This is a genomic window from Pseudomonas sp. BNK-15, from assembly GCF_047456105.1.
Classification (GTDB): Bacteria; Pseudomonadota; Gammaproteobacteria; order Pseudomonadales; family Pseudomonadaceae; genus Aquipseudomonas; species Aquipseudomonas putida_E.
Genome location: NZ_CP179898.1, coordinates 1277550 through 1506360 on the forward strand (window position 1 = coordinate 1277550; position 228811 = coordinate 1506360).

The 228811-nt window shown below is 60.6% G+C and carries 212 protein-coding genes, 7 tRNA genes, 3 rRNA genes, 5 pseudogenes and 1 riboswitch (1 of these 228 running past the window's edge); of the genes and pseudogenes, 79 read left to right on the forward strand and 148 right to left on the reverse strand.

Going from position 1 to position 228811, the window contains the following annotated elements; translation table 11 throughout:
- Positions 1–35: 35 nt before the first annotated feature.
- Both ACMGF5_RS05755 and ACMGF5_RS05760 read left to right on the forward strand, forming a co-directional pair.
- Entirely contained in the window at positions 36–2807 is a 2772-nt protein-coding gene (locus tag ACMGF5_RS05755; RefSeq protein WP_414157642.1) for a response regulator, read from the forward strand.
- A 141-nt stretch (positions 2808–2948) separates the two neighbouring features.
- Positions 2949–3545 (forward strand): MarC family protein, encoded by a 597-nt coding sequence (locus tag ACMGF5_RS05760; protein WP_012316414.1) that lies wholly within the window; start codon positions 2949–2951, stop codon positions 3543–3545.
- 9 nt (positions 3546–3554) lie between these two features.
- On the opposite strand, the gene cobJ is transcribed toward ACMGF5_RS05760, so the two are convergent.
- The 4 genes from cobJ to cobG are packed head-to-tail and all read right to left on the reverse strand — an operon-like array spanning position 3555 to position 7930.
- Positions 3555–5246: a precorrin-3B C(17)-methyltransferase gene (gene cobJ, locus ACMGF5_RS05765; protein ID WP_414157643.1), complete on the reverse strand. Its 1692-nt coding sequence runs from the start codon at positions 5244–5246 to the stop codon at positions 3555–3557.
- 2 nt (positions 5247–5248) lie between these two features.
- Positions 5249–5983: a precorrin-2 C(20)-methyltransferase gene (locus tag ACMGF5_RS05770; protein WP_177010426.1), complete on the reverse strand. Its 735-nt coding sequence runs from the start codon at positions 5981–5983 to the stop codon at positions 5249–5251.
- On the reverse strand, positions 5980–6606 hold the full coding sequence (locus ACMGF5_RS05775; protein ID WP_039602489.1) for a precorrin-8X methylmutase: 627 nt from the start codon (positions 6604–6606) through the stop codon (positions 5980–5982). Before ACMGF5_RS05775 ends, ACMGF5_RS05770 begins: the two co-directional genes overlap by 4 nt.
- Positions 6599–7930 (reverse strand): precorrin-3B synthase, encoded by a 1332-nt coding sequence (gene cobG, locus ACMGF5_RS05780; protein ID WP_204918980.1) that lies wholly within the window; start codon positions 7928–7930, stop codon positions 6599–6601. The genes ACMGF5_RS05775 and cobG overlap by 8 nt, the downstream gene beginning before the upstream one ends.
- Positions 7931–8104: 174 nt before the next feature.
- Between cobG and cbiE the strand changes: the two genes are divergently transcribed.
- From cbiE to ACMGF5_RS05875, 19 genes are all read left to right on the forward strand, one after another.
- A complete protein-coding gene (gene cbiE, locus ACMGF5_RS05785; RefSeq protein ID WP_125924591.1) occupies positions 8105–9316 on the forward strand; it encodes a precorrin-6y C5,15-methyltransferase (decarboxylating) subunit CbiE in 1212 nt (403 codons plus the stop codon).
- Positions 9309–10403, forward strand: coding sequence for a cobalt-precorrin-5B (C(1))-methyltransferase (locus ACMGF5_RS05790; RefSeq protein WP_414156349.1), 1095 nt, complete (start codon positions 9309–9311; stop codon positions 10401–10403). The genes cbiE and ACMGF5_RS05790 overlap by 8 nt, the downstream gene beginning before the upstream one ends.
- A complete protein-coding gene (locus ACMGF5_RS05795; protein WP_046787836.1) occupies positions 10400–11119 on the forward strand; it encodes a cobalt-precorrin-6A reductase in 720 nt (239 codons plus the stop codon). The genes ACMGF5_RS05790 and ACMGF5_RS05795 overlap by 4 nt, the downstream gene beginning before the upstream one ends.
- Before the next feature lie 91 nt (positions 11120–11210).
- Positions 11211–11441, forward strand: a complete 231-nt coding sequence (vapB, locus tag ACMGF5_RS05800; protein WP_012316422.1) for a type II toxin-antitoxin system VapB family antitoxin — start codon at positions 11211–11213, stop codon at positions 11439–11441.
- Entirely contained in the window at positions 11441–11851 is a 411-nt protein-coding gene (vapC, locus tag ACMGF5_RS05805; RefSeq protein ID WP_046787835.1) for a type II toxin-antitoxin system tRNA(fMet)-specific endonuclease VapC, read from the forward strand. The genes vapB and vapC overlap by 1 nt, the downstream gene beginning before the upstream one ends.
- A gap of 134 nt (positions 11852–11985) precedes the next feature.
- On the forward strand, positions 11986–12423 hold the full coding sequence (locus tag ACMGF5_RS05810) for an NfeD family protein (RefSeq protein WP_115273790.1): 438 nt from the start codon (positions 11986–11988) through the stop codon (positions 12421–12423).
- Positions 12424–12447: 24 nt separating this feature from the next.
- A complete protein-coding gene (locus ACMGF5_RS05815; protein ID WP_012316425.1) occupies positions 12448–13302 on the forward strand; it encodes an SPFH domain-containing protein in 855 nt (284 codons plus the stop codon).
- A gap of 145 nt (positions 13303–13447) precedes the next feature.
- Complete coding sequence (locus ACMGF5_RS05820) at positions 13448–13837, forward strand: DUF2946 domain-containing protein (protein ID WP_046787833.1); 390 nt, start codon at positions 13448–13450, stop codon at positions 13835–13837.
- Between the two features lie 48 nt (positions 13838–13885).
- The gene (locus tag ACMGF5_RS05825) at positions 13886–14365 is read left to right on the forward strand and encodes a copper chaperone PCu(A)C (RefSeq protein WP_115273789.1); all 480 of its coding nucleotides are present in this window, start codon (positions 13886–13888) and stop codon (positions 14363–14365) included.
- Between the two features lie 25 nt (positions 14366–14390).
- Positions 14391–14822, forward strand: coding sequence for a DUF2946 domain-containing protein (locus ACMGF5_RS05830; protein ID WP_046787831.1), 432 nt, complete (start codon positions 14391–14393; stop codon positions 14820–14822).
- 65 nt (positions 14823–14887) lie between these two features.
- Entirely contained in the window at positions 14888–16954 is a 2067-nt protein-coding gene (locus tag ACMGF5_RS05835; protein ID WP_115273788.1) for a TonB-dependent copper receptor, read from the forward strand.
- Positions 16955–17013: 59 nt separating this feature from the next.
- Positions 17014–18378, forward strand: a complete 1365-nt coding sequence (locus ACMGF5_RS05840; RefSeq protein WP_196914289.1) for a PepSY-associated TM helix domain-containing protein — start codon at positions 17014–17016, stop codon at positions 18376–18378.
- 202 nt (positions 18379–18580) lie between these two features.
- Complete coding sequence (gene cycA, locus ACMGF5_RS05845; protein WP_414157644.1) at positions 18581–19987, forward strand: D-serine/D-alanine/glycine transporter; 1407 nt, start codon at positions 18581–18583, stop codon at positions 19985–19987.
- 186 nt (positions 19988–20173) lie between these two features.
- On the forward strand, positions 20174–21439 hold the full coding sequence (gene urtA, locus ACMGF5_RS05850; RefSeq protein ID WP_012316432.1) for an urea ABC transporter substrate-binding protein: 1266 nt from the start codon (positions 20174–20176) through the stop codon (positions 21437–21439).
- A gap of 95 nt (positions 21440–21534) precedes the next feature.
- Positions 21535–23055, forward strand: coding sequence for an urea ABC transporter permease subunit UrtB (gene urtB, locus ACMGF5_RS05855; RefSeq protein ID WP_404602291.1), 1521 nt, complete (start codon positions 21535–21537; stop codon positions 23053–23055).
- A complete protein-coding gene (gene urtC, locus ACMGF5_RS05860) occupies positions 23055–24134 on the forward strand; it encodes an urea ABC transporter permease subunit UrtC (protein ID WP_115273785.1) in 1080 nt (359 codons plus the stop codon). Before urtB ends, urtC begins: the two co-directional genes overlap by 1 nt.
- Positions 24131–24988, forward strand: a complete 858-nt coding sequence (gene urtD / locus ACMGF5_RS05865; protein WP_069974045.1) for an urea ABC transporter ATP-binding protein UrtD — start codon at positions 24131–24133, stop codon at positions 24986–24988. The genes urtC and urtD overlap by 4 nt, the downstream gene beginning before the upstream one ends.
- Before the next feature lie 102 nt (positions 24989–25090).
- Positions 25091–25789 (forward strand): urea ABC transporter ATP-binding subunit UrtE, encoded by a 699-nt coding sequence (urtE, locus tag ACMGF5_RS05870; protein WP_012316436.1) that lies wholly within the window; start codon positions 25091–25093, stop codon positions 25787–25789.
- A gap of 31 nt (positions 25790–25820) precedes the next feature.
- A complete protein-coding gene (locus tag ACMGF5_RS05875; protein ID WP_046787826.1) occupies positions 25821–26336 on the forward strand; it encodes a GNAT family N-acetyltransferase in 516 nt (171 codons plus the stop codon).
- A 64-nt stretch (positions 26337–26400) separates the two neighbouring features.
- Here the strand turns inward: ACMGF5_RS05875 and ACMGF5_RS05880 are convergent, their stop codons facing one another.
- Positions 26401–26706: a chaperone modulator CbpM gene (locus ACMGF5_RS05880; RefSeq protein ID WP_012316438.1), complete on the reverse strand. Its 306-nt coding sequence runs from the start codon at positions 26704–26706 to the stop codon at positions 26401–26403.
- Between the two features lie 2 nt (positions 26707–26708).
- Positions 26709–27662: a curved DNA-binding protein gene (cbpA, locus tag ACMGF5_RS05885; RefSeq protein WP_046787825.1), complete on the reverse strand. Its 954-nt coding sequence runs from the start codon at positions 27660–27662 to the stop codon at positions 26709–26711.
- 164 nt (positions 27663–27826) lie between these two features.
- Between cbpA and ACMGF5_RS05890 the strand changes: the two genes are divergently transcribed.
- On the forward strand, positions 27827–29092 hold the full coding sequence (locus ACMGF5_RS05890) for an Hsp70 family protein (RefSeq protein ID WP_039602723.1): 1266 nt from the start codon (positions 27827–27829) through the stop codon (positions 29090–29092).
- Positions 29093–29176: 84 nt separating this feature from the next.
- Here ACMGF5_RS05890 and ACMGF5_RS05895 read toward each other — a convergent pair whose 3' ends face one another.
- From ACMGF5_RS05895 to ACMGF5_RS05905, 3 genes are all read right to left on the reverse strand, one after another.
- The gene (locus ACMGF5_RS05895; RefSeq protein WP_046787823.1) at positions 29177–30184 is read right to left on the reverse strand and encodes an AI-2E family transporter; all 1008 of its coding nucleotides are present in this window, start codon (positions 30182–30184) and stop codon (positions 29177–29179) included.
- Positions 30185–30255: 71 nt separating this feature from the next.
- Positions 30256–30540 carry a PsiF family protein gene (locus tag ACMGF5_RS05900; protein WP_012316442.1) on the reverse strand — a complete coding sequence of 95 codons (285 nt, stop codon included), beginning with the start codon at positions 30538–30540 and terminating at the stop codon, positions 30256–30258.
- 64 nt (positions 30541–30604) lie between these two features.
- Entirely contained in the window at positions 30605–31393 is a 789-nt protein-coding gene (locus ACMGF5_RS05905) for an AraC family transcriptional regulator (RefSeq protein ID WP_119687835.1), read from the reverse strand.
- A gap of 143 nt (positions 31394–31536) precedes the next feature.
- Here ACMGF5_RS05905 and ACMGF5_RS05910 point away from each other — a divergent pair, with 143 nt between their 5' ends.
- Positions 31537–32430, forward strand: a complete 894-nt coding sequence (locus ACMGF5_RS05910) for a DMT family transporter (protein WP_414157645.1) — start codon at positions 31537–31539, stop codon at positions 32428–32430.
- Here ACMGF5_RS05910 and ACMGF5_RS05915 read toward each other — a convergent pair.
- Positions 32411–33301, reverse strand: coding sequence for an esterase/lipase family protein (locus tag ACMGF5_RS05915; RefSeq protein ID WP_251962418.1), 891 nt, complete (start codon positions 33299–33301; stop codon positions 32411–32413). The genes ACMGF5_RS05910 and ACMGF5_RS05915 overlap by 20 nt on opposite strands.
- A 126-nt stretch (positions 33302–33427) precedes the next feature.
- Between ACMGF5_RS05915 and osmE the strand changes: the two genes are divergently transcribed.
- Complete coding sequence (gene osmE / locus ACMGF5_RS05920) at positions 33428–33769, forward strand: osmotically-inducible lipoprotein OsmE (protein WP_414157646.1); 342 nt, start codon at positions 33428–33430, stop codon at positions 33767–33769.
- Positions 33770–33817: 48 nt separating this feature from the next.
- Positions 33818–34348 carry a ferritin-like domain-containing protein gene (locus tag ACMGF5_RS05925; RefSeq protein WP_012316447.1) on the forward strand — a complete coding sequence of 177 codons (531 nt, stop codon included), beginning with the start codon at positions 33818–33820 and terminating at the stop codon, positions 34346–34348.
- A 32-nt stretch (positions 34349–34380) separates the two neighbouring features.
- Here the strand turns inward: ACMGF5_RS05925 and ACMGF5_RS05930 are convergent, their stop codons facing one another.
- Positions 34381–36447 carry an AsmA family protein gene (locus ACMGF5_RS05930; RefSeq protein WP_414157647.1) on the reverse strand — a complete coding sequence of 689 codons (2067 nt, stop codon included), beginning with the start codon at positions 36445–36447 and terminating at the stop codon, positions 34381–34383.
- A gap of 295 nt (positions 36448–36742) precedes the next feature.
- Between ACMGF5_RS05930 and ACMGF5_RS05935 the strand changes: the two genes are divergently transcribed.
- From ACMGF5_RS05935 to ACMGF5_RS05950, 4 genes are all read left to right on the forward strand, one after another.
- Positions 36743–37150, forward strand: a complete 408-nt coding sequence (locus ACMGF5_RS05935; protein ID WP_414157648.1) for a phage infection protein — start codon at positions 36743–36745, stop codon at positions 37148–37150.
- Positions 37151–37325: 175 nt separating this feature from the next.
- Positions 37326–39023, forward strand: coding sequence for a hypothetical protein (locus ACMGF5_RS05940; RefSeq protein ID WP_237860358.1), 1698 nt, complete (start codon positions 37326–37328; stop codon positions 39021–39023).
- A gap of 67 nt (positions 39024–39090) precedes the next feature.
- Positions 39091–39723 carry a TetR family transcriptional regulator gene (locus tag ACMGF5_RS05945; protein WP_115273777.1) on the forward strand — a complete coding sequence of 211 codons (633 nt, stop codon included), beginning with the start codon at positions 39091–39093 and terminating at the stop codon, positions 39721–39723.
- 49 nt (positions 39724–39772) lie between these two features.
- The gene (locus ACMGF5_RS05950; RefSeq protein ID WP_204919000.1) at positions 39773–40870 is read left to right on the forward strand and encodes an AGE family epimerase/isomerase; all 1098 of its coding nucleotides are present in this window, start codon (positions 39773–39775) and stop codon (positions 40868–40870) included.
- A gap of 101 nt (positions 40871–40971) precedes the next feature.
- Here the strand turns inward: ACMGF5_RS05950 and ACMGF5_RS05955 are convergent, their stop codons facing one another.
- The 6 genes from ACMGF5_RS05955 to ACMGF5_RS05980 all read right to left on the reverse strand — a co-directional run bounded on the left by ACMGF5_RS05955 (position 40972) and on the right by ACMGF5_RS05980 (position 47440).
- Positions 40972–41739 (reverse strand): SDR family oxidoreductase, encoded by a 768-nt coding sequence (locus ACMGF5_RS05955; protein WP_346640875.1) that lies wholly within the window; start codon positions 41737–41739, stop codon positions 40972–40974.
- A gap of 606 nt (positions 41740–42345) precedes the next feature.
- Complete coding sequence (locus tag ACMGF5_RS05960; RefSeq protein ID WP_012316454.1) at positions 42346–43062, reverse strand: ABC transporter ATP-binding protein; 717 nt, start codon at positions 43060–43062, stop codon at positions 42346–42348.
- The gene (locus ACMGF5_RS05965; protein WP_012316455.1) at positions 43059–43934 is read right to left on the reverse strand and encodes an ATP-binding cassette domain-containing protein; all 876 of its coding nucleotides are present in this window, start codon (positions 43932–43934) and stop codon (positions 43059–43061) included. Before ACMGF5_RS05965 ends, ACMGF5_RS05960 begins: the two co-directional genes overlap by 4 nt.
- Complete coding sequence (gene livM / locus ACMGF5_RS05970; RefSeq protein WP_046787813.1) at positions 43931–45232, reverse strand: high-affinity branched-chain amino acid ABC transporter permease LivM; 1302 nt, start codon at positions 45230–45232, stop codon at positions 43931–43933. The genes ACMGF5_RS05965 and livM overlap by 4 nt, the downstream gene beginning before the upstream one ends.
- Positions 45233–45234: 2 nt before the next feature.
- Positions 45235–46149, reverse strand: coding sequence for an ABC transporter permease subunit (locus ACMGF5_RS05975; RefSeq protein ID WP_012316457.1), 915 nt, complete (start codon positions 46147–46149; stop codon positions 45235–45237).
- Positions 46150–46303: 154 nt separating this feature from the next.
- Positions 46304–47440, reverse strand: a complete 1137-nt coding sequence (locus tag ACMGF5_RS05980) for a branched-chain amino acid ABC transporter substrate-binding protein (RefSeq protein ID WP_115273774.1) — start codon at positions 47438–47440, stop codon at positions 46304–46306.
- A 468-nt stretch (positions 47441–47908) separates the two neighbouring features.
- Here ACMGF5_RS05980 and pncB point away from each other — a divergent pair, with 468 nt between their 5' ends.
- Both pncB and nadE read left to right on the forward strand, forming a co-directional pair.
- Positions 47909–49114: a nicotinate phosphoribosyltransferase gene (pncB, locus tag ACMGF5_RS05985; protein ID WP_414157649.1), complete on the forward strand. Its 1206-nt coding sequence runs from the start codon at positions 47909–47911 to the stop codon at positions 49112–49114.
- A gap of 3 nt (positions 49115–49117) precedes the next feature.
- A complete protein-coding gene (gene nadE, locus ACMGF5_RS05990) occupies positions 49118–49945 on the forward strand; it encodes an ammonia-dependent NAD(+) synthetase (RefSeq protein WP_115273772.1) in 828 nt (275 codons plus the stop codon).
- Between the two features lie 115 nt (positions 49946–50060).
- Here the strand turns inward: nadE and azu are convergent, their stop codons facing one another.
- Together azu and ACMGF5_RS06000 are read right to left on the reverse strand one after the other, a co-directional pair.
- Positions 50061–50510 carry an azurin gene (gene azu / locus ACMGF5_RS05995; protein ID WP_042111778.1) on the reverse strand — a complete coding sequence of 150 codons (450 nt, stop codon included), beginning with the start codon at positions 50508–50510 and terminating at the stop codon, positions 50061–50063.
- Between the two features lie 544 nt (positions 50511–51054).
- A complete protein-coding gene (locus tag ACMGF5_RS06000; protein WP_042111780.1) occupies positions 51055–53358 on the reverse strand; it encodes a YgiQ family radical SAM protein in 2304 nt (767 codons plus the stop codon).
- Positions 53359–54423: 1065 nt separating this feature from the next.
- Here ACMGF5_RS06000 and ACMGF5_RS06005 point away from each other — a divergent pair.
- A complete protein-coding gene (locus ACMGF5_RS06005; protein WP_414157847.1) occupies positions 54424–55068 on the forward strand; it encodes a YcaO-like family protein in 645 nt (214 codons plus the stop codon).
- A gap of 1 nt (position 55069) precedes the next feature.
- Positions 55070–56737, forward strand: coding sequence for an ATP-binding cassette domain-containing protein (locus tag ACMGF5_RS06010; protein ID WP_414157650.1), 1668 nt, complete (start codon positions 55070–55072; stop codon positions 56735–56737).
- A 115-nt stretch (positions 56738–56852) separates the two neighbouring features.
- Here ACMGF5_RS06010 and dnaB read toward each other — a convergent pair whose 3' ends face one another.
- From dnaB to rnr, 7 genes are all read right to left on the reverse strand, one after another.
- Positions 56853–58250, reverse strand: a complete 1398-nt coding sequence (gene dnaB, locus ACMGF5_RS06015) for a replicative DNA helicase (protein ID WP_046787808.1) — start codon at positions 58248–58250, stop codon at positions 56853–56855.
- A gap of 113 nt (positions 58251–58363) precedes the next feature.
- Entirely contained in the window at positions 58364–58810 is a 447-nt protein-coding gene (gene rplI / locus ACMGF5_RS06020) for a 50S ribosomal protein L9 (protein ID WP_012316464.1), read from the reverse strand.
- Positions 58811–58830: 20 nt separating this feature from the next.
- A complete protein-coding gene (locus tag ACMGF5_RS06025) occupies positions 58831–59694 on the reverse strand; it encodes a hypothetical protein (protein WP_046787807.1) in 864 nt (287 codons plus the stop codon).
- 33 nt (positions 59695–59727) lie between these two features.
- Positions 59728–59958, reverse strand: coding sequence for a 30S ribosomal protein S18 (gene rpsR / locus ACMGF5_RS06030; protein WP_003249563.1), 231 nt, complete (start codon positions 59956–59958; stop codon positions 59728–59730).
- Between the two features lie 28 nt (positions 59959–59986).
- Positions 59987–60412 carry a 30S ribosomal protein S6 gene (gene rpsF, locus ACMGF5_RS06035; RefSeq protein WP_003249557.1) on the reverse strand — a complete coding sequence of 142 codons (426 nt, stop codon included), beginning with the start codon at positions 60410–60412 and terminating at the stop codon, positions 59987–59989.
- A 308-nt stretch (positions 60413–60720) separates the two neighbouring features.
- The gene (gene rlmB, locus ACMGF5_RS06040; protein WP_012316466.1) at positions 60721–61467 is read right to left on the reverse strand and encodes a 23S rRNA (guanosine(2251)-2'-O)-methyltransferase RlmB; all 747 of its coding nucleotides are present in this window, start codon (positions 61465–61467) and stop codon (positions 60721–60723) included.
- A complete protein-coding gene (rnr, locus tag ACMGF5_RS06045) occupies positions 61464–64043 on the reverse strand; it encodes a ribonuclease R (RefSeq protein WP_414157651.1) in 2580 nt (859 codons plus the stop codon). Before rnr ends, rlmB begins: the two co-directional genes overlap by 4 nt.
- Before the next feature lie 271 nt (positions 64044–64314).
- Between rnr and ACMGF5_RS06050 the strand changes: the two genes are divergently transcribed.
- The 4 genes from ACMGF5_RS06050 (at position 64315) to ACMGF5_RS06065 (ending at position 67338) form a co-directional block, all read left to right on the forward strand.
- Positions 64315–64401: transfer RNA gene (locus ACMGF5_RS06050), tRNA-Leu, on the forward strand.
- An 87-nt stretch (positions 64402–64488) separates the two neighbouring features.
- Positions 64489–64575 (forward strand) — tRNA-Leu (locus ACMGF5_RS06055).
- A gap of 184 nt (positions 64576–64759) precedes the next feature.
- Positions 64760–65773: an extracellular solute-binding protein gene (locus tag ACMGF5_RS06060; RefSeq protein WP_012316468.1), complete on the forward strand. Its 1014-nt coding sequence runs from the start codon at positions 64760–64762 to the stop codon at positions 65771–65773.
- A complete protein-coding gene (locus ACMGF5_RS06065) occupies positions 65773–67338 on the forward strand; it encodes an ABC transporter permease (protein WP_115273766.1) in 1566 nt (521 codons plus the stop codon). Before ACMGF5_RS06060 ends, ACMGF5_RS06065 begins: the two co-directional genes overlap by 1 nt.
- Before the next feature lie 105 nt (positions 67339–67443).
- Here ACMGF5_RS06065 and ACMGF5_RS06070 read toward each other — a convergent pair whose 3' ends face one another.
- From ACMGF5_RS06070 to ACMGF5_RS06145, 16 genes and pseudogenes are all read right to left on the reverse strand, one after another.
- Entirely contained in the window at positions 67444–68100 is a 657-nt protein-coding gene (locus ACMGF5_RS06070; RefSeq protein WP_281870265.1) for a Bax inhibitor-1 family protein, read from the reverse strand.
- 491 nt (positions 68101–68591) lie between these two features.
- Positions 68592–69569, reverse strand: coding sequence for a hypothetical protein (locus ACMGF5_RS06075; protein WP_414157652.1), 978 nt, complete (start codon positions 69567–69569; stop codon positions 68592–68594).
- Positions 69570–69578: 9 nt separating this feature from the next.
- Positions 69579–70070 carry an Hcp family type VI secretion system effector gene (locus ACMGF5_RS06080; protein ID WP_414157653.1) on the reverse strand — a complete coding sequence of 164 codons (492 nt, stop codon included), beginning with the start codon at positions 70068–70070 and terminating at the stop codon, positions 69579–69581.
- Positions 70071–70444: 374 nt separating this feature from the next.
- Entirely contained in the window at positions 70445–71329 is an 885-nt protein-coding gene (locus ACMGF5_RS06085; protein WP_371926677.1) for a methyl-accepting chemotaxis protein, read from the reverse strand.
- 21 nt (positions 71330–71350) lie between these two features.
- Positions 71351–72043: pseudogene (locus ACMGF5_RS06090) on the reverse strand (methyl-accepting chemotaxis protein); the annotation flags it as partial.
- Between the two features lie 525 nt (positions 72044–72568).
- Positions 72569–73861, reverse strand: a complete 1293-nt coding sequence (locus ACMGF5_RS06095) for an adenylosuccinate synthase (RefSeq protein WP_012316474.1) — start codon at positions 73859–73861, stop codon at positions 72569–72571.
- A gap of 56 nt (positions 73862–73917) precedes the next feature.
- Positions 73918–75105, reverse strand: coding sequence for an ATP phosphoribosyltransferase regulatory subunit (locus ACMGF5_RS06100; RefSeq protein WP_012316475.1), 1188 nt, complete (start codon positions 75103–75105; stop codon positions 73918–73920).
- 290 nt (positions 75106–75395) lie between these two features.
- Positions 75396–76265 (reverse strand): protease modulator HflC, encoded by an 870-nt coding sequence (gene hflC / locus ACMGF5_RS06105; protein ID WP_046788095.1) that lies wholly within the window; start codon positions 76263–76265, stop codon positions 75396–75398.
- On the reverse strand, positions 76265–77446 hold the full coding sequence (gene hflK / locus ACMGF5_RS06110; RefSeq protein WP_046788096.1) for an FtsH protease activity modulator HflK: 1182 nt from the start codon (positions 77444–77446) through the stop codon (positions 76265–76267). The genes hflC and hflK overlap by 1 nt, the downstream gene beginning before the upstream one ends.
- A gap of 96 nt (positions 77447–77542) precedes the next feature.
- Positions 77543–78844 (reverse strand): ribosome rescue GTPase HflX, encoded by a 1302-nt coding sequence (hflX, locus tag ACMGF5_RS06115; RefSeq protein WP_012316478.1) that lies wholly within the window; start codon positions 78842–78844, stop codon positions 77543–77545.
- Positions 78845–78856: 12 nt separating this feature from the next.
- Positions 78857–79117, reverse strand: a complete 261-nt coding sequence (hfq, locus tag ACMGF5_RS06120; RefSeq protein WP_003258160.1) for an RNA chaperone Hfq — start codon at positions 79115–79117, stop codon at positions 78857–78859.
- A 94-nt stretch (positions 79118–79211) separates the two neighbouring features.
- On the reverse strand, positions 79212–80183 hold the full coding sequence (gene miaA / locus ACMGF5_RS06125) for a tRNA (adenosine(37)-N6)-dimethylallyltransferase MiaA (protein WP_115273763.1): 972 nt from the start codon (positions 80181–80183) through the stop codon (positions 79212–79214).
- Position 80184: 1 nt separating this feature from the next.
- Positions 80185–82086, reverse strand: a complete 1902-nt coding sequence (gene mutL, locus ACMGF5_RS06130) for a DNA mismatch repair endonuclease MutL (RefSeq protein ID WP_414157654.1) — start codon at positions 82084–82086, stop codon at positions 80185–80187.
- The gene (locus ACMGF5_RS06135; protein WP_046788099.1) at positions 82083–83516 is read right to left on the reverse strand and encodes an N-acetylmuramoyl-L-alanine amidase; all 1434 of its coding nucleotides are present in this window, start codon (positions 83514–83516) and stop codon (positions 82083–82085) included. Before ACMGF5_RS06135 ends, mutL begins: the two co-directional genes overlap by 4 nt.
- An 11-nt stretch (positions 83517–83527) precedes the next feature.
- Positions 83528–83992: a tRNA (adenosine(37)-N6)-threonylcarbamoyltransferase complex ATPase subunit type 1 TsaE gene (tsaE, locus tag ACMGF5_RS06140; RefSeq protein WP_371316839.1), complete on the reverse strand. Its 465-nt coding sequence runs from the start codon at positions 83990–83992 to the stop codon at positions 83528–83530.
- A complete protein-coding gene (locus ACMGF5_RS06145; protein ID WP_046788101.1) occupies positions 83989–84849 on the reverse strand; it encodes an NAD(P)H-hydrate dehydratase in 861 nt (286 codons plus the stop codon). Before ACMGF5_RS06145 ends, tsaE begins: the two co-directional genes overlap by 4 nt.
- Before the next feature lie 65 nt (positions 84850–84914).
- On the opposite strand from ACMGF5_RS06145, the gene queG reads away from it, so the two are divergent.
- Positions 84915–85979, forward strand: coding sequence for a tRNA epoxyqueuosine(34) reductase QueG (gene queG / locus ACMGF5_RS06150; RefSeq protein WP_115273761.1), 1065 nt, complete (start codon positions 84915–84917; stop codon positions 85977–85979).
- Positions 85980–86007: 28 nt separating this feature from the next.
- Here queG and ACMGF5_RS06155 read toward each other — a convergent pair whose 3' ends face one another.
- Both ACMGF5_RS06155 and orn read right to left on the reverse strand, forming a co-directional pair.
- The gene (locus ACMGF5_RS06155) at positions 86008–86619 is read right to left on the reverse strand and encodes a trimeric intracellular cation channel family protein (RefSeq protein ID WP_003249516.1); all 612 of its coding nucleotides are present in this window, start codon (positions 86617–86619) and stop codon (positions 86008–86010) included.
- Between the two features lie 93 nt (positions 86620–86712).
- Complete coding sequence (orn, locus tag ACMGF5_RS06160) at positions 86713–87255, reverse strand: oligoribonuclease (protein WP_046788103.1); 543 nt, start codon at positions 87253–87255, stop codon at positions 86713–86715.
- Between the two features lie 160 nt (positions 87256–87415).
- Here orn and rsgA point away from each other — a divergent pair, with 160 nt between their 5' ends.
- Positions 87416–88447 (forward strand): small ribosomal subunit biogenesis GTPase RsgA, encoded by a 1032-nt coding sequence (gene rsgA, locus ACMGF5_RS06165; protein ID WP_046788104.1) that lies wholly within the window; start codon positions 87416–87418, stop codon positions 88445–88447.
- A gap of 114 nt (positions 88448–88561) precedes the next feature.
- Positions 88562–89041: a molecular chaperone Tir gene (locus ACMGF5_RS06170; RefSeq protein WP_125924565.1), complete on the forward strand. Its 480-nt coding sequence runs from the start codon at positions 88562–88564 to the stop codon at positions 89039–89041.
- Positions 89042–89070: 29 nt separating this feature from the next.
- On the opposite strand, the gene motB is transcribed toward ACMGF5_RS06170, so the two are convergent.
- Entirely contained in the window at positions 89071–90090 is a 1020-nt protein-coding gene (motB, locus tag ACMGF5_RS06175; RefSeq protein WP_115273759.1) for a flagellar motor protein MotB, read from the reverse strand.
- A 3-nt stretch (positions 90091–90093) separates the two neighbouring features.
- Positions 90094–90945, reverse strand: a complete 852-nt coding sequence (gene motA, locus ACMGF5_RS06180) for a flagellar motor stator protein MotA (RefSeq protein WP_046788106.1) — start codon at positions 90943–90945, stop codon at positions 90094–90096.
- Between the two features lie 130 nt (positions 90946–91075).
- Between motA and ACMGF5_RS06185 the strand changes: the two genes are divergently transcribed.
- The 3 genes and pseudogenes from ACMGF5_RS06185 (at position 91076) to asd (ending at position 94337) form a co-directional block, all read left to right on the forward strand.
- On the forward strand, positions 91076–92611 hold the full coding sequence (locus ACMGF5_RS06185) for an HDOD domain-containing protein (RefSeq protein WP_323613990.1): 1536 nt from the start codon (positions 91076–91078) through the stop codon (positions 92609–92611).
- A gap of 44 nt (positions 92612–92655) precedes the next feature.
- A pseudogene (locus ACMGF5_RS06190) lies at positions 92656–93464 on the forward strand (rhodanese-like domain-containing protein).
- Between the two features lie 9 nt (positions 93465–93473).
- Positions 93474–94337 (forward strand): archaetidylserine decarboxylase, encoded by an 864-nt coding sequence (asd, locus tag ACMGF5_RS06195; RefSeq protein WP_046788109.1) that lies wholly within the window; start codon positions 93474–93476, stop codon positions 94335–94337.
- A gap of 70 nt (positions 94338–94407) precedes the next feature.
- Here the strand turns inward: asd and serB are convergent, their stop codons facing one another.
- Entirely contained in the window at positions 94408–95622 is a 1215-nt protein-coding gene (gene serB / locus ACMGF5_RS06200; RefSeq protein WP_046788110.1) for a phosphoserine phosphatase SerB, read from the reverse strand.
- A 134-nt stretch (positions 95623–95756) separates the two neighbouring features.
- Here serB and ACMGF5_RS06205 point away from each other — a divergent pair, with 134 nt between their 5' ends.
- Positions 95757–97223 (forward strand): AhpA/YtjB family protein, encoded by a 1467-nt coding sequence (locus tag ACMGF5_RS06205; protein WP_115273757.1) that lies wholly within the window; start codon positions 95757–95759, stop codon positions 97221–97223.
- Between the two features lie 73 nt (positions 97224–97296).
- Here the strand turns inward: ACMGF5_RS06205 and ACMGF5_RS06210 are convergent, their stop codons facing one another.
- The 9 genes from ACMGF5_RS06210 to ACMGF5_RS06250 form a co-directional block, all read right to left on the reverse strand.
- Positions 97297–98007, reverse strand: a complete 711-nt coding sequence (locus ACMGF5_RS06210) for a membrane integrity-associated transporter subunit PqiC (protein ID WP_046788112.1) — start codon at positions 98005–98007, stop codon at positions 97297–97299.
- A gap of 175 nt (positions 98008–98182) precedes the next feature.
- Positions 98183–100441, reverse strand: a complete 2259-nt coding sequence (gene parC / locus ACMGF5_RS06215) for a DNA topoisomerase IV subunit A (RefSeq protein WP_046788113.1) — start codon at positions 100439–100441, stop codon at positions 98183–98185.
- 10 nt (positions 100442–100451) lie between these two features.
- Entirely contained in the window at positions 100452–100970 is a 519-nt protein-coding gene (locus tag ACMGF5_RS06220; RefSeq protein WP_115273756.1) for a TIGR02281 family clan AA aspartic protease, read from the reverse strand.
- Positions 100967–101953: an esterase-like activity of phytase family protein gene (locus ACMGF5_RS06225; RefSeq protein WP_115273755.1), complete on the reverse strand. Its 987-nt coding sequence runs from the start codon at positions 101951–101953 to the stop codon at positions 100967–100969. Before ACMGF5_RS06225 ends, ACMGF5_RS06220 begins: the two co-directional genes overlap by 4 nt.
- Positions 101950–103854, reverse strand: a complete 1905-nt coding sequence (gene parE / locus ACMGF5_RS06230) for a DNA topoisomerase IV subunit B (RefSeq protein WP_012316499.1) — start codon at positions 103852–103854, stop codon at positions 101950–101952. The genes ACMGF5_RS06225 and parE overlap by 4 nt, the downstream gene beginning before the upstream one ends.
- A 35-nt stretch (positions 103855–103889) precedes the next feature.
- On the reverse strand, positions 103890–104498 hold the full coding sequence (locus tag ACMGF5_RS06235; protein WP_115273754.1) for a YqiA/YcfP family alpha/beta fold hydrolase: 609 nt from the start codon (positions 104496–104498) through the stop codon (positions 103890–103892).
- A 133-nt stretch (positions 104499–104631) separates the two neighbouring features.
- Entirely contained in the window at positions 104632–105435 is an 804-nt protein-coding gene (gene cpdA / locus ACMGF5_RS06240) for a 3',5'-cyclic-AMP phosphodiesterase (protein WP_115273753.1), read from the reverse strand.
- 84 nt (positions 105436–105519) lie between these two features.
- Complete coding sequence (locus tag ACMGF5_RS06245) at positions 105520–105972, reverse strand: DUF1249 domain-containing protein (RefSeq protein ID WP_042111790.1); 453 nt, start codon at positions 105970–105972, stop codon at positions 105520–105522.
- Positions 105963–106580: an NUDIX domain-containing protein gene (locus tag ACMGF5_RS06250; RefSeq protein WP_012316503.1), complete on the reverse strand. Its 618-nt coding sequence runs from the start codon at positions 106578–106580 to the stop codon at positions 105963–105965. The genes ACMGF5_RS06245 and ACMGF5_RS06250 overlap by 10 nt, the downstream gene beginning before the upstream one ends.
- Positions 106581–106765: 185 nt before the next feature.
- Between ACMGF5_RS06250 and ACMGF5_RS06255 the strand changes: the two genes are divergently transcribed.
- Positions 106766–107512 (forward strand): RsiV family protein, encoded by a 747-nt coding sequence (locus ACMGF5_RS06255; RefSeq protein WP_115273752.1) that lies wholly within the window; start codon positions 106766–106768, stop codon positions 107510–107512.
- On the opposite strand, the gene cytX is transcribed toward ACMGF5_RS06255, so the two are convergent.
- Both cytX and thiC read right to left on the reverse strand, forming a co-directional pair.
- Positions 107481–108764 carry a putative hydroxymethylpyrimidine transporter CytX gene (cytX, locus tag ACMGF5_RS06260; protein WP_046788120.1) on the reverse strand — a complete coding sequence of 428 codons (1284 nt, stop codon included), beginning with the start codon at positions 108762–108764 and terminating at the stop codon, positions 107481–107483. The genes ACMGF5_RS06255 and cytX overlap by 32 nt on opposite strands.
- A gap of 93 nt (positions 108765–108857) precedes the next feature.
- On the reverse strand, positions 108858–110744 hold the full coding sequence (gene thiC / locus ACMGF5_RS06265) for a phosphomethylpyrimidine synthase ThiC (protein ID WP_046788121.1): 1887 nt from the start codon (positions 110742–110744) through the stop codon (positions 108858–108860).
- A gap of 156 nt (positions 110745–110900) precedes the next feature.
- Positions 110901–111007: riboswitch (TPP riboswitch) on the reverse strand.
- Positions 111008–111168: 161 nt separating this feature from the next.
- Between thiC and ACMGF5_RS06270 the strand changes: the two genes are divergently transcribed.
- On the forward strand, positions 111169–112602 hold the full coding sequence (locus tag ACMGF5_RS06270) for a TolC family outer membrane protein (RefSeq protein WP_115273751.1): 1434 nt from the start codon (positions 111169–111171) through the stop codon (positions 112600–112602).
- Positions 112603–112803: 201 nt separating this feature from the next.
- Here ACMGF5_RS06270 and ACMGF5_RS06275 read toward each other — a convergent pair whose 3' ends face one another.
- The 9 genes from ACMGF5_RS06275 to ACMGF5_RS06315 form a co-directional block, all read right to left on the reverse strand.
- Positions 112804–112980 (reverse strand): rubredoxin, encoded by a 177-nt coding sequence (locus ACMGF5_RS06275; RefSeq protein ID WP_046788123.1) that lies wholly within the window; start codon positions 112978–112980, stop codon positions 112804–112806.
- 37 nt (positions 112981–113017) lie between these two features.
- Positions 113018–113953 (reverse strand): LysR family transcriptional regulator, encoded by a 936-nt coding sequence (locus ACMGF5_RS06280; RefSeq protein WP_125924559.1) that lies wholly within the window; start codon positions 113951–113953, stop codon positions 113018–113020.
- A gap of 104 nt (positions 113954–114057) precedes the next feature.
- Positions 114058–114927 (reverse strand): DMT family transporter, encoded by an 870-nt coding sequence (locus ACMGF5_RS06285; protein ID WP_046788125.1) that lies wholly within the window; start codon positions 114925–114927, stop codon positions 114058–114060.
- An 87-nt stretch (positions 114928–115014) separates the two neighbouring features.
- Positions 115015–116241 carry a cation:proton antiporter gene (locus tag ACMGF5_RS06290; protein ID WP_414157655.1) on the reverse strand — a complete coding sequence of 409 codons (1227 nt, stop codon included), beginning with the start codon at positions 116239–116241 and terminating at the stop codon, positions 115015–115017.
- 39 nt (positions 116242–116280) lie between these two features.
- Entirely contained in the window at positions 116281–117513 is a 1233-nt protein-coding gene (locus ACMGF5_RS06295) for an ATP-grasp domain-containing protein (protein WP_237860341.1), read from the reverse strand.
- Positions 117510–118385, reverse strand: coding sequence for an iron-containing redox enzyme family protein (locus ACMGF5_RS06300; protein ID WP_080952214.1), 876 nt, complete (start codon positions 118383–118385; stop codon positions 117510–117512). The genes ACMGF5_RS06295 and ACMGF5_RS06300 overlap by 4 nt, the downstream gene beginning before the upstream one ends.
- Before the next feature lie 9 nt (positions 118386–118394).
- Positions 118395–118841: a DUF3291 domain-containing protein gene (locus tag ACMGF5_RS06305; protein ID WP_046788128.1), complete on the reverse strand. Its 447-nt coding sequence runs from the start codon at positions 118839–118841 to the stop codon at positions 118395–118397.
- Positions 118838–119296: a VOC family protein gene (locus tag ACMGF5_RS06310; RefSeq protein WP_046788129.1), complete on the reverse strand. Its 459-nt coding sequence runs from the start codon at positions 119294–119296 to the stop codon at positions 118838–118840. Before ACMGF5_RS06310 ends, ACMGF5_RS06305 begins: the two co-directional genes overlap by 4 nt.
- A 17-nt stretch (positions 119297–119313) precedes the next feature.
- Positions 119314–120063: a hypothetical protein gene (locus ACMGF5_RS06315; RefSeq protein ID WP_046788130.1), complete on the reverse strand. Its 750-nt coding sequence runs from the start codon at positions 120061–120063 to the stop codon at positions 119314–119316.
- 903 nt (positions 120064–120966) lie between these two features.
- Here ACMGF5_RS06315 and ACMGF5_RS06320 point away from each other — a divergent pair.
- Positions 120967–121140 carry a heme-binding protein gene (locus ACMGF5_RS06320; protein ID WP_237860337.1) on the forward strand — a complete coding sequence of 58 codons (174 nt, stop codon included), beginning with the start codon at positions 120967–120969 and terminating at the stop codon, positions 121138–121140.
- Positions 121141–121233: 93 nt separating this feature from the next.
- Here the strand turns inward: ACMGF5_RS06320 and ACMGF5_RS06325 are convergent, their stop codons facing one another.
- Both ACMGF5_RS06325 and ACMGF5_RS06330 read right to left on the reverse strand, forming a co-directional pair.
- Entirely contained in the window at positions 121234–121785 is a 552-nt protein-coding gene (locus ACMGF5_RS06325) for a single-stranded DNA-binding protein (RefSeq protein WP_012316509.1), read from the reverse strand.
- Positions 121786–121794: 9 nt separating this feature from the next.
- Positions 121795–123189, reverse strand: a complete 1395-nt coding sequence (locus tag ACMGF5_RS06330) for an MFS transporter (RefSeq protein ID WP_046788131.1) — start codon at positions 123187–123189, stop codon at positions 121795–121797.
- Positions 123190–123318: 129 nt separating this feature from the next.
- Here ACMGF5_RS06330 and uvrA point away from each other — a divergent pair, with 129 nt between their 5' ends.
- Positions 123319–126153, forward strand: coding sequence for an excinuclease ABC subunit UvrA (gene uvrA, locus ACMGF5_RS06335; protein ID WP_177433171.1), 2835 nt, complete (start codon positions 123319–123321; stop codon positions 126151–126153).
- Between the two features lie 70 nt (positions 126154–126223).
- Here the strand turns inward: uvrA and bfr are convergent, their stop codons facing one another.
- The 55 genes from bfr to tyrS form a co-directional block, all read right to left on the reverse strand.
- On the reverse strand, positions 126224–126688 hold the full coding sequence (bfr, locus tag ACMGF5_RS06340) for a bacterioferritin (RefSeq protein ID WP_012316512.1): 465 nt from the start codon (positions 126686–126688) through the stop codon (positions 126224–126226).
- 164 nt (positions 126689–126852) lie between these two features.
- Positions 126853–128292, reverse strand: a complete 1440-nt coding sequence (locus tag ACMGF5_RS06345; protein WP_414157656.1) for a catalase — start codon at positions 128290–128292, stop codon at positions 126853–126855.
- Between the two features lie 172 nt (positions 128293–128464).
- Complete coding sequence (rplQ, locus tag ACMGF5_RS06350) at positions 128465–128851, reverse strand: 50S ribosomal protein L17 (RefSeq protein WP_003255451.1); 387 nt, start codon at positions 128849–128851, stop codon at positions 128465–128467.
- Positions 128852–128893: 42 nt separating this feature from the next.
- Complete coding sequence (locus tag ACMGF5_RS06355) at positions 128894–129895, reverse strand: DNA-directed RNA polymerase subunit alpha (protein ID WP_003255452.1); 1002 nt, start codon at positions 129893–129895, stop codon at positions 128894–128896.
- 22 nt (positions 129896–129917) lie between these two features.
- Positions 129918–130538, reverse strand: coding sequence for a 30S ribosomal protein S4 (gene rpsD, locus ACMGF5_RS06360; protein WP_012316514.1), 621 nt, complete (start codon positions 130536–130538; stop codon positions 129918–129920).
- A 15-nt stretch (positions 130539–130553) separates the two neighbouring features.
- On the reverse strand, positions 130554–130943 hold the full coding sequence (gene rpsK, locus ACMGF5_RS06365) for a 30S ribosomal protein S11 (protein WP_003255454.1): 390 nt from the start codon (positions 130941–130943) through the stop codon (positions 130554–130556).
- 18 nt (positions 130944–130961) lie between these two features.
- Positions 130962–131318, reverse strand: coding sequence for a 30S ribosomal protein S13 (gene rpsM, locus ACMGF5_RS06370; protein WP_012316515.1), 357 nt, complete (start codon positions 131316–131318; stop codon positions 130962–130964).
- 131 nt (positions 131319–131449) lie between these two features.
- On the reverse strand, positions 131450–131566 hold the full coding sequence (gene rpmJ / locus ACMGF5_RS06375; protein WP_046788135.1) for a 50S ribosomal protein L36: 117 nt from the start codon (positions 131564–131566) through the stop codon (positions 131450–131452).
- Positions 131567–131594: 28 nt separating this feature from the next.
- Positions 131595–132926 (reverse strand): preprotein translocase subunit SecY, encoded by a 1332-nt coding sequence (gene secY, locus ACMGF5_RS06380; RefSeq protein WP_003255459.1) that lies wholly within the window; start codon positions 132924–132926, stop codon positions 131595–131597.
- Positions 132927–133361, reverse strand: coding sequence for a 50S ribosomal protein L15 (gene rplO, locus ACMGF5_RS06385; RefSeq protein ID WP_003255461.1), 435 nt, complete (start codon positions 133359–133361; stop codon positions 132927–132929).
- A gap of 3 nt (positions 133362–133364) precedes the next feature.
- Positions 133365–133541, reverse strand: a complete 177-nt coding sequence (gene rpmD / locus ACMGF5_RS06390) for a 50S ribosomal protein L30 (RefSeq protein ID WP_008089798.1) — start codon at positions 133539–133541, stop codon at positions 133365–133367.
- 2 nt (positions 133542–133543) lie between these two features.
- Positions 133544–134044, reverse strand: coding sequence for a 30S ribosomal protein S5 (gene rpsE, locus ACMGF5_RS06395; RefSeq protein WP_003255465.1), 501 nt, complete (start codon positions 134042–134044; stop codon positions 133544–133546).
- 3 nt (positions 134045–134047) lie between these two features.
- On the reverse strand, positions 134048–134398 hold the full coding sequence (gene rplR, locus ACMGF5_RS06400) for a 50S ribosomal protein L18 (protein ID WP_008089801.1): 351 nt from the start codon (positions 134396–134398) through the stop codon (positions 134048–134050).
- Positions 134399–134408: 10 nt separating this feature from the next.
- On the reverse strand, positions 134409–134942 hold the full coding sequence (gene rplF / locus ACMGF5_RS06405) for a 50S ribosomal protein L6 (protein WP_009681972.1): 534 nt from the start codon (positions 134940–134942) through the stop codon (positions 134409–134411).
- 12 nt (positions 134943–134954) lie between these two features.
- Positions 134955–135347: a 30S ribosomal protein S8 gene (gene rpsH / locus ACMGF5_RS06410; protein WP_008089805.1), complete on the reverse strand. Its 393-nt coding sequence runs from the start codon at positions 135345–135347 to the stop codon at positions 134955–134957.
- A gap of 208 nt (positions 135348–135555) precedes the next feature.
- Positions 135556–135861 (reverse strand): 30S ribosomal protein S14, encoded by a 306-nt coding sequence (gene rpsN, locus ACMGF5_RS06415; protein WP_012316516.1) that lies wholly within the window; start codon positions 135859–135861, stop codon positions 135556–135558.
- Between the two features lie 13 nt (positions 135862–135874).
- The gene (gene rplE, locus ACMGF5_RS06420; RefSeq protein WP_012316517.1) at positions 135875–136414 is read right to left on the reverse strand and encodes a 50S ribosomal protein L5; all 540 of its coding nucleotides are present in this window, start codon (positions 136412–136414) and stop codon (positions 135875–135877) included.
- A 20-nt stretch (positions 136415–136434) separates the two neighbouring features.
- Positions 136435–136749: a 50S ribosomal protein L24 gene (gene rplX, locus ACMGF5_RS06425; RefSeq protein WP_003255476.1), complete on the reverse strand. Its 315-nt coding sequence runs from the start codon at positions 136747–136749 to the stop codon at positions 136435–136437.
- 11 nt (positions 136750–136760) lie between these two features.
- Positions 136761–137129 carry a 50S ribosomal protein L14 gene (rplN, locus tag ACMGF5_RS06430; protein ID WP_008089810.1) on the reverse strand — a complete coding sequence of 123 codons (369 nt, stop codon included), beginning with the start codon at positions 137127–137129 and terminating at the stop codon, positions 136761–136763.
- Positions 137130–137152: 23 nt separating this feature from the next.
- Positions 137153–137419 (reverse strand): 30S ribosomal protein S17, encoded by a 267-nt coding sequence (gene rpsQ / locus ACMGF5_RS06435; RefSeq protein ID WP_008089812.1) that lies wholly within the window; start codon positions 137417–137419, stop codon positions 137153–137155.
- A gap of 2 nt (positions 137420–137421) precedes the next feature.
- Positions 137422–137613: a 50S ribosomal protein L29 gene (rpmC, locus tag ACMGF5_RS06440; RefSeq protein WP_002555481.1), complete on the reverse strand. Its 192-nt coding sequence runs from the start codon at positions 137611–137613 to the stop codon at positions 137422–137424.
- On the reverse strand, positions 137613–138026 hold the full coding sequence (gene rplP / locus ACMGF5_RS06445; RefSeq protein ID WP_003255479.1) for a 50S ribosomal protein L16: 414 nt from the start codon (positions 138024–138026) through the stop codon (positions 137613–137615). The genes rpmC and rplP overlap by 1 nt, the downstream gene beginning before the upstream one ends.
- A 12-nt stretch (positions 138027–138038) precedes the next feature.
- On the reverse strand, positions 138039–138725 hold the full coding sequence (rpsC, locus tag ACMGF5_RS06450) for a 30S ribosomal protein S3 (protein ID WP_003255481.1): 687 nt from the start codon (positions 138723–138725) through the stop codon (positions 138039–138041).
- Between the two features lie 13 nt (positions 138726–138738).
- A complete protein-coding gene (rplV, locus tag ACMGF5_RS06455) occupies positions 138739–139071 on the reverse strand; it encodes a 50S ribosomal protein L22 (RefSeq protein WP_003103908.1) in 333 nt (110 codons plus the stop codon).
- An 11-nt stretch (positions 139072–139082) separates the two neighbouring features.
- Complete coding sequence (gene rpsS, locus ACMGF5_RS06460) at positions 139083–139358, reverse strand: 30S ribosomal protein S19 (RefSeq protein WP_003255482.1); 276 nt, start codon at positions 139356–139358, stop codon at positions 139083–139085.
- 16 nt (positions 139359–139374) lie between these two features.
- Positions 139375–140199, reverse strand: a complete 825-nt coding sequence (gene rplB / locus ACMGF5_RS06465; protein ID WP_012316518.1) for a 50S ribosomal protein L2 — start codon at positions 140197–140199, stop codon at positions 139375–139377.
- Between the two features lie 14 nt (positions 140200–140213).
- Positions 140214–140513 (reverse strand): 50S ribosomal protein L23, encoded by a 300-nt coding sequence (rplW, locus tag ACMGF5_RS06470; RefSeq protein ID WP_003255484.1) that lies wholly within the window; start codon positions 140511–140513, stop codon positions 140214–140216.
- Positions 140510–141112 carry a 50S ribosomal protein L4 gene (gene rplD / locus ACMGF5_RS06475; RefSeq protein ID WP_003255485.1) on the reverse strand — a complete coding sequence of 201 codons (603 nt, stop codon included), beginning with the start codon at positions 141110–141112 and terminating at the stop codon, positions 140510–140512. Before rplD ends, rplW begins: the two co-directional genes overlap by 4 nt.
- Positions 141113–141124: 12 nt before the next feature.
- On the reverse strand, positions 141125–141760 hold the full coding sequence (gene rplC / locus ACMGF5_RS06480) for a 50S ribosomal protein L3 (RefSeq protein ID WP_012316519.1): 636 nt from the start codon (positions 141758–141760) through the stop codon (positions 141125–141127).
- 80 nt (positions 141761–141840) lie between these two features.
- Complete coding sequence (rpsJ, locus tag ACMGF5_RS06485; RefSeq protein WP_003186070.1) at positions 141841–142152, reverse strand: 30S ribosomal protein S10; 312 nt, start codon at positions 142150–142152, stop codon at positions 141841–141843.
- Positions 142153–142294: 142 nt separating this feature from the next.
- A complete protein-coding gene (gene tuf, locus ACMGF5_RS06490; protein WP_003255489.1) occupies positions 142295–143488 on the reverse strand; it encodes an elongation factor Tu in 1194 nt (397 codons plus the stop codon).
- 27 nt (positions 143489–143515) lie between these two features.
- Positions 143516–145660 (reverse strand): elongation factor G, encoded by a 2145-nt coding sequence (gene fusA / locus ACMGF5_RS06495; RefSeq protein WP_046788136.1) that lies wholly within the window; start codon positions 145658–145660, stop codon positions 143516–143518.
- Between the two features lie 30 nt (positions 145661–145690).
- Entirely contained in the window at positions 145691–146161 is a 471-nt protein-coding gene (gene rpsG / locus ACMGF5_RS06500) for a 30S ribosomal protein S7 (RefSeq protein WP_003246741.1), read from the reverse strand.
- A gap of 106 nt (positions 146162–146267) precedes the next feature.
- Complete coding sequence (gene rpsL / locus ACMGF5_RS06505; protein WP_003255492.1) at positions 146268–146639, reverse strand: 30S ribosomal protein S12; 372 nt, start codon at positions 146637–146639, stop codon at positions 146268–146270.
- Positions 146640–146850: 211 nt separating this feature from the next.
- Positions 146851–151050 (reverse strand): DNA-directed RNA polymerase subunit beta', encoded by a 4200-nt coding sequence (rpoC, locus tag ACMGF5_RS06510; protein WP_039601744.1) that lies wholly within the window; start codon positions 151048–151050, stop codon positions 146851–146853.
- Between the two features lie 64 nt (positions 151051–151114).
- Complete coding sequence (rpoB, locus tag ACMGF5_RS06515) at positions 151115–155188, reverse strand: DNA-directed RNA polymerase subunit beta (protein ID WP_012316522.1); 4074 nt, start codon at positions 155186–155188, stop codon at positions 151115–151117.
- Positions 155188–155358, reverse strand: coding sequence for a hypothetical protein (locus ACMGF5_RS06520; protein ID WP_155294789.1), 171 nt, complete (start codon positions 155356–155358; stop codon positions 155188–155190). The genes rpoB and ACMGF5_RS06520 overlap by 1 nt, the downstream gene beginning before the upstream one ends.
- 49 nt (positions 155359–155407) lie before the next feature.
- The gene (rplL, locus tag ACMGF5_RS06525; protein ID WP_003255496.1) at positions 155408–155773 is read right to left on the reverse strand and encodes a 50S ribosomal protein L7/L12; all 366 of its coding nucleotides are present in this window, start codon (positions 155771–155773) and stop codon (positions 155408–155410) included.
- A 78-nt stretch (positions 155774–155851) separates the two neighbouring features.
- Positions 155852–156352 (reverse strand): 50S ribosomal protein L10, encoded by a 501-nt coding sequence (rplJ, locus tag ACMGF5_RS06530; RefSeq protein ID WP_012316523.1) that lies wholly within the window; start codon positions 156350–156352, stop codon positions 155852–155854.
- 196 nt (positions 156353–156548) lie between these two features.
- Positions 156549–157244, reverse strand: coding sequence for a 50S ribosomal protein L1 (gene rplA / locus ACMGF5_RS06535; protein WP_008089131.1), 696 nt, complete (start codon positions 157242–157244; stop codon positions 156549–156551).
- On the reverse strand, positions 157244–157675 hold the full coding sequence (gene rplK, locus ACMGF5_RS06540; RefSeq protein WP_003255500.1) for a 50S ribosomal protein L11: 432 nt from the start codon (positions 157673–157675) through the stop codon (positions 157244–157246). Before rplK ends, rplA begins: the two co-directional genes overlap by 1 nt.
- Before the next feature lie 119 nt (positions 157676–157794).
- Positions 157795–158328 (reverse strand): transcription termination/antitermination protein NusG, encoded by a 534-nt coding sequence (gene nusG, locus ACMGF5_RS06545; RefSeq protein ID WP_012316525.1) that lies wholly within the window; start codon positions 158326–158328, stop codon positions 157795–157797.
- 9 nt (positions 158329–158337) lie between these two features.
- Positions 158338–158706, reverse strand: a complete 369-nt coding sequence (gene secE / locus ACMGF5_RS06550) for a preprotein translocase subunit SecE (RefSeq protein ID WP_008089117.1) — start codon at positions 158704–158706, stop codon at positions 158338–158340.
- 44 nt (positions 158707–158750) lie between these two features.
- Positions 158751–158826: transfer RNA gene (locus ACMGF5_RS06555), tRNA-Trp, on the reverse strand.
- 54 nt (positions 158827–158880) lie between these two features.
- The gene (gene tuf / locus ACMGF5_RS06560; RefSeq protein ID WP_003255489.1) at positions 158881–160074 is read right to left on the reverse strand and encodes an elongation factor Tu; all 1194 of its coding nucleotides are present in this window, start codon (positions 160072–160074) and stop codon (positions 158881–158883) included.
- Between the two features lie 78 nt (positions 160075–160152).
- Positions 160153–160228: transfer RNA gene (locus tag ACMGF5_RS06565), tRNA-Thr, on the reverse strand.
- A gap of 29 nt (positions 160229–160257) precedes the next feature.
- Positions 160258–160331 (reverse strand) — tRNA-Gly (locus ACMGF5_RS06570).
- Between the two features lie 24 nt (positions 160332–160355).
- A tRNA-Tyr gene (locus tag ACMGF5_RS06575) sits at positions 160356–160439 on the reverse strand.
- Positions 160440–160591: 152 nt separating this feature from the next.
- Positions 160592–161017 (reverse strand): hypothetical protein, encoded by a 426-nt coding sequence (locus ACMGF5_RS06580; protein ID WP_046788138.1) that lies wholly within the window; start codon positions 161015–161017, stop codon positions 160592–160594.
- Between the two features lie 7 nt (positions 161018–161024).
- The gene (locus ACMGF5_RS06585) at positions 161025–161774 is read right to left on the reverse strand and encodes a pantothenate kinase (RefSeq protein WP_125924555.1); all 750 of its coding nucleotides are present in this window, start codon (positions 161772–161774) and stop codon (positions 161025–161027) included.
- The gene (birA, locus tag ACMGF5_RS06590) at positions 161764–162723 is read right to left on the reverse strand and encodes a bifunctional biotin--[acetyl-CoA-carboxylase] ligase/biotin operon repressor BirA (RefSeq protein ID WP_115273746.1); all 960 of its coding nucleotides are present in this window, start codon (positions 162721–162723) and stop codon (positions 161764–161766) included. Before birA ends, ACMGF5_RS06585 begins: the two co-directional genes overlap by 11 nt.
- Before the next feature lie 154 nt (positions 162724–162877).
- A 5S ribosomal RNA gene (rrf, locus tag ACMGF5_RS06595) occupies positions 162878–162993 on the reverse strand.
- A 131-nt stretch (positions 162994–163124) separates the two neighbouring features.
- Positions 163125–166016 (reverse strand): 23S ribosomal RNA (locus ACMGF5_RS06600).
- A gap of 318 nt (positions 166017–166334) precedes the next feature.
- Positions 166335–167871, reverse strand: a 16S ribosomal RNA gene (locus ACMGF5_RS06605).
- The 16S, 23S and 5S rRNA genes sit together here, the layout of an rRNA operon.
- Positions 167872–168443: 572 nt before the next feature.
- Positions 168444–169643, reverse strand: coding sequence for a tyrosine--tRNA ligase (gene tyrS / locus ACMGF5_RS06610; protein ID WP_414157657.1), 1200 nt, complete (start codon positions 169641–169643; stop codon positions 168444–168446).
- Between the two features lie 217 nt (positions 169644–169860).
- Here tyrS and ACMGF5_RS06615 point away from each other — a divergent pair, with 217 nt between their 5' ends.
- Positions 169861–171279, forward strand: a complete 1419-nt coding sequence (locus tag ACMGF5_RS06615) for a peptidoglycan DD-metalloendopeptidase family protein (protein WP_414157658.1) — start codon at positions 169861–169863, stop codon at positions 171277–171279.
- A 3-nt stretch (positions 171280–171282) separates the two neighbouring features.
- Positions 171283–172374: an anhydro-N-acetylmuramic acid kinase gene (locus ACMGF5_RS06620; protein ID WP_115273016.1), complete on the forward strand. Its 1092-nt coding sequence runs from the start codon at positions 171283–171285 to the stop codon at positions 172372–172374.
- A gap of 59 nt (positions 172375–172433) precedes the next feature.
- On the opposite strand, the gene erpA is transcribed toward ACMGF5_RS06620, so the two are convergent.
- Both erpA and argC read right to left on the reverse strand, forming a co-directional pair.
- A complete protein-coding gene (erpA, locus tag ACMGF5_RS06625; protein WP_046787605.1) occupies positions 172434–172784 on the reverse strand; it encodes an iron-sulfur cluster insertion protein ErpA in 351 nt (116 codons plus the stop codon).
- Positions 172785–172951: 167 nt separating this feature from the next.
- The gene (gene argC, locus ACMGF5_RS06630; RefSeq protein WP_046787595.1) at positions 172952–173986 is read right to left on the reverse strand and encodes an N-acetyl-gamma-glutamyl-phosphate reductase; all 1035 of its coding nucleotides are present in this window, start codon (positions 173984–173986) and stop codon (positions 172952–172954) included.
- Between the two features lie 142 nt (positions 173987–174128).
- Between argC and hemJ the strand changes: the two genes are divergently transcribed.
- The 6 genes from hemJ (at position 174129) to ACMGF5_RS06660 (ending at position 178560) form a co-directional block, all read left to right on the forward strand.
- Complete coding sequence (hemJ, locus tag ACMGF5_RS06635; protein ID WP_046787594.1) at positions 174129–174554, forward strand: protoporphyrinogen oxidase HemJ; 426 nt, start codon at positions 174129–174131, stop codon at positions 174552–174554.
- 30 nt (positions 174555–174584) lie between these two features.
- A complete protein-coding gene (locus tag ACMGF5_RS06640) occupies positions 174585–175541 on the forward strand; it encodes an NAD(P)H-dependent flavin oxidoreductase (protein ID WP_414157659.1) in 957 nt (318 codons plus the stop codon).
- 67 nt (positions 175542–175608) lie between these two features.
- The gene (locus tag ACMGF5_RS06645; RefSeq protein ID WP_115273018.1) at positions 175609–176391 is read left to right on the forward strand and encodes an SDR family NAD(P)-dependent oxidoreductase; all 783 of its coding nucleotides are present in this window, start codon (positions 175609–175611) and stop codon (positions 176389–176391) included.
- Positions 176392–176456: 65 nt separating this feature from the next.
- Positions 176457–176795, forward strand: coding sequence for a histidine triad nucleotide-binding protein (locus ACMGF5_RS06650; protein WP_115273019.1), 339 nt, complete (start codon positions 176457–176459; stop codon positions 176793–176795).
- 66 nt (positions 176796–176861) lie between these two features.
- The gene (coq7, locus tag ACMGF5_RS06655; RefSeq protein ID WP_414157660.1) at positions 176862–177509 is read left to right on the forward strand and encodes a 2-polyprenyl-3-methyl-6-methoxy-1,4-benzoquinone monooxygenase; all 648 of its coding nucleotides are present in this window, start codon (positions 176862–176864) and stop codon (positions 177507–177509) included.
- Positions 177510–177519: 10 nt separating this feature from the next.
- Positions 177520–178560, forward strand: coding sequence for a DUF2157 domain-containing protein (locus tag ACMGF5_RS06660; protein WP_115273020.1), 1041 nt, complete (start codon positions 177520–177522; stop codon positions 178558–178560).
- Positions 178561–178671: 111 nt separating this feature from the next.
- On the opposite strand, the gene ACMGF5_RS06665 is transcribed toward ACMGF5_RS06660, so the two are convergent.
- Positions 178672–179094, reverse strand: a complete 423-nt coding sequence (locus tag ACMGF5_RS06665; protein ID WP_004376171.1) for an OsmC family protein — start codon at positions 179092–179094, stop codon at positions 178672–178674.
- A gap of 191 nt (positions 179095–179285) precedes the next feature.
- Between ACMGF5_RS06665 and crp the strand changes: the two genes are divergently transcribed.
- A complete protein-coding gene (gene crp, locus ACMGF5_RS06670; RefSeq protein WP_046787604.1) occupies positions 179286–179930 on the forward strand; it encodes a cAMP-activated global transcriptional regulator CRP in 645 nt (214 codons plus the stop codon).
- Here the strand turns inward: crp and ACMGF5_RS06675 are convergent.
- From ACMGF5_RS06675 to ACMGF5_RS06690, 4 genes are read right to left on the reverse strand one after another with little or no spacing between them, the layout of a single operon-like run.
- Positions 179927–180631, reverse strand: coding sequence for a biotin/lipoate A/B protein ligase family protein (locus ACMGF5_RS06675; RefSeq protein WP_046787589.1), 705 nt, complete (start codon positions 180629–180631; stop codon positions 179927–179929). The two genes, crp and ACMGF5_RS06675, sit on opposite strands and share 4 nt — an antisense overlap.
- Before the next feature lie 45 nt (positions 180632–180676).
- On the reverse strand, positions 180677–181510 hold the full coding sequence (gene trpC, locus ACMGF5_RS06680) for an indole-3-glycerol phosphate synthase TrpC (protein ID WP_115273022.1): 834 nt from the start codon (positions 181508–181510) through the stop codon (positions 180677–180679).
- On the reverse strand, positions 181507–182556 hold the full coding sequence (gene trpD / locus ACMGF5_RS06685) for an anthranilate phosphoribosyltransferase (protein ID WP_115273023.1): 1050 nt from the start codon (positions 182554–182556) through the stop codon (positions 181507–181509). Before trpD ends, trpC begins: the two co-directional genes overlap by 4 nt.
- Positions 182557–182565: 9 nt before the next feature.
- Complete coding sequence (locus tag ACMGF5_RS06690) at positions 182566–183159, reverse strand: aminodeoxychorismate/anthranilate synthase component II (RefSeq protein WP_046787586.1); 594 nt, start codon at positions 183157–183159, stop codon at positions 182566–182568.
- Between the two features lie 373 nt (positions 183160–183532).
- Between ACMGF5_RS06690 and estP the strand changes: the two genes are divergently transcribed.
- Positions 183533–185422: an esterase EstP gene (gene estP / locus ACMGF5_RS06695; protein ID WP_414157661.1), complete on the forward strand. Its 1890-nt coding sequence runs from the start codon at positions 183533–183535 to the stop codon at positions 185420–185422.
- 36 nt (positions 185423–185458) lie between these two features.
- Here estP and trpE read toward each other — a convergent pair whose 3' ends face one another.
- From trpE to ACMGF5_RS06740, 9 genes are all read right to left on the reverse strand, one after another.
- Positions 185459–186940 (reverse strand): anthranilate synthase component I, encoded by a 1482-nt coding sequence (gene trpE / locus ACMGF5_RS06700; RefSeq protein ID WP_046787584.1) that lies wholly within the window; start codon positions 186938–186940, stop codon positions 185459–185461.
- A gap of 67 nt (positions 186941–187007) precedes the next feature.
- On the reverse strand, positions 187008–187826 hold the full coding sequence (locus tag ACMGF5_RS06705; protein WP_251962687.1) for a phosphoglycolate phosphatase: 819 nt from the start codon (positions 187824–187826) through the stop codon (positions 187008–187010).
- Complete coding sequence (rpe, locus tag ACMGF5_RS06710) at positions 187823–188497, reverse strand: ribulose-phosphate 3-epimerase (RefSeq protein WP_012316548.1); 675 nt, start codon at positions 188495–188497, stop codon at positions 187823–187825. Before rpe ends, ACMGF5_RS06705 begins: the two co-directional genes overlap by 4 nt.
- A gap of 145 nt (positions 188498–188642) precedes the next feature.
- The gene (locus tag ACMGF5_RS06715; RefSeq protein ID WP_012316549.1) at positions 188643–189470 is read right to left on the reverse strand and encodes an ABC transporter permease; all 828 of its coding nucleotides are present in this window, start codon (positions 189468–189470) and stop codon (positions 188643–188645) included.
- An 11-nt stretch (positions 189471–189481) separates the two neighbouring features.
- A complete protein-coding gene (locus ACMGF5_RS06720) occupies positions 189482–190729 on the reverse strand; it encodes an ABC transporter permease (protein ID WP_046787582.1) in 1248 nt (415 codons plus the stop codon).
- A 67-nt stretch (positions 190730–190796) separates the two neighbouring features.
- Positions 190797–191831: an ABC transporter substrate-binding protein gene (locus ACMGF5_RS06725; RefSeq protein WP_115273027.1), complete on the reverse strand. Its 1035-nt coding sequence runs from the start codon at positions 191829–191831 to the stop codon at positions 190797–190799.
- Positions 191832–191871: 40 nt separating this feature from the next.
- Positions 191872–192996 (reverse strand): ABC transporter ATP-binding protein, encoded by a 1125-nt coding sequence (locus ACMGF5_RS06730; RefSeq protein ID WP_039601666.1) that lies wholly within the window; start codon positions 192994–192996, stop codon positions 191872–191874.
- Between the two features lie 211 nt (positions 192997–193207).
- Positions 193208–193840: a response regulator transcription factor gene (locus tag ACMGF5_RS06735; RefSeq protein WP_174142587.1), complete on the reverse strand. Its 633-nt coding sequence runs from the start codon at positions 193838–193840 to the stop codon at positions 193208–193210.
- A 7-nt stretch (positions 193841–193847) separates the two neighbouring features.
- Positions 193848–196235, reverse strand: a complete 2388-nt coding sequence (locus tag ACMGF5_RS06740; protein WP_115273028.1) for a PAS domain S-box protein — start codon at positions 196233–196235, stop codon at positions 193848–193850.
- A gap of 95 nt (positions 196236–196330) precedes the next feature.
- Between ACMGF5_RS06740 and ACMGF5_RS06745 the strand changes: the two genes are divergently transcribed.
- Positions 196331–197326: an alpha/beta hydrolase family protein gene (locus tag ACMGF5_RS06745; protein ID WP_115273029.1), complete on the forward strand. Its 996-nt coding sequence runs from the start codon at positions 196331–196333 to the stop codon at positions 197324–197326.
- Positions 197327–197404: 78 nt separating this feature from the next.
- Here ACMGF5_RS06745 and ACMGF5_RS06750 read toward each other — a convergent pair whose 3' ends face one another.
- From ACMGF5_RS06750 to ACMGF5_RS06760, 3 genes are read right to left on the reverse strand one after another with little or no spacing between them, the layout of a single operon-like run.
- Entirely contained in the window at positions 197405–198169 is a 765-nt protein-coding gene (locus ACMGF5_RS06750) for a TerB family tellurite resistance protein (protein ID WP_414157662.1), read from the reverse strand.
- Position 198170: 1 nt separating this feature from the next.
- Complete coding sequence (gene murU, locus ACMGF5_RS06755) at positions 198171–198842, reverse strand: N-acetylmuramate alpha-1-phosphate uridylyltransferase MurU (RefSeq protein WP_115273030.1); 672 nt, start codon at positions 198840–198842, stop codon at positions 198171–198173.
- On the reverse strand, positions 198839–199858 hold the full coding sequence (locus ACMGF5_RS06760; RefSeq protein ID WP_115273031.1) for an aminoglycoside phosphotransferase family protein: 1020 nt from the start codon (positions 199856–199858) through the stop codon (positions 198839–198841). The genes murU and ACMGF5_RS06760 overlap by 4 nt, the downstream gene beginning before the upstream one ends.
- 130 nt (positions 199859–199988) lie before the next feature.
- Here ACMGF5_RS06760 and ACMGF5_RS06765 point away from each other — a divergent pair, with 130 nt between their 5' ends.
- The 11 genes from ACMGF5_RS06765 (at position 199989) to ACMGF5_RS06815 (ending at position 214021) form a co-directional block, all read left to right on the forward strand.
- Positions 199989–202799: an LPS-assembly protein LptD gene (locus tag ACMGF5_RS06765; RefSeq protein ID WP_414157663.1), complete on the forward strand. Its 2811-nt coding sequence runs from the start codon at positions 199989–199991 to the stop codon at positions 202797–202799.
- Complete coding sequence (surA, locus tag ACMGF5_RS06770) at positions 202780–204099, forward strand: peptidylprolyl isomerase SurA (RefSeq protein WP_046787602.1); 1320 nt, start codon at positions 202780–202782, stop codon at positions 204097–204099. The genes ACMGF5_RS06765 and surA overlap by 20 nt, the downstream gene beginning before the upstream one ends.
- Positions 204096–205085 (forward strand): 4-hydroxythreonine-4-phosphate dehydrogenase PdxA, encoded by a 990-nt coding sequence (gene pdxA / locus ACMGF5_RS06775; RefSeq protein WP_115273033.1) that lies wholly within the window; start codon positions 204096–204098, stop codon positions 205083–205085. The genes surA and pdxA overlap by 4 nt, the downstream gene beginning before the upstream one ends.
- On the forward strand, positions 205082–205882 hold the full coding sequence (gene rsmA / locus ACMGF5_RS06780) for a 16S rRNA (adenine(1518)-N(6)/adenine(1519)-N(6))-dimethyltransferase RsmA (protein WP_046787573.1): 801 nt from the start codon (positions 205082–205084) through the stop codon (positions 205880–205882). The genes pdxA and rsmA overlap by 4 nt, the downstream gene beginning before the upstream one ends.
- A 159-nt stretch (positions 205883–206041) precedes the next feature.
- On the forward strand, positions 206042–206422 hold the full coding sequence (gene apaG / locus ACMGF5_RS06785; protein ID WP_012316563.1) for a Co2+/Mg2+ efflux protein ApaG: 381 nt from the start codon (positions 206042–206044) through the stop codon (positions 206420–206422).
- Entirely contained in the window at positions 206422–207288 is an 867-nt protein-coding gene (locus ACMGF5_RS06790) for a symmetrical bis(5'-nucleosyl)-tetraphosphatase (protein WP_115273034.1), read from the forward strand. The genes apaG and ACMGF5_RS06790 overlap by 1 nt, the downstream gene beginning before the upstream one ends.
- Before the next feature lie 15 nt (positions 207289–207303).
- The gene (gene glpE, locus ACMGF5_RS06795; protein ID WP_046787571.1) at positions 207304–207633 is read left to right on the forward strand and encodes a thiosulfate sulfurtransferase GlpE; all 330 of its coding nucleotides are present in this window, start codon (positions 207304–207306) and stop codon (positions 207631–207633) included.
- Between the two features lie 281 nt (positions 207634–207914).
- Positions 207915–209837 carry a PrkA family serine protein kinase gene (locus tag ACMGF5_RS06800; protein WP_012316566.1) on the forward strand — a complete coding sequence of 641 codons (1923 nt, stop codon included), beginning with the start codon at positions 207915–207917 and terminating at the stop codon, positions 209835–209837.
- 176 nt (positions 209838–210013) lie between these two features.
- The gene (locus ACMGF5_RS06805; protein WP_012316567.1) at positions 210014–211285 is read left to right on the forward strand and encodes a YeaH/YhbH family protein; all 1272 of its coding nucleotides are present in this window, start codon (positions 210014–210016) and stop codon (positions 211283–211285) included.
- A complete protein-coding gene (locus ACMGF5_RS06810; protein WP_414157664.1) occupies positions 211282–212850 on the forward strand; it encodes a SpoVR family protein in 1569 nt (522 codons plus the stop codon). The genes ACMGF5_RS06805 and ACMGF5_RS06810 overlap by 4 nt, the downstream gene beginning before the upstream one ends.
- 58 nt (positions 212851–212908) lie before the next feature.
- Positions 212909–214021, forward strand: a complete 1113-nt coding sequence (locus ACMGF5_RS06815; protein WP_115273035.1) for a multifunctional CCA addition/repair protein — start codon at positions 212909–212911, stop codon at positions 214019–214021.
- A 56-nt stretch (positions 214022–214077) separates the two neighbouring features.
- Here the strand turns inward: ACMGF5_RS06815 and folK are convergent, their stop codons facing one another.
- On the reverse strand, positions 214078–214587 hold the full coding sequence (gene folK / locus ACMGF5_RS06820; protein ID WP_039602169.1) for a 2-amino-4-hydroxy-6-hydroxymethyldihydropteridine diphosphokinase: 510 nt from the start codon (positions 214585–214587) through the stop codon (positions 214078–214080).
- Complete coding sequence (folB, locus tag ACMGF5_RS06825; protein WP_009682799.1) at positions 214578–214934, reverse strand: dihydroneopterin aldolase; 357 nt, start codon at positions 214932–214934, stop codon at positions 214578–214580. Before folB ends, folK begins: the two co-directional genes overlap by 10 nt.
- Before the next feature lie 74 nt (positions 214935–215008).
- On the opposite strand from folB, the gene plsY reads away from it, so the two are divergent.
- A complete protein-coding gene (gene plsY / locus ACMGF5_RS06830) occupies positions 215009–215578 on the forward strand; it encodes a glycerol-3-phosphate 1-O-acyltransferase PlsY (protein WP_012316571.1) in 570 nt (189 codons plus the stop codon).
- A gap of 16 nt (positions 215579–215594) precedes the next feature.
- Here plsY and tsaD read toward each other — a convergent pair whose 3' ends face one another.
- Entirely contained in the window at positions 215595–216620 is a 1026-nt protein-coding gene (tsaD, locus tag ACMGF5_RS06835; RefSeq protein WP_012316572.1) for a tRNA (adenosine(37)-N6)-threonylcarbamoyltransferase complex transferase subunit TsaD, read from the reverse strand.
- A gap of 204 nt (positions 216621–216824) precedes the next feature.
- Here tsaD and rpsU point away from each other — a divergent pair, with 204 nt between their 5' ends.
- From rpsU to ACMGF5_RS06875, 8 genes and pseudogenes are all read left to right on the forward strand, one after another.
- Positions 216825–217040 carry a 30S ribosomal protein S21 gene (gene rpsU, locus ACMGF5_RS06840; protein WP_003255575.1) on the forward strand — a complete coding sequence of 72 codons (216 nt, stop codon included), beginning with the start codon at positions 216825–216827 and terminating at the stop codon, positions 217038–217040.
- A 299-nt stretch (positions 217041–217339) separates the two neighbouring features.
- Complete coding sequence (gene dnaG, locus ACMGF5_RS06845) at positions 217340–219322, forward strand: DNA primase (RefSeq protein WP_281868866.1); 1983 nt, start codon at positions 217340–217342, stop codon at positions 219320–219322.
- A gap of 67 nt (positions 219323–219389) precedes the next feature.
- A complete protein-coding gene (gene rpoD, locus ACMGF5_RS06850) occupies positions 219390–221240 on the forward strand; it encodes an RNA polymerase sigma factor RpoD (protein WP_039603264.1) in 1851 nt (616 codons plus the stop codon).
- Positions 221241–221361: 121 nt separating this feature from the next.
- Positions 221362–225105 carry an EAL domain-containing protein gene (locus tag ACMGF5_RS06855; RefSeq protein WP_046787565.1) on the forward strand — a complete coding sequence of 1248 codons (3744 nt, stop codon included), beginning with the start codon at positions 221362–221364 and terminating at the stop codon, positions 225103–225105.
- A gap of 16 nt (positions 225106–225121) precedes the next feature.
- Positions 225122–225198: transfer RNA gene (locus ACMGF5_RS06860), tRNA-Ile, on the forward strand.
- Between the two features lie 286 nt (positions 225199–225484).
- Positions 225485–225745 (forward strand): helix-turn-helix transcriptional regulator, encoded by a 261-nt coding sequence (locus ACMGF5_RS06865; protein ID WP_414157665.1) that lies wholly within the window; start codon positions 225485–225487, stop codon positions 225743–225745.
- A 2-nt stretch (positions 225746–225747) separates the two neighbouring features.
- Positions 225748–227082, forward strand: coding sequence for a type II toxin-antitoxin system HipA family toxin (locus ACMGF5_RS06870; protein WP_414157666.1), 1335 nt, complete (start codon positions 225748–225750; stop codon positions 227080–227082).
- 221 nt (positions 227083–227303) lie between these two features.
- Positions 227304–227554: pseudogene (locus ACMGF5_RS06875) on the forward strand (nuclease-related domain-containing protein); the annotation flags it as partial.
- A 94-nt stretch (positions 227555–227648) separates the two neighbouring features.
- On the opposite strand, the pseudogene istB reads toward ACMGF5_RS06875, so the two are convergent.
- Positions 227649–228388, reverse strand: a pseudogene (gene istB / locus ACMGF5_RS06880) (IS21-like element helper ATPase IstB).
- A 19-nt stretch (positions 228389–228407) separates the two neighbouring features.
- Positions 228408–228811, reverse strand: a pseudogene (gene istA, locus ACMGF5_RS06885) (IS21 family transposase); it runs 1112 nt beyond the window's last position.

Sequence of the window (228811 nt, forward strand, 5' to 3'; positions counted from 1 at the left end):
ACTACACGGCACATCAGCTAGGAAGGGATCTCGTAGTGCGTCGGCTTCGGATTGCCACAGCTCTGATCGTCAGCTTGCTGACCCTGCTCTGCCTGCTCCCGGCTTCGGCTGACCAAGGCGGAGGCTGGTCCGTTTTGCTCGACGAACAAGCCAACCTGCAATTGAGCGACGTCCGCTCGGATCGCTATCGCAACCAGTTCAGCCCTACTACGCTGAGCGACCTCGATGCCGCACCGGCGCAACAGGCCCTGTGGCTGCACTATCGCCTCGAACCGGGTGACCAGGAGCAACTGCTGCGGGTCTTTGCCCCGGACCTTTCACGCCTGGACCTCTACGCCCTCGACGGCGACAGGCTATTACGCCAGCTGCACCACGGGCGCCAGGCCGGCAACGCCAGCCCGACCCTGCGCGGCAGCGATCACGTTTTGCCCTTGCCAAACAGCCCGAAAGCGGTGGACATCTACCTGCGCCTGGTTTCCGAGCATCAACTGCGCCCGGCCATCAGCCTGGAGCCTGCGGCAGTCGCCGCTTCAAACCATGGTCAGCCGTTGCTGTTCGGCATGCTCTTCGGCGGCCTGGTCATGCTCATCCTGCACAACCTGATCCGCTTTCTGTACACCCGCTCCAGCACCACCCTGATCCTTGCGCTGTACCACGGGCTGATGCTGCTCAGCGGCCTGATCCTGCTCAACCTCAGCGGCCCCTGGTGGCACCTGTGGCACAGTGCGCAAACCCCGGCCGCCTATCTGACCCTGGTGCTGGCGGGCCTCGCGGGGCTCTATTTCACCCAGCACTTCTTCTCGCGCTGCAGTTCCCCGCAGCTAAATCGCTTGTTGCAAGGCGAAATGCTGGTGGCCGGAGTCAGCGGCCTGATCCTGCTGTTCGTGGATACCCTTCCGCTCAACCTGATGACCTACGCCCTGCTGGCCCTGGGCAGTGTGAGCATGCTGCTGGTCAGCAGCTACCACTGGTACAAAGGTTATGCGCCGGCACGCCTGTTCAGCCTGGCCATGGTGGTGTTCAACCTGGGCGGGCTGGTGCTGCTGCCGGCCCTGCTTGGCCTGACCCGCACCTCGACGCCCTGGCTGCTGTGCATTCTGCTCGGGTTGACGGTGGCCAGCGGCCTGCTGCTCAACCTGGCGGTCAGCGAGCGCCTGCGGCGGATGAGCGAAGAGCGCTTCAGCGCCAGCCGCGCACTGGCGGCCAGCGATGCCGAAATCAATGCCAAGGCCGAGTTCCTGGCCAAGATCAGCCATGAAATCCGCACGCCCATGAACGGCGTGCTGGGCATGACCGAACTGCTGCTGGGCACGCCACTGTCGGTCAAACAACGTGACTACGTGCAGACCATCCACAGCGCCGGCAACGAACTGCTCACACTGATCAACGAAATTCTCGACATTTCCAAACTCGAGTCGCGACAGATCGAACTGGACGATGTGCAGTTCGACCTCAATGCCCTGATCGAAGACTGCCTGAACATCTTCCGCGCCAAGGCCGAACAACAGAACATCGAGCTGATCAGCTTCACCCAGCCGCAGGTACCACGGGTCATCAGCGGTGACCCGACGCGCCTGCGCCAGGCCCTCTCCAGCCTGCTGGAAAACGCCCTGAAAAATACCGACCAGGGCGAAATCCTCCTGGTCGTTGCACTGGACCAGCGCGGCGAGGTGCCGCGCCTGCGTATCGCCGTGCAGGACAGCGGCGAGCCACTGCCTGCGGCCGAACGTGAAGCCCTGCTGCAGGCAGAGCTGCACAGCCATCACTTCCTTTCCAGCAACAAGCTTGGCGGCCACCTTGGGCTGATCATCGCCAAGCAGTTGATCGGCCTGATGCAAGGCGAGTTCGGCATCAAGAGCAGCACCAGCATGGGCAACACCCTGTGGCTGACCCTGCCGCTCGACCCCTCTCGCCTGGAGCAACCCTTGGCCGACCTCGACAGCCCATTGCGCGACGCCCGGGTGCTGGTGGTGGACGACAACGACACCTGCCGCAAGGTGCTGGTGCAGCAGTGCAGCGCCTGGGGCATGAACGTGAGTGCCGTACCCTCGGGCAAGGAGGCCTTGGCCCTGCTACGGACCAAGGCGCACCTGCGTGACTATTTCGACGCGGTCTTGCTCGACCAGAACATGCCGGGCATGACCGGCATGCAGCTGGCGGCCAAGATCAAGGAAGACCCAAGCCTGAACCACGACATCCTCGTGGTGATGCTCACCGGTATCAGCAATGCACCGAGCAAAGTCATTGCCCGTAATGCCGGGGTCAAGCGCATCCTGGCCAAACCGGTGGCCGGCTACACCCTCAAGACCACTCTGGCCGAGGAGTTGGCCCAGCGCGGCCGCGAACAGACCGTGCCGACGCCCTTGCCAGGCACACCGCCCACCCACGAGCTGCCGGGCGACTTCCGCGTGCTGGTCGCCGAGGACAACAGCATCTCGACCAAGGTGATCCGCGGCATGCTGGGCAAACTCAACCTCGAACCGGACACCGCCAGCAATGGTGAGGAAGCCCTGCAAGCCATGAAGGCCCAGCGTTATGACCTGGTGCTGATGGATTGTGAAATGCCGGTACTGGACGGTTTCTCTGCCACTCAGCAACTGCGCGCCTGGGAAGTCGCCAACCAGCGCCCGCGCACCCCGGTGGTGGCACTGACCGCGCACATCCTGGCCGAACACAAAGAGCGCGCACGGCTGGCCGGCATGGACGGGCACATGGCCAAGCCGGTGGAGCTGTCGCAATTGCGCGAGTTGATCCAGTATTGGGCGAACCAGCGGGAAGCCAAGACCGATCCTCTGCATACTTCGTAACCGATAAAGCGCTGTAGGAGCGGCCTTGTGTCGCGAAAGGGGTGCGCAGCAGCCCCAATTCCGTGTGGTGCTGCTGAAATTCTGGGGCTGCTGCGCACCCCTTTCGCGACACAAGGCCGCTCCTACAAAGGACTCACCCTCATGCTTCATGAGTTGTTCAGTGTCTACCTGAAGATGCTGGTGCTCTACAGCCCGTTCTTCGTGCTGTCGTGCTTCATCAGCCTGACCCGTGGCCACTCCAGCAAGGAGCGCAAACAGCTGGCCTGGAAGGTTGCCTTCGCCGCCTTGGTCGCCAGCGTGTTGCTGTACCTGTTCGGGCGGGCGATCTTCGGCATCTTCGGCATCACGGCCGATGCCTTCCGCATCGGCGCCGGCAGCGTGCTGTTCATCTCTGCCTTGGGCATGGCCCAGGGCAAACCGGCCGTGCAGGCCGACAACGTGCAGCAAGACGTGACCATCGTACCGCTGACGATCCCGCTCACCGTAGGCCCGGGCACCATCGGCGCCCTGCTGGTGATGGGCGTCAGCCAGCCGCACTGGGACGACAAGTTGCTGGCCATCGTCAGTATCGCGCTGGCCAGCTTCACCGTGGGCCTGGTGCTGTATCTGTCGCACGGGATCGAGCGCATTCTCGGCGATCAAGGCCTGCAGATCGTCAGCCGCCTGATGGGGCTGTTCGTCTGCGCCTTGGCGGCGCAGATCATCTTCACCGGCATCAGGGGCTACCTGGTCGGCTAGCCCTGCCACTCAGGGCGCAACAGGGTACCAGCGCGGGGTATAGACCCACTGCCCACCGTCGGCACGGGCAAAGGTACAGGTCGTGGAAGAACCGACCAGGACCATGGTGCGCATGTCGACCATCTCTGGCGTCAGCTCGGCGAGGGTGACCACCCTCAGCGTCTGCCCCGGCCTGCCGATGTCACGCCCCAGCACCACGGGTGTATTGCCATCCCGGTGCTGGCGCACGATTTCCAGCGCGCGCCCAAGCTGCCAAGGGCGCGAACGCGAGATCGGGTTGTAGAAGGCCAGCACCAGGTCGGCCTGGGCCGCCAGGGCCAGCCGATGCTCGATGGTCGACCATGGTTTGAGGTTGTCCGATAGCGACATCACGCAGAAGTCATGCCCCAGCGGCGCGCCCGCTTGAGCGGCAGTGGCCAGCGAGGCCGAAACCCCCGGCAGGATTTCCAGATCGACACGATGCCAAGCGGGGTCAGTGGACCCGTGCAGCGCTTCCAGCACGGCTGCAGCCATGGCGAATACCCCCGGGTCACCCGAAGAAACCACCACCACCGAGCGCCCTTGTGCGGCGAGCTCGAAAGCATGACGCGCGCGCTGCATTTCTTCACGATTGTCGGTGCAATGCTGCACCTGGTCGTCGCGGAACGGCCCGGCCATGCGTACGTAGGTTTCGTAACCGAGAATATCCTCGGCGCGTGCCAGCTCGGCTTTGACCGCCGGCACCATCAGCTCGGCGGCGCCAGGGCCAAGGCCGATGACGGCCAGGCGACCACGCCTGCGGCCCAGTTGATTGACCTTGACAGGCGCCGATGCCAGCGCAATGACCAGGCCCCCTTGTTCGATCAGGCGCGCATCCGGCAGTGCTTCGGCGGCCATGCTGACAAGAGTGCTTTCTTTGGCAGCAAAACGCAGTGCGACACCCAGCACCTTGGCCGCTGCCTGCAAGGACGGTTCGGCCATGGCCTGTTCGGCAACCAGCAGGCACGCCAGTGACTGCTCGGCGATGCCCGCCTCACGCAGGGCATCGCTGACGCGTTCAACCAGATCAGGACCGCCCGCATCCACCGCAACCACCACCGAACGGGGGTGGATCAGCAACTCGTCACGGCTGGCCGGGCGCGCAGTGCATCCCACACGAATGGTGCGCTGGGCGGCTTCACTGGCCGGCAATTGGGCCTGAGCCAGCCAAGGCGCATCGCCATCGATACGTACGGCCTGCCCCGCCAGCAGATCGGAAACGAAACGCTTGCCCTGTTCGATATCCGCCAGGGCGTAGCCCTCGGGTGGGTTCAACAGGCAGGTGCCGAAACGCAACTCGCCACTGGTGGTGATCGCCGCCGCCACGCCCAGCGCCTCACCGATCTCGCGGGCCATGACATTGACGCCGCTCAGCCCGCCAAGCAGCGGCACTACCGCACTGCCGTCCTCGGCCACCGCCAGCACCGGCGGCTCCGCACCTTTCTCGCTGAGCAGGCTGGCCAGGCTACGGATGACGATACCCGCCGCACACAGGGCTATGATCGGCGTGTCTTGTAGATACAGGGCGCGCAGCGTGTCGCCAAATGCTTCGTAGTACTGGTCGGCCATCTCGACCCGGCCGCTCAGGCCATGGATCGTCGCCTGTGGATAATGCTGCTGAATGCGCCGCGCGGTGGCCACGCTGCCAGCGCCGAGCACGATGATTGCCGGTGCCTTGTGCATGCTCATCCCTGCCATTTTTCACCCGGCACGATGATCAGCGAGAAGTACGGTGATGACTGTGGGTCCACCTGGTCCAGCGCGACGATTTTCTGATTTGCCATGGTCGCCCGCTCGACGTACAGCGCTCGCCCGTCCAGGCCCAGTTCGCCCAGCACCTGGCGCACCTTGGGGAAGTTGCGGCCCAGCTTCATGATCACTGCCGCATCGGCATCGGCCAGGCGCCGCTTGAGTTCTTCGGCCGGCAGCACGCCCGACAGCACCGACAGGCTCTGGTTGCGGTAAACCAGGGGTGCTCCCAGTACCGACGCGCCTCCCAGCATCGAGCAGACACCAGGGATCACTTGCGCGTCATAGCGCTGCGCCAGACGGTCATGCAGGTACATGTAGGAGCCGTAAAAGAACGGGTCGCCCTCGCAGATCACCGCGACATCGCGGCCGGCATCGAGGTGCTCGGCCACCTGCACGCTGGCCTCGTCATAAAAATCGCTGATGACCTGCTCGTACGACAACGGTGCCGGCAACGCCTCGGTGGTCACCGGATAGACCAGCGGCAGCAGCGTTTGCGCTGGCTGCAGGTGCGCCTCGATGATGCCGAAGGCATTGCCACGCTTACCCTTGGCCACGAAGTAGGCGACCACTGGGGCCTCGCGCAGCAAGCGCAGGGCCTTGAGGGTGATCAGCTCAGGGTCGCCAGGGCCTACACCCAGGCCCAGCAGACGTCCACGCGGCGCCATCATTCCACCTCCGTGGCGAGGGCATTGACCGCGGCAGCAGCCATCGCGCTACCGCCCAGGCGGCCCTGCATGATCACGAACGGGACGCCCCGGCTGTCGGCGGCGAGCATGGCCTTGGACTCCGCCGCACCGACGAAGCCAACCGGGAAACCGAGGATCAGCGCAGGCTTTGGTGCACCTGCATCGATCATTTCCAGCAAGTAGAACAGTGCGGTCGGCGCGTTGCCGATCACCACCACGCTGCCCTCCAGGTAAGGCCGCCACAGCTCCAGAGCCACCGCCGAGCGGGTATTGCCGGCATCTTTGGCCAGGGCCGGGACACTCGGGTCGCGCAGGGTGCAGATCACCTTGTTGTCGGCGGGCAGGCGTGCACGGGTGATGCCTTCGGCGACCATGTGCGCATCGCAGAGGATCGGCGCGCCGTTGGCCAGGGCCTGGCGCCCGGCGCGGCCGGCACCTTCGGAGAACTGCAGGCCGTCGATGGCCTCGACCATGCCACAGGCATGGATCACACGTACGGCGAGTTTCTCGAGGTCTGCGGGGATCCGCTCGAGCCGGGCCTCCTCACGGATGATCCGGAAGGAATTGCGATAGATCTCCTGACCATCGCGGATGTAATCAATCATCAAGGTGCTCCGTCGGCAGGTCGAGCATGGCGCCTGCTTCGTTCAAGGTGAGGTTGGCGGCGCGCAGGGCACCGAAGCCCGGCAGGCGCGCGTCACGCAAATAGAGGTCATAGCGGCCCGGCGAGCGGGCCAGCAGTGTGGCCGGGGCGACATGGGCCACGGCGCAGGATCGGGGGCAACCAGACAGGTGCACACTGGCAGGGGCGCCAGCGGGCAACAGGGCCGCCAGGGCCAGGGCATCGGCCTTGGTTTCGCCGTGCGCCTTGGCGCAGCCGCTGGCGCCGGTGCAGGCAACCAGGCGGGCCAAGGGTTCATGGCTGTGGCAGAGCAGGCCCAGGGCCGACAACTCACGTTGCGCCGGGGCGATGCTCGCGCCAGCTACAGAGGTCAGCATCAGGCTCTGCCAGGGGCTCAGGCGCAGGCTGCCATCACCGTGTTCACGCGCGATTCGCGCCGCACCGCGCAGCATGTCGGCGCTGAGCCTGCCAAGCGGCGGGGCAACGCCCAGGGCCATGCCCTGCAGCTGCTCAACGGCACCCAGCCATGGGCTGTTGCCCGCTTTGCGGCGCCAATCGAGCACGGCATCATCCCGGCGGATCGCCAGCCCTAGCCCCTCGATGAATCGCTCCACTGAGCAGTTTTCAAGCAACTGGCGCATGCGCGCCTGGTCCGGGCTGGCCAGGTCGAGGAAGCGCTCAAGCACTGCGCGCACCAGCGCCAGCCCCTGTTCCACCGGCACCGCACCCAGCACCTGGCCGTCAGCCGGGCAACCGGCCAGGCCGAACGCCAGCCAGGTGCGTTGCTCGAGTCGCACGGCTGACAGCCATAGATCGTGCGGGTGCTCGAGCATCGCCAGGCCTTCGCCGCCGTCCAGTTGCACCGCGAACTTGGCCGATAACTGGTGAAAGCGCGGTGTGCCTTGCAGCATGTCGAGGATGTGTTCGGCCAGGGGACGAACATCCAGCACCATCAAGGGGTCATGCCCGGCCAAGGGGCTGAGCATCAGGTTGCGCACATCGTCACTGGCAGCATTGCGTGGGCCCAGGCCTGCTGCCAGCAGGCTTTCGATCAGGCCGGCGTGATCGTCGCCAATGCCACGGACCTGCAGGTTGCCGCGGTTGGTCGCCTCGATCACGCCACCGGCGAAACGCTCGGCAGCCGCTGCCACGGCATCGGCCTGATCGGCCAGCAGCAGCCCACCGGGCAGTTTGATCCGGCAGATCCCGCCATCAAGGGCACTGACGATGCGCCACAACCCCGGGCAAGCCGAGGGACGGGGCGATACGGGTGGGGTATGGGCCTGCTTCAAAGGGACGTCCGGCAATCGCTGAAAATGCGCTTGAGTGTAGAAGGCGCGGTATTATGCCTGCTTTGTCCGGCGGCATGAAAAGCCGGTGGTCGAGCATCGCTGGCGATTGAACAGAAATTCATCACCGCGTCGCCCCCTTTGCCGGCTTAGGGGGGCGATGCGCCCCCAAAAATGGCGGATCAGAAACACATGACACCCTGGCTGACAGTAGTAGGCATCGGCGAAGACGGCTTCAGCGGCCTGGGCAAGCAGGCCCGACGCGCCCTGCTCGGCGCTTCGCGGATCATCGGCAGCCCACGTCAGCTGGCCCTGCTGCCGCGCTGCGTAAGCGCCGCCCGCGAACATTGGCCGAGCCCGTTCTCGCTCGCCCCGGTACTGGCTCGGCGCGGTGAGCAGGTGTGCGTGCTGGCAAGCGGTGACCCGATGTTCTACGGCGTCGGTGCCAGCCTGGCGCGGCAGGTGCCGGCCCAAGAGCTGCAGGTACTGTCGATGCCCTCCTCTTGCGCCCTGGCCGCTGCCCGCCTTGGCTGGCCGCTGCAGGATGTGCAGGTGGTATCTCTGGTCGCGCGCCCCCTGGCCTCTCTCAACGCCCACCTTTACAGCGGCATGCGCCTGCTGGTGCTGAGCAACGACGGGGATAGCCCGGCAGCCATCGCCGCCCTGCTGCGCGAGCGCGGTTTCGGGCCAAGCCGCCTGCAGGTGTTCGAGCACCTCGGCGGCCCTGCCGAACGCCACTTGGCGGGCATCGCCGATGACTGGGCCCAACCCCAGGTCGCCGCGCTGAACCTGGTTGCCATCGAGTGCCAGGCTGCTGCCGACGCTCCGCGGCTGTCACGCGCAGCCGGCCTGCCGGACGATGCTTTCCGTCATGACGGCCAGCTGACCAAACGTGACGTACGAGCCATCACCCTGGCCCGCCTGGCCCCACAACCAGGCGAGTTGCTGTGGGACGTGGGCGCAGGCTGTGGCTCGATCGGCATCGAGTGGATGCGCGCCCACCCCGCCTGCCGAACACTGGCAATCGAAGCTGACGAGGGCCGTCAGGGCTTCATCGAGTACAACCGTGATGCCCTCGGCGTTCCCGGCCTGCAACTGGTGCGCGGCACGGCACCGCAGGCCTTGGCCGGGCTGGAGCGCCCCGATGCGATCTTCATCGGCGGCGGCGTCACCCGTGAAGGCGTGCTGCCGTTGTGCTGGGAGCGGCTGCGCCCCGGGGGGCGCCTGGTGGCCAATGCCGTGACACTGCAAAGCGAACTGGCACTGGCGCACTTTCGCCAACAGCATGGCGGTGAACTGACGCGCATCCATGTCGCCCAGGCCCAGCCATTGGGCGCCTTCGACACGTGGCGCCAGGCATTGCCGATCACTTTGCTCGACGTGGTGAAGCCCCACGATGCGTGAAGAAACCCGCGAACAACCTGCGCCACTGCGCAGCGGCCTGACCACTGGCAGCTGCGCCACTGCCACCAGCCTGGCGGCAGCGCGCCTGCTGCTCACCGGTGTGTGCGCTGACGCCGTGAGCATCACCCTGCCCAAGGGCAAGGTGGTGCAGATGCGCCTGGAGTTCTGCCGCCGCGAGGGCGCGCGCGCCGAAGCCGGCACACTCAAGGATGCCGGCGACGACCCCGATGTCACCCATGGCGCGTTGCTCTACAGCCAGGTGCGCCTGCAGGAAGAACCGGGCATACGCTTTGTCGCAGGCGTAGGTGTCGGTACCGTCACCCGCCCCGGGCTGGTGCTCGCCGTGGGCGAGCCGGCGATCAACCCGGTACCGCGGCGCATGATCAGTGAGCACCTGCAGCAACTGGCCGACGACTGCGCCTACCGCGGCGGCTTCGAAGTCACGGTCAACGTACAGGGCGGCGAGCAGTTGGCGCTCAAGACCATGAACCCGCGCCTGGGCATCCTTGGCGGGCTGTCGATTCTCGGTACCAGCGGCATCGTGCGGCCCTTCTCCTGCGCAGCCTACATCGCCTCCATCCACCAGGGCATCGATGTGGCCCACACCAATGGCTATACCCATATCGCCGCCTGCACCGGCAATGCCAGCGAAGACACCATGCGCCGCGTGTACGGCCTGCCGGAAATTGCCCTGATCGAGATGGGCGACTTTGTCGGCGCGGTGCTCAAGCACCTGCGCAAGGTGCCGGTGCCACGCCTGTCACTGTGCGGTGGCTTTGGCAAGATCAGCAAGCTGGCCGCCGGGCACATGGACCTGCACAGCCGCCACTCGAGCATCGACCTGCCGCAACTGGCCGGGTGGGCCGCGGACATCGGCGCCGATGCCGACCTGCAGGCAGCGATCATGGCCGCCAACACCAGCCAGCAAGCCCTGGCCCTGGCACACGCCGCCGGCATCGCCTTGGGCGACGCGGTCTGCGCCCACGCCCTGGCGTTCGCCCGCAGCGTGGTGCCCGCACAGGTGCAGGTGGAAGTGTTCGCCATCGACCGCCAGGGCGGCATCGTCGGCATGGCAGGTGTGCAATGAACCGGCGCATCCTGCTGCTGGGCGGTGTCACCGAGGCACTGGCCATCGCCCGTCAGCTTGGCCCGGAGCATGTCTACAGCCTGGCTGGCATCGGCCGGGTGCCGCAGGGCCTGGCCTGCCAGGTGCGGGTCGGCGGCTATGGCGGGGCCGAAGGCCTGGCCGCCTACCTGCGCGAGGCGGGTATCACCCTGCTGATAGACGCCACCCACCCCTATGCCGCGCAGATCAGCCACAATGCCGCCGCCGCCGCACGGGCCGTGGGCATCCCCTGCTGGGCCTTGCGGCGCCCGGCATGGCAGGCCCAGCCCGGTGACGACTGGCGCGAAGTGGAGGATTGGGCGGGGCTGATCCATGCACTCAAGCCGTTCCGTCGGCCTTTGTTCACCTTGGGGCGCGAGCCGCTGCAGCATCTGGACGAGATTCCGCCAGAGCAGTTCTGGACCCTCAGGGCGTTGCAGGCCTGCCCTGGTAATGATCGCTGCGAAGTGATCGGTGCGCGGGGGCCGTTTCACCTTGACGATGAGCGGGTGCTGTTCGCACGGCGCGATATCGATGTGCTGGTCAGCAAGAACAGCGGCAGCGTGGCGACCGAGCCCAAGCTTGAGGTGGCGCGGGAGCTGGGGGTTCCAGTACTCATTCTGAAGCGCCCCACACTTCCACAGGTCGATGCTGAGTTCACCCGGTACTGCCTGTTGCTCAGCGCCCTGCATCTATGACGGGCAGCCTTTGGCAACGTATATCCCATTGACATATACCTTGCGGAATTTAAACTTCAGTCACAGTTTGCCGCTTCCAGGGAGGCCCATCATGGAGCAAGGTGCTGTCTTCAAAAGCAATCGTAGCCAGGCCATCCGCTTGCCGAAATCTGTCGCATTTCCCGAAGAGGTGACCCGCGTGGATATTGTTGCAGTGGGTCGAACACGCATCATCACCCCCGCTGGTGAATCATGGGATAGCTGGTTTGACGGCGAAGATGCGAGCCCGGACTTCATGGCCAGCCGCGACCAACCTGCCGACCAGGAACGTGAAGGGTTTTAATGCTCAAGTACATGCTCGATACGAATATCTGCATCTTCACGATCAAGAACAAACCCCAGGTAGTTCGTGAAGCGTTCAACCGCCACCATGGTCAGCTGGCAATCAGCACCGTCACACTGATGGAGCTGGTTTACGGTGCAGAGAAATCGGCCGCTCCTGCACGAAATCTCTCGATTGTGGAGGGTTTCGTAGCGCGTCTTGAAGTACTCGACTATGACAGCCATGCAGCAGAACACAGCGGGCAGCTTCGCTCAGAACTGGCGAAGGCCGGTACGCCCATCGGCCCTTTCGATCAGTTGATTGCCGGGCATGCCCGCGCGCGGGGGCTTACCTTGGTAACCAACAACCTGCGAGAGTTCATGCGCGTTCCGGGGTTGCGGGTTGAGGATTGGCTGGCCACGCCAGGGTAAAAGACGTAGCCCTTTCCATATTCCGACAGTGGCTATCGACCATCGCTGCGCTGTGACCAGATACATTCATATGGCCGCTGGCCTGTCGTCAGTCTTAAACTCAACCCCCCTCCCCTCCGGAAAGCGTCAACCATATGGAAATGCAATGGTGGATCTGGCTGGTCTTCGGCATCGCGCTGATCCTGCTCGAACTGGTCCTGCCCACGTTCTTCATCATCTGGTTCGGCATCGGTGCCGTGCTGGTGTCGCTCATCTCGCTCGCCGCCCCCAGCCTGCAACTGGACATGCAGGTACTGTCGTGGGTGCTGTTCTCGTCGGTCACCACGGCACTCTGGTTCAAGCTGTTCCGGCGCAAGCAGCCGGATGTGCGCTGGACCGCCGACAGCGTGATCGGCGAAGTCGGGCTGCTGATCAGCAGCGTTTCGCAATTCCAGAAAGGCCGTGTGCGGTTCCAGAAACCGATCCTGGGCAATGAGGAATGGATCTGCGTCGCTGACAGCGACATCCCGTCAGGCGAGCGTGTACGTCTCGTCGCCATCGAAGGCAATACTGCCCGGGTCATCCGGGCCTGACCGCATTAAAAGGAAGTTCGCATCATGACCAGCCTTATCGTCGTCGGCACCCTCGCCGTTTTCGTTCTGATCACTGTTTTCAAGGGTGTACGCATCGTACCCCAGGGGGAGGAGTGGATCGTCGAGCGCCTGGGCCGCTACCACAGCACACTCAAGCCCGGCCTGAACATCGTCATCCCGTACATGGACGTGGTCGCCTATCGCCTGCCGACCAAGGACATCATCCTCGATGTGCAGGAGCAGGAAATCATCACTCGCGACAATGCGGTGATCGTCGCCAATGCACTGTGTTTCGCCAAAGTGGTCGACCCGCAGAAGGCCTCCTATGGCGTGCAGAATTTCTCGTTTGCCGTCACCAGCCTGACCATGACATCGCTGCGCGCCATCGTCGGTGCCATGGACCTGGACGAAGCGCTGTCCAGCCGCGAGCAGATCAAGGCACGCCTGCGAGAGGCGATGTCCGAACAGACCGAAGACTGGGGCGTGACCGTGCGCTCGGTAGAAATCCAGGACATCAAGCCATCGGAAAACATGCAGCTGGCCATGGAACGTCAGGCGGCGGCCGAACGTGAACGTAAAGCCGACGTGACCCGTGCCGAAGGTGCCAAGCAGGCCGCCATTCTCGAGGCCGAAGCCCGCCTGCAGTCGGCCAAGCTCGATGCCGAGGCGCAAATCAACCTTGCCGAGGCTTCGGCAAAGGCGATTTCGCTGGTCAAGGACGCGGTGGGAAACGAGACGGTGCCAGCCATGTACCTGCTGGGTGAGCGCTATGTCGGCGCCATGGAGAACCTGGCCAGCAGCAACAATGCCAAGGTGGTGGTGCTGCCGGCTGATTTGCAAGAGACCGTGCGTGGCTTGATGGGCCGTAACAAGGCTTGATGCTGCTGTAGCTTCATGGCCGGCTTGCCGGCCATGGGCTGCACAGCAGCCCCATCGACCCGCCTGCGTCACTTCACCGCACCCCATCATTTTTACCTATACTGCGCCGTACAATACCCGCCACGATTCCTGACCGGATCTCTCCATGCCCCCACGTCGGCACATCGCCTGGATAGCCTGCCTCGCAGTGCTGTTCAACCTGCTGGCCATGCCGCTGTCCTCTGCCGCGCCCAAGGGCCCGGCCGAGCAGCTGCTGTGGGGGGCTTTCTGTTCCAGCATGGCAGGCAAGGCCAAGGTCGACGTCCAGGCACTGGCCAAGATCGACCTCGGCACGCAAAACGACGAGCATTCCAACATGCAGCACTGCTGGTGCTGTTCGGGAGCCTCGCCGCTGCTGGCCCTGCCAGGTTATCCGCCACAACTGCACAACCCGCCCACGTTGCTGGCCGCGCATGTTCCACCGCCAGCCGATTACCAAATGACGCCGCGCCAACTCTGGCCCGCGCTCAACCCCCGCGCCTCTCCCCTGGTCTGAGTTCATCACGCTGTCTGCCTGAACCTGAACAGAACGGAGACTTACACCATGCTCAAGCAAGCTCTCGTAGTGGCCGCACTGCTGCTGCCCAGCGCCTTCGCCAACGCCCATGAATACACCGTAGGCGACCTGCATATCGCCCACCCCTGGTCGCTGCAACTGCCGCCGAACGCGCCCAATGTGGCCGCCTATTTCATCGTGCACAACAACGGCAAGGTCGATGACCGCCTGCTCAGCGTGGACAGCCCCATCACTGCTGACGCACAACTGCACGAACACGTGATGAGTGCCAACGGCGCCATGAAGATGCAGCAGGTGCCCAATGTAGTAGTGCCCGCCGGCAAGGACGTGGTCTTCGCCCCCAGCGCCTATCATGTGATGCTGATGCAGCCCAAGGACCGTAGCCTGCTCAGCGACGGCAAGCGCTTCCCGCTGACCCTGCATTTTGAGAAGGCAGGCGACATCACGGTCGACGTGGCTGTGCAGAGGCAGGCCCCGGCGGACCAGCCGCACGAACACGCACACTGACATTCGCTGACTGGCGCTCGCCTTCATGAGCCTGCCATGCAACAGACGCAGCCGTACCACCCGCCCTGAACGCAGGCGCGTCGGTGGCGGCTGGCTGAGCCTGTTCGCCATGTGGATGATCTTTATCGGCCCGCTGATTTCCCAGTCGATGCCGATGGATCATCACGCGGGCATGAGCATGCCGATGGGCATGGCTCTGTCCTCGGAACACGGGCACGCCAGCGACTCGCATCACGGCCACGGCGACGATGGCCAACTGCATGTGATGTGGGAAAAATGCGGCTACTGCAGCCTGCTGTTCAACTGCCCTGCATTACCGCAGACCTTCAGCCCACTCGTTGCCGGGCACGCCCTGCCCGTCACCCTCATCCCTGCGGCAACCCTTCAGGGCCATGCCCGACAGGCCATATTCCCCGGTGCGCGCAGCCGCGCGCCACCGCCTTCGATCAGCGTCTGAATCCCTGCTGCCGCACGGAGCCTGAAGGCTCCGTGCCCACCCATGACTGATCGACTGGAATCACTATGTCCGGCTGCACCCCTGTATTCGCCCCCTCTCTGCGAGGGACATTCGCCGTGTTGTGCGGGTCGCTGCTCGCACCCATGGCCCTGGCCGCCGAACCTGGTCATGAAACGCACGAGCAAGCGCCGCCCGAGCTGAGCCCGACGGTGATCACCGCCATCGCACCCAGCTCGCCCCTGACGGTCGTCACCAACCCCAAAGACCCGCGCCAGCCCGTGCCGGCCAGCGATGGTGCCGATTACCTCAAGACCATCCCTGGCTTTTCAGCCATCCGCGCCGGTGGCACCAACGGTGACCCGGTGCTGCGCGGCATGTTCGGTTCGCGCCTGAACATCCTCACCAACGGTGGTGTGATGCTCGGTGCCTGCCCCAACCGCATGGACGCACCGACCTCTTACATCGCGCCGGAAACCTATGACCGCCTCACCGTTATCAAAGGCCCGCAAAGCGTGATCTGGGGCCCCGGCGGCTCGGCCGGGACCATCCTTTTCGAACGTGAACCGGAAAAATTCGGCACCCTCGGCAGCCGGATCAACGCCAGCCTGCTGGCCGGCTCCAACGGCCGCTTCGACCAGGTGCTCGACGCCGCCGCAGGCAATAGCCAGGCTTATGCGCGCTTCGTCGGCAACCAGTCGCGCTCGGACGACTACCACGACGGCAACGGCGACACCGTGCCTTCGCGCTGGGACAAATGGAACGGCGATGTGACCCTGGGCTGGACGCCCGACCAGGACACCTTGCTCGAACTCACCGCCGGTAAGGGTGACGGCGAGGCCCGCTATGCCGGCCGTGGCATGGACGGCTCGCAGTTCAAGCGCGAAAGCCTAGGCCTGCGCTTTGAAAAGTCCAACCTGGGCGAGGTGCTCGACAAGGTCGAGGCACAGGTCTATTACAACTACGCCGACCACGTGATGGACAACTACAGCCTGCGCACCCCATCGGGCAGCGGCATGATGGGCATGCCCATGGTCAGCAATGTCGACCGCCGCACAATGGGCGCACGCATCAAGGCCACCTGGCGCTGGGCCGACGTGCAACTGATCAGTGGCATCGACGCACAGACCAACGAACATCGCCAGCGTGGCGGCATGGGCGTTGATGCGCACAAGGGCCAGCCCTGGACCAAGGATGCCGACTTCCATAACTATGGGGCCTTTGGTGAACTGACCTGGTACGCCACAGGGGTTGACCGGCTGATCACCGGCGCCCGTCTCGATCGCGCCTCCGCCCGCGACTTCCGGGCTGGCAGCGCTACCGAAGGTGATACCCGCGCCGATACCCTACCCAGCGGTTTCGTACGTTATGAGCACGACCTCGCGGCGGTGCCGGCCACCACTTACATCGGCCTTGGCCATGCCCAGCGTTTCCCCGACTATTGGGAGCTGTTCTCGCCCAAGCTGGCGCCCTCTGGCGCCGCCAACGCCTTCGACGGCATCAAGCCAGAAAAGACCACCCAGCTCGACTTCGGCATCCAGTACCGCGACGAGCGCCTTGAAGCCTGGGCTTCGGGTTATGTCGGGCAGATCCGCGACTACATCCTGTTCGACTACCGTACCGGCATGATGGGCATGAGCACCTCCCAGGCGCAGAACATCGACGCCCGCATCATGGGTGGCGAACTGGGCGCCGCCTACAAGCTGACGGAAACCTGGAAGGCCGATGCGACCCTGGCCTACGCCTGGGGCAAGAACAGCAGTGACGGCAAGGCACTGCCGCAGATGCCACCACTGGAAAGCCGCATGGGCCTGACCTACAGCCGCGACACCTGGAGCGCCGGGGCCTTGTGGCGGCTGGTGGCTGCACAGAACCGCATCGCCGAAAACCAGGGCAATGTGGTCGGCAAGGACTACGAAAAAAGCGCCGGGTTCGGCGTGTTCTCGCTCAATGGCGCCTACAAGGTGAACAACAACCTCAAGCTCAGCGCAGGCGTCGACAACCTGTTCGACAAGGCTTACGCCGAGCACCTGAACCTGGCCGGGAACGCCGGGTTCGGCTACCCGGCTTCCGATCCACAGCCGGTCAACGAGCCGGGCAGGACGTTCTGGACCAAGGTCGATTTCAGCTTCTGACAACAACAACGGGCGCAGCCGCTGGTTGCGCCCCTCAGCTGGTCAAACAGGAGGTTCCCATGAGCGGAACACGCGTTTCATTCTACAACCTGGCCTGGCGCTGGCATTTCTATGCGGGGCTGTTCGTCGCTCCGTTCATGATCCTGCTGGCGATTACCGGGATCATCTACCTGTTCAAACCGCAGCTGGACCCACTGCTGTACCGTGACCTGATGGTGGTCGAGGCCAGCCATCACCGCCAGGGCGCCGACGTGATGCTGGCCGAAGTGCGCCAGGCCTACCCCAAAGGCCATGTGGGCCAATATCTGCCACCCATCAATGCCGAGCGCAGCGCGCAGTTCGTGGTGCATGACGGTGGGCGCGAACTGAATGTGTTCGTCAACCCGTATAGCGGCAAGATCCTGGGCGAACAGGATGCCAAGCAGAACCTGCAGGCGGTCGCCCGCGCCCTGCATGGCGAGCTGATGGTCGGCACGCTCGGTGACCGCCTGGTGGAACTGGCAGCCGGCTGGGGCATCGTGCTGGTGGTGTCCGGCCTGTACCTGTGGTGGCCGCGCGGGCGCAGCGGCAGTGGCGTGCTGTGGCCACGGCTGTCGGCGCGTGGCCGGCTGCTCTGGCGCGACCTGCACGCGGTCAGCGGTTTCTGGGGCTCGGCCCTGCTGCTGCTGATGTTGCTCAGCGGCATGACCTGGACCGGCTTGTGGGGCAAGCAGTACGCCGACCTGTGGAACCGCTTCCCGGCGGCCATGTGGAATGACGTGCCCAAGTCCGATCAACAGGCCGGTGAACTAAATAGCGCCCACCGCCAGACGGTGCCCTGGGCTATGGAAAACACGCCGATGCCTCAGTCCGGTGCGCATGCCGAACATGCCGGGCACCACATGATGTCGAACAGGCCAGCGGCACCTCAGGTGAGCCTGCAGCAGGTACAGGACCTCGCCACCGCGCGCGAGGTGGAACCCGGCTACAGCATCACCGTGCCGACCACTGCCGATGGCGTATTCACCATCGCCGTGTTCGCCGACGACCCGCGCAACGATGCCACCCTGCATGTCGATCAGTACACCGGCAAGGTGCTGGCCGACGTGCGCTGGCAGGACTACAGCCCGGTGGCCAGGGCGACCGAGCTGGGCGTCATGCTGCACGAGGGCAAGATGTTCGGCGTGCTGAACCAGATCATCATTCTGCTGGTGTGCCTGATGATTTTGCTGGGCTCGGTGAGTGGGCTGATGATGTGGTGGAAACGCCGGCCGGCCGGAGGCCTGGGGGTGCCGGCGCTGCGCCATGACCTGCCGCGCTGGAAGGCGGCTGTCGGGGTGATGCTGGTACTTGGGGTGATGTTCCCGCTGGTGGGGGTGTCGATGGTCGTGATGTGGGTGGTGGACAGCCTGGTGGTAAGGCGCAGGGTGCTGGCCAGCACTTGAGGCCATTGGGGCTGCTGCGCAGCCCTTTCGCGACACAAGGCCGCTCCTACAGACGACCGCGTTGGCCTTGTGTCGCGAAAGGGCCGCACAGCGGCCATCTGCTACTGAAAAGTCGAGTCGATCTGTCGCGCCCCGATTTGGGACGCGCGTGTTAGCCTACGCGGCTTTCACAAAAAGACTGACCCTCAATGGAATGCAGCCAATGACCCGGACCTCTTCCCCTCCTGCTCAAGCGCAGCACCTGCAGCGTAACCTGACCAACCGCCACATCCAGCTGATCGCCATCGGTGGCGCCATCGGCACCGGCCTGTTCATGGGCTCGGGCAAGACCATCAGCCTGGCGGGGCCGTCGATCATCTTCGTCTACATGATCATCGGCTTCATGCTGTTCTTCGTCATGCGCGCCATGGGCGAACTACTGCTGTCGAACCTCAACTACAAGTCGTTCATCGATTTCTCGGCCGACCTGCTCGGCCCCTGGGCCGGCTACTTCACCGGCTGGACCTACTGGTTCTGCTGGGTGGTCACCGGCATTGCCGACGTGGTTGCCATTGCCGCCTACACGCAGTTCTGGTTCCCGGACCTGCCACGGTGGATACCCGCCCTGACCTGCGTTGCAGTACTGCTGTCGCTTAACCTGGTTACCGTGAAGATGTTCGGCGAGATGGAGTTCTGGTTCGCCCTGATCAAGATCGTCGCCATCCTCGGCCTGGTCGCCACCGGCCTGTACATGGTCATCACCGGTTTCGAGTCGCCGAGCGGGCGCACCGCGCAGCTGGCCAACCTGTGGAACGACGGCGGCATGTTCCCCAACGGCCTGATGGGCTTTTTCGCCGGCTTCCAGATTGCCGTGTTCGCCTTCGTCGGCATCGAGCTGGTCGGCACCACCGCCGCCGAAGCCAAGAACCCTGAACGCACCCTGCCAAGGGCGATCAACTCGATCCCGATCCGTATCATCGTGTTCTACGTGCTGGCACTGATCGCGATCATGGCTGTGACCCCATGGCGCGATGTGGTGCCGGGCAAGAGCCCGTTCGTCGAGCTGTTCGTGCTGGCCGGCCTGCCAGCGGCGGCGAGCATCATCAACTTCGTGGTGCTGACCTCGGCGGCCTCGTCGGCCAACAGCGGCGTGTTTTCCACCAGCCGCATGCTCTTCGGCCTGGCCCAGGAAGGCGACGCACCGCGCGCATTCGAAAAACTGTCGAGCCGCGCCGTACCGGCCAACGGCCTGTACTTCTCGTGCACCTGCCTGCTGCTTGGCGCGGTGCTGATCTACATGGTGCCGAACGTGATCGAAGCATTCACCCTGGTCACCACGGTTTCGGCAGTGCTGTTCATGTTTGTCTGGACGCTGATCCTGCTGTCGTACCTGAAGTACCGCAAAACCCGTGCGGCGCTGCACCAGGCGTCGACCTACAAAATGCCGGGCGGGCGCTTCATGTGCTACGTGTGCCTGGCGTTCTTTGCCTTTATCCTGGTGCTGCTGAGCCTGGAAGCGGACACCCGCTCTGCGCTGATCGTCACGCCGATCTGGTTCGTGTTGCTGGCCGTCACCTACCAGGGTGTGCGTAGCAAGCGCCATCCGCGGACAGCTGTACGCAACAGCTGATGCACTCCGGGGCTGCCTTGCAGCCCCAATCCTGTGCACACAAACATCTCAAGCACCAACCTGGACCTTGCAAACGCCCCAACACCTCGCACAGCCCTTCTATTACGCACCTTTTGCCGTTCGGCACACCCCTTGCAACAGCCCCCTCCGCTTGGCCAACACAAAAAAACTCAGCGGAGAGAGCACATGAAGCGTCGCAGTCTGATCAAGGCCTTTACCCTCAGCGCATCGATTGCGGCGATGGGCCTTAGCTGGAGCATCCAGGCCGCCGAGACCATCAAGGTCGGCATCCTGCATTCGCTGTCCGGGACCATGGCGATTTCCGAAACATCGCTCAAGGACATGGCGCTGATGACCATCGACGAGATCAACGCCAAGGGCGGGGTCAACGGCAAGATGCTCGAACCGGTGGTGGTCGACCCTGCATCCAACTGGCCACTGTTCGCCGAAAAGAGCCGCCAGTTGCTGACCCAGGACAAGGTCGCGGTGGTGTTCGGCTGCTGGACCTCGGTGTCACGCAAGTCGGTGCTGCCCGTGTTCGAAGAGCTCAACGGCTTGCTGTTCTACCCGGTGCAGTACGAAGGTGAAGAGATGTCGCCGAACGTCTTCTACACCGGCGCCGCGCCCAACCAGCAAGCGATCCCGGCCGTGGAATACCTGATGAGCGAAGACGGCGGCAGCGCCAAGCGTTTCTTCCTGCTCGGCACCGACTACGTCTACCCGCGCACCACCAACAAGATCCTGCGCGCCTTCCTGCACAGCAAAGGCGTGGCCGACAAGGATATCGAAGAGGTCTACACGCCGTTCGGCCACGCCGATTACCAGACCATTGTCGCCAACATCAAGAAGTTCTCGGCAGGCGGCAAAACCGCCGTTATCTCCACCGTCAACGGCGACTCCAACGTACCGTTCTACAAGGAACTGGCCAACCAGGGCCTGAAAGCCACCGACGTACCGGTGGTGGCGTTCTCGGTGGGTGAAGAGGAACTGCGCGGCATCGACACCAAGCCACTGGTAGGCCACCTCGCCGCCTGGAACTACTTCGAATCGGTGGATAACCCGGTCAACCAGAAGTTCGTCGCCGACTGGAAAGCCTACGCCAAAGCCAAGAACCTGCCGGGTGCCGACAAGGCCGTGACCAACGACCCGATGGAAGCCACTTACGTGGGCATCCACATGTGGGCGCAAGCGGCGGAAAAAGCCAAGTCCACCGATGTCGACAAGGTACGCGAAGCCCTGGGTGGGCAAACCTTCAAGGCACCGTCCGGCTTCACCCTGACCATGGACAAGACCAACCACCACCTGCACAAGCCGGTGATGATCGGCGAAATCCAGGATGACGGGCAGTTCAGCGTGGTCTGGGAAACCGAACAGCCGCTGCGCGCGCAGCCGTGGAGCCCGTTCATTCCGGGCAACGACAAGCGCCCTGACTATGCAGTGAAAGGCAACTGAGTGCACTGGGGCTGCGCTGCAGCCCCTTCGTTGGCAAGCCAGCTTCCACAGGGCCCTGAGAACAGCACCACCCTGTGGGAGCCGGCTTGCCGGCGATGAATCCACCGCCGATTTCCAGGATTGCCCGCATGCTCAGACTCCTCCTCACCCTGCTGCTCCTGCTGCCCCTGGCAACCCAGGCCAGCGAGGGCGAATTCTTCCTCACCGCCAAGCCCGCCGAGCAGGCTCGCCTGCTCGAAGGCTGGGCGGCGCAACCCGAAGCCGCGCGCCTGCCGCTGCTGGAAAACCTGCGCCAGGGCCGCATCGCAGCCGATGACACCCGCAAGGTGCGCCTTAACAACCGCCTGCGCGGCCTGATCGATAACGCCCTGGCCAGCCACCAGTTGCTCAGCGACAACAGCGACACTCGCCTGGCCGCCGCCCAGCAACTGCAAAAAAGTGCACAACCGGCGCAAATGGCATTCCTCGACCGGCGCTTTGCCAGCGAACCCGACACTACCGTGCACGCAGCGCTTGGCCTGGCACTGGCCAACCTGCAACTGGGCGCCAGCGAGCCAGCCGTGCGCCTGGCGGCGGTACGCCTGCTCGGTGAAACCGGCGACCCGCTGGCCCGCACCCGCCTGGAGGCCTTGCTGCAACCCGATGTGGAAACCGACGCAGGCGTGCGCACTGCCGCTGAAACAAGCCTGGCGCAGGTCAAACGCAAGCTGCTGTTCGGTGAGCTGCTCGGCCAGGCTTTCAGCGGCCTGTCGCTGGGTTCGATCCTGCTGCTGGCGGCCCTTGGCCTGGCGATCACCTTCGGGCTGCTGGGCGTGATCAACATGGCCCACGGTGAGATGCTCATGCTCGGTGCTTACAGCACCTACATGGTCCAGGTGCTGCTGCAGCGCTACGCGCCAGGCGCAATCGAGTTCTACCCGCTGATTGCCCTGCCAGTGGCCTTCGCCGTAAGCGCCGGGGTGGGCATGGCCCTGGAGCGCACGGTGATCCGCCACCTCTACGGCCGCCCGCTGGAAACCCTGCTGGCGACCTGGGGCATCAGCCTGATGCTGATCCAGGCCATCCGCCTGCTGTTCGGCGCGCAGAACGTCGAGGTCAGCAACCCGGCCTGGCTGTCTGGTGGCATCCAGCTGTTGCCTAACCTGGTGCTGCCCTACAACCGCCTGGTGATCATTGCCTTCGCCCTGGCGGTGGTACTGCTGACCTGGCTGCTGCTCAACCGCACGCGGCTGGGCCTGAACGTACGTGCGGTCACCCAGAATCGCAACATGGCTGCCTGCTGTGGTGTGTCCACCGGGCGGGTGGACATGCTCGCCTTCGGCCTGGGCTCGGGCATCGCCGGGCTTGGTGGTGTAGCGCTGAGCCAGGTCGGCAACGTCGGCCCGGACCTTGGCCAGAGCTACATCATCGACTCGTTCCTGGTAGTGGTGCTCGGCGGTGTCGGGCAACTGGCCGGTAGCCTCTGGGCCGCCTTCGGCCTAGGGATAGCCAACAAGCTGCTGGAGCCGCAAATCGGCGCGGTGCTTGGCAAGATCCTCATCCTTGCGTTGATCATTCTGTTCATCCAGAAGCGCCCGCAAGGCCTGTTCGCCCTCAAGGGACGGGTAATCGACTGATGAACCAGCCACTGCTTGTCACCGCTTCGCAAAAAGCCGGGCCGCGCCTGTCGCTGGCCATCGGTACTGTCGTCGTCCTGCTGTTGCTGGCCATGGCGCTGCTGTCGTTGCTGCCGCCCGACCATGCCTTGCAGGTCTCGGCCTACACACTCACCCTGGTCGGCAAGATCCTCTGCTACGCCATCGTCGCCCTTGCCCTGGACCTGGTCTGGGGCTACGCAGGGCTGCTGTCGCTCGGCCACGGGCTGTTCTTCGCCCTCGGTGGCTACGCCATGGGCATGTACCTGATGCGCCAGGCCGCCGGTGACGGCCTGCCGGGGTTCATGACATTCCTGTCGTGGAGCGAACTGCCGTGGTACTGGGCCGGTACCCAGCACTTTGCCTGGGCGCTGTGCCTGGTGGTGCTGGCACCGGGCCTGCTGGCACTGGTGTTTGGCTTCTTCGCCTTCCGCTCGCGGATCAAGGGCGTGTATTTCTCGATCATGACCCAGGCCCTGACCTTCGCCGGCATGCTGCTGTTCTTCCGCAACGAGACAGGGTTTGGCGGCAACAACGGTTTCACCAGTTTCCGCACGATTCTGGGCTTCGACATTGCCTCCCAAGGCACCCGCGCCGTGCTGTTCCTGCTGACCGTAGGTTTGCTGCTGGCAAGCCTGTACCTGTGCTGGCGCCTGACCCAGAGCAAGTTCGGCCGCCTGCTCACCGCCGTACGCGATGCAGAAAACCGCATGATGTTCTGTGGCTATGACCCACGGGGCTTCAAGCTGCTGGTGTGGGTACTGAGCGCCGTGCTGTGCGGCCTGGCGGGTGCGCTGTATGTGCCACAGGTGGGCATCATCAACCCCAGCGAGATGTCGCCGACCAACTCCATCGAGGCTGCTGTCTGGGTAGCCTTGGGCGGGCGCGGCACACTGATCGGCCCGCTGCTGGGCGCGGGCCTGGTCAACGGCATGAAAAGCTGGTTCACCGTGGCCTTCCCCGAGTTCTGGCTGTTCTTCCTCGGCGCATTGTTCATCCTCGTCACCCTGTACCTGCCCAAGGGCGTGGTCGGCCTGCTGAAGAAAAGGAGCCAGCCATGAAAGGCGTGCCCCCAGTGCATCCGGAATTCATGCTCGAACCGGTATTCGACAACCTTGGCAGCGGCCGTGACGCCATCGGCCTGGGCAGCCGCCGTGAAGCGGGGCTGGATACCCGTCACGGCACGGTGCTGAGCCTGGAAGGCATCAGCGTCAGCTTCGATGGTTTCAAGGCACTCAATGCCCTGAACCTGTACATCGGTGTGGGGGAGTTGCGCTGCATCATCGGCCCCAACGGTGCCGGCAAGACCACCATGATGGACGTGATTACCGGCAAGACGCGCCCCGACACCGGCAGTGCCTTCTTCGGCGATACCCTGGACCTGACCCGCATGAGCGAATACCAGATCGCCCAGGCCGGCATTGGCCGCAAGTTCCAGAAGCCCACGGTGTTCGAAGCACTGACCGTGTTCGAGAACCTTGAGCTGGCACTGAAAACCGATAAGTCAGTCTGGGCCTGCCTGACGGCACGCTTGAGCGGTGAGCAACAGCAACGCATCGAAGAAGTGCTGACCACCTTGCGCCTGCTACCCCTGGCCCAGCGCCAGGCAGGCCTGCTGTCACATGGGCAGAAACAGTTCCTCGAGATCGGCATGTTGCTGGTACAGGAGCCGCAACTGCTACTGCTCGACGAGCCGGTGGCCGGCATGACCGATGCCGAGACCGAGTTCACCGCTGAGCTGTTCAAAGGCCTGGCCGGCAAGCATTCGCTGATGGTGGTGGAGCACGACATGGGGTTTGTCGGCAGCATTGCCGACCATGTGACCGTGCTGCACCAGGGCAGCGTACTGGCAGAGGGGTCGCTGGAGCAGGTGCAAGCGGATGAGCGGGTGGTCGAGGTTTATCTAGGGCGCTGACGCGCCTCAAGTGGCATGCCTCAAGCCGCAAGCAGTAGCCGTGCGCTCCCTCTTGCCGCTTGAAGCTTGAAGCTTGTAGCTGACAAGAACGAGGAATTGAAAGTGCTTGAAGTCAGTGAATTGCACCAGTACTACGGCGGTAGCCACATCCTGCGCGGCCTGTCCTTCGAAGCCAAGGTCGGTGAAGTCACCTGCCTGCTCGGGCGCAACGGCGTGGGCAAGACCACCCTGCTGCGCTGCCTGATGGGCCTGGTGCCGCCACGCGAAGGCCGCGTCGAATGGGAAGGCCAGCCGATCACCACGCTCAAGCCACAGCAACGGGTACACGCAGGCATCGCCTATGTGCCCCAGGGGCGTGAGATATTCGCGCGGCTCAGCGTCGAGGAAAACCTGCTGATGGGCCTGTCGCGCTTCCCGGCGCGCGAGGCCCGTGAGGTGCCTGCGTTCATCTACGAACTGTTCCCGGTGCTGGAACAGATGAAGCAACGCCGCGGCGGTGACCTGTCCGGCGGCCAGCAGCAACAGCTGGCCATCGGCCGCGCCCTGGCCAGCCGGCCACGCCTGCTGATTCTCGACGAACCCACTGAAGGCATTCAGCCATCGGTCATCAAGGAGATCGGTGCGGTCATCCGCCGCCTGGCAGAGCGTGGCGACATGGCCATCCTGCTGGTGGAGCAGTTCTATGACTTTGCCGAGGAGCTGGCCGACCAGTATCTGGTCATGGCCCGTGGCGAAATCATCCAGCGCGGGCGCGGTGAAAACATGCAGGCCGAAGGTGTGCGTGGGCTGGTAACCATTTAATCTGCAGCCCTAGACCTTGTGAGACGCAGCAATGAGCCACGAAATTCGCGATGCCCTGCCCGCCGACGTGCCGGGCATCCTCGACATTTATAACGACGCGGTGCGCAACACCACGGCGATCTGGAACGATACGCCGGTGGACCTGGGGAACCGAGAGGCCTGGTTCGAGGCCCGGGCACAGCAGGGCTATCCGATTCTGGTGGCAGTGGATCACAGCGGTGTGCTGGGCTATGCGTCTTTTGGCGATTGGCGGCCGTTCGAGGGTTTTCGCAATACCGTGGAGCATTCGGTGTATATCCGTGGCGATCAGCGCGGCAAGGGCCTGGGGCCGCAATTGATGGCAGCACTGATCGCGCGCGCGCGGGGGTGTGGCAAGCATGTGATGGTCGCGGCCATCGAGAGTGGCAATGCCGCGTCGGTACGCCTGCATGAGCGTCTGGGCTTCGTGGTGACCGGGCAGATGCCCCAGGTGGGGGTGAAGTTCGGGCGCTGGCAGGATTTGACTTTCATGCAGCTGGTGCTCGACCCGGGGGCAGAGCCAGCCTGAGTTTTTTGCTGATTGCAGTGGCCCCATCGCCAGCAAGCCGGCGCTGGGGCCACTGCAGTCGACATCACATCTGGGTAAACCTGCCCAGCCGCTGTTTCAGCATGCTGTTCTCACTGCGCAACTGCTGCACTTCCTGCAACAGCTCCAGCGCCAGCGCCACCCCTTCCCACTCCAGTTCCAGCTCCTGGTGCAGCTTTGCCGCACGCCTGGCCAGCAGCGGCGCCTGATCATCGAACAACCATTCCTCCGGCGTTCGCCCCGAAGGTTCAACGATGCCGTGCTCGACGATCTCGACCACGTAGTCGGCCGTGATATCGGCCTCCTGGCAAAGCGTGCGCATGTCCAGTTGAACGATCAGGGTGCTGCTCATGATCACTTACTCCATTGTGTCCTCGGATTGAACGCCGCCTTCTCGGAAAGCTGGGTCCACAATTGGCGGGTAGAGGCGTCGGATGCCGGCGGCATGACTACCTTGAGCTGGGCGTAGAGGTTGCCGCGCTCACCCTGCTTGTTCGCCAGGCCTTTGCCAGGCACACGCAGGCGCTGGCCGCTCTGGCTGTCGGGGCGGATGGTCAGGTTGATCTTGCCGTCCAGGGTCGGCACCGCCACCTTGGTGCCCAATGCGGCCTCCCACGGTGCCAGTGGCACAGTGATGATCAGGTCCTGGCCCTCGACATCGAACAGCGGGTGCGGTGCCATGCGGATGGTCAGGAACAGGTCGCCGTTGGCACCACCAGCGCTGCCCGGTGCACCTTGGCCCTTGAGGCGGATGCGCTCACCGTCGCTCACGCCGGCCGGGATCTTCACATTCAGGGTCTTGGTGGTGAACCCGGTACGCTGGCCGGCGGCGTTGGTCTGCGGCACCTGGAAGCTGATCTGCTTGGACTCCTTGCTCAGGGTTTCCTCAAGGAAGATCGCCAATTCCAGTTCCACATCCTGCCCTCGCCTGCCGGCACTGCGTTGTTGCCGAGCGCCGCCAAAGGGGTTGGGGCCCCGTGCGCCGAAGATCGAGCTGAAGAAGTCGGAGAAATCACCACCCTCGAAACCACCGCCCGCACCGCCACGGTTCTCCCAGCCCGGTGGGGCCTGGAATGGCCGACCATGCTGGCCGCCGTACTTGCGGATCTCGTCGAACTCGGCGCGTTTCTGGGCGTCGCCAAGTACCTCGTAGGCCTCATTGGCCTCCTTGAATTTCTCCTCGGCGTCGCGCTCCTTGCTGACGTCAGGGTGATACTTGCGCGCCAGCTTGCGGTACGCGGCCTTGATCGCCTTCTCGTCCGCCGTGGGCTCTACGCCGAGTATCTTGTAGTAGTCTTTGAAGTCCATCTATGGATCACCAATGTGAATTTTCGTGTTGCATCTGAAGATAAGGGTCAAGCATAGCCTTTCAAGGTGCGCTTGGCTTTGCTTCAAGGCAGACGACCGGTCTTGATTCTCTGGCCAAGTGGCATAAACTGCGCGGCCGTTTTGCCTCCGGAAGCCCTTTTCCCATGTCTGACGTATCCCCGGCCCGTGCCCTTGGCATCGACTTCGGCACCTCCAACTCCACGGTCGGCTGGCACCGCCCCGGGGTCGAGTCGCTGATAGCCCTGGAAGACGGCAAGATCACCCTGCCCTCGGTGGTTTTCTTCAATATCGAAGAGCGCCGCCCTGTGTATGGCCGGCTGGCACTGCACGAGTACCTGGAAGGCTACGAAGGCCGCCTGATGCGCTCGCTCAAGAGCCTGCTGGGCTCCAAGCTGATCAAGCACGACACCAGCGTGCTGGGCAGCGCCTTGCCATTCAAGGACCTGCTGGGCATGTTCATCGGCGAACTGAAAAAGCGTGCCGAAACCGCCGCCGACCGCAGCTTCGATCAGGTGGTACTGGGCCGCCCGGTGTTTTTCGTCGACGAAGACCCGGCTGCCGACCAGGAGGCTGAGGACACCCTGGCCGACGTGGCCCGCAAGATCGGCTTCAAGGACGTGTCGTTCCAGTACGAACCGATTGCCGCCGCGTTCGACTACGAGTCAGGTATCAGCCGTGAAGAGCTGGTACTGATCGTGGATATCGGCGGGGGTACCTCGGACTTTACCCTGATACGCCTGTCACCCGAGCGTCACCAGGTCGCCGAGCGCCAGAGCGACATCCTCGCCACTGGCGGCGTGCACATCGGCGGTACCGACTTCGACAAGCAGTTGAGCCTGCAGGGCGTGATGCCGCTGTTCGGTTACGGCAGCCGGATGAAGAGCGGGGCGCTGATGCCTACCAGCTACCACCTCAACCTGGCCACCTGGCACACCATCAACGCCCTGTACTCGCAGAAGTCGCAACTGGCGTTGGGCAGCATGCGCTATGACATCGAGGACACCCTTGGCATTGACCGTCTGTTCAAGCTGATCGAGCAGCGGGCCGGACACTGGCTGGCGATGGAAGTCGAGGCCAGCAAGATTGAGCTGACCGACCACGAAAGCCGCCGTATCGACCTCGGCCGCGTCGAGCGCGAATTAGGCGTGGACCTGACCCGCACAGTGTTCGAAGGTGCGATCGAAGGGCTGCTGGAGCGAGTGCGTGGCAGCGTCACCGAACTGCTGGCCAAGGCCGGTGTAAGCGAAGGTCAGGTGGACACGGTGTTCTTCACCGGTGGTTCCAGCGGCATTCCGGCGCTGCGCAACAGTGTGGCGGCAATGCTGCCGAATGCGCGGCATGTGGAGGGCAATATCTTCGGCAGCATCGGCAGCGGGCTGGCAATCGAGGCGCGCAAGCGTTACGGGTGAGCTGCGAGCTACAAGCTGCGAGCTACAAGCCGATTGGCGATGGAAGGCCCACCGCGTTCGGCTTTATCTTGCAGCTTGCAGCTCTCAAACCAGCTCAGCCCGCTTCAGCTCGCTCTTCATGTACGCATAGTACACCGGCCCCGCTACCACTCCCGGCAACCCGAACGCCGCCTCGAACACCAGCATCGCCAGCAAAAGCTCCCAGGCCTTGGCACTGATCTGCCCCCCCACGATCCGCGCGTTGAGGAAGTACTCGACCTTGTGGATAACGATCAGATACCCCAGCGCGGCCGCAGCCACCCAGATCGACAGCGACATGCCAACAATCGTGATCAGCGTGTTGGACATCAGGTTGCCGATCACCGGCAACAGCCCGAGCAGGAAGGTCAGCACGATCAGCGTCTTGGTCAGCGGCAGGTGCACACCGAACAGTGGCAGCACCACGGCAAGGAAAATACCGGTGAACACGGTGTTGAGCAGCGAGATCTTGATCTGCGCGAAGACGATGTTGCGAAACGCCTGCACCAGCAGGCTCAGGCGCTCGAACAAGGCGGCTGCCAGCGGTTTGCGCCGGGAAATGTCGGGGATGCGCTGCAGGGCGATGATGGCGCCGAGAATCATGCCGATCAGCAGCGTCACGAACATGTGCGCCATGCCCTTGCCTACCAGTTGCAGGTCGCTGAGGTGGCTCTTGACCCAGTCCCCGATGGCCACCTTGAACTCTGCGGCACTGGCCGGCAGGTAGGCCTCGATGAACGGCGGCAACTGGCCACGGGCACGCTCGAACAGGGCCATGAACTTGTCCAGCGAGGCGCCGGGGTTCTCTGCCTCGTGCAGCAAGAAGCTGAACGCGCCGGCGATCAGCAAGGTCAGAGTACTGACCACCAGGGTACCCAGCAGCGCCACCGCCAGCCAACGTGCGCGTTGCCCGGCAATGATCGGCTGCAGGCGTGGCGTGAGCATGTTGACCAGCTCGAACACCAGCAGCCCGGCCAGCAGGCTGGGTAACAATTTCAGGGGGAGCGCCAGCAGCAGGCCGGCAAATACGATGATCCAGCTGGCCAGGGTGACCTGGCGGGGGGTGAAAGTCATACAGCCTCAACGGCAGACAACGGAAAAGAACCGCAGTCTGCCAGCCTTCGTCCTACAGGCATAGGCGCAGGTCATTTCTTCTTCAGGCAGTCACTCATGTAGGCCTTGCGCTCGTCGCCCTTGAGGGCCTGGGCGCTGGCGTCAGCGTTGCAGATCTTCATCTTTTCCTGCTGGGTGGGCGGTACGCTTTTCTTCAGGCAGTTGCTCATGAAGGCTTTGCGCTCATCGCCCTTGAGCGCCTTGGCAGAAGCGTCGGCATTGCAAGAGGTCATCTTTTCCTGTTGAGCGGTGGCAGCGAATCCCTGCGCACTGAACATAACAGCCAACGCCAGCAATGGCATGTGCAGCATCTTCATGGAGTGGTCTCCTTGTCTCCCGCGCCCGATGCACGGTGTCGCAGGTGAGTGTAGACAACACATTTTACACACCCGTCCGCGCTTGCCGCCGGTACTGCTCCGGCGTGCAATGGGCCTGACGCTGGAACATGGCGATGAATGCCGAGGCGCTGCTGTAGCCCAGGTCGAAGGCGATGGCCTGTATCGGCAAGCCGGCCTCCAGCGCTTCGATAGCCCGCAAAAACCTCAGGCGCAGGCGCCACTCACCAAAGCTAATGCCCAGTTCGCGCAGAAATTGCCGCGCCAGGGTGCGCTCGCTGACATGCACCTGCGCCGCCCAGTCCGCCAGCGGGCGGTTGTCACCAGGTTCGGCGCCGAGGGCATCGAGCACCTGGCGCAGGCCCTCGCTCTGAGCAAAGGGCAGGTAGCAGGTCTGGGTGGGTGCCAGCAGCAACTGATCGAGCAGCACCTGCACCAGACGCTGGTCGCGTTCGTCCTTGGCCACCTTGACGTCCCGGCGGGCGAAGTCGCCGAGGATGGCCTTGAGGATATCGCTGATCACCAGGCTGCACGGCTGCTGCGGTAGGCCGGCGCACAGGCTGCGGTCGAGATAGACCGAGCGGTAAACGATGGCCTGAGGGTTGTAGCAACCATGTTCGGTATCCGGCGGCACCCAGACCGCGTAATGCGGGGGTGACAGAAAACGCTGGCCATTGACATCCAGGTGCATGACGCCATGGGCGGTGTAGTTGAGCTGGCCCCAGGTGTGGCGATGGGGCGGGCTGTGAGTGTCGGCGCCAAATTCGTCGTGGCGCAGGTAGACGGGCGCGGGAAGCTGGTCGAACTGGGGGATATCGAGGTATTTGCGGCGCATGCTGTCTGCTTCAAGGGGCAGGTTGTCTGGATAGGAGTATAGGCTTGCTGACAGACAAACGATAATACGGGGCCATCATACAACCTCTGTGAAAGCGGGCACGCTCCCACGGAGGCTTATGAGCATCCAAGAGCCTTTGCGTCATGAATTATCTGTACCCCCTCACCGCCATCCTCATTTGGGCCGGCAACACTGTAGTCACCAAGCTGTCCGCAGGTGCCATTCACCCTGCCGAGATCGGCTTCTACCGCTGGCTGCTCGCAGGGCTGCTGTTCACCCCGTTCCTGCTGCCGGCCGTGTGGCGCAACCGCCCGGCCATCCGTCCGCACCTGCCCAGAATCTTCGTCCTTGGCGTGCTCGGGATGGCCCTGTACCAAAGCCTCGCCTACTTCGCGGCCAGCATCACCAGCGCTACTAACATGGGCATCATTCTCTCGCTGATGCCCTTGATGTCGCTGGCCCTGTCCATCGCATGGCTCGGCCAGCGGCTGAGCTACGGTGCCCTGACGGGCGCGGCGGTGTCCTTCATCGGTGTGCTGGAAGTCGTCTCCGCCGGCCATCCCGGTATCCTGCTGGAGCAAGGCCTGAACCGCGGTGACCTGCTGATGCTGGTGGCCACCCTGGCCTACGCGCTGTACAGCTTCCTGCTGAAGAAATGGCAGCTGCGCCTGCCGCCCTTGCAGCTGCTGTACCTGCAGGTGCTGGTGGCAATCATTGTCTTGCTGCCACTGTTCCTGCTTTCGGACAAGACCGGCCTGAACGTGCATAACGTGGGCCTGGTGCTGTACGCCTGTGTGCTGGCCTCGATGGTCGCGCCGCTGGTGTGGATGCAGGCCGTGCACCGCCTGGGGCCAAGCCGCACCACGCTGTTCTTCAACCTGCTGCCGCTGGTGACCGCGCTGATCGCAGCCGCAGTGCTCGACGAGCAACTGGCCAGCTACCACCTGATCGGCGGCTTGCTGACCCTGGCCGGGGTGGTCCTCGCCGAACGCTGGACCACCCCCGTGCGCCGCAGCGCTACAGCCCCGCAGCCTTGAGGCGGGCGGCGTGCTCGGTGAACAGCCGCACCGGCTCGGCGCCCTTGCCCACGGCGCCGAGCGACTGGTTGACGATGTCCAGGTGATCGAGCGGGTAGTCATCACCGATCACCTGCCCCAAGTGTGAACTGAAGCGCCCGACCATACCGTCACACTGGCCCTTTTCCTTGACGAAACTGCGGGCGAACAGGCGGCAGAAGCGGTTGCTGCCGTCAAAGCGGTTACGCCCCTGGTCGGTGATACCCGGCTGCAAGGTGCCTGACCACGAATAGTAACGCACGCCGTTGACCTCTCCCGCGCCCTCACCGCCCCAGGTGTCGGGCAGGCCCTGTGGATAAGCCTGGTTGAACAGCGCTACGCCGGCGCTGGTCAGCGATTGGTGCGAGGCATGCACGTCGATAGGCAATGAGTCGCGGCGCCAGCCGGTTTCCAACCACCCCAGCAGCACCGCCAGGCCATGCAAAACAGCCCTGAGGATGCGCCCTTGGGGTGAATCGCCCGGCGCTGTGCGAGCCAAGTGGTCGGCCAGTTCCGAGCCGTGGTTAGGCCCGGCCACCGAAGTCACTGATGCCACCCGGTCAGGCCGCTTGGCTGCGGCATAACGCGCGCTCAGGGCGCCTTGGCTATGGCCGATCAGGTTGACCTTGTCAGCGCCGGTACGCTGGCAGATGTCTTCGATGATTGCCAGCAACTGCTCACCGCGCACTTCGCTGGAGTGCAAGGGCGATACCTGCACGGGGAACACCTGCGCCCCGCCCTTGCGCAAGGCCGGCACGATGCCGAACCAATAGGGATAGAGCAATGCCCTGACAAAGCCGAGCATGCCCGGTACCAGCACCAACGGGTAGCGCGTAGCCAATTCCTGCTGCATGGGCCCAGCCCCTTTTGCGTGGACGTTCGACCAACACTACAGCGGCATGAAATACCATCGCAATCGAACTCCTGACGCGCCGCGCGGTTCCAAACCAGAACAGACCCTTGAGCAAGGAGCGGGACCATGTACAAACAGACCCTGGCAATCCTTCTGGCAAGCGCGATCCTGGCCGCCTGTGGCAGCCGCCCGGAAAACCCGGTGGACTACGTCACCTACCGCGACGAGCCGCTGGTCAAGCAAGTCGAAAACGGCATGACCATGCAGAAAGTCATCGCCATCGGCGGCAGCCCATCGAATGCGACCGACCTGCCGCACGGAGGCACTTGCAACGACTACATCCTCAACCGCGATGGCCATCAGCAGCCTTACTACGTGCGCTTCGATGCCACCGGCCATGTCGATGCCAAGGGCTTCAAGACGTGCAAACAACGAGAAGAGGACAGCGAAGCCGTACACGGCGCGTGAGCCTGCGCAACACCTTGACCACCCGTCCTGATTTGTCTGGAGATAACCATGAGCAACGTTGAACTGACCGATGTGCAAACCCTGCGCAAGCGTGCCCGTGAGCACGTCGAGCAAGGTGCGGTGACCGAGGGTTACCACGCCGACCGCCAGGAAATCCTGCGCCTGCTCAATGAGTCGCTGGCCACCGAGCTTGTCTGCGTACTGCGCTACAAGCGTCATTACTTCATGGCCAGCGGGATCAAGGCGAGCGTGGCTGCCGAGGAGTTTCTCGAGCATGCTAACCAGGAAGCCGAACACGCCGACAAGCTTGCCGAGCGCATCGTGCAACTGGGTGGCGAGCCGGACTTCAACCCGGACAACCTGACCAAGAATTCCCATGCCCAGTACGTAGCAGGCAACTCGTTGAAGGAGATGGTGCTGGAGGACTTGGTGGCCGAACGCATCGCGATCGACAGCTACCGCGAGATCATTCAGTACATTGGTGACAAGGATCCGACTACGCGTCGCATCTTCGAGGACATCCTGGCTCAGGAAGAAGAACACGCAGACGACATGTCCGATCTGCTGCAAGGCTTGTAATCGCCAGGGGCCGCTTTGCGGCCCCGGTTCACTTAACCCTTGCCTTTCACCTCAGCCGGCGCCTTGCCGGCTTTCATCTGCTGCAACAACGGGGTGCACTGGTTGGGCTCATCGCCACTGCTCGGCGCCACCAGCGCCAGCAGCCCCGCCGCAGGCCCTGCAACTACCCCCAGTGCCACCATGCCCACGCCGCGCAATGCCAGCGGCACCGCCTGCACGCCCGCACCGGGCTTGGCGAACGGCCCGCGGACATACAGCGGCGAACGCAGCGAGAACAGCCGCAAGCCTTTCGATTCAGGAGTGATCTCAAGGTCCAGCTGCTCGCTGGCGAAGTTGGCCGTGCCGTTGACGTAGATGATCGCGTTCTCGGTATCGAATATGAACAGGCGCGTGCTCGCCAGCCCGTCCTTGATACCAACATCAGCTGCTGCGCAGTTGATCTGCACATCCTCATCGCCAAACAGCTTGCCGATCACGTAGTTGCCCACGTTCAACCCGGCAATCTCCATCAGGCTGCGACTGATCGCACCATCGTTGATCAGCATGCGCAGGTCACCATTGGCCGTGCCCAGCAGGGCTGCCACCGAGTTGCCGCGGCCGCTGATATCGGCATCGCCGTTGAGCTCACCGAAGCTGGTCTGCATCGGCGCAAAGGTGGGGAACAGCTGCTTGAGCTTGAAGCCACGCGCGGTCAGCCGGGCACGCCCCTGCAACGGTACGCTGCGGCCATCCAGGCGAATCCTGGAGGCCAGGTTGCCACCGGCCACCCCAAAGCGCAGCGGTTCCAGGCGCAGCAGGCCGTCATCGAGAATTACATGGGCAGAGAGGTCTTTGAACGGCAATTGCTCACTGTGGACGATTCGTTTGCCGGCAAACTCGACGTCGGCGTCCATGGTGCGCCAGCGATCAGTGCGGAACTCCTCCACCGGCAGCACCTTGCCGGCAGGCTGCTTGCTGGCGCCCCCGCGGGCTTTCTGCTCGGCGTTGGAGTCGGCACCGATCAGCGGTGCCAAGTCTTTGAACAACAACTGGTTGGAGACCAGCTTGCCAGATAGCTTAGGCCGCGGCTGGCTGGCGACGAACGCCAGGTCGCCGTGGATGTCACTATTGCCGATCTTGCCGTTGAATCCTTCGTAGTTGAACGTCGCACCTTCGGCCGCCTGCAGGTTGGCCTTCAGGTGACCATCGGTTTCGTAGGCTGGTGTGTCTGGCAGGGTCACCCCCGTCAGCGGATAAAGGTTACCCAAACTGGCGCCTGACAAGCGCAGGCGAAGATCCAGCGCCCCCAGGTTGCGTGGGTCGGTCAGGGTGCCTGCAAGCACTACGTGGGTATCGGCAACGCGCACGTCGGCCTGCAACGGAAATGGCTGGCTGGCGTCCTGCAGCGCCAGCAGGCCACCAATCTTGCCAGTACCGGAGACTGGCTGCCCCTTGTAACGGCCCTGGGCCTTGAGCCCGAAGGCATAGTCCTGAGCGCCGCCGGCCTTGTCGGCACTTGCCTTACCCACGATCTCGCTGAACGGTATGGGTTTGCCCAGCGGATCTATCTGTACCTTCATGCTGGTTTTCAGGGTCTGGTCGTCGAAGCTGACATTACCTTGGTCAAAACCGATGGCACCGATATCCAGCTGCCACTTGGAGGGCTGCGCATTCTCATCCTTGGGGCCGAAGTCGAAGGTCCAGTTGGCGCGGCCATCGGCCAGGCGAGTAAGGCTGGCGGTGGGTTTGACCAGGTCGATGCGCGGGATGACGATCTGCTGGAATACCAGCGGCAGCGGCGCCAGTCGAAATTCCACACGCTCCAGGCCGACCATCTTCGGCTCCTTCAGCCACTCGGGATTGCCTAGGGCCAGGTCCTCGGCAATGAAGTGCGGCCACGGTACCCAGGCGCGCCACCCGCCTTCTTCCGGCTCAGTGCGCCAGTGCACCGCCAGGTTACCGTTGATCGCGAACGGCCGGTGCAACGCTTCGGAGACTTTCTCGTTAAGCAATGGCTTGACCCGGTTCCAGTCGAAGGTGGCGATCACAACCACCAGTATCGCCAGCAAGGTCAGCAGGCTGGTAAGGGTCCAGACGAGGATTCTGGCGGGACGCGTCATTGCGTTATTCTCCTGACGGCTTGGGGCAAAACGGGCGCAACGATCGCACTCAATATCTCCGACTGATGAAAGCCCCCAGGGTTTTATCCATGAAGCCCATGACGGTGAAGTTTTCTTGCCTACCTGCTCAGCTTTTTATCACATGATGCCTTGAAACACCTGCGTTAGAGCATTGACACCGCGCTATCAATACCATCGATTGTTACCATTACCCGTATGAACTTCTCTCTGGCGTTGCCGAGCGTAGCATTGGCTTCGTACCCACTTTCCAGCCCCCGAGAGGAGCACCGAAATCATGAAACGCCAATTGCTGACCCTGACGCTGTCCATCCTTGCTGCCAACGCCTTCGCCGTTCCAGCTGCCGATCAGCACCTGACCGCCGAATCGCGCTCCAGCGCTGTTGAAATGGCCCAAACGCTGAAAACCGTTGCCGAAGGTGGTGCCGAGCGTCTGATCGAACGCAGTGGCCGTGTTGCCGAAGGCGGTTCGGATCGCCTGATCGAGCGCACTGGCCGTGTTGCCGAGGGTGGTTCGGATCGTCTGATCGAGCGCACCGGCCGTGTTGCCGAGGGTGGTTCGGATCGTCTGATCGAGCGCACCGGCCGCGTTGCCGAGGGTGGTTCGGATCGCCTGATCGAGCGCACCGGCCGCGTTGCCGAAGGCGGTTCGGATCGCCTGATCGAAATCAGCCGTGTGAGCTGATCTCCATGGCCGAAAACAACAACCTGCATCAAAGTGCCTACCCACCTCCCAGCCCGGTCAATTGACCGGGCTTTGTTTTCAGGTAACACCGCCCCGCGCAACTGGTAATTCTGCTAGTTCCACATCGCCCATCGCCATTGCTAGGTTACTGAAGGTATGGCTACGGAGCGTTCAAATGAGAAACCCGGCAACCGATCTGATAGCACTCAGGCCTGACTGGCTGGACGAAAGACTGCTGGCGCTCATTGCCCGGCCGATCGAGAACAGCGAAGAGGCCAAACGAACCTTCATTGAACTGTTGGCGCAGCCAAGCCTGCAGGGCGATGCATTGCTTGCCGATCTGCCTAAGTTGCTTCGGTTTCATACAACCTGTGCCATGCATGACGGTGCTCTGGCATCGATGATCTCGATTCACTACAACTTGTGCATGGGCTCGATCAAATCGATGGGCAATGACAGTGACTATGTGCGCAGCCTGTACAAACAGTTGAACGAAGGCACGGCAATCGGTGTATACCTCGCCACGGAACTGGGGTATGGCAGCAATCTTTTCTCACTGGAAACAGAAGCACGCTATTGCCCCGAGCGACAGATATTCGTGCTTGATTCGCCCAGCCGCCAATCCTACAAGTTCATGCCAAACAGCACGCATAGCCCCTTGCCCAAGATTGCAGTGGTGATGGCGCGCCTGATGGTCAATGACAAGTTCATCGGTATCTTGCCGTTTCTTGTGCCACTGCATGCGGGCGACACGGCCTTCCCCGGTGTTCGTATTACTGCACTGGGCCACAAACCAGGGATGCACCTGGACAATGCCATGACCTCGTTCGAAAACGTTGAACTCCCTTACGAGGCGCTCTTGCAGCGAGGCACCATCGAACTGGACCGCGATGGGCAACTGCGCACGCTGGCCACTACACGCAGCCAACGCTTCATGCGCTCCATCGAACGTGTCCAGTCCGGCAAGCTGTGCATGGCCAGTTGCGCCCTGGCGGTGGCGATGGCCGGCTTGCATATCAATTACACCTACGCACAGAAACGCCAGACCTTCAGCCCGGCCGGTCCGGTCAACTTGCTTGCCCATCCCACATATCGCCACCCACTGGCCATTGATGTCGTGACCAACCTAGTTCATGCCGCGTGGCTTGAACAGATCGTCGCCGGGCACGGCAAGGATGCGCTCAAGCCTTTAGCGCCTGACGTACTCAACGAAGTGGCAATTCTCAAGGCAGTTTCAACCTGGGCCAGCCAGGACATTCTGGTGCGCTGCCGTGAACGTTGTGGCGCACAAGGCATGTTCGCGGCGAACAAGATCATCGGTTACCTGTTGAACAATAACGGCGCGATCACTGCCGAAGGCGAAAACCTGGTGATCATGCTCAAGGCCGCTGCCTACTTCATGAAACACGCGGCCCCAGCCAGCGCGCACGCAGTGAAGGGCAAAAAGCGCCAGCGTCTGCTCGAACACCTCGACACCTGTATCGACCTCATCCGCTCAGGCATTGCCGACAAGCGTGACCGGTTCTTGCAAAGCGAGGACATGCTGCTGCTGGCCAAGCTGCTGGGGGTACGCATGGCCAGTGTGCGCTACCTGGCCCATATCGATGAAAGCCCACTGGATGGCGTTATCCTCGATGTGTTTCTGCTCAGCCAGTTAGAGCAACACGCTGTGGCGCTGGTACGGACCCAGGCAGCATCCTCCAGGCAGATCAGGAGCTGGGCAAACCGCAAACAGGCACTGCTGGTACAGCATGCACCCTTGATTCTGGAGCGGTTGAAACGCATGGACATGAGAATGTTGGAGGTGCCGATCAGCAGCGACAGCTACATCGAGCATTACGCGTCCCGCCACCACGACGGGCAGGCAGCGTGAAACCTTTTTTTGACTTTTGTCCATGAGCCAATAAAGTGCAGGTTTCCTTCGCGATCAATGGCCTGACATGCTGCCGCGCGCCGAACAGAAGCTACAGACTCGCCAGGCCCTGCTCGACGCGGCCTGCCAGCTCATGGAAAGTGGCCGTGGTTTCGGCAGCATCAGCCTGCGCGAAGTGGCCAAGGCCGCCGGCATCGTGCCCACCGGGTTCTATCGGCACTTCACCGACATGGACGCCCTGGGCCTGGCCCTGGTGGCCGAGGTCGATGACACCTTCCGCCAGACCATCCGCCTGGTGCGGCAGAACGAGTTCGAACTCGGCGGTATCACCGACGCCTCGGTACGCATCTTCCTCGACGTGGTAGCCGCCCACCGGGCCCAGTTCCTGTTCCTGGCCCGCGAGCAGTACGGCGGCTCGCAGGCAGTGCGCCATGCCATCGGCCGCTTGCGCCAAGGTATCAGCAACGACCTGGCCACCGACCTTGCGCGAATGAAACGCTGGCAGCACCTGAACGGAGCAGCGCTGGCGGTGATTGCCGACCTGGTGGTGAAGACCGTGTTCGCCACCCTGCCGGAACTGATCGACAACCCTGAACAAGGTTATCCACAGGCGCTGAGTGCACGGGACAAGATCACCCAGCAGTTGCGCTTCATCTTCGTCGGTGCGCGGCATTGGCAGGGTTTGGGTAATCCGGGCTGAAGCGCACTTCTGCTACCATGGCGCACTGCCGATTGTGACGAGCGCATTCATGTCCGACCCCCGCCCCACTCCAGCCGAACTGGCCCGCTTCAACCAGCACTTCGCCGAACGCATCGTGCCAGTGTGGCTGGGCTCCGGCTGGAATCCCGAAATGGCCCTGCCCTACGAGGCCCTGGATGCTACGCACCGCCCGCTGCCAGTGCAGCGCTACCGGGCGATGGCCTGCGCGCGTCAGTTGTACCTGTTCAGCAGCCGTATCGAGCAACCGGGAGCGGCAGAGCGGGCCGCAGCCCTGTTTCGCTCGCTGCAGCGGCATTTCCACGACGCCGAACATGGTGGCTGGTTCTACAGCATCGATGCCCAAGGCAAGCCGCTGGACCGGCGCAAAGACCTCTACACCCACGCATTCATCGTGTTTGCCTGCGCTCATTACTGGGGAAAAGTCCGCGAAAGCCTGGTGGAATCGGCGCTCAATGCTGCCCTCGAGATCGTCAGCGAGCAGTTTGCCCGCGATGACGGCCTTTACGAAGCGAGCCTCGGTGAAGACTGGTCCGACCTCGGCAGCGGCCCGCTGCAAAACCCACAGATGCACCTGGCCGAAGCCTTCCTGCAGGTTCTCGCCGTGCGTGCAGATCAAGGTGTGCAACAGGCACTGCTGCAACTGTGCCAAGCCCTGCAGACGCACTTCATCGAACCGCAACATGGCCTGATGCTGGAAAAACCCCGCGGTGCTGTGGATAACTGGTTCGAGCCGGGGCACCAGTTCGAGTGGTTCTACCTGCTGCATACCTCGGCACTGCTGCGCGGTACGCCGCTGCATGCGTCCATCGACCGCGCATTCGCTTACGCCGAGCAGTGCGGAGTGAAGGATGCTGCCGTGCTGGCGATGCTGGCTGTGGATGGCCAGGTGATCGATGCGACCCAGCGGATCTGGGCACAGGCTGAGTATCTGCGGGCGCTTGCACTGCGGCCAGGGAGTGGAGTGAAGCTGGCTGAGCAGTTGCAGGCAATGCACCAGCGCTTCCTGCACGATGGAGGCTGGTATGAGTGCCGCGATGGTGAAGGTGCGGTCAGCAGGCATGACATGCCTTCGACTACGCCCTATCACCTGGCGACTTGCCTGGAAGGCTTGCAGCGCCTGAACTGACGCAATTGCCGGCAAGCTGGTTTTTCCACAGGGCAAGCGGGGCCGCAACACCTGTGGCAGCCGGCCTGCCGGCGATTGGGCAGCGAAGCAACCCTACTGCATCAGCCCTTCACCGAACGATCAATCGATAACCCAGCCCAGTCCTGGCTCACTGGCATAAGCTCCAGGCTGTTGATGTTGATGTGGGCCGGCTGGTTGAGGATCCAGAAGATGGTCTCGGCGATATCCTGCGGCTGAATAGGCTCGGCACCGGCGTAGGTGGCATCATACTTGGCCTGGTCCCCACCGAACCGCACCAGCGAAAACTCACTTTCACACAGCCCTGGCTCAAGGTTGCTGACACGCACACCCGTGCCACGCAGGTCACAACGCAAGCTGAGCGAGAACTGGCCGACGAATGCCTTGGTACCGCCATAAACGTTGCTGCCAGGGTACGGATAGTTGCCCGCCACCGACCCCACGTTGAGGATCGACGCCCCCCGGCCGTGGGCGATCAGGCGTGGCAGCAGCAAGCGGGTGGTGTACATCAAGCCCTTGATGTTGGTATCGACCATGGTTTCCCAGTCGTCCAGGCTGCAGTTCTGCGCCGCATCGACGCCCAGCGCAAGGCCTGCGTTATTGACCAGCCCGCGTAGCTTGTCAAAGCCCGCTGGCAGGTTGGCTATAGCGTGTTCCATGGCCTTGCGGTCACGTACATCGAGCACCAGGCCGTGCACTTCGGTCTTGGCCGACAGTTCGGCGCACAGGGCATCCAGGCGATCCTTGCGCCGGCCGGTGAGGATCAGCTTCCAGCCGGCGTCGGCGAAGCGGCGAGCCGTGGCCTCGCCAAAACCGGAAGTCGCGCCAGTGATGAATACGGTGGACGTCATGCTCTGTTCCTCGCTGTGGATTATTTTCGGCAAGCTTTGCAGCATGCCCGCGACGGGCGTAGTCAGCAAGCCATCGAGGCACTTGGTCATTTTTTGTACATTACCCGCAAAGCCGCATGGCAGAGGGTCCAGCGCGAGCTATGCGCATGTTATCCACAAGGCTTTCCCCACGGATTGGGGGCAACTTCGCCATCAGGCGGAACCCTTTCAGCCACCTACGGTCAGGATCACGCGTTGCGGTAATGGCGCACCCTTTCAAACATGCCGCTTACAGCAGTCTGTCCAAGGGTTTCGCACAGAGTTATCCACAGGCTGGTAGCCTATCGTTAGCGCTCTAAGGCGTCTGCGAAAACCCGCGCTGAATGACTCATAACAGCAACTGATCAAAATATGAACAGAACCTTGCAGGCCTTGATCTCATTGGGTTGCAGCTAGATGCCACCATGTTTTCCACAGGCGGCTCCACATTATCCGTGGACAACAATGAGCCTGTGGAAACAATGGCTTGCGTAGGGGTTGTGGCAAAGCTCAAGAAAGATATGCGACAAGTTGTCCACATTCGCCAGGTGATGCCGATCGGGGCCGCACAGCAGCCCCGGATTCAGCTTAGTGCCCGCCAAGATAGGCGCTGCGAACCTCTTCGTTGACCAACAACTCCTGCCCGGTGCCGGTCATGCGAATCTCGCCGTTCACCATGACATAAGCCCGGTCGGACAACTTCAAGGCATGGTTGGCGTTTTGCTCCACCAGAAAGATGGTCATCCCGGTCTTGGCCAGTTCGCGCAGGGTCGAAAAGATCTGCTTGACCACGATCGGCGCCAGCCCCAGCGACGGCTCGTCGAGCAGCAGCAACTTGGGCCGACTCATCAGCGCACGGGCAATGGCCAGCATCTGCTGCTCACCACCGGACATGGTCATCGCACGCTGGTTGCGCCGCTCCTTCAACCGAGGGAACAGCTCGAACATGCGTTGCATGTCCTCACTGGCATATTTGTCACCGATAGGGATGGTACCCATCATCAGGTTTTCCTCGACGCTCATGTCGGGGAACACCCGGCGCCCTTCCGGCGACTGGGCGATGCCATTGGATGCGATGTAGTGCGACGACTTGCGGGTAATGTCGGTGCCACGGTAGACAATCTGCCCCGAGGCTGCGCGCGGCTGGCCGAAGATGGACATCAGCAGGGTCGACTTGCCGGCACCGTTGGCGCCGATCAGGCTCACGGTCTCACCTTCATCGATGTGCATCGAGACCTTTTTCAACGCCTGAATCGGCCCGTAGAACACGTCCAGGTCCTTCAGTTCCAGAATGGGTGCACTCATACCAGCTCCTCTTCGTCGGCACCCAGGTAGGCGGCGATCACCGTCGGGTTGTGGCGGATATCCTGCGGCGCGCCTTCGGCGATCACGTTGCCGTGGTCGAGCACGACGATATGGTCGGAAATGCTCATGACCATGCCCATGTCGTGTTCGATCAGCACCACGGTGATGTCGTGCTCGTCACGCAGCACGCGGATCATACGGCTAAGTGCTTCGGTCTCCTGCGGGTTGAGGCCGGCCGCCGGTTCGTCCAGGCAGATGATCTTCGGCCGCGTGCACATGGCCCGGGCGATTTCCAGGCGGCGTTGCTGGCCATACGACAGCTCCCCGGCCAGGCGGTTGGCACAGTCGACCAGATCGACTACCTCCAGCCAGTAGAATGCGTGGTCCAGGGCATCACTCTCGGCCTTGCGGTAGGCCTTGGTGTTGAGCACGCCGGCCAGCAGGTTGCGGTTGACCCACATGTGCTGGGCGACCAGCAGGTTTTCCACCACCGACATTTCCTTGAACAGGCGAATGTTCTGGAAGGTGCGCGCCAGCCCCGCGCGGTTGACCAGGTGGGTGCCACCGAACATCTTGTAGTACAGGCGCGAACCAAAACGTGCCGGCGAAACGAAGTCCGCCGCCTGGAAGCGCTCACCAAGCAACTGGATGACGTTGGTATGGCTGCCGCGCACGTTCAGCTCGATGCGCCCGCCGCTGGCCTTGTAAAAACCGGTCAGGCAGTTGAACACCGTGGTCTTGCCGGCGCCGTTGGGGCCGATCAGGGCGAAGATCTGGTTACGCTTGACCTTGAGGCTGACGTCGCTGAGCGCCTTGATGCCACCGAACTGCATCATCAGGTTGTCGACCGAGAGAATGATTTCGTCGCTCATGGCGCCACTCCTTTACGCGGGACCACACCGGCGCGGCTGATGCGGATCAGCCCACGCGGTCGCCAGATCATCATCAGCACCATCAGCACACCGAACAGCAGCACCCGGTATTCGGAGAAGCTGCGCAGCAGCTCCGGCGCTACGGTCAGTACGAACGCAGCGATCACCACGCCCACGGTCGAACCCATGCCGCCCAGTACGACAATGGCCAGAATCAGCGCCGACTCGAAGAAGGTGAACGAGGACGGGTTGACGAAGCCTTGGTAGGTGGCGAAGAACACCCCGGCGAGGCCCGCAGTGGAGGCCCCCAGGGTGAAGGCCGAAAGCTTGACCAGCACATGGTTCAGGCCCATCGAGCGGCAGGCGATTTCGTCCTCACGCAGCGCTTCCCAAGCGCGGCCAACCGGCATGCGGGTCAGCCGATGCTTGATGTACAGCACCGCCAGCACGACCAGGAACAGCACGGCATAGATGAACACGAACTTCAGATTGGCGTTGTAATCGAAGCCGAAGTACTCGTGGATCGGCACCCCGCCATCCTTGGCTCGACGGCCGAACTCCAGGCCAAAGAAGGTCGGCGCCGGGGCCGGCATGCCGTTCGGGCCACCGGTGAACGACAGCCAGTTGTTCAGCACCAGGCGGATGATCTCGCCAAAGCCCAGGGTCACGATCGCCAGGTAGTCACCGTGCATGCGCAACACCGGGAAGCCCAGTATGCACCCCGCCAGAGCCGCGGCGATGGCCGCCAGTGGCAGCACACTCCAGAACCCCAGCCCCAGGTACTGATAGCCCAGCGCCAAGCCATAGGCGCCAATGGCATAGAACGCCACGTAGCCCAGGTCGAGCAGGCCCGCCAGGCCCACCACGATGTTCAGGCCAAGGCCCAGCAGCACGTAGATCAGGCCGAGGATGACCACGGTCAGCAGGTACTTGTTGGCGAAGATGGGGAAGACGATGGCGATCACGATCAGCGCCGGAATGATGTAACGCAGACGCGACTTGTAGTTCGGTGCATTGACGTGCACCCCCGAGCCGCCGCTGTCGAAGCCTTGCAACATGCGTTTGCCTGCGGCGGTCTGCAGGTACAGGCTGAGCAGGAAGCGCCCGGCCATCACGCCACCGACCAGCCAGGCCACGCGGCGGGGTTCGGCATTGAAGCTATAGCCGTCGAGCACCACGCCGACGACCGGACCAAAGACAATGAGCGCGAGCAGGCCGGCGACGATGGTCTCGAGCAAGCTGCGTTTGAGATCGAAACCTTGGGTTTCGGAAACGGAGGCAGTTTTGGCAGTGGACATGTTCACACCTTAGCCACGAGCGGGCGACCCAACAGGCCTTGTGGGCGGAAGATAAGGATCAGCACCAGCAGCGAGAAGCTGAACACGTCCTTGTAGTCGGAGTTGATCAGGCCAGAGAACAACGACTCGGAAATACCCAGGATAATCCCGCCCAACATGGCGCCGGGCAGCGAGCCGATGCCGCCGAGCACCGCAGCGGTGAATGCCTTGATGCCGATGATGAAGCCGGCGTAGAAGTCGAAGGTGCCGTAGTTCATGGTGATCAGCACACCGGCAAGCGCAGCCATCACCGCGCCGATGACGAACACGTAGGAGATCACCCGGTCGGTGTTGATGCCAAGGATCGAGGCCATCTTGCGGTCTTGCTGGGTAGCGCGGCACATACGGCCGAGCTTGGTGTACTTGATCACATAGGTGAGCAGCCCCATGCCGACGAATGCGGCAATCAGGATGAAGATCTTGGTGTAGGTCAGTTGCACGAAGCCAGTGCCCACTTCGACGCGCCAGGCGCCTTCGAGCAGGGTCGGCACGCCTTGCTGGCGGGCGCCCTGGCTGATCTGCGCATAGTTTTGCAGGATCAGCGAGATGCCGATGGCACTGATCAGCGGTGCCAGGCGGGTGGAGTTGCGCAGGGGTTTGTAGGCGATGCGTTCAATGGTGAAGCCATACACACCCGTGACGACGATGGTGAACAACAAGGTGCCCAACATCAGCAGGGGGAACGACTCGATGCCGAAATAAGCCAGCAATGCCAGGCTGATTGCCGCGAGGTACGCGGAAATCATATACACCTCGCCGTGCGCGAAGTTGATCATGCCGATGATGCCATAGACCATTGTGTAGCCGATGGCGATCAGGCCATAGACCGACCCGAGGGTCAGGCCGTTGACCAGTTGCTGCAGGAAAATACCATCCATAACGCAATCTCACCTGAGCGAGACTGCACAAGCGCCGAGCACGCCAGGCCACGGATAAAGCGGCCCTCGCAGCGCAGAACCGTGCAGATCTCCGAATAAAGACAGGTACCGCAGGGGCATCGGCCCGGGCGCAGGCCCGGGCTGGCTGCCGTTGTTATTTTTGTTTTTCCAGCTGGTGGTACTTGCCGTCCTTGTCCCACTGATAGACCACGTAGTCAGAGACAGTCAGGTCGCCTTTGCTGTCCCACTTCTTCTCGCCCATGACGGTCTGCACCGAGTTGGCCTTGAGCCACTTGGCAGCGTCTTCGCCCTTGTTCGACTTGGCGCCGTTGAAGGCAGCGGCCAGGGCTTGCAGCGAAGCGTAGGCGTAGAGGGTGTAGCCTTCAGGCTCGGTGCCGGCTTTGCGGAATTCTTCCACCACCGCCTTGCTGTCTGGCAGCATGCGCGGGTCGGCGCCGAAGGTCATGTACACGCCGTCCACGTACTGGGCGCCGCCCGCAGTTGCGACCAGTTCGTCGGTGACGATACCGTCATCGGACATGAACTTGACGTCCTTCAGGCCTTGCTCGCGCAGCTGACGCACCAGCGGACCGGCTTCGGGGTGAAGGCCGCCAAAGTAGACCACGTCGGCACCGGTGGAACGGATCTTGGTCACCACGGCGCTGAAGTCTTTCTCGCCACGGGTCAGGCCTTCATACAGCACCGGCTTGACGCCACGCTTCTCCAGCTGCGCCTTGGTTGCATCGGCCAGGCCCTGGCCGTAGGTGTCCTTGTCGTGCAGCACCGCCACCTTCTTGCCCTTGAGCACATCGACGATGTAGTCACCGGCAACGATGCCCTGCTGGTCGTCACGGCCGCACATGCGGAACATGGCGCTCAGCCCGCGCTCGGTGACTTGTGGGTTGGTGGAGCCAGGGGTGATGGCGATCACGCCTGCTTCGTCATACACCTCGGAAGCTGGAATGGTGTTGGAGGAGCAGAAGTGGCCTACCACACCGATTACCTTGTCCTGATCGACCAGACGGTTGGCAACCGATACAGCCTGTTTCGGCTCACAGGCGTCATCGCCTTTGACCAGGATGATTTTTTCGCCGTTGACGCCACCGGCAGCGTTGATCTTGTCAGCTGCCGCCTGGGCACCTTTCATGTATTGCTCGCCAAACGCTGCGTTAGCCCCGGTCATCGGGCCCGCGACACCGATCTTGACGTCGGCCTGAACATACGAAGAAACACCCAGTGCCGTAGCCACGGCCAGTGCCAGGAAACCTTTCTTGTAAAACGTCTGCGACATGAGGTGGTGCTCCTAGAGTTTTTTTTGGTTGGCACTACAACTTCTCAGCCCTGTGCTCAGAGCAAGGGCCGTGCCATCGGTTTTGTCTTCCGGGAAATCACACTGTTGGGGCCGCGTCTAGGCGACCGACGGCCTTTTCTTTACTGAGTGTGCAACCGTCTGCCACGCGACAAGCGCCACCATGCGCGCAAACAAGGAGCAACCACCGAGTGCCATCATTGCAACCCTGACAAGTGTTTACGTGCAACCACCCTGTAACAGCAGACGTCACCGAAGTGCACACCACTGGTGCGCAACTGCTACAGGCGGCACCGTTTCAAGGCTAGCTGGTGCACGGAAAAACACCTGATTTGTCTGTTTCGGCGTCTTAACACACGCACCCGCTCCCGCCGGTAACGCGTTGCCGGCAAGTTCGGCGCGTTTCCTGTGGCACAATGACCGCCATTCGCCGCTTTGGAGCCCACCCTGATGAGCGAGAGCGCATTCGCTGAGCGCATCGTGCACAACCTGCTCGACACCGACTTCTACAAGCTCACCATGATGCAGGGCGTGCTGCACAACTACCCGGATGCCGACGTGGAGTGGGAATTCCGCTGCCGCAATGGCGAAGACTTGCGCCCCTATCTGGGCGAGATCCGCAACCAGCTCGAACGGCTGAGCGAACTTACCCTCGATGATGGCCAGCTGGCCTTCCTCGAACGCATCAGCTTCCTCAAGCCCGACTTCCTGCGCTTTCTGCGCCTGTTCCGTTTCAACCTGCGCTATGTGCAGGTTGGTATCGAGGGCGACCAGCTGTACCTGCGGCTCAAAGGGCCCTGGCTGCATGTGATCCTCTTCGAAGTCCCGCTGCTGGCCATCATCAGCGAAGTGCGCAACCGCCACCTGCACCCGCGCATGCGCCTGGCCGAGGCCCGTGACCAGCTCTACCGCAAGTTCGACTGGCTACAGGCGCATGCCAGCGCCGACGAACTGGCCGAGCTGCAAGTGGCCGACTTCGGCACCCGCCGGCGTTTTTCCAGCCGCGTGCAGGAGGAGGTGGTGCGGGTACTGCGCAATGACTTCCCGGCCCGCTTCGTCGGTACCAGCAACGTCGATTTGGCATGGAAACTGGATATCAAGCCGCTGGGCACCATGGCCCACGAATGGATCATGGCCCACCAGCAGCTCGGCCCGCGGCTGATCGACAGCCAGATCGCCGCCCTGGACTGCTGGGTCCGGGAGTACCGCGGCCTGCTCGGCATCGCCCTGACCGACTGCATCACCATGGATGCCTTCCTCAGCGATTTCGACCTGTACTTCGCCAAGCTGTTCGACGGCCTGCGCCACGACTCGGGTGAGCCGGTGGCCTGGGCGGAAAAGGCCATCGCCCATTACCAGAGGTTGGGGATCGACCCGATGACCAAGACCCTGGTGTTCTCCGACGGCCTCAACCTGACCCGCGCGCTGCAGATCTTCCGTGCCCTGCGCGGGCGCATCAACGTCAGTTTCGGCATCGGCACCAACCTGACCTGCGACATCCCCGGCGTGGCGCCGATGAATATCGTGCTTAAAATGACCGACTGCAACGGCTCGCCGGTGGCGAAGATCTCTGACGAGGCCGCCAAGACCCAGTGCCGCGACGAGAATTTCGTCGCCTACATGCGTCACGTGTTCAAAATCCCCAGCAAGGAGTAACCCATGCAAGCCGTTCAGCAAGAGATTGCCCAGGCGCTCAACGTGCAGCCGCCGTTCGCAGACGCCGCTGCGCTCGAGGCCGAAGTCGCCCGGCGCGTGGCGTTCATCAAGGATTGCCTGGCCAACGCCCGCCTCAAGACCCTGGTACTGGGCATCAGCGGGGGCGTCGATTCGCTGACTGCCGCCCTGCTCGCCCAACGCGCCATCAACGAGTTGCGCGCCGAAACCAGCGACCCGGCCTACCGCTTCATTGCCGTGCGCCTGCCGTACCAGGTACAGCATGACGAGCACGACGCCCAGGCGTGCCTGGAAGTGATCAACGCCGATGAAGTGCACACCGTTGATATTGCACCTGCCGTGCGTGCGCTGGCCGCAGAGGTGCAAGCATTGAAAGACGGCTCGCCGTCACTGGTGGACTTCGTCGTGGGCAACGTCAAGGCGCGTACACGCATGGTCGCGCAGTACACCATCGCTGGCGCCCGCGCTGGCCTGGTGATCGGCACCGACCACGCCGCCGAGGCGGTGATGGGCTTCTTTACCAAGTTTGGTGACGGTGCCTGCGACCTGGCCCCGCTGAGCGGCCTGGTAAAGAACCAGGTGCGGGCCATTGCGCGCAGCTTTGGGGCGCCGGAGTCGCTGGTGGAGAAGGTGCCTACTGCGGATTTGGAAGACCTGGAACCAGGCAAGCCTGACGAGGCCTCGCATGGCGTGACCTACCAACAGATCGATGCCTTCCTGCATGGGCTGCCGGTTGAGCAGGAAGCGTTCGACATCATCGTCGCCACCTACCGCAAGACCCAACACAAGCGCGAACTGCCGTTCGCACCGTGAGACCTCTGGGGCCGCTTTGCGGCCCTTTCGCGACACAAGGCCGCTCCTACAGGACTGTAGGCGCGGCCTTGTGTCGCGAAGGAGGGCAAAGCCCTCCCCTGCTTTCAAGCTGTCATTACTTGACTACAACCTTGCCCTTCATCATCGAGATGTGGCCGGGGAAGGTGCAGAAGAAGCTGTAATCGCCACCCGCTTCCAGCTTGGAAGTGTCGAACTTCACTTCGGTTTCTTTCTCAGGTGCACCGATCATCGCGGTGTGGGCGATGATGTTGGCGTTGTCTTCCTTCAGATAGCCTTTGTCGATGCCTTGGCTCATGCCTTCAGTGGCAATGGCCTGCATGTCGGCAGTCTTGCTGATCACCAGATTGTGGCCCATCACGTTTTTCGGCAGGTTGCCGGAATGGGTCAGCTTCACGGTGAACTCTTTGCAGCTCTTGTCGACGGTGAATTCCTTGGTGGTGTAGGACATCTGGTCAGTCGAGTCGACAGTTACCGAGCACTCGGCGGCGAAGACGGAGGCGCTGGCGAGGGTCAGCAGGGATACCGCTACAGCTTTCGCAAACATCATGAATCTCCTTGGCAGGGTTTTATCAATTGCGAGACTGCCTGAAACCGTTCAGCCCCTTGCTGACATGCATCAAAGGGTGTCAAGTGGCCAGCCAGTTGAATTGTTCAATGGATTGTATACAACCAATCTAAGGGCACATCATGCCCTTTTAATGGACGATGGGACAACCTCTCATTCAGGAGCAACTGCAATGGCCCTCTCAAGTTTCATGAACAGCCTGCTCGCCGCCTACGCCCACGGGGCCAGCGGTGCGATCTGTGAATTCTCCCGCCCGGAGTGACAACTGCCTTCGAACATTAAGGCCAGGCTTGTTTGATGCGGATGGACTCAACGAGAAGTCGCGTGGTTTTCTCGGCCTTGGCGGCGAAGTGGGTCGACAAGAAGCCTGATTGACCCAGAGGCTTTTGGGACCGCTTTGCGGTCCTTTCGCGACACAAGGCCGCTCCAACATCGACCGCGCTGCCAAATGAATTGTGCTTGCGCGGACATTGCAGGAGCGGCCTTGTGTCGCGATGGGCTGCAAAGCAGCCCCAAGAATCAATCAGCGCGGAATGACAGGCTGGCGTGGCTTCTTGTTGCCTTTGCCACCACCTTTTGCCGCTTCCTTGCGCTCCTTGGCCGCCTGCTGATTGCGGGCGAACGCTTCAGCCTTGGCCTTCTCACGCTTGTCCCACGGCTTGCTGCCGTCACTGCCACGCGGCGGCAAACCGGTGTGCTGAGTGAGGATCTTCTGATCCTTGCCCACCTTGTGGCTGCCGGCCGGTGTCGAGTTCTTGCGCCGTGCACTCTGGTAGGTGTCGGTCTGCGGCTGGTGCAGCGGGATCAGCTGATGCTTGCCCGGGCCAATGAGGTCGGCACGGCCCATACGCTCCAGTGCCTCACGCAGCATCGGCCAGCCCTTCGGGTCGTGATAGCGCAGGAACGCCTTGTGCAAGCGGCGCTGCTCGTCGCTCTTGACGATCTCCACGCCTTCACTCTTGTAAGTGACCTTGCGCAGCGGGTTCTTGCCCGAGTGGTACATGGCCGTGGCCGAGGCCATGGGCGACGGGTAGAACGCCTGCACCTGGTCGGCGCGGAAGCCGTTGCCCTTGAGCCACAGGGCGAGGTTCATCATGTCTTCGTCGGTGGTGCCTGGGTGCGCAGCGATGAAGTACGGGATCAGGTACTGCTCTTTGCCCGCCTCTTTCGAGTACTTCTCGAACATGCGCTTGAAGCGGTCGTAGGAGCCGATGCCCGGCTTCATCATCTTGTCCAGCGGGCCACGCTCGGTGTGCTCCGGGGCAATCTTCAGGTAACCGCCCACGTGGTGGGTGACCAGCTCCTTGACGTACTCCGGCGATTCCACTGCCAGGTCATAGCGCAGGCCCGACGCAATCAGGATCTTCTTCACACCCGGCAGGGCGCGCGCCTTGCGATACAGCTCGATCAGCGAGCTGTGGTCGGTGTTGAGGTTTTCGCAGATGCCCGGGAACACGCACGACGGCTTGCGGCAGTGCTTCTCGATCTCCGGGCTCTTGCAGGCGATGCGGTACATGTTGGCCGTCGGCCCGCCAAGGTCGGAGACCACGCCGGTGAAGCCAGGCACCTTGTCACGCATTTCCTCGATTTCGTGCAGGATCGACTCATGGGAGCGGTTCTGGATGATCCGGCCTTCGTGCTCGGTGATCGAGCAGAAGGTACAGCCGCCGAAGCAGCCACGCATGATGTTCACCGAGAAGCGGATCATCTCGTAGGCCGGGATGCGCTCTTTGCCGTAGGCCGGGTGTGGAATACGGGCATAGGGCATGCCGAACACGTAGTCCATTTCCTCGGTGGTCATTGGAATGGGTGGCGGGTTGAACCACACATCCACTTCGCCGTGCTTCTGCACCAGCGCACGAGCGTTGCCAGGGTTGGTCTCCAGGTGCAACACACGGTTGGCGTGGGCGTAGAGCACCGGGTCGTTACGCACCTTCTCGAACGATGGCAGGCGGATCACCGACTTGTCGCGGGTCATGCGCGGGCTGTCGAGGATCTGCACGACCTTGGCTTCGTTGGGGTCTTCCTGGTCGCCCTTGGCCTGCTCGATGGCGCAGGCCTGGGTGTCCTGGGTATTGACGTACGGGTTGATGATCTTGTCGACGCGGCCAGGGCGGTCGATGCGGGTCGAGTCGATCTCGTACCAGCCCTCGGGCGTGTCACGACGCACGAATGCGGTACCGCGCACATCGGTGATGCTTTCGATGCTCTGGCCACTGGACAGGCGCTGAGCGACCTCGACGATCGCCCGCTCGGCATTGCCGTACAGCAGGATGTCGGCGCTGGCGTCGATCAGGATCGAATGGCGAACCTTGTCCTGCCAGTAGTCATAGTGGGCGATGCGGCGCAGCGATGCCTCGATGCCACCGAGCACGATCGGCACGTGCTTGTAGGCTTCCTTGCAGCGCTGGCTGTACACCAGGCTGGCGCGGTCAGGGCGCTTGCCGGCCATGCCGCCCGGGGTGTAGGCATCGTCAGAGCGGATTTTCTTGTCTGCGGTGTAGCGGTTGATCATCGAATCCATGTTGCCCGCCGCGACGCCGAAGAACAGGTTCGGCTCACCAAGCTTCATGAAGTCGTCTTTGGACTGCCAGTTCGGCTGGGCAATGATGCCCACGCGAAAGCCCTGGGCTTCCAGCAGGCGGCCGATGATGGCCATGCCGAATGACGGATGATCGACGTAGGCATCACCGGTCACGATGATGATGTCGCAGGAATCCCAGCCGAGCAGATCCATCTCCTCCCTGCTCATCGGCAGGAAAGGTGCTGGCCCGAAGCATTCGGCCCAGTACTTGGGATAGTCGTAGAGTGGTTTGGCTGCTTGCATGTCAGTGACCGGTTCTGTTGTGCAGGGAAATCGCGGGCGCGGAATATAGCACAAAATTTGACCAAATCCGACTGCCTTCGTGGGGATTGGCGAGTGGGGCGACGGTTGGGGCGGGAAGCGCCACGTGGCTGGCTTGGGTTTGTGTTGGGTCGCCAGTATTTGCCAAAAAAGGTTTTTACAGAATATTTAGCCCCTCCAACCCTCAGCAAACGCTAACTTGTTAATTGTTAGAACGTTTTCTTTGCCTCTTAAAAAATTGTAGGAATCGAACTTCAAACACCGGGAAGAAATCCTACGATAACTTTCCGCCACGAATCCCGACCAGTTCTTGAACCCGCAAAAAAACAAGTGATACAACACTCATGCGGGGAAAGCGCACTTAAAGCAACTCTGAAGGCGTACTAACCATGGGACGTCGTCGCTCTGAAATCAACACGCTGCAGATCCCTCGCGTGATGAACTCCACATTCATCGAATCCGAGATTGACTTCCTCAACCTCCTGTAAGCGATAAGCCAGAAGGGGCTACCCCTTCTGGCACTACCAAGGAGTCATAGATGATTACCGAGCGCGAGCTGAACATAGACGAAGCCTACGATCGCCTGACCAGACTGCATCAGCACTTGGGACTTAATTCAAGAACAACATTAGCAAGAACCAACAAACTGGTCGCCACCTGCCACTTGTACGACAGCGCCTACAAAGAGGTCTCTTGCGGAGCAGGAAAGGGCGAGTACTGCGAACTTGGAGCGCTTACCGAAAGTCTGGAGCATTACTTCGTCGACGATATAACTTCTACCATCATCGACAGCGACCAAATATTGAAGTCGATAGAACCATTTGACGACTGGTTGCTCAACTCACTACCGCCTGGTTGCCAGGTACCTTATCTCAGACTTCAAGGCCTGGACAGCTACGACGAAATAAAGATACCTGCAATAATAATAGCACCCTCAACCAGAAACATTGATGACATAGAAAAACGGCAGCGGGCTTTCTTTCCAAATATGCCACCAACTCTGGCACAGCTCTTGGTTGCACAGAGAACGAGGCTCTGCTACACGCCATTAATGAAGCGATCGAACGCCACGCCCTCTCGGTTTACTACCTGTCACTCTGCGGGCTGGCCTCACCGCCAGAACTCTACCGCCCCTCTACTTCATTCTTGGAAGAGACCTTCGCTCATGATGCCGAGCTTCTTCGTCACGCAAAGAAGCTGGAAATATTCTTGACCCACGATTTCTATGAGGTGCCATTTTGCATCGCTGTTTCTCCCGATAAAACAGAAGGTTCACTCAGTAGCGTAGGCTCCGGCAGTTCACTCGACCCATACACTGCAATGTATCGTGCCGTAACCGAGCACCTTCAGTGCAAACAACTTTATGGCCCAAGAGAAAAACAAGAAGACCTTTCTGCTGAAAAAATGCTTGCCCACTCAGCCCGGCTGGCTTCACTTATAAATCCCTGCCCCACGTACGCCGTGCCCACGTTTCACCCACCGCACACCGAGCTCAGCGTGCGCGGGCAAATCAAGCGCATACACATCAATCTGAAAAAACAAAATAAGGCCGTATTTTATCGCACACTTTATGAACACCCGAATCTCGCCACGGTTCTGCAGGTTTTCATACCCGGACTGGAGCGATTCCACCTGATCAGATCAGGTATTCCAGTCGCGCCGCAGAGCGCATTCAAAGGCATTAGGGAATGACATGCATATCTATCGAGGAATCATCGCCGCCTTGAGCGCGACATTGGTCCTGAAAGTCGCGACCGTCGTACCCGCCCTGATATTGGCCGACATCATTGACAACATATCCAGCTCAGCCGCGCCTACCCAGCTTCTACTCGGAGCCTACATATGCCTTATCGCATTACAAGCCTCAATGACCCCTTTGCAAGCCTGGTGTCTTGCACGGCTCTGCCAGGATCGCGTGAAACAGCTCTCCATCCGCTGGTGCCGAGCGTTGTTGGACAAACGCTTCGAGGCCTATGGACAACTCCATGGCGGAACACTGGTAAAGGTGCTGGATAGGGGAATTACGGCACAGGAGCGCTGGCTAGGCTTTCTGATTGGTTCAGCTTGGCCGGTACTAGCTGAAGCTACAGTGCTGATTACGCTCTTCGCATATCTGGGGGCTACCTCGGTATTGATCGGTCTCATCCCCTTGAGTCTGGCGTATCTATGGGCAAATGATCGACTGGTGCGCTGGCGCCGACCACATATAGAGGCAGTGAACTCGCGAGAGGATGAACTGGCGGAACAATGGGTGGATACCTTCGCGAGCGCGGCGACGGTCAAACTGGAAAAGGCGGAGCATGCGGCGATGCTCCCGGTCAACCATACACTCTCGGCCTATGCCGACTCAGCGGTGAGGGTAGCCCACAGCGGGGGCTGGGTTCAGGGCTTGCGCACTTTGTTCATTGGCCTGGGCAGTGGCGGTCTGCTCATGTGGGGCATCCAGGATCAGGCTCTGACAACACCGCAATTGAGCTTGGGCGAACTCGTTGCTCTTTTCACCTTGGTGAGTGGATTGCTGGCAGGGGTTGCGCAACTGGCTGAGGCCTGGCGACTACTAGACCAGTTCAGGCTCGACAAACAAAAACTTGAACACTGGCTCCGACTCCCGCCGTTCGGTCCGACATGCTCTGCTGAGTCGAAATCACATGACAATAACGCAGGGCTGCGCATCGCCCCGTGCCTGCTAAGCGCTCGGAACAGTGTGCAACTGCAAATCGAAGAACCATTGGTGCTGCACAAAGGAGAACGGGTCGCGCTGATAGGGTCCAGCGGGTGTGGCAAATCGACGCTTCTGCATGCGCTGGCTGGAACGGTATTCCAGTTGCGCGAGCATGTTCAATTGTACGGCAGGTGCCTGGCTGAGCTCGATGCTTGCGCGCAGTTCAGTCGCTTAAGACTCTGCCCTCAGGATGCGCACTTTCTACCCGGCCCACTGCCCCGTGCAGTACTGTTCGGGCATGATCATGATCGCGCTCAAATCGAACGATGGCTTGAGCGGCTGGGCTTGGATAAAGACTGGTACGAACTTGACCTGGATGCACGCGCAGAATCCATTTCGGGCGGCGAAGCACGAAGGCTGACGCTGCTACGCGTTCTCAATCAGCCAGGCGAATTCAATTTCTTTGACGAACCCACAGCTGGGCTCGATGCCGGATCGGCCGAGCGTTCCTGGGATCTGTTGTTCGAAGCGTTCCAAGGGAGAGGGCTGATTTGCGTGACGCATGATCAAAGCGCGCTGTCACGATTTGACCGAGTGATCACACTGAACGAGGGGCGGATAGTTAGCCAGGTGCAAGCGAAAATTGCTCAGAACCCTGAGCTAGCCGGCGCGTCGCACACCTTGCGGGACCGGCTTTAGCCCCGAACAACGGCGCAGCCGGTGCGACCCGCCGCACTGAATTCTTCACGGCTGAAGTCGCTTCGAACGGGCCTTGCAAACTCAGTGAGTTATGCGCAACTGCATGAAAGCAGATTTATTCGTCGTCGTCGAAGTTGTACATGCCCGGTGCGAGGTTCTCGAAGCGGGTGTACTTACCGATGAACGCCAGGCGGACGAAGCCGATGGGGCCGTTACGCTGCTTGCCGATGATGATTTCGGCAACGCCTTTGTGCTCGGTCTCCGGGTGGTAAACCTCATCCCGGTACACGAACATGATCACGTCGGCGTCCTGCTCGATTGCACCCGATTCACGCAAGTCGGAGTTCACCGGGCGTTTGTTCGGGCGCTGTTCCAGGGAGCGGTTGAGCTGCGAAAGGGCGATGACCGGGCAGTTGAATTCCTTGGCCAGGGCCTTTAGCGAGCGGGAAATCTCGGAAATTTCGTTGGTCCGGTTGTCACCGGCCGAGCCCGGGATCTGCATCAGCTGCAGGTAGTCGACCATGATCATGGCGATCTCGCCGTGCTCACGCGCCAGGCGGCGGGTACGCGCCCGCATCTCCGAGGGGCTGATGCCGGCGGTATCGTCGATGAACAGCTTGCGGTCGTTGAGTAAGTTGACCGCCGACGTCAGGCGCGGCCAGTCGTCATCGTCCAACTGACCGGAACGCACCTTGGTCTGGTCGATGCGGCCAAGGGACGAGAGCATACGCATGATCAGCGATTCACCTGGCATCTCGAGGGAGAACACCAACACCGCCTTGTCGGTACGCAACACGGCATTTTCCACAAGGTTCATGGCGAAGGTGGTCTTACCCATCGACGGACGGCCGGCCACGATGACCAGGTCGGCAGCCTGCAGGCCGCTGGTTTTCGCGTCCAGGTCGGTGAAGCCGGTGGAAACACCGGTGATGTCGCTGTCGGAGTTGAACAGCGTGTCGATCCGGTCGATAGCCAGGGTCAACAGTTCGTTGACGCCCACCGGGCCGCCGGTCTTGGGCCGTGCCTCGGCGATCTGGAAGATCTGCCGTTCGGCATCATCGAGGATTTCGGCGGCATTGCGCCCTTGCGGGTTGAAGGCGTTGTCGGCGATGTCGGTACTGATGCTGATCAGCTGGCGCAACGTTGCCCGCTCGCGAATGATCGCGGCGTAGGCCTTGATGTTGGCAACCGACGGGGTGTTCTTGGCAAGCTCTGCCAGGTACGCCAACCCGCCAACCTGGGTCGACAAGCCTTCCTTGTCCAGTTGCTCGTGCAGGGTGACGACGTCGAACGGCTGGTTGGCGTCGGCCAGCTTGTGCACGGCACGGAAGATCAGGCGGTGGTCATGCCGATAGAAATCGCCATCCGAAACCTGATCCAGCACCCGCTCCCAGGCGTTGTTGTCCAGCATCAGGCCACCGAGCACGGCCTGTTCGGCCTCGATGGAATGCGGCGGCACCTTGAGGGCAGCGGTTTGCAGGTCTAGCTGTTCGGGATTGGTGATCTCGTTCATGGCCACGAAAGAATTCTGGAGGATGAAAAAGACAAAGGGCACGGCCTGTTCAGAGACAGGACGTGCCCGATGTTAACCGGGCAGCCCGCGAGGAGCTACCCAGTCAGCGCAGCTTAGGCAGCTACGACGACCACACGTACGGTGGCTTCAACGTCGCTGTGCAGGTGCACGGCTACGTCGTATTCGCCAACCTGACGGATGGTGCCGTTCGGCAGACGAACTTCAGCCTTGGCCACTTCAACGCCGGAGGCGGTCAGGGCGTCAGCGATGTCGTGGGTGCCGATCGAACCGAACAGCTTGCCTTCGTCGCCAGCGGTGGCAGTGATGGTCACTTCCAGCTCGGCCAGTTGGGCAGCGCGGCTTTCAGCCGACGATTTACGGTCAGCAGCTGCTTTTTCCAGCTCGGCGCGACGCTCTTCGAACGCAGCCAGGTTGGCGGCGTTGGCAACGGTGGCCTTGCCGAATGGCAGCAGGAAGTTACGGCCGTAACCAGCCTTAACCTTAACTTTGTCGCCCAGGTTGCCCAGGTTAGCGACTTTTTCCAGCAGGATCAGTTCCATTTGGTAAAACCTCTTAACTTTTAACCTTCACCGTTCGCGGAGTCATTCCCCTCAGGGGACTTGCGACCGCGAAAATCAATCAGGCTGTCGACAATGGCCAGAACCACGAGCAACGGATAAATCAGCTGCAGTATCAGCGGCAGTGTCACGTACATGCCGACCAGCCAGAAACCGGCCAGCCGACCCTGTGCCACCAGCCCATGCATCAAGGCGATGCCGGCCAGGACGAGCACCAGGCTGGACGCGGAAGCCAGGACGATGAACTGCGGGCCGATGAACGGACCCAACACCATCGCGGCAACCAGAGCCAGCATGACTGCCCGCGGCAACTTCAGGGCGCGAAACTCGCGACCGAAGCCTCCAGGGTTGTACAACGCTGCTTGCCAATAACGCGCCAGCATCAAAGCCAGCACGCTGAACAACTGCAGCATCACCGCTGTGGAAGCGACCAGCACAGGGCCGATCAGCTCACCGGGAATGACTGGCTTGCCTTCGATTTGCGGCAACGCTTCGGAAAGCGCCTTGGCCAACACTTCGAAGGTTTCGCGCAGTACCGCGTCCAGGATGAGGCTGTAGACCAACCCCAACACAACACTGGACAACAACACCCGGCTCCAGGAATGCCCGGCACGCAACAAGGCGGCCAGCCCCAGTGTTCCCAACAGCACCAGCAAGGTGCTTGGATCACCGAAGGCCCAAATGGCCACCGCCGGCAAAAGGCCGAAAGCGATGACCGTTGAAGCGTCCTTGAACCCGCGCCGCAGCAGCACAAGGCTCCCGGCAGCGGCACTCAACCAGAACAGCAGCGGTAATACCGCACTCACGACCACCACCAAGGTGGCCTGCACACGACCGCGCATGATGAAATCAGCCAACGCTCGCATGCTTATCCCTTACTACTTATCGACGACCCGGTCTCAGCGGCCGTGGCTGTCGGTGTAGGGCAGCAGGGCCAGGAAGCGGGCGCGCTTGATAGCGGTAGCCAGCTGACGCTGATAACGAGCTTTGGTACCGGTGATACGGCTTGGAACGATTTTGCCGGTTTCGGATACGTAAGCTTTCAGGGTGTTGAGATCTTTGAAGTCGATCTCTTTCACGTCTTCAGCAGTGAAGCGGCAGAATTTACGACGACGGAAGAAACGTGCCATGTAATAGGCTCCTCAAAAGGTCCGTGGATTACTCGTCAGCGTTATCGCTGGAGTCGCTGTCATTGCTGTCGTCGCCTTCGGCGGAGTCAGCATGCTCAGGACGCTCACGACGCTCACGGCGCTCGCTGCGGTTCTCTTCGGCCTTCAGCATCTCGGACTGACCGGTTACGGCTTCGTCGCGACGGATGACGAGGTTACGGATCACGGCATCGTTGTAGCGGAAGTTGTCTTCCAGCTCGGCCAGGGCCTTGCCGGTGCACTCAACGTTCAGCATCACGTAGTGAGCCTTGTGAACATTGTTGATTGCGTAGGCCAGTTGACGACGGCCCCAGTCTTCCAGGCGGTGGATCTTGCCACCATCTTCTTCGATCAGCTTGGTGTAACGCTCAACCATGCCGCCGACTTGCTCGCTCTGGTCCGGGTGAACCAGGAAGATGATTTCGTAATGACGCATGAATGCTCCTTACGGGTTAGTAGTCTGCCAGCGTATCTGGTCAGACAAGGAGTGAATGACACTGTATGTCTTGCCATGGAGGGGAGGCACATGTGCGCCTGCCAGCTCGGCAAGGGGCGCAATTGTAGAGAAGGCGGTGCACACAAGCAAGGTGATTGGCGATTATTTGAACAGCCGGAAACACTTTACCTTGGGCGAGCCCTACCGCCAGCTCGCCGGCTTGCAGCAAAGCACCACAGCCATTGAACCTGGCGTGGTGCTTTTGGGAGCCGGCTTACCGGCGATAGGGCCGCTACAGTGTCGACAAATCAGCGCTTGGCCTGGCGCTGGCGCACTGCCTCGAACAGGCAGACGCCCGTAGCCACTGAAACGTTCAGACTGCTGACGCTGCCCGACATTGGCAACTTGACCAGGAAATCGCAGTGTTCACGGGTCAGCCGGCGCATGCCCTTGCCTTCCGCGCCCATGATCATCACCAATGGGCCGGTAAGGTCCTGCTGATAGATCTCCTGCTCGGCCTCACCGGCTGTACCCACCACCCACAGGCCACGCTGCTGAAGCTTCTCCAGGGTACGCGCCAGGTTGGTCACCGCCACCAGCGGAATCACTTCCGCTGCGCCGCAGGCCACCTTGCGCACCACCGGTGTCAGCGTCGCCGATTTATCCTTGGGCACCACCACTGCCGTAGCCCCGGCAGCATCGGCGGTGCGCAGGCAGGCGCCGAGGTTGTGCGGGTCGGTGACGCCGTCCAGCACCAGGATCAGCGGTGGCGTTTCGGTGCGCTCGAGCAACTCCTCGAGCATCAATTCGCCCCACACCTGGCTTGGGCTGACCTCGGCAACAACGCCCTGGTGCACGCCCTCGACCCAGGCATCGAGCTCACGGCGCTCGGCCTGGCCAACCTGCACACGGTTTTCTGCGGCCAGCGCCAGCAACGCCTGGATGCGTGGCTCGCTGCGCCCTTCCGACAGCCAGATCTGCTTGACCCGCTTCGGATGGTGCTGCAGCAGCGCCTGCACGGCATGCACACCGTAGATTTTTTCCAGCTGACTCATGACTTGTTCTTGCTCTTGCGTGGCGCGCCGGATTTCGGCGGGCCTTTACGGTGCTTGGTGGGCTTGCCGGAGGGCTTGCCGCCTTTGTCCGACTTGCTGCCGGCGTTGCCGCCAGTGCGCGCGTCGGTCATCAGCGCCTTCTTCATTTCGCGACTTTTGCGCACTTCAGCATTACGCTGCACGGCATCTTTCGGGAAGTAAGCCTCGGCGGTCTCGCTCTTGCGGCTGCGCGGTTTCGGTGTGGCCTTGGCCTCCACCACTGGCTGCTGCTCGGGCTTTTCTGCAGCCGGTGCGGCGCCACGGCCCTTGCGCCCTATCGGCGCAGCGAGCTGCTGATCGGACACTTCGAAGTCGATCTTGCGCTCGTCTAGGTCAACGCGCATGACCTTGACCTCGATGGTGTCGCCCAGACGGAAGCTACGCCCGGTGCGCTCACCCGACAAGCGGTGATGCACGGGGTCGAAGTGGTAGTAGTCACCCGGCAGCGCACTGACGTGCACCAGGCCTTCGACGTAGATATCGGTAAGCTCGACAAACAGCCCAAAACCGGTGACCGCAGTGATCACACCCGGGAAGGTCTCGCCCACACGGTCCTTCATGAACTCGCACTTGAGCCAGTTGACCACGTCACGGGTGGCTTCGTCGGCGCGGCGCTCGGTCATGGAGCACTGCTCGCCGAGCTGGTCGAGGGTGTTCACGTCGTACGGATAGATACGCGCTTTGGGAATGCTCATGGCGCCGGCACGCTTGACGTGCGGAGTATCGACCTTGGAACGGATGATGCTGCGGATGGCGCGGTGCACCAGCAGGTCCGGGTAACGACGGATCGGCGAGGTAAAGTGCGTGTACGCCTCGTAGTTCAAACCGAAGTGGCCGTTGTTGTCGGTGCTGTATACCGCCTGGCTCAGCGAACGCAGCATCACCGTCTGGATCAGGTGGAAGTCCGGGCGCCCGGCAATGCTTGCAAGCAGTGCCTGGTAGTCCTTGGGCGAAGGGTCCTTGCCTTTGTGCAAGCTAAGGCCCAGCTCGCCGAGGAAGGCACGCAGCTTTTCAAGGCGCTCCGGTGGCGGGCCATCGTGCACGCGGTACAGCGCCGGCACGCCATGCTTGTTGAGGAACTCGGCCGTGGCGACGTTGGCCGCCAGCATGCATTCCTCGATCAGCTTGTGGGCATCGTTGCGCACGGTCGGGCGGATTTCCGCGATCTTGCGCTCTTCACCGAAGATGATGCGGGTTTCCTGGGTTTCGAAGTCGATGGCGCCGCGGGCGTGACGGGCATCGAGCAGCACCTTGTACAGGTTGTACAGGTTCTTCAGGTCCGGCAGGACCTCCTGGTACTCCTCGCGCAGCGCCTTGCCCTCGCGGGTACGGGCATGCTCGAGCATGCTGCTGACCTTGTTGTAGGTCAGGCGGGCATGAGAATGGATCACACCTTCGTAGAACTGGTAGTCGACCATCTGGCCGGCCTTGTTCATGGTCATTTCGCAGACCATGGCCAGGCGATCGACGTGCGGGTTCAGCGAGCACAGGCCGTTGGACAGCTCCTCGGGGAGCATCGGGACAACACGCTCGGGGAAGTACACCGAGTTGCCACGCTGCTGCGCCTCGACATCCAGGGCTGAGCCCAGACGCACGTAGCTGGACACGTCAGCGATGGCCACATAGAGGCGCCAGCCACCAGAGAACAGCCGCAGCTTGCCAAGCGGCTCACAATAAACAGCGTCGTCGAAGTCGCGGGCATCTTCGCCGTCGATGGTGACGAAGGGCAAGTGGCGCAGGTCGATACGCTTTTCCTTGTCCTTCTCTTCGACATCGGAGCGGAACTTGCGCGCTTCCTTGATCACGTCCTGGGGCCAGACGTGCGGGATGTCATAGCTGCGCAGGGCAACATCGATTTCCATGCCCGGCGCCATGTAGTTGCCGATCACTTCGACCACATCGCCTTGTGGCTGGAACCGCGGGGTTGGCCAGTGGGTGATCTTGATCTCGACGAACTGGCCGATCTTGGCGCCACCGTTACGACCCGCGGTCACCAGCACTTCCTGCTGGATCTTCGGGTTGTCCGGCGTCACGTAACCGATGCCGCCTTCTTCGAAGTAGCGGCCGACCACACTTTCGTGGCCGCGGGAAATGACTTCTACCAGCACACCTTCACGGCGGCCACGGCGGTCGAGCCCCGAGACACGCGCCAAGGCACGGTCGCCATCGAATACCAGGCGCATTTGCGACGGGCTGAGGAACAGGTCGTCGCTGCCATCGTCAGGGATAAGGAAGCCGAAACCGTCGCGGTGGCCGGAGATACGGCCGCAGATCAGGTCCAGTTTGTCTACCGGGGCATAGGTGCCGCGCCGGGTATAGATAAGCTGGCCGTCACGCTCCATGGCGCGCAGACGACGGCGCAAAGCTTCGATCTGGTCTTCTTCGTAAAGACCGAACTCGGCCGCCAGCTCCTCGCGCGCGGCCGGTTCGCCACGGTCGGCAAGGCGCTGCAGGATCAGCTCACGGCTGGGGATAGGGTTGTCGTATTTTTCCGCTTCGCGAGCGGCCTCGGGATCGAGGGATTGCCAATCGGCCATCAGAAGGGGTTCACCTTGGGGTATATAGATATGAATTCTGGCATAGGCCTATTGAAACCGGAAATGTCGGGCTTGGACAGCCCCAGCAGCATGTCCGCAGTGCGGCAATAGGCGTGTGGAATCAACAAGTTGAATTTTTTGAAATTTTTTTTGATCAAGGGCTTTACAGCCCCTGGGAGCGTCCGTATAGTGCGCACCACAACGACGGACAACCCCGAAGTTGTAGTAGAGATGAACGGCGCTGTAAAGCATCTTTTTATCTCGAATGTGTGCCCAGGTGGCGGAATTGGTAGACGCGCTGGTTTCAGGTATCAGTGACCGCAAGGTCGTGGAAGTTCGAGTCTTCTCCTGGGCACCAAGTATTTCAAGTAACAGATGACCAAGGATCTGTTACTACTGTGTGAAAGCGAACGATAGTCGCCTTCATCAGACGATGTAAAGCTTTGCCCAGGTGGCGGAATTGGTAGACGCGCTGGTTTCAGGTATCAGTGACTTAACGGTCGTGGAAGTTCGAGTCTTCTCCTGGGCACCATTCAAAAAACCCACTAGCTTGCTAGTGGGTTTTTTCTTGCCTGCGATTTTTGTGTCACCCTCCCCTGCATGGCCAGCCATCCGACGATGGGCTAACCATGAATTTCTCGTCACACGGCCACTTGAGAAACGATTTCGTTTACCATTGTTTCCAAATATGTAGCCGTAAGCGAGGAAGTACCCGCATGACGATCCGTCCGCAACCGCTGATGCGCACCCTGGCCGCCGCTGTCCTTAGCCTGGTGATGGGCGCTCCGGCCGCCATGGCAGACGACCCGGTCACTCTGACCATGTACAACGGTCAACACAAGGAAATCGGCGAAGCCATCGCCAAGGCCTACGAGGCCAAGACCGGCATCCATATCAATATCCGCAAAGGCAGCAGCAATCAGCTGGCCAGCCAGATCATCGAGGAAGGCGACCGCTCGCCGGCCGACATCATCTACACCGAAGAATCGCCACCACTGAACAACCTGGGCGAACTGGGCTTGCTGGCGAAGATCGATGACGCCACGCTGAACATGCTGCCCAAGGAATACGTTGCCGCCAACGGCTCCTGGATGGGCGTGACCGCCCGCACCCGCGTGGTGGTGTTCAACCCGAAGAAGATCGACGAGAAAGACTTGCCGCAATCGGTAATGGATTTCGCCAACCCCGAGTGGGACGGCAAGGTCGGTTTCGTACCGACCAGCGGTGCATTCCAGGAACAGGCCGTGGCCATCCTCAAGATGCACGGGCGTGACGCTGCCGAAGAGTGGCTGACCGGCCTGAAAGCCTTCGGCAAGACCTACACCAACAACATGGTCGCACTCAAGGCCGTGGAAAAAGGCGAAGTCGCCGCCGTGCTGGTGAACAACTACTACTGGTACGCCCTGGAGCGCGAGCGCGGCAAGCTCGATTCGAAGCTGTATTACCTGGCCGACGGCGATGCCGGTGGCCTGGTGACCATCTCCGGCGCCGCAGCGGTCAAGGCCAGCAAGCACCCGAAAGAAGCGCAGGCCCTGCTCAACTGGATGGCCAGCGAAGAAGGTCAGCGTGTGATCACCCAGACCACCGCTGAATACCCGCTGCACAAAGGCATGGTCTCCGACCGTGGCCTGAAGCCGTTCGAAGACCTGCGCCCGCCGAAAATCTCGCCGGCCGACCTGGGCAATGCCGAGGAAGCGCTGGAGCTTGAACGCGAGGTCGGCCTGCTCTGATGACCGCCGCCCTGTCCGAGCCGGTGCCGGTACGCTTCGTACCGCGCCGCAAGCGCCCCTCCATCTGGGTGGTGCTGCCTGTACTGTTTCTGGTGGCGATGAGCTTGCTGCCATTGCTGTACGTCGCGATGAAAGCCTGGGAAGCCGGCTGGCGAGAAGCCTTGCACCTGCTCTGGCGCCCGTTCGTCTGGGGCCTGATGCGCAACACCCTGATGCTGATGGTCGGGGTGACGCTGGCGTGCATGGTGGTTGGCCTGGCGCTGGCGTGGCTGCTCGAACGCAGCAACCTGCCGGGCCGTCGGCTGTGGGGCGTAGTGCTATGCCTGCCATTCGCCGTACCTTCGTTCGTCAGCAGCTTTACCTGGGTGTCGCTGAGCTCGGACTTCGAGGGACTGGGCGGAGCTATCCTGGTCATGGCCCTGTCCAAGTACCCGCTGATATTCCTGCCGGTGGCCGCCACCCTGCGCAACCTCGACACTTCGCTTGAGGAGTCGGCGCGTACGCTGGGCTGCAGCCGCTGGGGCGTTTTCACCAAGGTCACCCTGCCGCTGCTGTGGCCGTCGATGCTCGGCGGCGCATTGCTGATCGCCCTGCACATGCTGGTAGAGTTCGGCGCGTTGTCGATCCTGGGCCTGCAGACCTTCACCACGGCGATCTACCAACAGTTCGAGCTGGAGTTCAGCAACGCCAACGCCGCCATGCTCTCGGCGGTACTGCTGGCACTGTGCCTGGTGATGCTCTGGCTGGAACTGAAGGTGCGCGGCAAGGCCCGCCACGTACGCATCGGCCAGGGCGTGGCACGCCGCGCGCAGCCGGTACGCCTGGGTAGCTGGGCGCCGCTGGCGCAACTGTTCTGCCTGGGCCTGGCGATACTGGGCAGCGGTATTCCACTGGCCATGCTCGGTTACTGGCTGAGCGTGGGGTCTTCGGCGGCGTTCCCGGTGGCGGAGATTTCTAAGGCGCTGCTGACCTCCCTGTCGGTGTCACTGGGCGGCGCCGGCTTCTGCGTGCTGCTGGCGTTGCCGGTAAGCTTCCTGGTGGTGCGCTACAAAGGCCGCCTGGCGATCTGGGCCGAGCGTCTGCCGTACCTGCTGCATGCCCTGCCCGGCCTGGTGATCGCCCTGACGCTGGTAGTGTTTTCCCTGCACTACGTGCCGGCGCTGTACCAGACCACTGCATTGCTGCTGCTGGCCTATGCGCTGTTGTTCTTGCCTTTGGCGCAGGCCCCTGTGCGCACCGCGTTGAACAAGGCATCGCCAACCCTGGAAGAAGCGGCCCGCACCCTGGGTGCCAGCAGTTTCGCGGCGTTCTGCCGGGTGACCTTGCCGATCATCTTCCCGGCATTGGCGGCCGCCTTCGCACTGGTGTTCCTCGATGCCATGAAGGAGCTGACTGCCACCCTGCTGCTCAGCCCGACGGGCATGACCACCTTGGCCACCGAGGTCTGGGCGCATACCGCCAACGTCGAGTTCGCAGCGGCGGCGCCTTATGCGGCGTTGTTGATTGTGGTTTCGGGGTTGCCGGTGTATCTGCTGACTACGCGGATGTATTTGAACAAGGCGTGAGAACCTGTCCAGGCTGCCGAACAGCCTGGACCGTCACTAGGCGCTGTACACACAAAAAGGCTATCACCAATATCAGGGGCAAACGCTTGCCGCGGCCTGCACAAGTCACTTCCTGGACATGATCCGCAAGACCCGCAGAAACAGATTGATAATGTCTAGATAAAGCGAGGCGGCGCTGTCGATTGCATTATCCACGGTACGCTCGATTTGGTTCGCACGCCCCCAATCCACCCCAATATAACCACAGAAGATAGCTGCAACGATCCAATCCATTGCCGCCAGGTGGGTGCCGAACAACAGGGCTTGCCCCAACTCGACGACAATAGTAATTACCAAGGCAATGAACAGTGACGCTTCGATACGCTTGAAGAAGCCGGGAAACACCGTACCCAGCAGCATCATGCCCACGGTCAGCAAAGCGGTCGTTTGCGCTGCCTGCACGATGTTTTCATGCGAATAGTCCGGGAGGACGACGACAAGCAGCAAGCTGATCGGAAGCACGATCAGGTTATATCCAAGAAAGCTGTACAGCGGTTTTTCAGATTTGAAGATGATGGCGACACCCGTCATCGCCGTGATCATGTAACCCACCAAAAACAGCATCATGGGTATGGCCCGAACGATCTCAGCTGGCACCGTGGCCACCAGATACCAGTTGACGGCAAAGCCCCACAGCAGTACTGCGCCGAGGATGAGATTGTAGGTGTTGGCAGAAATCTGATGATTGGTTCCGACTCGGTTGAAAGTTTCGTTTTCCAGCATGCTCGCTGTGCTCCTGGATACTGCCTCTATAAATTTCAATCAGAATGACGTAGTTTGAACGCCCCATGACCACCGAGCTGCTAATTGCAGACACCCGCGACACGCACCATCCCGCCAACATTCGCCGCCATCTAATTAATACTCACTCATACAGACAAAAATTAAAAATGAGATGATCATAAGATTCCACAGCACAACCAATAGACACCGCATCGCCACCGGAAAACTATCTACCTCTCTTGAATCAACCAGCCCTCTATACACGAATATCTTTGGCATAGTCAGCAATATTGAGACCGTACAAATCCGCATGACACGCCCAATCAAGCCCGCCCGCGAATATAGGTTTTTATTCCCCATCACAAAACTAGAGCTGGAAAGCATGGATTCTATGAGCTCTAGATGACGATACGACAAATACACCAACACCAAGAGCGATAGGACCGCCAAAACAAAACACCCCAACACAACCAGATCCACTACACTAATTGTCATGGGTTTAGACTACGATAAAGTACGTCACCAAAATATTCTCCGCCTTGTCCACCTTTCTCCCCACCAATCTTGCCACCTACAGTCCCGCCCAATACAGCACACGCTAATGCACCACTGCCTCCAGTAGGAATACCCAACACCGCCGCGCACACCGCTGTAGCGATAGCACCTCCAACCGCTCCCCCAACGGTGCTGCCGCCAACGCTACCTATCAAAGCGCCCCCTTCGACATACCTGGCTCGCGTGCACTCATCTTCTCGCCCAAAGGTGCATGCTTTATGGATACTCAACCCTGTTGCAGCCACATCGAGTCCGATGCCGATATAAGTGCCCTTCTTTATGAGATTTGCAGCCTTAGAAACTCCAGCGAGCTTTTCCGCATACCCAACAATTTCACCGGAGTGCAGATAACTCTTCGTGGAAATCCCTAGCGTTCTTTTAGTTGTACCTTTTTTACGCAAGCCCGAGCCGTACGCCGCCAGCCTATCCAGTTGCTCTTCCAACCTGATGAACAAACCCATCCGCTTGGCATAAAATTCATCACGTGCTTTGATTGTGCCACTCCCCAAGTAATCACGATGAAGCTGCTCGATCTGCCCGAGCGTTCCCTTGATTGCGTCAAGGTGCCTGCTCCAACCATCACTTACTGCTCCTGCCCCCATCGACGCATGGGCTAGAAAACTTTGCAACATCTCGTAGTTATCCAACAAAAAGTCATCGACCCCAGCACCATTGACCTCGAGTTGATGATGGATCCCTTCTGCCTGCGACATTAAAAATGCTTCATGACTTGTACAGGAGGGCGTGCTTGGATCGCCTACAATAATCAGTTCTCCACCCACCACCACACTATCGACGATATGTGCATTCAACACATCAAATTTGGCCCGCTGATTGGCCGACATCGGCGTATCGGCCTTCAGCGACTCATATGACTGCGCATTTGAATTGATGAAGCTGCGTGCCTCGGACATGGTCGCACCTCACGCATACTTTTTGTTGTTGATACGGTCCCATCCACCCGTCACGTTTCCACCGGCACTGCCGTCGAGGCGCTTCTGCCGCGTGTAGGTGGTTTTGATCCGCCCGTAGTTGAGCTGTACGACCTCCATCGGCACACCGGAACTGGCGCTCTGGGCGTAGTCAGCGATGATCACTTCTTCGAGCACGACTTCGTAGTACTTGAGCTTGTCGGTACCGGCGCGACACACCACCAGCTTCACTTCCTTCAGGTGCTGGCCCGCACAACTGGCTTCAAGAAGCTTGCAGCTGGCACTGTCCAGAGGTATTTGGTGAAGGTGAAATTGGTGAGGGGTGGTGCGCCCTGAAGATGCGCCACCCGCAGAACTTGCGGTGGCAGACGTGCTTTGGCTGGCACCGAATTTGTAGCCGACGATTTCGATCCAGTTGGCGTATTGCTGGTCCAGCGCTTCGCCAGTGATTTCCGCGATGTGGATATAGGCGTCGAAAGCCATGTGTACCTCTCCCTGGTAACGATTGGTCTGAAAACGACGGTGCTCGGACAGCGTCGATCTGACGTTGTTCCTCAAGAGGCGAAGCAGGGCATGCCGCCAGGCTTGAGGCCCAGTTGACACTAGCCGTACCTAACTGCAGACGCAATAGAACGCAGACGTTGGAGGTCAAATTAGGAAATAGCCTACAAATTTGACGATAAAGGCGCTTGATCGGGCTGAACGATGTTCAGTGGTTGATGAGAGGAACGTATCAGGGGGCGCAGGTGCTCGCCTCGACATCTCCAGCGTTTATGAAACCTAGCGCCGCGCGGGCGGCGCTCGGTCCCAAAGGCGCACAAAAAAACCAAAGGCGAACAACCCGAGCCCACCTCGACTCAAGCCCTGAACTGCCCCAGGCTCGCCCGCAGCTGCGCCGCCAAGTCATCCAGCACCTTGCTGCTTGCTGTGGTCTGCATCACCACTTCTGCCGAACGCTCTGCCTGGGCATGAATATTCTCAACCCGTCCACGCACCGCCTGGGCGCCATGTGCCTGCTGTTCTGCCGCCCGAGTCGCCAGGCCGATCGCCGCATGCACCTGCTCCACCGCCGCCTGCACCGACTGCTGCCGGCGCTCGTTATCGCGCAGCACTCGCAGGCCTTCGCTGGCCTTCAAGCCGGCCTGGCCGATGGTTGTCACGGCCTCCTTGGCGCCCTTCTGCAGCGCCGCGATATGCGCCTGGATGTCGCCGGTAGAGCTTTGCGTCTTGCTCGCCAATGCCCTCACCTCATCGGCCACCACGGCAAACCCGCGCCCGGTCTCACCGGCTCTTGCGGCTTCAATGGCTGCGTTGAGCGCCAGCAGGTTGGTCTGCTCGGCGATACCGTGGATCACGGTCAGCACCACTTCGATCTGCTCGCTCTGCTTGGCCAGCCGTTCGATCACCTGCGAGCCGGTTTCGACCTGGCCAGCCAGGTTCTCGATCATGCCGGCCAGTTGCGTCGAAGCACGGCTGTTCTCATCGGTCGCCTGGCGGATGTCGACCACCTGCTGCAGCGCCGCCTGCATGGCCTGGCTTTCCGCCTGAGCCTCATCAGCCATGCTCGACAGGTCGCGCAGGCTGGCGGCCACTTCGTCGCGTTGCAGCGCTGCGGCAGCATCGGCGCCTGCATTGCGCTGCGTCATGCTGCCGATCTCGATACCAGTACGCTGTGCCACTTCGCCCGCCTCGCGGACAATCGGCTGCAACTTGTCGACGAAGCGATTGACCGCCGAGGCCATGTCGCCAATCTCATCGCGACTGTCGAGGTTGACGCGCTTGGTCAGGTCACCTTCGCCGGCAGCCAAATCGTTGAGCGCGATAATCAGCAGGCGCAGCTTGCTGAGCACGCGACGACCCAGCACCAGGGCCACTACCAGCAGCACGCCAACCCCCACCACCACAAGGCCCAGGCCTATGCGCCAACGCAGCTCTGCCGCAGCGTCGCGCACGGTTTGTGCGGTATTGGCCTGCATCGCCGTAGCACTGCCCTGTGCGGTTTCCAGGCGCTCGCGCAAGGCCTTGCCGCTGTCGGCTGCGGCTGCACCGAGGCTGTCGCCCACCAATTGTTCACCGCTGGTGATCAAGGCAGCGAAGCGCTGGTCCAAGGCTTTGAGTTCCTGATCGACACCGGCAGTGGATACCCCCATCAGCACCTTGCCGATTTCCGCGCCGTTGGGGCTGATCGAGGCCTCGACGAAATACACCGAAGGGTCGCGGCGAGCGGCATCCAGTACCTTGTCCAATGCCCGTTCACCCTGGCCCTTTTCCATCAAGGCCTGGTTGATCGGGTTCTGCCGGTTCAGGTAGCGGGTCAAGTGCTGACCCTGGGCGTCGTCATAGATCACGAACAGTACGTTGGGGTTGCGCTGGGCCCGACGTGCGAAATCGGACAGCACTGGCACGTCGTTGTCCCAGATAGCCCGCGGGGCGACCGATGCCAGCAGTTGGGCCATGTCGTTGGCCGAGTCCTTGAGGTTCTTTTCCAGCGTGGTGCGCAGTTGCTGCTGCTCGCTTTGCAGCCGCTCGGACAGCCCGGCGCTTAGGCGCTGTCGTGTACTGCTGGAGAGGCTGTCCAGACCGGCGCGTACGTCCTGCCCAGCTTGTTCAAGGTCGCTGGCGAGCTTACGGCTATCGCTGCCCAGGCGCTCGCCCAGGTCGGCCTCAAGGGCGGTGACAGTGCTTCGGGTCAGCGCAACGGCAACCACTACCTGCACCAAAAGAGCGATACCAAGGGCAACAAACACAGGCCGCAAGAGGCGGCTTCGTAACAGTGAGAGGATGGCAGACACGGTGAAACCCTCGTGCTTTCTGGCGCCACTATTTTGATGGCATCTACAGAAACTTCTTACAGCAAGGGTTGTGCCGGACACAGCAGGGATAAACGCCAAGGTTAAGCAGTGCCATTGTCAGCATCGAGCAGATGCAAAAACGCCGCGCTCCCTTTCAAGAGCGCGGCGTCAGATCAGCCAGGTGGCAGATCAGGCGAACGGATGACGCAGCACGATGGTCTCGTTGCGGTCCGGGCCGGTGGAGATGATATCGATCGGCGCGCCGGTCAGCTCCTCGATGCGCTTGATGTAAGCGCGGGCAGCCGCTGGCAGCTCTTCCAGGGTCTTGGCGCCCAGGGTCGACTCGCTCCAGCCTGGCATCTCTTCATACACCGGCTCCAGGCCGATGTAGCTGTCAGCGTCGGACGGTGCGTCGATGACCGCGCCGTTCTCGTTCTTGTAGCCGACACAGATGTTGATGGTTTCCAGGCCGTCCAGTACGTCCAGCTTGGTCAGGCAGATGCCCGAGATGCTGTTGACGTCGATGGCGCGACGCAGAATGACGGCATCGAACCAGCCGCAACGACGGGCACGGCCGGTGGTCGAACCGAACTCGTGGCCACGCTTGGCCAGGGTGGCGCCCGTCTCGTCGAACAGTTCGGTCGGGAACGGACCGGAACCGACGCGAGTGGTGTAGGCCTTGGTGATGCCGAGGATGTAGTCCAGGTACATCGGGCCAACGCCAGAACCAGTGGAGATACCGCCAGCAGTGGTGTTGGAGCTGGTGACGTACGGGTAGGTACCGTGGTCGATGTCCAGCAGCGAGCCCTGGGCACCTTCGAACATGATGTCCTTGCCAGCGCGACGCAGGTTGTGCAGTTCGGCGGTGACATCGAGCATCATCGGCTTGAGCTGCTCGGCGTAAGCCATGCACTCGTCCAGGGTCTGCTGGAAGTCGATGGCCGGCTCTTTGTAGTAGTTCACCAGCTGGAAGTTGTGATAATCCAGCAGCTCCCCCAGCTTGGCGGCGAAACGCTCACGGTGGAACAGGTCGCCAACGCGCAGGCCGCGACGGGCAACCTTGTCTTCGTAGGCTGGGCCGATACCACGGCCGGTGGTGCCGATCTTGGCTTCGCCACGGGCTTTCTCGCGGGCCTGGTCCAGGGCCACGTGGTACGACAGGATCAGCGGAGCAGCCGGGCTGATGCGCAGGCGCTCGCGCACTGGTACGCCCTTCTCTTCCAGCTTGGTGATTTCACGCATCAGGGCATCGGGCGCAACGACCACGCCGTTGCCGATCAGGCACTGCACGCCTTCGCGCAGGATGCCGGACGGGATCAGGTGCAAAACGGTTTTTTCACCGTTGATCACCAGCGTGTGGCCCGCGTTGTGGCCACCCTGGTAGCGCACTACGGCGGCAGCATGTTCGGTCAGCAGATCGACGATCTTGCCTTTGCCCTCATCACCCCACTGGGTGCCCAGGACGACGACATTCTTACCCATTACATTGGTCCTCATTCACGCAAACTTGGTTGCCGGCCTACTGCCGACGCAGAAACTCAATGGGTCAGCGGCAGAACCTGCCAGCGCCCGTCTTGCTGAATCAATTGCCGATCACAATCCGCCTCGAGAGCAGCACTCAACGGCTGGCCAGGCAGAGCCTGGACCACACGCTGGCCCTCGTTGCGCAACTGGCAGACCTGCTGCCAGAGGGCCGCGTCACCGCTGTCGGGCATCCAGATGCCGCCAGCTGGCAATACGACCTCCGCTCGCCCCAGTGTGACCAGGGTCTTCAAATCCGTGGAGAAACCGGTGGCCGGGCGTGCCCGACCGAAATCTGCGCCGATGTCGTCGTAGCGCCCGCCCTGGGCGATCGATTGACCTTCGCCAGGCACGAACACGGCGAACACCACACCGGTGTGGTAGTTGTAGCCACGCAACTCGCCAAGGTCGAAGTACAGCGGCAGCTCCGGGTAGCGCGACGCCAGGCGATCAGCGATCGCCAACAGGTCGTCAAGCGCCGCCAGCACGCTGGCCGGGGCACGACCCAAGCGCACACGGGCTTCGGCCAGCACTTCGCGGCCACCGCACAGCTCGACCAGAGCGCGCAGCATGTTGCCCAGGTCCTTCGGCAAGTCGGCAGTCAGTGCCTGCACTTCATCGACCGACTTGCGCTGCAGGGCATCGAACAGCTGCTGTTCGACTGCGCCGGACAAGCCGGCGGCACGCGCCAGGCCACGGTAGATACCGACATGACCGAGGTCCATGTGCACATCCGCGACGTCGGTCAGCTGCAGCGTGGCGAGCATCAGGCTGATGACTTCGACGTCACTGGTAGGGCTGGCGTCGCCGTACAGCTCGGCACCGAGCTGGATCGGACTGCGCGAGGTGGACAGCGCACGCGGCTGGGCGTGCAGCACACTGCCGGCATAGCACAGACGGCTCGGGCCTTCGCGGCGCAAGGTGTGGGCGTCGATGCGCGCCACCTGCGGGGTAAAGTCGGCACGGAAGCCCATCAGGCGACCGGACTGCGGGTCCACCACCTTGAAGGTGCGCTGATCCAGGTCCTGGCCGGCGCCGGTAAGCAGCGACTCCAGGTACTCGATATGCGGGGTGACGACCAGTTCGTAGCCCCAACTCTGGAACAGGTCCAACACCTGACGACGCGCGATCTCGATACGCGCAGCCTCAGGTGGCAGTACTTCCTCGATGCCATCTGGCAGTAGCCAGCGGTCTACCGTTGCCATTACGCCATTTCCCCTCTGGTCCGGGCGGCTTGCCTGCAGGCGAGCCGTCAGTGAAGCAGGCATTGGCGCACAGCAGCAGGCAGCACTGATCCCAGCGCCGCCACCGTACCCAATACCCTCGAATTGCCTTGCGAACTGACCAAACCGTCAACTGGCGCTTTGCCAATCAACCTTGCAGACGCAAAAAAGCCGGGAAATTTCCCGGCTGCCTCATCATACACCCCTTTTTAATCAGGATGCACCCCGCCTGGTGTTTTAGCTGCCAGGCGGGGCATTTCCCGATCAGAGCATCAGGGCCTGCTCTTGTCCAGGAAGCGGAAGAACTCGTTCTTCGGATCCAGGACCAGGACATCGCTCTTGCTGGAGAAGCTCTCGCGGTATGCCTGAAGGCTACGGTAGAACGCATAGAACTCAGCGTCCTGGGTGTAAGCCTTGGCATAGATGGCGGCCGACTGGGCATCACCATCACCGCGGGTTTCTTCCGCTTCACGATAGGCTTCGGCCAGCAGTACGCGGCGCTGACGGTCGGCATCCGCACGGATACCCTCTGCCAGCTCGTTACCCTTGGCACGATGCTCGCGGGCTTCGCGCTCACGCTCGGTGCTCATACGGTCGAACACACTGCGGTTGACTTCCTTCGGCAGGTCGATGGCCTTGACGCGCACATCCACCACCTCGATACCCAGCTCCTTACTGGCCATGCGATTCAGTGATGCCGTGATGTCAGCCATCAGCGCGTCACGTTCACCGGAAACCACTTCGTGCAGGGTACGCTTACCGAACTGGTCACGCAGGCCGCTTTCCAGGCGACGAGACAGACGTTCATCGGCGATCTGCTTGAGGCCGGAAGTCGCGGTATAGAAACGCTCGGCATCCTGAACGCGCCACTTGGCGTAGGCGTCGACCATCACCGCTTTTTTCTCCAGGGTCAGGAACCGCTGGGTCGGGGCGTCGAGGGTCATCAGGCGGGCGTCGAACCTGCGCACCTGGTTCACATAAGGAATCTTCACATGCAGGCCAGGCTGGACATCCGCCTGGACCACACGGCCGAATTGCAGCAGTACCGCACGTTCGGTCTGGGCCACGATGTAGAAGCTGTTCCAGGCCACGACGGCCAGCACCACAGCTGCGATCAGGGCGATCAGCGATTTATTGCTCATCAGCGGCTCTCCCTAGTGCGCATCTGCTGCTGTTGCTGTTGCAGGTCCTGCGCCGCACGTGCGGCAGCATCATTGGCCGACGGCGACACACTGGCAGCCGGCGCGGACGTGTTGCGGCCGCCTTCGACCATCTTGTCCAGCGGCAGGTAGAGCAGGTTGTTCTGCCCGTCCTTGGTTGCCACCATGACCTTGCTGGTATTGCTGTAAACCTTTTGCATGGTCTCCAGATACAGACGCTGACGGGTCACGTCCGGTGCCTTACGGTACTCGGCGAGCAGCTTGGTGAAGCGGTCCGCCTCACCCTTGGCGCGGGCGATGACTTCGTCGCGGTAACCGTTGGCGTCCTCGATGATGCGCTGGGCCTGACCACGGGCTTCCGGCACCACGCCATTGGCGTAGGATTCGGCCTGGTTACGGGCACGCTGCTCGTCTTCGCGGGCACGGATCACGTCGTCGAAGGCTTCCTGCACTTCACGCGGGGCTGCCGCGCTCTGTACGTTGACCTGGGTGACCGTGATACCGGTACGGTAGTTGTCGAGGAAGCGCTGCAGGCGTTCGCGGATATCCACGGCCATCTGCTCACGACCCTCGGTCAACACCTGGTCCATCGAGGTGGAACCCACCACGTGGCGCAGGGCGCTTTCGGTGGCATGCTGCAGGCTGACCTCGGGCTGGTCGACGTTGAGCACGAAGTCCTGCAGGTTGGTGATCTTGTACTGGACGGTCAGTGGCACCTCGACGATGTTCTCGTCTTCGGTGAGCATCTGGCCCTGCTTGGTATAGGCACGCTCACGCGTGACGTTTTCCATGTACTTGCGATCGATCGGCGGGAAGTAGATGTTCAGGCCGGGACCGACCGTTTCATAGTACTTGCCGAAGCGCAGCACAACGGCCTGCTCCTGCTCGTCGACCACGTACACGGCGCTGTACAGCCAGATGGCAGCCAGTACCGCCAGGCCGATGCCCAGCAGGCCGTAGCCACCGCCCTTGCCGACATTGCGGTCACCGCCGCCACGTTTCTTGCCGCTGCCGAACATGCCGTTAAGGCTGTCCTGCAGTTTGCGGAAGGCCTCGTCCAGATCCGGCGGGCCTTTTTTATCGCCACCACCGCCACCACCACCGCGGCGGCCGCCCCAGGGATCCTGATTGTTCGAGTTGCCACCCGGCTCGTTCCAAGCCATAGCGCTCTCCATCTGATAAAGCAAAGACGCGCCCACGGCGCGCCGTCCAATGCTACAGAATGCCTGCCACTGCTGCCCGACGACCTCGGCGGGCATTTATTGCAAAGTGTGTTGCTCGACAAACACTTGCGGCTCCATGCCTTCGCGGCTGACCAGGCGATTCAACTCGACCCTGGGCAATCGCACACTCAGCAGGCTGCGCCCTTCTTCGTCATGCTCTTCACTCTGCACCGCACCCAAGTCAAAGAATTGCGCGCGCAAGCGGGCAAAACGCTGCTCCAGGCACAGGGTACCGACAAAAAGATCATCCCCCAGCAACTCGGCAATGGCCTGACCAACCAGCTCCAGGCCACGGCCATCTCGAGCCGATACCCAGACCCGCTCCGGCTTGCCATCGGCATTGCGCTGGATCTGCGGCTCGACATCTTCAAGCAGGTCGAGTTTGTTATAGACCTCGAGGATCGGCAAGCCTTCGGCACCGATCTCGCCCAATACTGCCAGCACCTGCTCGATCTGCTCCATGCGCTCAGGCTCATGGGCGTCGATCACATGCAGCAGCAGGTCGGAGTTGCTCGACTCTTCGAGCGTAGCCCGAAATGCCTCGACCAGCTTGTGCGGAAGGTGGCGAATGAAGCCCACGGTGTCAGCCAGCACGATAGGCCCAAGGTCGTCGAGCTGGAGCCGGCGCAGGGTCGGGTCGAGGGTGGCGAACAATTGGTCGGCGGCGTACACGTCGGATTCAGTCAGCGCGTTGAACAACGTGGACTTGCCAGCGTTGGTGTAACCCACCAGCGATACCGACGGGATATCCGCGCGGCGACGACCCCGGCGAGCCTGCTCACGCTGGCTGCGAACCTTTTCCAGGCGCGACTTGATCTGCCGCAGGCGCACCCGCAACAGGCGCCGGTCGGTTTCCAGCTGGGTTTCACCCGGGCCGCGCATACCGATACCACCCTTCTGACGCTCGAGGTGGGTCCAGCCGCGCACCAGCCGCGTGCTCATGTGCTCGAGCTGGGCCAGTTCGACCTGCAGCTTGCCTTCATGGGTACGCGCCCGTTGGGCGAAGATGTCGAGAATCAGCCCGGTACGATCAAGCACGCGACACTCGAAGACTCGTTCGAGGTTGCGCTCCTGACTGGGCGTGAGGGTGTGATTGAAAATCACCAGGTCAACCTGTTCGGCTTTGACCAGGTCGCGCAATTCCTCGACCTTGCCGCTGCCAATCAGGTATTTGGCGGTAGGCTGATGCCTTGCCACTGTGACCAGCGAGACGATGTCGGCTCCGGCCGACAATGCCAGTTCCTGAAACTCCTGCGGGTCTTCGCGCGCCTCAGGGTTCTGACCTTCCAAGTGAACGAGCAGCGCCCGCTCACCACCACCGTGGCGCTCAAAGAACAATGCAGGCTCCTATCAGGCGTTGCCTGGTTCGCTGTCGCCGTGTTCGGAATCGGACGGGCTTGGCAGGCGAACCGGACGGGCTGGAACCACGGTCGAAATCGCGTGCTTGTAGACCATCTGGCTGACGGTGTTCTTCAGCAGCACCACGAACTGGTCGAACGATTCGATCGAGCCCTGCAGCTTGATCCCGTTGACCAGATAGATCGAAACCGGGACCTTTTCTTTTCTCAAGGTGTTCAAGTAAGGGTCTTGTAGCGAATGCCCTTTTGACATATGCCGCACTCCTGTAAGGATAAATAGTAGAAAATCAAAAAAATCGATAAGTTAGGCCGCCCCTTCGGAAGAATAGACGGCAATCAGCAGGGACTCAGCTCAATATGGAGATGGCCCCAAGGTATTTCAAGGTGCGGGACAGATTGTCGCAGGCCAGGCTGTCGAGCCAGTGCACGTCGGACCAACCGCGCAACCAGGTGAACTGACGCTTGGCCAGCTGGCGAGTAGCAATGATACCGCGTTCGCGCATCTCATTCTCAGTCAGCTTGCCGTCGAGGTAGTCCCAGACCTGCCGATATCCCACTGCCCGTATAGACGGCAGCCCGGCGTGCAAGTCACTTCTGGCTCGCAGCGATCGGACCTCGTCGACGAAGCCCTGTTCCAGCATCTGCGAAAATCGTAACGCAATTCGCTGATGCAGAATGTGACGATCTGTAGGAGCAATCGCCAAACTCGCGACAGTATAGGGCAAATGCCCGCCAGCGCCTGCGTCTGCGCCGCTACTTTCCGCGAATTGACGCTGGCGATGGGCTGTCATGCTCTCGCCACTCACATGATAGACCTCCAACGCACGGATCAGGCGCTGCGGGTCGTTGGGGTGGATGCGTGCGGCCGACTCCGGGTCCACTTCGGCGAGCTGGCGGTGCAACTCGGCCAAACCCAGCGCCTGCGCCCGGGCCTCGAGCTCGGCACGCACCGCAGCGTCGGCCGGCGGCATGTCCGCCAGGCCATCGATCAATGCCTTGTAGTAGAGCATGGTGCCACCGACCAGCAGCGGGACTTTGCCGCGCGCGGTGATTTCGGCCATGGCCTGAAGGGCATCGGTGCGAAACTGCGCAGCCGAGTAGCTCTCGGCAGGGTCGCGAATATCGATAAGACGATGTGGATGGGCAGCCAATACCTCCTTGGAGGGCTTGGCGCTGCCGATGTCCATGCCGCGGTAGACGAGGGCCGAGTCGACGCTGATCAGCTCGCAGGGCAGGACCTTGGTCAGCTCGATGGCAAGGTCGGTCTTGCCGGCCGCCGTCGGGCCCATGAGGAATATTGCTGGGGGCTTGCCGCTCATGTCATCGACCGCGCAGGAAAAGTTTGTCCAGGTCGTCCAGGCCCATCTGGGTCCAGGTCGGTCGGCCATGGTTGCACTGGCCGCTACGCTCGGTGTTTTCCATGTCGCGCAACAGGGCGTTCATTTCAGGAATCGCCAGGCGCCGGTTGGCACGTACGGCGCCGTGACAGGCCATGGTACCGAGCAGTTCGTTGAGGTGCGCCTGAATGCGATCGCTGGTGCCGTACTCCATAAGGTCGGCAAGCACGTCCTGGACCAGGCGGTTGGCCTCGGCCTGCTTGAGCAGGGCAGGAATCTGGCGGATCGCCAGCGTCTCGGGGCCCAGGCGCTGCAACTCAAAGCCCAGGCGCTGGAAACACTGGGCATGCTCCTCGGCGCAATCGGCCTCGCGCTGGCTCAGCGCCAGTGACTCGGGCACCAGCAGCGGCTGGCCACTCAGGCCCTCGCTGGCCATCGCCACCTTGAGCCGTTCATACATGATCCGCTCGTGGGCTGCATGCATGTCGACCAGCACCAGGCCGGCAGCATTCTCGGCGAGAATGTAGATGCCTTTGAGCTGGGCCAGAGCGTACCCCAAGGGCGGGATGTCGCCCTGGCTCTGCGGCAATGTCGCAGGCCCGGCAGCGTCATCGTTCAGCGGCTTGTAGAACTCGCGGTAGACCGCCTGGGCCTCGGCAGCGGGCAACGGCTGTGATGGCCGGGGGGTGTACTGGTACTGGTAACCTGCGCCACTGCCGCCGTTGGAAATCGAATGCTGGGCCACCTGGGGCTGTTCGAGCACCGGCGAGGCCAGGCGCATCTCGCCTTGCGGGCCGAATTCGCCCGCCTGTTGCCCCGTCGGGCGGACGACCTCGGCAGCGGCGGCAGGCGCCGACGCCAGATGGTCTTCCGGGCGCACGTCGGCCAAGGCACGGTGCAGCGTGCCGTAGAGAAAATCGTGAACCGAACGCCCCTCACGGAAACGCACTTCGTGCTTGGTCGGGTGCACGTTGACGTCGACGCCGTTGGGCTCAAGCTCAAGGAACAGCACGAACGTGGGGTGACGGCCATTGAACAGCACATCACGGTAAGCCTGGCGCACCGCATGGGCTACCAGCTTGTCGCGCACCGCACGGCCGTTGACGAAGAAGTACTGAAGGTCTGCCTGGCTGCGCGAGAAAGTCGGCAGGCCAACCCAGCCCCACAGGCGCAGGCCGTTACGCTCGACATCGATCGGCAGCGCCTGCTCCATGAAGCCCCCGCCACAAATGGCGCCGACCCGCCGCGCACGGGCCGCTTCATCATGCGCCTCGTGCAGGCTGAGGATGCTCTTGCCGTTGTGCCGCAGGTGGAAGGCCACATCGAAGCGGGCCAGGGCCAGGCGCCGGATGACTTCCTGCAGGTGATCGAATTCGGTCTTTTCGGCCTTGAGAAACTTGCGACGGGCCGGGGTATTGAAGAACAGGTCACGCACTTCCACCGAGGTGCCGACAGGGTGTGCGGCAGGCTGCACACGCGGAGTCATGTCGCGACCTTCGGTCTCGACCTGCCAGGCTTCGCTTGCACTGGCGGTGCGCGACGTCAGGGTCAGGCGCGCCACCGAGCTGATGGAGGCCAGGGCCTCGCCACGAAAGCCCAGGCTCAGCACACCTTCGAGGTCTTCCAGCTCACGGATCTTGCTGGTGGCGTGCCGGGCCAGAGCCAATGGCAGGTCGTCAGCGGAAATACCGCTGCCGTCGTCACGTACCCGCAACAACTTGACGCCGCCCTGCTCCACTTCGACATCGATGCGTCGGGCACCGGAGTCCAGACTGTTCTCCAGCAACTCCTTGGCCACCGAAGCCGGGCGTTCGACCACCTCACCGGCGGCAATCTGGTTGGCCAGCCGCGGGCTGAGCAGCTGGATGCGCGACCCCCCACTCATTGCTGCGAGGCCAGGGTCGTCGAGGGAATATTGAGGTGCTGACCGACCTTCAGCTCATCGCTCTTGAGGCTGTTGGTGTTGCGCAGGCTAGCCACGCTGACCTGGTAGCGCACGGCAAGCATCGCCAGGGTCTCGCCCGGACGTACCGTGTGCTCACGTGGCCCCTGCGCGATCTTGCCGCTGTCGCGCATCCAGGCGATGTAGGTACCAGGCGGCGGGTTCTGCTGGAAGTACTGGCGCACACCGGTATGGATCGAGCGGGCCAGTGCCTGCTGATGGCTGCGCGTGGCCAGCTTGGCGGCTTCGTTGTTGTTGGAGATGAACCCGGTTTCGACCAGGATCGACGGAATGTCCGGCGACTTCAGCACCATGAAACCTGCTTGCTCGACACGCTGCTTGTGCAGCGAGGTGATGCGCCCCATGTTGCCCAGCACTTTTTGCCCGACGTTGAGGCTGGAACTGAGCGTCGCGGTCATCGACAGGTCGAGCAGCACGCCTGCAAGCATGCGGTCTTTGTCGTCGAGGCTGACGTTACCAGCGCCACCGATCAGGTCGGAGCGGTTTTCCGCATCGGCGAGCCAGCGGGCGGTCTCGGACGTGGCGCCACGGTCCGACAGGGCGAACACCGAGGCGCCAAAAGCGGCCCGCGACGGTGCAGCGTCGGCGTGGATCGAGATGAACAGGTCGGCGCCTTTCTTGCGGGCGATCTCGGTACGTTTGCGCAGCGGAATGAAGTAGTCACCAGTGCGGGTCAGTTCGGCACGGTAGCCCTTCTCGGTATTGATCTGGCGCTGCAGTTCCTTGGCGATCTGCAGCACGATGTCTTTCTCATGCTGGCCACGCGATCCCGAAGCACCCGGGTCCTCACCGCCATGACCGGCGTCGATGGCGACCACGATGTCGCGCTTGCCGCTGGGCACAGGCGGCAGCTTGATCGCCGGCTGGGCCGGGCTTACCGGCACCGCCGGCGTGGTCGCCGGGGTTCGCACAGGCGTTGGCGGTGCAGCAGGCGCCGTGGCGGCGATGGCATCGGCTTCCTGGTCATAGAGGTCGACCACCAGGCGGTTGCCGTATTGAGCATTGGGCGCCAGGGTGAAACTCTTGGGCGTGACCGACTTTTTCAGGTCGACCACCACCCGCAGGTCAGTCGCCGTACGCTGGGCCGAGCGCACGTTGCTGATGGGTGTATTCGAGGTGGACACGTTCAGTGGCGCGGCCAGGGTCGCCCCGTTGATATCGATTACCAGGCGATCCGGTGCGCTGAGGGTGAAGACGCTATGCTGCACGGGGCCAGACAGGTCGAAGACCAGCCGCGTGTTGTCCGGCGCGCGCCACAGACGCATGCTCTTGACTTGAGTGACGGCCAGAGCGTCAACAGTCACCGCTGTCAGCAGCAGACCAACGACAGCGACCAGTGCGCGTATGCGCATACCTACCCCACTTACTGTTTATAGTGTTTGGCCAGCGCAATGCACCAGGCCTCGCCGCGAGCCCCCTGCGGCGCAAGGATCAGCGAGCGTCCGCCCGCTTGGGGGCTTATGGTAATGGTCAGGTCAGGCTTTGGCAAAACGCCCGCACCCTTTTCTGGCCACTCGAACAGACACAGCGGATCTCCCTCGAAATAGTCGCGAATGCCCATGAACTCCAGCTCCTCCGGATCGACCAGGCGATACAGGTCGAAATGGTAGGCGCGCACCTCACCGATCTCGTAGGGTTCAACCACGGTGAAGGTCGGGCTTTTCACTGCACCAGTATGGCCCAAGCCGCGAATAAGGCCACGGGACAGCGTAGTCTTGCCCGCGCCCAGGTCGCCCTCGAGAAAGATGATGCCGCGACCGCCGGTCACCTCGGCCAGTGATGCACCGAATTTGACCGTAGCCTCTTCATCGGCCAGAAACAGGGTTATGCCAGACACGCAGAATGCTCCTCCAACAACTCACGAATGACCGGCGCCAGATCACTGGCCGCCAGGCCTCTACCTTTCACACCCAACCGCTCGCCGGCACACGCGTGCAACCACACTCCAAGACTCGCGGCCTGCCAGGCGTCCAGCCCTTGAGCCAATAACGCCGCCAGTACACCGGTGAGCACGTCACCCAAGCCTGCCCCTGCCATTGCCGGATGCCCGCGCTGGCACAGCGCCAACTGCCCCGACGGGTCCGCCACCAACGTACCGGCGCCCTTGAGCACGCAGACACTGGCATAGCGGCGCGCCAGCTTGCGAGCAGCGCCCGGCCGGTCGGCCTGTACCGCCTCGGTGGAAATGCCCAGCAGCCGCGCGGCCTCCCCCGGGTGCGGAGTGAGGATACTGCCACTGGGTAATGCCAGGGGCGTGCGCGCCAGCAGGTTGAGTGCATCGGCATCCCACACTTGCGGCCGCTCGGCATTGGCAACAGCCGACAGCAGGCTGCGCCCCCAGGCGGCCTGGCCCAGGCCCGGGCCGACCACCAGCACCGAAGCGCGCTCCAATACCCCCATCAGCTGGTTGGCCGAATCGACCCCCAGGCACATGGTTTCGGGCAAGCGGGCAAGGCTTGCGGCCACGTGATCGGGGCGAGTCGCCACGCTGACCAGCCCGGCGCCGCAGCGTAGCGCGGCTTCGGCGCTCAGCAGCACTGCGCCACCGGTACCGAGGTCGCCACCCACCACCAGCACGTGGCCGAAGTCACCTTTATGGGCGTGCGGATGCCTGGCGGGCAGGCGCGTGACGGTCACGCTGCTTAGCAGGAGCGGGGCATGGCTTGGGTGTTTGGTCTGCGGCATGGGGTCAAAGGCTCCAATGTCTGGCAGAATTATACGCACCTGAGCCCGTATTGCCTTGCCCATCCATGTCCGCTTGCACACTTGACCTCGCCGCCCTGGCCCAATCGATCAAAAATTGGGGCCGAGAACTCGGTTTTGCCCACGTCGGCATCGCCGGTGTGGACCTTGGCGAGCACGAACAGCACCTGCAGCGCTGGCTCGACGCCGGCTACCAGGGCGAAATGGAATACCTGGCCGCCCACGATGGCAAACGCGCCCACCCCGACCAGTTGATCCCTGGCACCGTGAGGGTGGTTTCGCTGCGTATGGACTACTTGCCCGGCGATACACAGATGGCTCAACGCCTGGCCCAGGCGGAAAAAGCCTACGTATCGCGCTATGCCCTTGGCCGCGATTACCACAAGCTGGTGCGCAAACGCGTGCAGCACCTGGCCGATCGCATCCAGGAAGACATCGGTCCGTTCGGTTACCGGGCGTTCGTCGACAGTGCCCCGGTGCTGGAAAAGGCCATTGCCGAACAGGCGGGGCTAGGCTGGATCGGCAAGAACACGCTGCTGCTCAATCGCAAGGCCGGCAGCTATTTCTTCCTGGCCGAACTGTTCGTCGACCTGCCACTGCCGGTAGACGAGGCGCATGCCAGCGAGCATTGCGGACGCTGCCAGGCGTGCCTGGACATCTGCCCGACCAAGGCCTTTGTCGGGCCCTATGTGCTGGATGCCAGGCGCTGCATTTCTTACCTGACCATCGAGTTGAAGGGCGCCATCCCCGTGGAATTGCGCTCGATGATGGGCAATCGGGTGTTCGGTTGCGATGACTGCCAGATCGTCTGCCCGTGGAATCGTTTTGCACGTCCAACCCAGGAAAACGACTTCAAGCCCAGGCATGGCCTGGAGAATGCCGAGCTGGCCGAGATGTTCCTGTGGGATGAAAAGACTTTTCTACGCAAGACCGAGGGCGGGCCTTTGCGGCGCGCCGGGTATGAGCGCTGGCTACGCAACCTGGCGGTGGGCCTGGGCAATGCGCCGTCGACGATTCCGGTGCTGGAAGCCTTGAAGGCGCGCCGGGAAGACCCGTCGGAGCTGGTGCGTGAGCATGTGGAGTGGGCGCTGGCGCGGCATGGCATTACATAGCCGGGGCCGCCAAGCAGCCCCTGAGGTTTCACTGCTGGTCGTTGTAGTGAAACTTCGGCATTTCCCAATGGAAGCGGATCGCCAATAGCCGAACCAGGAACCCACCAAACAAGGTCAGCAGCATGGCCTGCTCTGCCGGCACCTTGAAATACACACAGCCCAGGTAAAACCACGCCGCGGCAAAAGACACGCTGGCATACAGTTCACGCCGGAACACCAGTGGGATGTCGTTACAGAAAATATCCCGAAGGATCCCACCGAACACCCCTGTAATGACCCCGCTGATCGACGCCACCAGCATGCCCTGCCCCATCTCCAGCGCAGTCATGCAGCCAATCAGGGTAAAGGCCACCAGCCCCAAGGCATCCAGCACCAGGAACAGTGACCGCAGGCGGCGCATCATCGGTGCGATGAAAATCGTCAGCAGCGCGGCAAAGCTGGTCAGCACCAGGTATTCCGGATGCTTCACCCAAGTCAGTGGGTAGTGCCCGAGCAGCACATCACGCACCGAGCCACCACCCAGGGCAGTCACACAGGCGATCAGTACCACGCCAAACCAGTCCATGCCACGCCGCCCGGCAGACAGGGCGCCGGTCATGGCTTCGGCGGTGATGGCAATAAGGTAGAGCATCAACAACATGGCGCGGGTCCGTGCGGGAAAGGCGCGCAGTCTAACCAGTTGCCCAAGGCACCAAAAGAGGGCGCGCGCACATTCTATGCGCCCTTTTTCGACTCACACCTTGATGAAGTGCGTGCGGTAGTGGCGCAGTTCGGCAATCGACTCGCGGATATCGTCCAGCGCCAGGTGGGTGCTGCCCTTCTTGAAGCTGTCCCGCACGTCCGGTGCCCAGCGCGCAGCCAGCTCCTTCACGGTGGAGACATCGAGGTTGCGGTAGTGGAAGTAGTTTTCCAGGCTGCGCATATGGCGATAGAGAAAGCGGCGATCCTGGCAGATGCTGTTGCCACAGATCGGCGACTTGCCTTTGGGAACCCATTGTTCCAGGAAGGCGATGGTCTGCGCTTCGGCCTCGGCCATGCCGACCTTGCTTTCGCGTACACGCTGGGTCAGCCCCGAGCCGCCATGGGTGCGGGTATTCCACTCGTCCATGCGCGCCAGCACTTCGTCACTGTGGTGGATGGCGATCACCGGCCCTTCGGCCAGCGTGTTCAGCTCGCTGTCGGTGACGATGGTGGCCATCTCGATGATGACGTCGTTGTCCGGATCCAGGCCGGTCATTTCCAGATCGATCCAGATCAGGTTCTGTGGGTTCTGCATGAAGGGCTCCTCGTATAGGCCGTCATATTAGCCTAGCGGCATAGCCCCGCGCATTCCCGGCGCAAAGGTAAACAGAATGGTCCGCCGCCCGTCGTGCTAAACTGCCTGCCGTTTTCAATGCCCCACCACGGCTCTCTCACGCAACTCGCACGGAACACTAATGGCCAAACGCCAGCTCAATCGCCGCCAAAACTGGCGTATCGAAAAGATCCAGAACGAACGCGCCGCTCGCGCTGCCAAACGCGAGCAGCATGCGCTGCAGGAGCTTGAAGGGGGCGACCTGGGGCCGGAGCAACTGGGCCTGGTGATCGCTCACTTTGGCGTGCAGGTCGAGGTGGAGGCCAAGGACGGCGAGTCTGCAGGCCAGGTATTCCGCTGCCACCTGCGCGCAAACCTGCCGGCGCTGGTCACCGGTGACCGCGTGGTCTGGCGTGCCGGCAACCAGGGCATTGGCGTAATCGTCGCGCAGATGCCGCGCAGCACCGAGCTGTGCCGGCCGAACAACCACGGTCAGCTCAAGCCGGTTGCCGCCAACGTCGACCTCATCGTGATCGTCTTCGCGCCAGCGCCCGAACCGCACCCGAACCTGATCGACCGTTACCTGGTCGCTGCCGAGCACGCGGGTATCCGCCCACTGCTGCTGCTGAACAAAGCCGACCTGATCAACGACGAGAACGGCCCGGCCCTGCATGCCTTGCTCGAGGTGTACCGCGACCTCGGCTACCCGCTGCTGGAGGTTTCCGCCCACCATGGCGACGGCATGCAGCGCCTGCAGCAAATGCTGGACGGCCATATCAGCGTGTTCGTCGGCCAGTCGGGTGTGGGCAAGTCTTCTCTGGTCAACAGCCTGCTGCCTGCTGCCGACACCCGGGTCGGTGACCTGTCCGAATGGTCGGGCCAAGGCACCCACACCACCACCACCGCGCGCCTTTACCACTTCCCCAATGGCGGCGACCTGATCGACTCGCCAGGCATCCGGGAGTTCGGCCTTGGCCATGTCAGCCGCGACGATGTGGAAGATGGCTTCATCGAGTTCCGCGACCTGTTCGGCACCTGCCGCTTTCGCGACTGCAAGCATGATCGCGAGCCAGGCTGCGCGCTGCTCACGGCACTGGAAGACGGCCGTATCAAGCAGCAGCGCATGAACAGCTACCGCTCGATCATTGCCAGCCTGCCGGAAGACAGCTACTGATTCGTAGGAAATATTACCGGGGCGCGTAGGGCTATTCCGGTTTTGCCGTCATCTATTGCCCCGCCTGCAGCTTTCCCTGATGGTCATGACTTCCTATCAGGGAGGGCAACCGCGATGCCGGTTTTAATCACTTACCGCCACGAAGAGCGGCTTGACGCCTTTATCCTCAATGAACGCTTGCTGCTCGAAAGCATTCCCGCGCAGCTGGTCCTGTTCGACTGCCAAGGGCAGACCCGCGAAGATCTGTATGGCAGCTTCTGTCGATACATGAGCGATGCAACCCACTGGATTGGGCTTTTGTCCGAATGGGCCGCCGCAGACTGGTGGACACCCTGGCTGCTGGGGGCTGCAGTCATGAGCAGCCGGCGTGTCAGCTTTTATCAAAGAAACGGCGGCGCTCTGCCTGAGTGCTTTGGCAAATGGCCGGTAATGCGCGAGCGCAGGCACATCGACCTGTTTGTGCGGGCCTATCACGATGAGTGCACGTTCACCCGCGCCATGACGTTGCCGCCGGGGCGCGGAAGCTGCGCCGACAGGGACAATGCTGACTTCTTTCATGCGGATCTGAAGGCCAAGATCCGGCGGGGGTTTTGATGAATCGGGGCCGCTGGGCGGCCCCTGCGTCACTGGTCGTTGGGCTCGTCCATCCTCAAGGTGCCTTCCTCGAAGATGTTCAGCTTCTGGCGCAGTTCACGCGGCTGCATCGGTGCATCCTGCGCAGCAGGTGCCGCCGAAGCATCAGGCGCAGCGCCGGCAGGCGGCGCTGGCTGGCTTGGCTGTGCAGGCGACGTACCCTGCTCACCCTCAATGTTGCGCTGGGCCTTCTTGGTCAGGACGATGATGTCGATACGGCGGTTTACCGGGTTGAACGGGTCTTTGCGGTCGAACAGCGAAGACGACGCATAACCCACCACCCGCGCGACCTGGTCATCCGGATAGCCACCGGCAACCAGCGCACGCCGTGCAGCATTGGCGCGATTGGCCGACAGCTCCCAGTTGCCGAACTCGCCGCTGTCCGAATAAGGCTTGGCATCGGTGTGACCACTGACGCTGATCTTGTTCGGCACCGCCTTGATGGTGTCGGCCATGGCCAGCAGAATGTCCTCGAAATACGGCTGCAGGCGGGCGCTGCCGATGTCGAACATCGGCCGGTTCTCGGCATCCATGATCTGGATGCGCAGGCCGTCCTGAGTGATCTCGAAGAGAATCTGGTCCTTGAACTTCTGCAGCTGGGGGTTTTCCTCGACCTTGTTCTGCAGCTCCTGCAACAGCAGTTCGAGGCGTTCTCGCTCAACCTGTTCAGCCAAGGTCTCGACCTGGTCCTTGTCCAGCTGAATGCTGGTATCGGGCGTAGGCTCGGACTTCTCCTCCGGGTTGATGGTCTTTTCCGGCGCCAGCTGGGGCGAGCCGCCAAGGTCGATCACGTAGGGCGTACCGCTTTCGGAGAAACCGATCGGGTCCTTGAAGTAGCCGGCAATGGCGATCTTCTGCTCGGGCGTTGCGGTGGACAGCAGCCACAGCACCAGAAAGAACGCCATCATCGCCGTGGCGAAGTCAGCGAAAGCGATCTTCCAGGCGCCGCCATGGTGGCCACCACCGTAGCGCTTGACGCGCTTGATGATTATCGGCTGATTGTTTTCCATGGCTCAGCGACCGCGAACTGCTTGTTCCAGCTCGACAAAGCTCGGGCGATGCTTCGGATACAGCACCTTGCGCCCGAATTCAACGGCCAGCGAAGGTGGCATGCCAGAGGCCGAAGCGACCAGCGAAGCCTTGATCGACTCATAGAGGTTGAGCTCTTCCTTGGCATCGTGCTCCAGGCACTTGGCCAGCGGGCCGAAGAAACCATAGGCTGCAAGGATACCGAAGAAGGTACCGACCAGCGCGGCGCCGACGTGCAGGCCGATGGAGGCCTGGTCGCCTTCGCCCAGAGACGCCATGGTCACCACGATACCCAGTACTGCCGCGACGATACCGAAACCGGGCATGCCGTCGGCAATGCCGTTGACCGCATGCGACGGGTGCTCGAGCTCTTCCTTCATGCTCAACAGTTCCATGTCGAACAAGCCTTCGAGCTCGTGGGGGGCCATGTTGCCGGTGGACATGATGCGCAGGTAGTCGCAGATGAAGGCAGTCATGCGCTCATCACCCAGCACCGCTGGGTATTTGGCAAAGATCGGGCTGGCCGCGGCGTCCTCGATATCGCCCTCGATCGCCATCATGCCTTCGCGACGGCTCTTGTTGAGGATTTCGTAAACCAGGCCCAGCACTTCCAGGTAGAAAGTATGGGTGAAGCGCGTGCCGAACATCTTCAGCGACTTCTTGATTACATGCATGGTCATGTAACCGGGGTTGGCCTGCATGAAGGCGCCAAAGGCTGCACCGCCGATGATCAGCACTTCGAACGGCTGGATCAGTGCCGCGATCTTGCCGTGGGAGAGCACATATCCGCCGAGCACGCTCGCGAATACGACGATGATGCCGATAATTTTAGCCATAGGTTCAAAGCACTTGCTGTCGTGGTCAGGATGAGGGACGGGAGCTTTAAAACTCTTCTTCTACTTATCGGCAGAACTGCGCCAGACTATAGCCACTCAAAGCGAAAAGCCAGTTCGGACTGATGTCAAAATGCCAATGGAATCCAAGGTGCCCACTCAGAATCCGCGTACGCTAGAGGCCTGGGTAAAGCTGCTCGACGGTATTCGTGTTCCGGTACCGAAGCAGAGTTACGACCGGGTCATGGGCGCTATCAACGATAGCCGCCGTTCGCTTCGCGATATCGCCGAACTGATGCAGGACAGCCCGGCCCTGGTGCTGTCGGTGATGCGCGAGGCCAATCATCCCGCCAACGCCAGCCAGGCAGAACCCGCCGAAAGCCTGGAAATCGCCCTTAACAGGCTGGGCCTGGCGCGCAGCAGGGAATTGCTTACCCGCCTGCCAGCGCTGCCGGACGACGACATACCGCCGGTACTGCGGCAGTTCCTGCTGATCAGCCAGCATGCTTCGCAGCAAGCCAGCGGCCTGTTCGCCAGCCGCCTGGCGCGGCTGTGGCAGGAAATTCACTGGGGTAGCCTGCTGTTCCTCTCGCCCCTATGGCCGATGGCCCTGGCCTACCCCAAGCTGCTCGATGCCTGGGAACTGCGGGTTATCCACAAGGGCGAAGAGGCGCAAGAGGTCGAGCTCGAGCTGTTTGGCGTGCGCATCCTGGCACTGTGCCAAGCCATGGCTGAACACTGGCGCCTGTCGCAATGGGTAACCCAGGGTTACCGCATGCTGCTCGAAGAGCGTGAGCAGCTGGGGCAGATACTGAGCATCGCCCGCGACGAAGACCTGCTCAGCCAACAGCACCGCCTGGACGAGGCGCCGGCACTGAGCCGCTGGTTCAACCAGCCGGCCAATACCGTGCTGCTGGCCAACAACTTGGCCCTGGCGGCACAGGTAGGCTGGGACAACCCGCACCTGCTGCGCTGGCAATTGCTCACCGCGCTGTACCTGCAGACCACACTGGAGGACGTGCAACAGCAAGTTCACCAACAGGCCGCCGCCAGTGCCCGCCGGCACGCCAGGCATGCCTTGTTCCACCCTGCCGAGGCCTTGATCTGGCCCTGGGAACAGCGTCGCCCGCATCCGGACATGCTGACGCCACCACCGCCTTCCAGCGAGGCGCTCGGCCATTGGCGCAAGCTGTGCCAGGAGCTGCTGGCACAGCCCAGCCCGTTCACCAATACCGTGCATCTGGCCACCCAGGCCCGCGAAGCACTGTTGGCCTGCGGCATGCAGCGCATCATGCTGCTGACCCTGGACAAGGCCAGTGATTACCTGCGCGTGCAGCAAACTGCCGGCTTGCCCAAGGAGGCTGCAGCCATCGCCTTGCCTGTCACGCAGAGCAAGCTTTTGCAGAAACTGGTCGGGCAGGCCGCACAGCTGCGCCTGTCACCAGACAACCATGCCCAGTTCGCGGCCCTGCTGCCGGCCCCATTGCGTGCGTTCTTCCGTAGCGAACACCTGTTGCTGCGCTCGCTGGCAGTCAACAACCAGGTACTGATGCTGGCGGTGGCCGACCAAGGCGGCAAACCGCTGGCCGATGTCAGTGTCCAGGCGTTCGGCAAAACCGCGCAATGTATCGAGCGCGCCCTTGCGGTGTTTGCCAACCGCAATGCCTGACCCTTGCGCTACAATCGCCCCTCTTTCCACACTGGAGACCGTGGATGACTGATTTTGCCGGACTACCGCTGGTGATCGAGCCCGCGGATCTGCTTGCGCGCCTGGCTTCCCCCAGCTGATCCTGGTCGACCTGAGCAGCGCCAACCGCTATGTCAGCGGTCATATCCCGGGCGCCCGCTTCGTCGAAGGCAAACGCACCCAGCTGGGCATGCCGCCCGCGCCGGGGCTTTTGCCGGCCATTGGCGACCTGGAAAAACTGTTCAGCGAACTCGGCCACCGGGATGATGCGGTCTACGTGGTGTACGACGATGAGGGCGGCGGCTGGGCCGGGCGCTTCATCTGGCTGCTCGACGTCATCGGCCACAAGGCCTGCCATTACCTCAATGGCGGCATCCAGGCCTGGCCGGCGGACAAGCTCTCGACGGAGGCACCCGCGCCCGCCACCGCACCGGTACGCCTGCAATTGCACAGCGAACCGACTGCCACTCGCGAATACCTGCAAAGCCGCCTGGGCGCCGATGACCTGGTGATCTGGGATGCCCGCGCCCCGCAAGAATTCTCTGGTGAAAAGGTCCTGGCAGCCAGGGGTGGCCATATACCCGGCGCGGTCAACTTTGAATGGACGGCCGGCATGGACCTCAACGACCATCTGCGCATCCGCAAGGACATCGCCGAAGTCCTCCAGCAACTGGGCATCACCCCCGACAAGGAGGTGATCACCCATTGCCAGTCCCACCGCCGCTCCGGTTTTACCTACCTGGTGGCCAAAGCCCTCGGCTATCCACGCGTCAAGGCCTATGCCGGCTCGTGGAGCGAATGGGGCAACCACCCGGACACGCCTGTAGAAGTTTAAGGAACCTGCATGAAATCCCGTCTGTTCATCATCAGCCAGTACCTGCTGCCGCACCATCTTCTGTCGCGGCTTGCCGGCTGCGTCGCCGAGTGCCGCTCACGCTGGTTCAAGAATGCCTTCACCGCCTGGTTCGCCAAGCGCTACCAGGTGAACATGAACGAGGCACTGGTCGAAGACCTCACCGCCTACGAGCACTTCAATGCCTTCTTCACCCGCGCCCTCAAGCCGGGTGCACGCCCGCTGGATGAAACCCCGGGGGCAATCCTGTGCCCGGCCGATGGCGCTGTGAGCCAGCTGGGCCCGATCGAGCACGGTCGCATCTTCCAGGCCAAGGGCCACAGCTTCAGCGCTCTGGAGCTGCTCGGCGGCGACCCGGCGCTGGCCGCCCCGTTCATGGGTGGTGAATTCGCTACCATCTACCTGTCACCGAAGGACTACCACCGCGTGCACATGCCGCTGGCCGGTACCCTGCGCGAAATGGTCTATGTGCCGGGTCGCCTGTTCTCGGTTAACCAGACCACCGCAGAAAACGTCCCCGAGCTGTTTGCCCGCAACGAGCGTGTGGTGTGCCTATTCGACACCGAGCGCGGGCCGATGGCCGTCGTGCTGGTGGGGGCGATGATCGTTGCCTCGATCGAGACCGTGTGGGCCGGCCTGGTCACTCCGCCCAAGCGCGAACTTAAAACCTTCCGCTATGACGAAGGCAGCCGTGCGCCGATCCATCTGGAGAAGGGTGCGGAACTGGGCCGCTTCAAGCTGGGTTCCACGGCTATCGTGCTGTTTGGGCCGGAGCAGGTGAAGTGGGCTGAAACCCTGGGTGCCGGTTCGGCAACGCGCATGGGTGAGCTGTTGGCGGTTCCCGCGCAGGCTTGATTCTGGCAAAAAATGAAAAGGCCCTGCATGACTTCAGTCATGCAGGGCCTTTTTGTCTGCGAGGCTTGTGTCAACCCCGCGCGTCGCGGTCGCGCAGCCCCAGCAGATACAGCACGCCGTCCAGCCCCAGAGTCGAGATGGCCTGCTTGGCCGATTGACGCACCAGTGGCTTGGCGCGGAAGGCGACGCCCAGGCCGGCCAGCGACAGCATCGGCAGGTCGTTGGCACCGTCACCTACAGCAATGGTCTGCTCCAGTTGCAGGCCCTCTTCGCTCGCCAAATGCTGCAGCAGTTCTGCCTTGCGCTGGGCATCGACGATGGGCTCAACGGCCACGCCGGTCACCTTGCCATCGACCACTTCCAGCTCGTTGGCGAACACATAATCGATGCCCAAGCGTGCCTGCACCTGCTTGGCAAAGTAGGTGAAGCCACCCGAAAGGATTGCAGTCTTGTAGCCCATGCGCTTGAGCTCGGCGAACAGGTTCTCGGCACCTTCGGTGAGGCGCAGCGAAGCACCGATCTGGTCCAGCACACCAACATCCAGGCCTTTGAGCAGCGCCATGCGCTCCTTGAAGCTGGCGCGAAAGTCCAGTTCGCCGCGCATTGCACGTTCGGTGATCGCCGCCACCTGCTCGCCGACACCTGCAGCCTTGGCCAGTTCGTCGATGACTTCGGCCTCGATCAGGGTCGAATCCATGTCAAACACGGCCAGGCGGCGGTTGCGACGGAACAGGTCGTCCTTCTGGAAGGCGATGTCGATGTTCAGCGCTTCGGACAATGCAAAGAAGTCGGCGCGCAGCGCCTGGGCATCGCTTGGCTCACCGCGGACGGAAATTTCCAGGGCAGCCTTGCCTTTCTCGCGCTGCGCGCCCAGCGCAACACGTGCAGACAGGCGCTCGATCCGCTCGATGGTCAGGCCATATTGGCTGATGACCGCGCTGACACTCTGCAGTTGCTCCGGGGTGATCTTGCGGCTGAGGACGGTAGCGATATAGCGAGCCTCGCCCTGACCATCGGCCCAGTGCTGGTAATCGGACTCGGAAATCGGCGTGTAGCGGGCCTGCAGATTCAGCTCATGGGCCTTGGACTGCACGCTTTGCAACAGGCTGGTGGCCACTTCGTTGTCCGGTATATCGACCAGAATGCCGAACGACAGGGTGCCGTGCATGACAGCCAGGCCGATGTCGAGAATGTTCACACCGCCCTGGAGCAGGACGCCGGTGATGGCGGCAGTGAGACCCGGACGGTCCTCACCGGTGATGTTGATCAGAACGATTTCGCGCACAACCTGGCTCCGACTTCGATGAAAAATGCGCATTCTACCGATTTTCCGTGACCATCGGGCGCCAACGATACTTTGCCGACAAAACTCGGGTCGCTATACTGCGCGCACTTTCATGCCATTAAGAGCCGCGCTCTGTGAACCGGCCCACGCCCGTCAAACCAGACAACTTCTTCCTCATGATCTTCCGTGCCCTGCGCCAACGTCGCGTTCCCCTGGCACTGCGCATCGCCAGCACCAACATTTTCTTGGTGGCGCTGGCGCTGGTGATCTATGCCTGCGTGATGGGTCTGCAGTTCAAGCAGGCCATGCACGAGCAGGCTGACGCCCTTGGCCAGAGCCTGACCACCCAGACAGCCACATCGGCGACCGAGCTGCTGGTGTCCAACGACATCCTCAGCCTCAACGTGCTGTTGGGCAACCTGGTGAAGAACCCGCTGGTGGCCCATGCGGCTATATATAGCGTGGATAGCCGCATCCTGGCCGAGGCCGGGCAGCGCCCACGCAACAGCCTGCTGGGTGAGGCCGAAGGCCTGTACCAGACCAAGATCACCTTCCAGGACGTGACCGCCGGGCAACTGCGCATCAGCCTGGACATGAGCCAGTTCCAGCAGCCGATGCTGATCAGCCTGCAGAGCATGGGCATCCTGGCCGCGATCCTGCTGGCCCTGGCGCTGAGCCTGAGCCTGCGCCAAGGCCGCCACATCACCCTGCCGCTGCTGCAACTGCGCGTATGGTTGCGCGACCCGCACCCCTACACCCCGGCAATCGATCGTCAGGATGAGATCGGCGATATTGCCCGCCAGTTGCATGCCCGCCTGGCCCCGCCGCCACCTCCGGAACCTGAGCCGGAGGAGTACGAAGACGAAGACGACTTCGACGACCTGCACGATACCCCTGCGCCGGTCAAAGCCGCGCCACGGGCCAAGGTTGCCGCCCAGGTAGACGACGAAGACGACGATGAAGCCTTTGCCGGCCTGCTGGACCACGAAGAAAGCGCGCCGAAGGCCGCCGTAGTCGACTCCGACGAGCCGCAGAGCACTGCGGTGCTGGCCGTTCAGCTAGGCTCGCAGGAGCAACTGCGCCGGCTGCCACGCACCCGCCTGACCGAGCTGCTGGAACGCTACCGCGACTGCCTGGAGCAGGCCGCGTCGCTGTACGATGGCGAGACCCACACGCTCAACGACGGCAGCACTCTGGTGCTGTTCCACAGCCGCGACTGCGGCGAGGATTACCTGACCAACGCAATCTGCTGCGGCGAGCTGCTGCGCGCCCTCGGCCACGCCCTGCAGATCGAGGTAGCCGACAGCGGCATCACCTTGCAACTGCAACTGGGCCTGGCCTTGGGCGATGACCTGCATGGGCTGGAACAGGTAGACCTGCTGATGACCGAAAAAGCCCAGGACGCCCTGGCTCTTTCCCAGCACAGCCGCAACCTACTGCTGGTGGAGCGGCAGATCAGTGATGACTCGCTGATTCGCCAGCGTGCGCGGATTCGGCCGATTGCCAGCCCTGAAGGCGCCTGCTGTGTCGAGCGCTTGATGGAGCCTTACCCCTCGATGCTGGAGCGACAGTTGGCGCGGATGCACGAGCGCAGGGTCTGATATCGAGCCCCCTGCTCTGACACCCACAAAAAAGCCCGCACATGTGCGGGCTTTTCTGTATCTGGGGCAAACATCAGAACCGATAAACTTCCATATCGGTCCGGATAGGGGAAGCCATGGGGATCTTCGACTTCTCCGGTGTTTTCTTGACCTGAACCGGTGCTGCAGGTTTTTTGCGCGACTCTTCGGCAATCGCTGGCTGGTTGGCCAAGGGTTTGACTGCAGCGCTCAACTGCTCTGCCAGCTTCTGCAACAACTGCCCCTGAGCCTGCACCTGCGACGACTCGCTGCCTTCGTGCGGCTGCTCGAGGTGAACGATACGGTTGTCGCGCACATTGCCGCGACGGTCCAGCAAACGCCATTGCGCGTCGAGGATGGCCGGCTGGTTCTTGCCCGAGTCCAGACGGGTGATCGACAGCAATACCTGTACGTCAGGCGAGAAGCCACTGCTGGCCGGCGCCAGAACGACCCGTTGGCTGTCCAGGCGCCAGGCCAGCTGACGCACCAACAGTTGATCGATGTCTGCCGACAGGCTACCGGCCCAACGACCGTCCGTCGCCGAACTCAGGCTGCCATCAGCCTGGCGCTGCAAAAAGGTTTCACGCTGCAGGTAATCGGCAACCGATACCGGGCCGAGCACCACGGCCATGCCCGCACTCTGCGAGGGCTGGCCAGGATCACCGCTGTCGAGCTGATACAGGGCAACCGGCTGATGCATGCTGCATCCGCTCAGCCCCAGCAGGCCCGTCATCAATAGCGCAAATGGAAGGCGCAGAAATTTCATTCATCCCATCCAGGCGGTCGCCACCAGGCTAACCGCATTGATACTGATATAGATTCAATCGGGCACACGGCCACGCCGGCACCACAAGGGCACTATCATCCGCGAAATGTCGGTCCGACTCCAGCATTTCTGCCTGGAACGGCGCTGAAATTGCCGCCCCAGACATTTCTACCGGTTACGCCGGAACTTCCACCTGCAAACCGTCAACGCGCTGGAACCCGCGCGGCAGCTTGCTACCCCGCCGTCCACGCTCGCCCTTGTAATGCTCAAGGTCGTCCGGCTTCAAAGACAGGGTACGCTTGCCAGCTTGCAATACAAGGGTCGCGCCCTCGGGGATCACCGCCAGATCTGTAACATATTCTTCACGGCTGGCGACCCGATCACCGGGCACACCGATGATCTTGTTGCCCTTGCCTTTGCCCAGTTGTGGCAGGTCAGCGACCTTGAACACCAGCAAGCGGCCTTCGGTGGTCACTGCCGCCAGCCAGTCCTGCTCACGGTTGGCCACCGGGCGGGGGCCGATGACCTTGGCACCGTTAGGCAGGCTGAGCAGCCCCTTGCCGGCCTTGTTCTTGGCCTGCAGGTCCTCACCTTTGACCACAAAGCCGTAACCGGCATCCGATGCCACCACGTACAGCGCATCATCGTCCGGCAACAGCACGCACTCGAAGGTAGCCCCCGGCGGCGGCGTCAGGCGACCGGTCAGCGGCTCGCCCTGGCCACGCGCCGATGGCAAGGTATGCGCCGCCACAGAGTAGCTGCGCCCGGTGGAATCGATGAGCACGGCAAACTGGTTGGAACGCCCCGCCGCTGCAGCCTTGAAGCCATCCCCGGCCTTGTACGACAGGCCGGTTGCATCGATATCGTGGCCTTTGGCGCAACGCACCCAGCCTTTTTCCGACAGCACGACCGTGACTGGCTCCGTCGGCATCAGCTCGTTTTCCGACAGCGCCTTGGCTTCGGCGCGCGCGACGATCGGCGACCGGCGGTCGTCGCCGTAAGTTTCCGCATCCTTGATCAGTTCGCTGCGCACCAGCTTGCGTAGCTTGGCATCGCTGCCGAGCAGGGCCAGCAGCTTGGCCTGTTCCTTGAGCAGTTCGTCCTGCTCACCGCGGATTTTCATCTCCTCCAGACGGGCCAGCTGGCGCAGGCGCGTCTCGAGGATGTAGTCGGCCTGGATTTCGGTGAGGTCGAAACGAGCGATCAATGCCTGCTTGGGATGCTCCTCGGTACGGATGATGTGGATGACTTCATCGAGGTTGAGGAATGCAGTGAGCAAGCCTTCCAACAGGTGCAGGCGCCTCTCGACCTTCTCCAGGCGATGCTGCAGGCGGCGACGAACGGTACCGATACGGTACTGCAGCCACTCCAGGAGCAAGGCACGCAGGTTCTTGAGCTGCGGCCGGCCATCCAGGCCGATGATGTTGACGTTGACCCGATAGCTGCTTTCCAGCTCGGTAGTGGCGAACAGGTGCTGCATCAGTTCATCGGCATCCACCCGATTGGAGCGTGGGATGATCACGATACGGCAGGGGTTTTCATGGTCCGACTCGTCACGCAGGTCAGCGACCATCGGCAGCTTCTTCGCCTGCATCTGCGCGGCGATCTGCTCCAGCACCTTGGCCCCGGAGACCTGGTGCGGCAACGCAGTGACGACAATGTCGCCGTCCTCGACCCGGTATACGGCGCGCATACGGATCGAACCGCGGCCGCTTTCGTAGATCTTGAGGATCTCGGCACGCGGCGTGATGATTTCGGCTTCGGTCGGGTAGTCCGGCCCCTGGATGTGTTCACACAGTTGCTCAAGGGTGGCCTTGGGCTCGTCGAGCAGGCGCACACAGGCACTGGCCACTTCGCGCAGGTTATGTGGCGGCACGTCGGTGGCCATGCCGACGGCAATACCGGTGGTGCCGTTTAGCAGGATGTTCGGCAGCCGTGCCGGCAATACTGCAGGCTCCTGCAGGGTACCGTCGAAGTTGGGCACCCAGTCCACGGTACCCTGGCCCAGCTCACCGAGCAGCACCTCGGAGTAGCGCGACAGGCGCGCTTCGGTGTAACGCATCGCCGCGAACGACTTCGGATCGTCCGGCGCACCCCAGTTACCCTGGCCATCGACCAGCGTGTAGCGGTAGCTGAACGGCTGCGCCATCAGCACCATGGCTTCGTAGCAGGCCGAATCGCCGTGGGGGTGGAATTTACCGAGCACGTCGCCGACGGTACGCGCCGACTTCTTGTGCTTGGCATCGGCATCGAGCCCCAACTCGCTCATGGCATAGACGATGCGTCGTTGCACAGGCTTGAGGCCGTCGCCGATGTGCGGCAAGGCCCGATCCATGATCACGTACATGGAATAGTTGAGGTAGGCCTGTTCGGTGAAGTCAGCCAGCGAACGGCGTTCGACGCCGTCGAGGCTGAGTTCCAGTGAGTCGCTCATGCGGGCCTCGTCATTTCAGGTTCTGGCGCAGCAGCATGGTGCCGCCGCGCTGGGTAAATTCAAGTTGTTTCAGAGCGCTCATGCCGAGCAGCACCGTCTGCCCATCCAACCCCGGCACCACCAGGGCGCGCACGCCCTGCAGGCGGATATCCCCCAGTTGCAGGCTGTCCAGACGCGTGCGGTACCCTTCGGTGCGACCGTTAGCGGTGCTGAGGATGACCGGGCTGCCACGTTGCAGGCTCAGGCCACGGGCCAGCGCCTCGGGGATCGCCACGTCGGTGGCCCCGGTATCGAGCATGAAATGCACAGCCTTGCCGTTGATCGCGCCATCTGCCACGAAATGGCCCTGGCCATTGCCCAGCAGGCGCACTTCGATGAAGCCTTCGCCGTGCTCGGACTGCACCTGGGTATTGGGGTTGCGCTCGCGCGCCTCCCATTCACCGAAAAAGCGCGTAGCCAGGAACATCGCCGCCGCCCAGGCGACGATCATCAGTACCCTGCCCGCACGCTTGCCCGGTGGCTGGCTCATGGTGTGGTGCTCCAACCGCCCTGCGGCGCGGCGAAGCGCCAGACGACCGGCCGGCTTTCACCATCGGCGCGGTCAGCGTTGTTGTTGTCAAGACCGATCCATGCGCCCTTGGTATCGATGACCAGCGCTTCGGCCAGGCCGAACGGCTGATCATAGCGTCGCTCGGGTACCAGAGCATCGGCTGCGAACGACCAGCAGCGCTCGACCTCACCGCTGTCGGCATGGCGTCGGCACACACGGTATGCATTACGTTCGAGGGTGAACAGCTTGCCCTCGAACCAGGCCAGGTCGGCGAAATCACGCGAAAGCGCACGGGCATTGGGCATTTGAGGCGGTTGCATCTCGACCCCGGCTTCACTGAGCAGTACGCAAGTGCGTCCGCACGTCCATACCGACTGCTGGCGCTCTATCTTTACCAAGCCGCGGCGCTCACGCTCGGCCGCAAGCCACAGGCGGTCACCGGCAGGGTTGATCGCCAGGCCTTCGAACAGGGCATTGAAGTTCAGCAGCATGCCAGTGGCCCTGGCCTGGCGCATCATCGCCGGGTCAACCCTGAGCCAGGCAGGCGCGCCTACGACCGGCAGTTGCAACACGGCCACATGCGCTTCGCTGACCAGGTAGATATTACCGGCCTGATCGCAAGTGATACCTTCGTAATCAAACTGGCCACCACGAATGTACGACACCGCCCAGTTGCGCGACTTCAGCCCCCAGGGCAACCCGCTCTCCGGTACCGGGGGCGGGGAAAAAGTCAAAGGCTGGGCGCGCCACACCTCATTGTGCTGGTCGAAGCGGTAGATACGGTCATCATCACGGTCTGAAACACCCCACAGCGCACCCCGGCAAAAAGCCAGCCCGGACAGATTGCCGCCGCGCATGCCGTCAATCGGATGCTCGGATGCCAGCTTCAGCTCCGGCCAGTCGGCTGCCAGGCTCGGCAGAGTAACCAGCGTCAATAAAACCGCGACAAACAGACGAATCAAACCAGAACCTCGGCCAGATTGCCTTTGGTCTCCAGCCAGTTCTTGCGATCGCCCGCGCGTTTCTTGGCCAGCAGCATATCCATGATTTCGGTAGTACCCTGCAGGTCATCCAGTGTCAGCTGGACCAGGCGCCGGGTGTTCGGGTCCATGGTGGTTTCGCGCAATTGCGGCGGGTTCATCTCGCCCAGCCCCTTGAAGCGGGTGACCTGTGGCTTGCCACGCTTTTTCTCGGCCACCAGGCGGTCGAGAATGCCGTCGCGTTCAGCCTCGTCGAGGGCGTAGTAGATTTCCTTGCCAAGGTCGATACGGTACAGCGGCGGCATGGCGACATAGACGTGGCCTGCTTCGACCAACGGACGGAAGTGCTGGACGAACAGCGCACACAGCAGGGTCGCGATGTGCAGGCCGTCGGAGTCGGCGTCGGCGAGGATGCAGATCTTGCCGTAGCGCAGTTGCGACAGGTCGGCAGCGCCCGGGTCGACACCGATGGCCACGGCGATGTTGTGCACTTCCTGGCTGGCTAGTACCTCGCCACCGTCCACTTCCCAGGTATTGAGGATTTTGCCGCGCAGCGGCAGGATCGCCTGGAATTCCTTGTCACGTGCCTGCTTGGCAGAGCCACCGGCCGAATCACCCTCGACCAGGAACAGCTCGGCCCGCATTGGGTCCTGGCCTGCGCAGTCGGCCAGCTTGCCCGGCAGCGCAGGGCCCTGAGTGACGCGCTTGCGCTCGACTTTCTTGCTGGCCTTGAGGCGGCGGCCGGCGTTGCTGATGGCCAGTTCCGCCAGTTGCATGCCTAGCTCGGGGTGTGCATTGAGCCACAGGCTGAAGGCATCCTTGACCACGCCCGAAACGAATGCCGCAGCCTCGCGGGACGACAGGCGCTCTTTGGTCTGCCCAGAGAACTGTGGCTCCTGCATTTTCATCGAGAGCACGAAAGTGATGCGTTCCCAGACGTCTTCGGGCGCCAGCTTGACCCCACGCGGCAGCAGGTTGCGGAACTCGCAGAACTCGCGCATGGCATCGAGCAGCCCCTGACGCAGGCCATTGACGTGGGTACCGCCCTGGGCGGTGGGGATCAGGTTGACGTAGCTTTCCTGAACACTGTCACCACCTTCTGGCAGCCACAGCAAGGCCCAGTCCACGGCTTCCTTGTTACCGGCCAGGCTGCCGCAGAAGGGCTCGTCCGGCAGGCGCTGGAACTCGCTGACCGAGTCGACCAGGTAGGAACGCAGGCCATCCTCGTAGTGCCATTCGACCTTCTCGCCGCTGGCCTTGTCCTCGAAGCTGACCAACAGGCCCGGGCACAATACGGCCTTGGCCTTGAGCACGTGCTTGAGGCGGCTGATGGAAAACTTGGGTGAATCGAAATACTTCGGGTCGGGGCTGAAGTACACACTGGTACCGGTGTTGCGCTTGCCGACCGTACCGACCACTTCCAGCTCGCTGGCCTTGAAGCCATCGGCGAAGGTCATCTGGTATTCATTGCCGTCCCGCTTGACGCGCACGCGCACCTGGGTCGACAGGGCGTTGACCACCGAGATGCCGACGCCGTGCAGGCCCCCGGAGAACTGGTAGTTCTTGTTGGAGAACTTGCCGCCGGCGTGCAGCTTGGTGAGGATCAGCTCGACCCCCGATACACCCTCTTCCGGATGGATATCCACCGGCATGCCGCGGCCATCGTCGCTGACCTCCAGCGAGTGGTCGGCATGCAGGATGACCTGCACCGAACGGGCGTGGCCAGCCAGGGCTTCGTCGACACTGTTGTCGATGACTTCCTGGGCCAGGTGGTTCGGCCGGCTGGTATCGGTGTACATGCCCGGCCGTTTACGGACCGGGTCAAGGCCCGAGAGGACTTCGATGGCGTCTGCGTTATAGGCGCTAGCGCTGGGATTGGCCATGGGTTCTCGTCGTCAGTCTGGTGAATGCGAAAAAATCAAAATACAGAAAAATCGAGCGCCGCATACTGCCCCCGGGCAACTCCGGCGAAGGCAAGCAGGGCTGGTATCTGTTCGGCAAAACCCTGGTAGCCATGGTCGCCACCGGCCTGGATACGCAACGCGCACGCCCGGTAATAACGCTCGGCGTGTCGATAGTCCAGGGTTTCATCGGCGGTCTGCAACCACACTTGATAGCGCCTGGCGTCCGCTGGGGCCGGCACTTCCAGTTCAGCGAGGGCCTGGACATGATCGTGGGTCAGTTCCCAGGTTTCGCCGCTGTAGTGGTTGCGCTGGGTGCCCAGGTAGCCGTCGAACAGTTTGTGCGGGGTGACCGCCGGGTTGATCAGCAGGGCGTTGAGGCCATGGCGCTCGGCCAGATGGGTGGCATAGTAGCCGCCGAGCGAACTGCCGACCAGCAGGGGCGCCCCCAGTTCGGCGATGGCGGCTTCGAGCTGTGCAATGGCCTGGCGCGGGTGATGGTGCAAGGCGGGTACGCGCAACTGGCCTGACAGGCCTAGCTGCTGCATCACAGCCTGGAGCTGACGCGCCTTGGTGGAGAGCGGTGAGCTGTTCAAGCCATGGATATAGAGGATGGAACCCGACATGCTGCCCCCGGAATCTTTGGCTTCGCGCCCGATGGTGGAGGCGCAGGGATGCGCAGTGTAGCGTGTTCGCCGTGTTTTGGCGCTGCGGCGGGTTTTTCGCAACAATTTTTGGGCTGCACGGCGGCCCCTGGTTTCAATAGCCCGGGCTATCAAAATCGAGCTTCACCTCAAAGTCCGTGGCCCGCTGCACCCCGGTCTCCAGCCGCCCGTCGGCATGCAGGCGCAACCACCGGTAACCCGGCTGCTCCTCGCTCACCTTGAAGTCTTCGCTACAAGCGGCGAACTGTATGCAGGTCGATGGCGTGGCCAGCAGGCGCAAACCGCCACGCAGCTCATCCCACTCCTGATGAATATGCCCCCAAAGCAGCGCCTTCACCTGTGGATAACCCTCAAGCCGGCGCAACAATTCGTCAGCATTGCGCAAACCGATCGGTGCTATCCAGGCGCAGCCGATATCCACAGGTTGATGGTGACAGCAGACCAGGCAATGGCGCCCCCCTGCCGACACCAGCGCATCATCGAGCAGCGACAGCTGTGCCGGCTCAAGCAGCCCATGGGTCGCACCTTGCACCGCCGAATTGAGCATGATGATACGCCAGGCGCCGATATCGGTTACCGCCTGCACCAGCTCCGGCGCCACCTCGGCCATGACCCTGGCTTCATCATGATTACCCGGCAACCAGCGCGCCGGTACGGCGAAGTCACCCGTCAGATCACGGAACGCCTGATACGAGGCAGCACTGCCATCCTGCGAAAGATCACCGGTGCACAGCAGCAAATCGATACACGGCTGTTCGCGGCGCACCTGGGCGATCACATGGCGCAGGCTGTCGCGCGTGCGCAGCCCCAGCAGCGTGCCCGCAGGGTCGGCGAACAGGTGAGCGTCAGTCAATTGCACCACGCATACGGGTGCCTGAGAGGGGTCTGGGTGCGGCACCGGCCGTCTCCTCGGGGAATTCAGCACGAATTATGGCGGGGGATTGGTTGCGAGCAAATAGTCGAAACCGACCGGCATCACATTTCAGCGCACACTTGCCAGCTCGTGACCACAGGCCAGGCAGTGGCTCAGCCATTCCCCGAGAAACAGATTGAGCTGGGCCTTTTCATCCGGCTGGTGCATGGACTGGTTGGGATACGGGTAGATGCTGCGCAGGCGCCGGGTATGCTCGGCGCTGACCACTTCGGCCATGCGCGCATCGTGGTACACCTGCACCTCCAGGTGGGGCACCGGCAGCCAAGGCAGGCTGTGCTCCTGGCGCACCCGCAGGGTGGTGGTGTAGGGGCAGGCCAGCACCACATCGAGCACCAGCACGCCGAGCATCTGGTCGCCCTGGGTCATGCCGATGCGGCGCGAACTCTGGGTGGTACGCATGTCGGGAAGCAGGCGCATGAGCCGGGCGTAGTTGGCTTCACAGGCTGCCTGCAGCCCGGCCAGATCGACCCGATAACGCTCACGCAGCAGGTTCACTTCCACATACCTCGTACTTCATCTCTGTTGAGCGCCAGCCATTGCAGGCCAATGATCGTCGCCGCATTGCAGATGCGCCCGTCGCGCACGGCCTGCAAGGCATCTTCGAACGACCAGACCCGCACGCGGATATCTTCGCCCTCTTCTTCCAGGCCATGCAGCCCCCCGGCGCCTTCGCTGCTGCAGCGGCCAAGGAACAGGTGCACGTATTCATCACTGCCGCCGGGCGATGGGAAATAACGGGTCATCGGCCACAGGGCGCTGAAGGTCAGACCGGCTTCTTCTTCGGCTTCACGATGAGCGACCTCTTCAGGCTGTTCGTCCTTGTCGATCAGGCCGGCGACCATCTCGATCAGCCAGGGATTGTCGACTTTATCCAGCGCGCCGACGCGAAACTGCTCGATCAACACCACTTCATCGCGCAGTGGATCGTAAGGCAGCACGCAAACGGCATCATGGCGCACGAACAGTTCGCGGCTGATCTCGCGGCCCATGCCCCCGGCAAACAGCTCATGGCGCAGGCGAAGCTTGTCGAGCTTGTAGAAGCCCTGGAAGCAATTGGCCCGTTCGATGATGTCGAAGCCCTTGGGCACTGAATTCAACGCGTCTGACATGGAAATCCTCATTACCTCAAATACTGCTTCGCGCCATCCTACTCTGCACGCCTGCCTGTTTCACCCCTTTCCGGTAACCGTTCGCGCAGTCGGGACAGCGGCTCTTCTCTCTGTTAGCTTAGTGGCGAACTGAAGGCCGCGCAGGCGGTCAAAGGCCGACTTTTCCCTGTATTGCAAGGATCATCATGACACTTGTCAAACTGACTGCCGTGGCTGTGCTGGCCTTGGCCCTCGGTGCCTGCCAGAGCCTGTTCGCGCCGAATTACCGTGCCCCACTGGAGGTAAAGCGCGACGCCTGGGAGCACGTAAAGCCAGGTTGCAGCGAGAGTGACTGCCCACTGGTGAACATTGACACCATTCACTTCCCGGACCTGCCCAAGCTCGACGGCATCGTCGAAAAACGCCTGCTGCAACTGACCGAAGACAACCAGCATGGCACCGCACCAAGCACTTTGCAGGCGTATGAGCAGCAATACCTGGCCACCGCCGACAAACGCAACAGCAGCTACCTGCAAGCCAAGGTACGTGAACAGCATGACGGGCTGGTGATCATCGAGCTGTCCAGCTACCTCGACAGCGGCGGCGCCCATGGCATGCCAGGCCGGGGCTTCATCAACTATTCGCGCAAGCTGGACAAGGTGCTGACCCTGCAAGACATGCTGGTGCCGGGCCAGGAAGATACCTTCTGGAAAACGGTAGAAGAATCGCACCGCGCCTGGTTGATCAGCGTGGGCATGGACAAGGATGCCGAGTTCGTCAAAACCTGGCCATTCAAGAAGTCGCCGCACATCGCCCTGACGTACGGCGCAGTGGTGGTCAAATATGAGGTCTATACCATCGCGCCCTACTCCATGGGCCACGTGGAGTTGAAAATCCCCTACCCACGCCTGAACGGCGTGCTCAAGCCCGAACTGTTCCCCGGCCGCGGCTGAGACTCAGTAGCGCATGCAGCCCACCCGCCAGCAACAATGCCGGCAGGGTAGCGCCGAACTCTGGCGCTTGCGCAGCGATGCTGTGATAGGCCACCACACCCACCGCCCAGGCCAGCAGCGCCTGCCAGTGCAAACCATCAATTTGTGCTGGAAGGCGGCGGCGGCGGATCACGAAGTGGTCCGTCAGCACCACACCGAACAGCGGCGCGAACACCGAGCCGATCAGCAGCAGGAAGTTTTCGTACTGGGCAAGCGGCGCCAGCAGGGCAATCAGGGTGCATAGCACACCGATGCCCAACGCCAGGTACTCGACCTTCAGGCGTACCAGCAGACTGGTCGATACCGCAGCCGAGTGGATATCGGCAAAGGCCTTCTCCGACTCGTCCAGCAAAATCAGCAGCAACGGAATACCCAGCCCGGCACCGGCCAGGGCCAGCAGCAGCGCATTGGCCTCACCGCTCGGCGCAAAGGCCAGGGTGTAGGCCACGCCAAGGCTCATCAACCAGGTATTGCCAATGAAGTAACCGAGCACGGTCCCGCCGAACACTCGCTTGGCGCTGCGGGCAAAACGTGAGTAGTCGGCGATCAATGGCAACCAGGACAGCGGCATGGCGATGACGATGTCGAAGCCCACAGCCAGCGACATCGACCCATCTGCGCTGCGCCGCCACAGCTCGCCCAGGTCAGCCTTGGCGAACAGGTTCCAGGTCAGCCACAGGCAAGCGCCCAACAACAGCCAGATCCCCCATTTGCGCAGCACCTTGCGCACGAATGCCAGCGGCCCGCTGACCGCGAGCAGCGTAGCCAGGCCACCGAAGCAGAGGGTCCAGAACATCGGGCTGTTCCATAGACTGCCTTCACCGAAGGTGCGCGCGCCGAGCAGGCTGGCGGCGTCACGCATGACAATGATCTCGAACGCGCCCCAACCGACCAGTTGCAGCAGGTTGAGCAGCGCTGGCAGGCGCACGCCTTGGCTGCCCAGGCTCAGGCGCAGGGTGGCCATGGCGCAAAGGCCCGTATCGCTGCCAATCACGCCTGCCGCCCCAAGCAGCAGCACGCCCACGCCGGTGCCCAGGGCGATGGCCAGCACCGCGCCGGCCAGGCCCAGGCCTGGAGCGAGCATCGCGCCGACCTGCAGGACCATCAGGCCGATACCGAGGGAAAACCAGAGCGAGAACAGGTCGCGACCACCGAACGGGCGTTGGCTGGTGGGGACAGGGTGGTCGGGGGAAAAATGGCTGGGAGTTGTCATTGTTGTTACTCGACAAAAGAAAACAAATCGACACGGTCGTTGCAGGAGCGGCGCACCGGCAAGGCCGCTCCTGCAACAGATCAGCGCTGCGGCTTACACCTTGTGGTACAGCTGGCTGCCTTCCTGGCGGAACCGTTCGGCCTGCTCGCGCATCCCCTCCTCAACCGATACATCCACCGCATCGATGCGCAGGTTGGCGGCGTATTCCCGTACTTCCTGGGTGATTTTCATCGAGCAGAACTTCGGCCCGCACATCGAGCAGAAGTGCGCGACCTTAGCCGATTCCTTCGGCAGGGTTTCATCGTGGAAGGCACGTGCGGTGTCAGGGTCCAGGCCCAGGTTGAACTGGTCCTCCCAGCGGAACTCGAAACGCGCCTTGGACAGGGCATTGTCACGGATCTGCGCGCCCGGGTGGCCCTTGGCAAGGTCGGCTGCATGCGCGGCGATCTTGTAAGTGATGATGCCGGTCTTGACGTCATCCTTGTTCGGCAGGCCCAGGTGCTCCTTGGGGGTGACGTAGCACAGCATGGCGCAGCCGAACCAGCCGATCATGGCCGCACCGATGCCCGAGGTGATGTGGTCGTAACCAGGCGCAATGTCGGTGGTCAAAGGGCCGAGGGTGTAGAACGGCGCTTCGTCGCAGCACTCCAGCTGCTTGTCCATATTCTCTTTGATGAGCTGCATCGGCACATGGCCAGGGCCTTCGATCATGCACTGCACGTCGTGCTTCCAGGCGATCTTGGTCAGCTCGCCAAGGGTTTCCAGCTCACCGAATTGCGCAGCGTCGTTGGCATCGGCAATCGAGCCTGGGCGTAGCCCGTCACCGAGCGAGAAGCTCACGTCGTAAGCCTTCATGATTTCGCAGATCTCATCGAAATGCGTGTACAGGAAATTCTCCTGGTGATGCGCCAGGCACCACTTGGCCATGATCGACCCCCCGCGGCTGACGATACCGGTGACCCGCTTGGCGGTCAGTGGCACGTAGCGCAGCAGCACGCCAGCATGGATGGTGAAGTAGTCCACGCCCTGCTCGGCCTGCTCGATCAGCGTGTCACGGAACAGCTCCCAGGTCAGGTCCTCGGCAACCCCGCCGACCTTCTCCAGGGCCTGGTAGATCGGTACGGTACCGATGGGTACCGGCGAGTTGCGGATGATCCACTCGCGGGTTTCATGGATGTGCTTGCCGGTCGAAAGGTCCATGACCGTGTCCGAGCCCCAGCGAATACCCCAGGTCAGCTTGGCCACTTCCTCCTCGATCGAGGAACCCAGGGCGCTGTTGCCGATGTTGCCGTTGATCTTCACCAGGAAGTTGCGGCCGATGATCATCGGCTCCAGTTCCGTGTGGTTGATGTTGGCCGGGATGATCGCGCGGCCGCGGGCGATTTCCTCGCGCACGAATTCGGCGGTGATCTCTTTGGGGATGTTGGCGCCGAAGCTGTGGCCGGCGTGCTGCTGCTTGAGCAAGCCAGCAGCGCGGGCCTCCTGCAGCTTCATGTTCTCGCGGATGGCGACGTATTCCATCTCGGCGGTGATGATGCCCTGGCGGGCGTAGTGCATCTGCGAGACGTTGGCGCCAGCCTTGGCGCGGCGCGGGTTGCGCACATGGTTGAAGCGCAGCTTGGCCAGTTCGGCGTCGTTCAGCCGCTGCTGGCCGAAGTTCGAGCTCAGCCCACCCAGGCGCTCGGTATCGCCACGGGCGTCGATCCAGGCCGAACGCACATCGGCCAGGCCTTTGCGCACATCGATGATGACGTCGGGATCGGTGTAGGGGCCGGAAGTGTCATAGACCATCACCGGCGCGTTGGCTTCGCCGCCAAAGTCGGTGGGGGTGTCGTGCAAGCTGATTTCGCGCATCGGCACGCGGATGTCCGGGCGCGAGCCCTCGACATAGACCTTGCGCGAACGCGGGAAGGGTTGCACGGACTGCTGATCGACTTGCGCCGACTCGCTGAGGTTGATCGTTTTTTCTTGTTTGCTCATCACAGGCTCCAGACAGCTTCCTAGCGGTGGAATGTCGGGGAGAACCTGAAAGACGCGGACGCACCCCTTGGCGGGCATGCAGTGCCGGATACATGGAGTGCCTTGAGCTGCTTGCAGCTGCGACATTCCCGGACCTGGCACAAGAGGCTCCCCGGGAAGGCGAGCAATCTTGTTCCCTACGCAGGCGCTAACCTGATCAGGTTCAACGGGATCCGCACCTATGCGATCTCAGCCTTTGCTTCAAGGCACCCCGACAAGAACGTGCGCAGTCTAGACTGGAGTGGCCGGCAAAGCCAAGCGTGTAAAACGGGGGGATGATGAAAGGCACAGCCAACGATTGTTGCCAGTTGCGCATGGCACTACACTGCCCCAACGCTCGATACTCAACAGTTCAGTAATTAAATTTCGTACAAGGATTGCCTCTATGCTGCGCAAACTTTCACTGGCGATTGCCGTGTCTTGTGCGTCCAACGGAGTGGCCTGGGCAGCGGATGTGCCCATGACGGTCAAGACTGACCTGGTCAGCGTCTACCAGGAAGCGGTCGACAACAACGCCGATCTTGCCGCCGCCCGCGCCGATTATGGCGCGCGCCGCGAAGTGGTGCCCCAGGCCCGCGCCGGCCTGCTGCCCAACCTGTCGGCAGGTGCCGAAATGATGAACACCCGCACCAAGCTCGACGAACCCTCGATCACCTCCAACCGCAGCGGCAACGCCTGGAGTGCAACCCTGGCGCAACCTGTCTTCCGTGCCGACCGCTGGTTCCAGTTGCAGGCCGCCGAAGCTGTCAATGAGCAGGCAGCGCTGGAGTTGTCTGCCACCGAACAGAATCTGATCCTGCAGACCGCGCAAAGCTACTTTGCCGTGCTGCGAGCCCAGGACAACCTTGCAGCCACCAAGGCCGAAGAATCGGCTTTCAAGCGCCAGCTCGACCAGTCCAACGAACGTTTCGATGTCGGCCTGTCCGACAAGACCGACGTGCTGCAGTCCCAGGCCAGCTATGACACCGCCCGGGCCAACCGGATCATCGCCGAACGCCAGGTGCAGGATGCCTTCGAGGCATTGGTGACCCTCACCAACCGCGAATACACGTCGATCCAGGGCGTTGTCCACACCTTGCCCATACAGGTGCCCACGCCCAACGATGCCAAGGCCTGGGTCGAGACTGCCGGGCGGCAGAACCTCAACCTGCTGGCAACCAACTACGCAGTCGATGCCGCCGAAGAAACCCTGCGCCAGCGCAAGGCCGGCCACGCCCCGACCCTGGATGCGGTAGCCAAGTACCAGAAAGGCGACAACGACAGCCTGGGCTTCACCAACCCTTCGCAACTGGGCGTGCGCTATAGCGGTGACGTGGAGCAGACCAGCATCGGCCTGCAACTGAACATTCCGATCTACAGCGGCGGCCTGACCAGCTCGCAGGTACGCGAGGCATACCAGCGCCTGAGCCAGAGCGAGCAACAACGCGAGAGCCTGCGCCGCCAGGTGGTGGAGAACACACGCAACCTGCACCGTGCCGTGAATACCGATGTGGAACAGGTGCAAGCGCGCAAGCAGTCGATCATTTCCAACCAGAGCGCGCTGGAAGCCACCGAGATCGGTTACCAGGTCGGTACCCGCAACATCGTCGACGTGCTCGATGCCCAGCGCCAGCTGTACACCTCGGTTCGCGACTACAACAACAGCCGGTACGACTACATTCTCGACAACCTGAGCCTGAAGCAGGCGGCCGGCACCTTGAGCCCACAGGACCTGGTGGACCTCAAGCGGTACCTGAAGGCGGACTACAACCCGGACAAGGACTTCCTGCCACCGGACCTGGCGGCGGCAGCGGCGAAGAACTTCGAACGCAGGCCTTGAGGTAGGCGCTGGTTTCTTCGCGGGTAAACCTGCACCCACAGGGCTTGCGCCAGTGTGGTGGACGCACGGAACATGACCGACGCCTCTTGGTAGTCACGGTGGCGGATTTTTGCTGGCCGCCAGTAGGCAAGACTAGTCAAAAATCGGGAAGGTGCGATGACATGGGTCAGGGAATCGGCAGCGAGTGTCACTGCCCAGCGCTCAACGCTCCTGGGGGACGAAAGCCTCCTTGCCCAGGCCGCAGTCGGGACAGCACCATTGCTGCGGAACATCTTCGAATGCCGTACCCGGTTCGATACCATTTTCCGGATCACCCCGTGCCGGGTCGTAGGAATACCAGCAGGTTTCACAATAGTACTCGGCAACCCGTGCCTTCATCGCTATCTCCTTGTCGACTGCGTCAGTGATCCTGCTCTCAGGCTCGCCCTGTCCTGCGTAATGCGCAGACCAGGTAATCGACCATCACCTTGACCTTCTGTGACACATGTCGCCCAGGTTGATGGAGGATCCACGCCATTCCCTGCAAAGCCCCCACGTACTTCCACTCGGGCAGCACTTCCACCAAGTCGTTGACGGCAATCGCTTGGCCAGCCAGCCTGGCAGGAAGACAGGAAATACCCAGCCCCGAGAGGGTTGCGTTCAATACAGCTTCCGCACTGTCTGAAACGTAGCGACCTGAAAAACTGACGTCACAAGCACCTTGCGCCGATAAAAATTCCCAGGTCTGGCTTTCGCTGAAGTCGGAAAAAGGTATGCAACTGTGCTCCGCCAACTCGGAAGGGTGTACCGGTCGACCATATTTTTCTATGTAGCTGCCTGCAGCACAGACTACAAAGTCGACAGGGAATAACTTGCGCGCGACCAACCCTAACGGCGGGGTATCGGTAATTCTGATACCGATGTCTATGCTTTCAGCGATGAAGTCCAAAGCTCCCTCATTCGAAATGAGCTGCACATTCACACCCGGGTAACGCTCGAGAAATTCGGGAATAAGTTGATGACATGTTCCATACAAGGACCGTGGGACCGCGATGCGAATAAGTCCTTGCGGACTCTCAAGAAATCGCTCCTTGAGCCTAAATATATTCGCCGAAGACTCAAGCAGCTCTTTGCAATGTGAATAGACCTGAGCCCCCTCGGCATTGACTTTCAGCTGCCGAGTGCTGCGTTCGAGCAATCGAATCGATAATGCATTCTCAAGCTTCGATACTTGCTTGCTGACTGCGGATGCAGTCAGTCCTAGCCGGGCCGACGCATCCACAAAGCTTCCCGCCTCAACAACAACAGCAAATGCCGCCATGCAAGGCAACATATCTACATGACTTTTTGGAAGATAGCCTCGATAGTCCATTATTATGACCACTCATATCTTTAGGCCAGCAACTAAAACATACGCCCTTGGCAAAGGGCCCCAAAAGAAATCACCGCAAAAAATTGCATCGCTGCGAAAAAGCTTCATCCGTAAAGATGCAGAAGCACAGCCCCTAACAACACCAGACTGACCCCACCAACCTGAGTGACCGACAGCCGCTCGCGATAAAAGAAGTACCCTAGGATCGCAGCAATGCCGCCCGACAGGGTACTGATGACGGTGACGACGGAAACCGAGCCATTGAGTGCGCCCCAAGAAAACGCGGAGAACCCGCCCAGGTTCAAAAGACTGGCGCCGCACAGTGAACCGAAGGTCTTCAAGCTGATCGTCGCGTGGTCCCGCAGCAACTTGAATCCCTCAGGGATTAGAAACATGACCCCCACTGCATAGCCCAGCGCCAACATGTTAACCGGCCCCAGCTGCGGCAAGGCGTACTTGCCCTGAATCCAGAAGCTGATGCCGTAAAGCATGGCCGCCAGCAAGGCAAACCCTACAGATATCGTGCTGGTGATCCTGCGCTCGAAATCACCGTCATGATGACTTCGGCTGGCCAGTAAAACCCCGAAGAAGCAAACGAGAATACCGCTCACCTGCCACCCTGACAGGGCGTCCCCCCCCAGCCACGCCAACAGGGTGGTAAAAACGCCATACGAGGTGACTAGGGGCGCCACAACTGCAGTTTTGCCAGCAGCAAATGCCTTCGACAGCGCCAATGCCCCCACAACGGTACATAAAGATGCTACTACCCCAACACCTAGCGCGCGCCAAGGCGCAGACATGAACTTTTCCAACTGACTGGCTGAAAAGACAATAATAATTGCCATTAGAACAAAGCCCAGCAACTGCCCGAAAAACACCGCTCGTTTAACCCCAACTGCTCGTGCGTTCACGCCGACCAAAAAGTCCGTCGCTCCCCAGAACGCCGCCGCCAGCAACCCCATGAATACGTCCAAGGCAATGTTCCTTATTATAAATGATCCCTGATCGCTCCAGACAGTAGTCGGGTTTATGACAAAAATCAAACCCCGCGGGACGGGGCCTTATAAACCCGGCATACTCTTTCGCGAGCGCGAAGCCAGCAACGAAATTAGCGGATTAGTCAATGCAGTTGAAACAATAGCCAGTACCAAAAGAACACTATAGGAACTTTCCGACAACACTCCTACCTCGAGTCCTACGCCAAGCACAACCAAATCCACAAGACCTTTCGTATTCATCAGTACGCCGACTTCAATGGAAACAATTGGTCTCAACCCCGATGCCCTAGCACCTATATATGAGCCCAGCACTTTGCCGATAGTCCCACCCAGCAGGAACAACAGCAGCCACAACCAAAGACTAGGCTCCCCGAAAGCGGCCAGCGAAACCTGAATACCTGAGCAGGCAAAGAAAATCGGGGTAAGAAAAAGATGACCGAACCTGCCGATCCAGCGTCGCCATGCCTGCTCCATCGAGAACAGGTCGTGAAACACGTAGGCCGCCATGACCGCGCCGATGGCCTGGTGGAAACCGAGCATCGCGGTAACCTGCGCTGATCCCAGGCAATAGACCAAGGCAACTGCGACACGGGAACGCTCACTTAATGCAGTGTGAGCGATGCGGTTTTTCAGCCATGGGCGGACCACTACGAACATCAGACCGGCATAAGCCAAAAGACCGCATACCTTGAGTAAGCTCTCGGACACGCCGCCCGCCCCACCTAAGTGCAATGCCAACACCATCGCCAGTGCAAACCAGGCGAACACATCGGTATACACCGCCGCCGAGAGCGACAATCGACCGGCTTGCCCATCAATGCCTCCATGCTCCTGGATTATCCTCACCAACACCGGCAGCGCTGTCACCGACAGTGCGACCCCACAGAAGATCACGTAGGACCAATAGGGCGGCGTCGGCGCAATAGACGGTTTCGACCAGGCGCCGATGACACAGCCGATGAAGAACGACAGCACGATTCCGAGACTCGCGATCAAGGCCGGGGCACGTTGCCCTCCCCGCCACTCTCCGACACCTGCGGCATGCCAGGGAACTTCGACCATCAGCATGATCAGCCCCAGTTCGCCGAGCGCTCGGACAATCTCTATCGATTCAGGTGTCAGCACCTTTGCCGACACTTGCGGAAACCAAGCCCCTAACAAAGTGGGACCCAGCAGTATACCGGCAACGATTTCCCCGATTACCCGGTTCTGGCCAAGCATCGTAGCCACACGCCCGCAGACTGCACAGGCGAGCAAGATCAAACACACCAGCACTAACCAGTTCGACATGGATTTGCCCTCACCCAACACCTGCCGTTGATCCTCTAGCTAGGCAAACGCCAGCTTCAGACGCTCATGAACGGTATCCGAATGCCTGCGCAGTACTTCAGGATCCTTATGGATGAGGTAGACAAAACCCCAAGCCGACAGAAAGTCTCGTGTCGCCTTGATGGCCTCGCCTTTCTCCACAAAAAAGCCAAGCTCATGAAACGAATCGAGCTCTTCGATCAGCGTGATACCTTCAATTCCCGTCACAGTGCCGCTCTGTTCAGAAATCAGGCAACAGATACAGAAATGCTTGTCGTAGTGCGGGACTGCCAAGGTGAGCGGCGCATGACCCAAATAGATATCTATGTTGAGGTCGTAGCAGTTAAGCCCGGTGCACAACTCGATCAATGAAGGCACATTTGCACCGGGCAGGCGGCCGTTCTGTTCGATGATGAAGTGTCCCGCCGAGTTGATCTTGAACTCAATATCGTTGATGCCAATGTTGGCCTCGATGGCCGAGTTGACTTCGGATATGTAGGCAAATGCCTGGCGCGCCTGATCGCTTAAGGGCGAAATGGATCGAATGTTGCGATAGACACTGGGGTGGTCGCCGACGCGGATCTTTTCGTATTCGGCGAAGCAGAGAATCTGTCGCCCCGACACCCCCAGATTTGCAGTAACAATAAAGTATTCAGGGCCTTCGACATACGCCTCCACCAAAGCATGCTTTTCCTCCTGCGCTCCAGGCTCGAAATTGCTTTCGATGGCCCCCAGAGCCTTGTACATATCACCTCTGGACTGGCAGACCTTAACATTCCTCGCACCTGTGCCCTCGGTCGGCTTAACCACCACGGGGAAAGCAATACCCGGATCATGGCCCTCGGCCAGGTCATTCCTGGAAAGCCTGAACGCAGGCATGACCGGGACGCCCTCGTGTTGCAGACGACGCTTCATTTCAAGCTTGTTGATCCGCGCAGCACAGGTTGGGATCGGGTTGCCCGCCAAGCCCAAGTGAGCCGCCAACCCGTCGCTTATTCGCAATGCAGAATCGGAACCGGGGATGACCGCATGCACCTCTCTTCCGGCCATGCTGATCTTCGCCTGTTCCAGGTTCTCGACATGCACCACCTCGTCGAATTCGTCGACTCCATGCAGCTTCTGCAAACGCCCGGGAAATTGCTTGCGGGTCACTAGGGCCAACGCGTGATAACCCTTACGGCGAATATCATGTCCATAGCGCCGGGCCGAACTGATCGGGTCGATGACGACCACCGTCTGTCGATGAGTTATCATCCCAGGCTCCGCATGGTCTTATACATGTAGTGGTAGTAACGCAGCGCGACGTTGTAGCGGATCATCACGCCCAGAGAGAGTTCGCGCACTACATCCTCACCACCCGCCGCGTAATGCTGCAGCACTGTTTCGTACCAGGCGGCGCTGTGCCGGGTGTCGATGCTGATATGGGCCTTGTGATAGGCGATCACGTCTTTTGGCAAGCCCAAGCGCTCCATGGCCGCCGTGGTGGCACCAAAGCGTACCGGCGCCGATCCCTCCACCAACCCCATCGCACCGATAAGGCGCATGTTGAACTCGCGGCGTACGGCCCACATCAGCAGGATGTTGCCATTCATCAGGCACTCAAGGGGGGGCACCTGCACGCTGACACCCGCCTTTTCCAACAGATCACGCATGTAGCTGGAAGAGGTGCGGAACATCGTGGTGTGCACGGCGGCGAAGTCTCCATTGCCCATTTCATCCCAATAGTTCTCGCCGGCGACCATCTTGCACCGAATCGGCATACCCAACTGAGCCACTGCCATCAGGTCATCGAAAGAACCATCAACCATTTCCTCCATGCAGATGTAGTAAGCGACCTGTTCAGAACTGGCCTGGTGGCGCATGAAGTCCACGAAGAAGCGAATATCTTCATTGATCCTCTTCTCGTACATGACGTACCACGAGAGAAATGCATCCTGTGTAGTGGGCAGGTCACGCAGATCAACTAGGCCCTCCTCGACCGCGGTCCATTCATCCTCCATCTGCTCCACAATGTTGCGGGCCAATCTGACCGATTGCCGTGCAGCCACAAGTTGTGCCGGATCTCCGAGAAAACAGCGATAATAGTCGGCAAGTTGCTGTTGTGTATTCCGAGCTAATTCTTTCATCTCCACTCCTCAGTACAGAACGGTCGGTACTTCGCTGCAGCGCAGGTCAAAAGCGTCATGAGATGGCCCAACCTCGTGCAATCGCGTGAGTCGGGTATGGGCCTCGCGTAAGGTGGGGATATGACTTTCCTCGACCCACCACAACACTACCCGGGGGCGTAAGATGGGCTCGAACCACTCCCTTCCACGCCGCATGAATGACTTGTGCGAGGTGTTATAGAGAAAGTCCTTGAGTGATTCGACGTCCCTCCACAGCGAGAGCGTGTAGAGATAACCCTCGCCCCATAACTGATCCAGCAGCGGCTGATCCTCTTCGGTCTCACGCCAGATGAACCCCGGATGTTGCTCAGCTAGAGCGTTCACATAGCTGGTCGAGGCATAGAACTCTTCCATTCTGGTGTCTCCCTTGGGAAACTTGGGTTTCACCAGATCGAAATGTGCAAGTACACGCTTCATGGTGCCTCCCAGGCCTGGAGTTCGATAATGTTTCGATCGGGATCACGGACGTATATGAAGGTGCAAATACCTACCCCCTCGACAGGCTGCCTCGCCAACTTCCCTAGCAGCCATCCACCTGAGCTGATCACTTTTGCACATACAGCTTCCACGTCGGAAACTTCAAATGCGATGTGGCTAAAGCCGCGCGAATTGGCAAACTTTTCCGGTTCATCATGAAAATGACAATACTGAAATACTTCTAGCGTCGGCCCGCCCTCCCCGTTACCGGGCAACCGAAGATGTATGCCTTCGATCTCCGGTTTTATCAACCCGGTACCATCTGCCACCGATTGCCCTGAAAGCCGACGCACAGGGCCGACCGGAACACAGCCAAATACATCAACATAGAACTTGGCTATCTTTTTCCAGTCAGTGGCGATCAGGTTAGCGTGTGAGTATTTGACCTTGGTCATGCGCTAATCCTCAAACTTCAATCCCGGAAGACGAAGGTTTCGTGCTCGACTTCCCGATCCTTGTCCCTCGCCCTTTCCCACGTGGTGTTGAGAATGATGCGGGTGACATCTTGTGTCAGTGGTTTAACCCGATGCAGCGTGGTGTCTGCCTTGAGCAGATAGACATCACCTGTGACGTGGAAGTAGGAGTCGATCTTGTTTTCCACCAATAAGTTTTCTACTCGGGGGTTCTGCTTATCCCAATACGTATGCGGTACGCACTCCAACAAACCTCCTGCCTCGAGTGCCGGTGCCTCGACGATCCAAATGATCGTGTAGGGGTAGTCGCCCCAATGCCAACCATGGGTATCACCTGACTTATGCTGACTGTTAATGATGAAGTTATCCCACTTCCAAGGGGTTGGGATAACCTCCTCCTTAACTATGTGACTGATCAAACTACTCAGGTAGCGAGACCTATAAGCATGCGGAATATACCGCCCATGGGCTTCGATGCTTTCCTGAGGAACGTTACTCAAATAGCGCGGCGTGTTGCCCGTCGATTCAATCAAAAAATCCCGGCGCTTTGAAAAATTTGCCAAGAGGTACTTCACATCGACAGAAATTTGATCGCGTACTTCAGGATGGATCAGGTTATTAATCTTCAAGTATCCATCCCTGGCAAACCGATGCTGTTCCCAGAAAAAGTCTCGCCCTTCGAAAGGATCGGACCTCAGTATATCTGTGACTTGCTCCAGATTTTGTTTAACAGCAGCACGCTCTGACATATGAACACTCCGTATTTGTTAAGGGGTCACGTGTTTAATGGCACGTTCAAATCCTACCCCCTCAACCTGCACGGATATACCCCACACGCAGACTTGCACTCCTTCCTCAAACCATGTAATGCCCTATTGAAAGTATCGCGCCTTCTTTGATTCGGCACATCGGACTCTTAAATGTCCCTTATACTCACCCGGGCTCTTCGACTCAGAAACGCCGGATCGAGTATGAGGCGGTTTGCCCGCGACGCGCGGGCGGGTCGATATCATGGGCGCTGAATTTTTGCGCCAAACACATCGGGCCCCACCACATTTCCTGCCATGCACCCAGAAGCAATACATCCATTTGCCGTAAGACATTTCTGAACCTTAAACCAAATGCTTCAGAATCAGCATGCTTGGGAATTGCCCTACTCGCGCTGCTGAAGTATCGCTGCTGTCTGGGAAATGCCTCAGGGATAACGTTTTAGGGTCGTTTAGACAACCGGCCGTGAGAACCCGACTGATACAATGCATCGCAGTTATGGCGGCCGTGCGCAGGCAGGCTTGTCCTGGCGAGGTTTGCATTTGTTCCTCGGTTTCTCACCCCTTGCACGGCTGCCAACCATAATCCGTAAGAAAGATTTAGGTGGCAGTTTCCTTAAGCCGAACAAAGTTCACATGCCATGAAAAGATTGCCCCCCCCGCAAACCTGCCATCACACCATTATTCACCGTCCAATCCGATATGTATCCACCCAACGTCCTGCCCCACGTCAGCGAACTGCTAAGCGACGTCATCGAAACCATTGAGAACGCTGCCGAGCTCGGGCGGGCGAACCCGGCCTGAACATGCTGAGCAATAGCATCCATGCTAGCGAGATCGCCCTTTCACTAGTGGAGCACGTTCTTGATCGGCTCTGCGGCCACCATGTCGAGGACTGATGGCAAGCGAAGCGCTGCGCTGCCAGCAAAGCCATACGCGTCACTGCCAGGTTTCACGCTGCTGGGTGGCGGTCTGCCGATCCTGGACGCGAACGGCGAACACATCGGCGGTATCGGTATCAGCGACGCAACGCCTGAGCTGGACGCGCAATTTGCCTAAGCAGCGCTGGACAGCGGGGTATGAACTCACATATGAAAAAACCCAGGGCAAATGCCCTGGGTTTCGGTGTAGCGCGACGCCTGACCGTTTTTATCAGAACGGAATATCGTCATCAAAGCTGTCAAAGTCAGCAGCCGGCTGTGGCGCGGGCTGTTGCGGCGCTGGGCGCTGCTGGGCCTGTTGCGGGCGCGGGGCCTGCTGACGCGGTGGGGCCTGGTTGTACTGTTGCTGCTGGCCACCCTGGTTGTAGTTGTTACCACCACCCTGGTTGTACTGGTCGCCGCCACCTTGCTGGTTCTGCGGACGGCCACCGAGCAGCTGCATGGTGCCCTGCATGTCGACGATGATTTCGGTGGTGTAACGCTTGATGCCGTCTTTTTCCCACTCGCGGGTCTGCAGCTTGCCTTCGATGTACACCTGCGAACCCTTGCGCAGGTATTCGCCAGCGATTTCAGCAACCTTGCCGAACATCGACACACGGTGCCACTCGGTACGCTCGACCTTTTGGCCCGACTGCTTGTCGGTCCACTGCTCGCTGGTAGCCAGGCTCAGGTTGGTCACGGCGTTACCGTTGGGCAGGTAGCGGACTTCGGGATCCTGGCCACAGGTGCCGACCAGAATGACTTTGTTAACCCCACGGGCCATAACGTTCTCCTAGGCTTCGCACGCCGATGAGGCTGGGTTCACCAGACGCTCGAGGGTCGCACGGTCCAAAATTTTCGTATCCAGTTTGATATAGATGGCAGCTTCTTCTGCCACCACAACGGCGTCGGTCACACCCGGCACGGCCATCAGGCGCTCGGTCAGGCCGGCTTCCCGGACTGCCTCAGGCGTCAGTGGCATGCGCAGGCTGGTCACATAAGGCGGCTCGTTCATGCGCAACGCGACCACCAGCCATACGGCACACAGCACCGCGCAACCGAGGAACACCGTGTTCAGCCCACCGTGCTGGAACAGCCAGCCACCAAGGATTCCACCCAGCGCTGCGCCAAGGAACTGGCTGGTGGAATACACCCCCATCGCCGTCCCCTTGCCGCCAGCAGGCGACACCTTGCTAACCAGCGACGGCAGCGATGCCTCCAGCAGGTTGAATGCAGTAAAGAATACCACGGTGCCAATCACCAGTCCGCGCAAGTTGTCAGCCCACTGCCAGAAGAACACCTCCACCAGCAGCAACACACTGACCGCTCCGGCCAATACGCGTTTCATCTTGCGCTTTTTTTCGCCGTAGATGATGAACGGGACCATTGCAAAAAATGAGATGAACAGCGCGGTCAGGTATACCCACCAATGCTCTTCCTTGGGCAAGCCGCCGCGCTCGACGAAGGCCAGAGGCAGCGCGACGAAGCTCGCCATGAGGATCGCGTGGAGGATGAAGATACCGGTGTCCAGGCGCAGAAGGTCCGGATGGCGCAGGGTTGGGCCGAGTGCCTGGCGCGCCACACCCGACTCGCGGTGCTGCAAAGTGCTGTGGGTGTTGGGCACGACAAAAGCGATCAGCAAAATGCCGACCAGGGCAAGTCCTGCCGTGGCGAGGAACAATCCTGACAGGCCGAAGGCGCTGGTGAGAAGCGGGCCGACGACCATCGCCACGGCGAACGACAGGCCGATGCTCATGCCGATCATGGCCATGGCCTTGGTACGGTGCTGCTCGCGGGTCAGGTCGGACAGCAGCGCCATGACTGCCGCAGAAATTGCCCCGGCGCCTTGCAGAATGCGCCCGGCAATCACGCCCCAGATGGAGTCGGCTTGAGCCGCCAGCACACTGCCCAGGGCGAAGATCACCAGGCCCAGATAGATCACCGGACGTCGCCCGATGCGGTCGGAAATCATCCCGAACGGGATCTGAAAAAACGCCTGGGTCAGGCCATAGGCACCGATGGCCAGGCCGATCAGCGCGGGCGTGGCGCCGGCCATGTCCATGCCGTAAGTGGCCAGCACCGGCAGGACCATGAACATGCCCAGCATACGAAAGGCAAAGACCAGGGCCAGGCCGCCAGCGGCGCGCGTTTCGCTGCCACTCATGCGCTCGTTGTGGGTGTCGTGCATGGATTAACCTCGTGTGAACCGGCGGCGATTCTATCAGTCCGACAGCTTGACGGCATCTACGCGACGCTTTGCCGCGTACTGGCAGCGCGCCGTATACTTCCTTGTTTATGCCCGCCAAGCGAGGCCGCAGTGGACAAGATCCTGATTCGTGGGGCACGTACCCACAACCTGAAGAACATCGACCTGACCCTGCCGCGGGACAAGCTGATCGTGATCACCGGCTTGTCCGGGTCGGGGAAGTCTTCCCTGGCATTCGATACCTTGTACGCCGAGGGTCAGCGCCGCTATGTGGAATCGCTGTCGGCCTACGCCCGGCAATTCCTGTCGATGATGGAAAAGCCTGACGTCGACACCATCGAAGGCCTGTCGCCCGCCATCTCCATCGAGCAGAAGTCGACTTCGCACAACCCGCGTTCGACGGTAGGTACCATCACCGAAATCTACGACTACCTACGCCTGCTTTATGCTCGCGTGGGTACGCCGCGCTGCCCGGACCACGACATTCCGCTGGAGGCGCAGACCATCAGCCAGATGGTCGACCTGGTGCTGGAGCGCCCGGAAGGCAGCAAGCTGATGCTGCTGGCACCGGTGATCCGCGAGCGCAAGGGTGAGCACCTGGCCGTGTTCGACGAATTGCGTGCCCAGGGCTTCGTTCGGGCACGCGTCAACGGCAAGCTCTACGAACTCGACGAACTGCCCAAGCTGGACAAGCAGAAGAAGCACAGCATCGATGTGGTAGTGGACCGCTTCAAGGTCCGCGCCGACCTGCAACAACGCCTTGCCGAGTCATTCGAGACCGCTCTCAAGCTGGCCGACGGCATCGCCCTGGTTGCACCGATGGACGATGAGGAAGGCGAAGAGACGATCTTCTCCGCCCGCTTCGCCTGCCCGGTCTGCGGCCATGCGATCAGCGAGCTGGAGCCCAAGCTGTTCTCCTTCAACAACCCGGCCGGCGCCTGCCCGACCTGCGACGGCCTGGGGGTGAAGCAATTTTTCGATATCAAGCGTCTGGTCAACAGCGAGCTGACATTGGCCGAGGGTGCTATCCGCGGCTGGGATCGGCGCAACGTCTATTACTTCCAGATGCTTGGCTCGCTGGCAGCGCATTACGGCTTCAGCCTGGAGGAGCCGTTCGGCGAGCTGTCGGCCGAACACCAGAAAGTGATCCTGCAAGGCAGCGGCAAGCAGAGCGTCGACTTCAAGTACCTGAACGACCGTGGCGATATCGTCAAGCGTTCGCACCCGTTCGAAGGGATCGTGCCCAACCTGGAGCGGCGTTACCGCGAGACCGAGTCGGCCACGGTGCGCGAGGAGCTGGCCAAGTTCCTCGGCACCCAGCCCTGCCCCGACTGCCGCGGCACCCGCCTGCGCCGGGAAGCCCGTCATGTCTGGGTAGGCGAAAAAACCCTGCCGGCGGTGACCAACCTGCCTATCGGTGAAGCCAGCAGCTACTTCGGCGAGCTGACCTTGACCGGGCGTCGCGGTGAAATCGCTGCAAAGATCCTCAAGGAAATCTGCGAACGCCTACAGTTTCTGGTCAACGTCGGCCTGGACTACCTCACCCTGGATCGCAGTGCCGACACCCTGTCCGGCGGCGAAGCGCAGCGGATCCGCCTTGCCAGCCAGATTGGTGCAGGGCTGGTCGGAGTGATGTATATCCTTGATGAGCCGTCCATCGGTCTTCATCAACGCGACAACGACCGCCTGCTCGCCACCCTGAACCACCTGCGCGATCTGGGTAATACCGTGATCGTGGTCGAGCACGACGAAGACGCCATTCGCCTGGCTGACTACGTGGTGGACATCGGCCCGGGTGCCGGCGTACACGGTGGCCAGATCGTTGCCGAGGGCACGCCTCAGGAAGTCATGGCACATCCCGACTCGCTGACCGGGAAGTACCTGTCTGGGCGCAAGAAAATCGCTGTACCGGCCAAACGCACCCCCCGCGACAAAAAGCTGTCCCTCAAGCTCAAGGGTGCGCGTGGCAACAACCTGCAGAACGTTGATCTGGAAATCCCGATCGGTCTGCTGACCTGCGTGACTGGCGTATCCGGCTCGGGCAAGTCGACGTTGATCAACAACACGCTGTATCCGCTGGCCGCTACAGCCCTCAATGGTGCGAGCAGCCTGGAAGCCGCCCCGCACAGCAACATGGATGGCCTGCAGCACCTGGACAAGGTTGTCGATATCGACCAGAGCCCGATCGGCCGCACACCGCGTTCGAACCCGGCGACCTATACCGGCATCTTTACCCCGATTCGCGAGCTGTTTTCCGGCGTGCCGGAATCGCGCTCGCGCGGCTACGGCCCAGGGCGTTTCTCGTTCAACGTCAAGGGCGGGCGTTGCGAGGCGTGCCAAGGCGATGGGCTGATCAAGGTGGAGATGCACTTCCTGCCAGATATCTACGTGCCGTGCGACGTGTGCAAGAGCAAGCGCTACAACCGCGAAACCCTGGAGATCAAATACAAGGGCAAGAACATCCACGAGGTGCTGGAAATGACCATCGAGGATGCTCGCGAATTCTTCGATGCGGTGCCGGCCCTGGCGCGCAAGCTGCAAACCCTGATGGATGTGGGGCTGTCTTACATCAAACTGGGGCAGTCGGCGACCACGCTGTCGGGCGGTGAAGCGCAAAGGGTCAAGCTCTCACGCGAACTGTCCAAGCGCGATACTGGCAAGACGTTGTACATCCTTGACGAGCCGACCACCGGCCTGCACTTCGCCGATATCCAGCAGTTGCTGGATGTGTTGCATCGCCTGCGCGACCACGGCAACACCGTGGTGGTTATCGAACATAACCTCGATGTGATCAAGACCGCGGACTGGTTGGTTGACCTGGGCCCGGAGGGTGGTTCAAAGGGTGGGCAAATTATTGCCAGCGGTACACCGGAAGAGCTGGCAAAGATGAAGCAGTCGTACACAGGGCACTATCTCAAACCGCTTCTGGAGCGTGACCGGGCCTGATCTGCCTGTGCATGAAAAAGCCCCTGGTTACCGATGGTGCCAGGGGCTCTTTTTTTAGTCTGTGGATAACTTACATCTGCGACTGCAGGTAGTTTTCCAGGCCGATGGCCTTGATCAGGCCCTGCTGCTTCTCAAGCCAGTAGGTGTGATCTTCTTCGGTATCGGCCAGCTGGGCACGCAGGATATCGCGACTGATGTAGTCCTTGTGCAGCTCGCACAGCTCGATGCCCTTGCACAGGGCGGCACGAACCTTGTACTCAAGCTTGAGGTCCGCTTCGATCATTTCGGGCACGGTACTGCCCACTTCCAGGTCATCCGCGCGCATATCGGGGGTGCCTTCGAGCATGAGGATACGCCGCATCAGCGCATCGGCGTGCTGGGTTTCCTCTTCCATCTCATGGTTGATGCGTTCGTAGAGCTTGGACAGGCCCCAGTCTTCGTACATGCGCGAGTGAATGAAGTACTGATCGCGTGCGGCCAGTTCGCCCTTCAGCAACGTGACGAGATAATTGATTACGTCCGGGTGACCTTGCATCGCCCTGATTCTCCGTGTGGATACGTCTAATGAAACATAGTTTGAACCAGGAATTGCTTGCGGTCACTGAAAACTGCGCAATCAGGGGCAAAAAATCGGGTAAACAGTAGTGATATTCATTGAAAAACCGCCCAAATGAGGGCGGTTCTTCTTATCACTTCGAGTTAGGCGAGATTCACGCCCAATGCCTTGGCGATGCCTTCACCGTAGGCCGGATCAGCCCTGAAGAAGTACTGCAACTGACGCTGGATGACCTCTTCACTGACGCCTGCCATGGTTCCAGCGATATTGCTGATCAGCAGTGCCTTTTGCTCATCGCTCATCAAGCGGAACAGTGCACCGGCGTGGCTGTAATAGTCGTTGTCTTCACGGTGATCGTAGCGATCAGCTGCTCCATTGAGGGCCAATGCAGGTTCGCCATGGTCAGGCGACTGCTTAGGCGCGTCGCGATAGCTGTTGGGCTCGTAATTGGGCGCACCGCCATAACTACCAAAAGCCATCGAACCATCACGCTGGTAGCTATTGACCGGGCAGCGTGGCGCGTTGACGGGCAACTGCTGGTGGTTGGTGCCCACGCGGTAGCGATGCGCATCGGCATAGGCGAACACGCGGCCCTGCAGCATGCGATCTGGCGAAAGCCCCACGCCCGGCACCATGTTGCTCGGGCCAAACGCTGCCTGCTCGACTTCGGCGAAATAGTTGAGCGGGTTGCGGTTAAGTTCCAGCACACCTACCTCGATCAACGGATAGTCCTTCTGCGACCAGGTCTTGGTCACATCGAACGGATTTTCATCGCGACTGGCCGCCTCCTCTTCAGTCATGACCTGAATGCACACGGTCCAACGCGGGTAGTCTGCGCGTTCGATGGCCTCGAACAGGTCGCGCTGGGCGTAGTCAGGGTCTGTACCGGCCAGGCGCGCAGCATCGGCGGGCGTAAGGTTCTTGATGCCTTGTTGGGTCTTGAAGTGCCATTTGACCCAGGTACGCTCGCCAGCAGCGCTGATCAGGCTATAGGTGTGGCTGCCGAAGCCGTGCATGTGGCGGTAGCCGTCCGGGATGCCACGATCAGAGAACAGGATGGTGACCTGGTGCAACGCCTCCGGCGAATGCGACCAGAAGTCCCACATCATCTGGGCGTTCTTCAGGTTGGTTTGCGGGTGGCGCTTCTGGGTGTGAATAAAGTCCGGGAATTTTAGCGGGTCACGAATGAAGAAAACCGGGGTGTTGTTACCCACGATGTCCCAGTTGCCTTCCTCGGTGTAAAACTTTACTGCAAAGCCACGAGGATCACGCTCGGTATCTGCCGAACCGCGCTCGCCACCGACGGTAGAAAAACGCAGGAAGGTTTCAGTCTGCTTACCAATCGTGTCGAACAGCTTGGCCTTGGTGAATCGAGTGATGTCCTGGGTGACTGTAAAAGTGCCATAGGCTCCGGAGCCCTTGGCGTGTACACGCCGTTCAGGGATGTTCTCTCGGTTGAAGTGAGCGAGTTTCTCGATCAGGTGGAAATCGTCGAGCAGCAGCGGGCCGCGCGGGCCAGCAGAGCGGGAATTCTGGTTGTCAGCTACGGGGGCACCGCTGGCGGTGGTGAGAATCTTGCTCATGGGCTCTCCATATCGGTCTTGGACTGCCGGCGAATCGGCTTGGATAGGAGTATCGACGAGCGGTTGTTTCAAAACAAATTCATTACATGTCTTGTATCAATAGAAATAAACAATACCTGCAGAAACAAAAAACCGGGCACTAGGCCCGGTTTTTTGTAGCAGACAGAACGTCTTACTCGGCAGCTTCTACAGCACCACCGACTGGACGATCAACCAGCTCGACGTACGCCATAGGCGCGTTGTCGCCAGCGCGGAAACCGCACTTCAGGATGCGCAGGTAGCCGCCCTGACGGGTGGCGTAACGCTTGCCCAGATCGTTGAACAGTTTGCCAACAGCCGACTTCGAACGGGTACGGTCGAAGGCCAGACGGCGGTTAGCAACGCTGTCTTCCTTGGCCAGGGTGATCAGCGGCTCGGCAACGCGGCGCAGTTCCTTGGCTTTCGGCAGGGTGGTTTTGATCAGCTCGTGCTCGATCAGCGACACAGCCATGTTCTGGAACATAGCTTTGCGGTGAGAGCTGGTACGGCTCAGGTGACGTCCACTTTTACGATGACGCATGATTCATTCCTTACCAAACACTACGTTCGGTGATTACGACGATCAGGCGGTCGCCTTGTCGTCTTTCTTAAGACTTGCAGGCGGCCAGTTGTCGAGGCGCATGCCGAGAGACAGACCACGAGAGGCCAGCACGTCCTTGATTTCAGTCAGGGACTTCTTGCCCAGGTTAGGAGTCTTCAACAACTCTACTTCGGTACGCTGAATCAGGTCGCCGATGTAGTAGATGTTCTCCGCCTTGAGGCAGTTGGCCGAACGTACAGTCAGTTCCAGGTCGTCAACCGGACGCAGCAGGATCGGATCGATCTCGTCTTCCTGCTCGACTACGACAGGCTCGCTGTCACCTTTGAGGTCGACGAACGCGGCCAACTGCTGTTGCAGGATGGTCGCAGCGCGGCGGATAGCCTCTTCAGGATCCAGGGTGCCGTTGGTTTCCAGATCAATGACCAGCTTGTCCAGGTTGGTACGCTGTTCAACACGGGCGTTCTCGACCACATAGGCGATACGACGCACCGGGCTGAACGAAGCGTCCAGCTGCAGACGGCCAATGCTACGGCTTTCGTCTTCGTCGGTTTGACGGGAGTCAGCCGGCTCGTAACCGCGACCACGAGCTACAGTGAGCTTCATGTTCAGGGCGCCGTTGGACGCCAGGTTCGCGATTACGTGATCGGGGTTGACGATCTCGACATCGTGATCCAGCTGAATATCGGCAGCGGTAACCACCCCCGAACCCTTTTTCGACAAGGTCAGCGTAACTTCGTCACGACCGTGCAGTTTGATAGCCAGGCCTTTAAGGTTCAACAGGATTTCAATTACGTCTTCCTGTACACCTTCGATCGCGGAGTACTCATGGAGTACGCCATCGATCTCGGCCTCGACTACTGCACAGCCAGGCATGGAGGACAACAGGATGCGGCGCAGCGCGTTGCCCAGGGTATGGCCGAAGCCACGCTCGAGAGGCTCGAGCGTGATCTTGGCGCGGGTCGGACTGACTACCTGCACATCAATATGGCGGGGAGTCAGGAACTCATTTACCGAAATCTGCATGGATGCACCTATTTTCTAGCCCTTACTTGGAGTAGAGCTCGACAATCAGGTTTTCGTTGATGTCGGCAGACAGGTCGCCGCGAGCAGGAACGTTCTTGAAAACGCCCGACTTCTTAGCGGAATCTACGTCTACCCACTCAACGCGGCCACGCTGGGCGCACAGTTCAAGGGCTTGAACAATGCGCAGCTGGTTCGACGACTTCTCGCGAACCGCGACCACGTCACCCGGACGAACTTGGTAGGATGGAATGTTTACAGTCTTACCGTTGACGCTGATCGCTTTGTGCGAAACCAGCTGACGGGACTCGGAACGAGTCGAGCCGAAGCCCATACGGTAGACGACGTTATCCAGACGGCACTCGAGCAGTTGCAGCAGGTTCTCACCGGTTGCGCCTTTTTTCGAGGCAGCAGCCTGGTAGTAACCGCGGAACTGACGCTCCAGAACACCGTAGATACGACGGACTTTTTGTTTCTCGCGCAGCTGGGTACCGTAGTCGGACTGACGGCCACGGCGCTGGCCGTGGATACCTGGGGCTGCTTCGATGTTGCACTTCGATTCCAGAGCGCGAACGCCGCTCTTCAGGAACAGGTCGGTGCCTTCACGACGAGACAGTTTGCATTTTGGACCAATGTAACGTGCCATTCTTCTGTCTCCTGATTACACGCGGCGCTTCTTCGGCGGACGGCACCCGTTGTGCGGGATTGGCGTCACGTCGGTGATGCTGGCGATCTTGTAGCCGCAGCTGTTCAATGCACGAACGGCGGACTCACGACCTGGACCTGGACCCTTGACGTTTACGTCGAGGTTCTTAAGACCGTATTCCAGCGCAGCTTGACCAGCACGCTCAGCAGCGATCTGAGCTGCGAACGGGGTGGATTTGCGCGAACCACGGAAACCCGAACCACCGGAGGTCGCCCAGGACAAAGCATTGCCCTGACGGTCGGTGATGGTCACGATGGTGTTGTTGAAAGACGCATGGATGTGGGCGATGCCATCAACCACTGTCTTTTTGACTTTCTTACGAGGACGAGCAGCAGGTTTTGCCATGTCTATATTCCTGGGCGATTACTTGCGGATCGGCTTACGCGGGCCCTTACGGGTGCGTGCGTTGGTCTTGGTGCGCTGACCGCGAACCGGCAGACCTTTACGATGACGCAGGCCGCGGTAGCAACCCAGGTCCATCAAGCGCTTGATCTTCATGTTGACGTCACGACGCAGGTCACCTTCGGTGGTGAACTTCGCAACTTCGCCACGCAGGGTTTCGATTTGCTCGTCGCTCAGATCCTTGATCTTAGCGGCTGGATTTACACCAGCATCTGCACAGATCTTCTGTGCAGTTGTGCGACCGACACCATAGATGTAGGTCAGCGAGATAACAGTATGCTTGTTATCTGGAATGTTGACGCCTGCAATACGGGCCATTCAGTGGGACTCCAATTGACAGCTACCTACGCCCCGGAAGCCAAGAAATAGGGCGCGAGATAATATCGCTGTAGAAACGAATAATCAACCCAGCAGCACACTAGCTGCTGGGTTTGAAACGCAGATCACACTCAGCCTTGGCGCTGTTTGTGACGCGGTTCCGAGCTGCAGATCACTCGTACGACGCCTTCGCGACGGATGATCTTGCAGTTGCGGCACAGCTTTTTCACCGATGCACGAACTTTCATTACCGACTCCTCGAACCTTAGGGGCGTATCAGCGCAGCAAACCGCTGCCACCGTAGCCTTTCAGGTTGGCTTTCTTCATCAGGGATTCGTACTGGTGCGAAACGAGGTGCGATTGTACTTGGGACATGAAGTCCATCACAACCACTACCACAATCAGCAACGAGGTCCCGCCAAGGTAGAACGGCACATTTGCTGCCACCACCAGGAACTGGGGCAGAAGGCAGACGGCCATCATGTAAAGAGCACCGAACATGGTCAAACGAGTCAGAACGCCATCAATGTAGCGCGCCGACTGCTCACCAGGACGGATACCCGGAATAAAGGCACCGGACTTCTTCAGGTTTTCCGCTACGTCTTTCGGGTTGAACATCAACGCTGTGTAGAAGAAGCAGAAGAAAATGATCCCTGCACTAAACAGCAGAATGTTCAACGGCTGACCAGGAGCGATCGACTGCGAGATGTCCTGCAGCCAGCCCATACCTTCGGACTGACCGAACCAGGCACCCAGCGAAGCCGGGAACAGCAGAATGCTGCTCGCGAAAATGGCCGGGATAACCCCCGCCATGTTCACTTTAAGCGGCAAGTGGCTGGTCTGCGCTGCAAAGACCTTGCGGCCCTGCTGACGCTTGGCGTAGTGAACGGCGATACGACGCTGACCACGCTCAATGAACACCACGAAACCGATAATCGCTACTGCCAGCAAACCGATAGCGACCAGGGCGAAAATGTTGATATCGCCTGTGCGCGCAGACTCGAAAGACTGCCCGATTGCTCTCGGAAGACCGGCAACGATACCTGCGAAGATCAACATCGAGATACCGTTGCCCACACCGCGCTCGGTGATCTGCTCACCCAGCCACATCATGAACATCGCGCCTGCCACAAACGTGGAAACCGCGACGACATGGAAGCCAAGGCCCGCAGAAAACGCCACGCCCTGGTTGGCCAAGCCAATGGACATGCCAATGGCTTGAACCAGCGCCAGAATAACGGTGCCGTAGCGGGTGTACTGGCTGATCTTGCGACGGCCAGCTTCACCTTCCTTCTTCAACTGCTCCAGTTGCGGGCTGACCGCGGTCATCAGCTGCATGATGATCGATGCCGAGATGTACGGCATGATCCCCAATGCAAAGATGCTCATGCGCTCAAGCGCGCCACCGGAAAACATGTTGAACAAGCTAAGAATGGTCCCCTCATTCTGCCGAAACAGATCCGCCAGACGGTCCGGATTGATGCCTGGAACCGGGATATGCGCACCTATCCGATAGACGATGATCGCCATGAACAGAAAGCGCAGACGAGCCCAGAGTTCCGACATCCCGCCCTTACCGAGCGAAGAGAGAGCACCTTGCTTAGCCATTTATTCCTCGAATTTGCCGCCAGCTGCTTCGATAGCCGCACGCGCACCCTTGGTGGCTGCGATACCCTTGATGGTGACTGCGCGAGTAACTTCGCCAGACAGCATGATTTTCACACGCTGAATGTGCTGGTTGATCACGTTGGCATCCTTCAGGGATTGCACGGAGATCACGTCGCCTTCCACTTTGGCCAGCTCGGACAGACGCACTTCTGCGCGGTCCATGGCCTTCAGGGAAACGAAGCCGAACTTCGGCAGGCGACGGTGCAGCGGCTGTTGACCGCCTTCGAAGCCCGGAGCGATCGAACCACCCGAACGGGAGGTCTGACCTTTGTGGCCACGGCCGCCGGTCTTGCCCAGACCGCTACCGATACCACGACCCGGACGATGCTTTTCGCGACGGGAACCCGGCGCTGGACTCAGATCATTGAGTTTCATCGATTAACCCTCGACGCGCAGCATGTAGTAAGCCTTGTTGATCATCCCGCGGTTCTCGGGAGTATCCTGGACTTCTACAGTGTGACCGATGCGACGCAGACCCAGACCTTTAACGCACAGTTTGTGGTTAGGGATACGGCCCGAGACGCTCTTGATCAGCGTTACTTTTACGGTTGCCATGATCAGAAGATCTCCTCAACGCTCTTGCCGCGCTTGGCAGCAATGGACTCAGGAGATTGCATGGCTTTCAGACCCTTGAAGGTGGCGTAAACCACGTTCACTGGGTTGGTCGAACCGTAGCACTTGGCCAGGACGTTCTGAACACCAGCAACTTCCAGGACAGCACGCATGGCGCCGCCGGCGATGATACCGGTACCTTCCGAAGCAGGCTGCATGTAAACCTTCGAGGCGCCGTGGGCCGCCTTGGTGGCGTACTGCAGGGTGGTGCCCTTCAGGTCAACCTGGATCATGTTGCGACGAGCAGCTTCCATGGCTTTCTGAATCGCGGCAGGTACTTCGCGCGATTTGCCACGGCCGAAGCCGACGCGACCTTTACCATCACCAACCACGGTCAGCGCGGTGAAGGTGAAGATACGGCCGCCTTTAACGGTTTTAGCTACGCGGTTAACTTGAACCAGCTTCTCGATGTAGCCTTCGTCGCGCTTTTGATCGTTATTTGCCATAACTTAGAACTCCAGCCCGCCTTCACGAGCAGCATCAGCCAGCGCTTTGACGCGGCCATGGTACTTGAAGCCGGAACGGTCAAAGGCAACTTGAGATACACCGGCGGCTTTCGCACGCTCAGCTACCAGCTTGCCAACCTTAGTGGCCGCGTCGATGTTGCCAGTGGCGCCATCACGCAGGTCTTTGTCCAAGGTCGAGGCGCTTGCCAAAACCTTGCTGCCGTCGGCCGAAATGACCTGGGCGTAGATGTGCTGCGAGGAGCGGAACACGCACAGGCGCACGACTTCGAGTTCGTGCATCTTGAGACGTGCTTTGCGAGCGCGACGCAGTCGAGTAACTTTTTTGTCGGTCATTTGCTAGGCCCTACTTCTTCTTGGCTTCTTTACGACGGACTACTTCGTCCGCGTAACGCACACCCTTGCCTTTGTAAGGCTCTGGCGGACGGAAGTCGCGGATTTCAGCGGCCACCTGACCTACCAGCTGCTTGTCGATACCCTTGATCAGGATGTCGGTTTGGCTGGGAGTTTCAGCAGTGATACCGGCTGGCAGTTCGTAGTCCACTGGATGCGAGAAGCCCAGAGCCAGGTTCAGGACGGTGCCTTTAGCCTGTGCCTTGTAACCAACACCGACCAGCTGGAGCTTGCGCTCAAAGCCTTGGCTTACGCCCTGGACCATGTTGTTGACCAGAGCACGGGTAGTACCGGCCATGGCGCGAGCTTGCTGATCACCGTTGCGAGCGACGAAACGCAGTTCGCCGGACTCTTCGGTAACTTCAACAGACGAGTGAACGTTCAGTTCGAGAGTGCCTTTGGCACCCTTCACCGAAAGCTGCTGACCGGCGAATTTGACTTCGACACCAGCTGGCAGCTTAACGGGGTTCTTAGCGACGCGAGACATGCCTATCTCCCCTTAGAACACTGTGCACAGAACTTCGCCGCCGACACCGGCAGCGCGCGCAGCGCGGTCAGTCATCACACCTTTGTTGGTGGAGACGATAGACACGCCCAGGCCGCCACGAACTTTCGGCAGGTCTGTGACGGACTTGTACTGGCGCAGGCCAGGACGGCTGGAACGCTTCAGTTCCTCGATGACCGGACGGCCTTCGAAGTACTTGAGTTCGATCGACAGGGACGGCTTGGCCTCACCAGTAACCTGGTAGCCAGCGATGTAACCTTCGTCTTTCAGAACTTTGGCAACCGCGACCTTCAGAGTGGAGGAAGGCATGCTTACGACGGACTTTTCAGCCATCTGGGCATTACGGATGCGAGTTAGCATGTCCGCTAACGGGTCCTGCATACTCATGGGCTAGATGCTCCTGATACAAGAATTATTAGCCTTGCGGCTATCACAACCACCCAAGCAGGCAGGGTAAAAACCCGGGCTCAGGTGAGCCGGTCATTCTAGACACAAGACAGAAACGAAACAAGCCCCATGAAGGGGCTTGTTTGTTGGCGAGAACACCGGCGGTCGGAAGATTACCCCCCTTCCGCCAGGGTCACACCTGCAGCGATTACCAGGAGGCCTTGACCAGACCTGGTACGTCACCGCGCATTGCGGCTTGACGCAGCATGTTACGGCCCAGGCCGAACTTACGGTATACACCGTGAGGACGACCGGTCAGGCGGCAACGGTTGCGCAGACGCGCAGCGCTGGCATCACGTGGCTGCTTCTGCAGAGCGACAACGGCAGCGAAACGCTCTTCAGGAGAGGCGTTCAGGTTGACGATGGTCGCTTTCAGCTCAGCACGCTTTTTGGCGAACTTGGCTACCGTGAGCTGACGCTTCAGCTCGCGGTTTTTCATGCTCTTCTTGGCCATTTTCCTACTCCAATCAGTTGCGGAACGGGAATTTGAATGCACGCAGCAGAGCGCGGCCTTCGTCATCCGAACGAGCAGTGGTGGTCAGGGTGATGTCCAAACCGCGCAGAGCATCGATCTTGTCGTAATCGATTTCCGGGAAGATGATCTGCTCTTTCACGCCCATGCTGTAGTTGCCACGGCCATCGAAGGACTTGGCATTCAGGCCGCGGAAGTCGCGGACCCGAGGCAGGGAGATCGCCAGCAGGCGGTCCAGGAATTCGTACATCTTTTCGCGACGCAGGGTCACCTTGACACCGATCGGCCATCCTTCACGGACTTTGAAGCCCGCGATGGATTTACGAGCGAAAGTCACAACCGGCTTTTGACCGGTGATCTTTTCCAGGTCGGCAACAGCGTGCTCGATGACTTTCTTGTCGCCGATCGCTTCGCCCAGGCCCATGTTCAGGGTGATCTTGGTAACGCGCGGAACTTCCATCACGTTCGACAGCTTAAGTTCTTCCTTAAGCTTAGGAGCGATTTCGTTCCGGTAAATCTCTTTCAGTCGTGCCATGGTCTTCTACCTAGCAGTGTTCAAGCATCAACCGCTTTTTGGGTCGACTTGAAGACACGAATTTTCTTACCGTCTTCTACTTTGAAACCAACGCGGTCAGCCTTGTTGGTTTCGCCATTGAAGATGGCAACGTTGGAAGCGTGCAGAGGCGCTTCTTTTTCGACGATACCGCCCTGAACGCCCGCCATCGGGTTAGGCTTGGTATGACGCTTGACCAGGTTCACACCACCGATGACCAGACGGTCGTCAGCGAGAACCTTCAGCACCTTACCGCGCTTACCTTTGTCTTTGCCGGCGATCACGATGATCTCGTCGTCACGACGAATCTTTTGCATGTCGGATCTCCTTACAGCACTTCAGGGGCGAGCGAGACGATCTTCATGAACTTCTCAGTACGAAGTTCACGGGTCACTGGCCCGAAGATGCGAGTGCCGATCGGCTCTTGCTTGGTGTTCAGCAGAACAGCAGCGTTGCCGTCGAAACGAATGATGGAACCGTCAGCGCGACGTACACCGTGACGGGTACGGACGACAACAGCGGTCATCACCTGGCCTTTTTTGACCTTACCGCGCGGAATTGCTTCCTTGACGGTTACTTTGATGATGTCACCGATGCCGGCGTAACGGCGGTGCGAACCGCCGAGCACCTTGATGCACATGACGCGACGAGCGCCGCTGTTATCGGCCACATCGAGCATGGATTGAGTCTGAATCATAAAATTTCTCCGACCCCTAGCCCTTAGACTTCAACAGCGCGTTCGAGGACTTCAACCAGTGCCCAGGACTTGGTCTTGGCCAGCGGACGGGTTTCACGGATGGAAACCTTGTCGCCGATTTTGCACTGGTTGGATTCGTCGTGCGCGTGCAGCTTAGTCGAACGCTTAACGTATTTACCGTAGATCGGGTGCTTGACGCGACGCTCGATCAGAACGGTGATGGTCTTGTCCATTTTGTCGCTGACGACACGGCCAGTCAGCGTACGGACGGTTTTTTCAGCTTCAGCCATGATCACTTACCTGCCTGCTGGTTAAGCACAGTTTTCACGCGAGCGATGTCACGCTTAACTTGCGAGAGCAGGTGCGACTGCCCCAACTGGCCAGTTGCCTTCTGCATACGCAGATTGAACTGGTCGCGCAGCAAGCCGAGCAGTTGCTCATTCAGTTGCTGTGCAGATTTTTCACGAAGTTCATTCGCTTTCATCACATCACCGTCCGCTTAACAAAGGAGGTGGCGAGAGGCAGCTTTGCAGCAGCCAGGGCGAAAGCTTCGCGCGCCAGCTCTTCAGAAACACCCTCGATCTCGTACAGGACTTTGCCTGGCTGGATCTGGGCAACCCAGTATTCCACGGAACCCTTACCTTTACCCATACGAACCTCGAGAGGCTTCTTGGAGATCGGCTTGTCCGGGAAGACACGGATCCAGATCTTGCCGCCACGCTTAACGTGACGGGTCAGAGCACGACGTGCCGACTCGATCTGGCGGGCGGTGAGGCGACCGCGAGCAACAGCTTTCAGGGCGAATTCGCCGAAGCTGACTTTGCTACCGCGCAGTGCCAGACCACGGTTGTGGCCGGTCATCTGCTTGCGGAATTTTGTACGCTTTGGTTGCAACATTTGGCGTACCCCTTACTTAGCAGCTTTTTTACGAGGCGCTGGTGCTTGTGGTTTCAGTTCTTCTTGGCGACCACCAATAACTTCGCCTTTGAAGATCCAAACCTTCACACCGATCACACCGTAAGTGGTGTGAGCTTCGTAGGTGTTGTAGTCGATATCGGCACGCAGGGTGTGCAGAGGCACACGACCTTCGCGATACCACTCGGTACGAGCAATCTCAGCACCGCCGAGACGACCGCTCACCTGGATCTTGATGCCCTTGGCACCAATACGCATGGCGTTCTGTACGGCGCGCTTCATGGCGCGACGGAACATTACGCGGCGTTCCAGCTGCTGAGCTACGCTCTGCGCAACCAGCATAGCGTCGAGTTCCGGCTTGCGGATCTCTTCGATGTTGATGTGCACAGGCACACCCATCTGCTTGGTCAGGTCCTGACGCAGCTTCTCGACATCCTCACCTTTCTTACCGATAACGATACCGGGACGAGCGGTGTGGATGGTGATGCGTGCAGTTTGAGCCGGACGATGAATATCGATACGGCTTACGGACGCGCTTTTTAGTTTGTCTTGGAGGTACTCACGCGTTTTCAGATCCTTCAAGAGGTAATCTGCGTAAGTAGCACCGTCTGCGTACCAGACGGAGGTGTGCTCCTTGACGATTCCCAGGCGAATGCCAGTGGGATGTACTTTCTGACCCATCTGATCGACTCCGTTACTTGTCCGCAACCTTGACAGTGATATGGCAAGACCGCTTGACGATGCGATCAGCACGGCCTTTGGCACGTGGCATGATGCGCTTCAGCGAACGCCCTTCGTTGACGAAGACGGTGGAGACCTTCAGGTCATCAACGTCTGCGCCTTCGTTGTGTTCGGCGTTGGCAACGGCCGACTCGAGGACTTTCTTCATGATTTCAGCGGCTTTTTTGCTGCTGAAGGCCAACAGGTTGAGCGCTTCGCCCACCTTCTTCCCGCGGATCTGGTCGGCGACCAAGCGGGCTTTCTGGGCGGAGATGCGAGCGCCCGACAACTTAGCGGCTACTTCCATTTCCTTACCCCTTAACGCTTGGCTTTCTTGTCAGCCACGTGCCCGCGATAGGTGCGGGTACCGGCGAACTCGCCCAGTTTGTGGCCGACCATGTCTTCGTTCACGAGAACTGGAACATGCTGGCGACCGTTGTGAACCGCGATGGTCAGACCGACCATTTGTGGCAGGATCATCGAACGACGCGACCAGGTTTTAACTGGCTTGCGATCATTCTTCTCCACCGCCACTTCGACCTTCTTCAGCAGGTGAAGATCGATAAAAGGACCTTTTTTCAGAGAACGTGGCACTGTCGTATCCCTCTAGTTACTTGCGACGACGGACGATCATGTTGTCGGTACGCTTATTACCACGGGTTTTAGCACCCTTGGTTGGGAAGCCCCATGGCGATACCGGATGACGACCACCGGAGGTACGACCTTCACCACCACCATGTGGGTGGTCAACCGGGTTCATGGCAACACCACGAACGGTTGGGCGAACGCCGCGCCAGCGTTTGGCACCAGCTTTACCCAGCGAGCGCAGGCTGTGCTCGGAGTTCGAGACTTCGCCCAGGGTCGCACGGCACTCAGCCAGTACTTTACGCATCTCACCGGAACGCAGACGCAGAGTCACGTAGACGCCTTCACGAGCGATCAGCTGAGCCGAAGCACCAGCGGAACGAGCGATCTGAGCACCTTTACCCGGCTTCAGTTCGATGCCGTGAATGGTGCTACCTACTGGGATGTTGCGCAGCTGCAGGGAGTTACCGGCCTTGATTGGGGCCAGAGCACCTGCGATCAGCTGGTCGCCAGCACTTACGCCTTTAGGGGCGATGATGTAGCGACGCTCACCGTCTGCGTAGCACAGCAGGGCGATGTGAGCAGTACGGTTTGGATCGTATTCGATACGCTCGACAGTGGCTGGGATGCCATCTTTGTCGTTGCGACGGAAGTCGACCAGACGATAATGCTGCTTATGACCACCACCAACGTGACGAGTGGTGATGCGGCCATTGTTGTTACGACCACCAGACTTCGATTTCTTCTCGAGCAGCGGTGCGTGAGGAGCGCCTTTATGCAGCTCCTGGTTGACCACCTTGACCACGAAACGGCGGCCAGGGGAAGTCGGTTTGCATTTAACGATTGCCATGATGCACCCCTTCCTTACTCAGCACTGCTGCTGAAATCGAGATCTTGGCCTGGCTGAAGGGAGACGATCGCCTTCTTCCAGTCATTACGCTTGCCCAGACCACGTGCGGTACGCTTGGTTTTACCCAGAACGTTAACAGTCGACACGTTTTCAACTTTTACGTTGAACAGGCCTTCGACAGCTTTCTTGATTTCCAGCTTGGTTGCGTCAGTAGCAACCTTGAATACGAACTGGCCTTTTTTCTCAGCCAGAACGGTAGCCTTCTCGGAAACGTGCGGGCCAAGGAGGACTTTGAATACGCGTTCCTGGTTCATCCCAGCAGCTCCTCGAATTTCTTCACGGCCGAGACAGTGATCAACACTTTCTCGTATGCGATCAGACTGACCGGGTCGGAACCTTGAACGTCACGTACATCGACGTGCGGCAGGTTACGAGCAGCCAGGTACAGGTTCTGATCAACAGCGTCCGAAACGATCAGAACGTCGCTCAGACCCATGCCGTTCAGCTTGTTCAGCAGATCTTTGGTTTTCGGTGCTTCAACAGCGAAGTCCTGAACCACGACCAGACGGTCGCTACGCACCAGCTCAGCGAGGATGGAGCGCAGAGCTGCGCGGTACATCTTCTTGTTGAGCTTCTGCGAGTGATCCTGAGGACGAGCTGCGAAGGTTACACCACCGCCACGCCAGATCGGACCACGAGTGGTACCAGCACGAGCACGGCCAGTACCCTTCTGACGCCATGGGCGCTTACCGCCACCAGCCACGTCGGAACGGGTCTTTTGCTGCTTGGTGCCCTGACGGCCGCCGGCCATGTAGGCCACGACTGCTTGGTGTACCAGCGTCTCGTTGAATTCGCCACCGAAAGTCAGTTCGGAAACTTCGATCGCCTGAGCGTCATTTACATTAAGTTGCATGTCAGTTTCCCCTTAACCGCGAGCCTTGACAGCCGGACGTACAACCACGTCGCCGCCAGTAGCGCCAGGAACGGCACCCTTGACCAGCAGCAGGTTGCGCTCAGCGTCTACGCGAACTACTTCCAGGGACTGAACAGTCACGCGCTCGGCGCCCATGTGACCGGACATTTTCTTGCCCTTGAACACACGACCAGGAGTCTGGCACTGGCCGATGGAGCCTGGGACACGGTGCGACACGGAGTTACCGTGGGTGTTGTCCTGGCCACGGAAGTTCCAGCGCTTGATGGTACCGGCAAAGCCTTTACCTTTGGACTGACCAGTAACGTCTACCAGCTGGCCTGCAGTGAAGAGTTCAGCTTTGATCGAGTCGCCAGCCTGGAACTCGCCTTCTTCAAGGCGGAACTCCCAGACACCGCGACCAGCGGCAACGTTGGCCTTGGCGAAGTGACCTGCCTGAGCGGCAGTCACACGCGAAGCACGACGCTCGCCGACAGTGACTTGCACTGCACGGTAGCCATCGGTTTCTTCAGTTTTGAACTGGGTGACGCGATTCGGCTCGATCTCAATGACCGTGACCGGAATGGAGACACCTTCTTCGGTGAAAATGCGGGTCATACCGCACTTGCGACCGACTACACCAATAGTCATGTTGTAAACCTCATGAGTGTACGGGGCTTTCACCCGCTATGGCCGCCCATTTCAGAGCGTTACACGACAAGACCGAAGTCTTAGCCGAGGCTGATCTGCACTTCCACACCTGCCGCCAGATCAAGCTTCATCAGCGCGTCAACGGTTTTATCCGTCGGCTGGACGATGTCCAGAACACGCTTATGAGTGCGGATCTCGTACTGGTCACGCGCGTCTTTGTTGACGTGCGGGGAGACCAGAACGGTGAAACGCTCTTTGCGGGTAGGCAGTGGAATTGGACCACGCACTTGTGCACCAGTACGTTTCGCGGTTTCCACGATTTCCTGGGTGGATTGGTCGATCAGGCGATGGTCGAAAGCCTTCAACCTGATTCGGATTTGCTGATTTTGCATTGGATTTCAGACTCCAGGCTGTTCCCAACGGACGCACTACGCCCGCTAAAAGGAGGCGTGATTCTATAGACGCCCCTATTTAGTGTCAACCCAATAAAAAAAACCCCCGCTGAGCGGGGGCTTTTTTCAATCGGTCGAGTGATTACTCGATGATTTTGGCTACGACGCCGGCGCCGACGGTACGACCGCCTTCACGGATAGCGAAGCGCAGACCGTCTTCCATTGCGATGGTCTTGATCAGGGTAACAGTCATCTGAATGTTGTCACCTGGCATTACCATTTCAACGCCTTCCGGCAGTTCGCAGTTACCGGTCACGTCAGTGGTACGGAAGTAGAACTGAGGACGGTAGCCTTTGAAGAACGGAGTGTGACGGCCGCCTTCTTCCTTCGACAGAACGTAGACTTCTGCGGTGAACTTGGTGTGCGGCTTGACCGAACCTGGCTTGACCAGAACCTGGCCACGCTCAACGTCATCACGCTTGGTACCACGCAGCAGAACGCCGCAGTTCTCGCCAGCACGACCTTCGTCCAGCAGCTTGCGGAACATCTCAACACCGGTGCAGGTGGTGGTGGTGGTGTCACGCAGACCAACGATTTCCAGCGGATCCTGAACGCGGACGATACCACGCTCGATACGACCGGTAACAACGGTACCACGACCCGAGATCGAGAATACGTCTTCGATCGGCATCAGGAACGGCTGGTCGATGGCACGAACTGGCTCAGGAATGTAGCTGTCCAGAGTTTCTACCAGCTTCTTGACAGCGGTAGTGCCCATTTCGTTGTCGTCTTTGCCTTCCAGGGCCATACGAGCAGAACCGATGATGATCGGAGTGTCGTCGCCTGGGAAGTCGTAGGTGGACAGCAGGTCGCGAACTTCCATCTCGACCAGTTCCAGCAGCTCGGCGTCGTCTACCAGGTCAGCCTTGTTCAGGAAGACCACGATGTACGGAACGCCAACCTGACGGGACAGCAGGATGTGCTCACGGGTTTGTGGCATCGGACCATCGGCGGCCGAGCAAACCAGGATCGCGCCGTCCATCTGGGCAGCACCGGTGATCATGTTCTTCACGTAGTCAGCGTGACCTGGGCAGTCAACGTGAGCGTAGTGACGAATGGTCGAGTTGTACTCAACGTGAGCGGTGTTGATGGTGATACCGCGCGCTTTTTCTTCCGGAGCCGAGTCGATCTTGTCGAACTCAACGATTGCCGAACCGAAAACTTCGGAGCAAACGCGAGTCAGAGCTGCGGTCAGAGTGGTCTTACCGTGGTCAACGTGGCCGATGGTGCCAACGTTAACGTGCGGAAGGGAACGATCAAATTTTTCTTTAGCCACGACAGTGAACCTCTTGCCTAAAGGGGATTAGCCTTGTTTTTTAACGAGTGCTTCGACGATGTTCGACGGAGCTTCGGCGTATTTGGAGAATTCCATGGAGTAGCTTGCGCGACCCTGAGACATGGAACGAACGTCGGTCGCATAACCGAACATTTCTCCGAGCGGTACTTCAGCACGGACGACGCGGCCGGAGACCGACTCATCCATACCCTGGACCAGACCACGACGACGGTTCAGGTCACCCATCACGTCACCCAGGTAGTCTTCCGGGGTTACAACTTCGACCTTCATGATCGGCTCGAGGACCACGCCACCGCCCTTCTGGGCCAGCTGCTTGGTTGCCATCGAAGCAGCGATCTTGAACGCCATTTCGTTGGAGTCGACGTCGTGGTACGAACCGTCGAATACCGTGGCCTTCAGGCCGATCAGAGGATAACCGGCAACGACGCCGTTTTTCATCTGCTCTTCGATACCCTTCTGGATCGGGGCGATGAATTCCTTAGGAATCACACCACCAACGACTTCGTTGGAGAACACCAGACCTTCGGTGATGTTGCCTTTCTCGTCCTGATCTGGCTCCGAGAAACGGATCCAGCAGTGACCGAACTGACCACGACCACCCGACTGACGAACGAACTTGCCTTCGATCTCAACGCCGGACTTGGTGATCTTCTCGCGGTACGAAACCTGCGGCTTACCGATGTTGGCTTCGACGTTGAACTCGCGCTTCATGCGGTCAACGAGGATGTCCAGGTGCAGCTCACCCATGCCCGAGATGATGGTCTGGCCAGTCTCTTCGTCGGTCTTGACGCGGAACGACGGGTCTTCCTGGGCCAGCTTGCCCAGAGCAATACCCATCTTCTCCTGGTCAGCCTTGGTTTTCGGCTCGACGGAGAGCGAAATGACCGGCTCAGGGAAGTCCATACGCTCAAGAATGATTGGCTTGTCGGCGTTGCACAGGGTTTCGCCCGTGGTCACGTCCTTCATGCCGATCAGTGCCGCGATGTCGCCAGCGCGCACTTCCTTGATCTCTTCACGCTGGTTGGCGTGCATCTGCACCATACGACCAACGCGCTCTTTCTTGCCCTTGACCGAGTTGATGACCGAGTCACCGGAGCTCAGAACGCCGGAGTAGACGCGAACGAAGGTCAGAGTACCAACGAACGGGTCGGTCGCGATCTTGAACGCCAGAGCAGAGAACGGCTCGTTGTCGTCGGCGTGACGCTCGTCTTTACGAACAGCCGGATCGTCTTTGTCCAGGTCCTTGTCGTCCGGGTTGATACCCTGGATTGCAGGGATCTCGGTCGGAGCAGGCAGGTAGTCGATGACGGCGTCGAGAACCAGGGGAACGCCCTTGTTCTTGAACGACGAACCGCAGACAGCCGGTACGATTTCGCTGGCCAGGGTGCGCGCGCGCAGACCGGCTTTGATCTCTTCGACGGTCAGCTCTTCGCCTTCCAGGTACTTGTTCATCAGCTCTTCGCTGGACTCGGCAGCAGCTTCAACCATGTTGGAGCGCCACTCTTGAGCCAGCTCCAGCATATCGGCAGGAATTTCTTCCTCGCGATAAGTGGTGCCTTTGTCGTCGTCGTTCCAGTAGATAGCCTTCATCTTGATCAGGTCGACCTGACCCTGGAAGTTATCTTCCGAACCGATGGCCAGCTGAACAGGAACCGGGGTGTGACCCAGACGGTTCTTGATCTGACCTACGACGCGCAGGAAGTTTGCACCGGCACGGTCCATCTTGTTCACGTAAACAACACGTGGAACGCCGTACTTGTTGGCCTGACGCCATACGGTTTCGGACTGAGGCTCAACGCCGGAGGTACCGCAGAACACAACGACCGCGCCGTCGAGTACACGCAGCGAACGCTCTACTTCAATGGTGAAGTCAACGTGGCCAGGGGTATCGATGACGTTTACACGGTAGTTGTCGTACTGACCAACGGAACCCTTCCAGAAGGTGGTAACGGCAGCGGAGGTAATGGTGATACCGCGCTCCTGCTCCTGCACCATCCAGTCGGTGGTCGCGGCGCCGTCGTGCACCTCGCCCATCTTGTGGCTCAGACCTGTGTAGAACAGGATCCGCTCGGTAGTGGTAGTCTTGCCCGCGTCAACGTGAGCACAGATACCGATGTTACGGTAGCGGTTAATTGCTGTAGTACGAGCCATAAAGCCCTCGCAAAAATGTTGATGCTTGAATTAGAAGCGGTAGTGCGAGAACGCTTTGTTGGCTTCAGCCATACGGTGCACGTCTTCACGCTTCTTGACTGCAGCACCCTTGCCTTCGGCAGCATCCAGCAGCTCGCCAGCCAGGCGCAGAGCCATCGACTTCTCGCCGCGCTTGCGGGCGTAGTCTACGAGCCAGCGCATTGCCAGAGCGTTACGACGGGATGGACGAACTTCAACCGGAACCTGGTAAGTGGCACCGCCGACACGACGGGACTTTACTTCGACCAGCGGAGCGATGGCGTCGAGAGCTTTCTCGAAGATTTCCAGGGGGTCGCTGTTCTTGCGTGCTTTGACGGTATCCAGGGCACCGTAAACGATGCGCTCGGCTACGGCCTTCTTGCCGCTTTCCATCACGTGGTTCATGAACTTGGCGAGGATCTGGGATCCGTACTTCGGATCGTCAAGGATCTCACGTTTTGCTGCTACACGACGTCTTGGCATGATAAGCCCTCAAACGGTCTTCAGGTTAGCCCGGGACGTGGGTCTTCGACCCCTGCCCGACCTTACTCTTATCGACTCAAAAAAATGGATGTCTGCAAACGGCCGATTACTTCGGACGCTTGGTACCGTACTTCGAACGACCCTGGTTACGGCCTTTGACGCCCGAAGTATCCAGAGAGCCGCGAACGGTGTGGTAACGAACACCTGGCAAGTCTTTTACACGGCCGCCACGGATCAGGACGACGCTGTGCTCTTGCAGGTTGTGGCCTTCACCGCCGATGTACGAGGAAACCTCGAAACCGTTGGTCAGACGCACACGGCATACTTTACGCAGTGCCGAGTTAGGTTTTTTCGGCGTGGTGGTGTACACGCGGGTGCACACGCCACGACGTTGCGGGCAGTTCTGCAGCGCAGGAACGTCGGACTTTTCGACCGAACGCTTACGCGGCTGACGTACCAGCTGGTTGATAGTTGCCATCTACTAGCTCCACTGATTGTCTTGCGACTCTATTGTCTTGCAAGAAAGCCAAAAATTGGCGAGACGGAGCCTCACCAAATTTAAGGGTACAAAAGTCTAAAGAGGATCTTGCACCCAGTCAAGACAAGGCCCCGGCCCTCCCCGCCCGATCATCGGCAACATTTCATGTCTCCGATGACCGTTCGGGGCTTGCCGGGGCCCTGCCCTGTACTTAGTTACCGCTGGAATTCAGCGCTTCGGTCAGTGCGGCTTCCACCTCACTGGCACTTACGCGCAGCGGTTTGTCGGCTTCACGGCGACGCTTACGCTCGCTGTGGTAGGCCAGACCGGTACCGGCCGGGATCAGACGACCCACGACCACGTTCTCTTTCAGGCCGCGCAGGTAATCGCGCTTGCCGGTTACGGCCGCTTCGGTCAGCACGCGGGTGGTTTCCTGGAAGGAAGCCGCGGAGATGAACGACTCGGTCGAAAGCGACGCCTTGGTGATACCCAGCAACACACGGGTGAACTTCGAGACGAACTTGTCATCGGCGGCGAGACGCTCGTTCTCGACCAGCACCTGAGTCAGTTCCATCTGGTCGCCCTTGATGAAGCTGGAATCGCCCGACTCGGAGATCTCGACCTTACGCAGCATCTGACGCAGGATGGTCTCGATGTGCTTGTCGTTGATCTTAACGCCTTGCAGACGGTAAACGTCCTGGATCTCGTTGACGATGTATTTCGCCAGCGCGCTCACACCCAGCAGACGCAGGATGTCGTGCGGATCGCTCGGGCCGTCGGAGATAACTTCACCGCGGTTTACCTGTTCGCCTTCGAAGACGTTCAGGTGACGCCACTTCGGAATCAGCTCTTCGTACGGATCGCTACCGTCGGTCGGGGTAATGACCAGGCGACGCTTGCCTTTGGTCTCCTTGCCGAATGCGATGGTGCCGCTGACCTCAGCCAGAATCGAGGCTTCTTTCGGACGACGCGCTTCGAACAGGTCGGCAACACGCGGCAGACCACCGGTGATGTCACGGGTCTTCGACGTTTCTTGCGGGATACGCGCAATAACGTCACCAACGCCGATCTGCGCACCGTCAGCAACACCAACCAAGGCGTTCGCTGGCAGGAAGTACTGTGCAGGTACGTCGGTACCTGGCAGGTACAGATCCTTGCCATTGGCGTCGACCATCTTGATTGCCGGACGGATTTCCTTGCCTGCGGCAGGGCGATCCTTGACGTCCAGCACTTCAATGTTGGTCAGGCCGGTCAGCTCGTCGGTCTGGCGCTTGATGGTGATGTTTTCTTCCATGCCCACGAAGGTCACGGTACCTTTCAGCTCGGTAACGATCGGGTGGGTGTGCGGATCCCACTTGGCGACGATGGCGCCAGCTTCGACCTTGTCACCTTCCTTGACCGAAATCACCGCACCGTAAGGCAGCTTGTAACGCTCGCGCTCACGGCCGAATTCATCGGCAATGGCCAGCTCACCGGAACGCGATACGGCAACCAGGTTGCCATCGGCACGCTCGACCTGCTTCAGGTTGTGCAGACGCACCATACCGCCGTTCTTCACCTGGACGCTGTCGGCAGCCGAAGTCCGGCTTGCAGCACCACCGATGTGGAACGTACGCATGGTCAGCTGGGTACCAGGCTCACCGATCGACTGGGCAGCGATAACGCCGACAGCTTCACCGATGTTCACCTGATGACCGCGGGCCAGGTCACGACCGTAGCACTTGGCACAGATACCGTAGCGGGTTTCGCAGTTGATCGGCGAACGTACGACAACTTCGTCGATGCTGTTCAGCTCGATGAACTCGACCCACTGCTCGTCGACCAGGGTACCGGCAGGAACGATGACGTCCTCGGTGCCTGGCTTGAACACGTCACGGGCGATGACACGGCCCAGTACACGCTCACCCAACGGCTCCACGACGTCACCGCCTTCGATGTGCGGAGTCATCAGCAGGCCGTGGTCGGTACCGCAATCGATCTCGGTTACAACCAGGTCTTGCGCAACGTCCACCAGACGACGGGTCAGGTAACCGGAGTTCGCAGTCTTCAATGCGGTATCCGCCAGACCTTTACGAGCACCGTGAGTCGAGATGAAGTACTGGAGTACGCTCAGACCTTCACGGAAGTTCGCAGTGATCGGCGTCTCGATGATCGAGCCGTCCGGCTTGGCCATCAGGCCACGCATACCGGCCAGCTGACGGATCTGTGCTGCGGAACCCCGCGCACCGGAGTCAGCCATCATGTACATCGAGTTGAAGGACTCTTGCTCGACTTCTTTGCCCTCGCGGTCAATGACCTTCTCTTTCGAGAGGTTGGCCATCATCGCCTTGGACACTTCGTCGTTCGCCTTGGACCACAAGTCGATGACCTTGTTGTACTTCTCGCCCTGGGTTACCAGGCCGGAGGCGTACTGGCTCTCGATTTCCTTCACTTCATCAGTGGCGCTGCCAATGATGCGTGCTTTTTCATCAGGGATGACGAAGTCATTCACACCGATGGAAACGCCGGAAATGGTCGAGTAGGCGAAACCGGTGTACATCAACTGGTCGGCGAAGATAACGGTCTCTTTCAGACCAACCACGCGGTAGCACTGGTTGATCAGCTTGGAGATCGCCTTTTTCTTCATCGGCTGGTTGACCACATCGTACGGCAGGCCTGCCGGTACAACCTGGAACAGCAGTGCACGGCCGACAGTGGTGTCGACGATGCGGGTGTTCTTGGTGATGCTGCCATCACGGTCTTTCACGGTCTCGTTGATACGGACCTTGATTTTCGCGTGCAGAGCGGCTTCGCCGGCGCGGAATACGCGGTCGACTTCCTGCAGGTCGGCGAACACGCGACCTTCGCCCTTGGCATTGATGGCTTCACGGGTCATGTAGTACAGACCCAGTACAACGTCCTGCGACGGAACGATGATTGGCTCACCGTTGGCTGGCGACAGAATGTTGTTGGTCGACATCATCAGCGCGCGCGCTTCAAGCTGTGCTTCCAGGGTCAGAGGCACGTGAACGGCCATCTGGTCACCGTCGAAGTCGGCGTTGTACGCAGCACAGACCAGCGGGTGCAGCTGAATGGCCTTGCCTTCGATGAGCACAGGCTCGAACGCCTGGATACCCAGACGGTGAAGGGTCGGTGCACGGTTAAGCAGTACGGGGTGTTCGCGAATCACTTCAGCGAGAACGTCCCATACCTCTGGCAGCTCGCGCTCGACCATCTTCTTGGCAGCCTTGATGGTGGTCGCCAGACCACGCATTTCCAGCTTGCCGAAAATGAACGGCTTGAACAGCTCGAGGGCCATCTTCTTCGGCAGACCGCACTGATGCAGACGCAGGGTCGGGCCTACGGTAATTACCGAACGGCCGGAGTAGTCCACACGCTTGCCGAGCAAGTTCTGACGGAAACGACCTTGCTTACCTTTGATCATGTCGGCCAGGGACTTCAGCGGACGCTTGTTCGAGCCAGTGATGGCGCGACCGCGACGGCCGTTGTCCAGCAGGGCGTCTACCGCCTCCTGCAGCATGCGCTTTTCGTTGCGCACGATGATGTCCGGCGCCGACAGATCGAGCAGGCGCTTCAGACGGTTGTTACGGTTGATCACCCGACGATACAGGTCGTTCAGGTCGGAGGTCGCGAAGCGGCCGCCATCCAGCGGAACCAGCGGACGCAGGTCCGGCGGCAGTACTGGCAGAACGGTCAGGACCATCCACTCAGGCAGGTTGCCCGAGCCCTGGAAAGCTTCCATCAGCTTCAGGCGCTTGGACAGCTTCTTGATCTTGGTTTCCGAGTTGGTCTGCGGAATCTCTTCGCGCAGGCGACCAATCTCGTGCTCCAGGTCGATAGCGTGCAGCAGCTCGCGGACAGCCTCGGCACCCATGCGGGCGTCGAAATCGTCACCGAACTCTTCCAGCGCTTCGAAGTACTGCTCGTCGTTCAGCAGCTGACCCTTCTCGAGGGTAGTCATGCCTGGGTCGATGACGACGTAGCTCTCGAAATAGAGAACGCGCTCGATGTCACGCAGGGTCATGTCCATCAGCAGGCCGATACGGGACGGCAGCGACTTCAGGAACCAGATATGGGCAACCGGCGAGGCCAGCTCGATGTGCGCCATGCGCTCACGACGAACCTTGGCCAAGGCAACTTCAACGCCGCACTTCTCGCAGATCACACCGCGGTGCTTGAGGCGCTTGTACTTGCCGCACAGGCACTCGTAGTCCTTGACCGGGCCAAAGATCTTGGCGCAGAAAAGGCCGTCACGCTCAGGTTTGAACGTACGGTAGTTGATGGTTTCCGGCTTCTTAACTTCACCGAACGACCACGAACGGATCATTTCAGGCGACGCCAGACCGATGCGGATGGCGTCGAACTCTTCGACTTGACCCTGGTTTTTCAGCAAATTCAGTAGGTCTTTCAAGGCCTTTCCTCCTGGCGGAGCAGGAAGCGGGCTGTACCAGCCCCACTCCCCTTCGCGTCACGTGTTATTCGGTTTCCAGATCGATATCGATACCGAGCGAACGGATCTCTTTGATCAACACGTTGAAGGACTCGGGCATGCCCGGCTCCATACGGTGATCGCCATCCACGATGTTCTTGTACATCTTGGTACGGCCGTTCACGTCGTCCGACTTCACTGTGAGCATTTCTTGCAGGGTGTATGCCGCGCCGTATGCTTCCAGCGCCCACACTTCCATCTCCCCGAAACGCTGACCACCGAACTGCGCCTTACCACCCAGCGGCTGCTGGGTAACCAGGCTGTAGGAACCAGTGGAACGCGCGTGCATCTTGTCGTCCACCAAGTGGTTCAGCTTGAGCATGTACATGTAACCAACGGTCACAGGACGCTCGAACTTGTTGCCGGTGCGACCGTCGAACAGCACCATCTGGCCGCTCTCTGGCAGGTCAGCCAGCTTCAGCATGGCCTTGATCTCGCGCTCCTTGGCACCGTCGAAGACCGGAGTAGCCATAGGCACGCCTTTCTTCAGGTTGTGCGCCAGGGCGAGGATCTCTTCGTCGGTGAACTCTTCCAGGTTCTCCTGACGACCACCGATCTCGTTGTAGATCTCGGTGAGGAAGCCACGCAGCTCAGCGGCTTTGCGCTGTTCTTCGATCATGCGGTCGATCTTCTCGCCCAGACCTTTGGCCGCGAGGCCCAAGTGGGTTTCAAGGATCTGACCGACGTTCATACGCGAAGGTACGCCCAGAGGGTTCAGTACGACGTCGACCGGAGTACCGTTGGCATCGTGCGGCATGTCTTCTACCGGCATGATGACCGAGACCACACCTTTGTTACCGTGACGACCGGCCATCTTGTCACCCGGCTGGATGCGACGGCGGATGGCCAGGTAAACCTTGACGATCTTCAGTACGCCCGGTGCCAGGTCATCGCCCTGCTGCAGCTTGCGCTTCTTGTCTTCGAACTTGTCGTCCAGCAGGCGACGGCGATCGACGATGTACTGCTGAGCCTTTTCCAGCTGCTCGTTCAGTGCATCTTCAGCCATGCGCAGCTTGAACCATTGGCCGTGCTCCAGACCGTCCAGAACTTCGTCAGTGATCACGGTGCCTTTCTTCAGGCCCGCACCACCGTCGACCACCTGGCCGTTCAGGGCAGAACGCAGACGCTCGAAGGTTGCACCTTCGACGATACGGAACTCTTCGTTGAGGTCCTTGCGAATCTCGTCCAGCTGCATCTTCTCGATGGCCAGTGCGCGGCTGTCGCGCTCTACGCCATCACGAGTGAAGACTTGTACGTCGATGACGGTACCCTTGGTGCCAGTCGGCACGCGCAGGGAGGTGTCCTTAACGTCGCTGGCCTTCTCACCGAAGATCGCGCGCAGCAGTTTTTCTTCCGGAGTCAGCTGGGTTTCGCCTTTTGGCGTGACCTTGCCGACCAGGATGTCGCCAGCGCCGACTTCAGCACCTACGTAGACGATACCGGCTTCGTCCAGCTTGTTCAGCGCAGCTTCACCCACGTTCGGGATGTCCGCAGTGATTTCCTCTGGGCCAAGCTTGGTGTCACGCGCCACACAGGTGAGTTCCTGAATGTGGATTGTGGTGAAGCGGTCTTCCTGAACCACACGCTCGGACAGGCAGATGGAGTCTTCGAAGTTGAAGCCGTTCCACGCCATGAACGCGATGCGCATGTTCTGACCCAGCGCCAGTTCACCCATGTCGGTGGACGGGCCGTCGGCCATGATGTCGCCGCGCGCAACCTTGTCACCTTTGCTAACCAGCGGACGCTGGTTGATGCAGGTGTTCTGGTTGGAGCGGGTGTACTTGGTCAGGTTGTAGATATCTACACCTGCTTCACCGGTCTCGACTTCGTCGTCAGCTACGCGAACGACGATACGGCTGGCGTCGACGGAGTCGATCACACCACCGCGACGAGCAACCACGCAGACACCGGAGTCACGGGCAACGTTGCGCTCCATGCCGGTACCGACCAGCGGCTTGTCAGCACGCAGGGTTGGTACAGCCTGACGCTGCATGTTCGAACCCATGAGGGCACGGTTGGCGTCGTCGTGCTCGAGGAACGGAATCAGCGAGGCAGCAACGGAAACAACCTGCTTCGGCGATACGTCCATCAGGGTGACGTCTTCCGGCGCCTTGACGGTGAATTCGTTCAGGTGACGAACGGCCACCAGTTCGTCGATCAGTTGCTTCTTGTCGTTCATCGCGGCCGAAGCCTGGGCGATGACGTGATCAGCTTCTTCGATCGCCGACAGGAACACGATGTCATCGCTGACCACGCCTTCCTTCACCACGCGGTACGGGCTTTCCAGGAAGCCGTACTGGTTGGTGCGGGCATAGGCCGCCAGAGAGTTGATCAGACCGATGTTCGGACCTTCAGGGGTCTCGATCGGGCACACGCGGCCGTAGTGGGTCGGGTGTACGTCACGGACTTCGAAGCCAGCGCGCTCACGGGTCAGACCGCCCGGGCCGAGTGCGGAAACACGGCGCTTGTGGGTGATCTCGGAGAGCGGGTTGTTCTGGTCCATGAACTGCGAAAGCTGGCTGGAACCGAAGAACTCTTTCACCGCCGCCGCAACCGGCTTGGCGTTGATCAGGTCCTGCGGCATCAGGCCTTCGCTTTCAGCCATCGACAGGCGTTCCTTGACCGCGCGCTCGACGCGCACCAGGCCAACACGGAACTGGTTCTCGGCCATCTCGCCGACGCAACGTACGCGACGGTTACCGAGGTGGTCGATGTCGTCGACAATGCCTTTACCGTTACGGATATCGACCAGGGTCTTGAGAACCTCGACGATGTCTTCCTTGCTCAGCACGCCCGAACCTTCGATCTCGGTACGACCGATACGACGGTTGAACTTCATGCGGCCTACGGCCGACAGGTCGTAACGCTCAGCGCTGAAGAACAGGTTGTTGAACAGGGTCTCGGCAGCATCCTTGGTTGGCGGCTCGCCTGGGCGCATCATGCGATAGATCTCGACCAGCGCTTCCAGTTGGTTGCTGGTGGTGTCGATCTTCAGGGTGTCCGAGATGAACGGACCGCAGTCGATGTCGTTGGTGTACAGCGTCTCGATGCGAACGACCTGAGCCTTGGCGATCTTGATCAGCAGCTCGGTGGTCAGCTCGGTGTTGCACTCGGCGATGATCTCGCCGGTGGCCGGATGCACAATGGCCTTGGCGGTGGTGCGGCCCAGGACGTATTCCATCGGAACGTCCAGCTGGTTCACACCGGCCTTCTCGAGCTGGTTGACGTGGCGCGCGGTAATACGGCGGCCCTGCTCAACGATGACCTTGCCGGTTTCGTCATGGATGTCCATGACCGCAACTTCACCACGCAGACGCTGAGGCACCAGTTCCAGGCTGAGTTTCTCGCCGGAAATATGGAACACGTTGGTGGTGTAGAAGGTGTTCAGAACCTCTTCGGTGCTGTAACCCAAGGCGCGCAGCAGTACCGAGGCCGGCAGTTTGCGACGACGGTCGATACGGACGAACACGCAGTCTTTCGGGTCGAACTCGAAGTCCAACCAGGAGCCGCGGTACGGAATGATGCGAGCGGAGTACAGCAGCTTGCCGGAGCTGTGCGTCTTGCCACGGTCGTGGTCGAAGAACACACCAGGCGAACGGTGCAGCTGGGAAACGATCACACGCTCGGTACCGTTGATAACGAAGGTACCGTTCTCAGTCATCAGGGGGATTTCACCCATGTAGACTTCTTGCTCTTTGATGTCCTTGATCGCTTTGTTCGACGATTCCTTGTCGAAGATGATCAGGCGCACCTTGACCCGCAGCGGGACCGCGAAGGTCACGCCACGCAGGACACATTCCTTCACATCGAAGGCGGGTTCGCCCAGGCGATAGCCTACGTACTCCAGGGCAGCATTGCCGGAGTAGCTGATGATCGGAAATACCGATTTGAAGGCCGCGTGCAGGCCGACGTCGCGGAACTGATCCTTGGATGCTCCCGCTTGCAGGAATTCGCGATACGAATCCAGCTGGATGGCCAGGAGGTAAGGCACATCCATGACGTCCGGCAACTTGCTAAAGTCCTTGCGGATACGTTTTTTCTCAGTGTATGAGTAAGCCATCAGCGTTCCCCAGCTTGGTCACCTGCTTGTTTGGCTTCTCCCGGCGGGAGCAGCCAGAAAATCGTGCAAACCCCTTGGTTTGCGCCACCCACATGGGTGTCTTGCAGCTTGTTATCGGGGCCGACCTGATCGGCCACCAATAACGGAAAAAGGCCGGTGGCATAAGCCACCAGCCATCAGCCTTTGCTCAACGCTCCGGCTGGAGTCGCAAAGTCGAGATTACTTCAGCTCGACTTTAGCGCCTGCTTCTTCCAGCTTCTTCTTAGCGTCTTCAGCGGCTTCTTTCGAAACGCCTTCAGCTACGACCTGAGGAGCGCCATCGACTTTCTCTTTGGCTTCTTTCAGGCCCAGACCGGTCAGCTCGCGAACGGCTTTGATCACGTTCACTTTCTTGTCGCCGGCTTCAACCAGAACAACGTTGAACTCGGTCTGCTCTTCAACAACGGCAGCAGCAGCAGCTGGGCCAGCAGCGGCAACAGCAGCGGTAACGCCGAAGGTTTCTTCCATAGCTTTGATCAGCTCAACAACTTCCAGAACGGTTTTCTGGCCGATTGCTTCGATGATTTGCTCGTTAGTCAGGGACATGACTTAAATCCTGTATTGGGGTGACAGCCTACGCAGCCATCAAATTAAACATATGATTTTGAAAGAGGTTACGCGGCCTTAGGCAGCAGCAGCTTCTTTCTGGTCGCGAACGGCCGCCAGAGTACGAGCCAGCTTGCTGGTAGCGCCTTGAATAACGCTCATCAGACGTGCGATAGCTTCGTCACGGGTCGGCAAGGTAGCCAGTACATCGATCTGGTTGGCGGCAATGAAATTGCCGTCAAACGCAGCTGCCTTGATCTCGAACTTGTCCTGACCCTTGGCGAACTCTTTGAACAGACGAGCAGCAGCGCCCGGGTGTTCGTTGGAGAAAGCAATCAGGGTCGGGCCTTTGAACGCGTCGTTGAGGATCGAATACTCGGTGCCTTCAACTGCGCGCTTGAGCAGGGTGTTACGTACGACACGTACGTATACGCCAGCTTCGCGGGCCTCTTTACGGAGTCCGGTCATTGCGCTTACAGTCACACCACGGGCATCGGCCACGACAGCGGACAGAGCGACTTTGGCAGCCTCGTTGACTTCAGCGACGATGGCTTTCTTGTCTTCGAGTTTAATTGCCACGGGTTTACTCCTGGTTTTTACCGTTTCATCTGGCCGAAGCCGGATGTCGTTTTGGTGTCTGATTCGGTAACGAATCGGGAGCACCATCTGCGTAGGCTTGAGGTTTAAGGCTTGCGCCGCCTACGGTCTTGGATAGCCCCCGCCAGGCAGGGACCCCAATTTTGCTGATGGCGCGACGGATCGCGCCATCATTGCCTTACGCGTTCAGCGAGCTCTGATCGATGACCAGACCTGGGCCCATAGTGGTGCTCAGGGTAACGCGCTTGACGTAGATACCTTTCGAAGAAGCCGGCTTGATACGCTTCAAATCAGCGATCAGGGCCTCAACGTTTTCCTTCAGCTTGCCAGCTTCGAAGCCGACCTTGCCAACGGAGGTGTGGATGATACCGTTTTTGTCGGTGCGATAGCGAACCTGACCGGCCTTGGCGTTTTTCACAGCCGTGGCAACATCAGGAGTCACAGTACCGACTTTCGGGTTAGGCATCAGGCCGCGAGGACCCAGAACCTGACCCAGCTGACCCACAACGCGCATGGCATCTGGCGATGCGATGACTACGTCATAGTTCAGGTCGCCGCCTTTCATTTCGGCAGCCAGATCGTCCATACCTACACGGTCAGCGCCGGCAGCCAGAGCGGCCTCAGCAGCTGGACCCTGGGTGAAGACAGCAACGCGTACGGTCTTGCCAGTGCCGTGTGGCAGCACAGTAGCGCTACGTACGACCTGGTCGGATTTACGCGGGTCAACACCGAGGTTGACAGCAACGTCGAAAGATTCGCTGAACTTCACGGTGGACAGTTCAGCCAGCAGCGCAGCTGCGTCTTCGAAGTTGTAAACTTTGCCAGCTTCGATTTTCGAAGCAATAGCCTTTTGGCGCTTGGTCAGCTTAGCCATTACACACCCTCCACGTTCAGGCCCATGCTGCGGGCAGAGCCAGCGATGGTGCGTACAGCAGCGTCCAGGTCAGCAGCGGTCAGATCAGCCTGTTTAGCTTTGGCGATATCTTCCAGCTGAGCACGGGTCACGGTACCGACTTTGACGGTGTTCGGGCGAGCCGAACCACTGGTCAGGCCAGCAGCTTTCTTCAGCAGAACCGAGGCAGGGGTGCTCTTGGTTTCGAAAGTGAAGCTACGGTCACTGTAAACAGTGATGATCACAGGAGTCGGCAGGCCGGCTTCTTGACCCTGAGTACGGGCGTTGAAGGCCTTGCAGAATTCCATGATGTTCACACCGTGTTGACCCAGTGCTGGACCAACGGGTGGGCTTGGGTTGGCCTGGCCGGCCTTAACTTGCAGCTTGATGTAAGCCTGAATCTTCTTAGCCATGAGCTACTCCAATATCGGGTACGAACGCCAGATGGCTCCCCGGATGACTTGCGTTTTATCCCAGTGACGACAAAACCCCGCAGCACACAGGGCTGCGGGGTATGGGATGCTTCGTCCGCCTAGACCTTTTCGACCTGGCTGAACTCGAGCTCTACCGGAGTAGAGCGACCGAAAATGAGCACCGCCACCTGGAGGCGACTCTTTTCGTAGTTAACCTCTTCGACGTTACCATTGAAGTCAGCGAACGGACCGTCAATGACTCGAACCACTTCACCGGGCTCGAACAACGTCTTCGGCTTCGGCTTGTCACTACCATCGGCAACGCGACGCAGGATAGCCTCAGCTTCTTTATCAGTGATCGGTGCAGGCTTATCTGCAGTGCCACCAATAAAGCCCATCACACGAGGGGTGTCCTTGACCAAGTGCCAAGTCCCTTCGTTCATCTCCATCTGGACCAGAACATAGCCAGGGAAGAATTTACGCTCACTTTTGCGCTTCTGGCCGTTGCGCATTTCGACGACTTCTTCGGTCGGGACCAGGATCTCGCCGAAACCGTCTTCCATGCCTGCCAGCTTGACGCGCTCTATCAGGGAGCGCATAACATGCTTCTCGTAACCCGAGTAAGCATGCACAACATACCAACGCTTAGCCACGGGACACCTTTAGCCAACGATCAGGGAGACCGCCCAGCCGAGCAGGGAATCAAGACCCCACAGCAGCAGTGCCATAACCAGCACGACAGCCACGACAATCAGCGTGGTCTGGGTGGTTTCCTGGCGGGTCGGCCACACGACTTTACGGATCTCAGTACGAGCTTCCTTCGCAAGCGCAAAGAACGACTTACCCTTCGCAGTCTGCAGAGCTACAAAGCCTGCAACAGCAGCCAGGGCGAGAAGCGCAAGAACGCGGTACAGGATTGGGGAGGCGGAGTAATACTGATTACCCACTACACCAACAACCACCAAAGCCACTACAGCCAGCCACTTGAACAGATCAAAACGCGATTCTTGGGCTTCAGTTTTGGGAGTCATCGGGGAGGATCCTGTAAGAAGAAAGCCAATCACACTGAGGTGAATGGCAGGTCAGGAGGGAATCGAACCCCCAACCTACGGTTTTGGAGACCGTCGCTCTGCCAATTGAGCTACTGACCTGTAACGCTGTATCAGGCCGGCCATTATACCGGCCTGATCAAGTAAATCAACTACTTATTCGATAATTTTTGCTACGACGCCGGCGCCGACGGTACGACCGCCTTCACGGATAGCGAAGCGCAGACCGTCTTCCATTGCGATGGTCTTGATCAGGGTAACAGTCATCTGAATGTTGTCACCTGGCATTACCATTTCAACGCCTTCCGGCAGTTCGCAGTTACCGGTCACGTCAGTGGTACGGAAGTAGAACTGAGGACGGTAGCCTTTGAAGAACGGAGTGTGACGGCCGCCTTCTTCCTTCGACAGAACGTAGACTTCTGCGGTGAACTTGGTGTGCGGTTTGACCGAACCCGGCTTGACCAGAACCTGGCCACGCTCAACGTCATCACGCTTGGTACCACGCAGCAGAACGCCACAGTTCTCGCCAGCACGACCTTCGTCCAGCAGCTTGCGGAACATCTCAACACCGGTGCAGGTGGTGGTGGTGGTGTCACGCAGACCAACGATTTCCAGCGGATCCTGAACGCGGACGATACCACGCTCGATACGACCGGTAACAACGGTACCACGACCCGAGATCGAGAATACGTCTTCGATCGGCATCAGGAACGGCTGGTCGATGGCACGAACTGGCTCAGGAATGTAGCTGTCCAGAGTTTCTACCAGCTTCTTGACAGCGGTAGTGCCCATTTCGTTGTCGTCTTTGCCTTCCAGGGCCATACGAGCAGAACCGATGATGATCGGAGTGTCGTCGCCTGGGAAGTCGTAGGTGGACAGCAGGTCGCGAACTTCCATCTCGACCAGTTCCAGCAGCTCGGCGTCGTCTACCAGGTCAGCCTTGTTCAGGAAGACCACGATGTACGGAACGCCAACCTGACGGGACAGCAGGATGTGCTCACGGGTTTGTGGCATCGGACCATCGGCGGCCGAGCAAACCAGGATCGCGCCGTCCATCTGGGCAGCACCGGTGATCATGTTCTTCACGTAGTCAGCGTGACCTGGGCAGTCAACGTGAGCGTAGTGACGAATGGTCGAGTTGTACTCAACGTGAGCGGTGTTGATGGTGATACCGCGCGCTTTTTCTTCCGGAGCCGAGTCGATCTTGTCGAACTCAACGATTGCCGAACCGAAAACTTCGGAGCAAACGCGAGTCAGAGCTGCGGTCAGAGTGGTCTTACCGTGGTCAACGTGGCCGATAGTGCCGACGTTAACGTGGGGAAGGGAACGATCAAACTTTTCCTTAGCCATCGATACAATCCTCCGCAGAAGAAATAGTCTTACGCTGATAAAACAAAGGCAGATATTTTCATATCTGCCTTGTTTATATGGAGCTCTTGAGCGGACTTGAACCGCTGACCTCACCCTTACCAAGGGTGTGCTCTACCAACTGAGCTACAAGAGCGAAACACATTGTGCAAAATCCGGCAAACTTGGAGCGGGTAGCGGGAATCGAACCCGCATCATCAGCTTGGAAGGCTGAGGTTCTACCACTAAACTATACCCGCGGAGCTTGCGGCTCTCGCTAAAACTGGTGGAGGGAGAAGGATTCGAACCTTCGAAGCTCTCGCAACGGATTTACAGTCCGTCCCCTTTGACCGCTCGGGAATCCCTCCAGATGTGGCCGGCATTCTATTTGTCTGCCGCCCTAGTGTCAAGCTTATTTTCAAATTTTTTCAATCAAATCTGAAGCTTAGCAACTTTGACACTGCCTCCAGCTCTACCACCTCAGTGGTGTTCCCTGTGAAGCGGGCGCCATTCTATCAAGCTATTCGCCAGTTGCAATACCCTGGCAGAAAATAATTTTATGTTTTAAGTCTTTGAAATCGTTGGAAAGAGTGGCGAGGACCGTTTGATCCAGCAAACGCTCGCTTTCCGGGGAAATCTTGAGCCAGAGGCCATCAGCGCCGGGCAGCTGCCCAGATACCGGCAATGCACTGATATCCAAGCTCAACAAGCGCTGGCGCAGGGCATCGATTTGATCTCGCCCCGCCAGGCCGCCCACCACCAGACATTCGTCGCGGCGACGGGGCGGCGTGGCCACACCCGTTTCACGCAAGAGACGAATCTCCTGCTGATTGCCTTTGTACAACGAGAGCGGGGCGACATCCTTAGCTTTTAGCGGGGCTTCCTGTTGGTGCCAGACGTAATAGAAGACGTTGAGCACCAGCAATAGCAGAAACAACCAACGCATAAACACCTCAGCTCAAAGGGCAGGCCATTGCCAAGCCAACGAATACCAAGTCGGGAACCACGCGCGCCTGCGGTGCTGCTTCACGCACCAATGGTGCATCGCCCCCAGTGAGGAATACAGTAAAGTCCTCCCCCCACAGCGAGCGTGCTTGCTCCAGCTGCGTACGAGCAAAGCCCTGCAGCATCAACACGCAGCCACGCTCGACCGCCTCGACGGTCGAGCGCCCAGGAGCGAGGCTGGTCAAGGCACGCTCCGCAGATGCGTCGTCGTAGCGGATGCGTCGAGTGTGCGTGCGCAACTGGCTGCGCATCAGTGGCATACCTGGGCAGATGTACCCCCCAAGATGCTCGCCATCAGCGCCAATGAAGTCGGCCTTGGCAGCTGTACCCAGGTCGATCACCAAGCACGCACCCTTGGCCAAGTGGAAAGCGCCCAACGCCGCGAGCCAGCGATCCATGCCCAGGCGCTGGAAATCTTCATATCCATTGCGCACCCCGGCCATCTCACGAGCCGGTTCCGCGACACGCGGCAACACAGAAAACGCCTGAGCGATCAGCGTACAGAGCGCTGCCGTTTCTTCCTCGCTGCGCACACTGACGATACGACAACCCGACAAACGCAGCGAAGCCAAAGTACCGACCTCGGCCACAAGCGCCTGATCCGAATCCACAATGCCGCCACCCACGATAGTAGCGTCGACAGCATGAATGACTCGCCATTTGATGAAGCTGTTACCGCAATCGAGCTCAAGAATCATCACGCAACCTCAAACTGAGCTCACCACCACTGAAGCTCTTCTCCACGCCATCGATCTCCAGGCGCAAGCCACCCTGCCCATCCACTCCAAGCACTACTCCATCGATCTGGGTACTGCCGGCAACAAGCGATACGTTACGCCCCTGCCATAGATGGGCTTGCTCCCATTCCTCCTGAAAAGCGGCAAAACCATAACGTCGGTGACGCGCCAGCTCGTGCTGCAGTTGCTGGCTGAGCATTGCCACCAGGCGATTACGATCGATGGGAGAGCCAACCTCACGCCGTATGGATGTCCACTGCTGATCGACCTGGACGTTTACCTGCATGTTCACATTGACGCCAATGCCAAGAACAACGTGACAGACGTCCGCCGGATCACCGACCAACTCAAGCAGGATGCCGGCGATTTTCTGCCCACGCACAAGAACATCATTAGGCCACTTGAGCCCAACTTCCTTAACACCGAAGCCTTCCAAGGTGCGCATTACCGCCAAGCCGACCACCAGACTCAGCCCTTCGAGCTGTCGCATGCCGCCTTCGACACGTAACACCAGGCTATAGTAAAGGTTTTCCGCGAAAGGACTTACCCACTGACGACCGCGACGGCCACGCCCAGCGCTCTGTCGCTCGGCAAGCACCAGAAAGGGAGCTGCCAGCCCCTCCCCCACGAGCCGCAACCCTTCAGCGTTAGTCGAGCCGATGGTTTCGTGGATGAACATTGGCCATTGCTCACCACCAGCAAATTCGGCAATTGCCTTTGCTTCGAGCAAGGCCAAGGGCGCCGCTAGCTGATAGCCACGCCCACGAACCTTGTGAATGGTGAGATTCAGCTCACTCTCCAGATGCTGCAGCTGCTTCCAAACGGCGCTGCGGCTCACCCCGAGGGCTGCCCCCAAGGCTTCTCCGGAATGGAACCGGCCATCCTTGAGGAGATTCAACAACTTCAGCATGCCAGTCTCGACTTGGAATAAGGCTGGCATGATAGCTATGGGTAGTGGGCTTGCATAGGAAAAGGGCCGCCCGAAACGAGCCAAATCCCGTGTATAAAGCCAGAAAAGACAAAACCCCTACCTGCTTGCGCAGATAGGGGTTTTGCGAAATGAATCTTGACGATGACCTACTCTCACATGGGGAAACCCCACACTACCATCGGCGATGCATCGTTTCACTACTGAGTTCGGGATGGGATCAGGTGGTTCCAATGCTCTATGGTCGTCAAGAAATTCTGTAGCCAGAATGTCCAGATGGACAGCCCAGCAAATTCGGATATGCGATATTTGTGATGTTACGAACTTTCGGTTCTTTCGTCTTCACCACCACAATCTGCAGAAGCAAATTGCTTGGGTGTTATATGGTCAAGCCTCACGGGCAATTAGTATTGGTTAGCTCAACGCCTCACAGCGCTTACACACCCAACCTATCAACGTCGTAGTCTTCGACGGCCCTTTAGGGGATTCAAGATCCCAGTGAGATCTCATCTTGAGGCAAGTTTCCCGCTTAGATGCTTTCAGCGGTTATCTCTTCCGAACATAGCTACCCGGCAATGCCACTGGCGTGACAACCGGAACACCAGAGGTTCGTCCACTCCGGTCCTCTCGTACTAGGAGCAGCCCCTCTCAAATCTCAAACGTCCACGGCAGATAGGGACCGAACTGTCTCACGACGTTCTAAACCCAGCTCGCGTACCACTTTAAATGGCGAACAGCCATACCCTTGGGACCGGCTTCAGCCCCAGGATGTGATGAGCCGACATCGAGGTGCCAAACACCGCCGTCGATATGAACTCTTGGGCGGTATCAGCCTGTTATCCCCGGAGTACCTTTTATCCGTTGAGCGATGGCCCTTCCATACAGAACCACCGGATCACTAAGACCTACTTTCGTACCTGCTCGACGTGTTTGTCTCGCAGTCAAGCGCGCTTTTGCCTTTATACTCTACGACCGATTTCCGACCGGTCTGAGCGCACCTTCGTACTCCTCCGTTACTCTTTGGGAGGAGACCGCCCCAGTCAAACTACCCACCATACACTGTCCTCGATCCGGATAACGGACCTGAGTTAGAACCTCAAAGTTGCCAGGGTGGTATTTCAAGGATGGCTCCATGAGAACTGGCGTCCCCACTTCAAAGCCTCCCACCTATCCTACACAAGCAAATTCAAAGTCCAGTGCAAAGCTATAGTAAAGGTTCACGGGGTCTTTCCGTCTAGCCGCGGATACACTGCATCTTCACAGCGATTTCAATTTCACTGAGTCTCGGGTGGAGACAGCGCCGCCATCGTTACGCCATTCGTGCAGGTCGGAACTTACCCGACAAGGAATTTCGCTACCTTAGGACCGTTATAGTTACGGCCGCCGTTTACCGGGGCTTCGATCAAGAGCTTCGCTTGCGCTAACCCCATCAATTAACCTTCCGGCACCGGGCAGGCGTCACACCCTATACGTCCACTTTCGTGTTTGCAGAGTGCTGTGTTTTTAATAAACAGTCGCAGCGGCCTGGTATCTTCGACCGGCATGAGCTTACGGAGCAAGTCCTTCACCCTCACCGGCGCACCTTCTCCCGAAGTTACGGTGCCATTTTGCCTAGTTCCTTCACCCGAGTTCTCTCAAGCGCCTTGGTATTCTCTACCTAACCACCTGTGTCGGTTTGGGGTACGGTTCCCAGTTATCTGAAGCTTAGGAGCTTTTCTTGGAAGCATGGCATCAACCACTTCGTCGCCTAAAGGCAACTCGTCATCAGCTCTCGGCTTTGAGATCCCGGATTTGCCTAAGATCTCAGCCTACCACCTTAAACTTGGACAACCAACGCCAAGCTGGCCTAGCCTTCTCCGTCCCTCCATCGCAATAACTGGAAGTACAGGAATATTAACCTGTTTTCCATCGACTACGCTTTTCAGCCTCGCCTTAGGGACCGACTAACCCTGCGTCGATTAACGTTGCGCAGGAAACCTTGGTCTTTCGGCGTGCGAGTTTTTCACTCGCATTGTCGTTACTCATGTCAGCATTCGCACTTCTGATACCTCCAGCAAGCTTCTCAACTCACCTTCACAGGCTTACAGAACGCTCCTCTACCGCATCACCAAAGGTGATACCCGTAGCTTCGGTGCATGGTTTGAGCCCCGTTACATCTTCCGCGCAGGCCGACTCGACTAGTGAGCTATTACGCTTTCTTTAAAGGGTGGCTGCTTCTAAGCCAACCTCCTAGCTGTCTAAGCCTTCCCACATCGTTTCCCACTTAACCATGACTTTGGGACCTTAGCTGACGGTCTGGGTTGTTTCCCTTTTCACGACGGACGTTAGCACCCGCCGTGTGTCTCCCATGCTCGGCACTTGTAGGTATTCGGAGTTTGCATCGGTTTGGTAAGTCGGGATGACCCCCTAGCCGAAACAGTGCTCTACCCCCTACAGTGATACATGAGGCGCTACCTAAATAGCTTTCGAGGAGAACCAGCTATCTCCGAGCTTGATTAGCCTTTCACTCCGATCCACAGGTCATCCGCTAACTTTTCAACGGTAGTCGGTTCGGTCCTCCAGTCAGTGTTACCTAACCTTCAACCTGCCCATGGATAGATCGCCCGGTTTCGGGTCTATACCCAGCGACTAAACGCCCTATTAAGACTCGCTTTCGCTACGCCTCCCCTATTCGGTTAAGCTCGCCACTGAATATAAGTCGCTGACCCATTATACAAAAGGTACGCAGTCACCTAACAAAGTAGGCTCCCACTGCTTGTACGCATACGGTTTCAGGTTCTATTTCACTCCCCTCTCCGGGGTTCTTTTCGCCTTTCCCTCACGGTACTGGTTCACTATCGGTCAGTCAGTAGTATTTAGCCTTGGAGGATGGTCCCCCCATGTTCAGACAAAGTTTCTCGTGCTCCGTCCTACTCGATTTCATTGATAAGAGATTTTCGTGTACGGGGCTATCACCCACTATGGCCGCACTTTCCAGAGCGTTCCACTAATCTCAAACCAACTTAAGGGCTGGTCCCCGTTCGCTCGCCACTACTAAGGGAATCTCGGTTGATTTCTTTTCCTCAGGGTACTTAGATGTTTCAGTTCCCCTGGTTCGCCTCTTGCACCTATGTATTCAGTACAAGATACTCAGCTTATGCTGAGTGGGTTCCCCCATTCAGAGATCTCTGGATCACAGTCTGTTTGCCGACTCCCCAAAGCTTATCGCAGGCTACCACGTCTTTCATCGCCTCTGACTGCCAAGGCATCCACCGTATGCGCTTCTTCACTTGACCATATAACCCCAAGCAATCTGGTTATACTGTGAAGACGACATTCGCCGAAAATTCGCATGTTGCTCTTTCGAGCAGAACTCACAAATTTTACCTTAGCCTGATCCACCAGCAGTGAAACTGGTGTTCAGTCTATTTCTATCACATATCCGAATTTTTAAAGAACGATCTGACAAAAGTCAGAAATCAACATTCAAGCCGAATGTTCATTTCTGAGTTCTGATCAGGAACAGCGCTAGACCCATATTTAGGTCCTGATCGCCTTCGACAATGAATCAAGCAATTCGTGTGGGAGCTCATCAGCAGGCTGATGTCGTCGATTAAGGAGGTGATCCAGCCGCAGGTTCCCCTACGGCTACCTTGTTACGACTTCACCCCAGTCATGAATCACACCGTGGTAACCGTCCTCCCGAAGGTTAGACTAGCTACTTCTGGTGCAACCCACTCCCATGGTGTGACGGGCGGTGTGTACAAGGCCCGGGAACGTATTCACCGCGACATTCTGATTCGCGATTACTAGCGATTCCGACTTCACGCAGTCGAGTTGCAGACTGCGATCCGGACTACGATCGGTTTTGTGAGATTAGCTCCACCTCGCGGCTTGGCAACCCTCTGTACCGACCATTGTAGCACGTGTGTAGCCCAGGCCGTAAGGGCCATGATGACTTGACGTCATCCCCACCTTCCTCCGGTTTGTCACCGGCAGTCTCCTTAGAGTGCCCACCATAACGTGCTGGTAACTAAGGACAAGGGTTGCGCTCGTTACGGGACTTAACCCAACATCTCACGACACGAGCTGACGACAGCCATGCAGCACCTGTGTCAGAGTTCCCGAAGGCACCAATCCATCTCTGGAAAGTTCTCTGCATGTCAAGGCCTGGTAAGGTTCTTCGCGTTGCTTCGAATTAAACCACATGCTCCACCGCTTGTGCGGGCCCCCGTCAATTCATTTGAGTTTTAACCTTGCGGCCGTACTCCCCAGGCGGTCAACTTAATGCGTTAGCTGCGCCACTAAAATCTCAAGGATTCCAACGGCTAGTTGACATCGTTTACGGCGTGGACTACCAGGGTATCTAATCCTGTTTGCTCCCCACGCTTTCGCACCTCAGTGTCAGTATCAGTCCAGGTGGTCGCCTTCGCCACTGGTGTTCCTTCCTATATCTACGCATTTCACCGCTACACAGGAAATTCCACCACCCTCTACCGTACTCTAGCTTGCCAGTTTTGGATGCAGTTCCCAGGTTGAGCCCGGGGCTTTCACATCCAACTTAACAAACCACCTACGCGCGCTTTACGCCCAGTAATTCCGATTAACGCTTGCACCCTCTGTATTACCGCGGCTGCTGGCACAGAGTTAGCCGGTGCTTATTCTGTCGGTAACGTCAAAACACTAACGTATTAGGTTAATGCCCTTCCTCCCAACTTAAAGTGCTTTACAATCCGAAGACCTTCTTCACACACGCGGCATGGCTGGATCAGGCTTTCGCCCATTGTCCAATATTCCCCACTGCTGCCTCCCGTAGGAGTCTGGACCGTGTCTCAGTTCCAGTGTGACTGATCATCCTCTCAGACCAGTTACGGATCGTCGCCTTGGTGAGCCATTACCCCACCAACTAGCTAATCCGACCTAGGCTCATCTGATAGCGCAAGGCCCGAAGGTCCCCTGCTTTCTCCCGTAGGACGTATGCGGTATTAGCGTTCCTTTCGAAACGTTGTCCCCCACTACCAGGCAGATTCCTAGGCATTACTCACCCGTCCGCCGCTGAATCAAGGAGCAAGCTCCCATCATCCGCTCGACTTGCATGTGTTAGGCCTGCCGCCAGCGTTCAATCTGAGCCATGATCAAACTCTTCAGTTCAATACTGCTTGGGTTTTTAAGAAACCCTAAACTTGGCTCAGCAATCTCAAATGACTATGTGATTTCTCGCATGGTCACTTGTGATGCTGATAATCTTTCTGACTATCAGTCCGTACTCACAAGCACCCACACGAATTGCTTGATTCGATTTGTTAAAGAGCGTTTGGTTAAGAGCTTTTCGTCTCAACCGAGGCGCGCATTCTACGCTTTCCTCAGAGCCTGTCAAGCGTTTATTTTGAAGTTTTTTGCGAGAAACTCGTTCAACTTCAAACACTTGGCTCGCTGCGATCTCTCGTAGCGGGAGGCGAATCATACAGCGTTTAGAAGCGCTGTCAACCACCATTTCACCGCTATCGATCAGACGACCGAAGCACCACCAGCACTACCTGGATTAAGCAACTCTTTGAATTTCAAGGAGTTTCTCGTTCCGACTACGCTGGAAGTGGGGCGCATTATAAGGGGATTCGAACGCCCGTCAAGGCTTAATTTCAATAAACCTTGATATCGCCTAAAACAAAGCGGGGAGGCCTGTAGGCCTCCCCGCTTCTATATATAGCTACGCCACCAGACGCTCACTCCGCCTTGAGCGTAACCCGGGCAAACGCCTTCTTGCCCGCCTGACACACATGAGTGGCGCCAATCGCAAACATGAAGTCACGCTCGACCACCGCCCCATCAACCTTGACCGCACCACCATTGAGCAGATCGCGCGCCATCGCCGAGTTCTTCACCAGGCCAGCACGGTTCAGCACAGCAGCGATCGGCAAGTCTTCAGCCGCGGCCACTTCAATCTCGGGCAGATCTTCCGGCAACTCTCCCTCTTTCATGCGATTACCCGCCGCACGGTGGGCGTTGGCAGCCGCCTCTTCACCATGGAAACGCGCAACGAGCTCTTCCGCCAGCTTGATCTTGATGTCGCGCGGGTTCGCACCATTGGCGACATCAGCACGGTACTGCTCGATCTCCTCCATGGAGCGGAAGCTCAGCAATTCGAAGTAACGCCACATCAGCGTGTCCGGGATCGACACCAGCTTGCTGTACATCACCCCAGGCGCTTCCTGGATACCTACATAGTTGCCCAGCGACTTGGACATTTTCTTAACGCCGTCCAGCCCTTCGAGCAGCGGCATGGTCACGATGCTCTGCGCTTCCTGGCCGTAGGCGCGCTGCAGCTCGCGCCCCATCAGCAAGTTGAACTTCTGGTCGGTACCACCCAGCTCCACATCAGCCTTGAGGGCTACCGAGTCGTACCCCTGCACCAGCGGGTAAAGGAACTCATGGATGGCGATCGGCTGATTGGTGGTATAGCGCTTGTCGAAGTCGTCGCGCTCAAGCATGCGCGCCACCGTGTACTGCGACGCCAGGCGAATGAAGTCCGCCGGTGTCAGCTTGTCCATCCAGGTGGAGTTGAACGCGACCTCGGTCTTGGCCGGGTCGAGAATCTTGAACACCTGCTGCTTGTAGGTCTCGGCATTATCCAGCACCTGCTCACGGGTCAACGGCGGGCGCGTCGCGCTTTTGCCACTCGGATCACCGATCATTCCAGTGAAGTCGCCGATCAGGAAGACGACCTGATGACCCAGCTCCTGGAACTGGCGCAGCTTGTTGATCAGCACGGTGTGCCCCAAGTGCAGGTCGGGCGCAGTCGGATCGAAACCTGCTTTGATACGCAGAGGCTGGCCGCGCTTGAGCTTCTCGACCAGTTCCGACTCGACCAACACTTCTTCCGCACCGCGCTTGATAAGCGCCAGCTGCTCTTCAACCGACTTCATAGACAGACCCGCAAGGCTCAGATTCAAGGGGAGCCAACCATACAAGATCGGCCATCAAATACAAGTTTCGCAACGGGATGTGACCTGACCGCAGCCTCGCGGCGTCTACGCGCCCTTGCGTGAAATTGGATTTGGTTATATTTTATACAGTTATTTCATCTTCATCATGTCATTCATCTTTTCCATATTCACTTTTCTTCAAAAAGCCACCTTACCTATGACCGACGAAACGCCTAAAGCGCCACCGCTTTATCCGAAAAGCCATCTGCTGGCCGCCAGCGGCATCGCCGCCCTGCTCAGCCTGGCTCTGCTGGTATTTCCGTCCAGCGAAGTCGAAGCCAAGAAGACCACCCTCAGCCTCGAGCTGGAAAGCCCGGCAGAACAACTGAAGGGCGAGCCCGGTGCCGCGCCACTGGTGCAGAGCGAAGCAGATCAAGGCTCACCGTTCGCACAAATCGAAGGTGCCGACTCCAAAACCGAGCAAGCTACTCAAGAACTCCCAGCCCTAGAGCAGACACAAGAGGCCAAGGAGCCTGGGCATCGCGAAGTCACCGTGGCGCGTGGCGATACACTGTCCACCCTGTTCGAAAAAGTCGGCCTGCCAGCCAATGCGGTGCACGACCTGCTGGCCAGCAATAAGCAGGCCAAGCAGTTCAGCCAGCTCAAGCATGGCCAGGTGCTGCAATTCGAACTCGACAAGGACGGCCAACTGGCCAGCCTGCAAAGCAAGGTCAGTACCCTCGAGACCATCCGCCTGACAAAGACCGCCAAGGGCTACAGCTTCGACCGCGAAATCAGCAAGCCGTTGGTACGTACTGCCTACGCCCACGGCGTGATCAAAAGTTCGTTGTCGGCCTCGGCCCAGCGTGCCGGCCTGTCGCACAGCCTGACCATGGACATGGCCAAAGTACTGGGCTACGACATCGATTTCGCTCAGGACATCCGCCAGGGTGACGAATTCGACGTCGTCTACGAGCAGAAAGTCATGGATGGCAAGGTGATCGGTACAGGCAACATCCTGTCCGCCCGCTTCACCAACCGCGGCAAGACCTACACTGCGGTGCGCTACACCAACAAGCAGGGCAACACCAGCTACTACACAGCCGACGGCAACAGCCTGCGCAAGGCGTTCATCCGTACCCCCGTGGACTTTGCCCGTATCAGCTCGCGGTTTTCCGCTGGCCGCAAGCACCCGATTCTGAACAAGATCCGCGCACACAAGGGCGTCGACTATGCCGCGCCACGCGGCACACCAATCAAGGCAGCCGGTGACGGTCGCATCGAGCTGGCCGGCCGTCGCGGTGGGTACGGCAACACAGTGATCATCGCCCACGGCAACCGGTACAAAACTCTCTACGGGCACATGCAGGGCTTTGCCAAAGGCATCAAGACCGGCAGCAGTGTGAAGCAGGGGCAGATCATCGGTTATATCGGTACCACCGGCCTGTCTACAGGGCCGCACCTGCACTATGAGTTCCAGGTCAATGGCGTCCACGTCGACCCGCTGAGCCAGAAGGTACCGATGTCCGATCCGATCGCCAAGGCCGAACGTCAGCGGTTCTTGCAGCAGAGCAAGCCACTGATCGCGCGCATGGATCAGGAAAAGGCCACCATGCTCGCAGCGAACAAGCGCTGAGCTATGGCGCTCTACCTGGGAGTAATGTCTGGCACCAGCCTCGACGGCCTGGACATTGCACTGATCGAGCAAGGCGAGCAGCTGAAGCTGCTCGCCACCCACTACCTGCCAATGCCCGCCGACCTGCGTCAGCAACTGCTAGCCCTGTGCGCCAGCGGCCCTGACGAAATCGCACGTGCAGCGTTGGCGGAAAACCGCTGGGCCAGCCTGGCCGCGGAAGGTATACAGCAGCTACTGAAAACACAGGGGCTGCAGCCTGACGCCATCCGCGCCATCGGCAGCCATGGCCAGACCATCCGCCACGAGCCTGCCCGTGGCTTTACCGTGCAGATCGGCAACCCGGCATTACTCGCCGAGCTGACCGGGATCACAGTGGTAGCCGACTTCCGCCGGCGCGATGTGGCTGCTGGCGGCCAAGGCGCTCCGTTGGTGCCCGCGTTTCATGAAACCCTGTTCGGCCGTCTTGGCCAGCGGCTGGCAGTGCTCAACGTAGGCGGTTTCAGCAACCTCAGCCTGATCGAGCACGACAAGCCGGTCCACGGTTTCGACTGCGGCCCCGGCAATGTATTGCTGGATGCCTGGGTCGAGCGTAAACGCGGCCAGGCTTATGACGCAGACGGCGCCTGGGCAGCTACTGGAGTGGTCCAGACCGATTTGCTGGACGCGTTGCTGAGCGACCCTTTCTTCGCCGGCAGCGGCCCTAAGAGTACTGGCCGCGAAGTGTTCAACCTGCCTTGGCTGGATGGCCATCTCGCTCGCATGCCGCATTATCGTGACGAAGATGTTCAGGCCACGCTGCTTGAGCTGACGGCGCGCAGCATCATCGAGTCCTTGCGCGATGCACAGCAAGGCACAGAAGCGCTGCTTGTATGTGGCGGCGGTGCACGTAACGGTGCATTGATGGCTCGCCTTGACGCGCTGCTACCCGATGCCCGGGTCACCAGCACCCAGGCATATGGCGTAGACCCCGACTGGGTCGAGGGCATGGCATTTGCCTGGCTGGCCCACTGCTGCCTGGAAGGCATCGCCGCCAACCGCCCCAGCGTGACGGCAGCCAAGGGGCTGCGGGTTCTCGGCGCGATCTACCCGGCCTGACCTTGCGATCGCAACGAAAACGCCGCGCAAATGCGCGGCGTTTTTTGTACCACCGGGCTTCAGATCGAGAAGGAAGAGCCGCAGCCACAAGTGGTAGCGGCATTCGGGTTCTTGATCACGAAGCGCGAGCCCTCAAGGCCTTCCTGGTAATCCACCTCCGCGCCCGCCAGATACTGGAAGCTCATAGGATCTACCACCAGAGATACACCTTCGCGCTCGACGATGGTGTCATCTTCGGCCACATCTTCATCGAAGGTGAAGCCGTACTGGAAACCCGAGCAGCCGCCACCGGTCACGAAAACCCTCAGCTTCAGGCGATCATTGCCTTCCTCGCAAACCAGGGTCTTCACCTTTTGCGCGGCGCCGTGAGTAAATTCCAAAGCCGTGGGGGTGAAGGTTTCGACGCTCATGTTGATTCTCCCGGCGCAGTAGCCGCCATAAAACTCGATGACGCGCATTATCCGCTTCTCCGAGAAAATCGGTCAACAATACGTAAGCAGCAAGTGACAAGCTCCAAGCTGAACGCAATACGCTCACTTGCAGCTTAGAGCTTGCCGCTTGCCGCTTGTGGCTGCTGTCAGGGCAGCAGGCCCGCATGGGACAGGCCCATGCGCTCGTCCAGGCCGAACAGGATGTTCAGGTTCTGCACCGCCTGGCCTGACGCGCCCTTGACCAGGTTATCGATGACCGACAGCACTACCACCAGGTCACCACCTTGCGGGCGATGAACGGCGATACGGCAGACGTTGGCACCGCGCACGCTACGGGTTTCCGGGTGGCTGCCCGCTGGCATCACGTCGACGAACGGCTCGTCTGCGTAGCGCTTCTCGAACAGTGCCTGCAAGTCGACCGACTTATCGGCCACTGTCGCGTACAGGGTCGAGTGAATGCCGCGGATCATCGGGGTCAGATGCGGCACGAAGGTCAGGCCGATGTCCGTGCCTGCAGCCAGGCGTAGGCCTTGGCTGATTTCCGGCAAGTGACGGTGGCCCTTGACCGCGTAGGCCTTCATGCTCTCGCCAGCTTCGCAGAACAGCGAACCCACGGCGGCGCCACGACCGGCGCCGCTGACACCCGACTTGCAGTCGGCGATCAGGCGCAACGGGTCGGCCAGGCCAGCTTCAAGCAGCGGCAGGAAGCCCAACTGGGTAGCGGTCGGGTAGCAGCCCGGCACAGCGATCAGGCGCGCCTGGCGAATTTTCTCACGGTTGACTTCAGGCAGGCCGTAGACCGCATCCTTGAGCAACTCCGGCGCGCCGTGCGGCTGCCCGTACCATTTTGCCCACTCGGCAGCGTCCTGCAGGCGGAAGTCGGCGGACAGGTCAATGACCTTGGTCCCGGCAGCCAGCAACTCACCGGCCAAAGCGTGGGCGACACCGTGCGGGGTGGCGAAGAAGACCACGTCGCAGGCTGACAGAGCCTTGCTGTCCGGCACGCTGAAAGCCAGGCCGTCATAGTGGCCGCGCAGGTTCGGATACATGTCGGCGACCGCTACGCCCGCCTCGGAGCGCGAAGTGATGACCGCCACCTCGGCCTGTGGATGCTGTGCCAGCAGACGCAACAGTTCGACGCCGGTGTAACCCGTGCCGCCGACGATACCGACCTTGATCATAACGCTTGCCCCTTATCAACGAGCCGTCTGGAAAGCGCACGATGATAGGGGCGCAAGGCGCCTGTAACAACTCTTCGGGTGACCCTTCGGGCGCTTGGCCTCTACTATCTGACGACCGTGAATACCTGAAGGAACTCTCTCCATGCTTTACCTATGGATAAAAGCGCTGCACATCGTCAGCGTCGTCTGCTGGTTCGCCGGTCTGTTCTACCTGCCCCGGCTGTTCGTCTACCACGCCCAAAGCCAGGACAGCATCAGCCAGGACCGCTTCGTGACCATGGAGCGCAAGCTGTACCGCGGCATCATGAACCCGGCGATGATTGCCACCTACGTGTTCGGCGCCTGGATGCTCTATCTCACGCCAGGCTGGCTGAGCCAGGGCTGGCTGCACGCCAAGCTGACACTGGTGCTCCTGCTCACCGGCTACCATCACATGTGCGGCGCCCAGCGCAAACGCTTTGCCACCGGTGCCAACACCCGCAGCCACGTTTACTACCGCTGGTTCAACGAGGTACCCGTGCTGTTCCTGCTGGCCATCGTGATTCTTGTGGTGGTCAAACCGTTCTGACGACAATCGCACTGTACAGGAGCCCCGCCCATGTCATTGCCTGCTTCGCTCGAACAACGCCTGCGCTTGCCCGTGGTGGCGGCGCCGATGTTCCTGATCTCCAACCCCCAGCTGGTCCTGGCCTGCTGCGGCAACGGCGTGGTCGGCAGTTTCCCCGCCCTGAACCAGCGCGACAGTGCCGGTTTCAAGGGCTGGCTCGAGGAGATCGAAGCGGGCCTTGGGCAGCTGCAGGCGCCAGCCCCTTATGCGGTCAATCTGATCGTCCACCCATCCAACCCGCGCCTGCAGGCTGACCTTGCCCTGTGTGTCGAGCATCAGGTGCCTATAGTCATCACCAGTCTTGGCGCGGTGAAGGAAGTCGTCGATGCCGTACACGGCTATGGCGGCCTGGTGTTCCATGATGTGACCACCCGGCGTCACGCTGAGAAAGCTGCACAGGCCGGCGTCGATGGCCTGATCGCGGTGGCGGCAGGTGCAGGCGGGCATGCTGGCACCTGGAGCCCGTTCGCCCTTGCGGCCGAAATCCGCCAGTTTTTCGACAAGACCCTGCTATTGGCCGGCTGCATCAACCACGGCCATGAAATACTCGCCGCCCAGTTGCTTGGCGCGGACCTGGCCTACATGGGGACTCGCTTCATTGCCACCCAGGAGAGCCATGCCCAAGAGGCGTATAAACAGATGCTGCTCGGCGCCCATGCAGCGGACATCGTCCATACCTCAGCGGTTTCCGGCATACCGGCAAGCTTTTTGCGCCAGAGCCTTGAACAGGCTGGGTTTGACATGGCCGCACTGAAGGCCGGCCAGGAACAGGGCAAACTCAAGCCAATCGATGATGAAGCCAAGGCCTGGAAGACAGTATGGTCTGTCGGGCAAGGCGTCGGAGATATCCATGACCTGCCCGGCGCCGCAGCACTGATCGAGCGCCTGCACGGCGAATACAGAGCAGCCCTGGAGCGCAGCCAGGCGTTACGCGCCAAGGCCTTGTAGCAAAAGGCAACACCTGGCCTGGCCACGCTGTACACTAGGCGCCCTCTTTAGCCCTCAGGAGCCTTGCATGACCCGTTACGCCATGATCACTGGTGCTTCCAGCGGCCTGGGCTTGGCCCTGGCGGAAGCTCTGGCGCGGCGCGGGCGCAATCTGATCCTGGTGGCACGCCACCGTGAAACCCTTGAGCCGGTAGCCATCGAGCTGACCCAGCGCTTCGGCGTCGAAGTACTGCTACGCGCCTGCGACCTCAGCCAACCGCTGCGCCTGTCCGGTTTCGTACTCGAGCTGGAAGAGGGCGAGCGGCGCATCGACCTGTTGGTCAACTGCGCCGGCCAACGTACCTATGGCCCGTTTCTCGCCCACGAGTGGGCAGACGAGCAAGACCTGCTGGAGGTGAACATTCTCGCCATGAGCCGCCTGTGCCATGCCATCGGCAACCTCATGGCAGTACAGGGTGGTGGGCAGATCCTCAATGTCGCCGGCCTGGCCGCCGTAGCGCCAGGCCCCTGGATGGCCACCTATGCCGCCAGCAAGGCCTATGTGCTGCATTTCACCGAAGCCCTGCGCGAAGAGCTCAAGCCCACGGGCATCAAGGTTTCGGTCCTTTGCCCCGGCCCGGTGCGCTCTTCGCGCCGGCGTATTCCCAGGCTCGAGGGCAGCAGCCGCTGCCTCAGCCCCGAAGAGGTGGCGCTGTACACCGTGCGCGCATTGGCGAAAAACCGGGCGCTGATCATTCCGGTTCGCCGCAACCGCTGGCTGGCATTCGCCCCGCGCCTGTTGCCCCGCTGGTTGGCGCGCAAGCTTGCAGGCTTCATCCACCGCCGTTACTGCCCGGTCGGAATGGAATAGCCCACTGGGCGAGCGGCGCCTGGCTAAGTACACTCGGCCAGGACACTCACCTTGGAGCAAGTGCTGTGGACGATTTATTCATCAAGATCATCAACCGGGAAATCCCGGCGAAGATCATCTACGAGGACGACCAGGTTCTGGCCTTCCACGACATCGCGCCCCAGGCGCCGGTGCACTTTCTGGTCATCCCGAAAAAACACATCCGTACGCTCAATGACCTGACCGAAGAGGACAAGGGCCTGGCCGGCCACATCCTGTTCACCGCCCAGCGCCTGGCCAAGGAGCTTGGCTGCGACGATGGCTTCCGCGTGGTCATGAACTGCAACGAGCAAGGCGGCCAGACCGTCTACCACATCCACATGCACGTGCTCGGCCAGCGCCAGATGCACTGGCCACCGGGCTGACCCAAGGCAAGCCCACCCCGGGCGATTGAGGTAAACTGTCGGGCATCACTTCAGCGGAGGTGCCCGATGGCTACCGAACGTCACTATTCGCCGCTCGACCGCTTGTTGCTGCAGGCCGATACCGCCATGCGCACCTTGCTGCCCTTCAGCGGCCAACCCTCCCGGCCGTCTCCGGCCATTGTCCAGCCCGACGTCGAGCTCGACGAAAGCCAGACCCGCCACATCGCCGGGCTCATGCGCATCAACCATACCGGCGAGGTCTGCGCCCAGGCGCTGTACCAAGGCCAGGCCCTGACCGCCAAGCTGCCCCAGGTGCGCAAGGCAATGGAGCATGCGGCCGAGGAAGAAATCGACCACCTGGCCTGGTGCGAACAGCGCATCCGTCAATTGGGCAGCCACCCCAGCGTGCTCAATCCGCTGTTCTACGGCATGTCGTTCGGCATCGGCGCGCTCGCCGGCATGGTCAGCGACAAGGTCAGCCTGGGCTTCGTCGCTGCCACCGAGCATCAGGTGTGCAAACACCTGGACGAACACCTGGAGCAGATCCCCCATGAGGACGAAAAGTCCCGTGCCATTCTCGAGCAGATGCGCGCCGACGAAGAGCAACACGCCGATTCGGCCCTTGAAGCAGGTGGCTATCGCTTCCCCGCGCCCGTACGTTTCGGTATGAGCATGCTGGCCAAGGTCATGACCAAAAGCACTTACCGCATCTAAGGGCACGCCAATGACGGACCGTATCGACGCCAAGGACCTGGCGCGCGCCGTACAAGCAGGAGTTCTCCAGCCGGGCCAGGACAAGGCCCTGCTGGACTTTCTGCGCCAGCAGCCAGCAGCTCGTGGCAGTTTCCAGCTGGCACACGTCGCCTTCTATTTCGGCGCCCTACTGATCATGGGGGCGATGGGCTGGCTGCTGACCGAAGCCTGGATGCGAATCGGTGATTGGGCGCTGCTGGCCATCGCCGTTCTTTACATCGGTCTTCTCACCCTGTTCGCCCTCAACCTGCAAAAACGCCAGCAACCCATCGCAGCTGGCGTCTTGGCGGCGGTCGCGGTAAGCATCGTGCCCCTGGCTGTCTTTGCCATCGAACGCCTGGCCGGGTGGTGGCCACTGGACGATCGGCAAACGGACTATCACCAGTACTACACCTATGTGCAGGGCGGATGGCTGATGATGGAGGCGGCCACGGTGGTCGCCGGTTTGTTGATGCTGCGCCTGATCCCCTACCCGTTTATCGTGATGCCGATTGCCGTGGCCTTATGGTTCATGTCGATGGACCTTAGCGAGTGGGTGTTCGGCTCGCCGTTCAGCTGGGAACAGCGGCGCACGGTTTCGCTGTGGTTCGGGCTCGGGCTGCTCATGGTGTTTCTGGTGGTCGACGGGCGCACGCATGAGGATTACGCCCACTGGGGTTACCTGGCAGGGCTGGCAGCGTTCTGGGGTGGGCTGACGATGATCGAAAGCGACAGCGAGCTGGGTAAGGCGCTGTACTGTCTGATCAACCTGGGTCTGATGGCAATGGCGGTGCTGCTGCGCCGGCCGGTGTTCATGGTGTTCGGGGCGCTGGGGGTGGCGGCTTATCTTGGCTACCTGTCTTACGAGGTATTTGCCGAGTCGCTGCTGTTCCCGGTGGTGCTGACCTTGATCGGGTTGGGGGTGATCGGGCTGGGGCTGGGTTATCAAAAGCGCCGGGAGCACCTCAGCCAGTCATTGAGGCGTTGCGTACCTCGTTGGCTGGTAGTGGCTCTCCCAGCCTTGCGCAACTGAAGAGCGCCGGGGCCGCCTTGCGGCCCTTTCGCGACGCAAGGCCGCGCCCACAGACCGCGAACCTTCGAGCGGCCTTGTGTCGCGAAAGGGCTGCGCAGCAGCCCACAAGTCTCAACCCAGCTCAACGATCTCGTAGCCGTGGGTGATTTCCACGCCCGCGCGCTCCAGCATGATCGACGCCGAGCAATATTTTTCCGCCGACAGCTCCACCGCGCGCTTGACCTGAGCCTCTTTCAGCCCGCGCCCTTTGACCACGAAGTTCATATGAATCTTGGTAAACACCTTCGGGTCTTCGCTGGCGCGCTCGGCCTCCAGGAAGGCTTCGCAGCTTTCCACCGCTTGGCGCGATTTCTTCAGGATACTCACTACGTCGAAGCTGCTGCAGCCACCCAGGCCGAGCAGGAGCATTTCCATCGGGCGCACGCCCAGATTGCGGCCCCCAGCCTCGGGTGGGCCGTCCATCACCACGACGTGCCCGCTCCCCGATTCGCCAAGGAACATCGCTTCACCGGCCCATTGGATGCGTGCCTTCATCTGTCCGTACTCCTGAATCTCGCAAAAGGGTGTCAGCTTAAGCCTTGTGTGGCTGTCGGAAAAGCTCCACACGTTTGGCATTTGTGCCGAAACATCCTGCAGTGTCTGATAAGCTGGCGCCAATTGACTGACGCGTCGCGTTAGCCGACTCCCCACCAGAGCCTATGGGTCGTATCGAACAGGATTTCGTGATGGTTGCCTCAGCCCTACCCGCCAAGATCAAGAACATCGACAAGCTGCTGATGCACTGCCAGCGCCGCCGCTACACCGCCAAGAGCAACATCATCTGCGCGGGTGACCGGGCCGAAACGCTGTCGTTCATCATCAAGGGTTCAGTCACCATCCTCATTGAGGATGACGAAGGCCACGAGATGATCATCGCCTACCTCAACAGTGGCGATTTCTTCGGCGAACTGGGTTTGTTCGAACCCGCCGGCAGCGATCAGCAGCGCAGCGCCTGGGTGCGCGCCAAGACCGAGTGCGAGGTGGCGGAGATCAGCTATGACAAGTTTCGCGACCTGGCCCGCCAGGACCCGGAGATTCTCTACGCCCTCGGCAGCCAGATGGCCCAGCGCCTGCGCAACACCACGCGCAAGGTGGGCGACCTGGCCTTCTTCGACGTTACCGGCCGGGTCGCCCGTTGCCTGCTGGACCTGTGCAAGCAGCCAGACGCCATGACCCACCCGGACGGCATGCAAATCAAGATCACCCGCCAGGAAATTGGCCGTATCGTCGGGTGCTCGCGAGAAATGGTCGGCCGCGTGCTCAAGGACCTCGAGGAACGCAGCCTGGTCCAGGTCAAGGGCAAGACCATGGTGGTTTACGGTACCCGTTAGTCCTTGGGCAGCGCTGCAAGCACTTCGCTGTAAGCCTTCGACAGGCGCTCGAACCATGGTACAGCGGGCGCCACTTCGTGCAGGGCAATATGACTATCGGCCCGGCAGCGCTGCTCGAGCCCGCAACATTCATTGAAATGATTGACCGCCGCGACCATCGACTCGCGCTCGTTATCCAGCAACAACGCACCATGCACCAGCACCACCGGCCGTTTTCCACCCAGCCCCTGGCGCCAGCGCTGGGCAGTCCCCACCAGCTTGCGGCCATTGAGGTTGACGTTATAGCGGCCGTCGCAGAAGGCCCCGTCGATCTCGCCCACCGAAGCCACACCGCCCCATTCGCGCAGCACATCGCACAACGGCAGGCAGAGGCGTTCATACGCGTTCTCGATACGGCCATGGTCGCCTTCGCTGCGTGGAGCGACATACACCAGCGCCACATTCACTGTCGAATGCGACTGAGGTACCGGCTCACCACCGGTTTCACGCAACAGCACTGGCCAGCCAGCGATCGCCAACTCCGAGCAGGCTGCCTCGAAGTTGTCCAGGCGGCTCATGCGCCGTGGCATGACCAGCGCATGATCCGTCGGGCGCCAGAACAGCACACCACTTTCGGTTTCGCCACGGCAGACCGCAGCCAAAAGATCTTGCTCGGCGTGCAGGCCCTGCTCGACGGTGAGGGCCAGGGGTTGATCGGTCATTGATCCACCTTCGATAAAGCCGGCGATCGCCGGCTTCAACGTTGCTTAGTCCAGTTGCTGCACAGTCTTCTTCACCTGTTCAGGGAAGAACAACCGCTGCAGTTCCAACCCCGGCTGCTCGGCCCGCATGAACGCCTCACCCACCAGGAACGAGTAAACGTCATTGATTTCCATCAACTCGACATCGGCACGGTTGAGAATGCCACTCTCGGTGATGGCCAGGCGATCCCGGGGGATGCGTGGCAGCAGGTCAAGAGTGGTCTCCAGGCTGACTTCGAAAGTATGCAGGTTACGGTTGTTGACCCCCACCAGCGGGGTATCAAGCGTTTTCAACGCACGCTCCAGCTCGTCACCGTCATGTACTTCGACCAGCACGTCGAGACCGACGTCCTTGGCGGTAGCGGCCAACTCGGCCATCTTGACGTCATCGAGCGCCGACACGATCAGCAGCACGCAGTCTGCGCCCAAGGCGCGTGCTTCGATGATCTGATAAGGGTCGACCATGAAATCTTTGCGGATCACCGGCAGCGAAACAGCGGCGCGCGCCTGCTGCAGGTACTCATCGGCACCCTGGAAGTAGTCCACATCGGTCAACACCGACAGGCAAGTCGCCCCGCCCTTTTCGTAACTGACGGCAATTTCCGACGGCACGAAGTTTTCGCGGATCACGCCCTTGCTCGGCGAGGCCTTCTTGATTTCGGCAATCACCGCTGGCTGCTTGCGCTTGGCTTGCTCGATCAGGGCATTGGCAAACCCGCGCGGGCCATCCGCCGCCTTGGCCAGGCGCTCCATTTCGGCGAGGCTGACGCGCGCGCTGCGCTCTGCCACTTCCTGGAACTTGCGGGCAATGATCCTTTCCAGCACCGTCGGGACACTCATGCTTCGTTCTCCACCTTGAATACCGCTGTAAAGGCACCCAGCTCCTGCAGCTTTTCCCAGGCCAGCCCGGTGTGCAGCACATCGTGGGCCAGATCCACACCAGCCTTCAGGCTCATGGCGTGGTCAGCGGCGTACAACGCAGCGCCCGCATTGAGCACTATCATCTCGGCAGCCTTCTGGCCATTCTCGGTCTTGCGCCGGCCCAGTGCATCACGGATCAACTCCAACGACGCCTGTGGGTTCTCGACTGCCAGGCCATGCAGGCTCTGGCTCTTGATGCCAAGGTCTTCAGGCTCGACCCAGTATTCGCTGATCTGGTCGTTCTTCAGTTCGGCGACAAAGGTAGGCGCGGCCAGGCTGAACTCATCCAGGCCATCCTTGGAATGCACGACCAGCACATGCTTGCTACCCAGGCGTTGCAGCACTTGCGCCAGCGGGCGGCACAAGGCCTGGCTAAATACACCGACCACCTGGTGTTTCACCCCAGCCGGATTCGTAAGCGGGCCGAGCATGTTGAACAGGGTACGCAGGCCCAGGTCGCGGCGCGGGCCTGCGGCATGTTTCATGGCCGAGTGATGGCTCTGGGCGAACATGAAGCCGATACCGAGGCTGTCAATGCAGCGCCCCACTTGGGTAGGTGTCAGGTTCAGGTAGATGCCGGCAGCTTCCAGCAAGTCAGCGCTGCCGCTCTTACCGGAAACTGCGCGATTGCCATGTTTGGCCACGGTGCAGCCTGCCGCCGCCAGGACGAACGAGGAGGCGGTGGAAACGTTGAAGATGTTGGCGCCATCACCGCCCGTACCGACGATGTCGACTACGCCATCAAGGCTTTTCAGCTCGACCTTGTCAGCCAGCTCACGCATGACCGAAACCGCGCCAACGATCTCGTCGATGCTCTCGCTCTTCATGCGCATGCCCATCAGGAAGGCGCCGATCTGCGCCTCACTGCATTGGCCGGTCATGATCTGGCGCATCACATCGCGCATTTCTTCGGTGGAAAGGTCCAGGTGGCCGACAATACGGCTCAACGCGCTTTTGATATCCATGCTCGGTCCTTAGCGGCGGCCGCCGGTCTGCTTGAGGAAGTTGGCGAACAGCTCGTGGCCCTGCTCGGTCAGGATGGACTCGGGGTGGAACTGCACCCCTTCAATGTTCAGTGTCTTGTGGCGCAAGCCCATGATCTCGTCGACCGAACCATCGTCATGTGCAGTCCAGGCAGTCACTTCCAGGCACTCTGGCAGGGTCTGGCGCTTGACCACCAGGGAATGGTAGCGGGTTACGGTGAGCGGGTTGTTGAGCCCGGCGAACACGCCCAGGTCGCGGTGATATACCGGGCTGGTCTTGCCGTGCATGACCTGGCGGGCACGCACTACATCGCCGCCAAACGCCTGGCCGATTGATTGGTGGCCCAGGCAGACCCCAAGGATCGGCAGCTTGCCGGCGAAATGCATAATGGCCTCGATGGACACACCGGCTTCGCTCGGCGTGCAAGGGCCAGGGGAGACGACGATGCGCTCAGGGTTGAGGGCTTCTATCTCGGCAACGGTGATTTCGTCGTTGCGAATGACTTTGACCTCGGCACCCAACTCGCCAAGGTATTGAACGACGTTGTAAGTGAATGAGTCGTAATTGTCGATCATCAGTAACATCGGGCTAAACCTCTAGAATCTACTGACTTTAAAAGTCGAACCTTCCTACACCAAAAACAGACACGGCGTTGCCACTAGGGGCGCTCGGAAACGGACAGGAAGGCAAACGGGGGCGGGCCGGACAGGCCGGCAAGAGATAAAGTCAGGCGCGCCAACGCCAACGGGCGTGGGCCTTGATAACGCGCATCAAGAGTTTGCTGACGATCAACACGGGATAGGTCTCGCTCATACTTGCAGGCACAGTAGCCTACCGGCGCGGCGGGCGCAATATGCCCGTAAATACGGGAAACGAATGGACTTGGAAGGCATGCCCCGCGATTTGCTAAGGTCGATCGGGTTGTCCTCATAAAAACAATGAAAAGGATGTTCCCAGATGCGAAAAGCACCTTTGCTACGTTTCACCTTGGCTACGTTGGCGCTCGCCTGCAGCCAGGCTTTCGCAGCCCCCTCGCCTTACTCGACAATGATCGTCTTCGGCGACAGCCTCAGCGATGCCGGGCAATTTCCTGACCTGACCGGCGGTACTGCCGGTATGCGTTTTACCAACCGTGATGAGAATGGCAACTTTGCACCTGTCTCGCCGATGATCCTCGGCGCACGCCTGGGTGTGAGCGCGGAAGATCTCAATCCGTCCACGTCCCTCGGCATACGCCCCGACGGCAACAACTGGGCCGTTGGCGGCTACACCACGCAGCAGATCCTGGATTCGATCACCACCACTTCCGAGACAGTCATTCCGCCAGGCCAACCTTTTGCCGGCCTGGTACTACGCGACAAGCCCGGGTATCTGGCCAATGGCTTGCGCGCAGACCCCAATGCCCTCTACTACCTGACCGGTGGCGGCAACGACTTTCTGCAAGGCCTGGTGAGCAGCCCTGCCGATGCCGCCGTCGCAGGATCGCGCCTGGCCGCCAGCGCCCAGGCCCTGCAACAAGGCGGTGCCCGCTACATCATGGTCTGGCTGCTACCCGACCTCGGCCAGACGCCGAATTTCAGCGGCACGCCGCAGCAAAACGCCCTGTCGCAACTGTCCAGCGTGTTCAACCAGTCACTGGTCAGCCAACTGGGCCAGATCGATGCCGAAATCATTCCACTGAACATTCCCGTACTGCTGAACGAAGCACTGGCCAGCCCGACGCAATTCGGCCTGGCAAGCGGGCAGAATCTGGTCGGCACCTGCTACAGCGGCAACAGTTGCCTGGAAAACCCGCTGTACGGCATCAATGGCACCACGCCCGACCCCACCAAGCTGCTGTTCAACGACTCGGTACACCCAACCATCGCCGGCCAGCAACTGATTGCCGACTACGGCTATTCGATCCTTTCCGCACCCTGGGAGCTGACGCTGCTGCCGGAAATGGCCCACGCCAGCCTGCGCGCGCATCAGGACGAACTACGTAATCAATGGCAGGCGCCCTGGCAGGCGGCTGGCCAATGGCAGGCCTTTGTTGCCACTGGCGCGCAAGATCTGGACTTCGACGGCGAGCGCAGTTCTGCCAACGCTGACGGGCGCGGCTACAACCTCACCCTGGGTGGCAGCTACCGGCTGAACGACGCTTGGCGCTTAGGGCTTGCCGGCGGGGTCTATCGCCAGAAACTGGAGGCAGGCGAACAAGACTCGGACTACAAGCTCGACAGCTACCTGGCCAGTGCCTTCGCCCAGTTTCGTGAGGACCGCTGGTGGGCCGACGCAGTGCTGAGCGCAGGGCACCTGGACTATCACGACCTCAAACGCACCTTCGCCCTAGGCGTGAATGACCGAAGCGAGAAAGGTGATACCGACGGCGAAGCCTGGGCTGTGACCGGTCGACTGGGATACAACCTGGCAGCCGATAGCAGTGACTGGCAGCTGGCGCCGTTCATCAGCGCCGACTACGCGCGAGTGAAGGTGGATGGTTATGACGAGAAGAGCGGACGTTCGACGGCCCTGGGCTTCGATGACCAGGAACGCACTTCGCGTCGCCTGGGCGTAGGGTTGCTGGGCAGCGTGCAGGTACTGGCCAGCACCAGGCTGTTTGCCGAGGTGGCGCAAGAGCATGAGTTCGAGGATGACCAGCAGGATGTGACGATGCACCTGACGACACTGCCAGCCAATGACTTCACGCTGACCGGGTACACACCGCAGAGCGACCTGACTCGCGCCAGCCTTGGGGTCAGCCATGAGCTGGTGGCAGGGGTGCACCTGCGCGGGAACTACAACTGGCGCAAGAGCGACGAGTTGACCCAGCAAGGAATAAGCCTGGGCGTCAGCGTCGACTTTTAACCGGATGGGGCCGCCATGCGGCCCCACGCCTGTGAATTACTCGGCAGGACGTTGCTCAGCCAACGCCACCGCACGGAACATCGCCCGGCGCTTGTTGATGGTTTCTTCCCACTCCAGCGCCGGCACCGAGTCGGCGACAATGCCGCCACCTGCCTGCACATGCAGCTCGCCGTCCTTGATCACGGCCGTGCGAATGGCAATCGCGGTATCCATGTTGCCATTCCAGGCAAAGTAGCCCACCGCACCGCCGTAGACGCCACGCTTGACCGGCTCCAGTTCGTCGATGATCTCCATCGCGCGGATCTTCGGTGCACCCGACAAGGTACCTGCCGGCAGAATCGCCCGCAGTGCATCCATCGCGGTCAAGCCTTCGGCCAGTTGCCCGGTCACGTTGGAAACGATGTGCATGACATTGGAGTAGCGCTCGATCACCATCTTTTCGGTCAAGCGCACGCTACCGGTGGAGGACACACGGCCCACATCGTTGCGGCCCAGGTCGATGAGCATCAGGTGCTCGGCGATCTCCTTGTCGTCCGAAAGCAGGTCATCTTCCAGCGCTCGGTCGGCCTCCTCGTTGGCCCCCCTTGGACGGGTACCGGCAATCGGGCGTACGGTGACCAGATTGTCTTCCACCCGCACCAGCACTTCCGGCGAACTGCCAACAACGTGGAAGTCCCCGAAGTTGAAGAAGTACATGTATGGCGTCGGGTTGAAGCAGCGCAGCGCACGGTACAAGTCTATGGGCGCTGCCTTGAAGTCGATCGACATGCGCTGGGACGGCACCACTTGCATGCAGTCACCGGCCAGGATGTACTCCTTCACGGTGTCCACAGCGCGCTCGTAATCCTCTTGGGTGAAGGAGGAGCGGAACGCCGGCTCTGCCGCCATGGGGCCGCTCAGGTCCAGGCCGCGTCGCGGCGTGATAGGTTCGCGCAGCTTGGCCAGCAGCCCTTGCAGGCGCGCCTGGCCTTGCTCGAAAGCCTGCTCTTCGGACGGATCGACCAGTACGATCGCATGCATCTTGCCGGCCAGGTTGTCGAACACCACCACGGCATCCGAAACCATCAGCAGGATATCCGGCACGCCCAGAGGGTCAGGGTTGGGGCAAGCGCCCAGGCGCTTTTCCACGTAGCGAACGCAGTCATAGCCAAAGTAGCCGACCAGGCCACCGTTGAAACGCGGCAGGCCGGCAATGTCAGCGACCTTGTAGCGGTCCTTGAAGGTTTCGACGAATGCCAGCGGGTCTTCGACATCATGGCTTTCGACCTGCACGCCATCGTGCAGAATGCTCACGTGATAGCCATGCACACGCATCACCGTGCGCGACGGCAGGCCGATCATCGAATAACGGCCCCACTTCTCACCGCCCTGCACCGACTCGAGCAGGTACGAGTTGGCCTGGTCTGCCAGCTTCAGGTAGATAGAAAGCGGGGTATCGAAGTCGGCCAGGGTTTCACAGGCCAAGGGGATGCGGTTGTAGCCGGCAGCGGCCAGGCGCAGGAATTCTTCGCGGGTCATGAGTAGCCTCGGAGCAACAATGAGAGTCGGGCAAACGGACGGGCCGGCAAAGGCCGGCGGGCAGAAGTCAGGCGCGCCAACGCCAACGGGCCAGGGCCTTGATGACTTTCATCCACAATTTGCCGGTAACCACCACGGTGGGCTCTCTGTCTTGTGAGGCTTGAAGGTCCGCCAACGTTATCCCAGTGTCGGTGACTACGCAACCAGGCAGCAGCAGGCGCAGGTCGCCTATGACCAGGCTGGGCGCTTCCTCATCGATCGGCCGGCCGTGGTTATAGCCATAGCTCAGCCCAACGCACTGCACGCCGGCGGCCTTGGCCGCCAGCACATCACTGCGCGAGTCCCCCACAAACAGCGCCTGGCCGGGCTTCACGCCGGCCATTTTCATGACGAACAGCAACGCAGCAGGGTCGGGCTTCTTCTGTGGCAGGGTATCGCCGCCAATGATCCAGCGGAAATAACGGCCGATCTTCATCTGGTCGAGCAACGGTGCGACGAAGCGTTCAGGCTTGTTGGTGATCAGCGCCATCTCCACGCCCTGCTTGCGCAGCCAGCGCAAGGTGTCGTGCACACCAGGGTATACAACCGTCAGATCATGGCTTTCGGCGTACGCCTCCATGAACAGTGCAAGGCCGCGCTCGGCCAGCTCATCGTCTACGGTCGCGTGGTCCAGGCCGCCGGCAAGTGCGCGGCGCACCAGCACCGGTGCGCCGTTGCCTACCCAGTGCCGCACGGCGTCAAGGCCGGCGGCCGGACGGCCAAGTTCGAGCAGCATGCGGTCAACGGCTGCGGCCAGGTCGGGGACTGAATCGATCAGGGTACCGTCCAGATCGAACATCACCAGCCTGGGCAGCGTCCCGGGGAACAGCTGCTCGAAGCCGCTCATGGGCGGGCCTGAGCCAGTTCGGCGCGCATCTTGGCGATCACTTCCTGATAATCCGGCGCGTTGAAGATCGCCGAGCCGGCGACGAAGGTATCTGCGCCAGCGGCAGCGATTTCGCGGATGTTGTTGACGTTCACCCCACCGTCGATTTCCAGGCGAATATCACGGCCACTGGCGTCGATCAGCGCACGGGCTTCGCGCAGCTTGTCCAAGGTGCCGGGGATGAATTTCTGCCCGCCAAAGCCTGGGTTGACGCTCATCAGCAGCACCATGTCGACCTTGTCCATCACGTACTTCAGCGCGTCCAGGCTGGTAGCCGGGTTGAACACCAGGCCGGCCTTGCAGCCACCGTCACGGATCAGCTGCAGCGAGCGGTCGATGTGCTGCGAGGCTTCCGGGTGGAAGGTGATGTAGCTGGCACCGGCTTCGATGAAGTCACCGATGATGCGGTCTACCGGGCTGACCATCAGATGCACATCGATCGGCGCGGTCACACCGTACTTGCGCAAGGCGGTGCAGACCATCGGGCCAATGGTCAGGTTGGGTACGTAGTGGTTGTCCATCACGTCGAAGTGGACGATGTCGGCACCCGCGGCCAGCACCTTGTCGACATCCTCGCCCAGACGGGCGAAATCGGCGGAGAGAATGGAGGGGGCAATAGCGTAGGGCTGCATGGCGCACCTGTTGGCAGAATCTAGGTGGCGCGCATTGTAACTCAGGGAACTGGATAGGGGCTGATTGGCATCAATCCGTGTGAAGGGGTCACTGCGACGCCAGCATCGGCCTTTTCGCAGGCAGTCCTGCGAAAAGGCCGATCAATCACGCAGGCTGCTGGGTCCTCAGCTTCTCACTGCGCCCGCGCAGCCACTCCAGGGTCAGCAGCAGCACCACCGAAAAACCGATCAGCAAAGTCGCCGCCGCTGCAATCGTCGGGCTCAGGTTCTCGCGAATGCCGCTGAACATCTGCCGCGGCAGGGTGGCCTGTTCTGGCCCGGCGAGGAACAACGTCACCACCACCTCATCGAACGAGGTCGCGAAGGCGAACAGCGCCCCAGAGATCACCCCGGGGGCGATCAGCGGCAAGGTGACCCTGCGAAACGCAACCACCGGTGAGGCCCCCAGGCTGGCAGCCGCACGCACCAGGTTGTAATTGAAGCCTTGCAAGGTCGCCGACACGGTAATGATGACGAACGGCACACCCAGCACCGCGTGCACCAGGATCAGCGAAATGAAGCTGTTACCCATCCCCAACGGGGCAAAGAACAGGTAGCTGGCTACACCAATGATCACCACCGGCACCACCATCGGCGAAATCACCAGCGCCATGACCAGCGACTTGCCCGGAAAATCGGCGCGGGTAAGCCCGATCGCTGCCAGCGTACCGAACACCATGGCCAGCAGCGTGGCCGCCGGGGCGACGATGACGCTGTTCCTCAGGGCGCGCATCCACTCGGCCGAGGCGAAGAAATCGTGATACCACTGCAGGGAAAAGCCTTGCAGTGGGTACACCAGGAAGCTGCCACTGTTGAACGACAGCGGCACGATCACCAGTACCGGCAACACCAGAAACAGCAATATCAGGCCGCAAAGGATACGCAGGCTGTAGAACCACACCCGCTCCACGGGCGACATGTATGGGCTAAGCATCACTAGGCTCCTCAGCTCAGGCGCAGGCGGCTGGCACCGACCAGCCAGCTATAGATCAGGTACAGCAGCACGGTCGCCAGCAGCAACAGCCCGCCCAGCGCGGTAGCCATGCCCCAGTTGATGCTGGTGTTGGTATAGAAGGCCACGAAGTAGCTGACCATCTGGTCGTTCGGGCTGCCGAGCAGCGCCGGGGTGATGTAGTAACCGATGGCCAGGATGAACACCAGCAGGCAACCGGCGCCCACGCCCGCGTAGGTCTGCGGGAAGTACACCCGCCAGAAGCTGGCGAACGGGTGGCAACCCAAGGAGATCGCTGCACGCATGTAGCTCGGCGAAATGCCCTTCATCACGCTGTATAGCGGCAGGATCATGAACGGCAAGAGGATGTGGACCATCGAGATGTACACGCCGGTGCGGTTGAACACCAGCTCCAGCGGCTGATCGATGATGCCCATGGCCATCAATGCACTGTTGATCAGGCCGCCTGACTGCAGCAGTACGATCCACGCTGCCACCCGCACCAGAATCGACGTCCAGAACGGCAGCAACACCAATATCATCAACAGGTTGCCCTGGCGGGTCGGCAGGTTGGCCAGCAGGTAAGCCAGCGGATACGCCAGCACCAGGCAGATGGCCGTGATCACCACACCCATCCACAGGGTGCGGGCAAAGATGTCCAGGTAGATGGACTGGTCGGGGGTGGCCTTGGCCAACTCGCCGAGGTCATCGATACGGTGGTCGACCGATGCCAGCAGGTAATAGGAAGTCACGCTGCTGGTGTTGCGGCGGATCGCCTGCCAGTAAGCCGGGTCGCCCCAACGTTCATCGAGGGCCTGCAAGGCCTCTTTGTAAGAGGCAGGTTCGGCCTTGAACGGCAGCGCCCGAGCGGTCTTGGAGAGCAGGCTGCGGTAGCCGGCCAGCTCCATGTTCAGGCGTTTGGACAGGTCGCCCAAGGTCTGGTTCTTGCGCGATTCGGCCAGGTCCTGGCTCAGGGCCTTGTAAACCTCCTCGCCAGGCAGGCTCTTGCCATCCCACTGCGACACAGCCTGGACCGTGCGCGGCAGGCCGCCGACCACTTCCGGGTTGTCGACGCTCTTGAACAGCAGCGCCGCGATGGGCACCAGGAACACCAGCAGGAGAAACAGCGCCAGCGGCGCGATGAGCGCCTGCGCCTTCCAGCGGTTGACCCGCTCGGCGTGCTTGAGGCGCTGCTTGAGACTTGGACCTGCGCCTTCGTTGAGGGGCACTGCAATGGCCATGGCGAACTCCGCAAAAACAGGGGAACAGGGAGCGCCAGCCAACGGGCCGGCGCTCCTTCGAGGCGCCTTACTTCTTCGCCGCCCAGGCGTTGAAGCGTTGCTCCAGTTGCTCGCTGTTGTCGGCCCAGAAGGCCACATCGATCTGCACCTGGTTGGCGATGTTTTCAGGCGTGGTCGGCATGTCCTTCTTCACCGCGTCCGCCAGCAGCGGCACGGCTTTGGAGTTGGCCGGGCCGTAGGCGATGTTCTCGGAGTAGGTCTTCTGCTGCTCGGGCTGAACGGTATAAGCGATGAATTGCTTCGCTTCCTCGACATTCTTGGCCCCTTTCGGGATGGCCCAAGCGTCGAAGTCGTAGATGCCACCGTTCCACACCACCTTGAGGTTGCTCTCTTTCTGCACCGCAGCAATGCGCCCGTTGTAGGCCGAGCTCATGACCACATCACCCGAGGCTAGGTACTGCGGCGGCTGGGCGCCCGCTTCCCACCACTGGATGCTCGGCTTGAGTTCGTCGAGTTTCTTGAAGGCGCGGTCCACGCCGCCCTTGGTGGCCAGCACCTGGTACACATCCTTGGGCGCAACGCCGTCGGCCATCAGGGCGAACTCGAGCGTGTACTTCGCGCCCTTGCGCAGGCCGCGCTTGCCCGGGAATTTCTTCGTGTCCCAGAAATCGGCCCAGCTGGTCGGGGCTGTCTTGAGCTTGTCAGCGTTGTAGGCCAGCACCGTGGACCAAACGAAGAAGCCCACGCCGCACGGCTGGATGGCGCCCTTCACATAATCGCTTTCGTTGCCGAACAGAGCCGGGTCGAGCTCCTCGAACATGCCTTCATCGCAACCACGGGCCAGTTCTGGCGACTCCACCTCCACCAGGTTCCAGGACACGCTGTTGGTGTCGACCATGGCTTTGATCTTGGCCATTTCACCGTTGTACTCGCCAGCGACGATCTTGCCCTTGCCGGCCTTCTCCCATGGCTCGTAGAACGCCTTGACCTGGGCCGCCTTGTTGGCGCCGCCGAAGGACACTACGGTCAGGTCTGCCGCCATGGCCTGGCCGGCGGCGAACAGGCCAAGGGCCAGGGCGGTCAGTTTCAGCTGCTTGCGCATTATTATTCTCTCCACAGTACAGGGTTGGTGAAGCAATCCATCAGTGGGCTTCGGCAATCGGATCGAGCGCGCGCGCGTGCTCCACCTCCCAGCCCAGCGGTACCACATCGCCCACGGCCAAGGCCGGGTCGAGCTCGGCAATCGGCTGTTTCACGAAAAAGTCAGCCTTGCCACAGACTTCCAGACGTACCCGTACATGGTCGCCCAGGTAGATGAACTCGGCCACGCGGCCGGAGAAGCGATTGACGCAGCTTTGGCTGTGGCCATTGAGGCGCACGCGCTCCGGGCGTACCGACAGGGTCACCGGCTCCCCAGCCTGGCCGACGTTCACCGCCAGCGCCTCGACCCGCTCGCCGCGGGCCAGCTGCACCTGGCAACGATGACCGTCACTGGCCAGCAGCGTGCCGTTGATGCGGTTGTTCTCGCCGATGAAGTTGGCGACGAAGGTGTTGCGCGGCTCCTCATAAAGAGTGCGCGGGTCGGCGATCTGCTGGATCTCGCCCTCATGGAACACGGCCACACGGTCGGACATGGTCAACGCCTCGCCCTGGTCGTGGGTTACGTAGACCACGGTTACACCCAGGCGCTGGTGGATATGCTTGATCTCCATCTGCATGTGTTCACGCAGCTGCTTGTCCAGCGCGCCGAGCGGCTCGTCCATCAGCACCAGCTGCGGCTCGAACACCAACGCCCTGGCCAAGGCCACGCGCTGCTGCTGGCCACCGGAAAGCTGGCCAGGGTAGCGTTTGGCGAAGGCATCGAGCTGCACCATGTTCAGTACCCGCTTGACCCGCTCACTGATGTCGGTCTTGCTCAGGTTGCGCACGCTCAGCGGAAAAGCGAGGTTTTCCGCCACGGTCATGTGGGGGAACAGTGCGTAGTTCTGGAACACCATGCCAATGTCACGTTTGTGCGGCGGCACGTTATTGATGGAGCGCCCGGCCAACTGGATTTCACCGGCGGTCGGGGTCTCGAAACCCGCCAGCATCATCAGGCTGGTGGTCTTGCCCGAGCCGGAAGGGCCGAGCAAGGTGAGGAATTCACCCTTGCGAATGTCCAGGTTGAGGTCTTTGACGATCAGCGATTCGCCGTCGTAGCTCTTCTGCACACCACGGAAACTGACCAGCGTCTCACCGGTGGTCGCGTTCGAATTCGCCTCGCTCATGCCTGCACCTTCTTGTTGGAATGACTGCGTAGGCAAAGACTAAAGAAGACGCAAGCGCCCGGAAATCGGGGGCGCTGAGAGAATGCCATCATCCGGCTGGAAGAGTTTGTGTAGGGATTGCCCTACACCGATGGCGGGATTGGAATGCAAGTCTCAGCCAGCCAGCGGGAAAGCGGTGCCTGGCAGATAACCTATGTCGCAAACAGAACGGTCATACCAGCTTGTGCTCCATGGCGTACTTGACCAGTTCAGCCAGCGAGTTGACCTTGAGCTTCTGCATCAGCCTCGCCTTGTGGGTGCTGATGGTCTTGCTGGAGAGCGCCAGCTGCTGAGCGATATCGTTGACGTTGGCACCTTGAGCCAAGCGTTCGAACACCGAGAACTCGCGCTCCGACAGCAGGGTATGCAGCGGCCGAGTTTCGGTCAGGCCGACCTCGAAGACCATGCGGTCGGCCAACGCCGGATCGATGTAGCGCCCGCCGCCGGCCACTCGGCGGATTGCGGTCAGCAGCAAGGCAGGGTCACTGTCCTTGGTGGCATAGCCGGCAGCGCCGGCCTTGAGCGCGCGCGCGGCCATCTGCGCTTCGTCGTGCATCGACAGCATCAGGATCGCCGGCGGGTTGTGCAGCGCGCGGATCCGCGCAATCGCCTCCAACCCACTGACACCGGGCATCGAGATATCCAGCAACACCACTTCGCAGGCGGTGTGGCGCAGGGTTTCCAGCAGCTGTTCACCATTACCGGCCTCCCCCACCACCTGCATGTCCTTGGCCAGGCCGATCAACTGCTTGATGCCTTCGCGGACAATGGTGTGGTCTTCGGCCACCAGCACTCGAATCACGATCGTTCTCCTAATCCAACGCTATGGTCACGCTCAGGCTGGTGCCTTCACCTGGCTCGCTATTCAACACCATGCTGCCACCGAGCATCAGTACCCGCTCACGCACCCCCACAAGGCCGAACGAGGTTGGCCGTGGCTGGTCCAGGCAGAACCCGCTACCGTCATCACTGACCGTCATACGCAGTTTTTCGCCCTCGCGCACCAGCTCTACCTCGACACTGTGCGCCTTTGCATGGCGCATGACGTTGGTCAGAGCCTCCTGCAGGATACGGAACAAGCCGATAGCTTTGGCATCGCTCAATGCTGGCAGATTATCCGGTACCTGCACCAGGCAAGGGATCTGCGTGCGCGCTTCGAAGCGCCGTGCCTGCCATTCGATGGCCGAGGCGATACCGGCGTCCAGGATCGGCGGGCGCAACGCCGTTGCCACATCGCGCACCAGCTGGAACAGCTGAGCGATCAGGCGCTTCATGCTGGCCAGGCGCTCGTTCAGCGCAGGGTCAAGCTCGGCAAAAGCCAGTTCGCACATCGACACTTCAAGCTTGAGCACGGTCAGCATCTGCCCCAGTTCATCGTGCACTTCGCGGGCGATACGGGCCTTTTCTTCCTCGCGCACGCTCTCCAGGTGTGCCGACAGTTCACGCAGTTGCTCCTGGGACCTCGCAAGCGCCAGCTCCGCGCGCTTGCTCTGGGTAATGTCCCAGACAATACCGTCCCAGACCACCCGGCCGTTGGCCAGGCGGCGGGTACTGGCCTTGATGTCGGCCCACCGCTGCTCACCTTCACGGGTGAGGATTCGCCCTTGCCAGGACCAGTCCTGATCGCTGGCAATGGCCAAGTCCTGCACCTGGTGGTAGTCAGCACGATCTTGCGGGTGGACCAGATTGCGCAAGCCCATCTGCGGGTGCTGGATCTGCGCGGGCGTATAACCCACCAACGCCTCACTGCCCTCGCTGATGTAGGGGAACTCCGGGTCCCCTTCCGCTGGTGCGGGTTCCAAACGGAACACCAGCCCCGGCACATTGCCAGCAATACCCTTGAGCCGCGCCTCGCTTTCACGCAGCGCCGCCAGGGCGCGGTGGCGTTCGGTGACATCGGCAAGGTACACCACCAGGTACTCGGCATCGCGAAAGCGCAGGAAGCTCAACGACAACTCAACAGGCAACAGACTGCCGTCGGCGCACAGGCATTGGGTTTCGAACTGCCGAGCCCCGGCCTCCCCGGCTCGCGCGGCCCGCCACAACTGCAGCCAGCGGTCCATGCTCAGGTTCGGCTCGAAGTCGCTCAGCGGACGCTCCAGCAACGCCGCCTCGGCATAACCCAGCATGCGCCCCACCGCGTGGTTGGCGTAACGCACGTGGCTGTCCCAGTTGACCCAGAGGATGCCCACCGTACTCTGGTCGATGGCGAACTGGCTCAGGCGCAGTGCCTCCTCGCGCACCTGCCGCTCAGCCAGGTGCTCCCGCGCCGCCAGCAGGCTACGCTCGAGCTGGCGCTGCTGGCGGCGCTGCCACACTAGGGTGGCCCCGGCACACAGCAGCAACATGCCGAACAGCAACGCAAGGTTTTGCCAGAAACCGGTGGAGTCGCTCAGACGCGGGTATTTGGGCTGCAACCAACGCTGATGCAGTTGCTCCAGCTCTTTGGCGGGCATGGCCTGCAGGCCCCGTTCAAGCACATCGGCCAGCAACGGCCAGTCACGCCGCGAACCCACGCGCAATAATTGCGGCAGGCCGATATCGCCGAGCACTGCCAGGTCACCGAACTCGCTTTCACGGGACAACCGGCTGAGCTGGGCTTCATCCAGCACCGCGTAGCTGGCCTGGCCCCCTACCACCAGTTGCAAGGCCTGGCGCTCGTTGGGCACACCTTGCAGGTTGAGATTGGCGTAATTGCCCCGCAGGTAATCGGCCAGCACGCTGGGCATGCGTACCGCCACACGCTCATTGGCTTCAAGCTTTTCCAGCTCGACGGCCAACGCACCGGTCCGCGGCCCCACCACAAGTTGCGGCACACGCATATAGGGGTCGCTGAACAACCACAGACGCAAGCTGGCCGGTGTTTGTGTAAGGCCCGGGGCAAAGTCGATTTCACCCGCCTGCAGGGCGTGTTCGAGGCTGGCCTGGTCAGTGAAGTTACGCCAGGTGAGGTCCAGCTTGAGCGCCTGCGCCAGCCAGTTCACCAGCTCGACATTGGCCCCGTAGAGTTGCTGCAGACGGCGGTCGAATTGGGCATAGGGCGCCTGCAGCACCAGGCCGACCCGCAGGCTGCGATGGGTGTCCAGCCATTGCTGCTGGGCAGGTTCGAGTACCACCGCAGGTGCTGCCTCAGGCCTTGCCAAGGCAATCAAGGGTAGCCACAAGCAGCCGATAACCAACAGGCGACGCAATCGCTTCATCTACACGCTCGTCTTGGCAAGGGCGGCCATGCAGCATGGCCGTCGCGGGCAAATACTATTAGGCTGCCGGTATCATTCTGGCCTTGGGTTGATTCATGTTCACACTTTATCGCACGACGCTGGCAATGTGCTGCCTTGCCTCGCTCCTACCACTTGGTGCCCTGGCCGCCGACGCCGAAAAACCAGCAACCGAAGAGGCTGCCGCCGCACCTGCGCCACGCCCACCGCTGCTGGAGCGTAGCCAGGAAGATGCGCAGGCCCTTGAACGCCTGTTGCCCAAAGCCGAGCAGCAAACGCTGGAGGCCGGGTCCGACAGCTTCCTGGCCCTGTGGAAACCAGCCAACGACAGCGACCCGCAAGGCACGGTGATCATCGTCCCTGGCGCCGGAGAAACCGCCGACTGGCCCAATGCGGTCGGCCCGTTGCGACGCAAGTTCCCTGACGCCGGCTGGAACAGCCTCAGCGTGAGCCTGCCCGACCTGCTCGCCGATAGCCCACAGGCACGGGTCCAGGCCACGCCAGCTGCCGCACCGCAGCCAGAGCAGGGCGAGAGCGCACCGGCAAAGGAAACCCCCGTCGATGCCAACGCCAACGTGGCCCAGGCTACTGCGGCGGATGCCGACACGGCAGAAAGCACCGATGCCGAACAGGCCAGCGAACAGAACGATCAGGCTGATGCCGAACGCATCTTCGCGCGCCTGGATGCTGCGGTGGCGTACGCTCAGCAACAGAACTCACGCAGCATCGTGCTGATCGGCCATGGCAGCGGCGCCTACTGGGCAGCCCGCTACCTGGGCGAAAAGCAACCACCGCAGGTACAGAAGCTGGTGATGATCGCCGCGCAGACCCCGGCAAGGGTCGAGCACGACCTGGAAAGCCTGACACCTACCCTCAAAGTGCCGACTGCCGATATCTACTACGCAACCCGCACCGGCGACCGCAATGCCGCCATGCAACGCCTGCAGGCCAGCAAGCGCCAGAAAGACAGCCAGTACAAGCAGCTTTCGCTGATTGCGATGCCGGGGAACAAGAGCGCGGAACAGGAACAGTTGTTCCGCCGGGCCAGGGGGTGGATGAGCCCGCAGGAATGAAGTGACGGGCCAGCTCCGGCCGTTGCACCAGCAGGCTGGCTGCCACAGGTACAGCGCCGCTTGCCGGTGACAGGGGCCTTAGAGCCCCCGCCGTTTACGGATCAACGCATAAGCCTGGTGCAGCTCTCGAGTGCGTTCGGTCGCCTCCCTGAGCTGCGCTTCACTGGCACCACTCCCGGCCAGCTTGTCCGGATGGTGCCGGCTGACCAGCCGGCGATAGGCCTGCTTGACCCGGTCGCCTTCCGTATCGGCATCTATCCCCAGCAAGCGCAGCGCAGCCGCATAGGTCATGACGCTACTGGCCGTGCTCATTTTGCGTGGCTCATATTCCAGCGACATGGCCTGCACCTGGCGCCGGCTGAGCCCCAGCTTCTGCCCCCAGTCCAGCAGCAGTTCCCGCTCATGTTCCCCGGCCTTGCCGTCAGCCCAGGCCATACGCCAACACGCCCGCAACGTGCCCTCGGCCGCATGTGGCTGCAAGCGAATGCGACGCAGGTGGTGGGCCAAGCGGTCCTTGCCCGCCTTGCCGCGGTTGAAGGCGGCAATCGCGCGCATCCTGGCGGCCTCGGCCAGGCCCAGCCGGACCATCTCCTGGCGCGCCTGCTGAATATGCTGTTCGCCCACTCGCCCATCGCTTTTGGCCAGCCGCCCAAGCAGGACGAACAACAACTCCTCGTCACGCAGTGCCGGCCGGCCTCCCAACCGTTCGCGCATGTCTTCCCAGCCCTGCACACGCAGGCGCCGATCCATGGCTTGGCCAAGCAATGCCCCCAGCAGCGCGCCAGGGATGCTGGCGACAGCGAAACCCGCGCCTAGCCCGATTACCGTGCCTGGCCACCACATCTCAGGCACGCTCGCGTATAAGGCGCTCGGCCTCGGCCAGGCGCTCCTGGGTACCGACATCGACCCAGGCGCCACGGTAGTGCTCGCCGGTCACCTTGCCTGCCGACATGGCTTGGCGCAGAAGTGGCGCCAGTTTGAAGGCCCCCGCCTGGCAACCTGCGAACAAGGCTGGATGCAGCACTGAAAGGCCGCTGAAGGTCAGGGTGCCAGGGGTCTCGTCACCGTCCACCACCTGCCCACCTTGCAGGCGGAAGTCGCCCCGCCCGTGATGGCCAGGGTTATCGACCAGCACCAGATGCGCCAGGCCCTGCAGCGGTGCACGCAAGCGCGCGAACGGGTAATCGGTCCAGACATCGCCATTGACCAGCAGGAACGGGGCGTCGCCCAGCAAAGGCAATGCCTGGAATATGCCGCCCCCCGTCTCCAGCGGCTCGCCCTCAGGGGAGTAGCGAATGCTCAGGCCGAAGCGGCTGCCATCGCCGAGGTGATCTTCGATCTGCTGGCCAAGCCAGGCGTGGTTGATCACCACGTCGGTAAAACCGGCTGTCGCCAGCGCACGCAGGTGGTATTCGATCAACGGCTGGCCGGCCACGGGCAGCAACGGCTTTGGCGTGTGCAGGGTCAGCGGGCGCATGCGCTCGCCCTTGCCTGCGGCGAGAATCATCGCTTTCATCCACGCGCTCCGGCCTTGAGTTCGGCGATCAACTGGCCGAGCTCGGCCAGTTCAGGGCGACGGCCGACCACTTCGTCTATATAGGCGAAGAAACGCGGCACATCAGCCAGGTAGCGCGGCTTGCCGTCACGGTGGCAGATACGCGCGAAGATGCCGATCACCTTCAGATGGCGCTGCACACCCATCAGGTCGCTGGCGCGCTGGAAATCTTCGAACGACGGCTGAACCGGGATCCCGGCGGCTTGCGCTTTGTCCCAGTAGTTGCGCAACCAGCCTTCGACTCGCGCTTGTGGCCAACTGAGGAAAGCGTCCTTGAACAGGCAGGTAATATCATAGGTGACCGGACCGTACACCGCGTCCTGGAAGTCGAGCACGCCCGGGTTCGGTTCGCTCTGCATCAGGTTGCGCGGCATGTAGTCGCGGTGCACCAGCACCTTGGGTTGGGCAAGGGCACTGTCGATCAGCAACTGGCTGATGCGCTGCCAACTGGCCTGCTGCGCCTCGTTGAAGGCCAGGCCGAGCTCACGCCCGACATACCACTCGGGGAACAGCTCGACCTCACGGCGCAGCAAGGCGTCGTCATAGCTCGGCAACGGCGCTTCCATCGGCAGGCGCTGGAACGCCAGCAGGGCGTCGATCGCGTCGGCAAACAATGCATCGGCGTTATCCGGGTTAATGATGTCGAGGTATGTCTGATGGCCCAGATCCCCCAGCAACAGGAAACCACGGTCCAGATCTTGGGCATGAATCACCGGTACATGCACGCCCGCACTGGCCAGCAGATGGTCGATGGCAACGAACGGGCGGCAGTTTTCCTGTGGCGGCGGCGCATCCATGATCACAAAACTGTGGCCTGCGCCCTGCCAGCGGAAGTAACGGCGAAAGCTCGCATCGCTGCTGGCGGCGGTCAGGCTGCCTTCGGGCACCTCGCCCCAGGCGTTGTTGCGGAAAAGAACATTGAGCTGCTCGGCGAGCCAGACAGTCAGTTGTTGCAGGCGTACATCGTGGTCAGGCATTACAAGGGTCTCCGACGGCCCTAGCCGTCAAGCGGGTCATGCTTTATTATCCAGCATCTTTTTCAGACCATCGAGAGGCGTGCGGCCCCACACGCGGGCAGATGGCACGCAGGAAGCCCGGACTAATAAGATGGCATTGAAATCCCCCGCGTTTCGTAGAAAGTTTCCGTTGCTGGTCACCGGCGGTCTGCTGGCCCTGCAACCTTTTGCCACCTCGTACGTGGTAGCAGCCGAGCAGTTCGACTGCCAAGTGTCCGCCTCCGGTGGTTGGGACTGCAAGCCCAAGAGCCCAGTCAACAACTTGCCACCGCGCCCAGTGCATGACGGCGCTGCGCTCACTTCCGGCACCGAGGCCCCATCGGCCGAGGCCGAAAGTGCTGACAAGCCGGTGCTGGTCACCGAGAGCAAAGGCCGTGGCCTGAAGTCGCGCAGCGAGGATTACAGCCATCTCGATTGGGTCCCGCGCGAAAAGCTCACCGCTGCCCAGCTGGCCGAAACCGGCCCGTACTGCGGTGGCGCGTACATCGAGCCGACTCGCCCAGGCATGGCCGACACCACGCCCAAGGAGGAATCGCCGACCTACATCAACGCCAAGGTCTCCAAGTACCAGCAGGAGCAGCAGATCGCTACCCTCGCCGGTGACGTGGTCATGCGCCAAGGCAGCATGCAGGCCGAAGCCGATGAGGCCAACCTGTACCAGGCCGAGAACCGTGGCGAGCTCAAGGGCAACGTCAGGATTCGCGACAACGGCTCGCTGGTCGTGGGCGACGAGGCGCAGATCCAGCTCGACACGGGCGAAGCCCAGGTCGACAACGCCGAATACGTGATGCACAAGTCGCACATCCGCGGCAACGCCCTGTACGCCAAGCGTAGCGAGAACGCCATCATCCGCCTCAAGGATGGTACCTACACCACGTGCGAACCGGGCAGCAACGCCTGGCAGCTCAAGGGCAACAACATCACCCTGAACCCGGCCACCGGCTTCGGTACCGCGACCAACGTCACCCTGCGGGTCAAGGATTTCCCGGTGTTCTACACACCGTACATCTATTTCCCGATCGACGACCGTCGCCAATCCGGCTTCCTGCCACCGTCGTTCAGCAGCACCAGCGACACCGGCTTCATGCTGGTCACGCCGTACTACTTCAACCTGGCGCCCAACTACGACGCCACGTTGTACCCGCGTTACATGACCAAGCGTGGCTTGCTGATGGAAGGCGAATTCCGCTACCTGACCAAGTCCAGCGAAGGCCAGCTCGGCGGCGCGTACCTGAACGACAAGAACGACGATCGCAAAGAGCAGACTGATTACGAAGATCAGCGCTGGATGGTCAACTGGCAGCACAAAGGTGGCCTGGACGAGCGCCTGTTGGCCGAGGTGGACTACACCGACATCAGCGACCCGTTCTACTTCCAGGACCTGGAGTCTGACCAGATCGGCGTCGAGAGCAAAGATGCGCTGAACCAGCAAGGCGCACTGACCTATCGCGGCGACAGCTACCAGGCTCGCCTGAACTTGCAGGCCTACGAGATGGCCACCATCTCGAAGATCACCCCATATAACAAGCTGCCTCAAATCACCCTGAACGGCATGCTGCCGTACCACCCGGGTGGCTTCGACTTCAGCTACAAGACCGAAGCCGTGCGCTTTGATCGCGACCTGAAGAACGGCCCCGTCTTCAACGAAGATGGCCAGCTGGACACTACTGCCGGTGCCAACGGCCAGCGTCTTGACGAGAACATCTTCGGCCTGGCAAGGGCCAACGGTAACCGCCTGAACATCGCGCCGGCCATCAGCCTGCCGATGGAGGCCAGCTACGGCTACGTGAAGCCGAAGCTGACCTACATGTACACCAACTACGATCTGGACCTGGACAGCGAAGGCAAATCTGACCTGGCCAGTGCCTCGCAAGCCACACGCGACCTGCGCGGTGACTTCTCGAGCAGCCAGAGCCGCGACATCCCGATTTTCAGCGTAGACAGCGGCCTGTACTTCGACCGCGACACCTCGCTGTTCGGCACCAACTACCGTCAAACCCTCGAACCGCGCCTGTTCTATCTCTACGTCCCGTACAAAGACCAGATGGACATCCCGCTGTTCGACACGGGTGAAACGCTGTTCAGTTACGACTCCCTGTTCCGTGAAAACCGCTTCAGCGGCACCGACCGCATCGGTGACGAGAACAAGCTGTCGCTGGGGCTGACCACGCGGTGGATCGAAGAAAACGGCTTCGAGCGCCAGTTCCTGAGCGTTGGCCAGGCTTACTACTTCAAGGATCGCAAGGTCCAGCTGCCAGGCATCGACTATCGCACCCGCACCGACTCGCAGGCAGATGTGTCGCCTTACGCCCTGCTGTACGGCTACCGCTTCAACCGCGACTGGCGCTTCAACGCCAACTACAACTGGGACCCGGAAACCAGCAGCCCACGCTCGGGTGCCGCGATGTTCCATTACCAGCCGGAAGACAACCCGAACAAGGTCGTCAACCTGGGCTATCGCTACCGCAACGACACCATCGCCTACGATTCCACCACCGGTACCTGGAAAGTGGGCGGCGGCGACTATGGCACGCCGGGCAGCGCGAACTACATCAAGGATTACTACAAGATCCAGCAGCACGACTTCTCGGTCATCTGGCCGATCGTGCCGCAATGGAGCGTGATCGCCCGCTGGCAGCACGATTACAACCGCAACCGCACCCTGGAAGCCATGGGCGGTTTCGAGTATGACAACTGCTGCTGGAAACTGCGTCTGATCAACCGCTACTGGATCGACTACGACGACTTCAGCCAGGCTACCCCACAGAACGAGAAAGGCGACCACGGCATCTTCCTTCAGATCGTGCTCAAAGGTCTCGGTGGTGTGGTAGGCAACAAGGTCGAATCGTTCCTCGACGAAGGCATTCAAGGTTACCGTACACGTGAAGACCAAGCTTATTGATCGTCTGCGCCCAGTGTTGCTGGGCGCTGTATTGCTGAGTGGCGCGGTGCATGCCGCGGTGCAACCCCTGGATCGTGTGGTGGCCATCGTCGACAACGACGTGGTCATGCAAAGCCAACTGGACCAGCGCGTCCAGGAGGTTCAGCAAACCATCGCCAAGCGCGGCGGCGGCGTACCGCCGACCAGCGCGCTGGAGCAGCAGGTACTGGAACGCCTGATCGTCGAGAACCTGCAGCTGCAGATCGGTGAACGTTCGGGCATCCGCATCACCGACGAGGAACTCAACCAGGCCATCGGCACCATTGCCCAGCGCAATGGCATGTCGCTGGACCAGTTCCGCGCCGCGCTGGCCCGCGACGGCCTGTCGTTCGACGACGCCCGCGAGCAGGTCAAACGCGAGATGATCATCAGCCGCGTGCGCCAGCGCCGTGTGGCCGAGCGCATACAGGTTTCCGAGCAGGAAGTGAAAAACTTCCTCGCCTCGGACCTGGGCAAGATGCAGATGTCCGAAGACTACCGTCTGGCCAACATCCTCATCCCAACCCCGGAAGGCGCCAACTCGGACGACATCCAGAAGGCTGCGCGCAAGGTCGGTGACGTGTACCAGCAACTGCGCCAGGGCGCTGACTTTGGCCAGATGGCGATTGCCAACTCGGCCAGCGAGAACGCCCTTGAAGGTGGCGAGATGGGCTGGCGTAAAGCTGGCCAGTTGCCGCCGGAATTTGCCAAGCTGCTCAGCAGCATGGCCACGGGCGACATCACCCAGCCACTGCGCATCCCTAGCGGCTTCATCATCATCAAGCTCGAAGAGAAGCGCGGCGGCAGCGAAAACGTGCTGCGTGACGAAGTGCATGTACGCCACATCCTGATCAAGCCAAGCGAAATCCGCAGCGAAGCCGCCACCGAGCAGCTGGCTGAGCGCCTGTACGAACGGATCAAGGACGGCGAAGACTTCGCCGAGCTGGCGAAAAGCTTCTCGGAAGACCCGGGTTCAGCGCTTAACGGCGGTGACCTCAACTGGGTCGATCCGAACAGCCTGGTACCGGAGTTCCGCGAGCAGATGGCCAACGCCCAGCAGGGTGTCGTGACCAAACCGTTCAAGACCCAGTACGGCTGGCATGTCCTGGAAGTGCTGGGCCGTCGTGCCACCGACAGCACCGAACAGGCACGCGAGCAGCAGGCAATGAACGTACTGCGTAACCGCAAGTACGACGAAGAGCTGCAGACCTGGCTGCGCCAGATCCGCGACGAAGCCTACGTTGAAATCAAGCTGCCTGGCGCTGACCAGGCCGCACAGTGAAGCCCCTGCGCTTCGCCATCACTCCCGGCGAACCGGCTGGCATAGGCCCCGACCTGTGCCTGCTGCTCGCCGCCGAGCCCCAGCCTCACCCCCTGATCGCCATCACCAGCCGTGACCTGCTCGCCGAGCGGGCCACGCAGCTGGGGCTGGCCGTCAACCTGCTTGCGGTAGCGCCGGGCCAGTGGCCTGACCAGCCGGCGCCGGCAGGTAGCCTCTACGTCTGGGATACTCCCCTGGCCGCCCCCGTGGTGCCGGGCATGCTGGACAAGGCCAACGCGGCTTTTGTCCTGCAGACCCTGACGCGGGCCGGGCAAGGCTGCCTTGAGGGGCATTTCGCAGGGATGATCACGGCCCCTGTGCACAAGGGTGTGATCAACGAAAGCGGCATCGCCTTTTCCGGCCATACCGAATTCCTGGCAGAGCTGACCCACACCGCCCAGGTCGTGATGATGCTGGCGACCCATGGCCTGCGCGTGGCGCTGGTAACCACGCACCTGCCACTGCGCGACATCGCGGACGCTATCACCCCTGAGCGCCTGGAGCGGGTTACCCGCATCCTGCACGCCGACATGCGCGACAAGTTCGGCATCGCCAACCCACGCATCCTGGTCTGCGGGCTCAACCCGCATGCCGGCGAAGGCGGCCACCTGGGCCGCGAAGAAATCGACATCATCGAACCGGCACTGGCCCGCCTGCGCACCGAAGGCATGGACCTGCGCGGCCCGCTGCCGGCCGATACCCTGTTTACCCCCAAATATCTGGAGCACTGCGACGCGGTGCTGGCGATGTACCACGACCAAGGCCTGCCTGTACTCAAGTACAAAGGTTTCGGCGCTGCAGTCAACGTGACCCTGGGCCTGCCGATCATCCGCACGTCGGTCGATCACGGCACCGCCCTGGACCTTGCCGGTACCGGCAACGTCGACACCGGCAGCCTGCGCGTCGCCCTGGAAACCGCCTACCAGATGGCCGAGAACCGACCATGAACGAGCATTATCAACACCGGGCGCGTAAGCGCTTCGGTCAGAACTTCCTGCATGACGCTGGCATCATCGACCGCATCCTGCGCGCCATCAATGCCAAAGCCGGCGAACACCTGCTGGAGATCGGCCCGGGCCAGGGCGCCCTGACCGAGGGCCTGCTGGGCAGCGGCGCACAGCTGGACGTCGTGGAGCTGGACAAAGACCTGGTGCCGATCCTGCAGCACAAGTTTGCCGGACGCGACAACTTCCGCCTGCACCAGGGCGATGCCCTGAAGTTCGATTTCAACCAGCTGGGCGTGCCGGCACGCAGCCTTAAAGTCGTAGGTAACCTGCCCTACAACATCTCCACGCCGTTGATTTTCCACCTGCTCAGCCACGCCGGGCTGATTCGCGACATGCACTTCATGCTGCAGAAGGAAGTGGTCGAGCGCATGGCCGCAGGGCCTGGCGGCGGTGACTGGGGCCGGCTGTCGATCATGGTGCAGTACCACTGCCGGGTCGAGCACCTGTTCAACGTAGGCCCAGGTGCGTTCAACCCGCCGCCGAAGGTGGACTCGGCCATCGTACGCCTGGTACCGCATGAGGTGCTGCCGCACCCGGCCAAGGACCACCTGCTGCTGGAACGCGTCGTGCGCGAAGCCTTCAACCAGCGCCGCAAGACGCTGCGCAATACCCTCAAAGGCCTGCTCGACAGCCAGGCCATCGAGGCCGCTGGCGTGGATGGCAGCCTGCGCCCCGAGCAGCTGGACCTGGCCGCATTCGTACGCCTGGCAGACCAGCTGGCAGACCAGCAAGCCTGACAGCGCTGGCACCGGCGTCTTCGCGGGCAACCTGCGAAGACGCTGCCACAGCCCAAGACTTTAAAGCCCCCTCCCTCCCCGACACCACTGGCCCTCCCCCCCGCCAATGGCCTAGACTGCATGTATCGCCGTATTCGCTTGTTTGACCAAGGCCCATGCATGTCCGATCCCCGTTACCAGATCGACGTCAGCGTCGTGACCCGCTATCTGAAAGACCAATCCGACCCCGAAAGCGATCGCTTTGCATTCGCGTACACCATAACAGTGCAGAACAATGGCTCGATCAAAGCCAAGCTGATGTCTCGACACTGGCTGATCACCAACGGTGATGGTGAAGTGGAGGAGGTACGCGGCGCAGGTGTGATCGGCCAACAACCGACCATCGAGCCGGGCCAGAGCCACACGTACAGCAGCGGTGCAGTGATCAGCACCCGCGTGGGCACCATGCAGGGCAGCTACCAGATGTTCGCCGAGGACGGCAAACGCTTCGAGGCCGACATTGCCCCCTTCCGCCTGGCGGTGCCGGGGGCCCTGCACTGATGGCTACCTACGCCGTCGGTGACCTGCAAGGCTGCCTGCAACCCCTCAAGTGCCTGCTGGAGCGCGTCAAGTTCGACCCGGCTGTCGATCGCCTGTGGCTGGTCGGTGACCTGGTCAACCGCGGGCCTGAATCGCTGCAGACACTGCGCTACCTCTACTCGATCCGCCACTCGCTGACCTGCGTGCTGGGCAACCATGACCTGCACCTGCTGGCTGCATGGCAAAATGTCGAACGCCTGAAGAAAAGCGATACCCTGCGCGAAATCATCGAGGCGCCAGATGCCGATCAACTGCTCGACTGGCTGCGCCAACAGAAACTGCTCCACTATGACGAGCCGCGCGGCATTGCCTTGGTGCACGCTGGCATCCCCCCCCAGTGGACACTGGGCAAAGCCCTGGAGCTGGCTGGCGAAGTCGAGGAGGTGCTGCGCGATGACGAGCGCCTGAAGCTGTACCTCGATGGCATGTACGGCAACGAGCCGAACAAGTGGAGCAAGAACCTCAGCGGCGTCGAGCGCCTTCGGGTGATCACCAACTACCTGACCCGCATGCGCTTCTGCACTGGCACAGGCAAGCTCGACCTCAAGAGCAAGGAAGGGCTGGGCACGGCACCGAAAGGTTACAAGCCCTGGTTCGCGCACAAGGACCGCCGCTCGCGGCATGTGAAGATCATCTTTGGCCACTGGGCCGCACTCGAAGGGCGCGTCGAGGAGCCCGGCATCATCGCCCTCGATACGGGCTGTGTATGGGGTGGCACCATGACCCTCTACAATGTCGACAGCGGTGAATACCTGCGCTGCGACTGCGCCGACGACGGCACCCTGCGCCCGCCGGCACAACCGACTAAACTTAACGATCAGCCCTGAAGGAAAGCCTTACCCATGAGCGAATTCAAACGCATCCCTCCCGAGCAGGCCCTGGCCTTGCGCGCGCAAGGTGCGGTCGTCGTCGACATTCGCGACCCGCAGGCCTATGCAGCCGGCCACATCGCCGGCGCCCGGCACCTGGACAATCATTCGGTTGCCGACTTCATCCGCAATGCCGACCTGGATGCCCCGACCCTGGTGGTCTGCTACCACGGCAACTCCAGCCAGAGCGCGGCCGCGTACCTGGTCGGCCAAGGTTTTTCCGACGTTTACAGCGTCGATGGCGGCTTCGAGCTGTGGCGCACCACCTACCCGGACGAGACCGCGCAAGGCACCCCTGAATAATTTTTTAATTCCACTCCAGCCCGCGCCCCACGCGGGCTCGCGCCTCACCTGACGAACGGTCGCCGACAACTTCTGCGCCGCTTGCCCTTGACCTTGCGGATAACCAACTATTCTTAAGCGCAGGCCATCCAAAAAAGGGGAGAGCCGGTACACCGGCGTGCGGGTCATCGGTAGCGTTACAGGGTGTTCTGGGGGGTATACAGCAATCGGCAAGCCCGGTTGCATGCCAGCATCAGCTGACTGATCCGGCGTCGTCTCCACGTATCGAGCGAGGTGACGTCATGAGTATTTTTAGCCACTTCCAACAACGTTTCGAGTCTACGCGCCAGGAAGAACTCTCGCTGCAGGAGTACCTCGAGCTGTGCAAAGAGGATCGCAGTGCCTACGCATCGGCGGCTGAACGGCTGTTGCTGGCCATCGGCGAGCCGGAACTGATCGACACCTCAAGCAACTCCAGACTGTCGCGCATTTTCTCCAACAAGGTGATCCGCCGGTATCCGGCCTTTGCCGACTTCCATGGCATGGAAGAGTGCATCGACCAGATCGTTTCCTACTTCCGCCACGCCGCCCAAGGCCTTGAAGAGAAGAAACAGATCCTCTATCTGCTGGGCCCGGTGGGTGGCGGCAAATCGTCGCTGGCCGAAAAGCTCAAGCAGCTGATGGAAAAGGTCCCTTTCTACGCGATCAAGGACTCGCCGGTTTTCGAGTCGCCGCTGGGCCTGTTCAACGCCACTGAAGATGGCGCCATCCTCGAAGAAGAGTACGGCATCTCGCGGCGCTACCTGAACACCATCATGTCGCCATGGGCCACCAAGCGCCTGCAGGAGTTCGGTGGCGACATCAGCAAGTTCAGGGTGGTCAAGCTGTACCCCTCGATCCTCAACCAGATCGCTATCGCCAAGACCGAACCAGGCGACGAAAACAACCAGGACATCTCGGCCCTGGTCGGCAAGGTGGATATCCGCAAGCTCGAGGAATTCCCGCAGAACGATGCCGACGCCTACAGTTACTCGGGCGCGCTTTGCCGGGCCAACCAGGGCCTGATGGAATTCGTCGAGATGTTCAAGGCGCCCATCAAAGTCCTGCACCCGCTGCTGACCGCCACCCAGGAAGGCAACTACAACAGTACCGAAGGCCTGGGCGCGATCCCTTATTCCGGGATCCTGCTGGCCCACTCCAACGAATCGGAGTGGCACACCTTCCGCAACAACAAGAACAACGAGGCGTTCATCGACCGGATCTACATCGTCAAGGTGCCGTACTGCCTGCGCGTCAGCGACGAGATCAAGATCTACGACAAACTGCTGGTCAACAGTTCGCTGGCCAAGGCCCATTGCGCACCCGATACGCTCAAGATGCTCGCCCAGTTCACGGTGCTCTCACGCCTGAAGGAGCCGGAAAACTCCAACATCTACTCCAAGATGCGTGTCTACGATGGCGAAAACCTCAAGGATACCGACCCGAAAGCCAAATCGATCCAGGAGTACCGCGATTCTGCGGGTGTCGATGAAGGGATGAACGGCCTGTCCACGCGTTTTGCCTTCAAGATTCTCTCCAAGGTGTTCAACTTCGACCCGCACGAAGTGGCGGCCAACCCCGTGCACCTGCTCTATGTGCTGGAACAGCAGATCGAACAGGAGCAATTCCCGGCGGAAGTGCGTGAACGCTACCTGCGCTACCTGAAGGAATACCTGGCGCCACGCTACATCGAGTTCATCGGCAAGGAAATCCAGACCGCCTACCTCGAGTCCTACAGCGAATACGGTCAGAACATCTTCGACCGCTACGTGCTGTACGCCGACTTCTGGATCCAGGATCAGGAATACCGCGACCCGGAAACTGGCGAGATCCTCAACCGCATTGCCCTGAACGAAGAGCTGGAAAAGATCGAAAAACCGGCTGGCATCAGCAATCCGAAGGATTTCCGCAACGAGATCGTCAACTTCGTACTGCGTGCCCGTGCCAACAACAACGGCAAGAACCCAAGCTGGCTCAGCTACGAGAAGCTGCGGGTGGTGATCGAGAAGAAAATGTTCTCCAACACCGAAGACTTGCTGCCAGTCATCAGCTTCAACGCCAAGGCCAGCAAAGAAGATCAACAGAAACACAACGACTTCGTCACGCGGATGGTGGAGCGTGGCTACACCGATAAACAGGTGCGCCTGCTGTCGGAATGGTACCTGCGGGTCAGGAAATCGCAATAAAGCGGCAAGCTGCCCCTGCAGCAAGCTCCAAGCCGCCAGCAGCAAGCTGCAAGTTGTGCGCGCTCGGTTCAAACCCGACGCCACAGCCTGCAGCAGCGCTGGCTGCTCTTTCTTGAAGCTTGTGGCTTGAAGCTTGTGGCTTGCAGTTGCAGCTGCATCCAGTCACCGGAGGGACCATGAGCTACGTTATCGACCGACGCCTGAACGGCAAGAACAAGAGCACGGTCAACCGCCAGCGTTTCTTGCGGCGCTACCGTGAACACATCAAGAAAGCCGTCGAAGAGGCCGTAAGCCGTCGCTCCATCATGGACATGGAGCACGGCGAGCAGATCAGCATCCCGGGACGTGATATCGACGAACCGGTGCTGCACCATGGCCGCGGCGGCAAGCAGACCATCGTGCATCCGGGCAACAAGGAATTCACTGCTGGCGAACATATCGCCCGGCCGCAGGGCGGTGGCGGCGGTGGTGGCCGCGGCAAGGCAGGCAACTCCGGCGAGGGCATGGACGACTTCGTCTTCCAGATCACCCAGGAAGAGTTCCTCGAGTTCATGTTCGAAGACCTCGAGCTGCCCAACCTGGTCAAACGCCACCTGACCGGTGCCGACACCTTCAAGACCGTGCGCGCCGGTATCGCCAACGAAGGCAACCCGTCGCGCATCAATATCGTGCGCACCCTGCGCTCGGCCCATGCCCGGCGTATCGCCTTGACCGGCAGCAGCCGCGCACTGCTGCGCGAGGCGCAGAAGGAACTGGCCCGGTTGAAAGTCGAGGAGCCCGACAACTTCACCGACATCCAGGAGGTCGAGCAAGAGATCGAGCGGCTCAAGGCCCGTATCAACCGCCTGCCGTTCCTGGATACCTTCGACCTCAAGTACAACCTGCTGGTCAAGCAGCCCAACCCCAGTTCCAAGGCCGTGATGTTCTGCCTGATGGACGTGTCCGGCTCGATGACCCAGGCCACCAAGGACATCGCCAAGCGGTTCTTCATCCTGTTGTACCTGTTCCTCAAGCGCAACTATGACCGCATCGAGGTGGTGTTCATCCGCCACCACACCAGTGCCCGCGAAGTGGACGAAGAAGAGTTCTTCTATTCCCGCGAGACCGGCGGCACCATCGTTTCCAGTGCACTCAAGATGATGCAGGAGATCATGGCCGAACGTTACCCGGCCAGTGACTGGAACATTTACGCCGCCCAGGCTTCCGACGGCGACAACTGGAACGACGACTCGCCCATCTGCCGTGAGATCCTTTCCAAACAGATCATGCCGCACGTGCAGTACTACACTTACGTGGAGATCACCCCCCGCGAGCATCAGGCGCTGTGGTACGAATACGAGCGTATCGGCGAGGCTTTCCCCGACACGTTCGCCCAGCAGCAGTTGGTTTCGGCCGGTGACATTTACCCGGTCTTCCGTGAACTCTTCCAGCGCAGGTTAGCCACATGACCGCCAGAGCACAGAGACGCCAACCCATTTCCACCGGGTCCGAGTGGACGTTCGAGCTGATCCAGACCTACGATCGGGAAATCAGCCGTTTGGCCGAACGTTATGCCCTGGACACCTACCCCAATCAGATCGAAGTGATCACAGCCGAGCAGATGATGGACGCGTATGCCTCCGTCGGCATGCCGCTGGGCTATCACCACTGGTCCTACGGTAAACAGTTCCTCAGCACCGAGAAGTCCTATAGCCGCGGCCAGATGGGCCTGGCCTACGAGATCGTGATCAACTCCGACCCCTGCATCGCCTACCTGATGGAAGAAAACACCATGTGCATGCAGGCACTGGTGATTGCCCACGCCTGCTATGGCCACAACAGTTTCTTCAAAGGCAATTACCTGTTCCGCACATGGACCGATGCCAGTTCGATCATCGACTACCTGGTGTTCGCCAAGCAGTACATCGCCCAGTGCGAAGAGCGCCACGGCATCGATGCTGTCGAAGACCTGATCGACTCCTGCCACGCCTTGATGAACTACGGCGTGGACCGCTACAAACGCCCCTACCCGATCTCCGCCGAGGAGGAGCGGCGCCGCCAGAAGGAGCGCGAGGAGCACCTGCAACGCCAGATCAACGACCTGTGGCGCACCATTCCCAAAGGCGCAGAGAAAGGCGGCGACCGCGATGATGCGCGCTTCCCCGCCGAACCGCAGGAAAACATCCTTTACTTCATCGAAAAACACGCCCCGCTACTCGAGCCTTGGCAGCGCGAAGTGGTGCGTATCGTGCGTAAGATCGCGCAGTACTTCTACCCCCAACGCCAGACGCAGGTCATGAACGAAGGCTGGGCGACCTTCTGGCACTACACCCTGATGAACGACCTGTACGACGAGGGCCTGGTTACCGACGGCTTCATCATGGAATTTCTTCAGTCGCACACCAGTGTGGTGTTCCAGCCCGGCTTCGACAGCCCTTATTACAGCGGCATCAACCCTTATGCCCTGGGTTTCGCCATGTACACCGACATCCGCCGCATGTGCGAAAACCCTACCGAGGAAGATCGCCGCTGGTTCCCGGACATCGCCGGCAGTGATTGGCTGTCGACCATCAAGTTCGCCATGAGCAGCTTCAAGGATGAGAGCTTCATCCTGCAGTACCTGTCTCCCAAAGTGATCCGCGACCTCAAGCTGTTCAGCATCCTGGATGACGACCAGCGCGACGACCTGCTGGTGCCTGCGATCCATGACGAAGCTGGCTACCGGGCGATACGCGAGCAACTCGCGGCCCAGTACAACCTGGGCAACCGCGAACCCAACGTACAGATCTGGAGCATCGACCGCCGCGGCGACCGCTCCCTGACCTTGCGCCACCAGCAACACAACCGCAAACCGCTGGGTGACTCCACCGAGGAGGTGCTCAAGCACCTGCACCGCCTTTGGGGCTTCGACATCCACCTGGAAACCGTGCAAGGCGATCAAGTGGTCAAGACCCACCACATGCCACCGCGTGGCGAGCATGGCGAAGCCGGCGACTACGGCCGCATGGACCTGGCCGTCATCCATCACCTCTAGCCTGCACACCACCATTGCTGCCGACAGGGTATCCTGTGGGCAGTAATGGAGGCTGCACATGCAAATCTACAAAGTCGGCGGCGCCGTGCGCGACCGCCTGCTCGGGCGCCCGGTCAGTGACATCGATTGGCTGGTGGTGGGTGCCAGCGTCGAAGAAATGAACGCCAAGGGCTTTCGCCCGGTTGGCGCTGACTTCCCGGTTTTCCTGCACCCAAAGACGGGCGAGGAATATGCCCTGGCGCGTACCGAGCGCAAGAGCGGGCGCGGGTATGGCGGTTTTACCTTCCACGCCAGCCCCGAGGTGACCCTCGAAGAAGACCTGATCCGTCGCGACCTCACCATCAATGCCATGGCCGAGGATGATCAGGGGAACGTTCTGGACCCCTTTCACGGTCGGGCCGATCTTGAGCAACGCCTTCTGCGCCATGTGTCCCCGGCATTCGCCGAAGACCCCTTGCGCGTACTGCGTGTTGCCCGCTTTGCCGCACGCTATGCGCCGTTGGGGTTCAGGGTCGCCGATGAAACACTGGAGCTGATGAAGCAGATCGCGACTTCTGGCGAACTGCAGGCGCTGACGGCTGAACGCAGCTGGAAAGAGATCGAGCGAGCGCTGATGGAAGATGAGCCACAGGTGTTCATCAACGTACTGAGCGACTGTGCAGCACTGAAACAACTGATGCCTGAGCTTGAGGGAGATGCGGCTGCGCTGGCGGCACTGACGCAAGCAGCCAAACATCATCAGCCACTGCACATTCGCTGGGCCTGCCTGCTGCATAGCCTGGAGCCAGCCTCGATCAAAGCGCTCAACCAGCGCTTCAAGGCGCCGCGTGAATGCCAGGAACTGGCCATGCTGGTGGGTGAATGCGCCAGCAACGGCCACAGGGCCTTGCAGCTGGAGCCAGAAGACATGCTGGCATTGCTTCAGAAGTTCGACGTGTATCGGCGACCACAACGCTTCGAGGATTTCATTTCCGTGTGCCAGATGGTTGCCCAAGGAAGCGCACAGGCTTATCCACAGGCGGATTACCTGCGCGCAGCGGCAGCGGCCGCCAGGGCGGTAGAGGCGAAGCCCCTGGTGGAAGCAGGGCTGACCGGGCAGGCATTGGGGGAGGCGCTGAAGCATCAGCGCCTGGAGGCACTGAAGGCCTACAAGGCCAATGCCGAAAACTGATCCAACTGCTCGTACCTACCCGTGAAGGGGCCAGTACGAGCAGCGATCACCCCGGCTCAGACGCTGGTAAGCTGCAAACCGCGCCATTCAAACGCGACCGGCGCCAACACCTGGTCGATATTAGCCTCCTGCCACAACCGGGCCATGCTCTTACCCTCTCCCGGATGCACCAGCTCAGGCGCCAGCAGCGCCAACGGCCATAGCACGAACGCGTTCTTCAGAATCTCGGCCCTGGGCAACACCAGCCCATCGAACGTGCCATGCAGATCGTCATACATCAGCACATCGATATCCAGCGGCAGGCCCTTGCGGTCGGGCGCGTAGCGGCCATTGTCAGCCTCGATGAACTTGAGCCGGCGGTCCAGCTCCATCAACCCAAGGTCGGTCTTGCCCGTCACCACGAAATTGATGAATGGGCCGCTCTTGATCCCCACAGCCTGGCTTTCGAACGCCGGAGAACAACGCATGTCACAGAGGATCGCCGCCAATGCATCGAGCCCTGCGCACAGGTGCGCATGGCGATCGATGTTGCTGCCCAGGCCCAGGTAAACCGTGCTCAGAGACATCCGCGCTCGATCTCCACGCCAACACCGCCTCGGGCCGCAGGGACCGCACCCGGCTTGGTCAGCTTGAGCCGCACCCAAGGGATGTGGAACTCTTCCATCAGGGCCGCGACCAGCCGCTCGGCGAACGTCTCCACCAGCTCGAAACGCGCCTGCTCGGCAAAGGCCTGGATACGCGCCGAAACACTGGCATAGTCCAACGCCAGGTTCAGATCATCGCCAGCCGCTGCCGGGCGATTGTCCCAGGCGAAACTCAGGTCCAGGCGCAGGCACTGGCGAATATCCCGTTCCCAGTCATAGGCACCGATGACGGTATCGACTTCCAGGCCTTCGATGAACACTCTGTCCAAGCACTTCTCTCCACAGCACGACAAGGGCGACTGGCGCCGTTAGAATCAGGGCGTCCTCGCCCGGAATAGTTAGCATGTTTTGGTTACTGGCGCTGCTCGCCTACCTGCTCGGCTCGCTGTCCTTCGCCATCGTCCTCAGCCGCCTTTCGGGCAGCCCGGACCCGCGCTCCTGCGGTTCGGGCAATGCCGGCGCCACCAACATGCTACGCCTGGCGGGCCGCAAAATGGCGATCCTGACCCTGCTTGGCGACCTGTGCAAGGGCTTGCTGCCCGTAATGCTGGCACGCCTGGCCGGGCTCGACCTGCAAGAGCAGGCCTGGGTAGGCGTCTGCGCGGTGCTCGGCCACCTGTTCCCAGTGTACTTCCGTTTCCAGGGCGGCAAGGGCGTGGCCACGGCGGCCGGCATGCTCATGGGCCTGTACTTCCCCGCCGCGCTACTGGCCATCGCCGCCTGGCTGCTGACGTTCTACCTTACCCGCACCAGCTCGCTGGCCGCGCTGATCGCCACACCGCTGACCCTGCCACTGCTGGCCTGGCGCGAGCCAGCGGCCCTGCTGCCGATCAGCGTGCTGACCGTGATGATCGTCTGGCGCCACCGCAATAACCTGCGCGACCTGTTCGCCGGGCGCGAACGCCACTTCTGACGCACACGCAAGCGGCTTACAACGGTGGCAACTGCTCCATCGGCCAGCGCGCCTGCACGCTGATCGCCAGGTCCTGCTGCTGCCCGGCCAACAGCCGCTGGCAACCGGCATAGGCGATCATCGCGCCGTTGTCGGTACAGAATTGGGGACGCGCGTAGTACACGTTGCCTTTGATACTGCCGAGCATGTCCTCGAGGGAGGCACGCAATGCCTTGTTGGCGCTCACGCCACCGGCAATCACCAGACGCTTGAGGCCGGTCTGCTTCAGTGCGCGCTTGCACTTGATGGTCAGAGTCTCCACCACAGCCTGCTGGAACGCCAGGGACACGTCGCAACGGGTTTGCTCGTTGTCGTCACCAGCATCGCGGCACTGCTGCCAAGTGTTCAGGGCAAAGGTCTTCAAGCCACTGAAGCTGAACGCCAGGCCCGGACGGTCGGTCATCGGCCGCGGGAACACAAAACGCCCCGGTACGCCCCGTTCTGCCAGGCGAGCGATTTCCGGGCCACCCGGGTAATTGAGGCCGATCAGCTTGGCAGTCTTGTCGAACGCTTCGCCAGCAGCATCATCCAGGCTCTCGCCCAGCAACTCGTACTGGCCGATGCCATCGACCCGAACCAGCTGGGTATGCCCCCCAGACACCAACAAAGCGACGAACGGAAACTGCGGAGGATTTTCCTCAAGCATGGGCGCCAACAGATGGCCTTCCATATGGTGCACGCCGATCGCCGGAATATCCCATGCGAAAGCCAGAGCCTGGGCGCAGGACGCACCCACCAGCAGCGCTCCGACCAGGCCAGGGCCTGCGGTGTAGGCAATGGCGTCGATCTCGGTGGCCACGCAGCCCGCCTCGTCCAGCACCTGGCGGATCAGGGGCAGCATGCGCTTGACGTGGTCCCGTGAGGCAAGCTCGGGTACCACCCCGCCAAACACGCGGTGCAGGTCGATCTGGCTGAACAGCGCGTCGGCCAACAAACCGCGTTCGCTGTCGTATAATGCGACGCCGGTTTCGTCGCAGGATGTTTCCAATCCCAGTACTAGCATGGGCTCGTCCCTTGTGGGGGCTGATTTCGAAGCCGCGCATGATAGTCCCCGTGCCGGGTGCCGACCAGCGGTTTTCGATCAGAGGCTTTGCATTCCGGCTTGCTAAGGGTTAACATCCGCAACCCTTGAAAACCGACGTTCTCCAGCACACCTTTGTTTTGCCAGGAGCACGTCTACCCCGGTAATGAATTAAGGTAGCCCTGGATGCCAGCCGTCAAAGTTAAAGAGAACGAACCCTTCGACGTAGCTCTGCGTCGTTTCAAGCGCTCCTGCGAAAAAGCCGGTGTACTGGCTGAAGTTCGTAGCCGCGAGTTTTACGAGAAGCCGACCGCCGAGCGTAAGCGTAAAGCAGCTGCTGCTGTTAAGCGTCACGCCAAGAAAGTTCAGCGCGAACAGCGCCGCGCCGTTCGTCTGTACTAATACAGTACAGCCGTTCTACGCAAAGCTTCTGCCCTGCCCGGCTCACCGCCGGGCCGATGGCAGCGGTTTGTTTCAACCTTGAGCAGCTAGTTCAAGGCGTCCATCGCAACCTGCAATGGGCAAAGCGCATCAAAACGTCAGAGCTGGTTTCGACCAGTCGTGCACGTCCTCACTGACGAGCCCCTGGTTACCTGGAGGCTACCGACGAGCACACATTCCCTCGCACATCCCCTAGCAGCTCTTGCCCCTAACGGCGCGCTAGCGTTTAGACTTGCCAGTTGCCAGATGACGAGACTGCCATGGCCGGGCTGATTCCCCAAAGCTTCATTGACGACCTGATCAACCGCCTCGACATCGTCGACGTGGTGAGTTCGCGCGTCCAGCTGAAAAAGGCCGGCAAGAACTACTCTGCCTGTTGCCCGTTCCACAAAGAGAAAACCCCGTCCTTCACGGTCAGCCCGGACAAGCAGTTCTATTACTGCTTCGGTTGCGGCGCAGGCGGCAACGCCCTGGGCTTCGTCATGGACCACGACAACCTGGACTTCCCCCAGGCCGTCGAGGAACTGGCCCGTGCCGCAGGCATGGAAGTGCCCCGCGAGGAAGGCCGTCGCGGCCAGAAGCCGCGACAGCCTACAGACTCGCCGCTTTACCCGCTGCTGGATGCAGCCTCGGAATTCTACCGCCAGGCCCTGCGCAGCCACCCGACCCGCAAAGCCGCAGTGGACTACCTCAAGGGCCGCGGCCTGTCGGGCGAAATTGCCCGTGACTTCGGCCTGGGGTTCGCACCACCTGGCTGGGACAACCTGCTCAAGCACCTCGGCGCGGACACCCTGCAACAGAAGGTGATGATCGACGCCGGCCTGCTGATCGAAAACGCCGAAAGCGGCAAACGCTACGACCGCTTCCGCGACCGGGTGATGTTCCCGATACGCGACAGCCGCGGGCGCATCATCGCCTTTGGCGGCCGCGTTCTGGGCGACGACAAGCCCAAGTACCTCAACTCCCCGGAGACCCCGGTATTCCATAAGGGCCAGGAACTTTACGGGCTGTATGAGGCGCGCAAGCACAACCGCAACCTCGACGAGATCATCGTCGTCGAGGGTTACATGGATGTCATCGCCCTGGCCCAGCAAGGCCTGCGCAACGCCGTAGCCACACTCGGCACCGCCACCAGCGAAGAACACCTCAAGCGCCTGTTTCGCGTGGTGCCCAGCGTACTGTTCTGCTTCGACGGCGACCAGGCCGGGCGCAAGGCCGCCTGGCGCGCCCTGGAGTCGACCCTCTCGGCACTGCAGGACGGGCGCCGTGCGCGCTTCCTGTTCCTGCCCGAAGGCGAAGACCCGGACAGCCTGGTACGCGCAGAGGGCACCGATGCCTTCATGGCGCGCATCAACCAGCACGCCCAGCCGCTGGCCGACTATTTCTTCGAGCAACTGAGCGTCGAGGCCGACCCGCGCTCGCTTGAAGGCAAGGCGCACATGGCGACCCTGGCTGCACCGTTGATCGAAAAAATCCCCGGCGCCAACCTGCGCCAGCTGATGCGCAATCGCCTGAAGGAAATTACCGGCCTTGATCCACAGCAGGTCGAGCAGTTGGCCCAGCAGGCGCCTGCCGCCAACAGCGTGCCGGACTATGACCCTGGCTACGACTACGACGCCATGGCCAGTTACACCCCCGACTATGGCGACATGCCGCAACACGACTACGCCCCGGCGCAGCAGGAGCAGCAGTGGAAGCCGAACAAGGGGGGCGGCAAGAAGCCGTGGAGCGACAAGCCCTGGGACAAGAACCGCAAGGGAAGCAAGCCGTGGCAGCAGCGCGATGAAGCGCCGCCACGCACGCCGGCACCGGTGGAACCCCCGACCCTGGCGGCCTTGCGCACGCTGCTGCACCACCCGTTGCTGGCCGGCAAAGTCGAGGACGCCAGCCACTTTGCCGACGAAGAGCATCTCTACAGCCAGTTGCTGGTGGCGCTGATCGAGGCCGCGCAGAAAAATCCTGGGCTAAGCTCAATGCAGCTGATCGCACGCTGGCACGGCACTGAACAGGGCCGCTTGCTGCGGGCCCTGGCAGAAAAGGAATGGCTGATCGTGGCCGACAACCTTGAACAACAGTTTTTCGACACTATAACTAGCTTGTCCGCCCGCCAACGCGAGCGCAGCCTGGAACATCTGCTCAGGAAAGCACGTCAAAGCGAGTTGAGCAGCGAGGAAAAATCTCAGCTTCTCGCCCTGCTGAGCCGGAATGTTCCCGCACAAACGCCGACCTCATCTGGCGCGTGAGGCCCATGCTCGGGTATAATCCTCGGCTTGTTTTTTGCCCGCCAAGACCTTCAGTGGATAGGGTGTTATGTCCGGAAAAGCGCAACAGCAGTCTCGTATCAAAGAATTGATCACCCGCGGTCGTGAGCAGGGCTACCTGACTTACGCGGAGGTCAACGACCACCTGCCTGAGGATATTTCAGATCCTGAACAGGTGGAAGACATCATCCGCATGATCAACGACATGGGGATCAACGTATTCGAGAGTGCTCCGGATGCGGATGCCCTTCTGTTGGCGGAAGCCGACACCGACGAAGCCGCGGCCGAAGAAGCCGCTGCTGCGTTGGCGGCCGTTGAAACCGATATCGGCCGCACGACCGACCCAGTGCGCATGTACATGCGCGAAATGGGTACGGTCGAGCTCCTGACCCGCGAAGGCGAAATCGAAATCGCCAAGCGTATCGAGGAAGGCATCCGTGAAGTGATGGGCGCTATTGCCCACTTCCCGGGCACAGTTGACTACATCCTCGGTGAATACGACCGCGTCACCACCGAAGGTGGCCGTCTGTCCGATGTTCTCAGCGGTTACATCGACCCTGACGACAATATCGCCGCTCCGACCGAAGAAGTGCCGATCCCTGGCGCCAAAGCCGCAGCCGCGAAGGAAGAGGCCGACGACGAGGAAGAAAGCGACGATAGCAGTGACGATGAGGAAGAGACCGAGAGCGGTCCGGACCCAGTCGTTGCAGCCCAGCGTTTCGGCGCGGTATCGGATCAGCTCGCCATCACCCTCAAGGTGCTGAAAAAGCATGGCCGCAGCCACGCCGAGAGCATCGGTGCAATGCAGGCCCTGGCCGATCTGTTCATGCCGATCAAGCTGGTGCCCAAGCAGTTCGAGGTGCTGGTCGAGCGCGTTCGTGATGCCCTGGCCCGCCTGCGTCAGCAAGAGCGTGCCATCATGCAACTGTGCGTACGTGATGCGCGCATGCCGCGTGCCGACTTCCTGCGCCTGTTCCCGAGCAACGAGACCGACCAGACCTGGAGCGGTGACCTGGCCAAGCGCAACACCAAATGGGCTGCTGCCCTGGGTGAAAAGGACGCCGCCATCGTCGCCTGTCAGCAAAAGTTGATCGACCTTGAGACCGAGACCGGCCTGACCGTTGCCGAGATCAAGGACATCAACCGCCGCATGTCCATCGGTGAGGCCAAGGCTCGCCGCGCCAAGAAAGAAATGGTCGAGGCGAACCTGCGTCTGGTGATTTCCATCGCCAAGAAGTACACCAACCGCGGCCTGCAGTTCCTCGACCTGATTCAGGAAGGCAACATCGGCCTGATGAAAGCGGTGGACAAGTTCGAATACCGTCGCGGTTACAAGTTCTCGACCTACGCCACCTGGTGGATTCGTCAGGCGATTACCCGCTCGATCGCCGACCAGGCACGCACCATTCGTATCCCGGTGCACATGATCGAGACGATCAACAAGCTCAACCGTATTTCCCGGCAGATGCTGCAGGAAATGGGTCGCGAACCGACCCCGGAAGAGCTCGGTGAGCGTATGGAGATGCCTGAGGACAAGATCCGCAAGGTCTTGAAGATCGCCAAAGAGCCGATCTCCATGGAAACCCCGATCGGTGACGATGAAGATTCGCACCTGGGCGACTTCATCGAGGACTCGACCATGCAGTCCCCGATCGACGTGGCCACGGTCGAAAGCCTCAAGGAAGCGACTCGCGACGTGCTTTCGGGCCTGACCGCACGCGAAGCCAAGGTGCTGCGCATGCGTTTCGGTATCGACATGAACACCGACCACACCCTCGAAGAAGTGGGCAAGCAGTTCGACGTGACCCGTGAACGGATCCGTCAGATCGAAGCGAAGGCGTTGCGCAAATTGCGCCACCCGACGCGCAGCGAGCACCTGCGATCCTTCCTCGACGAGTGATGACGAACCCCGGCCCAGGCCGGGGTTTTTCTTATGTGACAAAAGGTCGTGGCAAGTAGCTACCCTTCGCGGCGATTGCCCGTCTACACTCGAATTCAGACCACCTGAATGCGAGGCTGCCATGCCGCCAATGCCGGCCATTCTGTTGCTGCTCCTGATCCTGTGGAACACAACGGCCGGCGCCCTGACCCTGACAGACGAGGAAAAAACCTGGCTCGCTGCCCACCCGCAGTTGAAGCTGGGCGTCGACGCCTCCTGGCCACCGTTCGAATTTCGTGACCAGCAAGGCCGGTACCAGGGATTGGCCGCCGATTACATCGCCATGCTCCAGGACCGTCTGGGCGTGGCATTCAAGCCGGTCGAACCCAGCACCTGGACCGAGGTACTTGAACAGGCGCGCGAAAGCCGCATCGACCTTTTACCCGGCGTCATGTCAACCCCCGAACGCCAGGGCTTCCTGGCTTTCACACGCCCTTATCTGGATTTCCCCATCGTCATCCTGGCCCATGAAGGCGGCCAGCAACCCCGCACACTGAAGGACCTGTACGGCCTGAAAATCGCTGTGGTGGAGAATTACGCTCCACACGAACTGCTGCGTACCCACCATCCAGATCTCAACCTGGTCGCCATGCCCAATGTCAGCTCGACCTTGCAGGCACTGGCCACCGATGAGGTGGATGCTGTGGTCGGTGACCTCGCCTCGAGCATCTGGAGCCTGCGCCAGCTAAAGCTGGACGGCCTTTATGTCAGCGGCGAAACGCCCTATCGCTATCAGCTGGCCATGGCCGCACCGCGCGACAAGAAGGTCCTGGTCGGCATCCTCGACAAGGTCATGGCCGACATGTCGAGTGACGAGATCAGGCAGATCCAGCAACGCTGGGTCGGCAATGTGGTCGATCAACGCACGTTCTGGAATGACATGCTCATGTACGGGCTGCCCGGCGTCCTTTTGCTGATCGCCATCCTGGCCGTGGTGATCCGCATCAACCGCCGCCTCAGCTCGGAAATATCCAGGCGCATTGCCCTGGAACAGGAACTGCGCAGCAGCGAGTACCACTACCGCGGGCTGATCGAAAGCCTCTCAGCCATCGCCTGGGAAGCTGACGCCAATGACTTCACCTATAGCTACGTCTCACCCCATGCCGAAGACCTGCTTGGCTACCCTTTGCATGAATGGCTCAAACCAGGCTTCTGGCGCAGTATCCTGCACCCGGAGGACGCACTCTGGGCCCAGGCCTACTGCGAAAGTGAAACAGCAGCCGGGCGCGACCACAGCCTCGATTACAGGGTGATGCGTGCCGATGGCCATTCACTCTGGGTGCGCAACATCGTCAGCATGATCGAGCACGGCCACCGGCCTGTGATGCGCGGGCTGATGATCGACATCAGTGAAACCAAGCGCACTGAAGACGCCCTGCGCCTGTCGGAGCAGAAGTTCGCTTCGGTATTCCAGCAATGCCCCGACATCCTGTTGATTGCGCGCCACAGTGATGGGTGCCTGCTGGAGGTCAACGAAGCTTTCGAGGAGCAGATCGGCCTGACCCCAGGTCAGGTGGTCGGCCGCACCGCTACAGAGCTGAACCTGTGGGGTGCGCAAGGTGCCGGGCCATTGCTGCTCGAGCGCCTGCACCAGGGAGGTATCCGCAACCTGGAAATGAGCTTCCGTCGCAGCAATGGCCAATTGTTCACGGGCCTGACCTCTGCCGAAACCTTCGAGCTGGATGGCACCCTGGCTTTCGTCGTGGCGGTTCGCGACATCAGCCAACTGAAAGAAACCCAGCAGCAACTGCAAACCTCCGAAGAGAAATTCGCCAAGGCCTTCCACGCGTCTCCGGACGGCCTGCTGCTGTCGCGCCAGAGCGATGGCCTGCTGATCGAGGTCAACGAGGGCTTCTGCCGGCTGACCGGCTATGACCTCGATCCTGCCCTGGACCAGACGTCTTTCGACCTGGGCATCTGGGTCGACCTCAACGAACGTAAACGCCTGATCGCTCAACTCTCCCACGATGGTTTTGTGCGCGATTTCAGCTGCCATATCCGCCGCAGCGACGGGCAGATACGCCTTTGCGAGCTGTCCGCACGGCCACTACCGATTGCCGGCGTCGACTGCATGCTGACCATCGCCCGTGACATCACCGAGCGCCACCTGATGCAGGAAAAACTGCAACTGGCCGCCACCGTGTTCGAAAACACCGCCGAAGGCGTGCTGATCACCGATATCGACCAGCGCATCAGCGCGGTAAACCGTGCGTTCAGCGAAATCACCGGCTACAACGAGACCGAAGCCCTGGGCCAGACTCCGCGCCTGCTTGCCTCCGGTCAGCATGACAGCGCCTTTTACGCCGCCATGTGGCATCAGCTCACAGCCGAAGGCCATTGGCAGGGCGAGATCTACAACAAACGCAAAAATGGCGAACTTTACCCGGGCTGGCTGACCATCAGCGCGGTGCGCAATAGCGACCGCGAGATCACCCACTTTGTCGCCGTGTTTGCCGACATCTCCAGCCTCAAGCACGCTCAGGCCAAGCTCGACTACCAGGCTCACCACGACCCGCTCACCGGCCTGCCCAACCGCGCGCTGTTCGAAAACCGCCTGCAGGCCGCGCTCACCTGCCCGCAAGCCTCCAACCGCCAGGGCGCTGTGCTGTTCCTTGACCTTGATCGCTTCAAGCACATCAACGACAGCCTCGGCCATCCGGTCGGCGACCTGCTGCTCAAGGGCATCGCCCAGCGTCTCAAGGAGCAAGTGCGCGACGTCGACACCGTGGCGCGCCTGGGTGGTGACGAGTTCATCATCCTGCTGCCCGGCCTGCACAAACCCAGTGACGCCAGCGCCATCGCCAACAAACTGCTGTCCTGCTTCAGCGCCCCCTTCCAGGCCGGCGAACACGAGTTTTTCACCAGCGCGAGTATCGGCATCAGCCTCTATCCCCAGGACGGCACCGACGTTGCCACACTGATCCGCAACGCCGACGCCGCCATGTACCGCTCCAAGGCCAAAGGCCGCAACCGTGTCGAAGCCTACACCCGTGACCTCACAGCCCAGGCCAGCGAACGTATTGCCCTGGAGCACGAGCTGCGCCGCGCCATAGAACGCAACGAAATGAGCCTGTGCTACCAGCCCAAGTTCAGCCTCAAGACCCAGACCCTGGTTGGCGCCGAAGCGCTGATCCGCTGGAGCCACCCCAGCTTCGGCGAGGTGCCGCCAGAGCACTTCATCCACCTCGCCGAAGAGAATGGCACCATCCTGCAGCTCGGCGACTGGGTGCTGGAGCAGGCCTGCCGGCAGATGCACCATTGGAAGAAGCACTACCAGGCCTTCGGCCCGCTGTCGATAAACCTCGCCGGGGCGCAGCTGCGCCACCATGGCCTGGCCAAGCGCATCGAGCAGTTGCTCAAGACCTACCAACTGAAGGCAGGCGACCTGCAGCTGGAAATTACCGAAAACTTCATCATGAGCCAGGCCGAAGAAGCCCTGGCCGTGCTGCACCAGCTAAAGCAGCTGGGTGTGCAATTGGCAATCGATGATTTCGGCACCGGTTACTCATCCCTGAGCTACCTCAAGCGCCTGCCACTGGACATCCTCAAGATCGACAAGTCGTTCATCCGCGGCTTGCCGGACGACCCGCACGATGCAGCCATCGCCCGCGCCATCATCGCGCTGGGGCGTAGCATGCAGTTGACCATCATTGCCGAAGGCGTGGAGAACCAGGCGCAGCAACGGTTCCTGGCCGCCGAAGGTTGTGAACAGATCCAGGGCTATATCGTCAGCCTGCCGCTGCCACCAGATGATTTTGCAGCGGCGTTTCTTCGCATAGCACTAACCGATCTTTCGGATGGCACGCTTTCGAAACCCTCGTTATAATCCGGGCACTTACTGAGGGCCTATAGCTCAGTTGGTTAGAGCAGAGGACTCATAATCCTTTGGTCCACGGTTCGAGTCCGTGTGGGCCCACCACCTTCAAAGCCGCGCATTGCGCGGCTTTTTCATGTCCGCTGTGCGCAGAAGGAAATAGCACGCCAGGGCTGTGAGGTAGGGCGCGCAAAAGCTAACAGCACCGGAAACCGATGCAGATGCTGAGCAATACCTGTGTCCTTGTAGCCCCTGAGCCACAAAATCACGCTGACCCACGCACTATGTAGCCTATGAGCTACAAAATTTGTCCCGGCGACACTTGTTCGAATGTAGCTTACGGGCTACATTTTTCAGCATTACACCTATTTTTGATGCCCAAGGGCTACAAATGACTTCTCTCTACGATGTCTCCAAAATGCTGAAACAGGCGCGTGGTGAGGCGAAGCTGAGCCAGGAAGCGCTGGCCGGACGTGCCGGCGTCTCGCGCACGACCGTGGCACGTATGGAAACACTGGCCAAAGGCGATATGAGTGTTTCAGTGCTGGTTCGCCTGCTGGAAGCGGCCGGCTACGACCTGAAGCTAGTCAAAGCCGGACACCAGCGCACTGTTGAAGACATCCTCAGCGAGCAGCGGTCAGGGAGCGCGTGAGCATGATTCTCGATGTCCACGTCAGCTCAAGGCTGGTGGCCAAGCTCTATCGGGAGCGCGATGAATACGTGCTGAAATACCTGCCAGGCAGCGCAGCGGAAGACTTCGTCAGCCTGACTATGCCGGTTCGCGAAGAAGCATGGCGCTGGCCCCGTGACCTGTTCCCGTTTTTCCGCCAGAACCTGCCCGAAGGGTATTTACTGGGCGTTATCCGCGAAGAGTTCGGCCCGCTGCTTGATGGCACCGACCTGTCGCTGCTGGGCGTCGTGGGTGGCACCGGCATCGGCAGAGTCTCAGTGACGCCTGAAGGCGTCCAGCCTGGCGTCGAGATCGCCCCGCTCGAGATAGAACACCTACTCAAGGCAGAAAACACCAACGAACGCTTTGCCGCACTGGTGCGGCAATACGCGCGGGTAGCCGTGTCGGGGGTCGTGCCAAAGTTCATCTCCAGCGACGCCGCCGAACCTCGGGAGCCGCTGGGTAAACCGACACTGCGCACCGGTTCGCACATCATCAAGGGATCCGACGACACGACCCCTTTTCTAGGCTTCAACGAGTTCTACACCATGCGCGTACTGGCCCGGCTGAATGTCGTGCCTGTCGCCACCTGTCGTATGTCAGAAGACGGCAAAGTCCTGGTAGTGGATCGCTTCGACGTGGACGCGCACGGCATCCCCCGCTACGGAGTCGAAGACGCCTGTGGGCTGCTTGGTTTACCACCACATGAAAAGTACGCCCCCACCACCGAGCGGGTGTGGAAGGCCACGCGGGCCTATATCCCCGCTGATCGTCTGCAGACGCAACGCGAGCATCTAGGCTGGCAGCTGCTGACCAACTACGTGGTACGCAATGCTGATTGCCACGCGAAGAACATCGCGCTGTTTTACACCTCGCGTGCTGACGTGGCCTTTACTCCGGCCTATGACCTGGTGACCACTCAGGCCTACCCGCGCTTCGCCAGCAACCCACCTGGCCTGTCCGTAAGCGGCAGACAAACCTGGACACCGGGCCGTTCGCTGGAAACCTTTTTCAAAGCCGTCCTAGGTATTCCACCGCGCCAGTATGCCACCATGGTCGAGCAACTATGCGAGTCCGCCGTAGCGGTCGGTAGAGAAGTGATCGAAGCCGCGAAAAACGAGCCTGCCTGGCGCGATGTGGCCAAACACATGGTGCATGCCTGGAACGAGGGAATGGAGACATTGCGCAGCCCCAAAGCCGCCCCGCACTTTCGCGGCTTGGATACCGCCATTGAAGACGCCGGCTTCTCCGGGCCGCGCAAACCAGAATGCAGCCGAGAGGTGATTGGCCGCTCTGAGTTGCTGGCAAAGAAGCGCTGAATTCATGGCGCAGGGCCAATGGCTGCAGATCCCCCCGAAGCTGTGCGCTAAGACGCCACAGTGAGCTGATTGGCCTTAACTATTCGACTCACGAAATGAGCCGAATACGGCCAATAAATATCATCGCGCCTTTACGCCAGATTTCGGTACTATTTGGTTAACTCAGGATTGCTGAAGGTTGGAAAATGGAATTCACCCCCGTCATTGCGCAAGTCTAAAGCATGCTGATCTGGTTTACTCCAGCAGCACTGTTGATCGGTCTACTTAAATCGCCCTGGAACAAGGGCCATATTGGCGAACTCCTGGTGCGACTGTTTACCCATTGGCAGCTGGATCAGCAGACCCACCGCCGCCTGCACAACGTCACCCTGAGCACACCCGACGGCACCACGCAGATCGACCACATATTCCTTTCGCCCTACGGCATCTCGTGCTGGAAACGAAGAACATGAGCGGCTGGATTGCGGATTCCACGCCATTCGGACACTCAGCCCACGAACATCCGGACACTCGTTCCACGCTCATTCGGACAGGCAGTCGGAGCGCAGCGACGCAGGTTTGCATTGTTAGTCTGAAGCCCCTGTCGTCGTCAATTTCGTTGCGCGCCTGCGCATCGATTCGCCCTTCAGTTCGATCCGGTAAGCGTTGTGCACCAGCCGATCGAGGATCGCGTCGCCCAAGGTCGGATCGCCGATCAGTGCGTGCCATTTGTCTACCGGCATCTGGCTGGTCACCAGCGTCGAGCGGTTGCCGTAGCGGTCGTCCAGCAGTTCGAGCATGTCGCGCCGTTGTGCGGCGGTAAACGGCGCCAGGCCCCAGTCATCCAGGATCAGCAAGTCGGTCTTGGCATAACCCGCCATCAGTTTCGCGAAGCGCCCATCGCCGTGGGCTAGGCCCAGCTCTTCCATCAAGCGCGGCAGACGCAGGTAACGCACGCTGTAGCCATCGCGGCAGGCCTTGTGGGCCAGGTTTTGCCTACGCCGGTTGGGCCGCCGATGATCAGGTTCAGGCCGTCGCGCAGCCACTGGCCGCTGCCCAGTTGCAGGATCAGCGCCTTGTCCAGGCCACGCGGGCTGCGGTAGTCGATGTCTTCCAGGCAGGCGTTGTGGCGTAGTCGGGCGGCTTTGAGACGCGTACTCAGGCGCGCATCTTCACGCTCGGTCAGCTCGCGGTCGACTATCAGGCCGAGGCGTTCGTCGAAGCTGAGGTCGTTGATGTCAGGCGTTGCGTGTTGTTCGCCAAGCGCCTTGATCATGCCGTGCAGGCGCAGGGTTTGTAGCTTGTCGAGGGTCGGGTTGGGCAGCATATTGGTGCTCCTTTTTCAGTCAGTGGTAGTAGCCAGGGCCGCGCAGGTTGATGTGCTCGTCGGGCAGTAACGGCAGGTTTTGCTGGCCCAGCGGCAGCCGTTCCAGTCCTTGGCGCAGGATCGATTCGAGGCTTTTTGTAGCTACATGCGCCCAGTGCCAGCGCACGCTGGCAAGCGGCTTCCAGCCGCGCTTCGCCGTGCTGTTTGCTCAGGCGCAGGATGCCCAGGCAGGCGCGGAAGCCATGCTGCGGATGGATGCGGCGTTCGAGGATGTAGGCGATGACACCGGCCGTATTCGGGCCCGTCTGCTCAGCCCAGCGGATCAGCCGCTGGGGCGTCCACTCGGCGTGTTCGCGGTGGCTCTTGGGCATGTGCTCGATCTGGGTGGTGTGGCGGCCTTTATGTGGCGAGCGCAGATGGCTG

What these genes read in the sequence shown, in the direction of transcription:
- ACMGF5_RS05760 (WP_012316414.1), top strand. Translation starts at nt 2,949, where the DNA reads ATGCTTCATGAGTTGTTCAGTGTCTACCTGAAGATGCTGGTGCTCTAC.
- cobJ (WP_414157643.1), bottom strand. Translation starts at nt 5,246, where the DNA reads ATGCACAAGGCACCGGCAATCATCGTGCTCGGCGCTGGCAGCGTGGCC.
- ACMGF5_RS05770 (WP_177010426.1), bottom strand. Translation starts at nt 5,983, where the DNA reads ATGATGGCGCCGCGTGGACGTCTGCTGGGCCTGGGTGTAGGCCCTGGC.
- ACMGF5_RS05775 (WP_039602489.1), bottom strand. Translation starts at nt 6,606, where the DNA reads ATGATTGATTACATCCGCGATGGTCAGGAGATCTATCGCAATTCCTTC.
- cbiE (WP_125924591.1), top strand. Translation starts at nt 8,105, where the DNA reads ATGACACCCTGGCTGACAGTAGTAGGCATCGGCGAAGACGGCTTCAGC.
- ACMGF5_RS05790 (WP_414156349.1), top strand. Translation starts at nt 9,309, where the DNA reads ATGCGTGAAGAAACCCGCGAACAACCTGCGCCACTGCGCAGCGGCCTG.
- ACMGF5_RS05795 (WP_046787836.1), top strand. Translation starts at nt 10,400, where the DNA reads ATGAACCGGCGCATCCTGCTGCTGGGCGGTGTCACCGAGGCACTGGCC.
- vapB (WP_012316422.1), top strand. Translation starts at nt 11,211, where the DNA reads ATGGAGCAAGGTGCTGTCTTCAAAAGCAATCGTAGCCAGGCCATCCGC.
- vapC (WP_046787835.1), top strand. Translation starts at nt 11,441, where the DNA reads ATGCTCAAGTACATGCTCGATACGAATATCTGCATCTTCACGATCAAG.
- ACMGF5_RS05810 (WP_115273790.1), top strand. Translation starts at nt 11,986, where the DNA reads ATGGAAATGCAATGGTGGATCTGGCTGGTCTTCGGCATCGCGCTGATC.
- ACMGF5_RS05815 (WP_012316425.1), top strand. Translation starts at nt 12,448, where the DNA reads ATGACCAGCCTTATCGTCGTCGGCACCCTCGCCGTTTTCGTTCTGATC.
- ACMGF5_RS05820 (WP_046787833.1), top strand. Translation starts at nt 13,448, where the DNA reads ATGCCCCCACGTCGGCACATCGCCTGGATAGCCTGCCTCGCAGTGCTG.
- ACMGF5_RS05825 (WP_115273789.1), top strand. Translation starts at nt 13,886, where the DNA reads ATGCTCAAGCAAGCTCTCGTAGTGGCCGCACTGCTGCTGCCCAGCGCC.
- ACMGF5_RS05830 (WP_046787831.1), top strand. Translation starts at nt 14,391, where the DNA reads ATGAGCCTGCCATGCAACAGACGCAGCCGTACCACCCGCCCTGAACGC.
- ACMGF5_RS05835 (WP_115273788.1), top strand. Translation starts at nt 14,888, where the DNA reads ATGTCCGGCTGCACCCCTGTATTCGCCCCCTCTCTGCGAGGGACATTC.
- ACMGF5_RS05840 (WP_196914289.1), top strand. Translation starts at nt 17,014, where the DNA reads ATGAGCGGAACACGCGTTTCATTCTACAACCTGGCCTGGCGCTGGCAT.
- cycA (WP_414157644.1), top strand. Translation starts at nt 18,581, where the DNA reads ATGACCCGGACCTCTTCCCCTCCTGCTCAAGCGCAGCACCTGCAGCGT.
- urtA (WP_012316432.1), top strand. Translation starts at nt 20,174, where the DNA reads ATGAAGCGTCGCAGTCTGATCAAGGCCTTTACCCTCAGCGCATCGATT.
- urtB (WP_404602291.1), top strand. Translation starts at nt 21,535, where the DNA reads ATGAATCCACCGCCGATTTCCAGGATTGCCCGCATGCTCAGACTCCTC.
- urtC (WP_115273785.1), top strand. Translation starts at nt 23,055, where the DNA reads ATGAACCAGCCACTGCTTGTCACCGCTTCGCAAAAAGCCGGGCCGCGC.
- urtD (WP_069974045.1), top strand. Translation starts at nt 24,131, where the DNA reads ATGAAAGGCGTGCCCCCAGTGCATCCGGAATTCATGCTCGAACCGGTA.
- ACMGF5_RS05875 (WP_046787826.1), top strand. Translation starts at nt 25,821, where the DNA reads ATGAGCCACGAAATTCGCGATGCCCTGCCCGCCGACGTGCCGGGCATC.
- ACMGF5_RS05880 (WP_012316438.1), bottom strand. Translation starts at nt 26,706, where the DNA reads ATGAGCAGCACCCTGATCGTTCAACTGGACATGCGCACGCTTTGCCAG.
- cbpA (WP_046787825.1), bottom strand. Translation starts at nt 27,662, where the DNA reads ATGGACTTCAAAGACTACTACAAGATACTCGGCGTAGAGCCCACGGCG.
- ACMGF5_RS05890 (WP_039602723.1), top strand. Translation starts at nt 27,827, where the DNA reads ATGTCTGACGTATCCCCGGCCCGTGCCCTTGGCATCGACTTCGGCACC.
- ACMGF5_RS05895 (WP_046787823.1), bottom strand. Translation starts at nt 30,184, where the DNA reads ATGACTTTCACCCCCCGCCAGGTCACCCTGGCCAGCTGGATCATCGTA.
- ACMGF5_RS05900 (WP_012316442.1), bottom strand. Translation starts at nt 30,540, where the DNA reads ATGAAGATGCTGCACATGCCATTGCTGGCGTTGGCTGTTATGTTCAGT.
- ACMGF5_RS05905 (WP_119687835.1), bottom strand. Translation starts at nt 31,393, where the DNA reads ATGCGCCGCAAATACCTCGATATCCCCCAGTTCGACCAGCTTCCCGCG.
- ACMGF5_RS05910 (WP_414157645.1), top strand. Translation starts at nt 31,537, where the DNA reads ATGAATTATCTGTACCCCCTCACCGCCATCCTCATTTGGGCCGGCAAC.
- ACMGF5_RS05915 (WP_251962418.1), bottom strand. Translation starts at nt 33,301, where the DNA reads ATGCAGCAGGAATTGGCTACGCGCTACCCGTTGGTGCTGGTACCGGGC.
- osmE (WP_414157646.1), top strand. Translation starts at nt 33,428, where the DNA reads ATGTACAAACAGACCCTGGCAATCCTTCTGGCAAGCGCGATCCTGGCC.
- ACMGF5_RS05925 (WP_012316447.1), top strand. Translation starts at nt 33,818, where the DNA reads ATGAGCAACGTTGAACTGACCGATGTGCAAACCCTGCGCAAGCGTGCC.
- ACMGF5_RS05930 (WP_414157647.1), bottom strand. Translation starts at nt 36,447, where the DNA reads ATGACGCGTCCCGCCAGAATCCTCGTCTGGACCCTTACCAGCCTGCTG.
- ACMGF5_RS05935 (WP_414157648.1), top strand. Translation starts at nt 36,743, where the DNA reads ATGAAACGCCAATTGCTGACCCTGACGCTGTCCATCCTTGCTGCCAAC.
- ACMGF5_RS05940 (WP_237860358.1), top strand. Translation starts at nt 37,326, where the DNA reads ATGAGAAACCCGGCAACCGATCTGATAGCACTCAGGCCTGACTGGCTG.
- ACMGF5_RS05945 (WP_115273777.1), top strand. Translation starts at nt 39,091, where the DNA reads ATGCTGCCGCGCGCCGAACAGAAGCTACAGACTCGCCAGGCCCTGCTC.
- ACMGF5_RS05950 (WP_204919000.1), top strand. Translation starts at nt 39,773, where the DNA reads ATGTCCGACCCCCGCCCCACTCCAGCCGAACTGGCCCGCTTCAACCAG.
- ACMGF5_RS05955 (WP_346640875.1), bottom strand. Translation starts at nt 41,739, where the DNA reads ATGACGTCCACCGTATTCATCACTGGCGCGACTTCCGGTTTTGGCGAG.
- ACMGF5_RS05960 (WP_012316454.1), bottom strand. Translation starts at nt 43,062, where the DNA reads ATGAGTGCACCCATTCTGGAACTGAAGGACCTGGACGTGTTCTACGGG.
- ACMGF5_RS05965 (WP_012316455.1), bottom strand. Translation starts at nt 43,934, where the DNA reads ATGAGCGACGAAATCATTCTCTCGGTCGACAACCTGATGATGCAGTTC.
- livM (WP_046787813.1), bottom strand. Translation starts at nt 45,232, where the DNA reads ATGTCCACTGCCAAAACTGCCTCCGTTTCCGAAACCCAAGGTTTCGAT.
- ACMGF5_RS05975 (WP_012316457.1), bottom strand. Translation starts at nt 46,149, where the DNA reads ATGGATGGTATTTTCCTGCAGCAACTGGTCAACGGCCTGACCCTCGGG.
- ACMGF5_RS05980 (WP_115273774.1), bottom strand. Translation starts at nt 47,440, where the DNA reads ATGTCGCAGACGTTTTACAAGAAAGGTTTCCTGGCACTGGCCGTGGCT.
- pncB (WP_414157649.1), top strand. Translation starts at nt 47,909, where the DNA reads ATGAGCGAGAGCGCATTCGCTGAGCGCATCGTGCACAACCTGCTCGAC.
- nadE (WP_115273772.1), top strand. Translation starts at nt 49,118, where the DNA reads ATGCAAGCCGTTCAGCAAGAGATTGCCCAGGCGCTCAACGTGCAGCCG.
- azu (WP_042111778.1), bottom strand. Translation starts at nt 50,510, where the DNA reads ATGTTTGCGAAAGCTGTAGCGGTATCCCTGCTGACCCTCGCCAGCGCC.
- ACMGF5_RS06000 (WP_042111780.1), bottom strand. Translation starts at nt 53,358, where the DNA reads ATGCAAGCAGCCAAACCACTCTACGACTATCCCAAGTACTGGGCCGAA.
- ACMGF5_RS06010 (WP_414157650.1), top strand. Translation starts at nt 55,070, where the DNA reads ATGCATATCTATCGAGGAATCATCGCCGCCTTGAGCGCGACATTGGTC.
- dnaB (WP_046787808.1), bottom strand. Translation starts at nt 58,250, where the DNA reads ATGAACGAGATCACCAATCCCGAACAGCTAGACCTGCAAACCGCTGCC.
- rplI (WP_012316464.1), bottom strand. Translation starts at nt 58,810, where the DNA reads ATGGAACTGATCCTGCTGGAAAAAGTCGCTAACCTGGGCAACCTGGGC.
- ACMGF5_RS06025 (WP_046787807.1), bottom strand. Translation starts at nt 59,694, where the DNA reads ATGCGAGCGTTGGCTGATTTCATCATGCGCGGTCGTGTGCAGGCCACC.
- rpsR (WP_003249563.1), bottom strand. Translation starts at nt 59,958, where the DNA reads ATGGCACGTTTCTTCCGTCGTCGTAAATTCTGCCGCTTCACTGCTGAA.
- rpsF (WP_003249557.1), bottom strand. Translation starts at nt 60,412, where the DNA reads ATGCGTCATTACGAAATCATCTTCCTGGTTCACCCGGACCAGAGCGAG.
- rlmB (WP_012316466.1), bottom strand. Translation starts at nt 61,467, where the DNA reads ATGAGTCAGCTGGAAAAAATCTACGGTGTGCATGCCGTGCAGGCGCTG.
- rnr (WP_414157651.1), bottom strand. Translation starts at nt 64,043, where the DNA reads ATGGCCGATTGGCAATCCCTCGATCCCGAGGCCGCTCGCGAAGCGGAA.
- ACMGF5_RS06060 (WP_012316468.1), top strand. Translation starts at nt 64,760, where the DNA reads ATGACGATCCGTCCGCAACCGCTGATGCGCACCCTGGCCGCCGCTGTC.
- ACMGF5_RS06065 (WP_115273766.1), top strand. Translation starts at nt 65,773, where the DNA reads ATGACCGCCGCCCTGTCCGAGCCGGTGCCGGTACGCTTCGTACCGCGC.
- ACMGF5_RS06070 (WP_281870265.1), bottom strand. Translation starts at nt 68,100, where the DNA reads ATGCTGGAAAACGAAACTTTCAACCGAGTCGGAACCAATCATCAGATT.
- ACMGF5_RS06075 (WP_414157652.1), bottom strand. Translation starts at nt 69,569, where the DNA reads ATGTCCGAGGCACGCAGCTTCATCAATTCAAATGCGCAGTCATATGAG.
- ACMGF5_RS06080 (WP_414157653.1), bottom strand. Translation starts at nt 70,070, where the DNA reads ATGGCTTTCGACGCCTATATCCACATCGCGGAAATCACTGGCGAAGCG.
- ACMGF5_RS06085 (WP_371926677.1), bottom strand. Translation starts at nt 71,329, where the DNA reads ATGGCCTCGGCGGTCAATCGCTTCGTCGACAAGTTGCAGCCGATTGTC.
- ACMGF5_RS06095 (WP_012316474.1), bottom strand. Translation starts at nt 73,861, where the DNA reads ATGGGTAAGAATGTCGTCGTCCTGGGCACCCAGTGGGGTGATGAGGGC.
- ACMGF5_RS06100 (WP_012316475.1), bottom strand. Translation starts at nt 75,105, where the DNA reads ATGGCAACGGTAGACCGCTGGCTACTGCCAGATGGCATCGAGGAAGTA.
- hflC (WP_046788095.1), bottom strand. Translation starts at nt 76,265, where the DNA reads ATGAGCAATAAATCGCTGATCGCCCTGATCGCAGCTGTGGTGCTGGCC.
- hflK (WP_046788096.1), bottom strand. Translation starts at nt 77,446, where the DNA reads ATGGCTTGGAACGAGCCGGGTGGCAACTCGAACAATCAGGATCCCTGG.
- hfq (WP_003258160.1), bottom strand. Translation starts at nt 79,117, where the DNA reads ATGTCAAAAGGGCATTCGCTACAAGACCCTTACTTGAACACCTTGAGA.
- miaA (WP_115273763.1), bottom strand. Translation starts at nt 80,183, where the DNA reads ATGAGCGGCAAGCCCCCAGCAATATTCCTCATGGGCCCGACGGCGGCC.
- mutL (WP_414157654.1), bottom strand. Translation starts at nt 82,086, where the DNA reads ATGAGTGGGGGGTCGCGCATCCAGCTGCTCAGCCCGCGGCTGGCCAAC.
- ACMGF5_RS06135 (WP_046788099.1), bottom strand. Translation starts at nt 83,516, where the DNA reads ATGCGCATACGCGCACTGGTCGCTGTCGTTGGTCTGCTGCTGACAGCG.
- ACMGF5_RS06145 (WP_046788101.1), bottom strand. Translation starts at nt 84,849, where the DNA reads ATGCCGCAGACCAAACACCCAAGCCATGCCCCGCTCCTGCTAAGCAGC.
- queG (WP_115273761.1), top strand. Translation starts at nt 84,915, where the DNA reads ATGTCCGCTTGCACACTTGACCTCGCCGCCCTGGCCCAATCGATCAAA.
- ACMGF5_RS06155 (WP_003249516.1), bottom strand. Translation starts at nt 86,619, where the DNA reads ATGTTGTTGATGCTCTACCTTATTGCCATCACCGCCGAAGCCATGACC.
- orn (WP_046788103.1), bottom strand. Translation starts at nt 87,255, where the DNA reads ATGCAGAACCCACAGAACCTGATCTGGATCGATCTGGAAATGACCGGC.
- rsgA (WP_046788104.1), top strand. Translation starts at nt 87,416, where the DNA reads ATGGCCAAACGCCAGCTCAATCGCCGCCAAAACTGGCGTATCGAAAAG.
- ACMGF5_RS06170 (WP_125924565.1), top strand. Translation starts at nt 88,562, where the DNA reads ATGCCGGTTTTAATCACTTACCGCCACGAAGAGCGGCTTGACGCCTTT.
- motB (WP_115273759.1), bottom strand. Translation starts at nt 90,090, where the DNA reads ATGGAAAACAATCAGCCGATAATCATCAAGCGCGTCAAGCGCTACGGT.
- motA (WP_046788106.1), bottom strand. Translation starts at nt 90,945, where the DNA reads ATGGCTAAAATTATCGGCATCATCGTCGTATTCGCGAGCGTGCTCGGC.
- ACMGF5_RS06185 (WP_323613990.1), top strand. Translation starts at nt 91,076, where the DNA reads ATGCCAATGGAATCCAAGGTGCCCACTCAGAATCCGCGTACGCTAGAG.
- asd (WP_046788109.1), top strand. Translation starts at nt 93,474, where the DNA reads ATGAAATCCCGTCTGTTCATCATCAGCCAGTACCTGCTGCCGCACCAT.
- ACMGF5_RS06210 (WP_046788112.1), bottom strand. Translation starts at nt 98,007, where the DNA reads ATGAAATTTCTGCGCCTTCCATTTGCGCTATTGATGACGGGCCTGCTG.
- parC (WP_046788113.1), bottom strand. Translation starts at nt 100,441, where the DNA reads ATGAGCGACTCACTGGAACTCAGCCTCGACGGCGTCGAACGCCGTTCG.
- ACMGF5_RS06220 (WP_115273756.1), bottom strand. Translation starts at nt 100,970, where the DNA reads ATGAGCCAGCCACCGGGCAAGCGTGCGGGCAGGGTACTGATGATCGTC.
- parE (WP_012316499.1), bottom strand. Translation starts at nt 103,854, where the DNA reads ATGGCCAATCCCAGCGCTAGCGCCTATAACGCAGACGCCATCGAAGTC.
- ACMGF5_RS06235 (WP_115273754.1), bottom strand. Translation starts at nt 104,498, where the DNA reads ATGTCGGGTTCCATCCTCTATATCCATGGCTTGAACAGCTCACCGCTC.
- ACMGF5_RS06250 (WP_012316503.1), bottom strand. Translation starts at nt 106,580, where the DNA reads ATGTCAGACGCGTTGAATTCAGTGCCCAAGGGCTTCGACATCATCGAA.
- ACMGF5_RS06255 (WP_115273752.1), top strand. Translation starts at nt 106,766, where the DNA reads ATGACACTTGTCAAACTGACTGCCGTGGCTGTGCTGGCCTTGGCCCTC.
- cytX (WP_046788120.1), bottom strand. Translation starts at nt 108,764, where the DNA reads ATGACAACTCCCAGCCATTTTTCCCCCGACCACCCTGTCCCCACCAGC.
- thiC (WP_046788121.1), bottom strand. Translation starts at nt 110,744, where the DNA reads ATGAGCAAACAAGAAAAAACGATCAACCTCAGCGAGTCGGCGCAAGTC.
- ACMGF5_RS06270 (WP_115273751.1), top strand. Translation starts at nt 111,169, where the DNA reads ATGCTGCGCAAACTTTCACTGGCGATTGCCGTGTCTTGTGCGTCCAAC.
- ACMGF5_RS06275 (WP_046788123.1), bottom strand. Translation starts at nt 112,980, where the DNA reads ATGAAGGCACGGGTTGCCGAGTACTATTGTGAAACCTGCTGGTATTCC.
- ACMGF5_RS06280 (WP_125924559.1), bottom strand. Translation starts at nt 113,953, where the DNA reads ATGGACTATCGAGGCTATCTTCCAAAAAGTCATGTAGATATGTTGCCT.
- ACMGF5_RS06290 (WP_414157655.1), bottom strand. Translation starts at nt 116,241, where the DNA reads ATGTCGAACTGGTTAGTGCTGGTGTGTTTGATCTTGCTCGCCTGTGCA.
- ACMGF5_RS06295 (WP_237860341.1), bottom strand. Translation starts at nt 117,513, where the DNA reads ATGATAACTCATCGACAGACGGTGGTCGTCATCGACCCGATCAGTTCG.
- ACMGF5_RS06300 (WP_080952214.1), bottom strand. Translation starts at nt 118,385, where the DNA reads ATGAAAGAATTAGCTCGGAATACACAACAGCAACTTGCCGACTATTAT.
- ACMGF5_RS06305 (WP_046788128.1), bottom strand. Translation starts at nt 118,841, where the DNA reads ATGAAGCGTGTACTTGCACATTTCGATCTGGTGAAACCCAAGTTTCCC.
- ACMGF5_RS06310 (WP_046788129.1), bottom strand. Translation starts at nt 119,296, where the DNA reads ATGACCAAGGTCAAATACTCACACGCTAACCTGATCGCCACTGACTGG.
- ACMGF5_RS06315 (WP_046788130.1), bottom strand. Translation starts at nt 120,063, where the DNA reads ATGTCAGAGCGTGCTGCTGTTAAACAAAATCTGGAGCAAGTCACAGAT.
- ACMGF5_RS06320 (WP_237860337.1), top strand. Translation starts at nt 120,967, where the DNA reads ATGTCGAGGACTGATGGCAAGCGAAGCGCTGCGCTGCCAGCAAAGCCA.
- ACMGF5_RS06325 (WP_012316509.1), bottom strand. Translation starts at nt 121,785, where the DNA reads ATGGCCCGTGGGGTTAACAAAGTCATTCTGGTCGGCACCTGTGGCCAG.
- ACMGF5_RS06330 (WP_046788131.1), bottom strand. Translation starts at nt 123,189, where the DNA reads ATGCACGACACCCACAACGAGCGCATGAGTGGCAGCGAAACGCGCGCC.
- bfr (WP_012316512.1), bottom strand. Translation starts at nt 126,688, where the DNA reads ATGCAAGGTCACCCGGACGTAATCAATTATCTCGTCACGTTGCTGAAG.
- ACMGF5_RS06345 (WP_414157656.1), bottom strand. Translation starts at nt 128,292, where the DNA reads ATGAGCAAGATTCTCACCACCGCCAGCGGTGCCCCCGTAGCTGACAAC.
- rplQ (WP_003255451.1), bottom strand. Translation starts at nt 128,851, where the DNA reads ATGCGTCATCGTAAAAGTGGACGTCACCTGAGCCGTACCAGCTCTCAC.
- ACMGF5_RS06355 (WP_003255452.1), bottom strand. Translation starts at nt 129,895, where the DNA reads ATGCAGATTTCGGTAAATGAGTTCCTGACTCCCCGCCATATTGATGTG.
- rpsD (WP_012316514.1), bottom strand. Translation starts at nt 130,538, where the DNA reads ATGGCACGTTACATTGGTCCAAAATGCAAACTGTCTCGTCGTGAAGGC.
- rpsK (WP_003255454.1), bottom strand. Translation starts at nt 130,943, where the DNA reads ATGGCAAAACCTGCTGCTCGTCCTCGTAAGAAAGTCAAAAAGACAGTG.
- rpsM (WP_012316515.1), bottom strand. Translation starts at nt 131,318, where the DNA reads ATGGCCCGTATTGCAGGCGTCAACATTCCAGATAACAAGCATACTGTT.
- rpmJ (WP_046788135.1), bottom strand. Translation starts at nt 131,566, where the DNA reads ATGAAAGTTCGTGCATCGGTGAAAAAGCTGTGCCGCAACTGCAAGATC.
- secY (WP_003255459.1), bottom strand. Translation starts at nt 132,926, where the DNA reads ATGGCTAAGCAAGGTGCTCTCTCTTCGCTCGGTAAGGGCGGGATGTCG.
- rplO (WP_003255461.1), bottom strand. Translation starts at nt 133,361, where the DNA reads ATGAAACTCAATGATCTGAGTCCAGCGCCGGGTTCCCGTCGCGAAAAG.
- rpmD (WP_008089798.1), bottom strand. Translation starts at nt 133,541, where the DNA reads ATGGCAACCGTAAAAGTAACGCTGATCAAGAGCGTCTCGGGCCGTATC.
- rpsE (WP_003255465.1), bottom strand. Translation starts at nt 134,044, where the DNA reads ATGGCAAATAACGATCAAAAGCGCGACGAAGGCTACATCGAGAAGCTG.
- rplR (WP_008089801.1), bottom strand. Translation starts at nt 134,398, where the DNA reads ATGACCGACAAAAAAGTTACTCGACTGCGTCGCGCTCGCAAAGCACGT.
- rplF (WP_009681972.1), bottom strand. Translation starts at nt 134,942, where the DNA reads ATGTCTCGCGTCGCTAAGAACCCCGTTAAGCTGCCAGCTGGTGTCGAA.
- rpsH (WP_008089805.1), bottom strand. Translation starts at nt 135,347, where the DNA reads ATGAGTATGCAGGACCCGTTAGCGGACATGCTAACTCGCATCCGTAAT.
- rpsN (WP_012316516.1), bottom strand. Translation starts at nt 135,861, where the DNA reads ATGGCCAAGAAGAGCATGAAAAACCGCGAGCTGAAGCGTCAGCTCACG.
- rplE (WP_012316517.1), bottom strand. Translation starts at nt 136,414, where the DNA reads ATGGCACGACTGAAAGAGATTTACCGGAACGAAATCGCTCCTAAGCTT.
- rplX (WP_003255476.1), bottom strand. Translation starts at nt 136,749, where the DNA reads ATGCAAAAGATTCGTCGTGACGACGAGATCATCGTGATCGCCGGCAAA.
- rplN (WP_008089810.1), bottom strand. Translation starts at nt 137,129, where the DNA reads ATGATTCAGACTCAATCCATGCTCGATGTGGCCGATAACAGCGGCGCT.
- rpsQ (WP_008089812.1), bottom strand. Translation starts at nt 137,419, where the DNA reads ATGGCTGAAGCTGAAAAAACCGTCCGTACGCTGACTGGCCGTGTCGTC.
- rpmC (WP_002555481.1), bottom strand. Translation starts at nt 137,613, where the DNA reads ATGAAAGCGAATGAACTTCGTGAAAAATCTGCACAGCAACTGAATGAG.
- rplP (WP_003255479.1), bottom strand. Translation starts at nt 138,026, where the DNA reads ATGTTGCAACCAAAGCGTACAAAATTCCGCAAGCAGATGACCGGCCAC.
- rpsC (WP_003255481.1), bottom strand. Translation starts at nt 138,725, where the DNA reads ATGGGTCAGAAAGTACATCCCACTGGCATTCGCCTGGGAATCGTCAAG.
- rplV (WP_003103908.1), bottom strand. Translation starts at nt 139,071, where the DNA reads ATGGAAGTAGCCGCTAAGTTGTCGGGCGCTCGCATCTCCGCCCAGAAA.
- rplB (WP_012316518.1), bottom strand. Translation starts at nt 140,199, where the DNA reads ATGGCAATCGTTAAATGCAAACCGACTTCCCCTGGCCGCCGTTTCGTG.
- rplW (WP_003255484.1), bottom strand. Translation starts at nt 140,513, where the DNA reads ATGAACCAGGAACGCGTATTCAAAGTCCTCCTTGGCCCGCACGTTTCC.
- rplD (WP_003255485.1), bottom strand. Translation starts at nt 141,112, where the DNA reads ATGCAACTTAATGTAAATGACGCTCAGGCGATCGAAGTTTCCGAACTG.
- rplC (WP_012316519.1), bottom strand. Translation starts at nt 141,760, where the DNA reads ATGACTATTGGTGTAGTCGGTCGCAAGTGCGGTATGACCCGCATTTTC.
- rpsJ (WP_003186070.1), bottom strand. Translation starts at nt 142,152, where the DNA reads ATGCAAAATCAGCAAATCCGAATCAGGTTGAAGGCTTTCGACCATCGC.
- fusA (WP_046788136.1), bottom strand. Translation starts at nt 145,660, where the DNA reads ATGGCTCGTACTACAGCAATTAACCGCTACCGTAACATCGGTATCTGT.
- rpsG (WP_003246741.1), bottom strand. Translation starts at nt 146,161, where the DNA reads ATGCCAAGACGTCGTGTAGCAGCAAAACGTGAGATCCTTGACGATCCG.
- rpsL (WP_003255492.1), bottom strand. Translation starts at nt 146,639, where the DNA reads ATGGCAACTATCAACCAGCTGGTACGTCAGCCGCGTAAGCGTTCGGTC.
- rpoB (WP_012316522.1), bottom strand. Translation starts at nt 155,188, where the DNA reads ATGGCTTACTCATACACTGAGAAAAAACGTATCCGCAAGGACTTTAGC.
- rplL (WP_003255496.1), bottom strand. Translation starts at nt 155,773, where the DNA reads ATGTCCCTGACTAACGAGCAAATCATCGAAGCAATCGGCCAGAAAACC.
- rplA (WP_008089131.1), bottom strand. Translation starts at nt 157,244, where the DNA reads ATGGCTAAGCTGACCAAGCGCCAAAAGGCTATTGCTTCGAAAATCGAA.
- rplK (WP_003255500.1), bottom strand. Translation starts at nt 157,675, where the DNA reads ATGGCTAAGAAGATTCAGGCTTACATCAAGCTGCAAGTTAAGGCCGGC.
- secE (WP_008089117.1), bottom strand. Translation starts at nt 158,706, where the DNA reads ATGACTCCCAAAACTGAAGCCCAAGAATCGCGTTTTGATCTGTTCAAG.
- tuf (WP_003255489.1), bottom strand. Translation starts at nt 160,074, where the DNA reads ATGGCTAAGGAAAAGTTTGATCGTTCCCTTCCCCACGTTAACGTCGGC.
- ACMGF5_RS06580 (WP_046788138.1), bottom strand. Translation starts at nt 161,017, where the DNA reads ATGCGTTGGTTGTTTCTGCTATTGCTGGTGCTCAACGTCTTCTATTAC.
- ACMGF5_RS06585 (WP_125924555.1), bottom strand. Translation starts at nt 161,774, where the DNA reads ATGATTCTTGAGCTCGATTGCGGTAACAGCTTCATCAAATGGCGAGTC.
- birA (WP_115273746.1), bottom strand. Translation starts at nt 162,723, where the DNA reads ATGCTGAAGTTGTTGAATCTCCTCAAGGATGGCCGGTTCCATTCCGGA.
- tyrS (WP_414157657.1), bottom strand. Translation starts at nt 169,643, where the DNA reads ATGAAGTCGGTTGAAGAGCAGCTGGCGCTTATCAAGCGCGGTGCGGAA.
- ACMGF5_RS06615 (WP_414157658.1), top strand. Translation starts at nt 169,861, where the DNA reads ATGACCGACGAAACGCCTAAAGCGCCACCGCTTTATCCGAAAAGCCAT.
- ACMGF5_RS06620 (WP_115273016.1), top strand. Translation starts at nt 171,283, where the DNA reads ATGGCGCTCTACCTGGGAGTAATGTCTGGCACCAGCCTCGACGGCCTG.
- erpA (WP_046787605.1), bottom strand. Translation starts at nt 172,784, where the DNA reads ATGAGCGTCGAAACCTTCACCCCCACGGCTTTGGAATTTACTCACGGC.
- argC (WP_046787595.1), bottom strand. Translation starts at nt 173,986, where the DNA reads ATGATCAAGGTCGGTATCGTCGGCGGCACGGGTTACACCGGCGTCGAA.
- hemJ (WP_046787594.1), top strand. Translation starts at nt 174,129, where the DNA reads ATGCTTTACCTATGGATAAAAGCGCTGCACATCGTCAGCGTCGTCTGC.
- ACMGF5_RS06640 (WP_414157659.1), top strand. Translation starts at nt 174,585, where the DNA reads ATGTCATTGCCTGCTTCGCTCGAACAACGCCTGCGCTTGCCCGTGGTG.
- ACMGF5_RS06645 (WP_115273018.1), top strand. Translation starts at nt 175,609, where the DNA reads ATGACCCGTTACGCCATGATCACTGGTGCTTCCAGCGGCCTGGGCTTG.
- coq7 (WP_414157660.1), top strand. Translation starts at nt 176,862, where the DNA reads ATGGCTACCGAACGTCACTATTCGCCGCTCGACCGCTTGTTGCTGCAG.
- ACMGF5_RS06660 (WP_115273020.1), top strand. Translation starts at nt 177,520, where the DNA reads ATGACGGACCGTATCGACGCCAAGGACCTGGCGCGCGCCGTACAAGCA.
- ACMGF5_RS06665 (WP_004376171.1), bottom strand. Translation starts at nt 179,094, where the DNA reads ATGAAGGCACGCATCCAATGGGCCGGTGAAGCGATGTTCCTTGGCGAA.
- crp (WP_046787604.1), top strand. Translation starts at nt 179,286, where the DNA reads ATGGTTGCCTCAGCCCTACCCGCCAAGATCAAGAACATCGACAAGCTG.
- ACMGF5_RS06675 (WP_046787589.1), bottom strand. Translation starts at nt 180,631, where the DNA reads ATGACCGATCAACCCCTGGCCCTCACCGTCGAGCAGGGCCTGCACGCC.
- trpC (WP_115273022.1), bottom strand. Translation starts at nt 181,510, where the DNA reads ATGAGTGTCCCGACGGTGCTGGAAAGGATCATTGCCCGCAAGTTCCAG.
- trpD (WP_115273023.1), bottom strand. Translation starts at nt 182,556, where the DNA reads ATGGATATCAAAAGCGCGTTGAGCCGTATTGTCGGCCACCTGGACCTT.
- ACMGF5_RS06690 (WP_046787586.1), bottom strand. Translation starts at nt 183,159, where the DNA reads ATGTTACTGATGATCGACAATTACGACTCATTCACTTACAACGTCGTT.
- estP (WP_414157661.1), top strand. Translation starts at nt 183,533, where the DNA reads ATGCGAAAAGCACCTTTGCTACGTTTCACCTTGGCTACGTTGGCGCTC.
- trpE (WP_046787584.1), bottom strand. Translation starts at nt 186,940, where the DNA reads ATGACCCGCGAAGAATTCCTGCGCCTGGCCGCTGCCGGCTACAACCGC.
- ACMGF5_RS06705 (WP_251962687.1), bottom strand. Translation starts at nt 187,826, where the DNA reads ATGAGCGGCTTCGAGCAGCTGTTCCCCGGGACGCTGCCCAGGCTGGTG.
- rpe (WP_012316548.1), bottom strand. Translation starts at nt 188,497, where the DNA reads ATGCAGCCCTACGCTATTGCCCCCTCCATTCTCTCCGCCGATTTCGCC.
- ACMGF5_RS06715 (WP_012316549.1), bottom strand. Translation starts at nt 189,470, where the DNA reads ATGCTTAGCCCATACATGTCGCCCGTGGAGCGGGTGTGGTTCTACAGC.
- ACMGF5_RS06720 (WP_046787582.1), bottom strand. Translation starts at nt 190,729, where the DNA reads ATGGCCATTGCAGTGCCCCTCAACGAAGGCGCAGGTCCAAGTCTCAAG.
- ACMGF5_RS06725 (WP_115273027.1), bottom strand. Translation starts at nt 191,831, where the DNA reads ATGCGCAAGCAGCTGAAACTGACCGCCCTGGCCCTTGGCCTGTTCGCC.
- ACMGF5_RS06730 (WP_039601666.1), bottom strand. Translation starts at nt 192,996, where the DNA reads ATGAGCGAGGCGAATTCGAACGCGACCACCGGTGAGACGCTGGTCAGT.
- ACMGF5_RS06740 (WP_115273028.1), bottom strand. Translation starts at nt 196,235, where the DNA reads ATGAAGCGATTGCGTCGCCTGTTGGTTATCGGCTGCTTGTGGCTACCC.
- ACMGF5_RS06745 (WP_115273029.1), top strand. Translation starts at nt 196,331, where the DNA reads ATGTTCACACTTTATCGCACGACGCTGGCAATGTGCTGCCTTGCCTCG.
- ACMGF5_RS06750 (WP_414157662.1), bottom strand. Translation starts at nt 198,169, where the DNA reads ATGTGGTGGCCAGGCACGGTAATCGGGCTAGGCGCGGGTTTCGCTGTC.
- murU (WP_115273030.1), bottom strand. Translation starts at nt 198,842, where the DNA reads ATGAAAGCGATGATTCTCGCCGCAGGCAAGGGCGAGCGCATGCGCCCG.
- ACMGF5_RS06760 (WP_115273031.1), bottom strand. Translation starts at nt 199,858, where the DNA reads ATGCCTGACCACGATGTACGCCTGCAACAACTGACTGTCTGGCTCGCC.
- ACMGF5_RS06765 (WP_414157663.1), top strand. Translation starts at nt 199,989, where the DNA reads ATGGCATTGAAATCCCCCGCGTTTCGTAGAAAGTTTCCGTTGCTGGTC.
- rsmA (WP_046787573.1), top strand. Translation starts at nt 205,082, where the DNA reads ATGAACGAGCATTATCAACACCGGGCGCGTAAGCGCTTCGGTCAGAAC.
- apaG (WP_012316563.1), top strand. Translation starts at nt 206,042, where the DNA reads ATGTCCGATCCCCGTTACCAGATCGACGTCAGCGTCGTGACCCGCTAT.
- ACMGF5_RS06790 (WP_115273034.1), top strand. Translation starts at nt 206,422, where the DNA reads ATGGCTACCTACGCCGTCGGTGACCTGCAAGGCTGCCTGCAACCCCTC.
- glpE (WP_046787571.1), top strand. Translation starts at nt 207,304, where the DNA reads ATGAGCGAATTCAAACGCATCCCTCCCGAGCAGGCCCTGGCCTTGCGC.
- ACMGF5_RS06800 (WP_012316566.1), top strand. Translation starts at nt 207,915, where the DNA reads ATGAGTATTTTTAGCCACTTCCAACAACGTTTCGAGTCTACGCGCCAG.
- ACMGF5_RS06805 (WP_012316567.1), top strand. Translation starts at nt 210,014, where the DNA reads ATGAGCTACGTTATCGACCGACGCCTGAACGGCAAGAACAAGAGCACG.
- ACMGF5_RS06810 (WP_414157664.1), top strand. Translation starts at nt 211,282, where the DNA reads ATGACCGCCAGAGCACAGAGACGCCAACCCATTTCCACCGGGTCCGAG.
- ACMGF5_RS06815 (WP_115273035.1), top strand. Translation starts at nt 212,909, where the DNA reads ATGCAAATCTACAAAGTCGGCGGCGCCGTGCGCGACCGCCTGCTCGGG.
- folK (WP_039602169.1), bottom strand. Translation starts at nt 214,587, where the DNA reads ATGTCTCTGAGCACGGTTTACCTGGGCCTGGGCAGCAACATCGATCGC.
- plsY (WP_012316571.1), top strand. Translation starts at nt 215,009, where the DNA reads ATGTTTTGGTTACTGGCGCTGCTCGCCTACCTGCTCGGCTCGCTGTCC.
- tsaD (WP_012316572.1), bottom strand. Translation starts at nt 216,620, where the DNA reads ATGCTAGTACTGGGATTGGAAACATCCTGCGACGAAACCGGCGTCGCA.
- rpsU (WP_003255575.1), top strand. Translation starts at nt 216,825, where the DNA reads ATGCCAGCCGTCAAAGTTAAAGAGAACGAACCCTTCGACGTAGCTCTG.
- dnaG (WP_281868866.1), top strand. Translation starts at nt 217,340, where the DNA reads ATGGCCGGGCTGATTCCCCAAAGCTTCATTGACGACCTGATCAACCGC.
- rpoD (WP_039603264.1), top strand. Translation starts at nt 219,390, where the DNA reads ATGTCCGGAAAAGCGCAACAGCAGTCTCGTATCAAAGAATTGATCACC.
- ACMGF5_RS06855 (WP_046787565.1), top strand. Translation starts at nt 221,362, where the DNA reads ATGCCGCCAATGCCGGCCATTCTGTTGCTGCTCCTGATCCTGTGGAAC.
- ACMGF5_RS06865 (WP_414157665.1), top strand. Translation starts at nt 225,485, where the DNA reads ATGACTTCTCTCTACGATGTCTCCAAAATGCTGAAACAGGCGCGTGGT.
- ACMGF5_RS06870 (WP_414157666.1), top strand. Translation starts at nt 225,748, where the DNA reads ATGATTCTCGATGTCCACGTCAGCTCAAGGCTGGTGGCCAAGCTCTAT.